Raw genomic sequence first — 230,686 nt, 5'->3', positions numbered from 1 at the left:
TTGTGCACAGTAATAATGACCGCTTGATTTTCAACTCGTGTAGAAACGGTGACTTCGCTATCGGCGGAGCCGTAGGCGACTGCATTGGCGACCAGGTTGCCGATGAGCTGATAGAGCCGATCACTGTCTGCAGAAAAATCACCTTGCCCATACCGCAGATGGATCAACTTATGCCCGGGAAAAGCCAGGCTCAACTCGTCCAGGCAATCGGCCACCAGTTCGTGTAAATCGACGGGTTTGGGCAGGACTGCGATACCTCGCCCGACCTGAGTCAAGGTGAAATCCAGCAAATCGCCCACCAGGCGTTGTGCACGCGCTGCCGAGTGGGTGATGTGGCCAAGTATTTGTGCTTGTTTAGCATCCATCTCCCTGCGGCCCAGCAGTTCCGCCGCCATTTTTATCGCCGACAATGGGTTGCGCAGGTCATGACTGACAATCCCGATAAGCTGCTCGGCGAACAGGGCTCTGTCTTCAGCCGCAGCGTACGTGATACGCAACTTGTCTTGGGTCATATCCAGTACGCGTTGGTCCTTGAGGTGTTTCGCCAAATGCCTTTCGGCAAGCATTCGGGCATTGAGCAGTTCGCGCTCGTACCTTTGGCTATCTGCGGCTTTGAACAGCGTCATTTCATGGAATATGCCAGCAGAATGCTCACAGCTGATGGCGCTGAGCATCATTGGAATGGAATGTCCGTTGTAGTGAACGAGGTCGAACTTCACGTCAGCCACGACGCCCTGTATCTGCATGAGGGGCGCCCAGTACATTTTGTGGAACGTCCTTCCCTCGAGGCTCATCAATTCCTGGATGTGACGACCGAGCAGCTCTTTTCGCCGGTAGCCTAACCAGCGGCAGAACGTGAGGTTGACCTGTGCGATCTCACCATTTTCTGCGGTCAGCAGTAAGCCACAGTCAGCTTCGTCGGAGAGAACGTCAGAACCGGGCTGCGACTCGTCATCTGCGGGCATTTGTATTCACTGACCAATGGGGCCGATATCTGGAAAATTATAGACTCGACTCGCGCAAGGACCCTCAGGATTTACCCCTTTCGCAGTGATTGGCCTCGACATTCGGGGGGGGGGGCACACCAGCTGTGAATGACCGTTTATGGATTGCTACCTGTCGCGAAGGCCGCTAACCCAAAGCTGTCGTTTGCCAAAGGCAGAAATCGGCCCCGATCAGTCGCTCTATGCCAGCACGGGCAGGCGAGCCAGCGCTATGACTGGCTCTTTGATTTGACCCGGGTTCCCTAGGCAAATCCGAATGCCAGACTCCTGGTCTATCCCATTGAAAAAACTCATCTCGTTAAACCAGCCGGTCGGCTGTGGGGCGATGCTCCAATGGGTCAGATTGAAGTTTTTGCTCAACGCATGCTTTGGTCCTGATACTTATTTGTTGAACTCGGGCTGAAAGCACTCCTCTAACATAAGCGTGGGAAAATTTCCCGCGCAACGTTACTGACTGGCTTTGAAGGATCGTGCGGATACCGCAGTTGCTCGTTAATGCTGCAGATTGATAACCGTGCCGGTTGGCTGGCCGCCCCAATGGGCGGCCGGGAACTCACTGGACATTGCGTTCGATACGGAGATGACGACGCAACTCCAAGCGGAGGTTGCAACATGCAGCTCAAAAAATGTTTATTGGCTCTGGCGATTGGCGGAGTCCTGTCGGCATCGACTGTCCTGGTGCCCGATTACATCGGTAGTTTCTCCAGCGTGTATGCCAAAGATGGCGGCAGCGGCGGTGGTGGCGGTGGCTCCGGAGGCGGTGGTCACGGCGGTGACGGTGGCGGCAGTGGCGGTGGTCACGGCGGCGAAGGCGGTGGCGGCCACGGTGGCGGCAGCGGTGGCTCCGGTAGTGGAGGCTCCGGAGGTGGCGGTCACGGTGGTGACGGTGGTGGCGGTCATGGTGGCGGCGGCCATGGAGAGGGTGGCGATCATGGTGCAGCAGGCCATGGCGGTGACGGTCATGGAGGCCCGGGGCGCGGCGACGCTGACCATGGTGGTATGGCCGGAAACAGAGGCCCGGGCAATGCGCATGACAACGACAACGCGAAAGACAACGACAACGCGGACGACAATGACAACGATGCCGCACATGCAGCCAGGGACGCTGCCAGAAACGACGCAGATGCAGCCCGGGATGCGGCAAAAGCTAGTGCAAATGCAACCAGGGACGCCGCCAGGGCTGAGGCGGATGCCGCCAGGGACGCTGCAAAAGCTGCTGGCGTAACGGGCGCAGATGCAACCAGAGATGCTGCCCGGGCCGCTGCAGATGCAGCCAGGGACGCCGCCAAGGCTGACGCGAAAGCAGCCAGAGAGGCTGCCAAAGTCGAGGCGAACGATGCCCGGGAGGATGTGGCGGACGCCCCAGACGCTCCGGATTTCGACGCGGTTGAGGTACACAACTAGGCCAGCACGCTCCGTAATGAACACGGCAGGCTTGGCCGTAGAAGACGTCCCGCAAGCTTGAGGGGCGTATCGCCAATGAGTCGCAAGCTCTGCAGCGTCGTGGGGTTTGCGATTTTATTTCGAAATCTGTCGCACAGTCCGAAACACTGACGAGGATGGCGGCAATGGGGGCGGAACTGGGCGGGTAAGCAATCAATCCCAGTCGTTCACAAAAACCGGAACCCTCCCGTTGTTGTGGCGCGGGGTCGGGAAGTTGGACTCATCTGTCCACCGACCGCTTTTGGCCGCTTTCTGCCTGTCGCCGATACCGGTGGCAGTGGGCAATTCTTTGCCGATCCTGGTTACGAAGCGTGCTGGTCAAATCTGATGCAATGTGCTTGGGCAAAACGCCCAACTAATACAGCACTCTGCCATATTCAACTGCCAAAGCCCGGCTCTTAAGCTGTTCCTATCGAACAACATCAATATAGGAACAGCGGTTATGACTGAGTACAAAATTGCCTTGGTAGGGTTTGGTGGCGTGAACCGTGGCTTCGCCCAATTGGTCGCCGATCGTAATGCCGAATGGAAAGAGGCCCTGGGCTTCACTATCAAAATTGTCGGTGTCACCGATCTGTTCCTCGGCTCCATCGTTGCCAAGGACGGTCTGGATGCAAAGCTGTTGGTTGCGCTGCCGGTTGAGAAAGGCGCACTCGCTCAACTGCCCGGCGGCAATGCCGAGGCCTTCAACGAAACCGTGATCAAGCATTCCGGTGCAGACATCATCGCTGAGGCCACTTTCACCAATCCGGTGGATGGCGAGCCCGCAACTACCTTTTGCCGCTGGGCCTTGGAAAGCGGCATTCATGTAGTGACCACCAATAAGGGGCCTATTGCGCTGCACGGTGCCGAGCTCAAGGCATTGGCCCGTCGCAACCAGGTTGCTTTCGAGTACGAGGGGGCGGTGATGAGTGGCACCCCCGTAATTCGTCTGGCCAGGCAGGCCTTGGCGGGTGCCAACGTGCAAGGCTTCGAAGGCATCCTGAACGGCACCTCCAACTACGTGCTCACCCAGATGAAAGACGGCCTGGCGTTCAACGATGCCGTCGTACAAGCGCAACAGCTCGGCTACGCCGAGGCAGATCCAACCGCCGATGTGGAAGGGTTTGACGTACGCCTCAAGGTGGTGATCCTGGCCAACGAACTGCTCAATGCACGACTGAATGTCAGCGATGTAGCATGCTCGGGTATCAGCAATATCAGCGCGCAAGATATTGCCCAGGCAAGTGCCAATGGCGCGAGCTGGAAACTGATTGGCTCAGCCGATCGTGCAGCAGATGGCTCGGTTCGAGCGAGTGTGGAAGCTCGGTTACTGCCGAACTCACATCCTCTTGCCGGAATCAGCGGTGCTACGAATGCCGTGTCATTCAATACCGAACTGCTGGGAGCTGTCACAGTGTCCGGGCCTGGGGCAGGGCGTATCGAGACGGCCTTCGCATTGCTGTCGGATATCGTCGCCATCCACTCCGCCCACGGCAAATAAGAGGAGATAGTCATGAGCGTATCCAGCATGGCCAGTATCCAGCTTGTTGAAGCCAAACAGATTGATGTGTTCAGTCCATTCGATGGTCGCTTGGTAGGGAGCGTCCCTTGCCTCGATGCAGCCGCAGTTCCTGGCTTGCTGGAACGCGCGCGAATCGGCGTACGCGAGAGTGCGGCAATGCCTCGTCACCTGCGTGCGCGCATTCTTGAGGACGCGGCCCGGCGTGTAGAGCTTGAGGCTGAAGCGTTTGCCAAACTCATTGTTGCAGAGGCGGGGAAGACGCTGCGACAAGCAGAGAAGGAAGTGAAGCGTTGTGTGAACACGCTGAAGCTATCGGCGCAGGAGGCTCGTCGTAACGCCGGGGAAGTGATTCCATTTGGGGCTTATGAAGGATCGGAGTCGCGTCAAGGTTGGTTCACGCGGGAACCGTTGGGGCTTATCGTCGCGATCACTCCCTACAACGATCCACTGAATTTGGTCGCCCATAAACTCGGCCCGGCAATCGCCGGTGGCAATGCGGTGATTTTGAAACCTTCGGAACTCGCGCCGTTGTCTGCTCTCAAGCTCGTTGAGTGCTTGGTGAAAGCGGGTCTTCCACCCTCTGTGATTACCCCGGCTACCGGTGGCGTCGACTTGGGTAAAGCATTGGTGGAGGTTCGCGAAGTTCGGATGATTTCCTTTACGGGTGGTTTTGCCACGGGTGAGGCCATTGCTCGTAGTGCAGGGTTGAAGAAGCTGGCAATGGATCTGGGAGGAAATGCCCCGGTTCTTGTGCTTGAAGATTGTGATATCGAACCGACCGTGGAGTCCTGTGTGTCTGGTGCCTTTTGGGCAGCAGGGCAGAATTGCATCGGCACTCAACGCATCCTTATACACAGTTCAATTTATGAGGACTTCCGTGAGCGTTTTGTCAGCCAAACGCGTGCCCTGGTAGTGGGTGATCCTGATCAGCGAGCAACGGATGTAGGCCCGATGATTACGGAACAGGCGGCCCGTCGTACCGAACAACTGGTAAATGAAGCACTGGCCGAGGGGGCCGTTCTTCTGTGTGGACACCATCGCCAAGGGGGAAGCTATGCGCCGACCGTGCTTGAGCATGTGAGGCATGGCAGTACGATTTGGCAGCAGGAAGTCTTCGCGCCGGTGGTTATCCTGGAGCCTTTTGACCATCTGGAAGACGCTATTGCTCTGGCCAACGCTCCTGAGTACAGCTTGCATGCGGGACTCTTCACACGTGATCTTTCCAAAGCCTTGAAATTGGCGCGGCAAATTGAAGCGGGTGGCGTGATGATCAATGATTCTTCCGATTATCGTTTCGATGCCATGCCTTTCGGTGGTTTCAAGTACGGAAGTTTGGGGCGCGAAGGTGTTCGGTTTGCGTATGAGGATATGACGCAGCCTAAAGTGGTCTGCATCAGCGAGCTGGATTAAACGTACGAAGTAAATTGCCATCGGTTCACATCGGGTGGACGCTTTTATCTGACGCCCGATGTCCCCTGTGTTAAAAATGGAAGTAGATCGCACGAACTTACATGGAAGTGCACGTCCGATGCTTGGTGAGATATCCTGACCTCAACTGTAAAACGGTGAACGGACAACTTCTTTGGTTCACCCTATCTAACCTACTTGATCCGCAGGCGGGCCGTCACGTCCTGACTCCGAGCGTATGCTCGACCGAAACCACAAGACATGCAATGCCGTGCCTTGTGGTTATTTCAAGCGATGTTCACCACCGCAAGAGACTCTCGCGATGCTGCGCGTGCAGCCAGGTAGGCAAGAACGGCCGCCGCGCCCAGCAAGGTGGCGCTCAACTCGAAGGTCGCTCGATAGCCGCTCAAGTCAAAGACCAGCCCGCCAACGGTTGCGCCAGACGCGATTGCCAGTTGGATGATCGCCACCATTAACCCGCCTCCTGCTTCGGCAGCGTCTGGCAACGTTCTCGCCAGCCATGTCCACCATCCTACGGGCGCTGCAGTCGCAACCAGTCCCCATAGGCCTAGCAAGACAGTCGTGGTGGCCGCCGAGCTACCGAATGAAACAAGCGCCAGTGCAATCACCGCCATCAAGATCGGGATGACGATGAGCGTTCGATGCAGGCCGTTTTTCAAGAACGGTTCAATCAGGAAGGTTCCCGCGAGGCCCGCCAGACCCAGCACGAGCAACACCAGCGACAGCATGGAAACACTGACGTGCGTGACCGTTTCAAGGAAGGGCCGCAAATAGGTAAACAGCATGAACTGACCCATGAAAAAGACGCTGACCGCCACCATGCCTAACGCGACCGGTAGGCTTTTCATCAACCTGAAGACGTTTCCAGTGCCTGAGCCGCTGTGCGATTTCATCGCTGGAAGACTTAACGACAACCAGACACCGGCGACTATCGCGACTGGGATGACGCACAAGAATGCACCGCGCCAGCCAATCAAGGCACCGAGAAAACTGCCTAATGGCGCTGCAATCACCGTCGCCAAAGCGTTGCCGCCGTTGACGATTGCCATGGCCCGTGTGACCTGATCATCAGGTACCAGGCGCATGGCCGTCGCCGCCGATAATGACCAGAATCCACCGATTGCCACTCCGATCAGTGCTCGTCCGACCATGAAGACCCAGTAGTTCGGCGCGAACGCGACCACTGTTCCGGAAAGAATCATCATCAGTGTCAGTGAAAGAAGTAGTGCTTTACGGTCAACCCGTGCCGCCACCAGCGGGATAAGAAGGCTGGTGAACAAGGCAAACAGCCCCGAAACGGAGATCCCCTGACCGGCTTGCCCCTCGGTGATATGCAGATCTGCGGCAATCGGTGTCAGCAGGCTGACGGGCATGAACTCCGATGCCACGAGCACGAAGGCGGCGAGCGACATGGCGAATACGGCACCCCATGGTTTATGGGGCACTGGGAGGAGGTGATCAGTCATTGTTTGAATCCTGTATTGCGCGAAGCGTCGTAGCCCCGAAGGCGAGGCTACGAGAGAACCGATGCCCGGCCAGGGCACCGACCGGGCTACTTCAGGTTGCTTTTGAAGAACGTGGTCAACTTGGCGAATGGAATGAGGCTGACCCGGTCGTAAAGATCCACGTGTCCGGCATCTGGAATAATGAGCAGCTCTTTAGGCTCGGCAGCCCGCTGGTAGGCATCCTCACTGAACTCGCGTGAGTGGGCTTGGGCGCCAGCAATAAACAACAATGGGCGCGGGGAGATAGTCTCGATGTCATTGAACGGGTAGAAGTTCATGAACTTCACGTTGCTGGTCAGCGTCGGCATGGTGGTTGTTTGTGGCGTTGCGCCTGCCGGAGTGACCTCACCTCGTGGGGTGCGATAGAAGTCGAAGAACTCGTCGCCTACTTCGTTGCCGGTCAGTTTGAGCGGCGTGCCGCCGGTGTAGCGGATTTCGCCACCCTGGAATTCCGCATAGCGTTGCTCGGACGCTTCGCGAATGATCTGCTGGCGTTGTTCGAGAGTCACGGCGTGTTTGAGTCCGTTACGGTTGGCCGCTCCCATGTCATACATGCTGACGGTGGCGATTGCCTTCAGGCGTGGATCTATCTTGGCCGCGCTGATGGCGAAGCTGCCACTGCCGCAGATGCCGATGACGCCAATACGCTCACGGTCGACTATGGGTCGAGTGCCGAGAAAATCTACGGCGGCACTGAAGTCTTCTGCGTAGATATCTGGTGAGACTGCCTGACGAGGTGTACCTTCGCTCTCACCCCAGAAAGACAAGTCCAGCGACAGTGTGACAAAGCCCTGCTCGGCCATTTTGGTGGCGTACAGGTTTGCGCTCTGCTCCTTCACTGCCCCCATGGGGTGGCCGACGATAATGGCGGCATTTTTCGCTTTGGGGTTGAGTCCCTTCAAGGTGAACAGGTTGCCCGCCACCTTCATACCGTATTGATTTTTGAAGGTGACCTTTTCAACGGTCACTTTCTCGCTTTTGTAGAAGTTGTCCGCGCCGTTGGACATATCGGCTCCCATTGAGGAAAAAGAGGTAACGAGCAGCCCCAGGGCTAGCAAAATTCCTTTCACTGGATATTCCTTTCGATTGCATGGTTGTTCGCTGGAGTTTTTGACTCAGGCGTTTAGTCAGCCAACGTGGCGTTGTCGATTACAAAGCGGTACTTGACGTCGCCCTTGAGCATTCGCTCATAGGACTCGTTTATCTGATCGGCTCGAACCAGTTCGATGTCGGCGACGATGCCGTGCTCGGCGCAGAAATCCAGCATCTCCTGGGTCTCGGGAATGCCGCCGATCATCGAGCCGGCAATTGTTCGGCGCTTCATGATCAGGTTGAATACGTTCGGCGACGGATGTGGCGATGCGGGCGCACCGACGAGAGTCAGTGCGCCATCGCGCTTGAGCAGCACCAGGAAAGCATCGAGATCGTGCGGGGCTGCGACGGTGTTGAGAATGAAGTCAAAGCTCTTGGCATGCGCGGCCATTTCTTCGGCATTGCGCGACACGACAACCTCGTCGGCGCCCAATTGCTTCGCCGCCTCGCGCTTGGACTCTGAGGTAGTGAACGCAACGACGTGGGCGCCCATCGCATGCGCTAGTTTGATGCCCATGTGGCCCAGGCCACCGATGCCCACCACGCCGATTTTCTTGCCTGGCCCAGCGTTCCAGTGACGAAGCGGGGAGTACGTGGTAATGCCCGCACACAACAGCGGCGCGACGGCTGCCAATTGGTCTTCGGGATGGCGGATGCGCAGTACATAGCGTTCATGCACCACAATGTTTTGCGAGTAGCCGCCGAGTGTCCAGCCGGGTACGTCCGGGGTCGGGAAGTTGTAGGTGCCGATCATGCCGTCGCAGTAGTTTTCCAGACCCGTGGCACAGTCGTCACAGTGTTTGCAACTGTCGACGATGCAACCGACGCCGACCAGATCGCCGACTTTGAAACCCGAAACATGCGCGCCTACTGCCGATACGCGGCCAACAATTTCATGCCCAGGTACGCAGGGAAATTGCGTGCCTGCCCACTCGGCACGCACCTGATGCAGATCCGAATGGCAGATACCACAAAAGGCGATATCGATCTGAACATCATGGGCGGCGGGTGCACGGCGGCTGATCTGCAACGGCTCAAGCGGTTTGTCGCCCGCGTGAGCACCATAGGCTTTTACAAGCATGGGAAAGTCCTGAGTGGCGGTGTCGGATGATCATTCTCCGGCTCTGCCCAGAGACTCAGTAGAGCAATCCGCTTGATTACTTGCCTGATCCTATGAGTCTTGGCTTTTGTGCAGGACGGTCGCCAGCTGGCGAGTTAGAGTTCAGTGAAGAGGTACAAGACGAACATGACGATCAAATACGAAACCGCCGCTGCATACACATCACCCCAAGAAGCGCTCGCGCATACCATTGGTGCCCGGATCGCAAAGCCTGGTGACTGCGCTACTTCAATTGCTGGCCTGGGTTTTTATCGGCGTGAGCATCCTTCTCCCCCCGTCATTTGCATGGTCGAGCCGAGCATCATTCTTGTCGCTCAGGGCGAGAAGCAGCTGTGGGTAGGCGGCGAAGGTTATCCGTATGACACGTCGCGATTCCTGGTCACGTCATTGGACTTGCCAGCCAATTCAGAGGTGCTTGCTGCAAGCCCGGAAAAGCCATGCCTGGGGCTGACTTTGAAACTCGATCTGCGCATGCTGGCTGAGCTGATAGCGCAAAGTGACCTGCCGCCAATCCGTGATCGATCAGATGTGAAAGGGGTAGGAATTGGTTCAGTGACATTGGCAATGCTGGCGTCATTCGAGCGCTTGTTGGCACTGCTCGATGAGCCGGAGTCCATCCCTGTTCTCGCTCCCTTGATCCAGCGGGAGATTCACTACCGTCTCTTGCAGAGTGATCAGGCAGGCAGACTACGACAAATCACATCCGTCGATGGTCAGGGTTATCGAATCGCCAAGGCCATCGATTGGCTGAAGTTGAATTACACCTTGGCGCTTCGCGTCGAGGAGTTGGCGGCCCGAGTGCAGATGAGCACACCGACTTTTCACCACCACTTCCGCCAACTCACCGCTATGAGTCCCTTGCAGTACCAGAAATGGCTGCGATTGAACGAGGCTAGGCGATTGATGCTCAATGAACACCAGGACGTATCGAGCGCGGCTTTCAAGGTCGGCTATGAAAGCCCGTCGCAGTTCAGTCGCGAGTACAGTCGACTGTTTGGCGTACCCCCCAAGCGGGATATTGCGGTATTGCGAGGGCAGGGGTAGCGGCATAAATGCACGCCTGAGCGGTGTTTGAACGGAGAGATTGTTTGCTGGTTGAGAAACTGTCGACTGTCCGCTCTTTCCAACACCCTGAGGCAAACATCACTCCGGTGTCATGAGCACCGCGAGCGTCATATTGATGAACTCTTCATTCCTACTGATGGCCTGCAGAGCACCTCGAACGCTCTCGGCTACGTCATTTGATCCGGGCTGTTCACCCAATTCGTGAGTTCCATGATGGCGGCCTCAAGGGCAAGCTGGTTTTGATTGATCTTGAATAGCAGGGATATGCTGGACTGAGCTGCGACAATTTATGACAGGGCACTGTGATTCTCTGCTTGAGGGCAGAGACTTCGCGGGAGGTGGGAGGGCAGGTCGTGTCAAATCATTCAGTGTACGAGTCAATGCATGCCCATAGCTAAGCTGTGGGTGACGTAAATGGAGAGGTCGCTCCTTCGGGCCAATGGGCCCGGCTCACCAAATCAGCCGAGCATCTCCTTAATGATGGATGCAACATTCCTGGCATCGTCGATCCCTCGGTGATAGGTACCCTGCTGGTCAATGCCTTTCATGTCGGGTTCTCCATCGATTGTATGAAGGTTGTCAGCGAGCATAGGCATCCTCTCTCGTCCCGCTGAATAGAACACGAGGAGCGTTGCTACGACTTGGCAACTCCAGCACTAGCGGCATCAACAGCGGCTCCTAGCGTGATGCGTGCCTTTTCGCGCCGTCTGCGCGCGAGTCGCTCCTCGCCGCCGCTCCGTTCGGACTCACCGGCCAGAAGTGCATGAATGTCGGGCAGCGTGTAAATGGCGCCACGACTGCCCCACGTACCCTCCGGAATTTCCGTCGGGAAGACCCAGACGCGCGGGGCAACCTCTTCGAGCAGTCGGTTCTCGGCGCGAGCCACCGCTTCCGTGACTGCTTTAACCAGTGCTCGGCGAGACTCGTCCGTGTATTGCCCCTCAGGCGCCGAAGGAATGATCCGGTAGCGCACCGCTTTCGAAGGTTCTCCGCCGACGAATACTGCAGCGGGTCGATGCAGATGGAACACAGATACGCTCTGAGCAATCGGATTGCTCGGATCATATCCTTCCGCTTTGATCAGAATGTCAGTCAATTCTTTAACCAGGCGTGCTTCCGCTTCAGGCGTCAAGGCATCTTCCGGCCACAGTGCGTCGATCATTGGCATGGTGCCATTCCCTCTTCAGGTGTTTTGGTTTGGTAATCATCGGGCTTTACGAGACAACCAGGGAGTGGCAGCATTGCCATTATTCGAGGAATTTAAGACATTCACGGAAATGATCACAATCCGGATCTGGGTCTACGACAGAATTCTGGCATCCGGCGTCGCGGGCCCCATCGACGTCCTCAGCGCCGCCAATCATCTTATTGCGCGCGAGGCTGCGGGCAGGCCCGGCGCTTTACCCATGTTCGCATGGAGCGTGGAATCGCTTGACGGACAAGCGGTAAAGGCAGCGTCGGGCCAAAGCATTTCGGTGGACGGCAAAATCGATCCACGCAAACGCGCAGACGCCGTTCTGTTGACAGCCCCGTTTGTTTCGAACATGGATGAGTTCATCGGCCGCCATGAGCAGTTGAATGCGCTGTCTTCGGCGCTACGGCATCAACACAAGGCGGGCGCCGTACTGGCCACATACTGCACCGGCAACTACCTGCTTGCCGAGGCAGGCTTGCTGGACGGCCGAGTCGCTACGACACACTGGGCCAAGGCGGCTGATTTCGCCCGACGCTATCCGCGTGTCGAACTTCGGGCCTGGGAAGTCCTGACCGGGCAAGATGGGATTATCTCGGGTGGTTCAGTGACATCGTATCTCAACCTCGCCGTGCGGCTGGTCGAAATGTTCGCCGGTGAGAAGTTTGCCGCGATGACCGCCAAGTCGCTATTTATCGACATGAACCGGACTTCTCAGGCTTCTTACGCGAAGCTTCTCGACGAACACGGGCATGCCGATTCGCTCGTCGCGCGAGCTCAACAGCGCATGGAGACGACACTTCAGCAGAGGTTTCTGCTGAGTGAACTCGCCGCCTGGCTCGCTGTTAGTGAACGGACGCTTAACCGGCGTTTCAAGCAAGCAGTAGGCCTGGCGCCATTGGCGTATCTGCAGAACCTGCGCATCGAAGTCGCTAAACAGTTGCTGGAATCAAGGCCCATCGGCATCGATGAGGTCAGCCAGCGCGTCGGCTATGGAGACGTCAGCACATTTCGGCAGCTGTTCAAGCGCAAGACCGGTCTCTCGCCGAGCGAATATCAAATGCGATTTGCGCGCGCTTCCTTGGTAGACGATATAGAACGCGAGTCGTACAGCACTGTTGATTGACAATCTCGAGGGCTTTGTTCGAAACGGCCCTTGGAGATGCTCGGGACGAGAGTAGAAACTGAAGCTGTCCTCGATCTGATCGGTCGACTAGAGAGGGGAGTGGTTGTTTGAGCTTCATCGCGCCACACCTGGCAGTGGAAGCTGACGCTGATTGTTGCTATCGCTCCTTTGGGCCCGTGAGGCCCGGCTCGACGTAATGCTTTACCGAGCCGGAAACCCCATAGCGTTCCGCCAATACAAGATCGCGCTACTTGCAGTTGCCTGCCTTTCGATATCCCGCTGCCTGAGCTTCAGATTCTGAGGTGAAGGAAACCTGATTCTTTTCGGACACCTGACCATAACCAGGACACCCCATAGAGAGGTGATAGACCTGACTCTTTCGGTTGCCAATGATCGAACCTACTCCGGTCGCGCTTGCTAGGGTTGGCTGGGCGGCTACTCGCGGAGGATTAACAGGAACGGCGCTAACTACCCCATCACCAACCGCCTTGTACCCTTGTGACCATTGACGCTCGCCAGTTACAAATGGATTGGAGTGCCCCATGATTGCTGCAATGCGTCGATCCCGCTCTTTTTCCCAAGACGACACCGGGTACTGCTTGTCCCAGGCCATCAGTAGCTGTTGCTGCTGACGAGACATACTCAGTTTGTATCTGTCGAACATGTAAAAGGTTGTCCTCGCGACCAACCCTTTGACCTCGTCACGCGGCTCCGCAGCACGTTGATCGAAATCAACCCGCGTCTTGCACTGCCCATACTGCGGCGCTACCCCAGAGGCCATCCCGTAATTGAAATTGCGGCGGTCGCCATTTACCTCCCCAACAGATGGGTAGAGGTTGAACAGATCAGCTTCCATCGCTCGGAATACGGGATCATCATCCACGCAATGTTCTCGGCCACCGTTCTGCCAGCATTGGCGTTGGTTACCGAATGTCCAGGCAGGAACGATGTGTTCCCATTCAGTCCGTTCCGCGCGGCTCTGTTGTTTCCTGGTTTGATAGCCGCAAGACTCAGCATCAATCCGGCCACCTGACTTACCTACCCATGTCCATTTGCAGCCGCAATACAGCTCGCCCATGGCACTGTTCGCCTGGTCGAGGTAGATCTTTTGCTTGGCGATGACCTTGGCTTCGGAAAAGGTCGATGGAGGGCTTGAGAAGGCGGGGGTGATTACTGAGAAGGTCAGCAGCGCTACTACGGAAAGCAGTTTTTTCATTGGAAAGCATTAGCCAATTAAGGGCGCGCATTGTACTCACGACGCCCACGCCCACTGCAGAATTTTCTTAGGAAAACGCAGCCTCGATAAATGCCTCCAGCGCTTTATCTTCCAGTATCTCAATAGAGAAGTGCCCGAAGCGTTTGGGCAACCAAATGATGCGTGCCCCAGACGGGGATTGCAGGTTCGCACGAGCCAATGGCTTTCCATTTTCGTCTTCTGGCTGAACACCTGCGGCCATCAATTCGTCATAGGCTTTCTCGATGTCCGGTGTCGAGTAGCAGTGGCGGTAAATCATCCCTTCACCCGACGAATCCAATAACTCTTTCAAGTTCCCCGCCAACGGCTGTACCAACATGAAACGCTCTTGGCCAATCAGCGCAATCGCATAGCGCACGTGCAGACCACCTCGTTCCCAGACGAGCGTTTTGGAGATCCTGGCGTTTAGTATCTGTGCGTAGTAAGCACTGGCTTCGTCGAGATTCTTGACCAGTACATCTACGTGACTGAACTTCAGATCCATCGCAGCCCTCCTGTTGAACCGGCGTTCATGAAAGGGGCCAGCGTAGCAGGACGCCTAGCACTAAGCCCTCGAATCGGAGACTTAAATGCACGCGCTCTTAAAGGGGGTGGATAGATAGTGTGTTTACAAACAGCTGCGGTGCCCGCAAATAGAAAACCCCTGAAACCATAAGGAGTCAGGGGTTTAGAAGTAATGGTGCCCAGAGACGGAATCGAACCGCCGACACGGGGATTTTCAATCCCCTGCTCTACCGACTGAGCTATCTGGGCCGCGGCGGAATTAAACGTCTTTTACGGCTGAGGCGTCAAGCACGAAATCAAAAAAAACCAATGAATACCTATGCTTACGATTGCTCGTGATGTGGAAACCTCAAAACCGTGAGCTGGAGGTGGTTATCTGGCTCAGGTCATGAGCGAGTATGAAGTAACCCGTGCAAGGACTGGGTTCGAGGTGTTCCTTGGAAATGCTGGGCACGAGAGTAGAGACAGAAGCAGTCCTCGATCTGATCGGTCGACTGGAGAGAGGAGTTGTCTTTTGAGTTTCGTCATTAGCTTCATTCAAAAGAGACGCTGGTCGTTTTATCGCTCATTTGGGCAAGGCCAGGCTTTGCTTAGATTTTCCGGGAGGGGAGAGCGCAACATTGAGGTACCATTGAGCCAGTTACGCAGTCGGATTTGAATGATAGTTTTGAGCTCTTGACTCCGAGTTTGTTGGCTTGTAACGCAATTTTCTATGTGTAACGTTGCGATTGTTACGATGCACAAAATTACGTTACACCGAAGCTTCCGGGCTTGCTGGCGAGACAGCGAAGCTTGGCTAAAACGGTGTCACCGAGAACGCTCGCTTGTGCAGAACTCGTCGCTAAATCTCTCTTGATCAGTAGAGTCGATCTGCCATTCAACTATCCATCTGCCGTCGCTAAACACAAGCTGATAACTCGAGCAATTTCTAAAAGGTTTCCTCACATCGTGAGCTCGAAATTCACGCATGAGTTCGTATGAACGAGCGTGGCTTCCGTGCTTGATCAGCCAAGCGGCAGCTCTGATGAATTGCCCATGGCTAAAGACCTGGATGTTCTGAGCATCGTGATCCGCAAGCTTGGCCAGCATCGCATCTGCGCGCTCGAGCAGATGATCGAACGACTCAGCGCCAGGCCCATCAGTAAACTCCGCGGCACCATTTTTCCAATAGCTTTCCGCATGTGGTTTACGGTCGGTCTGTGTAGTGCCGGCGAAGCGGTTTGGGCTCAAATACGTAAATTCTTCGACCGGCCACACTTCGAATGACACGTCAGGGAAGCACCCTGTGGTTGGTAATGCGGTTGCGATAGCGCGCTCAAAGGGGGATGAGATGATCAGGTCGGGCGTGCACGTTATGGACTCAGCAAGTTCACGAGCTTGATGCAGACCGTTTTCAGTCAGTGGTATTGAGTCCGGTGCTGCCGTGGCTAGACCGGCGTTAGCGGAGCTCTCCGCGTGGCGGATCAACCTTACGAGTTTCATCGCGGGCCCTAGGTTTGATGCATAGGTGCTTCCTCATTTGTCCTCGGCGCTGACGTGCTGTTCGCTATTCCAGGTTTCTGTGAGCTCGTCTATGCGATCCGCAATTTGAGGCTTTTTTGATAGGACTAGTCAGCGCGTATTGCCGACAAACTCTTCGATCAAAAATACAGCATCGCCGACATTCTGTTCGAGCTCCTGCGGCGCTTCATCCGGAATGCGTCCGGGGCATTGTGGAGAGGCGCCCAACCACGGCTGGGCGCCATTTGACTCAGCCTGTGTGGTGACTCTCGGCAAGACCGTAGACGGATGTGTCGATACCTTCGAAGCGCGCTTTTAACTGCAGTGCCAGATACAGCGAATAATGCCGTGACTGATGCAGGTTGCCACCGTGGAACCAGAGGTTTTCCTGCTGTGTTGGCTTCCACATGTTCCGCAGTTCGCCCTCGTACGGGCCAGGATCATTCGTGGTTCCAGAACCCAAGCCCCAGCAGCGGCCGACCTTGTCAGCTACTTCCTGGGAAATCAGCTTCGCCGCCCAACCATTCATTGAGCCATAGCCCGTGGCGTAGACGATCAGATCTGCCGGTAGTCGGCTGCCATCGTTGAGTACGACGGCATCTGCTTCGATGCGTTCGACACCCAGACCAGGCGCGCTCTTGAGCTTGATCGTGCCATTAGCGATCAGTTCGGAGGCGCCGACGTCGATGTAGTAGCCAGAACCACGGCGTACGTACTTCATGAAAAGGCCAGACTCGTCGTCACCGAAATCGAGCATGAAGCCGGCCTTGGCCAAGCGCTCGTAGAAATCCTTGTCACGCTCCTTGATCGCGTCAAAGATGGGTTGATGAAAGCTTGGCATAACCTTGTAGGGGATCGAGGCGAACAGCATGTCAGCCTTGTCCGTGGTCAAACCCGTCTCCAGGGCGTCTTCAGAGTAGAGCCCGCCGAAGACGAGATCCATTAAACTGTCGGAACGCACGATGTGGGTGCTGGAGCGTTGCACCATGGTCACCTCGGTGCCGTTCTCCACCAAGTCGGCGCAGATGTCGTGAGCCGAATTGTTCGCACCGATGACCACCGCGCGCTTGCCGCTCCAGGCGTCTCCACCGGGATGGCGGCTGGAATGATGCTGCTGGCCATTGAAAACCTCGGCACCCGGATAACCAGGAACATTGGGTACGCCAGACATGCCGGTGGCGAGGATCAACTGGGTCGGTTGTAAAGTCACACGCTCGCCATCGCGCTGCACTTCAACCTTCCAGGTGCCACTTTGCTCGTCAAAGCTGGCGTTCACGCATTCTGTACGCGGCCAATAATTGAGCTCCATGACTTTGGTATACATTTCCAGCCAGTCGCCAATCTGGTCTTTTGGGGTGAAGACCGGCCAGTGATCGGGGAAGGGCAGGTAAGGCATATGGTCGTACCAGACAGGGTCGTGTAAGCACAGCGACTTGTAGCGACCGCGCCACTGATCGCCAGGACGCTCGGCTTTGTCGACGATCAGGGTTGGCACGCCCATTCGCTTGAGTCGCGCAGCGAGCCCCAGCCCACCCTGGCCGCCGCCTACGATCAGGCAGTAAGGTTGGGTGGTGATGCCTAGCGAAGCTTCTTCATCACGACGGCGCTCCAGCCAGTTGCGTTTGTCGGCGTGGGCGTGACCATGACTGGCACCCATTGGGCGACGGCGGCCGCTGGGTTCTTCAAAGCCTTTGAGCTCGCGCATGGTCGTCAACAGCGTCCAGCACAGGCCCTCCTTTAGACGCACGTAGCCTTTAGCTCGCGCCGCATCGGTTTCCAGGCTGATCCAGCCTTCGAGCACACCATTATTCAGCGTCGCCTCACCCTCCAGTTTCCATCGCTCAGGACGAGTCTGGTCGAGGCGTGTTTCGAGCATGTCTCGGATGGCAGGCTGGCCTTCCAAGGTCACCAGGTTCCAGCTGAAAAGTAGCAGGTCACGCCAGTGACACTCTTCGGCAAACAGTTCCAGTACGCCGTCCAAATCACGTTGGACGAGACGCTCGTTGAGGCTTTCGACCCAAGCCGCGAGCTGAGCAGTTGGCGTGTGCAGAGGTGTTTCAACAGCGATGTTCATGGGGCTTCTCCCGATCTTGTTGTTTTTGTAACAACTTGCCCCAGAGCAAGGCCCGGGCCATCTTCATGAAAGCCCCGGTGCAGAGCGGCTGCTGCAGTACTGCTCAGGCTTTGACTCGGATCTATGTCACGATTCCGGGAATGGTGGATGACAGAGTGTCACCCGGTGCAAAAAGCGCTCGTTGCGATCTTTTCATATAAGCTGCGAACAGACCCGTGTCCTGACCGTAGCGGAGAACAAGAACAATGAAGCCGGCCTTGATCAACGCCCATGCACAGCAAGTGCTACAAGCCGTGCAGGGCACTATCGCCAGCCACAGCCCTACTGCTGACCTGGCCATCACACGATCCTGGCGCCGGTGCCTGGATCAGTATCAGCTCGATCCTGCCAGTCGCCGCGCACCTAACGTGGTTGAGCATCCACGCTTGCAGGATCATCGCGCGCCACTGGAACACATCATCGCTGTGGCGCATTGGCAGATGAGCAACTTGCACCAACAACTCGGACGTGATGGCCACGTGGTGCTACTCACCGATGCTCGCGGTGTGGCGATCGACAGTGTGTTTAACGAATCCGAACGAGCGGAGTTTCAGCGTTCCGGGCTGTGGCTCGGCTCGGTATGGAGTGAAGATTGTGAGGGCACCAACGGTGTCGGCACCTGCCTGGTCGAGCGACAGCACGTAACCATCCGCCGTGATGAGCATTTCCGTGGCAAGCACGTCGGTCTGACCTGTTCGGCGAGCCCGATATTTGATGCGAGTGGTGAGTTGCTAGCCGTGCTCAATCTCTCTTCTGTGAGGGATGACCACAGTCTTCAGCAACACTTCCAGGCCATGGCATTGACCAACCTGTCAGCCAAGTTGATCGAGAGCTGTTTTTTCTTGGGGCATGATCCGCAGCGATACTTGCTGCGCTTCCACCCTGAGGCTGGCTTCGTTGGGCTGCTGGGTGAAGGCCTGCTCAGTTTCGACGAGAGTGCCCGTATCTGTTCAATCAATCATGCTGCGCTGGATCTGCTGGGCCTCAGCCGTGACCAGGTGGTTGGGCAATCTCTGACGATACTGCTGGAAACCCCTATTGATCAGGTGATGAGTCAGGCCAGCGCTCAGCCGAGTGTCTGTTGGCCAATGCGGCTGGTGGACGGACGCCTGCTCTACGGACAGTTGCGAGAACCCGCGCACCAGGCGCCCTTGGTCATTCCCCCAACTCCCATAATCAACGACGTACACGTGTGTCTGGAAGACCCGCGCCTGCAACGCGGTTTTGCTCGCGCATTGCGTGTTTTGGAGCGTGACGTTCCGGTGTTTTTACAGGGCGAAACCGGTACCGGCAAAGAAGCTTTTGCTGCGGCGCTGCATCGCGCCAGCTCCAGAGCGAGCCAGCCGTTTGTGGCGATCAATTGCGCGGCCATCCCAGAAACGTTGATCGAGAGCGAGCTGTTCGGCTATCGCGGCGGCAGCTTCACCGGCGCACGCAAGGACGGGATGATCGGTAAGCTGGAGCAGGCCCATGGCGGCATTCTATTTCTCGATGAAATCGCCGATATGCCACTGGCGTTACAGACTCGCCTGCTGCGCGTGCTGGAGGAACGTCAGGTGGTGCCGCTAGGTGGCGCAACGGCACGTCCGCTAGACGTACGCCTTATCAGTGCCAGCCACCAGGATCTGCAGGCCTGTGTGGCCGAAGGGCGCTTTCGCGAAGATCTTTTTTATCGCATTGCTGGCTTCGCCGTGCAGCTCCCGCCGTTGCGTGAGCGTTCAGACAAGGGCCGTTTGCTCGACCTTCTGCTGCGCGAAGAGACAAAAGGTGCAAGGATTCGACTGGAGGCGGGCGTCAGAGAGCTCTTGCTGAAGCAGCCTTGGCCAGGCAATGTCCGGCAGTTGCGTACGTGCTTGCGCACACTGGTAGCGTTGGCGTTGGAGGGGCGTGTCACTCTGGACGACTTGGCGGAGTTGCTGCCGGCAGTGCCAGCGACAGCCGCGCTGGCCGAAAATCCGCTTGGAGTATCCGAACGGCAGACGCTGCTAACGTTGATTGAGGCGGAACACTGGCATATCGCCCATGTTGCCGCCCGCCTAGGGATCAGCCGCAATACGCTCTATCGCAAACTGCGTCATCACGGTATTTCACGACCCGGTTGAATGCAGAATGACATCGTCGCGTTTCCTGCCTCTGTGGACTTGGACTGAGGGTAGAAACGACATGTGTTCTCGACTGCGGAAAAACTGACGCATTCCGGTTACTTAGAAGGAGATATTTATATGGAAGTACGTTGCACATCAATCGAAGAAGTTCGTCAGCACATAGACCGCATCGACCGCGATGTGGTTGCACTCCTCGCCAGGCGCGGCAACCTCGTCACCCAGGCGGCGGCTTTCAAGAAAACCACTGATGATGTGCGCGCTCCAGCGCGGGTTGAACAGGTCATCAGCAAAGTGCGCGGAATTGCAAACGATTCCGGTGCCTCACCTGATGTCGTGGAGCGGGTATACAGGGCCATGATCTCTGCATTCATTGACGAAGAGTTGAAAACTCACTCAGCCCTGAAAGATAAGTCTTAAAGTCGTCAGCTTTCATAATCACCGAGGCTCAGCGAGGCTGGTATTTCAGCCTCGCACGCCATTGCATTGATCCTATTTTTGGCTGAGCGCCGCTATCGATACTCCCGAAGCGACGAAGGTGAGTCCTGCCCCGACGTTCAGGCCATTCACCAGTCGTGGCCTCTGACGCAAAAACCGGGAGAGTGCAGTAGCAAATACGCCCATGAGTGCGAATCCCACTGCCGTAAGTACGGCGAACCATATGCCGTACACCAGCATCTGCACGCTCACTGAACCGCGTTGTGGGTCGACGAATTGCGGGATGAATGCAAGTACGAAAAAACCAGGCTTTGGATTGAGTGCTGCCGAGAGAAATCCCGTGAGAAAAATGCTCGGCAGAGATTGTCGAGTCGTTGGCCGGAAGCTAATCAGGCTACGAGAGCGTAGTACTTTGATGCCGAGCCAAAGTAAATAACCGGCGCCGATAAGCTTGACGACCCAGAAGGCTACTGCGGACGTTTGCATAAGCAAAGTCAGTCCTAGCGAAGCAGTTGCCACATGAAAGAGAATTCCCGCCCCGGATGCCATGCCAGATACGACAGCGGCTATCCTGCCCTGACTGAGTCCTCGGCCTACGGCCAGCAGATTGTCCGGGCCTGGTGCGAGCACCAATAGCAAGCAGGCGGCAGTATAGGCAAGCCAGATATTGATCGGAAACACGGCATTCTCCTTAGGCCTCAACGAGGCATCCATCCTCATGTAGCGAAAGACTGTGCCCACACCGGGCTGCAAAGTCGAGTCTTGGCTGACCAAGTGATTTTTTGAATACAAAGGGCCTTCGGGACCTTTTTTTTTGAATGAATAAACAGGAGCTCGAAGCGCTGCGAGAACACTTCAAAAATACAAGTGCGAATACGTATCAAAAGCAAATAATGTGATATACCATGCGCCGCGAATTATTGGCATGTATGCCATCCCGTTTGGCTATTTTCACAAGGTTTCCTCGATGCGTCGTACTCTGGTCTCTATCTGTGTGCTTCAGGCGATTTCCGCTTCCTCTTGGGCGGAGCAAGCGGCAACCGATAAAACCAGTCTGGAGTTGCAGGTGACCGACATCGTCGGTACCTCGGAGTACGAAACGGCCCAAGGGCCAGTGCAGGGCTACCGTGCAACCCGTTCTGCCAGCGCGACGCGAACCGACACTGCGATTCACGAGACACCGCAGTCCATCAGCGTGGTGACCAAAGATGTTGTCGAGGACATCGGGGCGACTCGCCTGCAAGACGCCCTTGACTATGCCGGCGGAGTGGGGCGGGCCAACAACTTCGGCGGCCAGGGACTGACCACCTTCACGGTGCGTGGATTTACCACCGGCGAGTTCTATCGCAACGGTTTCCCGATCAACCGTGGTTATCCGAACATGCCGGATGCGAACACCATCGAGCGCCTGGAAGTACTGCGCGGCCCCGCGACCACGCTCTACGGCCGGGGTGATCCAGGTGGCACGTTCAACGTCGTTTCCAAGCAGCCTCTGCCTGAGTCTACTGTGACGTTGGGCAGCCAACTCGACGACCAGGGAATGAAGCGTGGCACGCTGGATGCCTCCGGCCCGCTCGACGAAGAAGGACGCCTGGCCTATCGCTTGAACGTGGTAGGAGAGGGCGGAGATACCTTCCGCGATCATGTTGAAACCGAACGTTATGGCGTGACGCCGGTTATTTCCTGGCAAGCCACCGACGACACCAGGGTGATCTTCGAAGGCGACTTCATGCGCAACAATCACCCACTGGATCGCGGCTTGACGCACTATCCGAATCAGATTGGCATCGCGTCGCGTGATACGTTCTTCAGTGAGAAAAACGTCGGCAAGTTGCACAACGACAACAACATCGCGCAGCTGCGTTTCGAGCACTTCCTCAATGACAACTGGACATTGGGTGGTGGGTTCCAATGGCTCGATGGCACGTTGCAGGGCAACGCCGTTGAAGCAAATGGCGTTGCCGCCGACGGGCGCACGCTGGGGCGCAACTTCAATTACCGCAAGCTGGAGTGGACGGACAAGGACACTCAACTGAACCTCACCGGACATTTCTCCACCGGCGGCTTCGATCACACATTATTGACCGGCGTTGAGTACGAGGATTACGACTACAAGTCCATCATCCAGCGCTCCAGCGGCGCAGTCGGTGCCTACCCGATTGATATCTTCAATCCGGTGTATGGCCAGCCGCGTCCAGCCTTGACCCGCACGCCGACCAACGACAAGGAAAACCTCAAGACCTATGCGGCCTTCGTCCAGGATCAGGTGGCATTGACTGAGCGTTTGAAGGTCTTGGCGGGCGCCCGTTTCGAGCGTTTCGAGCATGACTACGAAACCTTTGTGCCGGGTGGCAGAAGCTGGGAGGCGAGTGACAATGCGGTGACGCCGCGTATCGGCGTGCTTTATGACCTCACCGATACCGTGGCCGTTTATGCCAATACCGCGCGCTCTTTCAAGCCCAATACCGGGGCCAGTCGACAGGGTGGCGGCTTTGAACCGGAAAAGGGCAAGTCCTATGAGATGGGTATCAAATGGGAAGCCCTGGATCGCCAGTTGAGCGTTGACGCGGCGATCTACCAGATTGAAAAACGTAACGTCCTGACCACTGACCCCGTGGACTCGACCTTCAGTGTGGCAGCGGGTGAGGTGCGCAGCCGTGGCTTCGATTTGAACGTGGCAGGCAATGTAACCCCGGAGTGGCGGGTGATTGGCGGCTATGCCTATGTCGACGCCGAGGTTACCAAGGACAATGTGATTCAGTCGGGCACCCGGCTGATGAATATTCCGAAGAACAGCTTCAGCCTGCTGAACGTTTACGAGTTCCAGGATGGCAATCTGAAAGGGCTGGGGTTGGGTGTGGGTGGTAGGTACGTTGATGAACGTGCGGGCCAGACGGCTAACACGGCGTTTTCGATGGGCAGTTACACCGTCGTTGATCTGCTCGGCTTCTATAAGATCAATGACCAGGTCAGGCTTAATCTCGATGTGAAAAACGTGTTCGACCGGGACTATGAAGAAGGCGCCTTCGGCAATGTCTATGCTTACCCGGGCGAGCCGAGAACAGTTCAGGTCGGTATTTCTTACACCCTGTAGACGAACCGGTAAATTTGGTTTGAACTCAAAAGGCCCTTCCAGGGCCTTTCTTGTCGGGTGTGATGAGGTGAGGTGGACTCAGGAGTCTCCTCAGACAAGATCCAGGTCTTTTCGCTAAATCGGGGTAATGAACGATGTCCATCAGCGCAGATCAAACTGCTGAGTATCAAGCCTTCGCCGAGCAGCTGGCCGATGCTGCCGCTGTAGCCATTCAGCCGTACTTTCGAGCAAAGCTGGATGTGGAAGATAAGGGCGGTCGTGTCTTCGATCCGGTCACCTTGGCCGATAAGGCTGCCGAACGAGCGATGCGCGAACTGATTCAGGATCGGTATCCCGCACACGGCATCCTTGGTGAGGAGGAGGGCTCAATTACAGGCAGCAGCGAGCTGACCTGGGTGCTCGATCCAATCGACGGAACCCGGGCTTTCATCACCGGCCTGCCACTATGGGGAACACTGATCGCCCTCAACGATGGTCAGCGCCCTGTGCTCGGGGTCATGAATCAGCCTTTCACCGGCGAACGCTACATTGGCACTTCGGATGGTGCGTGGCGCAATGGTACGAAGCTACAGACACGACCATGCCAAGGTCTCTCCTCAGCAAGACTGATGTGCACAACACCCGATATGTTCGATTCAGCTGTACGGCGAGACGCGTTTCAATCCGTGGCCAGTCAGGCGCAATTGGTTCGCTTCGGCGGTGATTGCTATGCGTACTGCATGCTGGCTTCAGGTTTTGTAGATGTGATTATCGAGGCTAGCTTGCAGCCCTACGACGTACAGGCGTTGATACCGATTATCGAAGGTGCCGGTGGAGTGATTACCGCCTGGGATGGCAGCACAGCTCAAAATGGCGGGAGTGTCGTTGCTTGTGGAGATCCTGCGTTGCATACGCAATTGGTGGAGCTGCTAAGGCACGCTGTCTGATCCTGGTAAGGGCTAAAGCGCGAGGGATAGATAGCCTCAGACTGACTGTCTATCCCGGCCTTGGCAATGATTCGCGCGCGCAGCCCTGAGTCCCTTCGCCGGCTATGACCTGATAGAGAACCTCAGCGGCTGGCTTTTAACGTTTCAAGCAGCGCCTCGGCGGCCAGGGTGTGGACTTTGCGGGTCGGGTGCCATTCATCCCAGTAGTAATGGGCATCTGGATTTTCACACACCGGCTTGACGTCCGGATAGGTGGCTTGGCACGGGGTATCCAGATCCTTCAAACCCGCAACATCGGGGGCCGCGCGAAGCTTGTTGCTGAAGGCCAGGTGGTCAAAGTAACTAATGCTGACGTGATGGGCTTTAGCGAGTGTTGTTAGTACGGCTGGCAGTTTTTGCTCGAGTATCTGCTGGTATTCTGTTGCATTCTTCACTTGATTGCCCTGCACCACAGCCGGCACGTGACTCAAATCCGTAGTCCCCACGACCATCACGTGCTTCGCGCCTGCCGCAATCAGCGTCTCGGTAGCCTTCTGTATGTTCGCCACGCTGTTGTGGCTTAGCACGTCAATCGATTCCGGGTGCGAGAAGTCGGCCCATTCAAAAAAGTCGTTGGCTGAGATGAAAATGAAATAGAGCGAACTCGGATCCGCTTTGTGTGTTTTAGCGGCTTTCAGATGATCGGCGATTTGGCCGAAAACCCCAGTGTCGCGAGATGGCTCCATCCAGGCGTAGTAGTTGCCGTTGCCGCTCTTGGCACCGCCAATCCCGTAGTCGGTCAAGGGGGTTTTCAAGGCGTGAGCCAAGTCCTCGACGGCGGTGGGGCCATTGCTCCAGCGTCCCTTCCAATACAACGAACCGGGGAGCTCCTGTGCATCTTTGACCTTCTGAGTGGCCAAGTTTCTAGTGAAGGTTTCACCCGCACCATTGTCAGAGTAGCTGTCACCGAAAGCATAGAGATGATCGTAGCTGGGGGCGCCAAAGGCGGTTGATGCAGTCAGTGTCAACAGAGCGGCCAAGTAAGCGCGGCGAGTCATTGAAAGTCTCCCAGGATGTCACCTCAGACTACCGGTGGCGACGTTTTGCCTTGCCACGGTTGCGACCTGTGTTTAGCCGCGTGCGCAAAGTCTGTCCTGTTCGCGACAGGTAGCCGCCCAGCTCAAGGACGCCCATGACCAATGATCACTTGAGGTTCGCCGATGACCGACCTATCTCCTTGCAGGAATACGACCTGCTCGATCGCGCCGGGCTCAGGTCAAGAGTTGCCGATTTCATGACATTGACGCGACCGGGCTGATCCGGTCCAGATGGCTGGCAATCATCGCAGCAACCATGCTGCAGACTTGTCTGGCGTCCAATGATTCATCGAACAACAATTCGACCGTCGCATGGATCATTTCGACCACGACTCGGGCAACCATCAAAAGCATCTGCGGATCGGCGTGCGGGAAAGCGCTGGCCAGCGCTTGGGCTTGCGCGCTGGCGACACGTCGGTGAGAGTCGAGTCTCACATGCTCCAGCGCCGGTACTGCTCGAAGTGCTTTGAGAATCCACATCCCACCCAAGGTGGCATGGGTTACTTCATAAGTATCCAGTATCAGTTCCGCAAGCGCCTTTTCCAGTACCTCCCGGGAGCCGGTCAGCAGCTCCTGGTTGATCCAGTGGCCAACCAATTCGTTTTGCTTTTCCAGTAAGCGATCGCCTAGAACGCTCAGTAGCGCGTATTTGTTGGGGAAGTAGCGATAGAGCGCTGGCGGGGTAAGGCCTGCTCGTTCACATACCAGATTCGTCGACAGGCGCTCTATTCCGACATCGCAGAGTGTCTGAGCCGTAGCCACGAGAATTCGCTCATAGGTTTCGGTCGCCCGCTGCTGTGCTGGCAGCTTTTTGTGTTCCGTTGCTCCAACGCTGTTCGTGGAGAGGGGAGTGGAGGTTTTGAGCTTGGCCATGAGCGCCCTTAACGAGAAGTGAGAGGCAAGGATAGCAGGATGAAAAAACAGTTGATTCAGCGAAGAATGATAGTTATAACTATCGTGTAGCGATGACTATCATAACTGATGCGTCGTTTGTGTGACGGTGTTTCTAAAACAAAAAATACAGGGCACGACTATGAACGCGCGGCACTTGCTTCTCCTTTCCCTCGCTTTGATGTGCACCGGAAAAATTTTTGCGGCGGCGGGACCGTTGGATGCCAAAGGACTTTGGCTCACGGCGGAAAAGGACGCGATCATCAAGCTCGATGATTGCACGGCCAAGGCAGGCGCAATTTGTGGACAAATCGTTTGGGTGAGGGACGTCGCATCGACAACCAGCGATTGTGGCGTCCAGATCATGCAATTGGATCGTTACGAGAAGGACGCCTGGCGCGATGGGTGGGTCTATGACCCGCGCAATCAGAAAAAATACAAAGGCGTCGTTCGGGTCAAGGAAGGAAATCTCAATGTAAGGGCGTTCGTCGGCTCGGAGATTCTGGGTCAGACGGAGCAATTCGAACGCGTTGAAAAACTGCCTCCCGCACCGGTTTGCAAACTGTAAACCTGACCTTCCTCGTGGGAGAGTTCCATGCGTACAAACATCACCCATTGCATGATGGCGGGCCTGCTGTTGTCCGGCGCAACCCCAACGCTGGTGTTGGCGGACGAAATGGCCAGCTACGCGGTAGACGTTACCGCACGAGTCAGTTCTGACATTCGCAACCGCGGTATCTCCGATTCATTGAACGGGCCGGGGGCCAAAATTTCCATTCAAGTCGCTCATGAGAGCGGGCTGGTGGCCCTGGCCGAGTTCACGACCGTCAGCAAGAAGCAGTTTCTGAACGGCGATGGCGTCGAGATCCTGCTTGCCGGCGGCTATCGTTTTGGCGATCCGGATGCCTGGCACTTCGGCCTGGGCCTGGCGAGCGAAATGTTCCCCAATGCTCAGTTCAGGGCACCCAATCGGTTCGACGCTCAGACATTCACACTGACAGATGAGCGCAGCACCAACTACAACAGCCAATTCGCCGTGTTGGAGTTGGGGTATGGCGCACTGGAAGGTCGAATCGCCAGGGTCCTCTCCAAGACCTATCGAGGCGCCAATACCGGAGGTGTTTGCGGAACACTGCTGCAGTTCCGCGATGATCCTGCCAAGGGGTTGGAGTGTTATGCCAAAGGGGATCGCAACTCCCGCGGCAGCATGCTTTATGACCTGGATTACAAGTATGCGCTGGGCATGAACACCACGCTGAAGCTGCATGCCGGTTACCAGCAGATCGTGAATTTCTCTGAAGCGAATTTCGCAGACTATGGCGTAGGCCTGGTGCACCGCTGGGCGGGTTTTGACTGGGGGCTTGACTGGGTCACTACCACGACCCGGGCGAGAGAGTTGTACCTGGCCGAAGATGATGGGCACAGGCGGGCGACAGACGACAATCGTTGGGTCCTTTCGATTTCCCGTCAATTCTGAGTAACTGATTATGAACTCGCTTTCCTTTTCCCGGGCGCCTGAAACGGCGGCCGGGCTGGAGCAACTCGTCCTTGCGGTCGATCTTGGAACATCTGGTTGCAAATGTGCGCTGGTTTCCCTGGAGGGAGAAATACGCGCATGGGCCTACCACAGTGTCCCGCTGCATGTCAGTGGTTTGAGTGCCGAGCAGGAGCCTCAAGATTGGTGGAACGCTTTTATGCGCGGAGCGAGCGAACTGCTCGGCAGCGATACGGTCAGGCGCAGGCAGGTCATTGCCGTGTGCTGTTCGACGCAAAGCGAAGGGACCGTCTGTGTTGACAATAATGGGGTGGCCGTTGGGCGCGCGTTACTGTGGCTGGATAAGCGCGGTGCCGCTGCGGTCAAGCGTCGTATGGGGGCAGGGCGGTTTGGCCTGTCTGGTTACGCGCCCTTCAAGCTGTTGCGTTCATTGCGTTTGACCGGGGGCGTCGCTTCGTTGTCCGGCATGGATTCGGCCGGACACATGGCGTACGTCCTTGATCATGAGCCGCAGCGATATGAGCAAACTTACAAGTTCCTGAACGTGCTCGATTACATGAACTTACGGCTGTCCGGTCGATTCTGTGCCACGAGCGATTCGATCCTGACGTCCTGGATCACGGATAACCGCGACCCTCATCGCATTCGCTACGACGACGGCTTGGTACGAGCGCTGGGTGTCGACGCTGCCAAACTGCCCGAACTGGTGGGGTCAACCGACATCATCGGGCCTCTGCTTCCCGAACTGGCCGATGCGCTGGGCCTCTCTCGAGACACCCAAGTGGTGGCCGGTTCCGTAGACACCTCAGCCGTGGCGGTAGGTGCTGCGGTGAGTGATTTCGCCTCGCACCTGTACTTGGGAACGTCCTCTTGGGTGGGGGCCCATGTGCCGTTCAAGAAAACCAGTGTGCGTCATCACATTGCGGCGGTGCCGAGCGCGATCAATGGCCGGTACCTGGCGTTGGCCATGCAGTCGGCCGCGGGCTCGAACCTTTCGTTTTTACGGGACAAGGTGCTGTATCACCCCGATGAATTGCTCAGCGACGAGCAGCAACCGGATGTCTATGCCTTGCTCGATCGCATCGCGGCAAGAGTCCCGCCGGGAGCACGAGGGCTGATCTATACACCTTGGTTATGTGGCGAGCGATCTCCCATTGGGGACTCGAGTCTGCGCGCGGGTTTGTTGAATCTGAAACTCGAGCATTCACGAGAAGACATCATTCGAGCCTTCATGGAAGGCGTTGCGCTCAACACGCGCTGGATGCTGGAGCCGTTCTCGCGGTTCCTCGGCCGATCAAAAGAGATGATCGTGGCTACCGGTGGTGGTGCCCAGTCGGATGTCTGGTGCCAGATCATGGCCGATGTCACCGGTCACATTATCCAGCAGCCCCACAACCCCATCCAGACCAACGCCCGAGGCGCCGCGTTTATCGCAGCAGTGGCCCTTGGAAAACTACAGTTTCACGACCTGCCGAATCTGCAGAGAGCCCACCGGCTGTATGAGCCGTCGCGGAACACGAGTGCCCTTTATGACGACCGTTTCGCCACATTCAAGGAGGTCCGCAAGCGGCTCGCTCCGCTTTATCGCCGCCTGAATCCATCGCAGGAGAGCACTCAATGAGTCAAGTACAGCAGGAGATTGTCGAGTTATCGCGTCATCTGTCGCAACGCGGCTTCTTTGCCGCGACCGGTGGAAACCTGGCGTTGCGTGTCGATGCGTTTCATATTGCGGTCACGCCCTCGGCGACGGATTATTTTTCCATGCGCCCCGAAGACGTTTGCGTGTTGCGTTTGAAGGACCTGGTGCAGATATCGGGCGAGCGGTCGCCCTCTGTGGAAAGTGGTCTGCACGCAAAAATTCTGCGCAATCGCCCGGATGTCAATTGCAGCATTCATACCCACCAACCAATTGCCAGTGCCTGCACGTTGCTGGGCAAACCGCTGCAAGTCGGTTTACCGCAACTATGGAAATCGCTGGGCGTGAGTATCCCGCTGGTGGGGTATGCCCCTTCGGGCACCCGTTGGTTAGCGAACAAGCTGGAGCGGTTGATTCGCCCTGAATGCAACGCCTATCTGATGCGCAATCACGGCGTGCTCTGTTGCGGCCCGGACATCGATACGACTCTGGACCGCCTTGAAGATCTAGAGGCGTTCTGTCGGGATCATCTGTTGAATCGAATCTACGCGCAGGCTCGAGACCGGCCGGAATCAAGCACAGCAGCGGCTCGCTTGATCGACGCCTTGGCTTTGTCCTCGGCTCATGCTGTCAACCCAAAAAATATTTCAGAGACCTCATCATGAACGAACCCCTTCGTCCATCCACCATGCCCCAAACAAACGCCCCAGCGGTTTCACAATGGCCCGACGTGGATTCGTTGTACCGGCGTTTCGATGAACTGGTCAAACAGCCGATCCGCCCGCTGAAGCGGGACGCATTGAGCAAGGTCATGGGCTATTTCGACGAGCGTTGCCAAGGCTCGAAGCGCCTCTCCGAGGCTGCAAAAAAAGTCATACCCGGTGGCGTGCAGCACAACCTGGCGTTCAATCATCCGTTTCCGCTCGCCATCTCTCAGGCCAAAGGTGCTTACCTGACGGATGTCGATGGCAACCGCTATATCGATTTCCTGCAAGCCGGTGGACCGACTCTGTTGGGCTCAAACCACCCGGCCATCCGCGAGCAGGTTGATCGGATCCTCGATGAGTGTGGGCCGGTCACCGGTTTGCTGCATGAATACGAGGTCAAACTGGCTGAGTTGGTCTGCGAGATGATGCCGGGGGTGGACATGGTTCGACTGCTCGGTTCCGGTACCGAGGCGGTGATGGCTGCTGTTCGCCTGGCTCGCGCCTACACCCGCAAGAAGTGGGTCATCAAGATCGGCGGGGCCTACCACGGCTGGAGCGATCAGCTTGTCTACGGGATGCGCTTGCCCGGTACCGGACGCATGGAGGCCGTCGGTATTCCCCGTGGGGCCACGGCGCATACTCAGGAAAGTCCGCCGAACAATCTGGATGCGTTGCGCCGCAAGTTACAGGTCAACCGTCTACGTGGTGGTACCGCCGCCGTGATGGTTGAACCCTTCGGACCGGAAAGCGGGACCCGCCCGGTACACCCGGACTTCAACCGCCAGTTGCGCAAGTTGTGTGACGAATTCGGCGCCCTGTTGATATTTGATGAAGTGGTGACGGGGTTTCGTGCCGGCCTGGGCGGGGCGCAGGCGTATTTCAACGTCATGCCGGACATCACTGTGCTGGGCAAATGCCTGACGGGTGGTTACCCGATGGCAGGCGCCATTGGTGGGCGTCGAGATGTCATGCAACTGCTCGCTGGGGGGATCGGCACTTCTGCGCGCCGGGCCTTCGTCGGTGGGACGCTGTCGGCAAACCCGCTGTCTTGCGTGGCGGGGTATTACGCCTTGCTGGAAGCGAAGCGCCTGGATGCACCCGCAGTAGCCGGACGTGCCGGCGACCGGCTGCGCAAGGGGCTGGAAGCAATTATCACGCGCCGAGGTTTGCCGTATGTGGCCTATAACATAGGCTCCATCGTGCACTTGCAGACCTCCGGTGTGCTGTTGCTCGACACCAGTAACCCGCTCAAATTGTTGCGAGCTCGTAACGAGGCAAAAACCCGCAAGCACATGATGGAGGAGATGGGGGCCGCCTATACCGCTCATGGTCTGATTACTCTGGCGGGTAGCCGGATCTATACGAGCCTGGCCGATACCGACGATGTCATCGACGAAGCACTCGATCGATTCGACGCCGTTTTCAAACTGGTGTGAGGTCAGCGCAATGAGAGATTTACTTCGGCAACAATGGCTGGATTTGCAACGACGACTGATCGGCCAAGTAGGTGCTCATTCCAGTCTTTCGCTGCGAATACCAGGCGAGGAGGGGATCTGGCTGGGAAAACTGGATGCCGCGGAGCCCGTGAAGATTGACCCGGCTGCTGCCCCGGATGGGTACATGCAGACGCATGCGGCTACGTATCAGGCGCGTCCTGATGTGGGAGCAATTCTCCTGGGGGGCGGTAAGTTCAGCAGTTGTCTGGCCGATTTTGGCGGTTTCATGCCTGTTCTGTTTGATGAACAGGCGCGGCATTTGGGGCATATGGGTGAGCCAGTCGGAACTGAACGTGAGTTGGCCAAATCCTTGCGCAAAGGCGGCAATACGATACTGATTAGAGGCGTGCCGGCTTGTCTGGGGGCCACGGGTACACGCATGGCGCTCAATGCTGAATTGTTTGAAAAGTGCGCTAAAGCCTACACCCTGGCCAAGGCCTCAGGGACTCAAATCACCTATTTGCCCTGGTGGGTGACTTTCATCGCTACGGGGCGCTTGATGAAAGACGAGAAGCGGGCGGCGCAGTGTTTTGCCAACGGCCAAATTCCACCTGAAAGCCGTGGTTACTGAATAATTAATTAGAGGCATAAAGCTTATGCACTCCTCGTTCGCTGTTTCTCGCAAACATCTTGTTGCTGCGCTGACTCTGGGTTCCGTGGCGGTACTCATGGTAGGCCTGCAACCGCTTCTCCTCGGAGAGTTGCTAGCCGCCAATCGGCTGTCGCTCGAAGGCGTCGGGCTGGTTGCAATGGGAGAGATCGTTGCTTTGGGGTTAGGGGTCATCGTCGGCGACTTGATGCGACTGATGATGAACCTGCGTTTTATCACGATCATGGCGGCGGTGTTTACTGCTGCCCTGGATATCATGACTACGACGACGACAGGGGACGCCGGACTTCTGATTGTGCGTGCCTTGGCGGGATTGACGGAGGGACTTCTGTTATGGGGGGCCGTCAGCCTGATTGTTCGCGGGCCTCACCCGGACCGTGTATCAGGCCTGTTCATGGTCGTGCAGACCCTGGCCCAGGGAATCATTGCGGCAGTCCTGGCATTTTGGGTCCTGCCTCGGCAAAGCGTCTCCGGAGGGTTCGTGTTACTGGCTGCGCTATCACTGGCGTCGGTGTTGCTGGTTTGCTGGCAGCCTGCCCGACTGGCGCCTTTGGCCAGCCATGCGGGTCAGGCGCAAGGCTTCTCGTGGCAGCGTTCACATCTACTGTTGATGGCCGTTGTTTTCATCCAGCTTTCGGCGATTGGCGCACTCTGGGCATATCTGGAGCCCTTGGGAAAATACGCCGGACTGGATGCGCAGAGTGCTCAGGCGATGATTTCGGGCACTTTGTTCATGCAAGTCGTGGGCGGTTGCTGTGGCATTCTTTTGGTGCGCAGGGTCTCTGAATTCAAACTCCTTGCGACGGCTGCCGTTCTATTGGGAGGAATTGCCGCGGGTATGTACTTCTCGGCTGACCAGGGTGCGAAAACGTTTCTGATCTTCAGTGGTCTTTTCGGCCTCGTTTATCTGGTACTCACGCCGTTTCAGGTCCGTATCGCATTGAGTCTGGATCCATCCGGGCGAGTTGCCGTGCTGGTTCCTGGTATGCAGTTGCTGGGTTGCGCCTTCGGGCCGTTAGTCGCTTCGCAATGGGTGGCGGGAGATTATGCTCAGCCCGTAGCGCTCGTCAGTTCTGGATTTTCCCTCTTGGCGCTGGTCCTTTTGGGGGGGCTACGAAGAACGACGCCGAGGCAGGAGGGTGGATTTGCCGGCAAGGTCGTTCTGATCGTCGGTGCATCCTCCGGCATGGGGCGCGGCCTCGCGGTACGTTTGGCGCAGGAAGGCGCATTGGTGGCAGCTACCGCACGACGCCAGGAGCAGCTCCTTGAACTGCAACGCGAGATCACCGAGCAGAGCGGCAAGTGCAATGTGTGGGCGGCAGATGCCATGAACGAACAGGCTGCTGCCAAGGTGATTGCTGAGGTCGTAGCGCTCTACGGCCGCCTGGACGTAGTCGTGCTCAACGCGGGTGGCGCACCGGCACTGGACATGCGCAAGATGCATGCCGGGCAAGTCACGGGCTATATGAGATCCAACTATGACGTAGTGGTTAATTACCTGTTCCCGGCACTGAGACAGATGAGTGAACAACGATCCGGTTTCGTCGTACAGACCAATTCGTTGGCGGGTTTTCTAGGTGTTACTCTCCAGGGGCCATATTGTGCCGCCAAGGGCGCGTTACGCCTGCTTATCGACACTTGTCGAATAGAGTTTGGCGAGAAAGGCATTCGCTTTCTCTCCCTTTACCCGGGCTTCGTTGCAACGGCTCAGACTGCAAGCGATGGCATGCCTGCGCCGTTGGAGATATCTGAGGCAGCTGCCGTTTCATACATGCTCAAAGCCATGCGCAGTAACCGTTGGGATTATCTTTTCCCCTGGTCCATGCGCTGGCTTATACGGCTCTCGAGGGTACTCCCCAAACCTGTCCTGCTCTGGGTATTGCGCCACGAATTGCCGCCGTTGTCGGAGGATATTCAGGTGGCGTCATCCGACTTGCAGGGCCAGCGGATAGCGAATCACCGCTAACCATCACAAGCCGCCCCCAGAGGGGGGGGGCGGCGACGGCTTCAGTCGAAAGCAGCGCAGCCCCCGACAACGCCATATTTCCGAGATGCATCAAGTGCCAATCGTTCATGCAGCCATCTATCGCGGAATATTACGTTATGGGCGCGACGATGATCGATTGCTTTATGAGGCAACCCATTAACGGTGAACCCTGTTGTTCAGACCCTGCTCAGGGTTCCTTGAAGACGATACAGGTCCAGGTTCGGCGTGGTGTAAAACGAACGGGAGGTGTGGGCGCCAAAGTCGTCGACGTGTACCACGGTGGCACCGTCAGCTTCTTGCCAGGAGATGAGGAAAATGTCGTTTGCAACTTCTTGCCAATCGTATTCGACTCTTCCTGTGGCCCCGGCTGAATCGCCGGCTGTAATGGTGTAAGTCATGTGCAGGCCATCTTCGTCGTAGTCATTGAGCGCAGCCAGTCCGTCATAATTGACTTCAACGGTCTGGCCCGCGAAGGGTGGCAGTAGCGGATTTATGGTCATGTAATGGCCTCGATAAATAGGGGAGGATCACATCTGGTGATCGGCAGCAAAGCGAGAATAAGAGCGCTTCGTCAAGCAGCCTGATGAAGGAGTGCGATCGACTGTGCACACGAATTCAGGGAATCGGCCTACGCCTTAGAAGGTCCCCGGATAGGCGCCACCGTCCAGCAAGAGGTTCTGCCCGGTGAGATAGCCTGCGTGGCGGCTGCACATAAACGCACACAGCGCACCGAACTCGTCAGCAGTACCGAACCTGCCGGCAGGGATGGCCCCGCGTTTTTTCTCCAGCGCCTGGCCAAGCGCCTGGCCGGCCGCATTGGCAGAGGCCTGAGTCGATTCGCGCAGGCGATCGGTGTCAAACAGCCCCGGCAGCAAGTTGTTGATCGTGACGTTATTGGAAACCAGCTGCGGCTGGCGCGCCAATCCGGCAATGAAACCGGTCAAGCCGCTGCGAGCGCCGTTGGACAGCCCCAATATGCCGATCGGCGCTTTTACCGCGCCCGAGGTAATGTTCACAATGCGACCGAATCCGCGTTCAGCCATATTATCGACGGTGGCCTTGATCAGCTCGATAGGTGTGAGCATGTTGCCGTCAAGGGCGGCCATCCAGTCCTCGCGAGTCCAGTCGCGGAAGTCTCCCGGCGGCGGACCTCCGGCGTTGGTCACCAGAATATCGAGCACCGGACAGGCTTCCAGTGCCGCTTCGCGCCCGGCGACGGTGGTGATGTCGCCGACCACGGTTTTAACCGTGACCTTGCTGTTCAGCAGACGCAGTTCAGCGGCTGTGTCTTCCAGCGCCTGGGGATTGCGCGCAGTAATCACGACGTTCACTCCTTCCGCTACCAAGGCTTTGGCGCAACCTTTGCCAAGGCCTTTGCTCGCGCCACAGACCAGTGCCCAACGCCCTTCGATTCCAAGTTCCATGCTGACCTCTCTGAATGATTAAGTGATACGGCTACCAGGCTCAATCGAGTTGCGGCCCGTCATACCCCTCGACAATGATCAGATCAATGACGGAAATGGGCTGACGAATCTTCGCCGCGTCCTGATATTCCGGGGAGTTCCAGCAATCGATGGCAGCCTGATAACTGGGGAATTCAATCACCACGTTGCGCGCCCGACTCTGACCCTCCACCGTTTCGAATCGCCCGGCGCGAATGACAAACCGCGCGCCATACTTTTTGTAAGCCACGGCGTTGGCCGTGGCGTAGCGCTGATACTCCTGCAGATCACTGACGTCGACCCGGCCAATCCAATAACCCTTGGGCATAAATCCTCCAGCTCAATAGTGTTCGATCAATAGATAACGGTCAGTCGCCGACCGGCCCTTTGAGCAGCACCCAGTAGGCCAGTGCCGCGACCACTGCGACCACCGCGCTGACCATGAAGGCCGTGGCGAAGGAGCCCGAGTGCTGAATGCTGAATCCGGTGACGATCGGCGCGATGGACCCGGCGATGTAACCGCCAAAATTCTGGATCGAGCCAAAGGAGGCGACCCGTCGTGTGGAGACAATGGCATTGGCGATCATCCAGGCCGTTGAACTGGCCAGGTTGATGCTGAACAACGCCACACACAGCAGCACCACACTCAGGGTCAGACTGCTGCCAAACGACAGCGGCAGGGTGAACATGGCCGCGAGCAACAGGCCGGAAATGGCCGTCACCTTGCGGCTGCCCAACACGCTCATGCCGCGCTTGACCATGCGGTCGCAAATGCGCCCGGCGGCAATGGTGCCAAAGGCCCCGAACAGGTAAGCCAGCGAGACCACCCAGGCGGTTTTGTACAGGCCCAGGCCATGTTCGCGCTCGAAGTAACCCGGCAACCAGGTGAGGTGCAGCCAGAGCATATAGATGACGCCCATGAAACCCAGTACCGCGCCCCAGGTGCTGCGGTGCTGGAACAGGCTCAACCAGTCGGCAAACAGCGCCTTGCGCGGTGCCGGCTCAGCATTTTTTTCGGCGACCCGGGCAACCTCCGGCGACGGTTGACCGCTGGCGGCCAGCTCGGCCAGGTACTGTTTTTTGCTCTTGTAGAACATCAGCCAGCACGTGGCCAGGACGATGCCGATAAACCCGGTGATGACGAACATCCCGCGCCAGCCGAAATTGATCATGAACAGCGTCAACAACGGCGGAGCCAGGCACGGCCCGATACATGTCGAGGACAGCACGATGCCGGTCGGCGTCCCGCGTTTCTCGGCCTCGAACCATTCCGACAAGGCCTTGGCCGCCGATGGGAACATCGGCGCCTCACCCACCCCCAGCAGGATCCGCAGGCCAATGAAGCCGGCAAAACTGTTCACCAGCCCGGATACCGATTGCGCAACGGACCAGGTCAGCAAGGCGGCGCCGAGAGAGATTTTACTGCCCAGTCGATCGATGATGATGCCCAGCGGCAACTGGGCGAACGCGTAGGCCAAGGAAAACGCTGACAGCAAGATGCCCATCTGCGACGGGCTGATCAGCATGTCTTTCTGGATCGAGGTATTGGCTATCGAGAGCGCGCTGCGATCCAGATAGTTGACGATGCCAATCAGCAACAACAACACCACGGTGATGCTCTGGTACTTCTTCAGGGACGAGGTCCGGGCACCACTATGCTCGAGACCTGCAACTTCGGTTGCGGATTCAGGGATCATATCAACACTCTTTTTATTGTTGTTCAGATGGGGGCGCGCCGACCGGCGCGATGTCCTTCAGGTGTGCCTTACATCGATTGTTCCAGCAGCAGTTGGTAGTCGTCAGCCGAAGCCTCGCTCCCGTTGGTATGACAAGAAGCTTTACCCATTATCAACGGCTACCCGAGACCCCTTGTCCATAGACTCGGAAGCAGTGTGCGGAAGTATATGCATGCTAAAGAAGGGGGCGGTATTGACAACAATCCATACCGGTATAACTAATACTCAAGTCCAATAAACAAGATGTCCGTGGGATCGAGCGGGCTCCACAGCTACAACGATTACCGGTCGCCGGTAGCTATGGAGAATCTGGCGGCGTGAAAACCGTTACTGATGCCCAGTGGCTAAAACAACGGAATGCTATAGCTCACGATCAATCGATTCTGATCCTGGTTGCGGGACGCTTCGCTGTTCGACTTGCCATTGCGCCAACCGAATCCAACCCCTTTGAGCGCACCGGACTGGAGTACGTAGTCCAGGCTGATATCTCGCTCCCATTCTTTCTGGTTATCACCGGATGTCGTCTTGATGTTATCCCCGCTGAGATACATGACCGACGCTTTCAAACCCGGCAGCCCCAAGGCTGCGAAGTCATACGCATACTGACCGAAGGCTGTGCGCTCGCCCGCGCGGGTGAAGGTCTGGATCAGGCGATCGGTATACAGGTAAAGACTGGCCCCACCGGCGCCTTTGTCCGGCAAGTTGCCCTGATTGAGCTGAGTGAAATTACTGCCATTGGAAACGCTTTGGTAACCCGCCGTAATCGCATGGGCACCCAAGGCGTAAATCAGCGCGGCACTCCAGGTTCGGTTGTCGATCTCGCCATCGCTGTCTTGGGTGTAGCCACTGATTCTGTAGCCCGAGGTGCCTGAGCTGTTTCTACCGGACGAGTCGGTCTTGAAGTAACGCAGGTCGGCTTTCAGGGATTGATTGTCCGAGATCGCCAGTGTGTGGATCAGGCCGAAAAACTGCTGGGTGTAATAGTCTTCCAGGTTGGCGTAGTAATACTGGACGGTCAGGTCCTTGGTGATTTTCCAGTCACCGCCAGCGAAGTCGAACGCGTTGCTTTCACGGGTACCGCCCGTGGCGGCCAGGCCGGTTTGATCGCTTGAACCCCGCCCCGTGGCGTGTTCAATCCGGCCACCCGTCAGGGTCAGGTCCTTGAACTCGCTCGAAGTGATTTGCCCGCCCTCGAATGTCTGCGGCAGCAGGCGTCCGTCGTTGGCCACCAGGATCGGCAGCTTCGGCATCAGCGTGCCCAGGCGCAGCTCGGATTTCGAGACCTTGACCTTGCCGGTCAACCCCAACCGGCTCCACTCATCGACGGCGCTGTTGTCGCTGTCCGAAGGAATCATCGAGCTGCCGACATGCCGTCCTTTGCCGCTGTCCAGGGTAACGCCCATCAAACCCAGCGCGTCGACGCCAAAACCCACCACGCCATCGGTGTAGCCCGACTTGTAGTCGAGCATGAAGCCCTGTGCCCATTCTTCGGTTTTCGAGGGGGCGGCCGAGCCGTCGCGGTTGTCATTGTTGAAGTAGAAATTGCGCATCCCCAGCGTGGCTTTGCTGTCACTCAGGAAGTCGGCCTGTGCCTGGGTGCTGAGTGCAATGGCACCCAGAGCCAGGGTTACAACGGTGTTCTTGTTGCTCATATGAAGCGCCCCTTGTTTTTGTAGTTGGAATTGAGAAGGGTGACTCCCGCCGTCACAGATGCGCTGTTGGCGGGAGCCTGCTGTTGGAATCAGATACCCAGTACGTTGGCGCCGATGCACGGGTCAATCCCGCGTTCCAGACGCCGCTGGTGCAAGATCACAGAGATCTCCATCGAACCGGTGGTGACTTCGAAATCCAGAATGTGGCCGCCATAGGCCTGGAACGTGGCGTCGCCGGCGACTCCGTGCATGTGGACCGAAGGCTGATCGTTCTTCCACGCCACCGAGCCGGTGATGCTGGCCATCTCGACGTTGCTGAAGGTCTTGGCGTCGAAGTCCTTTTTGTCCTTGTTCCAGAAACCGAACTTCACGTTGCCGAAACCGATCCCGCTGATCGAGGCGCTGGGGATCTTCTCGGCTATCGCCAGTTTGGTCAGTTCCTTGAACGCGTTGTCACCCGTGCGCAACACCATGAGGTAACCGGTGGGGGTCCTGGTGTAGCGGGGTGTGGCTTCAGTGGCACATTGCATGGGCGCTGTCGTCGCGGTGGGTGTGGTGTCGGCAACGGCCAGCTGAGTGCCTGCGGTATTGATCATCACGGCGGCAGTAACGGCCAGCAGCAGTCTGCAAAAGCGTTGTTTCGGGTGACGTTGAACGTGCATGAGAGTTCCTCTGTTTTTATTGTGGGTGCAGCGGTTTTGGGACGAGCGAATCCGATGCCTGTTGTTCACAGGCATGGAAGTTGTTGCTATCAGTGGGCGTTAGTTGAAGCCGCTGACTTACAGCGCTTCGCGGTGGCTGACGCCGTCAACCAGGCGGGCGATGCCCAGCGGATTGGCGTTTTTCAGGGCATCTGGCAGCAGGTTGTCGGGGCAGTTCTGGTAGCACACGGGGCGCAGGAAGCGATCGATCGCCAGGGTGCCGACCGACGTGCCGCGCGCATCCGACGTCGCCGGGTACGGTCCGCCGTGGACCATCGCGTCGCAGACCTCCACGCCCGTGGGGTAACCGTTGAACAATACGCGCCCGACTTTCTGTTCAAGCAGGGCCAGCACGTCGCTGACACTGCCGGCTTCGGTGTCTTCGATCATCAGGGTGGCGGTCAACTGCCCGCGCAGGCCGTGCAAGGCCTGCATCAACTCGGCGTGGTCGGCGACTTCGACGACGATAGTGGTCGGGCCGAATACTTCTTCCTGGAGCAATTGATCTCCGTTGATCAACAGGCTGACGTCGGCCTTGAACACTTGTGGCTGTGCCTGATTACCCTGTTGATCGGCGCCGGCCAGGTGCGTTATGCCGGGGTGGGCGCGCAGGTTGTCCAGGCCGTGGCAGTAGCTTTTCAGGGCACCGATGTTGAGCATGGTGTGTGCGGGTTGTTCGTTCATCAATCCGGCAAAACGCTCAAGGAAAGCGCTGAATTGCGGCGAACGAATGCCCAGCACCAAACCGGGATTGGTGCAGAACTGACCCGCACCCAGTACCACCGAAGCGCTCAGCTCGGTGGCGATTTTGTCGCCGCGTGCTTTCAACGCTTCGGGCAACAGCAACACCGGGTTGATGCTGCTCATCTCGGCGAACACCGGGATCGGTTGCGGGCGTGCTGCTGCCATGTCACACAAGGCCCGACCGCCGCGCAACGAACCGGTGAAACCGACCGCCTGAATCACCGGGTGCTTGACCAGGGCTTCACCGACACTGCCGTAAAGCAGGCTGAAGACACCTTCAGGCATGCCGGTTTTTCGCGCGGCGCGAGTGATCGCATCGGCGACGTAATCGGCGGTCGCCATGTGCCCGCTGTGGGCCTTGAACACTACTGGGCAACCGGCGGCGAGGGCGGAGGCTGTATCGCCGCCCGCGGTTGAAAAGGCCAGCGGGAAGTTGCTGGCACCGAACACCGCGACCGGTCCGAGACCGGTGCGATATTGGCGCAGGTCCGGGCGGGGCAGCGGTTGCCGGTCCGGCAGCGCACAGTCGATGCGCGCGCCGTAGAAATCGCCGCGCCGCAGCATCGTGGCGAACAGGCGCATCTGGCCGCTGGTGCGGGCCCGCTCACCCTGGATGCGCGCGGCGGGCAGGGCGGTTTCCTGGCACACGAGGCTGATGAACACTTCATCGAGCGCCTCCAGTTCTGTGGCAATGGCGTCGAGAAAACCGGCGCGACGTGCAGCAGAAAGATTGCGGAAGGTCGGGTAAGCCGTGGCGGCGGCTTGCGCGGCCGCGTTCACTTCGTCCGTTGTCGCTTGATGAAAGCGGTACGGCAGTGCTTCCCCGGTGCTGGCGTCGTAGCTATGCAGGGTGGTCGTACCGTTTGCCGAACGTGTGCCGGCGATATAGTTGTGGCCTGAAACTTCAAACATGTTGGACTCCTGATGAGCGGTGCAATCGGGTTCAAGTGAGCCGGTAGATGCGTCGGGCGTTGTCATGAAACAGGGCCAGCCGTTCAGTGAGGGGACGGTCGCGAACAATGGCTTTGAACCCGTCGAGGACTTCGCTGAGGCTGTTCACCACGCCATCGACCGGGTAATTGCTGGCGAACGCGCAACGGCTGACATCGACAATCGAAATCGCGTCGTTCACCACCCTCCGGTTCGCTTCGACCGGCCATGCCTTGCCGGGAATGCAGATGCCGGAAATCTTCAAGGCAACGTTCGGCTCCCGTGCCAGCAGCGCAAGGTTGGTACGCCACCCGGCCAAGCCTGCTTCGGACCGATCCGCCGGCAGCGCGGTGTGATTGACCACGATGGTCACGTCGGGAAAGTCCCGGGCCAGCTCGGCGGCTTCTGGCAGATGCCACCAGGGCGCCTGCAACTCGAAGTGCAGGCCGTTTTTCGCCAGTTGTGCGTAGCCCTCACGCCAGCGCGGGTCACGCATGGAGCCTGGTTCTGCAAAATCCGCATGCCAGGCCTCACGGCTGGTCACCGTCGGTTTGTGGCGGATGCCGCGCACCAGCGGGTGATTTGCGTACAGGCGCAACAGGTCGAAAGCGTCTTCACGGTCCAGCCGGGCCTGTGCAACCATCGCCGCCACACCGGGTTCGCTATGCGCCAGTGATTCGACAAACGTCACTTCATCGGCAGGGGTTGCCGGGTCCCATTCACCTTCTATGACAACGGTCTGCACCACGCGATGCTTGCTGGCCAGTCGGCGATAGTCAGCCGGCAGAAAGTTGCGGCAAATGGACGAATAATCGCCATAGCGGAACGGCCGCAACGGGCGATCGTTCAGCCACGGGTAGTAATGGGCTTCGACGTCGAAATAGTGTTGATGCGCGTCGACGATGGGCAGGTCCGCATCGTCGCCACTGGCCAGAAAGCGTGTGCGCCAGTCGATACTTGATACCTCATCCATGCAGTTGCTCCAGGCGATAAAAGCGTTGAGCGTTGCCGGCGAACACCGCTTCCTGCACCGCACGGCCCAACGGTGCGAGCATGTCGGCCACGCCATTGGCAATCGTGTCGTAGGAAGCGCGCAGCCCGGCCACTGGAAAGTTGCTGGCGAACATGCAACGTTCAGGGCCGAAAATCTCCAGCGCGGTCAGTACCACCACCCGGTTGTCGGCGTAGTTCCAGGACGAATCCTTCAGGCCGAACTCCGACAACTTGATGTGCACGTTGGGCTGCAAGGCAAGTGCTTCCAGGCCTTTGCGCCAGCGTGCCATGCCTTGCGGGCTGCGATCCCAGGCGAAGCCGGTGTGATTGAGCGCAATGCGGATTTGCGGAAACATCGCCGCCACCTCGGCTGCCTCGACCAGGTGCCACGGCGGCACGCGCAAGTCCCACGACAGATCGTGATCGGCCAGTCGCGCAAATCCTTCCAGCCATTTCGGGTCCTGCATGGTGCCCTTGGCCCCGGTAATCGACACGTCCGGTGACGCCGAGGTCAGCGGTTTCGAACGTATGCCTTTGACCAGTGGCCGCGCAGCCTGGGCGGCGAGTATCTCGGCGCTGTCTTCGCGATCGAACCAGGCGTGGGCGACGATGGCGCTCGGGAAGCCATAACGGGCGTTCACCTGTTCCAGCCACCGGGTTTCGGCGACTTGCTCATCGCGTGCGCGCTCGGCTTCGACATGCACGGTGCCGACCAACCGTTGCTTTTCGGTCAGAGCGAGAAAGGTGTCCGGCAGGAAATCACGGCACAGGCTGTGATAGTCGCCCAGAAAAAAATCCTCGTGATAGTCGTCCTGCAGCCACGGATAACGACCGTTGCCCAGATCCCACAAGTGATGGTGGGCATCGACTAACGGCAGCGCGTCTTCGGCGGCAAGGTTCGGCAAGCCGTTGCGTTCGTGCAGCGTGATCATGACGTCGTCCCTTGTTCAGCGCGTCGCAGTCAATGGGGAAGGGCCGAGCACGCTATCTTCGACGTCGCCTGCAGCGGCTGCTTCGGCTTTGGCCTGGACGCGGCTGCGCAGTTTGGCGACGTTCACCGCTACGCGGGTGTGCGCCGCCGTAGCCACCAGTTCAACGTCATCGCGCACTTCGACGTTGAAGGTGACACTGCGCCCTTCGATGCGCGTGACCGTGGCAACGATGCTCACCGACATTCCCAGCAGCGTGGCGCCGACGTGACGAATATCGACCGCAGCCCCCACAGTATTCTCGCCTTCATCGAGAAAGGTCAGCAGGTAATCGAGGCAGGTCTGCTCGATGTCATCGACCAGGCGCGGCGTGGCGTAGATGCGCAAGTCTTCGCCGAGAAACGAGATGGTGCGTTCCTTGTCGACGGTCAGTCGGCGTTCGGTGGCGGAGCCTGCATGCATTGTGGAGAAATTCATGGAAAACCTCTTGGTCAAGTCAAAGGGCAATTCAGGCATTGGGCAGGAAGCCGATGGAAACCCACGGCACGGCGATCAGCACCGCCAGTGCCACCACCAGCGCGCCGAGGTACGGCCAGACCCGACGCATGGCACCGCTGGGGTCGACCTTGGCAATGGCGCACGCGGCGTAGAACCCCACGCCAAACGGCGGGGCGAACAAGCCCAGGCCCATGGCGAAGATCGCGACCATGGCGTAGTGCACGTCGTTGATGCCCATGGCTTTGGCGATCGGGAACAAGAGCGGTCCAAACAGGACGATGGCCGGGATGCCTTCCAAAAAGCTGCCGAGCAGGATGAACGCCACCGCGGAGATAATCAGAAAGCCCAGCGGGCCGCCCGGCACCGTCGACATCACTTGCGCCAGCTGGTGGGAGAAGCCTGACTGGGTCAGCGCCCATGCCATGGCGGTGGCGCTGCCGATGATGATCAGAATCGCGCCGGACAACGACGCGGTGCTGACCAGGATCGGATACAAGCGGCGCCAATCGAAGCAGCGATAGCACAGCAGACCCACGATGAAGGTGTACGCCACGCCAATGGCGGCGACTTCGGTCGCGGTAGCGACGCCTTCAACCACGGCGGTGCGGATCACGAAGGGCAGGGCCAGGGCCGGCAACGCGACCAGTAGCGAGTGGCCGATTTCCTTTCCCGTGGCGCGTTTACCGGTAGAAACGTCTTTCTTGCGGTTTTTCCACCAGACCACCGCCGCCATGGCAATTGCACCCACGACTGCCGGCATGAAGCCGCCGGTGAACAGTGCGGAAATCGACACACCGGTTACCGAACCGATGGTGATCAGCACCAGGCTTGGCGGAATGGTTTCCGACATCGCCCCGGAGGCGTTGAGCATCGCCACCAGCTCGTTTTCGTCTTCGCCGCGTTTCTTCATTTCCGGAAACAGTGCCGGGGCGATGGCGGCCATGTCGGCAGCCTTGGACCCGGAAATGCCGGAGATCAGGTAGATGGCACCGATCAGCACATACGACAGGCCGCCGCGCACATGACCGATCAACGAGCACAGGAAGCGAATCATCGCCCGCGCCATGCCCATGGCTTCGATCAGCGCGCCCAGGAACACGAACAGCGGGATGGCCAGCAGGATCAGGCTTGCCATGCCTTCGTCCATCCGCCCGACCACCAGGGTCAGCGGTGTGCTGGTCATGGTCGACAGGTACGCCACCGTTGCCAGGCCGAACGCGACCATGATCGGCACGCCGATGACGATCATCGCCATCACGCCGATCATGAAGAAGATCACCAGGTTCCAGTTACCCATCAGCAGCATCGTGCCTTGCGCCACCCACAACAGCGCGGCGAGAGAGGCGAGCATCGCCACTGACACCGAGAAATCGATCAGCCGGGCGCTGGTCAACAGCCGCGCGACGCAGGTCATCAGCATCAGACTCAGGCCGACCGCGATGGCTGACACGCGAAAGGCGTTGGGGATTTCCAGGGCTGCGGTGGTGATGATCCACTCGTCGCTGACGTACTCCCAGGCCGGAGTGAACAGCAGTCCGATGAACGTGATGACGATGACTGCGCCCAAGGTGTCGACGAATGCGCGTTTTTCTACCGGCAAGCGCCCGATGAACGAGGTCAGGCGCATGTGCTCGCCGCGACGCATCGCCACCACCGAACCGAGCATCGCCAGCCACAGAAACAGCAGCGACGCCAGTTCATCCCCCCAGACGATCGGCTGATTGAGTACATAGCGCGAGAACACGTTGCAGAACAGCAACGTGACTTCGATCACCACCAGCAGCGCCGCACTGCCTTCAGTCAGCCAGCGCAAGCCGGTGTCCAGCGCGCGTCCCAGGCGAAACGTGGCGTGGTGTGGGCTGAGTCCTTCAGCGGGTGCGACATCCGTCATTGGCATTTGATTTTTCATGACTGTGTCTCCGGCTTAGGACAGTTGACCCGCGTACTGCTCGAGCAAGCTCCAGGCTTCAGGGCCGTACTTTTCCTTCCACTGGGTGTAGAAGCCTTTGGATTGCAGGTCAGCCCTGAACAATGCACGGTCGACTTTGTTGAAGGTGATGCCGTGGGCGGTCAGGGATGGCTCCAGGCTGGAGTTGAGATCGATCACCTGTTGGCGCTGGACCAGAGCGGCGGCGTTGATCTGCCGCGAGACGATTTCCTGGACATCGGCGGGCAGTTTTGGAAAGGTCTTGCCCGACGCCACGATCCAGAAACCTCCCCAGATGTGGTCGGTCATCGAGCAGTATTTCTGCACCTCATAGAAACGCGCGGACTCGACCACCACCAGCGGGTTTTCCTGGCCATCGACGACCTTGGTCTGCAACGCCGAGTACGTTTCGTTGATGCTGATGCCGGTCGGCGAGGCGCCCAGGGCACTGAACATCGACGTCCACAGCGGGCTGACCAGGACGCGCAGTTTGAAGCCGGCGAGGTCTTGCGGGGTGTTGATCGGCCGCGTCGAACTGGTGATCTGGCGGAAGCCGTTGTTCCAGACTTTTTCCATCGGGATCAGGCCAACTTTCTCGGTCTTGGCGCGTACGTGCTCGCCCAGCTTGCCGTCCAGCGCGGCCCAGACACTGTCGTAGTCCTTGAAAGCGAACGGCATGCTTTCGATCGACATGGCCGGCACCAGTGTCGAAAGAATCGCGCCGGGCAACGGAATGAAATCGATCGCCCCCGCACGCACCTGGGACAGCATGTCGGTGTCGCCGCCCATGGCGCCGTTGGCGTAGACCTGCAAGTCCACTGCGCCATTGGTTTCGACCTTGATGGCATCTGAAGCGGCTTTCATTTGCTTGTTCAGCGGATGGGTGTCGGGCAGGCTGCTGGTGTAGCGCAACACAATGGGCTTGGTCGCGGCGAAGGCGCCGGAAGGCAGCAGATTGGCGGCGAAAGCACCACCCACGGTGACGCCGGCAGACACCAGGAAGGATCGGCGGCTAACGGACTCGGTCAAGATACGGCTCATGATGTTCACCTATTGTTTTTGTTGTAGTTGTTCTAAAAAACAGCGGATCCCTGTAGGAGCGAGCTTGCTCGCGATGGACTTGGGAGCGCCGCGTTTATCCAGCAAACACGCGTTATCGTTAACGTCCATCGCGAGCAAGCTCGCTCCTACAAGGTTCAGGACGCCAGTGCCACCACGGCCTGGCTGCGGATCAGTTCGTCGATTTCGTTTTCCGCGTAACCGCTTTCCTTCAGCACTTCGCGGGTGTGTTCGCCGAGCAGTGGCGCAGGGCGGCTGCTCGGTGGTGCGGCGTTATCCATGTCGGAGAAGTGAATCGGCAGGCCCATGCCGCGTACCCGGCCTTCCGTGGGGTGTTCAGTCTCGACGACCATGCCGCGCGCTTTGGTTTGCGGGTGGGCCAGGGCGGCGGCGATGTCGAGGACAGGTCCGGCAGGCAGTCCGAGGCTGTCGAACAACACCATCCATTCATCGGTGGTGCGCGCCACCAGCACTTCGTTGAGAATTTCCACCAACGCCAGGCGGTGCTCCATGCGCAACGCGTTACTGGCAAAACGCGGATCGGCCTTGAGCTGCGGGACGGCCAGCGCCTCGACCAGTCGCTCGTAGTTGGCCTGGTTGGCGGCGCCGATATTGATCCAGCCATCGGCGGTGCGGAACACCTGATACGGCGCACTGGTGGAGTTGGCGGAGCCCATTTTCGGCAGGATGGTGCCATCGGCGAAATACGCCGCGGCCGGCCAGTACATCTGTTGCAGGCCCGCTTCGAACAGCGAGGTATCGACCATCTGCCCCAGGCCGGTTTTCTGTTTGGCGGCGTAGGCGGCGCAGATGCCGAGGGCGGCGAGGATGCCCGAGTTGATATCGGCTACTGGCGAACCGGCCTTGACTGGCTCGCGTCCGGCCTCACCGGTCATGCTCATCATGCCGCTCATGCCCTGGGCGATCAGGTCGAAGCCGCCTTTCTCGCCGAACGGTCCGCTGCGACCGTAGCCGGAGATCGCGCAATAGATCAGCCCTGGATTGAGGACTTTCAGGGTTTCATAGCCCAGGCCGAATTTTTCCATGGTGCCGGCGCGGTAGTTTTCCGTGACCACGTCGGCGTCCATCAGCAGGCGCCGCAACACGTCACGGCCACCGTCGGTTTTCAGGTTAAGGCCGATCCCGCGCTTGTTGCGGTTGACCACCATGAACGAAGCGGATTCACCGCTGGCCATGATCGGCGAGAAGCGGCGCGAGTCATCGCCATCTGGGACTTTCTCGACTTTCACCACGTCCGCGCCCATGTCGGCCAGCATCATGCCGCACACCGGTCCGGACATGATGTGAGCCAGTTCTACAACACGCATGCCTGTCAGCGGTCCCATGTTATTTGCCCTCGAATTGTGGTTTGGCTTTCGCGATGAAAGCGTTCAGGCCGATCTGGAAGTCCTGGGTGTCGTAGCAGCAATAACTGCTGTCGATCTGCTCGTCGGTGGGTGCGATGCCGGCTTCCAGTTGTCGTGCAGCCTGGCGGTGCCAGCGAGCGACAAGCGGCGCGCCGTTGGTGATGCGCTTAGCCGTGGCGAGGGTTTCCGCCTCGACGTCGACATCGGCCACGACACGGGTCACGAGTTTTTTCACGTAGGCGTCGTTGGCGTCGAGAATGCGCCCCTCCAGGAGAATTTCCAGGGTGGTCGAGCGCCCGGCCAGCGCCACCAGGCCGGCCATTTCGTCATAGGACATGACCAGCCCGAGCTTGCCGACCGGCGCGCCGAAGCGGCTGGAGGTGCCGCAGATGCGCAGGTCACAGAGCGCGGCGATTTCCAGGCCGCCGCCGACGCACACGCCGTGGATCATCGCGATCACCGGGTGCGGACAGTCGGCGATCGCACGCATCGCCGCCGAGGTGACTTCGGCATACACCCGGGCTTGTGCCTGGTTGGCACGCACGCCTGGAAACTCGCTGACATCGGCGCCGGCGGCAAAGGCCTGTTCGCCTGCTCCGCGCAGCACCACGCAGCGCACGCTGAGGTCGGCGGACAATTCGGTCATGACGTCACCCAGGTCCTGCCACATGGACAGGGTCAGGGCATTCATTTTCCCCGGGTGACTGAGGGTGACGATGGCAATGGCGTCTTGCCGTTCGATAAGGACGGTGGGTTTCATGATTGTTCCGCGGGTGTCGGCCGGGCCGACGACGCGGATGCCTCCTGATTTATTGTTGTTGGATAGCGGCTGCTTACAGCGATTGTTCGAGCATCGACAGGTAGTCCGCAGAGGACGCTTCGCGGGGGTTGGTCTTGTGGCTGTGATCGTGCAGCGCGCCTTCGACGATGCCGGCGAACAGGCTCTCGTTCACGCCGATCTCGCTCAGCCGGGTCGGCAGGCCCAGGCGTCGCGTCATGTCTTCGATGGCCGCGCCGATACTGGCACCTGCCTCAAGGCCCATGGCATGGCGCAATCGTTCGAGTTTTCGCTCGTCACGCACCGTCGGGGCATCGGCGTTGAAGTGCACGACCGCAGGCAGGAAGATCGCGTTCAACGTGCCGTGGTGCAGCTTCGGATTGATCCCGCCCAGTGCGTGGGACAGGCTGTGCACACAGCCCAGGCCTTTTTGAAAGGCGAGGGCGCCCTGCATGGAGGCGCTCATCATGTTCATCCGCGCTTCGCGATCACCGGGCTCGGCCGTTGCGCGCTCGATGTGTTCCCAGGCGCGCCACAGGCCGTCGAGGGCGATGCCGTCGGCGGCGGGGTTGAAGGCCGGCGCCATGAAGGTCTCTATGCAATGTGCAATAGCGTCCATGCCGGTGGCGGCGGTGAGCATTGCCGGCAGGCCCAGGGTCAATTCCGGATCGCAGATCGCCACGCGGGGCACGACATACGGCGAGATCACGCCGACCTTGCGCCCGTCATCAAGGATCAGAATGGCGCCGCGACCGACTTCGCTGCCGGTGCCGGCGGTGGTCGGAATCGCGATCAATGGCGCGGTGGCCGGGGTGATGCGATCCAGTCCGCCTTCGATCACCGCAAAACTTTGCAAAGGACCGTCGTGAGTGGCGCAGACCGCCACGCCTTTGGCCAGGTCGATGGAGGAACCACCGCCGACGGCGATGATGCCGTTGCATTCACCGAGTTGGTATTGCGCCACGGCTTCACGCACGGCGTGCTCGTTCGGGTTGGGTGGGGTGGCGTCGAAAATCGTCGGGGCGCGCTCGGCGCCGAGGGCTTTGATGACTTTGTCGACGATGCCGGCATTGCGCACGCCGAGGTCGGTAACGATCAGCGGCCTGGTGATGCCGGCGCGCTCGGCTTCGGCGGCCAGGTGCTGCAGGCTGTCGTAGCCGAACTGGATCTTGGTGATGTAATTGATCAGGGACATGATTCACCGCGAGTTATACAGGATTGTTATTGTTGCAATCGGTCTACGGCAGGAGGACTTTCGTTCTCTGGTCAAAACCATTGCATTGCCTGGTTGTGGGGTGGACTATAGGTCCGTCGTGGCGAGCCTCGATACTGACAACTTTCGATACCTCTATAACTATTAGTTAACCCTGATGACGCCCTCACTGAACTCGATCATGTCCCGCCTGCACATCAAGCAGCTGCGTTTACTGATAGCCCTTGATGAGCACGGCTCCTTGCTGGGCGCTGCCAAACAGGTCGCGCTGACACAACCTGGTGCCAGCAAAGCGCTGCAAGAAATTGAAACCACCTTCGGCACTTCGCTATTCACTCGCACTAACCGCGGGCTTGAACCCACTGATGCCGGACGCTCTGTCATTCGGTACGCCCGGTTGATCCAGACCGATCTCGCGCACCTGCGCGAAGAGATCATCGGCATCAAAAGCGGCGAGGGCGGGCGCGTGTCGGTCGGCACTATCATGGGTGCCGTGCCGCTGTTGACTACGGCGATCAGCCGGGTGATTGCCGATCACCCGAAGTTGTCCATCGAGATCGTCGAAGACACCAGCGCCGCGCTGCTCAGCCAGGTTGACGCGGGGCGCCTGGATCTGGCGATCTGTCGTACTACCATCAGCACCACTCCCTATCTGTATGAGAGCTCGACGTTCGTGGAGGAAACCCTGGCGGTGATCGCCAGCACCCAGCATCCGTTTGCCTATGCCCGGCAGCTGTCGCTCAAGGACCTGGTGGATTACCGCTGGGTGGTCTATCGCGCCAACATGCCGATGCGTTTGCTGTTGGAGCGAGAGTTTCACGAGGCCGACCTGCGTTTTCCGCTGCACCTGCTGGAGACGACATCAGCGTTCGCCACCTTGTCGCTGCTTCAGGAAAACCCGACACTCGTCGCGCTGGTCTCGACCGACGTGGCGAAGTTCTGCTCCGGCTACGGTTTCACCACCACGCTGCCGCTACCCATCACCTCGCGCAGCGAACCGTATGAGTTGGTTTCGCGCAAAAACGTGCCGGACTCACCCGCCGCCAGACTGCTACGCGAGGCGTTGTTGAACCTGGTGTGAACCCAAGGCTACGTTTGGGATATTGACTGGCTTTGGAGCCGCGCATTCGTGCAATTCAGGCAAATATGATTTGCGTCAGACGCGGTGTTTGTAGCGGATAAGCATCGCGATACTTCGCCGGGATTTTGCCTGTCCCATCATTGGCCCATGGAAGGCCATAGCGAGGTTAGAACAATGAATGTGCCCAACCGGCTTGCGCTCCTGATCACGACTGCAGCACTACTCACCGCCTGTGGTGAGTCCTCCAAGTTGCCGTCTCAGGCCAGCGTCGGCTCGGCGCCGCAGTTACCAGAACCCACCACTTCGCTGATCCCCACGTTGAAGGTCTCCAAGGCCATCGGCTGGAAGGGCAATGCCATGCCCACGGCTCCTGCCGGTTTCAAGGTGACCGCGTTGGCCGAGAATCTCGATCACCCACGCTGGTTGTACACGTTGCCCAATGGCGATGTGCTGGTCGCCGAGAGCAACCACCCGCCGATGCCGGAAGGCGCCACGGATGGCGGCACCGGACCGATCGCCTGGGCAAAACGCAGCGTCATGGGGATTGTGATGGAGCGGGTGGGGGCGGATGCGCCGAGCGCCAATCGCATCACCTTGTTGCGCGATGCCGACGGTGATGGCCACGCTGAAGTGCGCAAGGTGTTCATGACCGGACTGACGTCGCCTTTTGGCATGGCTCTGGTGGGCAATGAGTTGTTTATTGCCAATGCCGACGCCCTGGTCAAGGTGCCTTTCAGCACGGGTCAAACCGAGGTGAATGCAACGCCGGTGAAAGTCACCGAACTGCCCTCAGGCATTAATCACCACTGGACAAAGAATGTACTCGCCAACCCCGAGGGAACGAAGCTTTACGTCACGGCGGGCTCCAACAGCAATGTCGGTGAAAACGGCCTTGATATGGAAGAAGGTCGCGCAGCGATTTGGGAAGTCGACGTAAAAAGCGGCGACAAACGTCTATTTGCCAGCGGTTTGCGCAATCCGAACGGGCTGGCCTGGAAACCCGGTTCAACCCAACTGTGGACCGTGGTCAACGAACGCGACGAAATTGGCAGCGACCTTGTGCCTGATTACCTGACTTCAGTAAAGGACGGGGCGTTTTACGGCTGGCCGTAGAGCTACTATGGCTCCCACATCGATACCCGAGTGACACCGCCGCGTCCGCATAAAGTGGCCGAAGCCATCGCACCGGACTACGCGCTGGGCACTCACGTCGCCCCTTTGGGTCTGACGTTCTCTGATTCGCGAGGCATGCCAGCCAACTTTGCCGATGGCGTTTTCATCGGTGAGCATGGCTCATGGAACCGTAACCCGCAGGCCGGTTACAAGGTGGTGTTCATACCGTTCAGCGATGGCAAGCCTGCGGGGATGCCGGTGGATTTCCTGACCGACTTCCTCAACGCTGATGGCGAAGCACAAGGGCGTCCAGTCGGCGTAACCCTTGATCAGGATGGCGCGTTGTTGGTGGCCGATGATGTCGGGAACAAGGTCTGGCGCATCGCAGCTACGAAACCCAGAGAGTAAATGAACCTTTTGCGCAGCAATGCTCACGGCCATAAAAAAGGGCAGCTCAAAGCTGCCCTTTTTCCAGCCTGGTCCTCAGGCGGCGCTAAACAGCTTGTGCGGATCCATGACGAATTTCTTCGGCGCCCCGGCATCGAACTCGTGGTAACCGCGCGGCGCGTCGTCCAGGCTGATCACCTGCACGCCGACGACCTCGGCAATGTTGATTCGGTCCCACATGATCGCCTGCATCAGCTGACGGTTGTACTTCATCGTCGGGGTCTGGCCGGTGTGGAAGCTGTGGGACTTGGCCCAGCCGAGGCCGAAACGAATGTTCAGGCTGCCATGCTTGGCGGCTTTGTTGACCGCGCCCGGGTCTTCGGTGACATACAGACCGGGGATACCGATATTGCCGGCGACCCGCACCACGCCCATCAGCGCGTTGAGCACATCGGCCGGGGCCTCGTGCTGCGCGCCGTCATGGCCGTGGCCACGGGCTTCGAAGCCGACCGCATCGACCGCACAATCGACTTCCGGCTCACCGAGCAGGTTGGCGATTTGCTCGTGCAGCGGAGTGTCCAGGGTCAGGTCGGCGATCTCGAAGCCCTGGGCCTTGGCATGCACCAGACGCAGCGGATTGACGTCGCCGATTATCACCACCGCCGCACCCAGCAGACGGGCGGAGGCGGCAGCAGCCAGTCCGACCGGACCGGCACCGGCGATATACACCGTGCTGCCAGGGCCGACACCGGCGGTCACCGCGCCATGGTAGCCGGTCGGCAGGATATCGGAGAGGCAGGTCAGATCGCGGATTTTCGCCATTGCCTTGTCGCGGTCGGGCAGCTTCAGCAGGTTGAAGTCGGCATACGGCACCAGCACGTATTCAGCCTGGCCGCCGACCCAGTCGCCCATGTCCACATAGCCATAGGCACCGCCGGGGCGCGCCGGGTTGACCGTCAGGCAGACGCCGGTGTGCTGCTCCTTGCAACTGCGACAACGGCCGCAGGCGACATTGAACGGCACCGAGACCAGGTCACCGATCTGCACGTTTTCCACGTCACGGCCCTTCTCGATCACCTCGCCGGTGATCTCATGGCCAAGCACCAGCCCGACCTGGGCCGTGGTCCGACCACGCACCATATGCTGGTCGGAGCCGCAGATATTGGTCGAAACCACGCGCAGGATCACGCCATGGTCAATGCGCTTGCCGCGCGGGTCTTCCATTTTTGGATAGGGGATGGTCTGCACCTCGACCTTGCCTGCGCCGAGATACACGACACCACGATTACCAGACATGCTTTCACCTCGCTTTTGTTGTTGTGAGAACACGGCCCTTGTACTGCGAAGGGGCGCGCGACCTTACAGTGCGGCGGTCTATGTCTTGCGTTTGCGCGTGAATGCAGATTGGTTGGAAGTCACCTTCCAACGACGCGTGATTAGCAGTCATCGTATCGATCCTACGCCTGGTATCAGCACTCTGCGAGGGCATTTAGCACCCAGCCACCATCCCCGTTGGCAGGGCTGGCGCAGGAGTAACTGGCGCTGAGCGCCGTGTTTGCCCCCATCAAAGCACAGTGATGAGGATATTTTAACCTGCGTAAATGTTTTATTGACTAAAGAATAATACCGGGTAATTATTTCCCTGCATCTGCTCTCACGCAGAGTCATTTTTCAGGGGCAACCCGATGAACCAGAACACCGTGCCGTTGCTGGCCAGTCTTTACAGCGAGACGAATGAATCGTCACTCGACGGGCGCATGACGCCTTTGCTGATGCAGGGTTTTCCGGCCGAACCGGAACGCCGCGTCGCGTGGAACAACTGGATGCGCCCGCCGTTCAATCAGTGGGGCTTCCGCAATCTGGCGCGCCTGCGGCCCTCCATTGATGTGCAGGCGGGTTGTGGGCCGGTCAGTACGCTGACGCAAACACCACAGGCACTGGACGAACTGCACTTCGACAGTGAATGTGGTCTGAGCGTCAGTGTCATCGATCACCTGGTGGCCAGTCAGACCGACGCCTTTTTGGTGATGCAGGGCGACACCGTGCTGTTCGAGCGTTACTTCAACGGCCAGCGTCCCCGGGACCGGCACGTCATGTTCTCGGTGACCAAGTCGCTGATCGGCACCCTGGGGGAGCAACTGGTCTGCGATGGCATCCTCAATCCGCAATTACCGGCGGCGAATTACGTGCCTGAACTGTTGGGCAGCGCGTTTGGCGATGCCACGGTGCGCCAGCTGTTCGACATGGCCGTGGGCATCGACTACAGCGAGGTCTATGACGATCCTAATTCAGAGAGTTCGCAGTACGGCTACGCCTGCGGTTTCCAGCCGGCACCTGCGCAGTACGCTCAGTTCGAGTCGCTGTATCAGTACCTGCCGTCGCTGAAAAAACGCGGCAGCCACGGCGGCTTTTTCCATTACGTGACTGCCACCACCGAAGCCCTGGCCTGGGTCATGGAGCGCGCCTCGGGCAAGGCCTGCGATCAGTTGCTGCAAGACATCTGGAGCCAGTTGGGGTGTGAGCGCGACGGCTACTTCATGGCCGACCCTTGGGGGCGCAGTGTCGCCGGTGCCGGTTTCAGCGCCACCGTGCGAGACATGGCGCGTTTCGGCCGCCTGCTGGCCAACGATGGTCGCCAGGATGGCCTGCAACTGCTGTCGACCGAGACCATCGCACGCCTCTTCGCCGGCGCCGATCCGGCGATCTATGCCAAGAACTCCGAGTTCTCCAAATGGACCCCCGGCGCTTCCTACCGTAGCCAGTGGTACGTCTTCAACGACCACAGCCAGGCGATCATGGCCGGTGGCATTCATGGCCAATACCTGTTCGTCGACAAGCCGTCCGGCGTGGTGATCGTCAAGCAGTCATCGCTGACCGAGGCTGTCGGCCCATTCGATGCTGACAGCGTGCGCATGCTGCGTGCCATCGCCGCGCACCTGACTCACTGAAACGCCCCATAACGACAAGAAGTTTGTGTCCTGTCCGCCTGGCTCGGCCAGGTGTTGGCGGCGCTTTGCGCCGCCATTTCACTGCCCTGTAACAACAATAATCACACAGGAGCTTCATATGGTTTCCATGACGCGTTTCTCTCGAACGCTCTTAGCGGTCGGCTTACCCCTGACCGCCCAAGTCGCGCTGGCGAGCTACACCTTCGAGGACGGCAACCTCAAGGGTGAGGTCAACCTCACCGCCGGTGGGGCGACTCTTTCCACCCGTAACGTCAATTTCGGCAGCGGCCGCGTCGATATGCGCAGCGGCAAAAATGACGGCACGAAAATCGACTGGCAAGAGTTCTACGTAAAGCCAGGTATCAAGCTGGACTATTCACTACAGCCTGACTTCAGCCTGCTGGCCGGCGGTTCGCTCGTGGCGGCGACAACCTTTGGCGATGGCGATGCCGGCGGTTTTACGCGCAGCTCTGACGGTGATGTGGCCGCCGAAGAACTCTACGGCGGTATCCGCGCCGGGGAATGGACGCTGACTGCCGGGCGCCAGAACTACATGATCGGCACTGGCTTCATCGTCATGGACGGCAACCTTGACCAGCTCGATGACGGCGCCTACTGGCTTGGCCCAAGAACCGCCTTCAAGGATTCTGCGATCCTGGCCTGGGATCATGGCGCGGTGAAGGCCCAGGCTTTCAGCTTGCGCACCGACGACGATCTGGGTGACTTCCGCATGACGGGCGCCAACCTGGATTACAACCTCGACGACCAGGTGACACTGGGCGCCATGGCGATGAAGGTTCATGCGCTGGGCCCCAACGGCAGCACAGCCCCTCGATTCCGGGACGGGATGCTGGTGTACAACGTAAGGGCACTCAACGCCAAAGTGCCGGGCGTACCCGCCCTGACGCTCAACGCCGAATACGCGCTGGAGAAAGGCAGCGGCGAGGGCGTCGATTACGATGCCAAGGCTTGGTATGGTCAGGCGGACTATGCCTTCAATACCTTGCCCCTGACGCCGGTCATTGGCTATCGCTACGCCAGTTTTTCCGGCGATGACAACCTCACCGACAACCGTCAGAAAGCCTGGGACCCTTTGAGCAAAGGTTTCATCGACTGGAGCACCTGGCTGGTAGGGGACATCGTCGGTAACTACCTGTTGTTCAACAGCAACGAAAACGTTCAGCAGTTCTCACTCAAAACTCACCTGAACCCAACCCTGACCCTCGGCGCGATTCACTATCAGTTCTGGCTGGACGAGAAAAACTACATGGGCGCATCCGTCAGCGATCGGCGCTTTGCCGATGAGAGCGTGGTTTTCCTCGACTGGACGCCGACTCCGTCGTTCTATACGTCGCTGTCCTATAACTGGGTCAAGCCGCTGGCCGCTGCCAGGCAAGTATTCGGCGATGATCAGAAATTCAGCGCGCTGGAACTGTACTTCACCTACCGCTATTAAGTGCCGCGAGCCGCCGCGGCCGCGTAGGAGTGTTTCACCATGAACAAGAATATACGCAACACCCTGTTGTCCGTTGCGCTGTCGTTGCTGACGGCGGGCGTTTCCCAGGCTGAAGAGCGTACGGTGCGGATCTATAACTGGATCGAGTACCTGCCACCGGAGATCCTCAAGAGCTTTCAGGAGGAAACGGGGATCCGTCCGGTCTATGACGTGTTCGACAGCGTCGAGACCCTGGAGTCCAAGTTGCTCACCGGCAACTCTGGCTATGATGTGGTCTACCCCGGCAGCGCCAACCTGAGCCACTTGATCGCGGCGGGTGCCGTCCAGCCTCTGGACCGCAACCAGTTGCCGAACTGGCAGCATCTGGACCCGGAGTTCATGAAATCCCTGGAAGCGGTGGGTGACACGGGCAACCGCTACGCTGCGCCGTACCTGTGGGGCACCACGCTGATCGGCTACAACGTCGACAAGGTTCAGCAGATTCTGGGCGCCAATGTGCAGATGAACAGCTGGGACATGATCTTCAAGGAAGAGAACCTCGCCAAGCTGGCCAGTTGTGGCGTCGGTTTCCTCGATGCAGCCAACGAAATCATGCCCATCGCTTTGCACTACAAGGGCCTCGACCCCAACAGCCAGAAACGCGAGGACTACCCGCAGGCTCAGGCGGCGATGATGAAGATTCGGCCTTACGTCACCTATTTCAACTCGTCGCGCTACGGCATGGACCTCGCCAATGGTGACATCTGCGTCGCCGTGGGCTGGTCGGGCGGCGTGGCGCTGGCCAAACAGCTGGCCGATGCCGCCGGCAAGGGTGTCAGGGTGGAAATGGCGTTACCCAAGGAAGGTGCGCCGATGTGGTCGGACGTGATGATGGTGCCGACCAACGCCCCGCATACCAAAGAGGCCTATGAGTTCATCAACTACATCCTGCGCCCTGACGTCATTGCCCGGATCAGCAACAAGATCGGTTACCCCAATCCGAACAAGGACGCCACCGCGCTGGTGAACGCCAACATCCGTAATAACCCCAACATGTATGTGCCGGAGGAAGCGCGCAAAACACTGTTCGCTCTGCAGCCCATGCCGGCAGCGGTGGAGCGGATCCGCACGCGCACCTGGACCAGCATCAAGACCAATCGCTGATCATCGTGGCCCGGTACTTTTGTGCCGGGCCCGATCTGTCAGCTCAGCAAGGACCTGATGGTCAGTGCGCGTGACCAGTCTCAGAGAAGGCTGGCGAGGTTCAGCCGTTCAAGTGTTTGAGCATCCAGCGTCATCTGCATCGAACGCGCCAGGCTATTGAGTTGGTCCAGGTTGGTGGCACTGGCAATGGGAGAGGTAATACCTGGCTGATGCATGATCCAGGCCAGGGCGATTTGCGCAGGGGAGACCTGCTGCTCCTGCGCCGCCTGATGCAGAACATGCAAAATGCGCATGCCGCGCTCATCGAAGTACTTTTCCAGATCCTCGCGGCGAGCGCTGTGAGTCACGTCATCCAGGCCTTTGTACTTGCCGCTGAGAAAACCCGAGGCCAGGCTGAAGTAGGTCAGGACCACGCAGCCCTCGGCCTGGGCAAACGAGCGCAACTGCTGTTCGAAGTCATGCCGATCATAGAGGTTGTACTCCACCTGAAGGCAGCTGTAATGGGGCAGGGCGTGGCGATCGGCAGAGGATTTAGCGGCCTGTAGATCTTCCAGGGTGTAGTTGGACGCACCGATCGAACGGACCTTGCCGCAGGCGATCAACGTGCCGTAAGTCTCAAGGGTTTCATCGTGTGCTGTCGAGGGATCCGGGTAGTGGGAGAAGTACAAATCGATGTAATCGGTTCGCAGTCGACGCAGCGAATCATCCACGGCTTGCAGGATTCTGTCTTTCGAGAGCCCGTGCTGATGGGGCGATAGTTCGGCCCCGACCTTGGTGATAATTTTCACTTCGCTGCGTCGGTGGCTGTTCTGACTCAGCCATTTGCCGATGATCGCTTCCGATTCGCCGCCGCTATTGCCGCTGACCCAGATGGAATAGGCATCTGCGGTATCAAAGGTGTTGATGCCGAGTTCAAACGCTGCGTCGAGTAGCTTCAGCGAATCTTGTTCGTTGACGGTCCAGCCAAAGACATTGCCGCCTAGCACCAGGCGCGAACTCTCCATCGTAGAACTGCCCAAATAGTCTTTTTTCATACCGGTCCGCCGTTCGATTCAATAATCGGCCCTCTGGTTTTTGGCGTTCAGCCAAACACCTTGCAAGGTGATTGCATCCGTGTGTTTTCTCAGGCCCGCATGCCGTAAAAGAGCAGCTCGGTGATGTTCCTTACCTGAGCGGAGTGGGACTCGACATCCGGCTGTTCCTGGTTGACCAGCCTGAACAACTGCAGGTGTGAATAGTCGTTCAACAAGAAGGCGGCCAGGTCGACGTTGAGGTCCGCGCGTAGCTTGCCAGCCTGTTGCAGCTCTCTGAGCAATCCACTGATTTCAGCCCTGAGCGCATCGTTCATGGAGCGATAGCCTTCGGGCAGCCCGTTGTCGCCGCCAAACAATATCAATGGCAGCAGTTCACGCCAGAGGCTGGGGTGCATGACCTCCAGGGCGTAACCGGTCAGTCGTCGTTCCAGGTAACACATGGCGTCCACCGGATCCTCAATGTCAGGGATCTGGCTGCGGGTGTCCTTGAGTGCACGCTGGTCGGCGTCATGCAGGATTTCCAGAATGATTTCCTGCTTATTACCGAAGTACTTGAACACGGTGGGTGCCGACACCCCAGCCTGGTTGGCGATCTGTTCGATGGTGGTGTTCTGGAAACCCTGACGCTCGAACAGTTCAATCGCTGCCTTGCTGATGGCTTGGCGTCGTTCGACTTTCTGACGCTCACGTAGTCCGCTCACGGGAGATCCCTGTCGCTATGAAAAAGGGAGGGCGGATGTCGCCCAATCATCCATGCAAAATACTTAATCGAGTAAAACATTTAAAGCGATAATTTCTGTAGTGCGCTCTTTCGCGGGAACGAAAGGCTTCGGAGCATCCAGCGAAATGATTTGTTACCTGGATACCGGTGTGTTTTGCGGTGGCACCGAGCCGCGAGCCGATTCCCATATCGCCGTGTGGTAGCGGGCCGCTGAAAACAAGAAAAGAGACCTCGGTCTCTTTTTTTGTTTCTGTGGCAGACGGCGCGTTCATTGCGTTTGTTCGCAACGCCGAACAACCTGGCTTCAATCAGTTTGTCAGAGGGCGAGGTCAGGGTTTGTCCGCGACCGGGTTCGCCGTCCTCAGCTCGGGCATAGTCTGCGGGGCCGATCGGACAATCACGCTGATGATGGTCAGTGCTGCAATCACCAACCCCGGTGAAGTCGCCAGTAACACCCCGGTGGTGCCGGCCCCGGCCGCCAGAATCTGCCCGGCGGCCAACGGCCCGGCCACCGATCCCAGGCGACCGATGGCCACCGCCGCGCCGACGCCGGTGGCGCGCACCAAGGTCGGGTACGACGGCGGTGCCAGGGCGTAAAGCACCAGCTGCGCGGCCATCACAAACAACCCGGCGGAAAAACCGGCGATGGCCATGGGGACGATGCCCACCGACAGGCCGACCCCGGCCAGCGCCACCAGCAACCCGGCGTAGACAAACAGCACCACTTTGATGCCGTTGCAGCGATCCAGCAGCAGCCCGCCGAGCAGGGAACCGAGGGCGCCGCCGATGTTGAACAGCATCTGCACCAGGCCCGCCTGGGGTTTGCTGAAACCCTGTTCCAGCAACAGCGATGGCAGCCAGTTGAGCAGCATGTACATCACGGTCAGGGTAAAGAAGTAGCTCAGCCACAACGCCAGGGTGACGCGGGCCCGATCTTCACCGAACAGCGCCTGGCCGGTTGAAGTGCGCGCCAGGTTGACGCTGCCTTGTTGCTGGCGAAAGGCGCTGGACTCGGGCAGCAGCAGGACCATCAGTGGCACCACCAGCAAGGGCGCGAGACCGCCGATGATGAAGGTCGTCTGCCAATGCTCGGTGAAGAGCATGGCGACCACCGCCGCCAGTGCGCCGCCCAACGGCACGCCGGCATACATGATGCTGATCGCAGTACCGCGACGTTGCTCACCCACGGCTTCGGCACACAAGGCAATCAGGTTGGGCAGGGCGGCGCCCAGGCCCAGGCCGGTCATGAAGCGCGCCAGCAGCAGGCTGGAAAAACTGCTGACGTAGGCGGTGCTGAGGGAGAACAGGCCAAACAGCAGCACGGCGCTGATGAGGATTTTCTTGCGGCCGATGCGATCGGCAATCCAGCCGCCGAAGAAGGCGCCCGGCAGCAAACCGATGATGCCGGCGCTGAATACCCAGCCCATCATTTTCGGATCCAGGGCAAAGGTCTGGCGCAGGCCCGCGGCGGCAGTGCCGGCGGCTTGCAGGTCGAAGCCTTCGATCAGTGCAACGATAAAACACAGGGCAATGGTCAGCGTCGTGCGACGTGATGGGGTGTCCATGGCGAACCTCGTTATTGTTTTTGTTGGGGGCTGAGGGGGGAACGCGAGCCTGTTCGCAGCAGGCGATAACAGGCTGGAATTAAGATTAACAAAGATAACTAATAAATGAATAGGCAAGGTTTTTTGCTTAAAAACTCAATTAAATTCATTTAAATCAATGTGATGGCATAAGGTTGAGGATGAATTTAAATTATAGATAATAATATTAATGTTCGTTTATCGGTCATTGTGGGTTGACGCCACCTTCAGGCGTTTCCATTCTCTGGCCGGAGATCCTTGGGAAAACCCCGACGATCCCGTTCAAAAACAACAACAAAAAGTGGACATCGAACATGCCAAACCTCCCTCGGGACGCCCTTGCGGCGACCTCATCTTTACCTGTTCGCGCACGTCGCCTGGCCCTGTTGGGCTTGAGTGTGATTGCCACTCCGGCGCTGGCCGAAGGCTTCATCGATGACAGCCACGGCACCTTGACCCTGCGCAATTACTACTTGGATCGGGACTACAAGGACGACGGGGCGAAAACCGCGGCCCGGGAATGGGCCCAGGGTTTCATCATGAATGTGGAGTCGGGCTTTACCCCGGGTACCGTCGGTTTCGGCCTCGACGCCCGCGGCTTGATGGGGGTCAAGCTGGACTCGTCACCGGACCGCAGCGGCACTGAGTTGTTGCCGGTGTCCGCCAGCGACAAGCGCGCGGCGGACGAGTATTCGCGCCTGGCCATGACCGCCAAGATGCGCTTTGCCCAGACCACGGTGAAGACCGGTGATGTGTCGATCTTCCTGCCGTTCGCTTTCGCCAGTCCGTCACGGCTGCTGCCGCAGACGTTTCGCGGCACCACGCTCAGTTCGAAGGACATCGACGGACTGACCTTCAACACCGGCTACATCGACCGCATCAACAAGCGTGACTCCACCGACTATCAGCCGATGAGCATTGCCTCGCCGAACCGGCGTTTCAACGGCGCGGCCACCTCATCGCACATGGCCTATGTCGGCGGTGATTACCAGGTGAACAAGGATCTGAGCCTGCGTGCCTATCACGCTGAAGTGGCGGACTTGTATCAGCAGAACACCCTGGCGCTGCTGCACAATCTTCAGGTAGGCGAGGGCATACTGACCACTGACTTGCGCAGTTTTTTCAGTGACGAGGACGGCAGCGCCAAGGCCGGCAAGGTGGACAACCGCAACCTCTCGGCGCTGCTCGGCTATCGCTTTGGCGGCCATCGCCTGAGCCTGGGCTATATGCACGCCAGCGGCGATACCGCGACGCCTTATGTGTCGGGCACCGAGTTGATGGGCATGAGCGAGTTGACCATGAGTTCGGACTTTCTCAATGCCAAAGAGCGGACCTGGCAGGCGATCTACGACTATGACTTTGCCGCTGCCGGGGTACCCGGCCTGAAGAGCCGGTTGCGTTATGTGCGCGGGGACCATATCGAACTGGCGGCGCTGAATGCCGACGACCGCAAGGAGCGGGAGTTCCAGATGGAACTGGGGTATGTGATCCAGAGTGGCCCGCTGAAGAACGTCGGGCTGATGGCGCGCAAGTCGATCTATCGCAATGACTTCCCCGCCGGCGCGGCGTTTCGCGATGAAAACCAGACCCGCTTTCTGGTGCTCTACACCGTGCCGATCTGGTAAGTCGTTTCAGGCCTGATAGACCTTCTTCAGCAGCCTGAGCAGCTCTTCGCGCTCCTGGCTGTCGAGGGCGGACGTGGCATCCATGTCGCTCTCGGCAGCGATCAGTTTCAGCTCCTTGAGCAGGGCTTCGCCGGTCTTGCTGAGAAAAATCCCGTAGGAGCGCTTGTCCGGTTTGCAGCGCACCCGCACCGCCAGCGCCCGGCTTTCCAGTTTGTTCAGCAGCGGCACCACTTGCGGCGGCTCGATGGCCAGCGCCTTGGCCAGGTCGGCCTGCATCAGCCCGGGGTTCTGGTCGATGATCGCCAGGGCCGAGAACTGCGCCGGGCGCAAGTCGTGGGTCGAGAGCCGGCCAATCAGGTTCTGGAACAGTTTCAACTGCGCCCGGCGCATGGCGTAACCGATCAGGTCGTCCAGGGCGGCGTCCAGCGACGCCTGGGTTTCGCCGCTGTCGGCAGGGGCCTCGGGGGCGGCGGCAATCTTGGAAGATTTAGCCATTGCAGGGTGAATCCTCGGGCTGGCGGTTAAGAAGGCTATCTAGTTTGCCGAGATTGGCCGGGGATAGCCACGACCTCTTGCATATTTCTGGGCGCTGCGCCCGTTTCACGCACGAAAACAATTCGGTTAATTTTATTAATGGTTAATTGACATAACTATATTTGCGGTTTAGTTTTTACCCATCGTCAAGCCAAGAACAAGAGAGTATCGCCATGAGCAATTACGAAGGTCGCTGGACAACCGTCAAAGTGGAAATCGAGGAAGGCATCGCGTGGGTCATCCTCAACCGCCCGGAAAAACGCAACGCCATGAGCCCGACCCTGAACCGCGAGATGATCGACGTTCTGGAAACCCTGGAGCAGGATCCGGACGCCGGTGTACTGGTGCTGACTGGTGCGGGCGAAGCCTGGACTGCGGGCATGGACCTCAAGGAATACTTCCGCGAAGTGGACGCCGGCCCGGAAATCCTTCAGGAAAAAATTCGTCGCGAAGCCTCTCAATGGCAATGGAAACTGCTGCGCATGTACGCCAAGCCGACCATCGCCATGGTCAACGGCTGGTGCTTCGGTGGCGGTTTCAGCCCGCTGGTGGCCTGCGATCTGGCGATCTGCGCCGATGAAGCGACCTTCGGCCTGTCGGAAATCAACTGGGGCATTCCGCCGGGCAATCTGGTGAGCAAGGCGATGGCCGACACCGTGGGCCATCGCCAGTCGCTGTACTACATCATGACCGGCAAGACCTTTGGCGGGCAGAAAGCCGCCGAGATGGGCCTGGTCAACGAGAGCGTACCCCTGGCGCAACTGCGTGAAGTGACGATCGAACTGGCGCGTAATCTGTTGGAGAAGAACCCGGTGGTGCTGCGCGCGGCCAAGCATGGCTTCAAGCGTTGCCGCGAACTCACCTGGGAGCAGAACGAAGATTACCTGTACGCCAAGCTCGATCAGTCGCGCCTGCTGGACACCGAAGGTGGCCGCGAGCAGGGCATGAAGCAGTTTCTCGACGAAAAGAGCATCAAGCCCGGTTTGCAGGCTTACAAGCGCTGAGTTCCGGCGTTGAAATCAAGGCGAGCTGGCCGGACGATCGAGCGTCCGCCAGCTGTTCGCCCCGGCGCCTCGGCGCTACTGTGAACCCCGAGAACGTATTCCCGATAAAGACAATAAAGAGGAATCACCATGCTGGACGTGCCCCTGCTGATTGGCGGCCAGTCGTGCCCCGCCCGAGACGGTCGAACCTTCGAACGGCGTAATCCGGTGACCGGTGAAGTTGTGTCGCGCGTTGCCGCCGCCACCCTGGAAGACGCCGACGCTGCGGTGGCTGCGGCCAAAGCGGCATTCCCCGCCTGGGCAGCGCTGGCCCCCAACGAGCGACGCACCCGGTTACTGCGTGCGGCTGAACAGTTGCAGGCCCGAAGCGCGGAATTCATCGCGGCGGCCGGCGAGACCGGTGCCATGGCCAACTGGTACGGTTTCAATGTGCACCTGGCGTCCAACATGCTGCGCGAAGCCGCGTGCATGACCACCCAGATCAACGGCGAAATCATTCCCTCGGATGTGCCCGGCAGCTTCGCGATGGCCCTGCGTCAACCCTGTGGCGTGGTGTTGGGCATCGCGCCCTGGAACGCGCCGGTGATCCTCGCCACCCGCGCCATCGCCATGCCGCTGGCTTGCGGCAACACCGTTGTGCTCAAGGCGTCGGAACTGAGCCCGGCGGTGCACCGGTTGATCGGCCAGGTGTTGCAAGACGCCGGCCTCGGCGATGGCGTGGTCAACGTCATCAGCAATGCGCCCCAGGATGCCGCGGCGATTGTCGAGCGGCTGATCGCCAACCCGGCGGTGCGTCGGGTCAACTTCACCGGCTCGACCCATGTCGGGCGCATCGTCGGCGAGCTGTCGGCGCGTCATCTCAAGCCGGCGTTGCTGGAACTGGGCGGCAAGGCGCCGTTCCTGGTGCTGGAGGATGCCGACCTGGATGCGGCGGTGGAGGCTGCGGCCTTCGGTGCCTTCTTCAATCAGGGGCAGATTTGCATGTCCACCGAGCGCCTGATCGTCGATGCCAAGGTGGCCGTTGCCTTTGTCGCCAAACTGGCGGCGAAGATCGCCACCTTGCCCGCCGGCAACCCCAATGCCGAAGGTTCGGTGCTTGGCTCCCTGGTGGACAGCAACGCTGGCGAACGGATCAAACTGCTGATCGACGATGCCCTCGACAAGGGCGCAACCCTGGTTGCGGGTGGCCGGTTGGAGGGCAGCATCCTGCAGCCGACTTTGCTCGACGGTGTCACCGATGCCATGCGCCTGTACCGTGAAGAGTCCTTTGGCCCGGTGGCGGTGGTGCTGCGAGGTGAGGGCGATGAAGAACTGTTGCGTTTGGCCAACGATTCCGAGTTCGGCCTGTCGGCGGCGATCTTCAGTCGTGACACCAGCCGTGCTCTGGCCCTGGCTCAGCGGGTTGAATCGGGTATTTGCCATATCAACGGTCCGACCGTGCACGACGAGGCGCAGATGCCCTTCGGCGGGGTCAAGTCCAGCGGCTATGGCAGTTTCGGCGGCAAGGCGTCCATCGAGCACTTCACCCAATTGCGCTGGGTGACCTTGCAGAACGGACCGCGGCACTACCCGATCTGAGCAGCCGTCGCAGCGCGGGGCGACGAATGCTGGAGAGCGATCGCCGCCCGCGTGCAGGCCAGTCATAACAATAACAAGGCTGCGATGCCCCGGTTGACTGCTTCCCGGCGGACCGGTGGCGTGCCTTGATGGAGAACAAGCACGTGAGTTCCGAATTCAGATCGCCACCCCAGACCGAAGCCAGTGCGCCGCGCTATCGGCAGGTCTCCATCGGCCGTCCTGCGGTCGAGGTCAGCGAAGAGCAGGGCATCCTGCATATGCGCTCCCTGGAGCCTTTGGCCGAGTTGCCTGCACGCTTGCTCGATCGCCTGGTGCATTGGGCCCAAGTGCGCCCGCAACAGACCTTTATCGCTGCTCGCCAGGAGGGCGGCGACTGGCGCCGGGTGAGTTACGCCGAAATGCTGACCAGCGTCCGCGCCATTGCCCAGAGCCTGCTGAGTTACGGCCTGTCGGCCGAACGACCGCTGGCGATCCTCTCGGGCAACGACATCGAGCATTTGCAGATTGCGCTGGGTGCCATGTACGCCGGCATTCCCTATAGCCCGGTCTCACCGGCCTATTCGTTGCTGTCTCAGGATTTCGCCAAGCTGCGGCATGTTTGCGACCTGCTGCAACCAGGTCTGGTGTTCATCAGCGACGCCGCGACCTATCAGCGGGCGATCGAGGCGGTGTTGCCAGTGAAAACGCCACTGATCACCGTGCGTGGCCAAATACCGGGCCGGCATCAGGCGAGCTTTGCCAGCCTGCTGGAACAGCCCGGCGGTGCCGAGGCCGAGTGCGCCTTCACGGCTACCGGGCCGGACAGCATCGCCAAGTTTCTGTTTACCTCAGGTTCCACCAAGCTGCCCAAGGCGGTGGTCACCACCCAGCGCATGCTCTGCGCCAACCAGCAGATGCTGTTGCAAACCTTCCCGGTGTTCGGCGAAGAACCACCGGTACTGGTGGACTGGCTACCGTGGAATCACACCTTCGGCGGCAGCCACAACGTCGGCATCGTGCTGTACAACGGCGGCACCTTTTACCTGGACGACGGCAAGCCCACCGCCCAGGGCTTTGCCGAAACACTGCGCAACCTCAAAGAAGTATCGCCCACCGCCTACCTGACCGTGCCCAAGGGCTGGGAAGAACTGGTGAGCGCCCTGGAGCAGGACGGCGAGTTGCGCGAATGTTTCTTCTCGCGCATGAAGCTGTTCTTCTTCGCCGCTGCCGGCTTGTCCCAGAGGATTTGGGATCGCCTGGATCGGGTCGCCGAACAGCATTGTGGCGAACGCATTCGTATGATGGCCGGGCTCGGTATGACTGAGGCGGCGCCGTCCTGCACATTCACGACCGGGCCACTGTCCATGGCCGGTTATATCGGTCTGCCGGCTCCAGGTTGTGAAGTGCGGCTGGTGCCGGTGGACGGCAAGCTGGAAGGGCGTTTCCGCGGGCCGCACATCATGCCCGGTTACTGGCGCGCGGCGCAGCAGACCGCCGAGGTGTTCGACGAGCAGGGTTTCTATTGTTCTGGTGATGCGCTGAAACTGGCTGACGCCCGTGATCCGCAACTGGGGCTGATGTTCGACGGGCGCATCGCCGAGGACTTCAAGCTGAGCTCCGGCGTGTTTGTCAGCGTCGGCCCGCTGCGCAATCGCGCGGTGCTCGAAGGTTCGCCCTATGTTCAGGACCTGGTGGTGGCCGCGCCGGACCGCGAGTGCCTGGGTGCACTGGTCTTTCCCCGGTTGTTTGAGTGCCGACGTCTGGCCGGTTTGAGTGCCCACGCCAGCGATGCCGAGGTTCTGGCCAGCGCGCCGGTGCGTCAGTGGTTCGGCGATTGGCTGCAACGGCTCAACCGCGACGCCACCGGTAATGCCAGCCGCCTGGAATGGATCGCGCTGCTCGACGAACCTGCTTCCATCGACCGTGGTGAAATCACCGACAAGGGCTCGATCAACCAGCGCGCGGTGCTGCAGTGGCGAGCCGATAAGGTCGAGGCGCTGTATCGCGGTGAAGAGCCTTCCATCCTGCGTGCCGGACCACAACCGTGAGCGGCGCAGGGCAGTATTCGAGCTTCTGCGATGTGGCCATTTTCGAAGCACTGCGCACGCCTTGGGTCGACCTTGGCGGAGCCTTGGCTCAGGTCTCGCCGATCGATCTGGGGATCAAGGTCGGGCGCGAGGTGCTGGCCCGCGCCGCTATCGATCCGTCGTCGGTGGACAGCGTGCTCGCCGGCTCCATGGCTCAGGCCAGTTTCGATGCTTACCTGCTGCCTCGGCATATCGGCCTTTACAGCGGCGTGCCGCAAGAGACTCCGGCACTGGGAGTGCAGCGCATCTGCGCCACCGGTTTCGAACTCTTGCGGCAGGCCGCCAGGCAGCTGGATGACGGCGTGCAGCTGGCCCTGTGTGTGGCGGCCGAATCGATGTCGCGCAATCCGATTGCCGCCTACACCCACCGAGGTGGTTTCCGGCTCGGTGCCGAGGTGGCGTTCAAGGACTTTCTCTGGGAAGCCCTCTACGACCCGGCCCCGGGCGTAGACATGATCACCACCGCCGACAACCTGGCCCGACGACATGGCCTGAGCCGCGAAGCGGTGGATCGCTACGCGCTCGGCAGTCATCAGCTGGCGCTGCAGGCCCAGGCTGACGGCTGGTTCGAACCGGAACTGGTGGCGGTTGGCAATGAGCGTTTTGAACTGGCCGGCTATCAGCCACGGAGTATTGAGTTGCCACGGGGCGTGGACCGCATGACGCGCGATAGCCACCCGCGACCCACCGATCCGGGCGCTTTGAGCCGGTTGCGGGCGGTGCATGCCGGCGGTGTGCAAACGGCCGGCAACAGTTGCGCGGTGGTCGATGGTGCGGCGGCCGCACTGGTGGGGCGCGCTTCTGCGGCCCGGCGTCCGGTGTTGGCTCATTTGCTGGCCAGTGCCGTGGTGGGCGTGGCACCGGAGTTCATGGGCATCGGACCTGCACCCGCTATCCAGTTGCTGTTGCAACGCAGCGGGTTGGCCCTTGGCGACATCGGCTTGGTGGAAATCAACGAAGCCCAGGCGGCTCAGGTGCTGGCCGTGGCACAGGTGCTGGAACTGGATGGCGACCGGCTCAATCGGCGGGGCGGCTCCATCGCCCTGGGACATCCCTTGGCCGCCAGTGGATTGCGCCTGGTGCTGACCCTGGCCCGGCAACTGCGCGAAGGCAATCTGCGTTATGGCATTGCCGCCGCCTGTGTCGGCGGCGGGCAGGGCATGGCACTGCTGATCGAGAACCCGGCCTATCAAGGCTGAGGCAGAACAACGCGGCCTTTTTGATGTGAGTGTGCTGCCCAAACCCGGCGTCACCATCTTGCGTTACTATGCAGACCCACCTTTCTGGAAGTTGCCTGGATGAGTAAGCCCGGTCAAACGGTGCTGGTCGCATTGCGCAAGATGATCGCCTCGGGCGAGCTGGCGGCGGGCGAACGGCTGATGGAGATCCCCACGGCGGAGCTGTTTGGCGTCTCGCGGATGCCGGTGCGCATGGCGTTCCGCACACTGGAGCAGGAAGGCTTGCTGGTGCGCTCTGGCGGGCGCGGGTTTCAGGTGCGTTCGGTCAGCCCAGATGACATTGCCGGTGCGGTCGAAGTACGGGGCGTACTCGAAGGCCTGGCGGCGCGTCAGGCCGCCGAGCGCGGGCTCTCGGACGAAGCCCGGGCGACCCTCGAACAGTGCCTGATGCAGGGCGATCAGCTGTTCGACAAAGGGTACGTGACCATAGAAGACCTGGAGGTCTATCACGACCTCAACATGCGTTTTCACGAGGTGATCGTCGAAGGCAGCCACAACCCGGCGATAGCCGACGCCCTGGCGCGCAACGATCATTTGCCCTTCGCTTCGGTGACAGCCCTGGCCGTGGACCGCAACGACATGGTCCGGGAATACCGACGCTTCAACTATGCCCACATGCAACACCATTCGGTGTTCGATGCCTTGGTCAACCGCCAGGGCGCGCGTGCCGAAGCGATCATGCGCGAACACGCCAACGCCACGTTGCGCTACGCCGAGATCTTCAGCTCAGCGACGGCTGACGAGCGGATGAAGGTCATTCTCCGCTCGGAATAGGCGCGGCGTTCTAGATATCCAGCACCAGCAGCGGCGTTTTCGAGCGCGAGCAGCAAGGGGTGAACTGGTCATTGCAGGCCTGTTCATCCTCGGTGAGGAACAGGTCGCGATGCTCCGGCACACCCTCCAGAACCCGCGTCAGGCAAGTGCCACAAATGCCTTGTTCGCAGGAAATGGCGACCTCGATGCCCTGGTCTTGCAGCACCTGCACCACGCTCTTGTCGGCCGGCACCTCAAAGACCTGACCGCTGCTGGCGACCTTGATCGAGAAACGGCCATCGGCGCCAGCGTCGACGGGCGCGGCGGCGAAGTACTCGCGGTGCAGGCATTGCTCCTGCCAGCCCTGTTTCCTGGCCGTGTCCAACACGTGCTGCATGAAGCCGCCGGGGCCACACACATATAAATGAACGTCGCTCTGCGGCGTGGCCAGGACCTTGGCCGCGTCCAGCACGGTGTCGGGTTCCTGATCGAAATGCAGGAACACCCGGTCGGCAAAAGGCGAGTGCTGCAGGCGTTCGACAAAAGCCGCACGGTCCCGTGACCGGGCACAGTAATGCAGCTCGAAATCCGCGCCGCTGTGGGCCAGGCGTTCGGCCATGCACAGGATCGGCGTGATCCCGATACCGCCGGCGAACAGCAGGCTGCGCCTGGCCTCACGGGCCAGCGGGAACAGGTTGCGCGGCTCACTGATCGGCAGGCACGCGCCGGGGTGGATCTGCTCGTGCATGGCCAGTGAACCGCCCCGGGAGGTCGGGTCCTTGAGCACGCCGATCAGGTAGCGATGACGTTCTTCTGGGTGGTTGCACAGGGAATATTGCCGGATCAAGCCGCCGGGCAGGTGCACATCGATATGCGCACCGGCGCTGAAGGCCGGCAGCGGTCGGTCATCGACACTGGCCAGCTCGTAGCTGCAGATGTCCTGGGCTTCGTTGTTGCGCGATACCACCAGCACTTCGATCATGCCATTGACTCCTGCGGGGCTCGTTCCCTGGCGATCAGGCGCTCCAGAACGCGACGCGACTGCACGCCGCCAGCGTCGATATTGAGCTTGAGCAAGTTGCGCGCGGGATGGCTGAGCAGGTTCTGCTGCTGGCGTTCGAGCATCTCCAGGTCCTCGCTGAAAATCTTGCCCTGGCCCTCGCGAATGCTCGCGGTCAGGGCTTCGTCCTGCGGATTGAAGTTGCGCGCCATGCCCCAGAAGTACCAGATCGAGGTCTCGGTTTGCGGCGTGATGAAGTCGACGACGATGCTCGACGCCTTGAACTGTCGGGGAGCGTGATAACCGCCATGGCCGGCATGGGCCACGCCGACTTCGATCAGCACATGGCTGGGCGGGGTGAAACGACAGATCTGCCAGCGGTCCACCGGCACATCGTCGGCCAGGTTGTTGCCGCGCAGGGCCATGCGCCAGAAAGGCGGGGCCATGATGTTTTCCATGTGGCGGGCGGTGACCACCTCGTCGCCGTCGACCGTGGTCACCGGTGGCGCTTCGTCGATTTCCTTCTGGCCGATGCTGGACGCATGAACGTAGGTTTCATGAGTCAGGTCCATCAGGTTGTCGATCATCAGGCGGTAGTCGCACTGGATGTGGAACAGGCCGCCGCCATAGGCCCACTCGTCACTGACCGCCCATTCCAGATGATGGATCAGCGCTGGATCCGCCAACGCCTGATCGCCGGGCCAGGCCCAGATAAAGCCATAGCGCTCGACCACGGCAAAGGTCTTGTTGCACGGGAAGCCGCGAACCCGTTGCCCGGGCATTTCCACGGCCTTGCCGTCGCACCCCATCACCAGGCCGTGATAGCCGCACACCAGATTGCCGTTTTCCACATAGCCCAAGGACAGCGGCGCGCCGCGATGGGGGCAGAAGTCCTCGACAGCCGCCACCTTGCCCTCGTGCCCGCGGTAAAAAACCATCTTTTCACCGCAGATCTGACGGCCCAGCGGCTTGTCGGCGATTTCATCGGGCGTGCAGGCGACGTACCAGGTGTTCTTGGGGTACATGGAGATTCTCCAAGGTTGTTTGTTGTTATTTAGTGGATCCATTAGCGATGATTTTATGGGTTATTGTCAAATATTATCTACTTTACGATGATTTGTTGGATCCACTAATAGATTGTGAGTCTCCAGGATCAATACCGGCGGGAGTCTCTGAAATCCAGCACCGTCCGGTCGCCAGGAAATTGAGCGCACGCTAAGATCGCCTGCAAACGTTTCGACACCAATGAGGCAACCTCACGGGGCTCTGTAGTGAACATCGACACCCGCATCAAATTCCGTCACCTCGTGTGCTTTCTTGAAATGGCCCGTCAGGGCAGTCTGGCGCGGGCGGCGGATATCCTGGCAGTGAGTCAGCCAGCGATGTCGAAGACGCTCAAGGAGCTGGAGGATCTGCTGGCGGCAAGCCTGTTCATACGCAGTAAAAGTGGTGTAACCCTGACCGAAGCCGGGGTTGCCTTTTTGCGTTATGCCGGGCCTTCGGTGCAGGCGCTGCGTGATGGGGTGAATACCTTGCGCGGTGGCGAATATGCGGCGGGCAAGGTTCGACTCGGTGTGTTGTCGACCGTGGAAAGCTTGCTGGTGCCTGAGGTTGTACGGCGCTTGCACGAGCGCCATTCGGCGCTGGTGGTGAGTGTGGTGACCGGGCCAAGCGCCTATCTGTTGTCGCAGTTGCGGGTGGGCGATGTGGACCTGGTGGTCGGCCGTATGACCGATAGCCCGGAGATTCAGGGACTGACCTTCGAGCATCTGTACAGTGAATCCATGACGCTGGTGGTGCGCCCCGAACATCCCTTGCTGGCCGAGCCACTGGAGCGTAGCGCCCTGGAAGATTTCCCGCTGGTGCTGCCGCTGGCAGGGACGACGATTCGCAAATTTGCCGACAGCCTGTTCGTGCAATGCGGCATCAGCCAGTCGCGGCAGCGTCTGGAAACCTTGTCCGTGACCCTGAGCCGTCGTTATGTGTTGTCCAGCGAGGCGATCTGGATCGCACCACTGGATGCAGTGCGCCTGGATCTGGCAAGCGGCGAACTGTTTGAGATCAATCTGGGGCAGCGCGAACCGGGTGGTTCGGTGGGGATTTCCAGTAACACCAGCTTGCCCTTGTCACTGGCGGCCCAGTGGTGTGTCGAGGTGCTGCGCGAGGTAGGGCAGGCGTATCGCGAAGGGGTTTATCCATAACCATTTGGTTATGTGTTGAGAGCGGCTTTTCAATATTCCCCAGCCTTCTGTTGTTTGAAACTGCGCAGGCAGTGCTCCATAAATCAAACAACAGGAGATCGACATGTCTGATGCAGACAGCAGTCGCTTCGTCATTCGTGACCGTAATTGGCACCCCAAAGCCCTGACCCCTGATTACAAAACCTCTGTCGCCCGTTCTCCACGCCAGGCCTTGGTGAGCATTCCCCAGTCGGCCAGCGAAACCAGCGGCCCGGATTTCTCTCATCTGGAGATGGGGCCGTTCGATAACGACCTGCTACTCAACTTCAATAATGGCGGGTTGCCGGTGGGAGAAAGGATCATCGTTTCCGGCCGGGTCTGTGATCAATACGGCAAGCCAATCCCGCATACCCTGGTGGAGATGTGGCAGGCCAACGCCGGCGGGCGCTACCGGCACAAGAATGATCGATACCTGGCACCACTGGACCCGAATTTCGGCGGTGTCGGCCGCGCCCTGACCGACCGTGACGGCAACTACAGCTTCCGCACCATCAAGCCGGGTCCTTACCCATGGCGTAACGGCCCGAATGAGTGGCGTCCGGCGCACATCCACTTCTCCATCAGCGGGCCATCGATCGCCACGCGCCTGATCACCCAGCTGTATTTCGAAGGCGATCCGCTGATCCCGCTGTGCCCGATCGTCAAGTCGATCGCCAACCCGGACGCGGTTCAGAGCCTGATCGCCCGGCTCGACATGGGTAATGCCAATCCGATGGATTGCCTGGCCTATCGCTTCGACATCGTGCTGCGCGGCCAGCTCAAGACCCACTTCGAAAATTGCTGAGGAGTCCGTCCATGCCTATCGAACTGCTACCCGAAACCCCTTCGCAAACGGCTGGCCCTTACGTGCATATCGGTCTGGCTCTGGCGGCTGCCGGCAACCCGACACGGCCAGGGGAAATCTGGAATCAGATGACCAAGTCCGGCGCGCCAGGCGAACAGATCCTGCTGATCGGTCATGTCTACGACGGCAACGGTCACCTGGTACGAGACTCGTTTCTGGAGTTTTGGCAGGCCAATCATGAAGGGGTTTACGACCCGGTTTTCGACTCGGAAAAAACCTTCAACAGCTTCGGCCGAACCGCCACCACCTTCGATGCAGGGGAGTGGACACTCAATACCATCAAGCCCGGCGTGGTGAACAATGCCGCCGGGGTGCCGATGGCGCCGCACATCAATGTGTCGCTGTTTGCCCGCGGGATCAATATTCACCTGCAAACCCGGCTGTACTTTGCCGATGAGCCACAAGCCAACGCGAAGTGCCCGGTGCTTAATCTGATCGAGCAACCGCAGCGTCGCGAAACGCTGATAGCGCAGCGTTGCGAGGTGGATGGCAAGGCGGCTTATCGTTTCGACATACGCATTCAGGGGGAGGGGGAGACGGTGTTCTTCGATTTTTAAACCCGCTTCGCGCCGGGCCAGTGAGTTCAACGAGCGAGGCTGACTACCGCACCACAGTCCTCGTTGTTTCGTGCCGCGATATCGTGGTGACCTTTATCAATGCCCGCTGGGTCACTCGCTTCGGGCCACAGCGCATGCTGGGTTTGGGCGCCGTGCTGGCGGGCGGGGCAGGGCTGGCGCTGATGGCGGCGGGGTATACGCAGTGGGGCGGGCTGTGGAGCATCGTACTTTGCATGGTGCTGTACATGGGAGTCACCGGGTTGCTTGGGGCCAATTGCACGGCGAGTCTGATGAGCATGTTCCCGAGGCAGGCAGGGGCGAGTGTCGCCCTGGGTATTTCCGTGCAATTCGCTACCGGGGCGCTGGCCAGTCTGTGGGTCAGTCGCCTGGCCGATGGCACCTCATGGCCCATGTGCCTGGTGGTGGGAAGCTGCGGGCTTGGCTGTCTGGTTGCGTATGGCATCTCGATCCTCGCGCCTGTCAATCCGGTCGCTGCGCGGGATGAAGTGAGTACGCCGCTTCAACCTTGACTTCAACATGCTGGGGCAACGGCAAATACTGGATGGCAAGGCATCTGAGAAGTAATGACCTGAGACGGCGGCAGAACACTTTCGGGCGTCGTGAAGGAGGAAGTAATCGGTGAATAGCGCTTAGAAGCACGCTTCCAGGATTTGCTTCTGGATCCAGACAATGATTTACCTCTGCGTATCAGGTGGGAGAGCTACTCGATACTAAATGTCCGAAACCGGTGAAGATTCCCGGATCCGCATGATTACATCCCTCAAATTTCGGGAAAATACTTCCGGGTACCAAGTGACACATATGGGAGCAGTTCAATCCTGATGCAGTATTTAACAAGTAGGTCATGTCAGATGTTCATAAGCCGCTCGCAGGACTACTGCTGCTGACCAGATGCTTTTGAAATGAATGCGGCTGTTCATCGATTCCTGTTCATGGCTGCCGACTTTCTGGCGCATAGCCGCGAAATCAGCAAAGGCTGGGCTGGGAGAGGGGAACTGCTCATGGACGGGTACCTTGATGGCTCAGATACATAGCCAGCGTCAGTGCCTGTCCATCATGGGATAGAAAGGTGGCCGCACCCTCGGCCGCACTTTTTGCAGAGGGAACCAGGCGCTCGAACATTCTTCGCTCGTACTCTGCTACGGCGTTGTTGCATTGGCGACGTTCGATCAGCAAGTGGGCAAGCTCAGCGGCATCGAGCATGGCGTTGTTCACTCCGTCGCCGCCAAAAGGTGACATCACATGAGCTGCATCGCCGATCAAGGTCAATCCAGGGCGGCGTACCCAAGAGTGGCCCACCGGCAAGGCGAAGATCGGGCGAACGGCAAACTCATCGCTGCTGGCCCGGAACAGATTCAGAATCTCTTCGGCATACCCGGCGAACTCTTGAACCAGGCCTTCGCGCACTGCGGACACCGAGGTGAAGTCAAACCGTTTCTCCACCCACCCCATCGGAACGCGAAAGATTGCATACCCACGGACATGTGAGTTGCCATTTCGCTGGACTATGAGGGCTTTGCCATCACCTTCTACATTCAACATGCCGCGGCCCACCAACAAGGCCAACTCTGGATGCGAGCGGTCGATATCATTGATGCCAAACTCTACAAAGCACAGTCCACTATATTGCGGCTCGTACGTCGAGACGAAAGGGCGCACGCGCGACCAAGTGCCATCCGCACCGACCACCCAATCAAAAGGGCCCTCGTTCCCGTGGCCGAACGACAGGTTCCAGCAACCTTCTCCGGCGTCCTCCAGGCCCAGCAACGCACAGTTCCAGCGAACCATCGACGGTGGCAAGGAGTCCAGGAGCAGGGATCGCAGTGCCGTGCGATCCACTTCGGGTCGATTGCCGCCGCTAGCGTTCTGATCATCGAAAAGCACCTGCCCGTTCCTGGCCAGGAGTCGTGTGCCTTGATCATCGTAGCGAGCGATGGCTTGAAATGCATCGCTCAATTCAGCGCGCTCAAGAGCCAGCAAACCCGAGTCCTCGTGCAGATCCAGCGAGCCACCTTGGGGGCGTGAAAGCGGGTGCACCTCCTGCTCGTAAACAGTAGCGGCAATACCATGCAGGTAAAGGATGCGCGCCAGCGTGAGTCCGCCGGGGCCAGCGCCGATGATCGCAATACGTGGATTTGAATGCATGAAGGATAGCCATTAACATAGGTACCTATACAATTAATATAGGTGCCTATGCATGTCAACTGTGCCCGATTCGAATCCCATGAAGCTGATCGGTCAGGTGTCCAGGACTTTTTCGCGCCTGGTCGATACACCGCTACGCGAACTTGGCCTTTCTGTCGGCCAGTTACCTGTATTGGTCACGCTCAAGAACGTCGGCGCCATATCACAGGGAGAGTTGGCCCGCATCGCTCGTGTCGAGCAGCCCAGCATGGCGCAACTGCTCAGCCGTATGGAGCGTGATGAGTTGGTGCAACGTGTGCTTGATCCGGCAGACGGGCGCAGCCGGCTGATCTCGCTGTCGGCACAGGCAACCCGTCAGTTGCCCAAAGCCAAACGCGTGATGGATCAAACCTGCAGCCAGGCGCTGGACGGTTTGAGTGCTGACGAACAAGCGCTGTTGCACGAACTGTTGCTGAAGGTAGATGCCAATCTAAACCGGGCCCTGGAACAAATGCAGAAAGGGAGTAAATAGGGGGGCTTGCCTTCAAAGGCTTTTGTGGCAAGTGACAGGGCGCAGGCGTTCGCAGGACCGGATGCCAGTGGAAGTCCCAGTGTTGCCTAGGGTAGGGGCAGGATGTATCGCGACGGCGTGTCGCGATTTTTGAAGTACTGCACGGCAAAATCGACGAAGGTCTTGACGCGTAACGGCAGCTTTTTGCCGCCCTCGGTCAACAGGTGAAACCCGGTGCTGGGGCATTGATAGTCTTCAAGCAGCGGGACCAGCCGTTTGGCCTGTATGTCGTCCGCCACCTCCCAGACCGATTTCCAGATGATCCCCAAGCCTTGAACGCCCCATTGGCGCAAAGTGAAACCGTCATTGGCCAGCCGATTGCCCTTGACCTGAATTGTGGTCGGCACGCCCTTGTCCATGAATTTCCACCGATCAAGTGTGAAATCCGCACTCAGGTGTACCAGGCAGTTGTGATGCTGCAGGTCTTCAGGGCTGAGCGGTGCGCCGTGCTGCTCAAGATACTGTGGAGAACAGCAAACTATGTGGCGGTCCACTCCAAGGGAGCGGGCGATAAGTGAGCTGTCCGGTAGGTCGCCAAACCTGATCGCAATGTCCGAGCCGGACTCGACAAAGTCCAGTACGCGGTCGGTGAGAAACAGGCGAATTCGGATATGGGGATTTTCGCTGATGAAACTATCGACCAGTTGGCTGATCCACTGCCGACCCAGATCGGTAGGGCACGTCAGGCCGATAGTGCCCAGCAGATCGCTGTGGCCGTTTTTGATGATGCTGTCGAGGGTGTCGACCTCTTCGAGAATTTTCTGGGAGTTTTCAAACAGCAACTGTCCTTCGGCGGTAGGGCTCAAGCTTCGGGTATTGCGCTTGAGCAAGCGCAATCCATAGAAGTCCTCCATTGCCTTGAGTCGACCACTCATGGCCGCTGGCGACAGGCCCATTTGCCGACCCGCCGTTGAAAGCGACCCTGTCTGAACGACGAGGCGAAACAGCCGCATGTCCTGCAATCGATCGACCATGGGGATTTCACCTCGTGAAAGTTACTTTTTACTGTTAGCAAAGTATCAGCCAATTATTCAGTAAAAACCATCTAATCAAAGAGACAACAGATAAGTTGAGCAAGTACGCAAGCGCTTTGGAATAGGGGTTTGAGGACACCTGTGAAGTGAATTCAAATATGTTTGTTGTCTGGTTCATCCTTCAGTTTTAGTGAAGAGTCAATTTCCTAAAATCGAATAGAAAAGTTCGGTTGATTGTTAATAATGCAAGCCAGTGCCTGTGAGTCACAATAAAAAGAGGGTTTATGCTATGCGTGTTCAATATCAAGAGGCCGCCCCTTCGATAGACCTGGCCGGTCAGTTCAAATTGGCAATGGGCCGCTTTGCCTCTTCTATAACCCTGATCACCACACTTGATGACGATGGTCAGCCCCATGGCTTGGCTGCGACTGCGTTTTCCTCGGTGTCGATGGATCCTGCGTCGGCCCTGATCTGTGTTAATCGCAGCGCCAGCGCCTCACCGATCATCAAGCGTTCCGGTCTGTTCTGCGTGAACATGCTGCAAAGTCAGCACGAACCGATCTGCAAAATATTCAGCCAGCCCGATCTGCGCGAACGACGTTTTGTCGAGGGTGATTGGCGCACGGGTGTTCACGGTATTCGTTACCTGGCCGACGCCCAGGCGGCGATCTTTTGCGAAGTGGTGCAGGAGATTGAACACGGTACGCACACGGTGATTATCGGCAACGTCATTTATGTCATCACTCAACCCCTGGAGGAGCCACTTCTATACATGGGAGGGCGCTATAGGGAACTGGGTCGTTAATTCGTAGTTATCACGTGCTGCTCGATCTTATAACAATTACATAAGAAGTGGATGTGGGTATGAATAATCAGTTGTTGGCAAAAACAAGACTACCCGGGGCGATTCCAAAGTGGGTCGGCTTGGATAACAGTGTGGCGGGGCCGATGGTCGGGCTTTTATTGTTATGTGCAGTATTAACCTTCTTCACCGATAGTTTTCTGACCTTGAGCAACCTGCTCAATGTGCTAGATCAAGTGACGGTGCTGGGCATCATGGCGCTGGGCATGACGCTGGTGATTCTCATCGGTGGCATCGACTTATCCGTGGGTGCAGTGCTGGCAGTGGCGATCATGGTCATGAGCTGGCTCGAACAGGTTCTCGGCCTGTCGATGTGGGTGGCCATGCTCGGGGCGATCGCCGTTGGTGCAGCGTGCGGTTCGACCACGGCCTTGCTGGTGGTTCGGGCAGGCCTTCCATCATTCATTGCGACGCTGGCGATGATGTCCATCGCCCGTGGCCTGGCCTATATGGTCACGGACGGCGCGCAAGTCAGCGGATTCCCGGAATGGTTCAGCAACCTCTCGGTTATCCGTTACGGCGGCGTGCTGTCGCTGACCGTAAGTTGCTTCGTGGTGCTGGCGCTGGTGTTCTGGTTCGTTCTCAAGTTCACGGTGGCCGGCCGCAGTCTGTATGCGATCGGCGGTAGTAGCAAAGTGGCCAAGCTCGCGGGTATCCGGGTCAAGGGTTACACCAGTGCGGTGTACATCATCTCCGGCATTTGTGCGGCCTTGGGCGGCATCATCATGACGTCTCGCCTGGACACTGCCGGTGCCGGCGCGGGTGTCGGCTATGAACTGGATGTGATCGCAGCCGTGGTGATTGGCGGTGGCAGCCTCAAGGGCGGCGCGGGGAGCGTGGTCGGCACGATCATCGGCGTGTTGATCATCGGCGTTTTGCGCAACGGCCTGAACCTGGCCGGCATTTCACCCTTCGTACAGCAAGTGGTCATCGGCGCGGTGATCGCCTTCGCGGTGATGCTCGATTTGCTCAAGCGCAAGGCTGACTGATCTCGGGCCATTGACTAGAACCGGCATCGTTCCACGCACAATAAAAAGGAAAAAAACATGAACCTGTCTGCTTTTTCGCTTCGTTTTCTGTGGTTGCCACTGCTGGGCTGCCTGATGTCGGCCGGTGTTTACGCACAAAGCAAACCTACGGACGAAATCACCGTCGGGATGTCGATCCCGAGCCTGCAATGGGTGTTCTACCTGATGGTCCGTGACGGCGTCATGGAACAGGCCAAGACCCTCGGCATCAAGAATGTGCTGGTGGCTGATGCTCAGGCCGATCCCGCGCGCCAGGTCAGTCAGATTCAGGACATGTTGAGCAAAGGAATCGATGTGCTGCTCTACACCGCGACCGGTAGCGCCGCTTCGGCCGTGCCGGTACGCCTGGCGCGACAGCAGGGTGTGCCGGTGATCTGCATTGACAACTTCCCGAAAAACGTCGAGTGCGACGCCTACATCTCCACCGACAACCTGGCCGCTGCGGGAGAGCTGGCCCGGCAAATGATCAAGTTGACGGGGGGCAAGGCTGAAATCGGCCTGCTGCAAGGGACTCTTGGCGATTCCACTGAAGTGGCCCGGGCCAAAGGCCTGGATGCGGTGTTGTCCGAGGCTCCGGAGATGAAAATCATTGACCGCAAACCGACTGACTGGCTACAGGACAACGGCTTCAAGGTCGCCCAGGACATGGTGCAAAAGAACCCGAAGATCAACGTGTTCATCGGTCGCTCCGATGCGCCGGCGCTCGGTGCGGCTCAGGCGGTAAAGGTAGCCAATATCGATCACAAGGTCTGGGTGTTCGGTTATGACGGTTTGCCATCTGCTCTGGAAGCGATTCGCGATGGAAAACTGGACATGACCATCACGCAACAAGCTGTGGAAATGGGGCGCTCCGCATTGCGTACCGCCGTCGATCTGCAGCAAGGCAAACAGGTGACCAAGACGCAGCTATTGCCGGCCTTCGTCACCACCCGGGAAAACGCAGCCGCCTTCCTCGAGCAGCATCCTTGAGAACGGTGAAGGGAGGGCAAGTCATGAGTGCGATCAATACCGCCCGGGAGCCGTTATTCCGCGCGAGCAACATCGGCAAGTCATTCAACTCGGTCAGGGTGCTGGAAGATATCAGCCTCGATATCGGCTATGGAGAAGTGGTGGCGTTGCTGGGGGAAAACGGCGCGGGAAAATCGACCTTTTCCTCCATCGTCGCCGGCGCACTGACACCGTCCAAAGGCTCGATGTTCCTGGCTGGTGAACCTTATGCGCCAACCGGGCCGGGAGCCGCCATGGCGCTGGGGATCAACATGATCCATCAGGAAATCCACCTGCTGCCTGACTTGAGCGTGGCGGAGAACGTTTTCCTCGGTCATCTGCCCACCCGCGACGGCATCATCGACCGTAAGACAATGTTCCGTGAAACAGAGAAGCAACTACGCCGCCTGGGTCTGGATATTTCGCCGGATACACCGGTGCGGCAACTGAAAATCGCCGCCCAGCAACTGGTGGAAATCGCCCGGGCCCTGACGCTCAACTCGCGTCTGTTGATTCTCGACGAGCCGACCGCAGCCCTGGGCAAGGACGAAACCGACCTGTTGTTCAAGCAAATCGAGGAACTGAAGAAGGAGGGTGTGTCCTTCATCTACATCAGTCATCGCATGGATGAAATTGCCCGGATCGCCGACAAGGTCGTGGTCATGCGCGATGGTCACCTGATCGCGCGTCACGACAGCGGCACGGCCGATGTCGGTGTCCTGGTGTCGCAGATGGTGGGGCGCCCGATCGACCGTTTGTTTCCGGAGTTGCCGGTCCCCGGGGATGCGGTGGTATTGAGCGTCGAGCAGCTGTCGGACAAGGCGGGGCGCTTTCAGGATGTGTCTTTTTCAGTGAAGGCCGGGGAGATTTTTGGCATTGCCGGCATCGTCGGCGCCGGTCGAACGGAACTGGTTCAGGCGATAGCCGGGTTGAGTGCATTGAGCCAGGGCAGGGTGATGCTGGGGGATCGATCACTGCCGGCCAATAACGTGCTGGCGGCGATCCATGCCGGCGTCGTGCTGATCCCGGAGGACCGCAAATCCGAAGGCGTGGTGCTGAGTCAGACGATTGCCGAAAACCTGGCCTACTGCAATCTGGATAGCCTCAGCTCCTGCGGTGTCATGGCCAACCACCGGGTAGCGGCATTCGCCCGTGAACGCATTGCGACGCTGGGGATCAAGGGCGTGGCGGGGCAGATGCTCGACAAGTTGTCCGGCGGCAACCAACAGAAAGTGGTGATCGCCAAATGGATCGCGCGCAATCCGAAAGTCATCATCCTCGATGAGCCGACCCGAGGCATCGACATGGGAGCACGCGCGGCGATTTACGAGCTGATCATCAATCTGGCTAAAACCGGGGTGTCGGTGATTGTCGTGAGTTCCGACCTGGAGGAGGTCATCGGTCTGTCCCATCGTGTGATGGTCATGGCGCGCGGCTGTTCCCAAGGCATCCTGCATCGGCCGCAGATTGCCCCCGACAGCATCATGACCCTGGCCACCGCGTGATGACGGGCATTAATCGAGGAGGATCAAACATGTCGGACCCGTACCAGGCGCTGGCGTATCGACCCTTTGCCGAGTTGCTGGATTTGTCCGGAAAAACCGCGGTCGTTACCGGCGGCAGCAGCGGGATCGGCTTCGCCATCAGTCGGCGTCTGGCCGAAGCAGGGGCCAATGTACTGATCGGCAGTCTGGCGCCGGAACGCAGCAGTGAGTTGATCGAGGCCGGTTTTTCCGTGGCCTTTCACGCCACCGATGTCAGTCGCCCGGATGATATTCAAGGGCTGGCGGACACCGCGATCGAGCGTTTCGGTGGCCTGGATATCTGGATCAATAACGCTGGCGTCTACCCGCTCAAGGCGATTGATGACATCGATGCGGGGTTCTGGGACGGACTGCACGCTATCAACACGCGCGCGGTGTTTCTGGGTGCTCAGGCCGCACAACGGCAGATGCGCCGGCAGAAAAGCGCCGGGGCGATCGTCAATCTGTCGTCGATCTGCGGTCACCGTCCCATGGCCAATCACTGCACCTATGACGCCTCCAAGGGTGCGGTACTGGCCATGACCCGAAGCTTGGCGAAGGACTTGAGTGCCTTCAACATCCGGGTCAATTCGATCTCGCCAGGCTTGACCGCGACACCGGGCAACCTGGAGCCGGAACTGCTTGAGCAGCACCGGCAGAACAACGTGTTGGGCAGCATCGGCCTGGGCCGGGCGGCCGAACCCTGGGAGATCGCCGATGCTGTGCTGTTCCTGGTTTCGCCGCTGTCGTCCTATGTGACAGGCATCGATTTGCTGGTGGACGGCGGCTGGTTGCTGCACGGAAGTTGAATCGCAAACAAAGCATTTGAGGGTGAGTTGCACGCGCTGATGTAACGCGTCACTTGCCCCGGATATTTAACCCATTCCTTGAACGTTGCGACTTGCAGCGCCGGCACTGGCACGCCTGCAAAACGAGCGCTCGTCATGAAAACGGTGTGCAGCGAAACAGTTTCGCAGTGCACCGGTCACTGAAAACAGCAGGAGAACGACATGAAACTCGCCATGTTCATGCAGCCACTTCATCACAAGGGCTGGGACTATCACGAGATGTACGATCAGGACATCGCGTGTGCTGTCCATGCCGACAGCGTCGGTTTTGATGAGCTTTGGGTCGGTGAACATACGTCACAGCGCACCGAACCGATCACCAACGCGCTGCAATTTCTGTCCACCCTGATTCCGCTGACCCAACGCATGAAACTGTGCACCGGCGTGCTGAATCTTCCGCACCATTTCCCGGCGCGAATCGCCGCCGATGCCGCGATGTTCGACCACATGTCCAAGGGGCGTTTCATCATGGGTATCGGCCCGGGTGGGCTGGCTTCCGACTTCGAGGTGTACGGCAGCAACGGCAAGGATCGTGGGCAGATGATGGTGGAGTGCTACGAGATGATCCGTGCGATCTGGAACTCGGGCGCGCCCTATGATTTTTCCTCGCAACACTACCAGGTCAACCTCAAGGATGCGGTGCACCACGAACTGGAAATCGGCTACATGCCGACGCCATTCCAGAAGCCGTTTCCACGGGTGGCAACCACGGCCATGAGTCCGTTTTCCGGCACCGCAAAACTCGCGGGCGCCAAGGATTGGGACCTGATGTCCGCCAACTTCAACCCGACGGCAACAGTGGCTTCCCATTGGCAGGCTTACTGTCAGGGCGCGCAAAGTGCCGGGATCAAGGCCGATGCCAATAATTGGCGCGTGGCCCGTTCGGTGTTCGTCGCGGACTCCCAGGCCCAGGCCGAAGACTATCTGGCGCAAGAGAGCTGCACGCTAAGGCGCTACTTCGACTACATGATCGACAACCTGGCCACCAACCATTACACCAAGATCTTCAAGACCCGCCCCGACATGACCGACGAGGAAGTGACGGTCGACCACTGCATCAAGGAAATGGTGATTTACGGCGACGTGAATTCCGTCACCGAGCAACTGGTGGCGTTCAGTGAGCAGACCGGGCCGTTCGGTACGCTGATGACCACTTTCCACGAGTGGGACGACGAAGCGCTGTGGCGGCGCTCGATGCAACTGACCGCGCAGCAGGTCATGCCGTGCCTCAACGACTACATGACGCCACGCTTGAAAGCGCAGTAATCGCCCGATTGCGCTGGGCTTATGTGCGGCCGCATCACGGATGCGGCCGAAACTCTGGTAATGCGCCTGGATACGACATATGACTGATTTGACAGATTTCCGCGATAGCGCGGAGCACGCTTTTGAACTGACCGAGAAGGAGTTGGCTCGACTGCGGGAAAAAGCCCAGTTCATTCGCCTGGAAACCATCCGGTTGATCGAGATCGCCAAGGTCGGCCACTACACTTCGGTGTTCTCCGCCGCCGAGTTGTTCGCCGCGTTGTATTACGACGTGATGGACCTGCGATTCGCCGAGCCCAAATGGCCCGACCGCGATCGTTTCATGATGGGCAAGGGGCATGCGGCCGTCGGGTTGTTTCCGGTGTTGGTGGAGTGGGGCTTCTTCGCCAAAGAAATCCTCGACAACTACACGCGCCTGGGCAATCCGCTGGGCGACCATCCTGATATGCGCAAAGTCCCAGGTGTGGATTTCTCCTCCGGTTCCATCGGTCATGCTCTGTCCGGCGGGCTGGGCATGGCCCTGGCCGGGCGGATGCTGGGCAAGACGTTCACCACTTACGTGATGCTCGGCGACGGCGAAATGCAGGAAGGCCAAGTGTGGGAAGCGGCGCTGTCGGCGGCCCACCATAAAACTGCAAACCTGGTGGCGATCATCGACCGCAATGGCTATCAGCTTGACGGTAATGTCGATGACGTCATCGGTATCGAGCCGCTGGCGGACAAGTGGATTGCATTCGGTTGGGAAACCCATGTGGTGGATGGTCATGATCTGGCCGCAGTCACGAGCCTGTTGCGTCGCCTCAAGGCCGACACGACCCGCACACAACCGGTGTGCATCATCGCCAATACGGTCAAGGGCAAAGGGGTTTCCTACATGGAAACCGAGCCGGGTTGGCACCTGGGGTATCTCGATCCCGAAGATGCGCAACGTGCTATCGACGAAATCAAAAGCAAGGTGATCTGACTCATGAATACCGCACCTCTGTCGAACAACTCCTGGCAATACCGGGAACTGAACAGCCAGACACCGAGCTTGAATGCCTTGTCGGATGCCTTGATCGAACTGGTCGAACGGGGCGAGCCGGTCGTTGCCGGTACCGCTGACCTTCAATACTCCAACGGTCTGTCAAAATTCGCCGAACTGCATCCAGAGAAATTCGTGCAGTTTGGTATTTCCGAACAGAACATGGTGTCTGCCGCCGCCGGGATGGCGGCAGTAGGCATGAAGCCGTTCGTGGCGACCTTTGCATCCTTCCTGCCATTGCTGTGCTGCGAGCAGATCCGCATGGACGTGGCGTACTCCGCCTTGCCGGTGCGCCTAATCGGCCACCACGCGGGGATTTCCCTGGGCTTTTACGGCACCTCGCACCACGCCACCGAAGACCTGGCGATCATGCGTTCGATTGCCGATATCACGGTAGTTGCTCCCGCCGATGGCAATCAACTCAAGGCTGCGATTCTCGCTTCGGCCAACTATCCGCAACCGATCTACTTTCGCATCCAGCGCGGGCGTGATCCGGTGGTGTACGAAACCGTTCCCGATTTTGTCTTCGGCAAGGCAACCGTGCACCTGACTGGCGATGAACTGACCATCATCGCGACCGGTTCCACGGTTCACCCCGCCCTAGAAGCGGCGCGAGCCTTGAATGCCGCCGGGCGCTCGGTAGGCGTGATCGATATGACCACCATCAAGCCATTGGACCGTGAGGCGGTACTGACCGCCGCGCGCAACAGCCGGTCCATTCTTACCGTTGAAGAACACAACATCATTGGCGGTCTGGGTGGCGCCGTGTGTGAAGTGATCGCGGAGGAGGGCATTGGGGTGAAAGTGCGACGTCATGGAATTTACGACGAGTACAGCCTCATTGCGCCGCCGACTCACCTCTATCGGCATTACCGGCTGGATGCGGCGGGTATCGAAAGCGTGGCGCTGGAGGTGTTGGCCTAAGCCTTGATATCGGGCGCAGGCGTTTGACTGACCGGCAGTAACGCCATACCGGTTTTCCCCTTTAGGCCTAATGGGCCTGACGTGCAACGAGGGTCTTCATTGACGATCACCCTGGTTGCACGTTTTTTTATGGGTGTGATTTGTCCGGGATAGAACATTCGTCAGCGCATAAAAAAGCTCACCGAAGTGAGCTTTCAAAGTCTCGGCAGTTCGCGGTTATTACCATTGAACCCCGCTGTTCTCGATCCACTGCAAAATCGATTCGCGCTTTGGCTTCCAGCCGAGCAGGGTGCGCGCATTGACCGCCCGCACGCGGCTGTTGGAGCCGATGGCAAAGCGCGCCCAATCCCCAAGCTTGGCAATTGCATCATCGGCCGGCCAACTTTGAATCTCGCCGCCAAAGCCAAGGGATTTACTGATGGACGCAGCGATTTCGAGGAACGATGCTTCGCCGTTCTCGGCGAAGAACAACGAGGCCGACGGGGCCTTCTCGATGGCCAGACGATAAAGCTCTGCCAGATCCTCGATGTGCACGTTGGACCAGCGATGCACCCCGGCGCCCATGTAGGCCCCGGCGCCATATTTGCGCGATTGCGCGAACAGCTTGGGCAGCTGATCGCTTTTTGCCGGCAACCCCAATGATTCGCCGTAGATCATGGTCGGGCAGAACACGATGCTGCGAATGCCTTGCTCGACACCTGCGCGCCGCACGACCTGGTTGATGTGGACCCGATCCTTGCGGATGTCCATGGGGGTGAATGGCGTCTCGTCGGTGAAGATCTCGGCACGCTCATAAGCACCGCGAGCATCGTCACCCACAACACTTGAGCCTGAGGTGTGCAGCAGTACTTTTCCGCTGCCGCTCAGAGCGCTGATAAAGGTTTGAACCGAGGCCAGATGATCCGAGTTGGCCGCATTCACGACAGCGTCTGCTGCACGCGCCTGTTCGCTGAGAATGAAAGCGTCATCCAGGGTGCCGAGCACAGGGGTGATGCCCAGCGCCAGCAGCGCACTGCGCTGTTCCGGGTTACGCAGCAGGCCACTGACTTCATGACCCGCATCTACCAGATATTTGGCAATCGAACCGCCGATGTAACCGGTCACACCGGTAACGAAAATTTTCAATGTTCTGTCTCCTTCGCATCTTGAGTTTGCCCGGCCTTTACTTGAAACAAAGGCGCGGTCATTCCTGGTTAAGGAATCTCTTCACGATACGACGAGGTCCGTTTGTGAGCTAGACTGCTCTAACTACAAGTATCTGTGAATACAGTTCATGCTAAATCTCAAAGACATCAACCGCTCTGGCGAAATGGAAGTGTTCACCCGAGTCGTCAATGCAGGCACGTTCTCCGAGGCCGCCCGGCGTTTGGACATGTCGCCCTCGGCGGTGAGCAAGTTGATCGCCCGATTGGAAACGCGGCTGGGTGCGCGTTTACTTCATCGCTCGACCCGACGCCTTGAGCTCACGGCCGAAGGCGAGCGATTCAACAATGAATGCCTGCGTATTCTTGAGCTGATTGACTCCGCCGAGCGTGATATTGCCAATGTGGCCAAACCTAGCGGGTTGATTCAGGTCAATGCCAACCTTCCTTTTGGCCTGCATTGCCTGCTACCGCAATTGCCTGATTTTCTGGCGGCTTACCCTGACATCACCCTGAACGTAGAGCTGACCGATACCGTTGTGGATCTACTGGAGCGACGCGCGGATGTCGCGATACGTACCGGACCGATGAAGGAGTCGAGCCTGGTTCAGCGTCGGCTGGGTGAAAGCCGAATGATCACGGTGGCTTCACCCGCGTACATCGCACGATACGGTCAGCCGAAAACCCTGGATGACCTGCAACGACATAATCGGCTGAGCTTTGGTTTTCATCGTCATTCGCAGGCCTGGGTTTATCGCGACGCCGAAGGCCAGCGCATCGAGATTGAACCCAAAGGCAATGCGTTGCTCAGTGATGGCGAGAGCATGCGTCAGTCTGCGTTGGCTGGTTTGGGTATCGCTCGACTCGCGAGCTTCCATATCAATGCCGATATCGAGTCGGGGCGTTTGATGCCGCTGCTGGAGCAGTTCAACAGCGGTGAAACCGAGGCCATTCATGCGGTGTTTATCGGCCCTGGACAGCAACTACCCCATCGCGTCAGGGTCTTTATTGATTTTCTGTTGGAAAGGATTGGCCCGCATCTCAAACCTTAATGACGGCAGGTCAAGCACCCATTTTCAGAGTTTTGTTAAAGCAGTCTTCTGCAACCCTTGAAAGACTTCAGCCCGAGCCTGGGGCAAGATTTTGCGCATAACAACAAACAAGGCAGCTTTCATGGATTATCAACTGACTGGCAAAACCGCACTCATCACAGGCGGGGCGACAGGCATTGGCAAGGCCATCGCCCAACGCTTCATCCTCGAAGGTGCAAAGGTTGTCATTAGCGGGCTTTTGGCAGACGAAGTGAATGCGGCGGTTGAAGAACTGGGCGACTCCAGCAGTGGCCTGGTTGCCGATCTGACGCAGGACGGGGCGGCGGAGCGCCTGGTCAACATGGCTCTGGAGTCCGGCCCGATCGACTTCCTGATCAATAATGTCGGGATATTCGAAGTCAGGGATTTCTTCGAAACAGACGATGCCCAGTGGTTTCATTACTTCAACGTCAATGTCATGAGCGGTGTACGCATGACTCGCCTGGTGATGAAGGCAATGCTTGATCGCGGACAAGGTTCAATTGTGTTCATCAGCAGTGAATCCGCAGTCAAGCCGCAGCCGTGGATGGTTCACTACGGAGCGATGAAAACGTGCCTGTTGGGCATTTCCCGGGCGTTGGCGGAATTGACCAAAGGTACCGCCGTACGGGTCAACTCGATACTGCCGGGGCCAACCTGCACCGATGCAGTCAAGCGCTATCACCGGGAAATCGCGCAAGAGAAAGGCATCTCGGCGCAACAGGTGGTACACGATTATTTTGACGAAACCGAACCGACATCCTTGATCAGACGCATGATCGAGCCCGAAGAGGTGGCCTGCAGTGTCCTGCACCTGGCAGCTTCGCCGGCGCTCAACGGCATGGCCATGCGCATTGAAGGTGGAACCATACGGTCGATACTTTGAACGGGGACCGGCTCTCTCACCCTTGCGAAAGGACAGCACTTCACCGTGCTGTCCTCTTCTTGCCTATCCCGCGGACAGGGCAGTCCGGGCCACCTCAGCGAAATAATGCGCACCGGTGGTCAGGACATTGTCGTTGAAATCGTACTTGGCGTTGTGGAGGGGAATACCCCCTTCACCCGCCTTTTCGCCATTGCCGATGAACACAAAATTGCCGGGGACGCCTTGAAGAAAGGCACCAAAATCCTCCGAGATCATCATCGGCTGGATTTCAGCATTCACGTTGTCTGCGCCAACGATTTTTATCGCGGCAGCAACAGCGATGGGGGTGCACTGCGCCCAGTTCACCGTAGGTGCGAACTCGTGGGAGTATTCGAACTCGCAGGAGGCACCATGGAGCTTGCAAATGCCTTCGGCGATTTCTCGCATCCGCATTTCCAGCATGGCCTGGACGTCGGGCGCATAGCTGCGAGTGTCCCCCTTGATCACGACATTGGTTGGAATCGCATTGCGGATTCCATCAGTGATGAACTCTGTGCATGAAATCACCGCCGGAACGCTGGGGTCGAGGTTTCGGGAAATGATGGTCTGCAATGCCAGCACGACTTCAGCCGCGATGACGATTGGGTCAACCCCCATGTGCGGGCGTGCCGCATGCGTCCCCTGACCCTTGATTCGGATAACGAAGTTATCTTCACTGGCCATGATCCCCCCTGAGCGAGTCGCGATCGATCCTGCGGGTAGCCCGGGCATGTTATGAGCACCGTAGATCGCATCAACAGGAAAGCGCTCAAACAGACCATCGGCGATCATCGCTTTTGCACCACAGCCGTGTTCTTCGGCCGGCTGGAAAATGAAACGCACGGTGCCATTGAAATCGCGACTTTCGGTCAGCAGCTTGGCGGCTCCGAGGATCATCGTCATGTGACCGTCGTGACCGCAGGCATGCATCTTGCCGGCCGATACGGAGGCGTAATCGCGTCCAGGTGCATCTTCATGGATATGCAGCGCATCCATATCGGCACGCAGGCCTACGACCGCCGGACCATCACCGATCTTCAGACTCGCGACCAACCCCGTGCCACCAATGCCCCGGTGAACTTCCAGGCCCATCGAGGCGAGCGCATTGGCAACGTAGTCAGAGGTCTGCAGTTCTTCGAAGCCGACCTCGGGATGTTGGTGCAGGTGATGACGCCAGCTCACAAGCTGTGCGTGGAAATCGTCTTGGTTGATCACTGGAGCTGCTCCTTCTCTCTTCTAGTCACAGGTGTTTTTGTTTCTGCCATTGGCGCTGGCGCTCGATCACCGCTTCCCCGGATTCACCCACCAGACTTTCGTATACCGTTGGTGCAGTGGCACCTTCGGTGCTGATGATCAGGATTCGAGAGTCACTGTTGATGCCGATTTTTCTGGCGGCCTCTGAATCGCGCACCAGTATTTGAACAGCCGCCAGACCGGCCACCCCCGACTCACCGGCAACGATGGGAATATCGTTTGCGCTCCCTTGAGCAAGCTTGCGCATCGCGGTTACAGCTGCGTGGTCAGCGATGGTCAAAAAGAAATCGATGCTCGGCTCGAGGAATCGCCACGCGAGGGGAGAGGTTTCACCACAGGCCAAACCCGCCATGACGGAATCTACCGAGCCTGTCGCTTTCGCAGGACGTCCCTGAACCGCGCTTTGATAAAGGCAGTCAGCCTGTCGGGGTTCAACCATCACGAAGGCAGGTCGTTGACCTTGATAAATTTCCCAGAGGTAGCTGCTGATCCCGGCTGCCATTCCGCCGACTCCCCCTTGCAGGAAGACGTGGGTAAAGGGGCAGGGCGCCTTCGTATCACCCGTGGTTTGCTCTATCAGTTCGGCGGCGATGGTGCCGTAGCCCTGCATCACATCCCGAGGGACAACCTCATAACCTTCGTATGAAGTATCGGAAACGACGGGCCATCCGTTCTGCTGCGCAACCTTGGCCGTGTGCTCGACAGACTCATCGTAGTTGCCTTCAATGCGGACGATGCGGGCACCGTAAGCTGCAATCGCAGCCTCGCGCTCGGCACTCACGTTGGCGTGCAAGACAATGACACATTTGCAGCCGACGCTTTGAGCGGCGGCAGCCAGGGCCCGGCCATGATTCCCGTCGGTGGCACTGATAACGGTGAAGTCACCCAGACGTTCTCGATACATGCCTGTAATAAGCCCTTTGGGGTCAAAGGATTCCAGGGGCATGAGGCGCAGAATCAGCCTGATCAACGCGATGGGCGCGCCGAGCGCCTTGAAGCTGGCCAAGGGGGAGCGTGTCGACTCATCTTTCACCCAAAATCGGGCGACACCAAGCTCTGCTGCAATGCCGGGAAGCTCCCACAGCGGTGTTGCGTCCTGGCTCAGATGCTCCCAGCTCGATAGCCAGTCTCGTGATTCATGTGCTGAGCCGACGCTCATGACTTCCTTGAGGTCGGCAGGATAAGGGCAACGAGAGGCGCGAGGATTTACGAATAACATACCGGTTCCTTGTAACTCATTGAGAAGTGGTGTGTGGACGGGCGCAGACAGGCCACCATCCCTATGGCATGAATGGCGTTGCGTTGGATGCAATGTCAGCGCGTGACAGGGTCAGTCATGCGGTAGTCGTTCTGTAGCGCCCTAAAAACTGGCGAACTCGCTCACTCTCTGAATTCGTGAAGAACTTTTCCGGTGCAGCTCGTTCAATGATCTGTCCTTTTTCAATGAAGACGACTTCATTTGATACGGCGCGAGCGAACTCCATTTCATGAGTGACGATGACCATGGTGAAACCGTCCTCGGCCAGCGAGCGCATCACTGCAAGGACTTCACCGACTAGCTCCGGATCGAGAGCAGAGGTCGGCTCATCGAACAGAATGACTTCAGGGTTCATCGCCAGGGCTCTGGCAATGGCTACGCGTTGTCGTTGCCCTCCCGACAAAGACCAGGGGTAAGCATCGTGTTTATGAGAAAGGCCTACCTTTTCCAGCAGTGCAACGGCGTGATCGTTGGCATCCTTTCGGCTTACGCCCATGACATGAATAGGGGCTTCGGTCACGTTCTGGAGCACCGTGAGATGCGGCCAGAGATTGAAACTCTGGAACACCATGGCGGTTCGAGCGCGCATGGCAGAAAGCTCGCGGTTTGACATGGGTTTAACCCCACCGCTCTTGACACCCATGCGATCCCCGCCGATGTAGATCTCACCGTCGTCAGGCACTTCCAGCCAGTTGATGCAGCGCAGCATCGTGGATTTACCTGAGCCTGATGAGCCCAAAACGCTGACGGTCTGTCCTCGTTCAACCTTGAGGTTGATTCCGCGAAGAACCTCGATACCGGCGAAGTGCTTATGGAGGTCACGTATTTCAACGACTGGAGCTGACTTATTCATGTACCAATCCTCTTTTCTGCGCCCGCCGGCCAAGGCGACGTAATAACGCCTCTACACACAATGTGATGGACCAATAGAGAACAATCACAAATATGAAAGGTGGTAGCGGAACGAAATATTTAGCTTGAACAGCAGATGCCGCAGCCGTGAGATCCATCAGGGTAATGATCGATAAAAAGGCGGAGTCCTTCAGCAGGCAGACTAATTGGTTGCCAAACAGCGGTCCTGAACGCATCACCATTTGCGGTAGCAAGATTCGCCAATACATCTTGGAGTTGATGAAGCCATGAGCATAGGCAGCTTCTGCCTGCCCGGAGGGCAACGAAGTTCTCGCAGCACGGAGAATCTCGGCGAAATAAGCACCGTGATAAGTAATCAACGCAATGAACCCGGCCGACCAAACATCCATGCGAATGCCAACGTTAGGAAGACCGTAATAAAGCAGATATAGAAAAATCAGGAACGGCAGCATCCGCATGAGATCCAATCCCCCACGTACAAGCCGTCTGGGAATATTGTCCCGCCCCTCTAACAGGAAGGCGATAAAACAGGCCAACAAAAATGAAAACACCGCCGATACGCAAAAAAGTATGAGGGTGTTCTGGAGGCCAATCGAGAACACATACAGGTTGTCCCACAGCATTTTAATTCCGTTCATGGGATCCCCTACATGGCCAGGCGCTTGGCGCGCGAATCTGCGATCCGCTGGAAGCGAACAAGGCCACCAATGATCAAAATATAAAGAAGGCCTGCCGCAAGGATGGGCGGAAGCGGATCGTAGGTAACAGCAGCAATTCGGTTGGTGACACGGGTTAAATCCACAATGCCAATCATTGCTATCGCCGGACTGCTTTTGACCAGGAGAGACATTTCATTCACCAGCCCGGGAAGACTTGTCGTCAACATCTGCGGAAGCATGATGCGTCGCAGGGTCAATCCCGTGGTCATGCCCGCTGCTTTTGCCGCCTCCAGTTGTTCGCGCGAAAAGCTGGTCAGGGCGCTACGCCAGATCTCGGCGTTAAATGCGGTGGTATTGATAGTCATCGCCGCAATGGCAACAACTCGCGCATCGACTTCCCAGCCAACCGAAGGTGCTATTACAAACAGAAATAGAACCAGGGTGACCATCGGTGTAGCCCTGATCAAGCTGACATACACAGCGAGAGCCTGACTGACTACGGGGATTTTTGCTGCACGCAACATCGCAACAACCAGCCCCAGAATGATGCCGAATACTATTGATACGCCGGAAACCCAAATGGTCGTCCAGCCAGCATAAAGTAGAGTGATCCAGTCACTGCTATCCATTGAATACGTCCTTCGAACAAGTCCTTTGACTCTTTGCTATCTACCGAGTCAAAAGAATAAGTTGCCGACCTGACCATCGTTGACAACACTTTTTGCCAACGATGGAGGCGCTCAGGTTATTTCGCTGTCAGCTGTGTGAATTGTTCCCCGGATGTAATGGGATCGTGCGGCAAATTGTCGAATGATTGCCCGAGCCATTTCTTCTGCAGCTCAGCGAGCTTGCCAGTTTCGCGCAAGTGGTTGACAAAACCACTCAGATAATCGAGTAGTTCCTTGTTGCCCTTGGCCACTGGCCAAGCGATATAGCCCATACTTGAAGTAGCCTCGCCAACGGCAAATACCTTTGGTCGCTCTTTTACCAGCATGTTGGCAGGGACGATCGAATTGACGACGTAGTCCAGCCGATGATTGGCCAAGTCGGCATACGCCTCCGGGTAAGATTGATATTGAACTATCTTGCCTATCGCTCCGCCGGAGGCTTTCAGTTTTGCATCCAGTTGCGTCAATCGTGCCAGTTGGGCACCACCGGCCTGTACACCAACGGTCATCCCCGAAAGACTTGAAATATTCTTGATGCGGTCGTCGTCTGCCCGTTTTATGTAATACGAGACCTCGGGGGCAACCGGTGCAACGAAGTCAAACGCTCCCAACCGCTCCTCAGTAACGCCAGCACCCGTGATTGCTGCGTCGTATTTACCGGATGTGACACCGGCCAGCAGGCCGGTCCAAGGCATAATGTCTTGGTTTACCTTGAATTGTGCGTACTTGCGCAGCTCCGCGATAACGTCCTTGTGAAAGCCGTCCGACTCACCATCCTTGATAAACTCAAAGGGATAATAGCTGTCTTCAGTTGCAACATTGAGTGTGCCGCGACTTTTGATCTCTGCCAGGCTGGCCGCATTAGCCATGCTGGTAATACCAAGGGTAGTGCTGAGGATAATACTCGCCGCGCTAATTGCGAGAAGACGACTCGCTTTGAACATGAGACTTCGGTCTGTGCGCTTTTCTTGAACGATATGCATCGTGAAACTCCCATTGGATAGGTGGCGGGGCAGTACCAAACTAAAAGCTGCGATTGCTGTTGGGATAGCTTTGATCATGCTTTCTCCGCTCTTATTGTTTTTTGCAGTTGAAGGCGCAGCCCTTGCCTGACAGGCAGGTGGGATAGAAGGATGCTAATGCGTCGGGTGCGCACGATTGCTCGAAAATCGAGTCGTCAAATGCATCATCGTTGCGTTTTCAGTATTTTGTTGCGCAGGTTGGGGGAGAAGGTGCAAGAGTGGAGGGGCTTTACGCAACGAATGAGCGTTCAGTGCGCTTTTCTGCTGTAATGGGTTCGCCCAAGCGAAGGAGACTCAAGATGCAACTTGATGCCTATGACCGAAAAATCCTCAGCTTCCTTCAAGAGAACAACCGGATTTCCCAGCGCGAATTGGCAGAAGGCGTGAACCTGTCTCCCTCTGCAGTCAATAGAAGAATCGCAGCATTGGAAGCTGCAGGTGTAATAAAACACAACGTCAGTATTGTGGACCCTGCTGCTGTCGGGCGCCCCATCACCGTTATTGTCGAAGTCAAGCTCGAGAATGAGCGACTTGACTTGCTGGATGAGATAAAAAAGCGCTTTGTTAGTTGCCCACAAGTGCAACAGGTTTATTACGTGACGGGCGACTTTGATTTTTTGTTGGTGTTGAATGTCAAGGATATGACTGAGTATGAGCAACTCACTCGTGAGCTTTTCTTTTTTGGGAATATCAAGCAGTTCAAGACATTCGTGGCGATGCAGAACAATAAGAGAACTTTCGCGATTCCCATGGATGCCGAGTGAAATGCAGATCCGTGCAGGCCGGCAGCGCGGACTTGTCCCGCGCCACCGGTTCAGCGCCCCTCTAGAGGTGAACCTGCAACTGAGGTCCTGTCACCGTCCTTCCACAGGCCAGGTGTCGGACAGGCGATAGCCCGCGGGGAAGGGGTCCGACGGATCGAGGGTATGTTGATGCGTTCCGGTAATCCAGGCTTGTCCGGAGATCAGAGCTGGCTCTTCAGCGCGTGAGTCGCCTGGGTTATGTTCGCGGTCATTGATGTTGACATAGGCATGCTGTGAACCCTGATTGATATCCGTGGTGTAGAGCTTGATAAGCTCTCCGCGGGGGATGCCAGTCTCCAGCAGCAATTCAATCATTAGCCAATTACGCAACTGCAGTCGTTCCGGGAACGGATTTTCCACAGCGCTGGGGCGAATTAATGTGCGAATGATCTGGAGTTGCGTATCTGTCAGGCTGCGGTAACGAGTGCGGTCCGGTCGAACATTGATGATATGGCTCTCAAAACGCCGCTCAATGACATCGGCGACATCTGCACATACCACCTCAATGTTAGCCAGGGTGGCTGAGTTCTGACGGGCGCGCGGGATGTACCGGCTGACACACCAGGACAGGTACTGCTTCAGCAACTGCAGATATTGGTCACGGCTACGCGGGTCGATCTGCAGAAAAGGTGCCGTTGCAGCCGTGCCAATTTGACCTGAAGAGAACCGGCACTGAATCAGCTTCATCGGCAGCCACCTCAATCTATGACTCGCCATGAACACGAAGGACATGGCCCGTTGACAGAGTGGACGTCAGAAGCAGGTTTGTCGAATCAAGGTCTTACGACGCTCATGAACATTTCTAACATAGCCCGCCGTTTAACATAATATACATTATGCGAACCGCCATATACGGGCCTGAGGGGCTCTGGTGATGTCGAGATTTGTGAGGAACATCTAAAAATTAGAAAAATGCATTTAAAAACTATAATCCTCTACAAATCAACAAGATGGCCTACACCACATTCAGGGTTCGTTAATTTTCCCGGCGGTAGCTTAGCGCCCACAGATTTAGAGCTTCCATCGATTTCATTTGATGTTTACCACTGGACGCGTCTAAATCAACTGTCTTCGATCCAACGGCAGACAATTGAGCGCCAACATTTAAAAATTAGACAGAGTCGCCAGTCGACATTTAAAAATTATAGTGGACTACAGCTCGCATAACGGCTCTAGCACGGCAGTTTCAGCGGTCACCCATCCACGCAGCGGCCTACGTAAATCCTGGACTTTCACCAAGGCTAGAAAGGCTCAGATTTTTACAAGGGTCTTTTTGGTATCAGCTTGTTCGTTTACGGCATTGCTTACGCCACAGGTCCACCTGCATGCACGTCGCTGTGTGAAATCTGCGGCGTTCAGCGTGGAGTTGGTGCGCAGATTTCAAGGGCTGCCATGCGTGCTAAAGACAAACGCAGGCTGATTTATATGCAGATATTGCAGGTTAGGCGGTGCCACCTTGCGATTGAAGCCTGTGGAGCTTTCCTCCCACCAATACCCTGGGAGCTCGCCAGAATTTGGCTGGATGAAAAGCTCAGTAAAATGCTCGTCTGGTACCGTTGTTAACTACAATTTTGACTTGTTAACTACGGTGGTTAACAAGTCAAAAAACAAGTTTACAGAGTAATACTGAACCTGCGTGTTAGCCCTTGATTCTCCTGGCGCGCCTGGGAATTCAAAGCTCCGTAATGCTGTTCGAACTCCGGGGTTTGCCAGTCGAAATGTATACCCCTATTATCACTGGCGTCTCACTGTCAACAGCGACCGTAATCATCAGATTCGGTTAGGTTGGAGATCATCAGAACGCCATGAAGCGTCACGTCTGACGAGTGATTTGTGCTATTGAGGATAGTCTATGCACTACGAACCGCCTGAGGTACCTTAACAGTTTTCATATGGAGAATATCAGCCAACTCAACTAAACGGCTATTTAGTTGAGTTAATCCCAAGTGTTCTATGACCAAGGGACTGGTGCCACCTCGTTCGAGCAGGCTGCGGACACTCCGCATTTGCGCTGACAGAGAACGGAAATGCTAAGCACACGCCAAAACCATTGCTAGCTGCTCGGCATGAGGCCGAAGCGCCTCGTCTGGCTGGTTTCGCTATTAGTATCGAGTACCGACTCCTGTCGCTCAGCCTAAGCAAAGGTGAAAACATGAGCCCGTTAGCAGCATCGCCAGCGACACTTTCTCGCATTTTTAACGAGACAAAACTACCCCTGTAGCGCCTCGCGCTGTCGACCATCTCAAACGTCACCTATCGCCGACGGCGGTCTCATGATGATGGGTGTCTGCCCTCCTCCTTCAACCGAATTTTCACCTTTGGGAATTGACGGAAATTCAGAGCCTTTTATGCCTATGACTATGGCGACGGTGGTAGCGCCATTTATGTCGCCAACTCTTACTACTCTGACTTCAACCTGAAAGATGAGCAGTCCTGGCAAGGGAAACAAGAAAGGCGAATTGCGCGGCGATTGGCAAAAACGCTTGGCGCAATCACGCTGAACCAAGGTTATTGACGATGGCTACCTATTGAGTGATCGATGTTCCAGATAGCGCCCACCGATACTTACGATTAGGTACAGAAGCAACATACCTCCTGCGATACCAAGAGTCGCCGGCGCTCCAAATCGTGCCGCGACCAACCCCGCCAGCATCCCGCCTATAGCCTCAAATCCGAATCGCATGGCGATATAGAATGCGACTACGCGACCACGTAGCGAGCTTGGTGCGCCGCTTTGCAACTGCATATTTGTGCTCACGTTGCTCACCGTGATGCCGAAGCCAAGCAGCACCAATCCAAATAATGCCATCGGCAAGCTTCCGGCGAGGAACACTCCCAGCAGCGCGAAGCCGCAGACAAGCGCTCCGCCATCGGTGAAATATCGCAAACGAGACAGCGATCCACTGAAGGCTAAAATCAGGGTTGCCACGAAAGCACCAGCACCGGCGGCACCCCATACACGGCGGCCTCGGTGGCCCAGATGGTCTTGCCATCGATGCAGATAGCAATCTCTACATTGCCCATACCGGTTTCGGCTCAATCTGGAAACTATCAAAAGTCGCAGAGCCTCTGCAGCGCATCGTCTCCTGTGCCGGCATCAGCAATACCAACCTGGCGTTCGGTGGCGAGGATGGTCGGTATCGGCATTTGGCTCCCGCAAATCATCAAAAGCCTCGGTATCGCCAGCGGCATGGTAGGACTGGTCGTGGCCCTCCCCTATCTGCTAGGTGCGATTGCCATGACTCTATGGGCTCGCTTGGCCAATCAAAGCCGACTACGCTTACCTTATGTTGTGGGCGCTTTGTCGATGGCTGCTGCGGGGCTTGTCGCTGCGGCATTAATTGAGCATCCAGTTTTGAAGATTGCCTGCCTCTGTTTAACTGTCGCAAGCATCCTTTCCTTCCAAGCGACGTTCTGGGCAATCCCATCAACCTTCCTCACTGGTCGCGCCGCTGCTGTTGGGCTTGCAATGATTGTATCAATCGGCAATCTCGGCGGATTTACGGGCCCCTTCATGATTGGCCTGATCAAAGATGCCACCCATAGCTACTCGATGCCTTTCTTCGCGGTGGCGGCAATACTTTTGGTTGGGACATGCTTGATGGTGTGGCTGGGAGATCCCGCTCGACTAAAGCCAGAGAATCACCAAGTAGCCACTAGCACTGCCTAATTGGGTCAATACCAGTAGCCCGCCATTTGCTGGATGGGTAATAAAAAGAGCCCGCGCCTAGGGCCGCCACTCGCTTTGTGTGAGGAGATACCGCGATGACGACGCTCAACTCCGGGGCCCAGCCCCAGAACCGCACGCCACAATCCATAGGCTTTCTGCTGCTGGATAATTTCACATTGATTTCCCTGGCCTCGGCGGTCGAACCGCTGCGTATGGCCAACCAGCTATCGGGTCGTGAGCTGTATCGCTGGTCTACCCTGACCGTAGATGGCGGTCAGGTGTGGGCCAGTGACGGCCTGCAAATCCCCCCCGACGCCGCCATGCACAAGGCCCCGACCCTGGACACTGTGATCGTTTGCGGTGGCATCGCTATTCAACGCACCGTTACCCGTGAGCACATTACTTGGCTGCAGAGCCAGGCGCGTCAGTCCAAGCGCCTCGGCGCGGTGTGCACCGGCAGTTGGGCATTGGCCAGCGCCGGCTTGCTTGATGGATTCGATTGCAGCGTGCACTGGGAATGTCTGGCCGCCATGCAGGAAGCCTTCCCGCGAGTGAACATGAGCACCCGGCTGTTCACCCTCGATCGCAACCGCTTCACCAGCTCCGGCGGCACCGCGCCGCTGGATATGATGCTGCACCTGATCAGTCGCGATCACGGTCGTGAACTGTCGGCGGCGATCTCGGAAATGTTCGTCTACGAGCGCATCCGCAACGAACAAGATCATCAGCGCGTGCCACTCAAGCACATGCTCGGCACCAACCAGCCGAAGCTGCAGGAAATCGTCGCACTGATGGAAGCCAACCTGGAAGAACCGATTGATCTGGATGAGCTGGCCGTCTACGTTTCGGTGTCGCGCCGTCAACTCGAGCGCCTGTTCCAGAAGTACCTGCACTGCTCGCCATCGCGGTACTACTTGAAACTACGCCTGGTTCGTGCACGGCAACTGCTTAAGCAAACGCCGATGTCGATCATCGAAGTGGCGTCTATCTGTGGCTTCGTATCTACACCACACTTTTCCAAGTGCTACCGCGAATACTTCGGTACTCCGCCACGCGACGAGCGCGTTAGCTCCAACACCGCGAAACACGTCGCGATGATTCCGTTGCCGCAAACCCTGGTGCTGTCACCGTTGTCCAGGGCGTTGTCGACGCTCAACGACGCCCGCGACGAATCAACCTTTGCCAGCGTCCGTCTTTAGGTTTTGCATCATGCTGAGCCGAAAACTTATTTTCTTCCCAAAATGCGGAGCGTTGAAGGGTGATGCATCTATAAAACCACTACAGCCGGTCGCACCTAATGTAATAGCTAGCTGGCTTCAAACCTGTGCCTGAGGACAGACTTAAGACAGGATTCGTAGTCGAATTCCAGGCTGCGCTGGCAATGGAATTGGAGCCGTGAGATTCGATGAGCAAGGATAGAGAAGGCGGGGAAGGCCGGAGCTTGCTCGACAAGATCAAGGCAGGCGAGCCATTGATGGAGCTTGCGGTGCAGGCGTTACACCGCTACCACGAGGCACAAGAAACGCAGTCTGTGAAGGAAGTGGAGAAGCTACGCCTCGAAGCGGAGGCGTTGTTCGCGGCTGTTCACGAGTATCAACGCCAAGCCCTCGGCGGGCCTAAACCTCAGTTGCATTGAGCGAAATCCCGGAGAGCAATCAAGGCAGTATTCGACACGGCCCCAATCGGCGCCGGAATATCGCTGACTTGGCCAACTTTACCTCCCTCCTCCGCCACCCTGCCGACCGTCCACGATCCTCAACCTTTAATGTCGTGACGCCGTCCTACAGCCCGGTAACGTGTCGCGTATCGACATGATCTAGAAGCACCGCTTTGATACCATTTCATGATGTTCTCTTCCCATCAGGGAAACAGGGAGACCATAGACCCCCGGCAGGGCCAACCTCCGGGGTTTTGCTTTTCTTTCCCCCTCCCCGCGTCATAGTCTTAACTGCGGTTCAGCTCTTCGACCAACACCTTGTTAAAACTGGCCGGGTCTGCCATCTGTGGTACATGGCCTTTGCCTGCAAACTCGATCAACCTCGCTCCCGGAATCAACTTGGCTGCCTACTTCCCAAGGACACGGTAGTAACCGATCTTCGCCTTGATATCAGGCGGGGCAATGAAGCAGTACTCCGCATAAAAAAGGGCCGTAACCGTTCGGGTACCTGTCGCGAACAGGACAGACTTTGCGCTCCCGGCTAGGACGTGACGGTCAGCGTGCGCTGTCGATGATTTGGCCACCGTCTGGTGTCAGGCTGTACCCCGTCAGAAATTGTGCATCCTTGCTGGCGAGGAACAGCACGACCGGCGCAATGTCCTCTTCGGGTGATCCATAACGGCCAAGTGCGTTAGTGGGTGCAGGCACATCGGCTGCTGCCCCCCAAGTGTCAGCGACCGGCATGACATTGTTTACCGTGATCTTGTCAGCGCCCCACTCCCTTGCCGCCGAGCGGGTCAAGGCACGTACCGCCTCCTTCGCCATGTTGTATGGGGCATAACCCTGCAGGCCGATGACACCGGCCAACGATGCAAAGTTGATGACCCTACCCTCCCCGCTGGCCTTGAGGTGGGGGTAGCAGGCTTGCATCGTCCGTAGATAGGCAATCGGCCCCATCTCTAGATTGCGTTGCAATTGCTCAGCCGACAGATCGAGAACCGATGAAAAGACGGCTGAGGGGTCGAAGGCATTGTTCACAAGAATGTCGATCCGGCCAAATTCAACCACGACCTTTTCCACGGCAGCTTTGATCTGATCCGGATCGGCGACATCACAGACTATGCCGAGGGCGATGCCGCCCGCTGCCTGGATCTCAGCGACGACACCAGCAACATTTTCAGCCGTCCGTGAAACGACCGCCACTTTCGCACCGTCTCTTGCAAAAAGCTTGGCAGTAGCGCGGCCGATACCACGGCCGGCTCCAGTGACGATGGCTACTTTCCCATTGAGTCGGGACATTTTCATCTCCAGTTATCTAGGGGTTACTTGATGTGCCGTTATTACTTGCCCGTAGGGTGACGACACGTCACGAGCAGCGTTTTGGGTGAGGAAAGAAGCGACCAGCAACACCAGGCAAATAGCCGCCGGCAGGGCACCACGAGGCTTGCGGACATTGATGTGTGCTAATGCCGAGAGCAGCAGGTGATAAAGCATGCCGGCGTAAGCGAGGTCGCTAAGCGGCACGTTGATGCGCAACAGAATGGCGGCCACCGCCAGGATCTTCACTGCAATGAGGATCGGCACGAGATAGGCGGGATAGCCGAGGTCGGCGAATGCTTGACGAACCCAGTCTCTTTTAACCAGGTACATCGTTGCCGAGGCCAGATACAACAACGACAGCAATGTTGTACTGATCCAATAAATATAGATTTCGATCATGGAGTTTTCCTAAGCAAGCGTTAATGCGTCGACTTAGGTCAAAGATGTCGCCTAATATGAAAAGCTACAAGTAGGATGAAAAAGTGGTGCTTAGTATGGAAAACCAGACTAATGGTGACGATCAAATCAACATGCACGAGGAAATGCGCCGTGCATTTGCGCTCCTCTCAGGCAAGTGGAAGCTGGAAATCATGTGGCTGTTGAACCAGCGAGTTTATCGTTTCGGAGAACTACGCAAAGCGATTAACGGCATCACCCAACACATGCTGACGGCACAACTTCGTGAGCTCGAAAACGATGGCCTGGTATCGCGAACAGTGTTCGCGGAAGTGCCCCCGCGCGTGGAATATGAGATGACGGCAAAGGCCCGTGCGCTCGGGCCGACGATGGAGGCACTCGCGTTATGGTGGAGCGAGTACGGGAAAAGCGTGCCAGTGAAACCGAACGCGCGCGGCCGCAAACCTAAAGCGGTTAAGCATTGAATGGTGTCACCCAATTAACCGTCAAAACGCTCCCAAACAAGTAAGTGTTTTGCTTTCCTGTGGTCTCTTAACGAATGGCAGCTTTGTGGCGACAGATAGCGCTCTGCCAAAATTGACCTCGTACCTGCCAGCCGAGAGTTAGTAGCCCTTAGACCGATCAACCACGTTCAAAATTGGCAGCCCTTCACGCTCTCTCCGGAGGTTCTCAACTATCACCGCCACACCGCCTTCAATCTGCACATCACTAGCGACATGAGGGGTCAAGAGGATTCGTGGGTGTTTCCAGAACGGGCTTTGTGGCGATGGAGACTCTTGTACCAACACATCCAGCACGGCACCTCCCACTTGACCTGCATTCAACGCATCAAGCAGATCCTGCTCAATTACGTGGGCGCCACGCCCTACGTTGATGAATCCAGCGCCATGAGGCAGACAACGAAATCTCGCCGCATTGAGGATTCCATTTGTTTCGGGGGTCAATGGCAGCATGTTCACCAGGATGTCGCATTGCCCCAAGAAGTGTTCCAGTTGCTCCAGACCGACGTAACAGCGCCCACCAGGAACATTCTTCAATGAACGATTCCAACCACTGAGCTTAAACCCCAATGGTTGAAGTCGATCCAGTGCGGCTCGCCCTAGATTACCAACCCCCATTACACCAACTCGCCGCTGTGAAGCATGCACTATCGGCCGTGGTTGCCAACGACCACTCCGTTGATCCTCTTGGTAGGTGAGGATGTCTCGATGTAAGGCAAGAACACTGAGCAGAACGTACTCGGCCATGATGTCTGCCATTGAGAGATCCACCAGCCGAACGAGCGACACCTGATCAGGTAGTTGAGCCAAATCGAACTGATCTACTCCAGCCCCGGCAGCGTAAAGGACTCGAAGATTACGAAACTGCTCTGCAAGGTCAGCTAGAGGCTCCCAAGCCAGGATGTAGAGCACCTCTGCCGGGTTGCCGATATCAGGCCACTGGCGGAACTCTAGCTCAGGGGCGAGCGTTGATAGGTAATCTCGCCACTCTCCCGCAGCGGCTGGGTCTGCCAAGTATAGGATGCACATAAAAAGCTCCTTGTTCGCAACAGAAAACCCCAGCAGCCTTCGGAAAGTGCAATGTCAGATAGGGTATGACGGACGTCGATGTTAAAGCTTGCCCTACTCAGTTGAACCGACAGATTACGCCCTTCTTTTGGCTCGCTACGACACGACAATCTATCAAGGCCGCTATGCATTTGAGGCGAAAAAAAGGCCGATCATTTAAGAAAGACGCTCCTTAAGAGTTCAGTTATGGTTGCACCAACAGGCACAAGCAGAACCACCTCAGCTTTGCCATAACAATGCCCCCGCAGATCGCGGTACACCGATATGTGCCCGCAGACATCGTGCAGCTGACTGGCAACCTGAGAAAGGAATACAACATGCTTTATTTTCAGGAAATGCTTGGCATTGCGGTGTTTTCCATCACCGGTGTGCTTGCTATCAAAAAAGCCGATGTCGATTTTTTCGGTGCGATGGTGCTGGGCATCATCACCGCTATTGGCGGCGGCACCCTGCGCGACCTGCTGCTGGATCTGCCGATCTTCTGGATTGCCGACTTCAATTACATCTGGGCCGCATTGTTTGCTGCGCTGCTGGCGTTTTTCCTGACCCAACGACTGCAACGACGTTATCGCCTGTTGCTCTACCTCGACGGCCTGGCGGCTGCCCTGTTCGCACTGGCTGCTACCGAGAAGGTACTGGCGTTACACCTCGCCGCGCCGTTGGCAGTAATGATGGGCGTGCTGACCAGCATTGGCGGTGGCATAGCGCGCGATGTCCTGGCCGGGAGAGTTTCACTGCTGATGTCCCGTGACATATATGCCACGCCACTATTGCTGGGATGCACCCTCTATGTGCTGTTGCGCGACCTATTCCCGTCGGTCTGGATCGCCGGTTGGATTGCCTTTATCTTCACCTTCGGCCTGAGGTTTTTCGCCATTTACAAGCACCTTCAAATGCCAGCAATTTTCTCAACCAAACAAGGATGAGTCACAACGATGTCCCGACTCTCACCGATGAGTTACTCGAATCCGACATCGATTTGCCAATCGCAACTGGCCAGGAATGCCGGCACATGGATTCGTTACTTTAGGAAATATTCAGCTCCTAAAACCACGAATTAGTTCCGCGACTCGTTCTTCGTCGTGGTCACCAATGGCGTCAACCAACGCAGACTGCCATTCCAAACAGCGAGCCATCTGTGCATCCGAATCGCGAAGACGTACAGCGAGCAAATCCATTCGGGCTTGATCCAGCAGCAATCGACTGAAGCTGGCTTCTAGATAGGGGCTAGCCGCCATCTCGCCCAGAATTTCATGAAACCGATGATTCTCCAGAACCATCTGTTGAACTTGCTGCGCTTCACTCGCTGCTCTATATCGCTCATGCGCAGCTTTTAGTTCGATGAGTTGGAACGACTTGAACCCCTGCACTGCAAGTCTTCCAATCGCGGTGAAAATCATAGGAGCAACCAGAAGGAAGCTTCGACGTATTTCATGGCCCATTGGACTGACCCTGGCGCCATGATTCGCTCGATTTTCTACGTACCCTTCCCCTGCCAAGCGGCGAAGCGTGTCCCTTACCGGAGTGCGAGACAGCCCGTATTGGGTGCTGACCGCAACTTCATCCAGCATCTGATCAGGCTGTAGATCCATCGTTAGAATCTGTTGTTTTAGCTCCTCGTAGAGCCTGACCTTGTTGTCCTTCACCTCACCTCCGGAGCCCATCAGTTTGTCCAAGCTGTCTGCTTGAAAGCTCGGAACATATAACGCCTACCAGCGTATCAGTCACGTCACAGTCTGAGCGCAGTCATCGCACGAACATGACAAGAACTCCGACCTTCAAAATTCCATTCGTGTTTCTCGGGAAGGGGCATACCCAAAATAAGCCGTATAGCATTTGCTGAAATGGCTCGGGGAGACGAATCCACAGGCCACCGCGACCTGAACTATGGTGAGCCTCGAATGCTGCAGCAATCGGCGTGCTTCAGTTACCCGAAGCTCCAGGTAATAGCGTAACGGTGTGGTACCCAACTGAGCTCTGAACAACCGTTCGATCTGACGCCTGGACAGTTTGACCCAACCTGACATCTGCTCCAGATCCAATGGTTCTTCGAGATTCGCTTCCATCAGTTTGACGATCTCTCTCAAAGGCGCCGCCATCTTGATGTGGAGTGTTGGATTCAGGCGTCGGTATCGTGAGGCATCAAATGCCAGGATGTCCGAAATGCCATCCACAAGGCTTGCGCCATGCGACTGACCAATCCAATCCAAGACCATATGGAACGCACCACTCGGGCTTGCAGCTGTATAGCGATCGCGATCAACCATAAAGCTCTCGCTCGTTACCTGACTGTGCTGGGCAGTCTCTGCCAGTGCTGGCCGATGTTCCGGGTGAATGGCGCATCGGTAAGCATCCAGCAAACCAGCCTGTCCCAAGAACCAAGCTCCATTCCATAGGCCAGCTAATGCTACTCCCTTCTCGGCGGCTTTCTTGAGCAGGACGCGTAACTGAGCATCAGCGCGTAGTGGTGTCCGTAGACCGCCACAAACAATCAACAACTTCAGTTCGCTCAGTGGATAGGATGAAAGATCTTGATCCGGACGGATGATGATGCCCAAGTCGCTCTTAACTTCCTGGCCATCAAGCGTAAACGTGCAGGTACTGTAAAGCTCAGGCCGCAACAAATTCGCGGTTACGAGCGCGTCCAATGCATTGGTAAACGATGGGAGAGAAAAGTGATCAAGCAGGATAAAGCCCACCCCTGAACGGGAAACCGTCGTAGGCTTCTCGTCTTTGAGATAGCGGAGATTTTTCCCTTTGATTGTTCCACAAAAACTTCGCTGCTCTATCACTTCAAGCCACCTTTTCTTAGAAGCTAAAACGATAAAATCGAGCCGCAAAAAAATCGGCCGCCACCGCTAGCACCACAACCTGTACGAACCTGGTCATGGGCCTGAACGGCCACTCAGATCAACCAAACACGAAGATCGCCCCAACCAAAGCGGTTGAGGCGATCTTCAAATCGGTCGAGTAATCTGAATCAGGACGCATCGATCCAGATGGTTTTCAACTCGGTGTACTGGTCATGGGCCCAAATGGACTTGTCCCGACCACCGAAGCCAGACTCCTTGTAACCGCCGAAAGGAGTAGAAGCATCGCCTTCACCGAAGCAGTTCACGGTGACGATACCGGCGCGAATACCACGCGAGAGCTTCAATGCATTGCGCAGGTTTCCAGTGTACGCGGACGCCGCTAATCCATAAGCAGTGTCGTTAGCCAGCTCGATCGCTTCGTCTACTGTTTTGAACGTCGTTACGCTCAGGACGGGGCCGAAAATTTCTTCTTGGAACAACCGGCTATCACGGCCTACTCCATCAACGATGGTAGGCTCGACAAAGATATTTTGTGCAGTATTCCCTCCCACCAACACATCAAGCTTTTCGTCTTTGGCATGCTCGATGAAGGAGCGCACTTTTTCAAAGTGAGCTGTGCTGACCATCGACCCGAGACGATTTTCAGGGTCAAGCGGATCACCCATTTGCCAATCACGCAGATGCACCTGAATACGTTTCAAAAGATCGTCTTTGATGTCGGTATGAACGATCAAACGAGAGGAGGCAGAGCAGTTTTCGCCCATGTTCCAGAAAGCGCCATTCACCACGTGCTGCGCGACGAGATCAATGTCTTCGACATCGTCCATCACAACTGCAGGATTTTTGCCTCCGCACTCCAGAACGATGCGCTTCAGGTTTGACTCACTGGAGTATTTGAGAAACAGCCGACCAGTGTCAGTAGAGCCTGTGAAGCTGACCATTGCGACATCCGTGTGGCGGCCTAAGGGCTCACCCGCATCTTTGCCACTACCAGGCACTACGCTGAATACGCCCGCAGGAATACCTGCCAGATAAGCCAATTCAGCAACGCGCAACGTGCTCAACGTAGTTTCCTTCGCTGGCTTAACAACGATCGAACAACCTGCGGCCAGGGACGGGCCAATTTTCCAGGCAAGCATCAGAAGCGGGAAGTTCCACGGCAAAACGAGACCGACGACTCCAATAGGCTCACGCACCACCATCGTGACCGCTCCCGAACCTACTGGCGCGGTCGCATCGTAGATTTTGTCGATCAGCTCGGCATGCCAACGCAGCGTATGAATCGTCTCGGGAATATCGATGTTCTGACATTCACGAATAGGCTTGCCGCTATCCAGGCTTTCGAGCAGCGCCAATTCGTGCGAGTTGTCTTCGAGCAGTTGAGCAAAACGCAGCAACACAGATTTGCGTGCCGAAGGAGAGAGCGAATGCCAACGTGCGTCTTCAAACGCCTCTTTGGCCGCCGCAACGGCATCGTCTACATCCCGAGAATCACAAGCGGCAATCTCAGCTAGAACGTCACCAGTGGCCGGATTAATCGTGGTGAACGTTTTGCCCGATTGAGCATCACGAAACTTTCCGTTGATAAAGGCTTGATTGCGAAACTCAAGCTTACCTGCAAGTTCGCGATATGCCTCTTTACTAAGAAGGTCTGCCATCTCAAGCCTCCCCAACGATTTGGGCGACGTTGTGTTTGAGGGTTCGAATAACTTCTTTCAGCTCTTGCTTCTCGGACTCCTCCAAAGGCTGCAAAGGAGCCCGTACGCCACCGGCACGCAATCCACTCAGTTCACTGCCATGCTTGATGGATTGAACAAATTTCCCGCCTTCAAGGAAGTCCATCAGAGGAAGCATGGCCGACATGATGCGGCGGCCTTTGGCGAAGTCTTTTTCAATGACACAAGCTTCGTAGAGAGCGACGTGTTCGCGAGGAATGAAATTCGAACCGGCGCAAACCCAGCTGCGAGCACCCCAAGCAAAGAATTCCAAAGCTTGATCATCCCAGCCACACGAGATCTGGATGGACGGATGTGAATGAGCCAGGCGATGCAGACGATTCATCTCACCTGAGCTTTCCTTGATAGCGACGATATTTTTGCAGTGCGCAACAGCTTCGAAGAACTCGTCGCCCATGGCAACTCCCATCCGGGCTGGGTAGTTGTAAAGCATGATCGGCAGACCAGCAGCTTTATCTACAGCCAAGACATGGGTAGCGATCTCTTTTTGAGTGGGCAAAGCATATGGTGGAGAACCAACCAGGAGGGCATCAGCCTCAAGCTCCTTCGCCTTCTCAGCAAAGTAAACGGAGTCCTCGGTTCGAATACCACCGGTGCCCACAACCAGAGGCAGGCGACCTTTGAGGACATCTTTTGCACGCTGAGCAATCTCCACACGCTCGGCTGCAGTGTGAGCATAATACTCACCAGTCGATCCGCCGATAATAATACCGTGAACCTTGGATTCGACCAGATACTCAATAACCTCACCAAAGGCCGAAAAGTCAATTTGGCCATCCGAAGATAACGGAGTAATGGCAGGGGTATAAATGCCGTCAAAGTTCATAATGTTTCCTCCAGTGGTTTCCGAATTTCAAAACTGTTAATTCAGCGATGCAGCTTGTTGAAGGTTCAACGATCGAGTTTCAGGAGCAAGAATCCAGGACAACACCAGGCCGACCAAGGTAACTGCCGCAGCCACATACATAGTCTCGGCAATACCCAGCTTGCTTAATGAAATCGGAACCAGATAAGTCCCCGCTGCTGCACCGATTCGGGAAAGTGAAGTCCCTACACCGACAGCAAATGCTCGAATTTCCGTTGGAAACAGCTCGTTGGGATAAACCAAGGTGAGAACTTGAGCTCCTCCAATGAATAGGGCATAAACAATGAAAAAGAACAAAACCAGAGTGCTTGGCCCTGCATGACCGATAGCCAATCCAAGCAAGGCAAGCCCAGAACAAAGGAAGCTATAAATCAGGAGATTACGGCGACCTACCACATTTATTATCCTGGTTGAGATGATGCACCCAACCACAAAAAACAAAGTAATCGCGACAGAGCCTAAAGATGCCCAGTCTCCTTGAAGATTCAAAGCTGCCAACACCTTGGGTGCGAAAGCGTAAACGGCAAACAATGGAACTACAGAGCAAGTCCAAAAAATCACAACAAATAGCATTCGTTTACCGTATCCGGAATGGACAAGGTTGAAGATCGTAATTTTGTCACCGGTGGGTTGCTCCGGGAGGTTAGCCAAGGAAAAATCGTCGCCGTAAACCTTTTTGATAATTGCTTCAGCTTCTGCAGCACGGCCTTTGTTCAACAACCAACGTGGCGATTCTGGTGTGCCAATACGTACTAGAAACAACATGGCCCCAATGATTGACGCACTGGCCAATACTAGACGCCAAGCATCCGAGCCCCAAAACTTAAACATAATTTCGCCGACGATATAGGCCATCGCTGCGCCGGCAAACCAAAGAATTGTTAGCATCGCCAATCTCGGGCCGCGATACTTTTTTGGTAGAAACTCTACGAGTAGCGAGGTCGCAACAGGGTATTCAATGCCCACCGCCACGCCAAGCAACAATCTCAAGAAGAAGAGCACGATGGCCGACTCGACCCAATATTGAGCTAACGACGCTACGATGAATATAGTTGGCCCTACGAACAAAAGCCGCTTCCGGCCCATAACATCAGTGAGCCACCCACCCAAGAAACCGCCGAAAAATATTCCGATCAATGCAGAAGCGGCAATCATGCCTTCCCAAAAATCATCGAGGGCCAAGGACTTTGACATATGTATCAGCGCGACGCCGATGATACTGAGGACATATCCGTCTACAAAAGATCCACCCGCTGAACGAATCGTCAGCAGACGATGAAAGCCATTAAGTGGTACGTCCTCAATTGAAACACCAACGTTCTTCATTTCTTATCCTTATACTTGAAACATCGGACTGCATATTGCATTAACAAGTAGTATCCATCTGAATCATCGATTCAGAGCTTTCTGATTTAGCTTTCTCTGCCGGCGCGATATTGTCCCCATTTAAGGTTCATATTTACGCCCAACGAAAGAAAAGGTTCAGGCGGATTGCTGTTCGGCCCTGGCGCTTGTAGAAGAAAATCGATAAGACCACCACGATCGCCTGCCAGCCAATCTGCCAGTAGTTTCCCGGTTACCGTCCCACGGGTAACACCAAGTCCATTACAACCCAAAGCACCATAAACATTGGGTGCCAACTCGCCAAAGAAGCCATTATGGTTTCTTGACATAGCTAATGCCCCGCCCCACGTGTACTCGAAATTTACATTCGGCAGCATAGGAAAGCGTTTATCGAACGAGGCTTTATGGCGGCGTACAAATCGTTCGTTATACTTTTCGTTACTACGCCCATCCGGGTTAAAACTGAAACTATTTCGAATCAGTATCCGATTATCAGGAGTACGCCGAACCGTAGTTCCGAATGGATCTGCTGGAATTGCGCCCCAAAAAGGTTTTCCACCTAGACGAGCCTGCTCCTCTTCCGTCAGCTGTCGAGTGATGCTGCCATAGGTGTAAATTGGCAACATACGCCCTTGTAGAAAGCCAAAACGCATCCCGAAAGAGTTATTGGCCAAAATCAGCTTATCCGCAGTGATACTTCCGTTTGCATGTATCAATATTGTTTTGGCGCCGTATTCCACCTCCAGAATTGGAGTGCGCTCATACAGCGTAACGTTGGAAGGCAAACTGTCTGCCAGCCCCTTCACCAACGCTGATGGTTGGAGCAAAATTGCTCCTGGGGTGTACAGCGCCTTGCGATAAAAATGAGTTCCGAGATGATTTGGCAACTCTTTTTCATCAATCATTTCATAGGGTTGATCAAGCTTATCGAGTCCTCGTCTGTATGCTTCGAGCACTGCAATACCACGGTCTTCCACAGCTGCTTGATACTTACCACATGCCTTCATCTGGCAATCAATACTGTATTCGTCTACTAGGTCTCGCAAAATCGACTGACCAGCCAAATTGAGCTTTAGGGCAGTTCGGGCGAGCGCGATATCGCCAATATAGTCATCAGCTCCAATGTCATGGGGCAGATCAATTGCAAAACCAGCGTTTCGACCCGACGGCCCAAGGCCCACCTCTTGCGCCTCGACAAGCACCACTTCGTCATTTGGAAAATTCAGTGCAAGTTGGCGCGCGGCTGCCAGTCCAGTAAACCCGGCACCGATAATTACCCACCGAGCTGAGCGATGCCCCTGGTGCGCAGGTTTCGGCTGACGAGGTTGGCTCAAATGGAACCAACCACAGCTCTTATCATCAGCGGGTAACGAGGTAACTTTCATAGTGTTGAACCGTTTATTGTTGGATTGCCTGCCGTACCCAACACGAAGAAAACGCGTGGAATGGCGCCAAGTAAAAAACCTAAACGACGACAATACTGTGCCGCTCACATAACACCCAAATCGGCATCATGACGTTTAATATCGACAACAATAGCGACTACTTCGAGCGCTATAGATGTCAGTTAAAAATTAGCTGCAATGGCGTAACGCTCTGTGCTTCCATAGTCATTGGAATAGTAATTATCCCGAAACGTCATTGGAGGCAGGCCAAACAAATCTTTGAAGCGTTTGTAGAAATGCGGATAGCTTACGAAACCTGTTGCAAGCGCTACATCTGTCAATGATCGATTACTTTGGACAATCAGTTGCCTGGCGCGGGTCAATCTCAGTTCAAGATAATATCTATTTGGTGCGGCATTCAGGTAGCGAGCAAACCTTCTTTCAAGCTGTCGACGCGAAACACCAACATGACTCGCAATTTCCTCAATCTCCATGGGCTCTTCAATATGGCTTTCCATAAGAGTTAGCGCCATATCAAGCGGCCTAGGAATGCTTCTTGGTAAAATGCTCGTGCACGGGTCTGCTTCGCTAAGCTGAACTTGCTTTGACTGATGCACGCGTTTTATTTCATTAACCAGATCAGCGTCACTACTACAGCCCAGTTCCTGCATGATTGACAGGGTCATATCTAGGGCGGATGAAGCCCCGGAGCAGGTTGCGCGACGACGTTCACATATGAAATCCGCATCAGATATTTTTACCCGTGGGAAATACTCATTCATCAAGGCGCAACTATCAGTGTGACAAGCAGAATTCTGGTCATCAAGCAGACCTGCATCTGCCAAATAAAACGCAGCATTCCAGACACCACCAACAATTCCTTTGCCTGAAGCCGCTTTTTTCAATGCTCGCCGAAGCAATGGATTAGAGGACAACCTTACTCTTTGGCCACCGACAACAATCACCGCATGGTGGTTGATTTTTTCAACCACCAACTTCTCCGACGAGAGCGGCACCCCGATGTCACTTTCGACCAACCCACCCTGAAGTGAATAAGTAGAAACCTTATATATCGTATTGCAGCTTATTAAATTACCAGTCGCCAGAGCATCCATCGCGGTTGAAAGCGTGGTCAGCGAAAAGTGATCCAGCACGATAAATGCTACCCGCACTACTTTTTCGTGACCAATTGAATCTGTAGTTTGTCGAAACCCAATATTTTGGAACTTCAACGTGCTTTGGAATGTATCCATCATTTGCCACCTGGTAACTTTTTGCGTGAAACAACCACATTCTTGCTAGAGAGCGGCTGGCCAAAACTCCAGCCGCATTCTTTGTTTCAGCTATTACTTCTTAGCTGCAGCTCTTGCATCCGCCAACCAGCCATCATATTCCGTTTGGTGAGCTTTGATCCACTCAGCTGCATGGCGTTTGATATCAGCAAGTGATTTTTCGCCATTTTGCATACGCAGGTTCTGAGCGCTTTCATCAGCAGTACCGATGCTGATTTCGGACAAGAATTTGCGAGCAACAGGGTTTTTCTCTGCAAACTCTTTATTCATGACCGCGTTGACAGTATCCACTGGGAAACCAAGATTTTTCCCTTGATAGAAAGTGTCTTTACTTTCCTTGCCATCAGGCAACGAGGTAAACGGGACTGGCAACCAAACTACGTCTTTCCCTTCAACAAGTACGCTTGCGATCCACTGAGGAACCCAAGTGAAATAAAGTACAGGTTTTCCTTGTTGATACCTGGTGATCGTATCCGCCATCAAGGCAAAGTAAGAGCCGCGGTTGTCGACCACTGTCGGCCCCAAACCGTAAGCCTTCATGTGATGCTCGACCATAATTTCACAGCCCCAACCGGGGTTGCACCCGGTCAAATCCGCCTTGCCATCGCCATTACTGTCGAAAAGTTTTGCAATCTCAGGCTTCTTCAAATCAGAAAGATCTTTGATGTTGTAAGCGTCTGCTGTTTTCTTATCGATCATGTAGCCTTGCAAAACGCCCTTCATGACCTGGCCGACCTTCACCATCGAATCATCGCCACCGGCCTTATCATAGAAGGCAGCATGCAGTTGCTCCCATTCATGAACCGTGAAATCCGCATCACCGTATGACAATGCGAGGAACATCGCTGGATAATCCGTTTCCTTTGGCTGCTTAACGTCGTAACCAAGTTCCTTCAGACCGGCTACTGCGACCTCACCCCGAAAGCGTTCTTCCGCAATCGTTGGAAAAATAGGAGTTATAGAGGTACCGGCTCCTGGTTTGTTTGCATCAGCCGCATAAGCCGCCGAAGAAAGGACAACACCAAACAATGAAGCAACCACACTCGCGACCACGGTTTTTTTAAGATTTGCAAGGTTCATGTTTCACCACGCTTAGATTTTTAATAGGTGAGCAGGCAAGCTTAATTAGTCACTGGACGTGTAACGTTCTTTTTTTTCTTCAACTTCATAACAAGACCCACAGGCCCGGTCTCATACCAATGCTGGCCAGATGCTAGATCACTACTGCGTTCGCCCATGGCTTGGGTCAAGCGATCAAGGAACACTGCCAGGAGTACCAAGCCGGCCCCACCGACACTCGCGAGCCCCATATCCAAACGGCCGATACCGCTTAACACCATCAATCCCAGACCGCCTACCGAGATCATCGACGCTACAACCACCATCGATAGGGAAAGCATCAGTGTCTGGTTCAATCCAGCCATCATCGTAGGAGCCGCAAGGGGCAATTGAACCTTCATGAGCATCTGAGTGGCCGTGCACCCAAAGGCCCGAGCAGCCTCAACCTTGTCCGCAGGTACCTGCCGTATCCCCAAATTGGTCAACCGCACCAACGGGGCAACAGAGAAGATGATCGTGACAATCACACCAGGAACGTTGCCGATGCCGAACAACATCACCACTGGCACCAAATAAACAAAGGCGGGTAGCGTTTGCATGGCATCCAGCACTGGACGGACGATCATTTCCGTTCGATCACTGCGAGCGCACAGGATTCCAAGGGGTATACCAATAACGGCGCAGAACAGGAGCGATGTAAGTACCAATGCCAGAGTTACCATGGCATCGTTCCACACACCTATTAATCCAAGCCCTGTCAAAGTTGCCACGCTGAAAATAGCAATTCGCTTGCCGCCGATCTGCCAGCTAATCAATCCAGCGATGATGATGAATACGGTAGGTGGCACAGAGAGCAATCCCCACTGTACGCCATCCAACACCTGATCCACCGGCCACCGGATTGTTCTAAACACCTCTCTGAAGTTGTGCACCAAATACTTCAGGGCTGTTTCAACCCATGACCCCAACGGAATATTTAAACTTTGGAAGGGGTCTAACAAATTAAAATCCGACATGATTCTTCCTCGCCATCAGAACTTTTTATCATTCTGATTATTTAAATTAACTGTTATGCAGGCAGCTCAGAAGATGGCCTTGCGAAATGGAGCCTTTGTACAGCCCAATCTCGTCCACGACCGGAATAGGAGTTGCCGAGGCAGCGACCAAATGAAGAATTTCTCTTAGAGAAGCTTCTGCTTTTATGGGAGTTTGACGCCCTGGTTCATAAGAGATGCTTGAGTCTTGCTGGGCAATATCTCCCGCCCGAAGGATTCGACTGGAATCAAATCCATTGAAAAAATCACGGACGTATTTGTTAACCGGATTACAGAGAAGCTCACGAGGTGTGCCTATTTGCACAACACGTCCTCCTTCCATGATCGCGATTCGGTGCCCGATCCGAACAGCCTCTTCAATATCGTGGGAGATAAAGATGATTGTCCTGTCCTGCTCGGCCTGAAGCTTGATCAATTCGCCCTGCATTTCGCTGCGAATCATCGGGTCTAGAGCGGAGAACGCTTCATCCATGAGCAAAATTGCGGGATCGTTAGCCAACGCCCTGGCCAAGCCTACGCGCTGCTGCATGCCGCCGGACAATTGGTGTGGATAGCTGTACTCCTGCCCTGAAAGCCCGACTTGCTCTAAGGCGCCCATTGCACGGCAATACCGCTCCTTCTCACCTACGCCACTGATTTCCAAGCCAAAACTGACGTTGTCAATTACGCTCATATGGGGCATGAGGGCGAACGATTGAAAGACCATTCCCATGTCTTTCCTTCGAACTTGCAGAAGATCCTTGTCACCCAACCCAGTAATTTCTCTGCCATTAAGAAATATGGATCCAGAAGTTGGCTCAATCAAACGATTAAACAACCTCACCATCGTAGACTTGCCAGAACCTGACAATCCCATGATGACAAATATCTCGCCTCTGCGGACAGCGAAGTTCGCATCAAACACTCCAATTGCCTGGCCTGTTTTCTGGAAAACTTCAGCCTTTGATGCACCATCGGCGAGCATCTTCATAGCGAGGTCAGGTTGTGAGCCAAATACCTTGTAAACGCTCTTAACGGAAATTATCTCGTCGGCGCCATTCATACCTTGCCTCCTTCGTACTGAGCACTATTCGCTTTAAGCGACATGCAAAGGATCGGAAATAGTTTTAAACGGCAGCGGTAATTATTATGTGTCGTCACGACGGGCTTCCTTTATTATTTTTGGGGCCCTAGGAAAAGGGGATGTTTCAAATTTATTAGCATCTCCCCTCTAAATCCAACTACATTTATTGGGACAATTGGATAACGATGGGTTATAGATTGAGGAAGCCCCCTCAGGGCACTGACACCGCTGTGCATGAGCGACTACCCGTATCTCGGCAGCGACGAAAGCGTAGCCCTCCCTTCTCTCTTCCGTTAACCTCGCACCGCTTCGCTGGGGAGCTGTATCGTTAGGAGAACGTACGAATGTCCAAGCATGTCGACCCTGACAGCGTCCTGCTAAAAATGCCGTCCTTGAGGGCTGTGAAGGCGTTTGTAGCTGCAGCCAAGTACGAAAGCTTCACCTTGGGGGCTGAGGCTCTGTGCGTTTCACAAGCAGCTATTAGCCGGCAAATCCGGGAGCTAGAAGATTACCTCGGTGCTCAGCTTTTCACGCGTGCAGGGCGTGCCGTGGAGCTGACATCCGCTGGGGCTGTATTCTTCGACGCTGCCCAATTGTCGTTCGTGAATATTGCCCAAGCTGCCGAGCGAATTCGCAATTGTCAGGCTCAAAAGAAAATGCTGACTATCTGCTGCTCCCCTGCATTTTCGGCTCTGTGGTTGTCGAGTCATCTACCTGAGTTCATTGAGCAGAATCCGGGAATCGAGCTGAATCTGGTCACGACACAGAACTTTCTGACCATGGAACCAGGTGTTCAGCCCGACATCTTCATCACGAAGATGTCACGCATCAGGGAGGACTATAAAAGCTATCCGCTGTGTCACGACGTCATTTACCCAGTGTGCTCCCCACAGTTTCTGAAGCAGCACCCAGAGATTACGACAATCGAAGGTGTGAGGGACTCGACGTTATTGAATCTGAGTCCTTACGGACGATCACAGGTCGCTGAACATGTCGATTGGGGCGTATGGCTTGCTTTTCAGTCCGTTGACATCGACGATCGTCCGGCGAGCAGTCCTCAGATCTTCAATGCCAATGATTATAATTTGCTCATCAGCATGGTGCTGACACATCAAGGAATCGCCCTAGGCTGGAATCACCTGGTCACGAGGCTGGTCGAACAAGGCTTGCTGGTGCGACCGATCAAGCAAAAGGTTCAGCTACGCAATAGCTCGCATTATCTGAGCTGCAAAGAGAACACCGAGAACGAAGACGCCCTCCGTCGTTTTCGCGAGTGGATCTTATCGAAGTTTCCGCGCTGATATCGGCCTCCTCTTTCACCACCACCCGGGCCTTTAAAGCGCGCCCCTCCTCCTATACTTCCGGTACCGCTTGGTGTGCGCCCACACTCTAAAGGGGGCTGGTAAATCGCCTATGGGTTGGACGCAATCTTCTCGAATCAGGCCAACCTAGCAATGCTGACCGCTAGTTTTGTTATCCATTGCCCTACGAAAATGTTGCTAGAGCGACAAGCCTCTCCTGGCTCATTGTTGAGCTGCGCTGGCCAAGCCAGACCGGATCAATTCATAGGAAGGGTTTTTGGGAATGTCGCTTTTCGAATTCTGCCGCACCTTTGATTTCCTGCAGGCCCCTATCAAAACTCGGGAAATTCTAAAAAATAGCCTGCTTGATATAGTGGGAGTCATGGCAGGAGCTGTGTCGAATGATACAAGCCGGGCGCTTCGACGGTATGCCCGAACTCACTACCCTGCCGGAACATACACCAGTCGGCTCATCTTCGATGGCCAGCGAGTAAACATTCTCGGTGCAGCTTGGGCCGGTGGCTTTTCCGCAGATAGCCTGGATGCACACGAAGGGCACTTTCTGTCCAAGGGGCATGCCGGAGCGACCGTCGTTCCTGCTCTGCTTGCGCTAGCGGATGCGCTGCAGCATCACGGCAGGGAGATAAGCGGCCATGAGTTTTTGACCGCTCTGTGCATTGGGTATGAGACAGCTCTTCGAGCTGGTACTGCACTTATGGCGACTTCCCCTACCTACCACGCCTCCGGCGGTTTTTCCGCCATTGGGGTCGTCTGCGCCGGCTCCAGGATGCTGGGCTTCGATGAACAAACCTTTCGGCACGCTCTGGGAATTGCGGAATATTTCAGCGCACGTTGCCCAATGATGCGTGTGGTGCAAACGCCTACGATGCTTCGTGACGCGCACGGAGCAGGTGCATTCGTTGGCTTGAATTCTCTTTTGATGGCAAAGGAAGGAATGACCGGTGCACCTGCCGAGACAGTGGAAGATATCTCCGTCGCCGCACACTGGGCCGATATCGGCAAAAGGTGGGAAATAGATAGCCAATATTTCAAACCATGGCCGGTTTGCAGATGGGCGCAACCTGCTCTGACCGCCATGCTTGATATACAGCGTGAGAACCCCGAGCTCAACGCTGACTCAATTGAAGCAATCCGTGTTGAAACGTTCTACGAGTCGATGTGCTTGCAGGGCCATACACCACAAAATGCAGACGAAGCCCAATACGCACTGGCATTTCCGCTGGCTGCACTCATCGTCAGAGGGAAGCTGGGGCCTAATGAAGTCACCGGCGCATCTATTTCGTCACCTGACATTTTATCGTTGAGCGCACGTATCGAAATCGTTGAAGCCCCAGATATCTCAGCACGATTCCCCAACGAAATCCTTTCACGACTGACCATTACGCTGAAAAATGGAGCCGTGATAGTTAGTCCGGTTACCGCCGCTAAGGGAGATCCGGAGACCCCACTGACGGCTGAAGAATTGGATCAAAAATTTGACCTTTTCTCTGCCGGGCTTGGCCATGACAGAAGCCTCGCAGTGAAGCAGGCGATTAAGCATCTTGATCAGTCAAAATCTGCCATTGCCACTCTGACGCCAATATTTCTAGGCCCTGATCATTCTGCAACAGAGCGTGACAACTCTTAATTGAGGGGTTCAGGTTCCGGCACCTACAAATCGATAACCTGAAATTATTGATTACCCACATGAAATGTCGTTTGTGGTGGCCAAGATGATCGATATAGGCTGGCGTTAATTTTTGACAGAACCCATTGGCGCATAAGGCTTAACTATAGAAAGCTCAAGCCAAGATGAGGCGCCTTGTTAATAACAATATAAGTCACAGCAAAAGGTGACCGCTCAAGATATATATCCTGGGAGGATAAGATGGATAACAAAGAAACCGTTTTTGACCTGATTTCCCAACGTAAACCTTGGCATTCACTCCCAGGGGAACTTTATCGCAGCGAAGACGTATATCGCCAAGATCTTGAACAAATTTGGCACAAAGACTGGATCTTCGCCGGACATACCTTCGAACTCGAAAAGCCTGGTCAGTACTTCACCCTTCAGGTGGGCGATTATCCTGTCGCGGTAGTACGCGGCAAAGATGGTCAGGTACGTGCCTTCCATAATGCTTGTCGCCACCGTGGTGCGAAAGTATGCGAGGGAGAGCACGGAAAAGTAGCCAAGATGGTTTGCCCGTATCACAAGTGGACGTACGAACTTGATGGCAACCTTCTGTTCGCAGGGAACATGGGCCAAGATTTCGATAAGTCGCAATACAACCTTAAAACCGTGCATTGCGAAGTCGTACACACCTTTATTTACATTTGCGTGGCGACCAAAGCGCCTGACTTCGAACCATTCCGTGAGGCAGTCGCACCTTTCATCGCACCGCACAATCTCGATGACTGCAAGGTAGCTTTCGAATCAACTATCATCGAGCGCGGAAACTGGAAGCTCGTATTCGAGAACAACCGGGAATGCTACCACTGCGATGGGTCGCACCCAGAGCTATTGCAATCATTTGTGGACAACCTTTCAGTAGGTGGCACAAGTGGGGACGATGATCCAGAGCTCTCTGCATACTGGAATAAGTGCGAAAGAGCAGGCTTACCGAGCCGATTGGTCATGGACATCAACGGCCAGTTCCGAATGACACGCATTCCTCTGTCAAAGGGTGCGGTGAGCTACACCATGGACGGCAAACCAGCGGTAACCAGCCGTCTGGATAAGACATCTGAAGCCGATATTGGGGCACTGCTCTACTTCAATTACCCTTCCACCTGGAACCATTTCCTAGGTGACCACGCCCTGAGCTTCCGAGTATTGCCGATCAGTGCGACTGAGACCATGGTGACCACCAAATGGCTCGTACACAAAGATGCGGTAGAAGGCGTTGATTACGACTTGGATCGGCTCACCAAGGTGTGGATCGCGACGAACGATCAAGACAGGACGCTGGTCGAGGGAACTCAACGAGGAGTTACCTCCCCCTCGTATGAGCCAGGCCCTTACTCTGAAACAGCCGAAACAGGTGTATGCCAGTTCGATGATTGGTACTGCGCCACTATGATGGATCGGCTTAAAGGGCCTATTCCGTTGAAGTCCGTTGGCTGACAGTCACACGTTCGCAAATTAGCCTTCCAGCGCATTCATGCCTGGAAGGCTTTTTTGACTTCCCCTTACCGCAAAACTTCGATACCGATGCTTTTACTCGCCGTCAGCACTCAAACGCGCAGCCTCCAAGTACGATTTAATTTCATTACTGTCGACCGGTTTTTTGGAAGCCCTCCAGCACGTTTTTTCAATCCTGACAGTCCATGCCTCCATCGACTGGAGCAGGAATTACGTCCACAACTTAATCGCCGCTATTAGGAGAGAGGTATCAATGAAAATTAAAGGCGAGCGCGCGGCAACGGTGTGTGGGTTGATGGCAATTTTGCTGTGGAGTACAGCTCTTGGTTTGATTAGGAGCGTTAGCGAACATTTTGGCCCGCTGGCAGGCGGCGCAATGATTTATTCATTGGGTGCAATCTTCCTCATCGTTTTACTCGGGCGACCGAAACTGCGCTCTTCACCGCGCTTCTATCTGATCGTAGGAAGCACGCTATTCGTAGCTTATGAGGTCTGCCTTACGCTTTTCTTGGGATTCGCAACTAACCGCAACCAGGCCATTCAACTCGGCGTGGTAAATAGCCTCTGGCCTTGCATGACCATTTTATTTGCCATCCTGATGAACGGACAAAAGGCACGCTGGATTATTGCACCAGGCACGGCCTTGGCGGTTTTCGGAATTCTGTGGGTGGTGAGCACCGAGGGATTATCCTTTTCAAGCGTTGTGGCCAATGCTGAATCCAACCCATTAAGTTACAGCTTGGCATTGGGCGGCGCGGTCATCTTCGCGTTGTACTGTAACGTCACGCGACGCTATGCCGGCGGACAAAACCTAATTGTGCTTTTCTTCGCTCTCGCGGCCAGTGCTCTGTGGGTGAAATACTTTTTCAGCCATGAGGTCATCCCCGCGTTCACCTTGAGCAACAGCCTGGTGCTCGTCGCGGCCAGTGCATCAATGGCGGGTGGTTATGCCCTGTGGAACGTCGGTATTTTGCGTGGAAATCTCACTTTACTGGCCACCGCTTCCTACTTTTCCCCAGTGCTCTCATCAGCATTCGCTGCAGCATGGCTGAGCGCGCAGTTGACTACCCAGTTCTGGCAGGGGGCAGTGATGGTTACTGTCGGCTCGCTTATCTGTTGGCAAGCGACTCGACAGCGTACTCCTCAAACAGAGACCTGCTTTGTGCCGAAAACTCGGATATGACGCATTAATTCTTTGAGGTTGGGATCAGCATCCAGTTACCTCCTAGAGAACCGCATCCTGGGTGCTGAAACTCAGAATATCCGGAGGTCGTACTCATTGGGCTCCAGCCGATGATGCGTGATCCGGCCGCCCTCCGCATGGCTAGCATTACGCAGATAAGGATGACCAAGAAATGAGTGCTTCCGCCCCATCATTAGCCGTTAGCAACAATTATGGTGAGCGGGTTTCCACTCGCATCGTCTTCCTCATCACCGGACTCGTCATGTCCGCCTGGGCGCCTTTGGTACCACTCGCGAAGGAACAAACCGGCCTGGATGATGGTGGCTTGGGTTTACTGCTTCTCGGATTGGGTCTCGGATCTATTGCTGTTATGCCATTCGCTGGACATCTCACAGCACGCTATGGCTGTCGACCAGTGATTGTCTGGTCGACCATCGCGCTATGCGCTGTGCTCACCCTCTTGAGCAGCATCGCTTGGTTACCAGGTCTTGTGCTCGCGGTACTCCTTTTCGGAGCCAGCATGGGCATGCTTGATTGCGCGATAAACATCCAATCCATCATCGTCGAAAAGAACAGTGGCGAGGCCCTTCAATCTGGCTTCCATGGCATGTACAGCGTGGGAGGCATCTTAGGCGCCGGAGCATTAACCGTGCTGCTGAGTATCGGTCTCGATCCATTTTTTTCCGTGCTATGCGTAGTCGCCACCGTCATAGGTGCTCTCTACAAAGCGACACCCACGTTATTGGCATACGGAACAGAGCAGGACGGGCAAATTTTTGCGTTGCCTAAAGGTATCGTCTTCCTGCTAGGGACTTTGTGCTTCATTGTATTTTTAACCGAAGGGGCAATGCTGGACTGGAGCGCGGTCTTCCTGGTGTCGAGCCGAGAAATGGAGCCCAATTTGGCAGGCTTAGGTTATGCCAGTTTCGCTGCAACGATGACGGTGGGGCGCCTTACAGGCGATGCAATTGTCCGCAGGCTTGGCGGTGTGCGCGTAGTGGCTTTCGGAGGGATTATCGCTTCCGCCGGCATGATGGTGTCGCTCGGTTTCGATGGATGGCCAGCATCGTTGATTGGCTACGCCTTACTGGGAATTGGATGTTCGAACATCGTCCCGGTTCTTTTTACCGCAGTAGGGCGCCAAAAACGTATGCCTCAAAGGGTAGCCATCCCGGCAGTTATTTCCATGGGCTACGCGGGCATCCTGATAGGGCCGGCGGTCATCGGATTAGTCGCCCATGTGAGTACACTTTCTATTGCCTTGGGCGGCCTGGTATTTCTTCTACTTTTCGTAAGTGCAGCAGCCCGCTTTATTCGATCATGACCACAATCTGAACCACGATCCATATTGCCGAATCGAAACTGCCTTCCAAGGCAGTGCTCTAAGGCTCAGAAGTGCGCTGAAAGCACGCGCACTAACTACTAAAAAGCAAACAAAGGACGTGCAGCGGCCATTTCCGCTCAAACTGAAATCACCTGATCAACCTTGATTAAACAACTTTCCAACGTTGTTTCCCGAGTTTGATGCGCATTCCAAACTTAGCTCATATCAATGGACAGCTTAGACGAATACAACTTGAACAAACCTTTGCTACTCCCGGACTTCCGATGCTAACCAACCGTTGTGGGATCATATATGAACATAAAACAAAAATTGACCTGGGCGTTCGTTTGTATTGCTTGCTTACCTGTTGTCATCTCCACTGCGGTAATGATCGTGAACTTGCGTGGCCAAGCGCAGGAAGACTTCATCGACAACAGTTCCCGTGAGATTCGTCAGATCGATAACGCGATGAATCTGTTTTTCGACGGCATCGCTCAGAACGTGGAATACCTGGCAAATCAACCGCAGGTTACCAACATCACCGATCTGAAAAACTTCACCAGTGCTGACGCGACGAAGCAACCTCTACCGGTTAGTAACCAAATGGTGCTGAAGCTATTTACCGATTTCGCGAACAGTCACCCTACTACCGCATTCCTTTCCAAAGGCCAGGAAGATGGCGGGTACGCGACATGGCCTGATACTCCCGATCTCGCCAATTACGATCCACGAGTACGCCCTTGGTATAAAACTGCCATGGCATCACCAGGCAAAACGGTACGCAGTGCTGCCTATTACTGGGCTGGCACCAACGTAACCCTGATGGCTACCACACGCACGGTGAGCAATGCCCAAGGCCAGCCTATCGGGGTCTTAAGCCTCGATGTTTCGCTTAACGGCCTTACCGATATGATCAAACGCATCAAGTTGGGCCAGAGCGGTTACGTCATGCTTGTGGAAGAAAACGGGAATGTGCTGGTTGACCCGAGCGACGCAGCTCATAACTTTAAATCGATGAGAGATATCGGCGATAGCTACGCCACACTGGCCCAAACCAAAGAAGGTTTAGTACAGGTTGAGATTAATGGCGTGCCATTCATGGCCAACGTCTGGTCTTCAGAAAAACTTGGGTGGCGTTTTATCGGTTTAATTCCACGAGCGGAAGTGATGGCCCAAGTCACACATCTGACCTGGCTCATTGCGAGCATCGCGACGGTGTTAGCGCTTATTTTTGCCGTGCTCGGCGCGAGCTTCGCTGGGTTGATCGTGCGACCGATTCGCAGTGTCGCGGGTGGTCTAGAAAGCATTGCCCAAGGTGAAGGCGATCTGACTCGGAATCTGGAGGTACGCGGCCGAGATGAAACTGCTACGTTGGCTCGTTGGTTCAATCAGTTTCTTGGAGCGATTCGGCAGTTGGTTCAAAGCATCAGCTCGGCTTCTGGTGACTTGCAAAAAGCATCAGATAAAACCACTGAGGTTGCCCGTGACATGAATAATGCAGCTGGTCGCCAACGAGAAGCAGTGGAATTGGTTTCGACTGCGTTCAATGAAATGGTCGCCACAGCCAATGAGGTCGCACGCTCATGCAGCGCAGCCGCCTCTTCGGCAAGCGCAGGTCGTAGCCAAGTGCACAATGGCCAGCTGCGCATCGACGAGGCAACCGGCAGCGTTGGCCAGCTCAGTGAGAACCTACTGCTATCGACACACTCCATGGAATTACTGGAGCAGGACAGTAAAAATATCAACACGATCCTGGACACAATTCGATCAATAGCCGACCAAACCAATTTGCTTGCACTCAATGCGGCAATCGAAGCGGCGCGTGCAGGTGAGCAAGGACGAGGATTCGCGGTAGTGGCTGACGAAGTGCGTGCTCTGGCGAAGCGCACCGCTGACTCGACCGGCGAAATCGATGATCTGCTGGGTGGCTTAGCTAGACGTACCCACGAGGTAACTGCGCAGATGCAAAATAGCTTGGAGATGTCGAAGACCAGCGTCGACCGCATTCATCAGGCTCGTGAAAGTTTCGAGTACATCCGCAGTTCCGTAGACGACATCCGCGACCAGACCACCCAGATTGCAACTGCGGCAGAAGAACAACATCAAGTGGCTGAGGATATAAATCGACATATCATTCAGATCCACTCCGATGCGCAACTGGTAGAGAAACTCGCGCAATCCGCTCGCAGTGACTCAGGCACCTTGGCGCAATTGTCCGGCGAGCTAAACGGCCTGGTGGGACGCTTCAGAACTTAGGTTTTGCTGATTTCAATCGCGATAACCTCTTGCAGGTTATCGCAGCTAAACACCTACCGATTGGAGGTAATACGTCGGGATGAGGTAACCTCATGGGTGAACGATTTGCATGGCGTCAAGGATAGGGCGTGTAGACGCCGACGCCGAATTGACCCACGTACCGACGCAAACTGCCCCCCCCCGAGTCGGCACAGATTGTCCTTCATCAGTAAGCGAATTTTACTTCTCGATACCACGATACAAACTATCTTTGATACAGAGGGTTAAAAGGCTGCCCAAACGTACCGGCCCAATGACTTCAGCTTGTCCTTCGCCGGTTTGATGTCACGCTTCCCGTCTTTTGACTGGTCTTCTTGAACGACTGCAAAAGGGAAGAGATCGTATGCGCTGCGCAAACTGCGGATTCGAGAGTCCCTCCGAGGCCAGCTTCTGTGAAGCGTGCGGCGTCAAGTTGTCCCGCAGCTGCCCGCGCTGCGGCCACGAGGCGAGCCTTTCCGCCAAATTTTGCAGTGAATGCGGCGCGCCGCTGACCGATGCGCCCACTGCACCATCACCACGCCCCGAGCCTGTTTCAGAGCCCTCTCCCGCGCCCATTCATTACACGCCCCACCACCTTGCCGAGCGCATCCGCGCCGAACACGCGGCCATGGAAGCCCGAGGCGAGACCGCCGGTGAGCGAAAGACCGTCACGGCACTGTTTGCCGACATGGCCGGTTCCACGGCGTTGATCCACGATCTCGATCCGGAAGAGGCCCACCGCCTGATCGAGCCCGTCGTCGCGCTGATGATGGAAGCCGTCCACCACTACGAAGGCTACGTGGCCAAAACACTGGGCGATGGCATACTCGCGCTGTTCGGCGCCCCTATCGCCCATGAGGATCATCCGCAGCGGGCGTTGTATGCGGCCCTGCGCATGCAGCAGGCGATACACCGACATGGCGACCGCATTCGCCTGGAGAAAGGCATTCCGCTGCAAATCCGCGTCGGTATCCATACCGGAGAGGTCGTCGTGCGTTCGATCCGCACGGACAATTTGCACACCGATTACGATCCGGTCGGGAACACGATCCACATTGCCTCCCGGATGGAGAGCATCGCTGCACCCTCGTCGATCCTGGTAAGCGAGCCCACCTACAAGCTGGCGGAGGGTTATTTCGAATTCAAGGCTCTGGGGGCCGCCCAAGTCAAAGGCATTCCCGATCCCCTTGTTGTGTACGAGGTGCAGGGGCTCGGCGCGTTGCGCACGCGTCTGCAACTGTCGGCACATCGCGGGCTGGCCAGGTTCGTCGGCCGCCAGGTCGAGCTCGACCACCTGCATCAGGCGCTCGAGCAGTCCAAAGCGGGCCACAGTAAGGTCGTCGCGGTGGTAGGCGAGGCCGGAGTCGGGAAGTCACGGCTGTTTCATGAGTTCAAGGAACGCTCGCGGTGCGGCTGTCTGGTGCTGGAGACATTCTCGGTGTCGCACGGCAAGGCCTTTGCCTATTTCCCACTCATCGAGCTTCTGAACAATTATTTTCAGATCACTGTCCAGGATGACGAGCGGCGATGCCGGGAAAAGGTCATGGGCAAGACCCTTACGCTCGAGCGAGGCTTCGAGGATCTCGTGCCCTACCTGCTCTACCTGTTGGGTATCGGCGAACGCAGTTCAGCACTCGCGGAAATGGATCCTCAGATCCGGCGCGTTCGCACCTTCGACGCGATCACTCAACTACTGGCACGTGAGAGCCGCAATCAACCGATCGAGCTGCTGTTCGAGGATTTGCAATGGCTGGACTGCGAGACCGAAGCATTCCTCGTGTACTTGACCGACCACTTGGCGAGCTCCCCAATCCTGCTCCTCGTGAACTACCGGCCCGAGTATCAGCCTGTGTGGATACGTGCGAGTCATTGCAGCCAACTGCGGCTCGAACCGCTGGGCCCGGTCGAAGCACAGGCAATGCTCGCGACCCAGCTTGGTGACGATCCTACCCTCATCCCCCTCAAACAGCTCATCCTGGATAAGACGGAGGGAAACCCGTTCTTCATGGAGGAAGTGGTGCAAACTCTGATCGAGGAGAAATTGCTGTTGGGTGAAGCCGGTCAGTATCGGATCGAGCAAACTCCAGCTGCGCTGCATATCCCCACTACTGTGCAGGGTGTACTCGCTGCCCGTATCGACCGGCTCCCCGTAGCGGAGAAGGAGTTGCTGCAGACCCTCGCCGTTATCGGCAAAGAGTTTCCGTTCAGTCTGATCCGGTGCATCTGTGATGGGCAGGATGCCCAGACGGACGACAAGTTGTGTAATCTGCTCGCCCGACTGGAGGCTGCGGAGTTCATTTACCAGCGGCCCGCATTTCCGGAGGTGGAGTATTCGTTCAAGCATGCGCTGACCCAGGAGGTCGCGGGCCACTCGCTACTCACGGAGCGGCGTAGCGCGCTGCATGAGCGCACAGCGCAGGCCATCGAGGCACTGTTCCCCACTCGCATCACGGATTACTGCAGCGAACTGGCGCATCACTACAAGCTGAGCGGCAATGTCCCGAAGGCCGTGGAATACCTGCACCGTACCGGGCAACAGGCCCTCCAGCATTCCGCCCATCTCGATGCGATGCGTCATCTCAGCGCGGCACTGGAATTGCTCGAACATTTGCCCGACACGCCCACGCGTGCACATCAGGAACTGACGTTGCTACTCGCCCTGGGGCCAGCCTTGATGGCCGTGCGCGGCTATGGTGCGCCCGAGGTGGCGGCCACCTACACCCGTGCACTGGCGCTATGCGCGCAAGTAGGCGACGACTCGCTTTTCTCTACGCTGCTGGGGCTGTGGAGTTACTACACGTTGCGTACACAATACTCAACCGCATGCGAACTGGCTGAACGATTGCTCAGTATTGCGCAAACCGCGCAGGATCCGGACTTGCTCGTGGAAGCCCATGCGGCACTTGGGCAGACATTGCTTTTCCAGGGTGATCTCAAAAACGCCCATGACCATCAGGAACGGGCGCGTGTCCTCTACGACCCTGATCGCCATCGCACACATTCCATTACGTACGGCATGGATCCGGGCTACTCCCTGTCATTTTCGGCCTGGAGCCTTTGGTACTTGGGTTTTCCCAATCAGGCAAGCATGCGCAGCCAGGATGCCCTTGCTCTGGCCAAGAAGATTGCCCACCCATTCAGCCTGGCCTTCACTCTGTCCGCTACGTCGATACTGGGACAGTTTCGGTACGACGTACAACTCGCCGAAGAGTGTGCAGATGCCGCCATCAAGCTTTCTCTAGAGCAAGGATTTCCGTTGTATTTGGCAAGGGGGAATATTCTTCAAGGTTGGGCTCGCGCAGAGCAGGGAAACACTGACAAGGGAATCGCTCAGATAAGCAACGGTATTGCCGCTTATCGCGCAGCCGGAGCAGAGCTTGGATGTTCTTATTTTCTGGCCCTGCTAGCCGCAGCGCACAGGCTCGCCGGGCAACCGCAGGCAGGATTGGATGCCGTGACCGACGCTCTAACTATGGTGAACAGAACAGGCGAGCACTTTTACGAAGCAGAGCTGTACCGCCTCAAGGGCGCTCTTACCCTGCAATGCCCGGGAGAAAACCGACAGGATTCTTCCGTGCAGCAGGAAGCGGAAGCGTGCTTTCACAAGGCAATCTCAATCGCTCGACAACAAGGGGCAAAGTCATTCGAGCTACGCGCCACAGTCAGCCTTGCTCAGCTATGGGAAACACGAGACAAAGAGGCGGCCAGGCAAATGCTGGCCGACATTTACAGCTTTTTCACCGAAGGCTTCGACAGCGTCGATTTGCTACAAGCCAAGGCGCTGCTCGATGCATGGGCATCAAGCGAGGGGTGAGCGATTGATGACTCGGGGCAGTGACGAGCGCAAGTCGGTCACGCTGGCTTTACAGGGCGGCGGGATGCACGGTGCGTTCACCTGGGGCGTGCTCGATCGGTTGCTCGAGGACGACAGGCTTGCCATTGAAGGGGTGAGCGCAACCAGTGCCGGCGCGATGAATGCCGTCGTACTTGCCTCCGGCATGCTGCAAGGTGGCGAGGTCGGCGCACGCCAGGCGCTGCACGATTTCTGGTACGCCGTGGCGCAGTCCGCCGAGCGTTATAACCCGTTGCGTTGGATGCCTTGGTTGAAAGGGAAGCATAGCTTCGGGTTGGACTATTCACCCATGTATACGTTCGCGGACATGACGCTTCGTATCTTCTCGCCTTACCAGTTCAATCGCCGCAATTTGAGTCCGCTACGGGAGGTGCTGGAGAGGCAGGTAGATTTTGCCGCCTTGCGAAGCCAATGCCCGTTCCACCTCTATCTGTGCGCGACCAATGTCGAGACGGGGAAGATACGCATCTTCACGGGCGATGACATTTGCGCTGAGGCGGTGCTTGCTTCGGCCTGTGTGCCGACATTGTTCCAGGCAGTCACGATTGACGGGCAGAACTACTGGGATGGCGGCTATATGGGGAACCCGGCTATTTTCCCGTTGATCTACCACTGCAATACACGCGATGTGGTGATCGTCCACATCAACCCGCTCGTCCGCCCAGGCGTGCCCATTACTGCTGCCGACATCCTCAATCGTATCAGTGAAATCAGCTTCAACTCGTCGCTGATGCGCGAGCTGCGTACCATCGCTTTTGTCACCGACCTCATTCAGCAAGGTAAGCTCGATCGCAACGAGATGAAGGAGATGCTGATCCACTCCATTAAGTCTGACGAGGCGATGTGCGCGCTCAGTGTGTCCAGCAAGTACAACGCGGACTGGGACTTCCTTTGCGAACTGCGCGACAACGGACGCGGCGAGGCCGAGGCGTGGCTCACGGAGAACTACCGGAATATTGGCGAACGGTCGACTATCGACATCCGAAAAGAATTCCTTTGAATGCCGCCATCACACTGGGAAAGTTGGTTGGCAATTTTGACTGGCGCATAGCGCTGGCGACTCTTGCCGGGCAATGGTAAACATTTCCGAACGAATCCTGAACTGCGCGTAGGCACCTGCAGCCTGGAAGCTGCAGACACCTCTCAATGTGTCGCTGAGCACCTCAATATCCCCCGCCTCTGCTGATCGAAAAACTGGCGAGCACTGATATACTTTGGCGATGTTCTCTTCCCATCAGGGAAACAGGGAGACCATAGCCTCCCGGCAGGGCCAACCTCCGGGGTTTTGCTTTTCTTCCCCCCTCCCCGCGTCATTGTCTTAACTTCAGTTCAGCTCTTCGACCAACACCCTGTTAAAACTGGCCGGGTCTGCCATCTGTGGTACATGGCCTTTGCCTGCAAACTCGATCAACCTCGCTCCCGGAATCAACTTGGCTGCCTACTTCCCAAGGACACGGTAGTAACCGATCTTCGCCTTGATATCAGGCGGGGCAATGAAGCAGTACTCCGCATAAAAAGGGCCCTTGAAGGGCCCTTTCTTGTACTCAAACCGAGATCACTTGGTCAGCCAGGACTCGACCGTGGCAGAGCCGTATTCGGCTTTCCACTCTTTCAGCGTCCGGTGATTGCCACCTTTGGTTTCGACGAGTTCGCCGGTGTGCGGGTTCTTGTAGACCTTCACTTGGCGTGGCTTTCGGCTGCCGGTTTTAGATTCGGCTGCTGGAGCACGGCGGCCCGCTTGTGGATCAAGCAGGTTGATCACGTCTTTCAGACTGTAACCATACTCAGCCAGCAAAGCGCGAAGCTTCGTTTCGAATTCGATTTCTTTCTTGAGGCCAGCATCGTCTTTGAGAGCTTCGAGCGCTTGGAGCTGCTCGGCCAGGTGTTTTTCGAGTTGGCGGAATTCTGCAAGCTTAGACATGATGATTCTCTATGTAGTTAGTCTCCTAACAACACACCAAAAACAGCAATTTGAATTTAGGACAAGTGTCCTACGTGATCTTTCGACCGATAGATTGAATCACGGAGGTAGCAGGTGCTCACGTACTTGGGAGCAGTAAGACGAGAAGCAGAACATAGTTAACTTAAACACTAACATTAGTCCGGAAGCGAACGTCGTATGAAGCTCCCAACACCCAGCGCTCATACTGAATCACTTCGCTGTCGAGTAGCTTGCCAACAGATAAGCGATCCTGCTGTAACCAGCACCGCCCTCCTTGCCAAAACTGTTTATTCAACACATCGCCCAACCATACTGAAGCAAATGCCGATGACAGCACGGGTGCGAAGTAGGAGACCGTCGCCAGCAAGGTGAGATTTCCGCGCAAGATGCCTATGTTCCAGAGCGCGTAGCCACCCGCCATTCCTATAGCTGCGGCAACAAGCTATAGACTGCTACCCAAAGTGAGCGCTGGAATCACCTCGCTGCTGAACAGCGCTACATTTTGAAAAGTGGATCATAGGCAACGAGGAGGCCCACCATTTCCGAGCCTCCTCAGCGGGAATGGGTTAACTGCTGACCGTAGCGATTTGCTTCGCACGACGGTTCTGTTTGCCAATCAGAAACACCAATAGCGAACCGATCGCGGTCAATGCACAGAGCGGCATCAGTGCGATAGGAAAACTCCCGGTCTGATCACGCAGTACCCCGATCACTGAACTCATGGCGCCCGTACCCAAGTGGGCAAAGGTATTGATCGCGGCAATCCCGGTGGCCAAAGTCGCCGGCGGCAGGGATTCGGAACAAAGTGCCCAGAACGGCCCCTTGATCGCATAGTTACCCATCAATACGAGCGTCAGCAGTATCAGCGTGATGGTCAGGGAGTCCGTGAACAGCGTGGCCGCGAAGCTCACTGCAGTAATGGCCAGCGGTATAGCAGTGCTCTTGATCCGCTCCCCGCTCTTGTCCGCACGCAGCCCCCAGAAAATCATGAAAGCGGCGGCCATGCCGAACGGAATCATGTTCAGCAGACCCGTTTGCATGTTGGACAGATGGAAGGACTTCAGGATCTGCGGCATCCACAGCGACAGCGTATTGCTGGTTGCCGAACTGCCCATGTAGATAATCGAAAGTACCCATACATATTTGTTAGTAAACACGGCCTTGAGGGTGCCGCTTATGCTATGAGCGTGTTGAGGAATACGACTTTCCCGCGCGGCCTTATCGCTGGTCAGTTGCTCGCTCAGCCAATCCTGTTCCTGCTGAGTCAACCATTTCGCTTCGCTTGGTCGATTTGGCAATACCTTCAGCGCGAGCAATCCCAGAGTGATTGCGGGAATTGCTTCAAGCATAAGCAACCACTGCCATCCCTTGAGGCCTGCCAGGCCGTCCATTTGCAACAGCAGTGCCGACACAGGCGAGCCGAGAAAGTTGGAGAGTGGTATCGCCACCATGAACAGCGCAACTATTCGAGCCATGTACGCTTTGGGGATGCACTGCGTGAGGTAAAGAATGACGCCGGGGAAGAAACCGGCTTCGGCTGCACCCAAGAGAAAGCGGGAAATCGAATAGGATATCGGCCCGACCGCAAATGCCGAACAGAACCCGACGATCCCCCAAGTGATCATGATGCGCGCGATCCACCGCCGGGCACCGAAACGCTCCATGGCCATGTTGCTGGGCATTTCGCAAAGTACATAAGCAACGAAAAACAGCGTGGCGCCGAATCCGAACGCACTGGCCGTCAGGCCGATGTCCTGGTTCATGGTCAGGGCAGCGAAGCCGATATTGACTCGGTCGATGTAGGCGATGAAATAACAGAGCACGAGAAAGGGAATCAGGCGAAACCCCAACTTGCGCATCGTCGAACTTTCAATTTCAGCATTGGATGGCTTGTTCATGGAGACCACTCTTTTGTAATTGGAATAGGCTGACCCTGTGCAGAACTTCTCGATGCGGCACGAGAGGTTCGACTGCAACGTCACACTTCAAACTTTCTGTATGTTTTCGTTATAAATGGGTGAGATGAATGGTTATCTGCTAATGCAGGCGTAAGTTTCAGCTTTCGCCTTTTGCAAAACCGAATAGCCTTCGAGGTGCTTGCACCAGCAACGAATAACTAAGCTGCGTCGAACACTCCAGGGCTTGCAGCTGATCGATTACTGTGCCGAAGCCGATGCTTTGCTCATGCTGCGTGTGCGGCCAGTCGCTGCCCCATACAAGCTGGCGAAGGCCGAAACTTTGTTCCAACAGCGGTAATGCCATTCGAGCGAAATTGATGTTCTGTTGCGGCGTACCTCCCAAGCGATAGATTCCCGATACCTTCATCCAGATCGACCCTTTCGAGCCCAATTCCAGTAACTCGCAAAACCCGGGCTGATCGACCCCCGAACGGGCATCCGGCCGGCCGAAATGATCAATCACCAACTTCAAGCCGAACGGCATCAATTGATGGATCAGTCCCGGCAGATCCTTTACCTCCCGATGCAATTCGACATGCCAGTCAAGATCAGCGATGTGGCTGAAAAACTCTCTCCAGGCACTGTTACGAAAATCAGGTAACGCCTTGCCCATCAGGTTCAAGCGAACGCCGACCACGCCCAGGTGATCCATCTCATCCAACGTGGCGCGACTAACGCCTGGCTCCAGCACGACCACGCCTCGCAACTGCTCCGGCGCTTGCCTCAACGCCGCCAGCAGATAGCTGTTGTCGGTACCGAGAAAGCTCGGCTGCACCAATACGCCATGACTCAAACCATGGGCAGCCAGGTGGTTCAGATACTCGGCAAGCGGGGCATCGTAGTCAGGGGCGTAGCGCCGTGTAACGGCCAGGCTTAGTCCCCGACTAAAGACATGCGCATGGGAATCGATGCCAGTGATCGATGTTGAACAGGTATCAGACATGGGTTTCATCTATCGCAAGTAAGGATCATCACGCTCGGGCGCTCTCGCCGTTAACCGGGACGGATGAGGCTGTAGCTTCGAGACTGCGACCACGGGTTTCCGGCAGGCAGAGGGCCGCGACTACCGCCACGCCATAGGCGATCCCGGCGTCAATACCAATGGCCGAGCCCAGCGACATGGAGTCACTCATATGGCCGACCAGAAACGGGAACACCGCAGAGAGCACTCGGCCGAAGTTGTAGCAAAAACCCACGCCAGCGCCGCGCACATCCGCCGGGTACAGCTCATTGAACAGTGCACCGAGGCTGGCCGGAATGCCAGCCGCGAAGAAGCCAAGTGGAAAACCGAGGAACAGCATTTGGGTATTGGTCAGGGGCAGGAACACGTAGCACTGCACGGTAACCACACAGCACAGGGCGAACAGCACGATGTTTTTGCGGCGGCCAATACGGTCGATCAAGAATCCGCTAACAACGCAGCCACACCAGAAGGCAAAGATGATCACGGCCAGGTAGCCACCGGAGTTCAGCACCGACAGGTTGCGTTCGGTCTTGAGGAATGTCGGCAGCCACGTCATCACCGCGTGGTATCCGCCGTGTGCGCCCAGACCCAACAACCCGCCGAACAGCGTAACGCGGAGCAGTTCAGGACGGAAAATACCGGCCAGGGATTTGAAGAAACTCTGCGGAATGGCGTGTTCTTTCTGCAAACGCTGGAAGCTGTCGGGCTCCTCGACATTGCGGCGTACCCAGAGGATCAGGAATGACGGCAGCAGGCCTACGATAAACATCACACGCCAGGCCATGTCTTGCGGTACGAACGTATAAATCAGTGCAAATACCCCGACCGCCAGGCCCCAACCGACGGCCCAGGCACTTTGCACGGTGCCCATCACTTTGCCGCGGTATTTCGGGTTGATGGTTTCGGCCATCAATACCGCGCCGGCAGCCCACTCACCGCCAATGCCGAAGCCTTGCAGTGCCTTGACCATCAGCAACTGATGGAACCCGGTGACGAAGGCGGACAGAAAGGTGAAGAAGGAGAACCACAGAATCATCCACTGCAACGTACGCACCCGGCCGTAGCGGTCGGACAACGTCCCCCCTACCCATCCGCCGATGGCCGAAGTGACCAGCGTGACGCCGCTGATCAGCCCGGCATCGCCCTTGGTCAGTGCGAACGCAGCGATCAACGCCGGAATGGCCAGGCCGAACATTTGTACTTCCAGAGCATCCAGCGACCATCCGCCGAAGCAGGCCCAAAACGTTTTGCGCTCCCGAGGAGTGACTTGGCGATACCAGCTGAACATGATTTCTTATCCTTATAAGTGAAACGTGAGGCAGCCGAAAGCGAACCGCGCCGCTATGAGACCAGGCATGGCAAGCAAGACGATGAAGCCGGCGCAGATCAGGCGCCGATGAGCGATCCGCTATTGAGGCAAGGCGCTAGCGAATATCCACGCTGTAACGGAAGTGCTCGGCATGCCCACGGGAGCGACGCCATTCCAGAGGCGTCCCGGCGTAGTCACGCGCCAGACGCTCGATCACCACCACGGGACTGTTGACCGGTACTTGCAGCAATCGCGCATGCACGTCGTTTACAGACTCGGCGGTGAGCGTTTCTTCGGCAGAAGCGACGACCTGACCGCAGACCTCTTCGTAAATCGGATACAACAGCGGCCCTTTTCGACTCAGGTCGATCTCCAGCAGCGGCTGAAACCGGCTGCGAGGCAGCCAGATTTCTTCGGCAAGTACCGGCTGAACATCGAGAAGACGTACGCGAACAATGCGAATAACCGGTGCGTCGATTGGCAGGCCTAACGTTTGGGCCACCGCTGAGGGTGCGGCCACCGGCTCAATCGACAAGATGCGACTCTCCGGCACCTGGCGCTCGCCCGCAGCGGTCTGGAAGCGGAAAAATCGGAACAGTGACGATTGAAACTGCGGCCGGCGAACGAAGGTGCCTCGACCTTGCTGACGCTCCAGAACGCCCTCACTGACCAGCGCGTCGACCGCTTTGCGTACGGTGCCAGTGGACAGTTGGTACTCAGCTGAAAGTGCAGCCTCGGTGGGAATGGCCTCTCCCGGACGCCAGCGATTGTTGGCAATCTGTTCAGCCAACTGATCTCGCAGGCGCTGATAAAGCGGTAGCCGGACATCACTGGATAAGGAGCTCATCGACTTTATTCACCTTGTTATCTAGTCATATATATGAATCTTGAGGCGAGTATTCTCCTGATGCATTTTTCTGTCAAGAAGGGTGTCCGAACCTGGCTGACGAACGGAGGGCGGTAACAGATTCAAGCAGCTGAATGCCGCCTCGGCAGTTCTTGCCGCAGGGTCTGCGAAGCTTGTCCATCAACGACCTTATCGAGGCGTACATGCCTTGTAGATCAGGCTGATTGGCCGTGTGGTATGGCTCAGCGGGAGCAGCCATCTGATGTTTCGAATCGGTCGAAATTTGTTTGCTACGTGTTGAACGTTGTCGCCCGGAAATAGCATCCCTGGACGATTGTTATCCGTCGCGACAGGCAGCTGCCAAAAGCGGACGTTCATCTCAGGGCCGCTTTCGGCTGTGGATTCAACCGGTCGAAAGCCGCTTGCGAACATCAAGTCGGAGCTTCGGATGATATGTTTGTGCTTTGATCATGAGCCAATACATAACCTTGCGCTGTCAGTGTGGCAGTCAGGCACCGTAATGCTCGACGGAAGACCGGATGACAGTCGGCAAACGGCAAATCATCGAGCGGAGCCCAAAAAAAGCTGAAGGTGTGACCATGGTCATCGAGCGTGTGATGATTCCATTGCTCCGGCCAAAGTGCCTGCGTGTAACACAGTTGAAATGACCATATCTGGTCGAGATGCGCGGCGTCCCAGCAGCCCAAATCGCTGACAACCGAGGCGGCTTCTATGCCTGATTCTTCGCTTAATTCACGCAGAGCGGTCTGAGCTGGAGTTTCACCTGTCTCGATTGTCCCTTTGACCAGTTGTACGCCTGCTATTGGATGGCGGAACAGAAGGATGTGTGTGCCAGGAATACTGGAGAGGATGACCGGGCAAGCCTTGTTCGGTGACATGGCGATTTCCTTATCGGCAATGAAGCACACATCTTACTGCCTTATCCCTTACGCAAGCGGCCAGATATTCAGATGTCCGCTTGGGGCCGGCTGCTGCCCTTCGTAACTGGTCGTTATCGACCGAACGTAAGGAGGTAGGAACCTTTAAGGCCCACCCTCCCACAACTCAGCAGCCACCTGCGAGCATTGCTACGTCCAGTAATCGACCTGATGATGCCGGCCGCTCGACAGAAGTCGCAAATCAATCCCGAGCAATCTTGTCATTTGCCAAGGCTTAGGGCAGGGTCGATACCACTGAGATCTCTGCCAAAGGAGTCACCCCATGTCAAAGCTATATCCCAGTATCGATCCCGAGGGGCTGGTCGAGTACTCAGTGGTCTACACCGACCGCTCGCTCAACCACATGTCGCAGTCATTTCAAGGCGTGATGAAGAACATTTCCAGGACCCTGAAACTGGTCTACAGCGCCCAGGCTGTTGCGGTGGTCCCGGGCAGCGGCACATTCGGCATGGAAGCGGTGGCGCGACAGCTTGCCACCGACCAGCAATGCCTGGTGATACGCAACGGCTGGTTCAGTTATCGCTGGAGCCAGATCCTTGAGATGGGCAACATCCCGGCGGCCACCACGGTGCTGAAAGCCCGACCGGTCGACACTGGTCGCCAGGCTGCCTACGCCCCACCCCCTCTGGACGAAGTGCTGGCAGCCATTGCGGCGCAGAAGCCGCAGATTGTCTTCGCCCCCCACGTTGAAACCTCATCAGGGATTATCCTGCCCGACGAGTACCTGCGGGCCGTCGGCGACGCCGTGCATGCGGTGGGTGGCCTGTTCGTGCTGGACTGCATCGCCTCAGGCACGCTTTGGGTTGATATGCAGAAATGCGCAGTCGACCTGCTGATCAGCGCACCGCAGAAAGGCTGGAGCGCCTCCCCTTGCTGCGCCCTGGTGATGCTCAGTTCCTTGGCCCTTGAGCGCATCGAACAGACACATAGCAGCAGCTTCGCCTGCGACCTGAAAAAGTGGCTTCAGATCATGCAGGCCTACGAACAGGGCGGACATGCCTACCATGCCACCATGCCCAGCGATTCCCTCGCGCGATTCAACGAAGTGATGAAAGAGACGCAAGCCTACGGTTTCGACAAGGTCCGCGACGAACAACAGGCTCTAGGCGATCGGGTACGCGCGATGTTGACCGGCAAAGGCATCAAAAGCGTGGCCGCAGTCGGCTTTCAGGCCCCTGGCGTAGTGGTGAGCTACACCGATGATGCCGACATCAAGAGCGGTAAGAAATTTGCCAACCACGGCCTGCAGATCGCCGCTGGAGTACCGTTGCAATGCGACGAGCCAGCCGACTTCCAGACCTTCCGCATCGGTCTGTTCGGGCTCGAAAAACTGCACAATATCGAGCGCACGGTCACCACCCTCGAGCAGGCACTGGACGAGGTGATGGTTAACTAAGCCCTCATCTTGCCCGCAGCACATACCGAACTTGTGAATTCCAGGAAGGCGTCCTGCCCTGGGCACTGCCGGCCCATGGCGCTGATCTTCGACGAATATGACGCTGGTCGCCCGGACGTCATGTTAGAACCATAAGGGAAAGCCCGTGCACGCGTCTTACTGACACGTGCACCCTTCAGCGCTATCCCATGCGATATCCCCGGATTGACCCTGACTCACACAGATCTTGAAGCACGCAACCACCTCATCCTCGCGTCAGCTTTTCGATCAGCGCCCGATACCCGGGAAACTGTTGACCAAGCTTTTGCCTATCACCCATTTCCATGTCCGCGAAATCAAATCCTGGCGAAACCGCTTCACTGATCAAGCCGAACCCCGCAGCGCCGTGCATCAGCTGTGAAGCTTTCCAGATCCCGCCCGGCACGTGCAGCTGCAAGCGTTGTCCGGCGAGAACATCGTGACCCATCACAATGGTTTGCAATGTACCGTCCGGAAAAATCAGCGTGTACTGAATCGGATCGCCCAGATGATAGTAATGAACGATGTCTGACTGGTTGAGATGGAAATGGCCAATCGGAGAATCCTGGGTCAACAGATAGAAAATCGACGTCATGCAATGGCGCTGGCCACCCGGAGTCACAATCGTGTTCTGGTCGTCCGATTGGTAGGTTCTGCGAAAGAATCCACCTTCGATATGGGGCTCAAGACCCAGGGCCTTGACCATTTCTCCAATTTCCAGGGTGTCTTGAGTCATTTTCAGATCACCTCCTATTCTTGATTTTAGTGTCATATTCGCAGCATTTATCGACATAATTCGACTAAATAGTGCTTTAGTCGAGTTGGCTTTTATCCTGCCCAGGCACCCTGTCCCGGCAAAAACATGTTTTGTCGACCTGAAGTCAACCTGGACCTCGAAGCCGTATCGGAAAACCGGTCGACTTCCCTGCCCCTCAGTCTCAGCTAAGTTTCGCTGCGTATCGTCTCCCTTGCGCAAGTTCGGCGCTGCACAGGAGAGGCAACCCGCCCATGAAACCCGATACAGCCGGATGGCTCAACAAAGTACCCGAGGTGACCCTGTCATTCTGGGTGATCAAGATCCTGTCCACGACGGTGGGTGAAACCGGCGCGGACTTTCTCGCAGTCGATGCCGGCCTCGGCCTGGGCTGGACCAGCGTTGGCATGGCGACTTTGCTGGCCATCGCCCTGTTCCTGCAGATGCGCAAGACCGCCTGTTCGCCCTGGATCTACTGGCTGAGCGTGGTGCTGGTGAGCATCGTCGGGACGCAACTCACCGACATCCTGACCGACGTTCTCGACGTCAGCCTGTACACCAGCACGGCCGTGTTTTCTGTTCTGCTCGCGCTCAATTTTTTCGTCTGGTACCGGGTGGAACACAACCTGTCGATCCGCGAGATCGTCACACCACGACGGGAATGGTTCTACTGGACGACCGTGCTCTGCACCTTTGCCCTCGGTACGGCGGCCGGTGACCTCGCGACCGAAGCGCTCGGCCTGGGTTTCACCCTCGGTGCCGTGATTTTCGCCGCGCTGATCGCCGCAACCCTGGTGGCCTGGCGCCTGGGCGCCAACATGGTGCTGACCTTCTGGATCGCCTACATCCTGACCCGTCCGTTCGGTGCCTCTCTCGGCGACTTGCTGACCCAATCCAGGACCTACGGTGGCCTTGGCATGGGCGCCACCTGGACCAGCGCGATCTTCCTGTGCGTCATCGTCCTGCTGGTTGCGGTCGCACAGGTCAGCATCGGCAACCGCAAACCCGTCACTCAGTAACACTTAATAGCTCATCAAGGAATCGTCATGCGCTCTTTTCAAAACATCATTCGCCACGTCGCCATTGTCTCGTCGATCTTTTTGCTCAGCATCGCCGCCGGTTGCTCGAAACCCGCCGACAAACCTGCTGCGGGCGCCACATCCGGTGCGATGAGTGCACAAACCCAGTCCGGTTCAAAATTGGGTGACCTGTCCGAGTTCCGCAGCATCGCCGCCGACGTTGTCGCGCTCGTCGATAAAAACGACCTGCCGGGCGCGAAAGCCCGCATCAAGGACCTGGAAAGCACCTGGGACTCGGCCGAAGCCGGGATCAAGCCTCGCGCTGCCAGCGACTGGCATGTTGTGGACAAGGCCATTGACCGCGCGCTCGACGCCTTGCGCGCCAGCAGTCCGCAACAGAGCGACAGCAAGGCCCGCATGGACGAGCTGATGAAGGCCTTCGACTCGATGAAGGGCGCGCAATAACCAGGCGGACAAACGCCGGTACAGGTGCTTCAATACAGGCGCGACGGTCAAGACCGCCGCGCCTTTTTTTCGGAGCGGGACATGCGCATATTGCTGGTCGAAGATGACCCGATGATCGGGGACGCCATCCACGGCGCACTGAGTGATGCGAGCTACGCGACCGACTGGGTGAAAAACGGCCTTACCGCGCTTTCGGCGCTGGAGACCCAGCCCTACGACCTGGTGCTGCTCGACCTCGGGTTGCCAGGCAAGGACGGGCTCGATGTGCTCGACAGCATTCGCGGCCGCAACAACCCGGTACCTCTGCTGATCATCACCGCACGGGACAGCCTCGACGATCGCCTGCGCGGCCTCGACGGTGGCGCCGACGACTACTTGCTCAAACCCTTCGACATGGCCGAGCTGCTTGCCCGCATGCGCGCGGTGCTGCGGCGCAAAGGCGGTAGCGCCCAGTCATTGCTGGACAACGGTGTGGTGGCACTGGACCTGGTGTCGAAACAGGCGAGTACGGCGCAAACCCCCAACGTCCAACTGTCCAGCCGCGAATTCGCCCTGCTGCAGGCCCTGCTGATCCGCCCGGGGGCGATCCTCTCGCGCAGCGAACTCGAAGACCGCCTCTACGGCTGGGGCAACGAAGTGGAAAGCAACGCCGTGGAGTTTCTGATTCATTCGCTGCGACGCAAGCTGGGCAACCAGGTCATCAAGAATGTCAGGGGTATGGGATGGATGGTTTCAAAAAGCGCCTGAGCGACTCGGTCCAGGTACGACTGTCGGTCGCGCTGTCGCTGGCCATCCTGCTCGTGGCGGTGCTGGCCGGGATGTTTGCGTTCGTCTCGGCCCTCGACGAGGCCCACGAAATGCAGGACGAAACCTTGCGTCAGGTGGCCGTCCTGTTCGATCGGCAGCAGATGACCCTGCACTACCCCACTGCCGGAAAAATTGCCGGTGACGACGAGGAATCCAGGGTCATCGTGCAATACCTGACCGACAGCGGCAAAGCCGTCGGCACCACTGACGACAACGTCCTGCCGCTGCCCTTCCCCACGACGCTGGCCAATGGCCTGTCGACCTTGAATATCGCTGGCGAAGACTTTCGCGCATTGGTCAGGACCACCACCCGTGGCGAGCGCATCGTCGTGGCCCAGGAGACGGGGGTTCGCGACAAGGAGGCGCGCGAGAGTGCCTTGCGCAGCCTGCTGCCGTTTCTCATTCTGTTTCCGGTGCTGTTGCTGGTGGTGAGCGATCTGGTGCACAAGCTGTTTCGCCCCATCGCCACCCTCTCCGATGACATAGACCGACGCGACAAACAGGCCCTGCACCCGGTCGACGAACACCATTTGCCAACCGAGATCCGCCCTTTCGTCGTGGCCATCAATCGCCTGCTGGCGCGGGTTGCGCAGTCCATGGAAAACCAGCGCCGCTTCATCGCCGACGCCGCCCACGAACTGCGCTCGCCCATGACCGCCCTGTCCTTGCAAGCCGAGCGACTACAGGCCACACCCATGCCGACGCAAGCCGTCGAGCGCCTGCTGCCGCTGTCGCGCGGCATAGAGCGCAGCAGAAAGCTGATCGATCAGTTGCTGGCCCTGGCCGCCGCGCAATCGAACGCGGAGCGGCCGCAGACCACGGTTTCAGTGCATGAGGTCTATCGACGGGTGCTGGAGGACCTGCTGCCCCTGGCGGAGCGCAAGAACATCGATATCGGTGTTGAAAGTACCCAGGACGTGCAGCTCGTCATCAACGAAATGGACCTGCTGATCCTGGTGAAAAATCTGGTGGACAACGCGATCCGCTACACCCCTTGCGGCGGACGCGTCGACCTGTCGGTGGAGCTGGCGCAGGAAACCGTGATCCTTCAGGTCAAGGATTCCGGACCGGGTATCACCGCCGATGAACAAATGCGCGTGTTCGACCCGTTCTATCGCAGCGTGGGCACTGAAGAGTCAGGCTCAGGGCTGGGCTTGTCCATCGTCAGGGCCATCGCTGAGCGCACCGGGGCTCGTCTGCATCTGGGATTCTCGAATGAGACGGACAAAAGCGGCTTATGTGTTTCGATCGGGCTACCAAGAGGCATAGACTAAATCCCTGTGTATCACAGTGTGTCAGCAGGACTGCCCGATACACAGACTTTCATCCGGCCGTCGATTCGACACAGGCCGGATACGTTACCGCGCTTTAATGCAAGCAATGTTTGAAGGGGCTCAGACAGGCCCCCTGACCCATGGCTGGTAATGGAGATATCCCATGAAGATGGCGCTGCACAACAGCAAACCCGGCAAGACTCGCCGCCACCTGGTCGGCCCTTCTATCCTCGCGCTTGCGCTGTTCGGCGTGCTCGGCGTGGCCCATGCGCAAACGGCCGCCGCCGCGCAGCCAGCGGCGACCCCTGCCACACAGGCCGCGCCCTCGCCCTTCGGCCCGCTCAAGCATGTCAACGCCGGGCTGCTGGACGTGGCGTACGCCGAAACCGGCCCGGCCAACGGGCCGGTGGTGATCCTGCTGCACGGCTGGCCGTACGACATTCACAGTTATGCCGAGGTCGCGCCGTTGCTGGCCGCCAAGGGCTATCGGGTGCTGATGCCCTATGCGCGCGGCTATGGCGATACACGTTTCCTGTCGGAAAAAACCGAGCGCAACGGCCAGCCGGCTGCGCTGGCCAGTGATGTCATCGACTTCATGGACGCGCTGAAGATCAAGCAAGCGGTGCTCGGTGGCTATGACTGGGGTGCGCGCTCGGCCGACATTGTCTCGGCGCTGTGGCCGGAACGGGTCAAGGCACTGGTCTCGGTCAGCGGTTATCTGATCGGCAACCAGGCAGCCGGCAAGAACCCGCTGCCACCCAAGGCGGAATTGCAGTGGTGGTATCAGTTCTACTTCGCCACTGAACGCGGCCAGGCCGGTTACGAGAGAAACACCCACGACTTCGCCAAGCTGATCTGGCAACTGGCTTCGCCGAAATGGGCGTTCGATGACGCCACTTTTGACCGCAGCGCCAAGGCACTGGACAACCCGGACCATGTCGACATCACCGTGTTCAACTACCGCTGGCGCCTGGGCCTGGTCGAGGGCGAAAGCCGATACGAAGCGCTGGAGCAGAAACTGGCCACGGCGCCGTCCATCAGCGTGCCGACCATTACCCTGGAAGGCGATGCCAATGGCGCACCGCACCCTGCGCCCGAAGACTATGCCAAGCGTTTCACCGGCAAATACGAGTTCCGGCTGATCAACGGCGGCATCGGCCACAACCTGCCGCAGGAAGCTCCGCAGGCGTTCGCCAAGGCTGTGATCGATGCGGACCATCTTTGAGGGCTGATTCGGTTTACGCGCTTTTCCCCCGAACAACGACCTCCACCGCACGGCTCGTTTACGTAAACGGGCCGTGCGCATGCGCTATGAGTCAAACACAGCACACCGATTCAATATTCCCTGCCCGATCTACGTAACCATGGCGTCCTCACTCCTCCTGTAGGAGCGAGCTTGCTCCGGGCGGCGTTCCGACGATGGTCGTTAACGATAACGCGTGTTTACTGCCTTAACGCGGCTCACTTGAGACCATCGCGAGCGAGCTCGCTCCTACAGTGAATCCCCCCACCGTCGCTGTGCCTGTGGTGAACGATTGATGAAGTATGACTCGCAAGACCTCAGGGCCCGATTACAGCTTTGGTTATCGGTGCTGCTCGCCGGCACGGTCGGGACCGCGGTGGCGGATGAATCGGCGCAGGGCTTTCTGGACGGCGCAACGCTTGGCGTGCTCAGTCGAAACTTTTACCTGAACAGCGATTATCGATCCCCCTCGCCGACCGGCAAGAACTACAAAGCCGAGTGGGCTCAGGGTTTTATCGGCACTTTTGAATCCGGCTTCACACCGGGCACGATCGGTGTCGGCCTTGATGCCCATGCCTTTCTCGGATTGAAACTCGATGGCGGCAAGGGCCATTCCGGCACCGGTTTGCTGCCCGTGGGCAGTGATGACCGCAGTGAAAGCGACTACTCCAGCGGTGGCGGCGCGATCAAGCTCAAGGCCTCGAAAACCACCCTGGCGTTTGGCGAAATGATGGTCGAGTCCCCGGTATTCGACACTGCGGACAAACGCCTGCAACCGGAATACGCGACTGGCTTTCTGCTCAACAGTCGCGAAATCGACGGCATGAACCTGCAAGCTGGCCACTTCACGGCGTTCAAGAATCAGGACAGCGCTTCAGGCAAGGGCGACTTTTTCGGTTATGGCGCCAACACCGAGGCTGGTGGCATTTCGTTTGTCGGCGCCGACCTGTTTACCCAAAGCCCGGTCGGCGGCGCGCTGTACGCCTCGGAGTTGACCGACACCTGGCACCAGTACTACGGCAATCTGCACTTCAAGCAGTCCGACGTGTTCATCGACGCCAACCTCTATCACACCAAGGACACTGGCCAGGCGCTGGCCGGTGCCATCGACAACACCGCGTACAGCCTGTCCGGCCAGTACACGCTGGGCGCCCAGGCGTTCACCCTGGCCTATCAGAAAATCGACGGTGATACGCCGTTTGATTTTGTCGGTGGCGACTCCATCTACCTGGCCAACTCGATCAAGTTCGCCGACTTCAACGGCGCCCACGAACGCTCCTGGCAGGTTCGTTACGACCTGGACCTGGCCACCTTCGGGATACCCGGCCTGAAGTTCATGACCCGTTACGTCACCGGCGACCAGATCGACGGCACGCATGCACCACAAGGCGGGGCGTACAACCCGTTCGACCCGGCGGCCGGCACCTTCGTGCCGCAACAAGGTGCCGGGGGCCGACACTGGGAGCGCGACATCGACCTGCACTACGTCGTGCAGTCCGGGTCGGCCAAGGGTTTGTCGCTGCAACTGTCCCATGTGTCGCACCGGGCGAACGCGGCCCAGGCCGGCGATGACATCGACCGGGTGTACGTGGTCATCCAGTACCCGCTGAACTTCGGGCCGTTCTGAGCGCAAAGTGGCGGAAGGCAGCCGGAGTCGAACCTGCCCGGGAACGGATGCCGTCCCCAACCGGGTTTGAAGCCCGGCCGCGCCACCGGGCGCGATTGCCTTCCTTGATCAGAGCTCTGTGCGCCGGGCCAACGCACTGTCCGGGCGAACCTGCCGACGATCGCCAAAACGCCGGGTCAGGCCGATACGGTCGAAGTACTCCAGTATCTGAATGCTGCGCTTGCGCCCCAGGCCCACCGCATCACGAAACGCCGCCACCTGGATCACCGGGTTGGCGTCCGCCAGTTGCAACAGCATAGCCGCCAATCGGCGAATCATGCTGTCGGGGTAAAACAGGTCCCGCACCACTTGGTGCATCAAACCCAGGCGCGCCATTTTGCGCAGCAACCCGCGCACGGCCGCTTCGTCATGCCCCAGGTCGCGAACCCACGGCGGGGCGAAGCCCGCCTGTTCGAACAACGGTTGCAATTGCAGCCACAGGGCTTCGTCCTCTTCGCTCAAACGCACCTGATGCCCTGGCAGATGCAACCATGGGCCGCTGCTGGCGATGTCGCCGCTAGCCAGCAATTCGTCGAGCAGGCTGATAAACGTCGAACGCTCCATTTCGCTACCGGTGAATCGGCGCAGGCGATCCCGGTCCGGCCCCATCTGATCGGCTTCAAGCTGATGGAAACGCTCGAGGTGCTCGAGCACTGCAGCCTTCAAGGCTTCCCAGCGACTGGCACTGAACAGCAACGCGCCTTGACGGGTGTCGATCAAGCGCACATCCGCGGGCAATGTCCAACTGCTGCGCGGTCGGTTGAACTGCCGCTCCAGGCGCTGCGGATCGAGCCCGCTGTCGCTGTGGGCCAGCAATGCCGGCAACACATCTTCCAGCCTTGTGCTGTTCGCCAGCGCCTGCAGTTGCGCCAATCGTTCCGGGCTGCGACGTTGCCGGGCGGGTGCAAACGGATCCAGCACCCGGCCGCCGCCCAGGGTTCGTTGGGCACTCTGATCGCGCAGGATCAGCGGGTCGCCTTTCACCGCCTGCACCGCTGTATTGAGCAGCAGTTGCGCGAACATCCGCCCACCGGGCGCCAGACTGACGCCTTCGAGCAAGGCGACTCGACCGGTGACGTCCTGGGTGCCGAGGTGCACGTGCACCGGTTGAAAGTGCTCGAAGGCCCGGGGTTCGCCGGGGAGCAGCTGCATGTCGATGTCCAGGCGTTGGCTCGGTGCGTACGAGCCGGCGGCCAGCAACCAGTGGCCACGATGGATATGCTCCAGGGCCAGCCGTTCGGCACTCAGGTTCAATGCCACGCGCTGGCCGGCAACGGCGTGGTCGGCGGCCTGGTTTTGCGCGTGCAGGCCGCGAATGCGCACCGGTTTGCCTTGTGGCCCCAGCAGCAAGGTATCGCCCACCACGACCTGGCCGGACAGCGCCGTACCAGTCACCACGATACCGGCCCCGGCCACGCTGAACGCCCGATCGATCGCCAGGCGAAAACCACCTTCCGTGCTTCGTTGCACCACTTCACGCTGGGCATCGAGCAACGCCTTGCGCAAGGATTCGATGCCCTCGCAGGTGGAGCTCGACAGCGCAATCAGCGGCGCTTCGGCATACGGCCCGGGCGCGAGCAAGGTGCGGACCTGATCGCGCACGACCTGCACCCTGGCGCTGTCGACCCGGTCGCACTTATTGATCGCCACCAGCGCACGCGGGATGCCCAGCAACTCGACAATCGCCAGGTGCTCGCGGGTCTGCGGCATCACCCCGTCATCGGCGGCCACTACCAGCAACACCAGATCGATGCCCTGTGCCCCGGCAAGCATGTTGTGGGTGAAGCGTTCATGCCCGGGTACGTCGATGAAACCGGTCAAGCCCGCTCCCGGTTCCAGCTCGGCATACAGGTAGCCGAGGTCGATGGTCATGCCGCGCTCACGCTCTTCCCGGCGCCGGTCGCCCGCCTGACCGGTCAGCGCCTGGAGCAGCGCCGTCTTGCCGTGGTCGATGTGCCCTGCGGTGCCGACAATCACCCTGCCCGTCCCTCCACCTGCAATTGATCGAGCTGTGCCAGCCATGCCGATTCGTCGTCCAGTTGCCGCAGGTCCAGCCACAGGGCGTCATCGTCAATGCGCCCGAGTACCGCGATCGGCAATGCGCGAAAGGCTGCTTCCAGCGTCAACAGGGACCGCCCGCGCAAGCGCTTGGACGTCAGCGGACGCAGGCACAGCGCCGCGCTGGCCAGCCGCGCCACCGGTTGGCTGCCGCTGCCGATCATGCCCAGTGCCGGCATGGCGCTGACGCTCCAGTCCTCGCCCACCACCTGGGCCAGCGCCGGCCGCAGTCGCTCGGCCTGGGCGAGGATATCGGCCTGTGGCCGGGTCAACAGGCGCAGGCTGGGCAAGCGCTCGGCCAGTCGGTCCGGGTTGCGGTACAAACCCAACACCGCTTCCAGGGCAGCCAGGGTCATTTTGTCGACCCGCAGCGCACGCTTGAGCGGGTTTTTCTTGATCCTGGCGATCAGTTCCTGGCGGCCGACAATCAGCCCGGCTTGCGGCCCGCCGAGCAGTTTGTCGCCACTGAAGGTGACGATGTCCGCGCCATCGAGCAACGCCTGACGCACCGTCGGCTCAGCCGGCAGCCCCCAGCGGGTCAAGTCCAGCAGGCTGCCGCTGCCGAGGTCTTCGAGCAGCGGCAAACCGTGCCGGTGGGCCAGTTGCGCCAGTTCGGCGGTCGGCACGCTCGTGGTGAAGCCTTGAATGCTGTAGTTGCTCGCGTGCACGCGCATGATCAATCCGCTGCGCGAGCCGATGGCGGCCTCGTAGTCGCGGGCATGGGTGCGATTGGTGGTGCCGACCTCAACCAGCTTCACCCCGGCACGGGCCATGATGTCGGGAATGCGGAAGGCACCGCCGATTTCAATCAGTTCACCGCGGGAAATAATTCCTTCCTTGCGCGCGCCCAGGCTGTTGAGGGTCAGCAAGACCGCTGCGGCATTGTTGTTGACCACGGTCACCGCTTCGGCGCCGGTCAGTTCGCGGATCAAACCTTCGATCAGGTCGTCGCGGTCACCGCGCTTGCCACTGCGCAGGTCAAACTCCAGGTTGAGCGGATAGCGGGCAGCCATTTGCACCGCTTCAATCGCTTCCTCGGGCAGCAATGCCCGCCCGAGGTTGGTGTGCAGCACCGTGCCGGTGAGGTTGAATACCCGGCGCACATGGCTGCGATGCTCGATTGCCAATCGTTCGCCGACCCTGCCGGCCAGCACCTCAGCGCTGACCTCTACAGGTTCGAGCAAACCGTGCTGCACCCTTTCCCGCAACTCATCCAGCAAACACCGCAAGGCCGTCAGCAGGACGTCGCGGCCATAGCGCTCGGCCAACGGCAGGCACGCCGGGTGACGTAACAAACTGTCGATGGAAGGTAGACGCAGGGGTTGCCTGGCACCGTGTGCAGACATCTGGCGCTCCTGAAAACGAATGACCGTCGCGCCAGAGTGTAGACGCTGCGGTTACTCGTCTCCCGGAGCCAGCAACAGATTCGGTGCCAAACGCTGATAACCGTCCTGGGCCAGGCGCATGTCGAGCATCAGGCTGGACAGGTCTGCCGACAGCGCTTCGGCATCCGCATCGTTTTCCAGATAGAGCAACTTCAGATAGCTGTTGCAACCGGGGCAGACTTCGGCGCGCAACGGCGCCTGGTTGGCGGCATGGCGGTCATCTTCAAGGCTGAGGTACTCCAGGCCTTTGCTCTGCTCGCAATACACGCACTTGACCCGCACCACATGCCACTCGCAGGCGCACAGCGAACAGACCAGATAACGCAAGCCATTGTGCTTGCCGCGATGGCGGATGACCCCGGCCATGGCCGGCGAGCCACAGGCCGGGCACTGGCTGAGGCTGTCGCCGGGAGTCAGGGCCAGGTTTGGCGTACTCAACAGCCAGTGACTCCACGCTGTTTGCAACGCCGCACCGAGAAACGGCACCAGCGCCGCTGGCACCAGCGAATACTGGCCGCTGAGCAACGCCACCGCCCAGGCGCGGCGTTGCCCGGCACCGGCCAGGCGCAAGGTTTCCAAGGCATCGGCCACGGCGCAGGGTTGCGGTGCGCTATAGCGCTGCAGCAAGGCATCGAGGTAAAGCTGCCAATCGTCTTCGCGCGCCAGGCTGTCGGCTGCGAACGGCGGCAAGCCGTGTTGCTGGCACAATTCGATGCGTTGTCGGTCGAGGGGATCGCCAAGTGGCGGGTCGTTAAACACCTGTTGCTGTACCCGGCACAACCCGGCAATCAAATGAAGGTAATCGGCCAACGGATGCCCTTCGGCCAGCGTCTCCAGACGTAAGGCGCGCAGGCTGAACAGGTTATGTGGTGGCATGTACAGAAACGGCGGCGAACTGGCCGCCGCTTCGATTTCTCCGGGTTCGAGGATGGTTGGCAAATGTCAGCCCTTTTTGGTGATCGGACGCTGGGGTGCTTCGTCGCGGGTCTCATCTTGAGTCACTTGGCGATACCAGAGTTCGTGGTGTTTCCTCGCCCAGCCACGGCTGACCCGGCCGTGCAACATGGCGCTGACCGAGCCTTTGATCCAGATCCCGGCATAGATGTGCACGATGATGCTCAGGATCAGCACAAAAGCGGCCAACGCATGCAGCAACATCGCCCAGCGAATCGTGGTGATGCCGAACCAGTCGCTGAAGTACGCACGCCAGATCACCAGACCGCTCAATAGCAGCACCAGCATGCACAGCAGTAAAGTCCAGAACAGCAGCTTCTGCCCGGGGTTGTATTTGCCGATGGGTGGCACGCCCTCCTCTTTGTTCAGCATCACCCGGTCGATGCGCTTGAGCCACAGGCGGTCATTGGCGATGAAGTAATTGGCGCGCCAGAAGCGCAACACCAGGCCGAGGAACAGCACGAACATCAGCACGCCCATGAACGGGTGGAGGATGCGTGTCCACGGTCCACCGCCGAACAGGTTGCTCAGCCAGAACAGCGCCGGATGGAACAGCGCCAACCCGGACAATCCGGCCATGAAAAACAGGATTGCCACCAGCCAATGATTGGTGCGCTGGTTGCTGGTGTAGCGCAGGATCGTCTTGTTGCTCATGGCCTGCCCTCCCCACGGGGATCGAAGGTATGCACCGACGGATCGACTTCGTGCACGGCGTTGTCCGGCGGGGCCGGATGTTCATCCTCTTCGACGATTTGCGGGCCGACGCGCACGTAGTGGAAGAACCCGGCCAGCACCGCTGCGCCCATGGCCAGCAGCGCCAACGGCTTGCTGACGCCTTTCCACAGCCCTACCAGCGGGCTGATTGCCGGGTGATCGGGCAAACCGGCGTACAGTCTTGGCGTATCGGCGTGGTGCAACACGTACATCACGTGAGTGCCTCCGACGCCTTCGGGGTCATACAGACCGGCGTTTTCAAAGCCCCGGCTTTTCAGATCGACGATACGTTCGGCGGCATGCACCTTCATGTCGTCCTTGGAGCCGAACACGATGGCACCGGTCGGGCAGGTTTTCACGCAGGCCGGTTCCAGCCCCACCGCCACCCGGTCCGAGCACAAGGTGCATTTGTAGGCCTTGTGATCCTTTTGCGAGATCCGTGGAATGTTGAACGGACACCCGGTGATGCAGTAGCCGCAGCCGATGCAATGGTCCTGGTTGAAATCGACGATGCCATTGGCGTGCTTGATGATCGCGCCGGGGCTGGGGCACGCCGCCAGGCAACCGGGCTCGGCGCAGTGCATGCAGCCATCCTTGCGGATCAGCCACTCCAGGTTGCCGGCGTCGGTCTCGTGCTCGGTGAAGCGCATCAGCGTCCAGGTTTCTGCGGTGAGGTCCTGCGGGTTGTCGTAGGTGCCATGGTTGTGACCGACCTCGTCCCGCAGTTCGTTCCATTCCGAGCAGGCGACCTGGCAAGCCTTGCAGCCGATGCATTTGGTGGTGTCGATCAGCTTGGCGACTTCCTCCTGCTGGCGTATTGAGGACGGGGCTGTGGTGGTGGCCGAACGGGCGATGATGTCTTGGCTGGCCATTTAGACTTTCTCCACGTTGACCAGGAATGACTTGGATTCCGGGGTCTGGGTGTTGCCATCGCCGAGGAACGGCACCAGGGTGTTGGTCAGGTAGCCGTGCCGCGTGAGCCCGGTGAACCCCCAGTGCAGCGGAATGCCGATCTGGTGCACCACCTGATTGTTGACCTGCAGCGGGCGAATCCGCTTGGTCACCACGGCCACCGCTTCAATGAAGCCACGCTTGCTGCTGACCCGCACACGATCGCCGGCGACGATGCCTTTTTCCTTGGCCAGCACCTCGCCGATTTCCACGAACTGCTCGGGCTGGGCAATCGCGTTGAGCTTGCAATGCTTGCTCCAGAAGTGGAAATGCTCGGTCAGCCGGTAACTGGTGGCGGCGTACGGGTAATCCTTGGCCACGCCAAGGGAATCCCAGACCGAATCGAAGATCCGCGCCGCCGGGTTGCTGGTGGCTTTCTTGTTTTGCGGGTGCAGCGGGTTGATGCCGATCGGCGTCTCGAACGGCTCGTAGTGTTCGGGGAACGGGCCTTCGTTCATCTTGTCGACGGCGAAGAATCGCGCCACGCCCTCGGGGTTCATGATGAACGGATTCATCCCGGCTTCCGGCGGCACGTCGACCTTGTAGTCCGGCACATCGGTGCCGCCCCAGGCTTTGCCGTTCCACCACACCAGGCGTTTTTTCGGATCCCACGGTTTGCCTTGCAGGTCCGCCGAGGCACGGTTGTAGAGAATCCGCCGGTTGGCCGGCCACGCCCAGGCCCAGCCTTGATGCTGGTGCATGCCGTACGGGTCGCTGTTGTCGCGGCGGGCCATCTGGTTGCCCAGTTCGGTCCAGCTGCCACAGAAAATCCAGCAGCCGGACGCCGTGCTGCCGTCATCCTTGAGCTGGCCAAACCCGGCCAGTTGCGAATTGGCCTTGATTGCCGCGCCCGTGGCGTCGGTGAAGTCAGTGGTGGCGTAGCCGTTGATTTCCTTCGCCAGCTCCTCGGGCGAAGGTTCGTTCGGGATCTTGTACGGCCACGACAGTTTGAGCAGCGGATCGGGGAACTTGCCGCCTTCGGCCTGATAGCGCTGGCGCAGGCGCACGAACAGTTCGCTCATGATGCGGATGTCGGTCTGCGCTTCACCCGGCCCGTCGGCGCCCTTCCAGTGCCATTGCAGCCAGCGACTGCTGTTGACCAGCGAGCCATCCTCCTCGGCAAAGCAGGTGGTGGGCAGGCGAATGACTTCGGTCTGGATGTCGGCACTCTTCACATCGTTGTACGACCCGACGTTGCGCCAGAATTCCGAAGTTTCGGTGGCCAGCGGGTCCATCACCACCAGCCACTTCAGTTTGGCCAGTGCCGCGGTCACCCGGTTTTTGTCCGGCAACGCGGCAATCGGGTTGAAGCCCTGACACAGGTAGCCGTTGACCTTGCCCTGGCCCATCAAATCAAACACCTTGAGGATGTCGTATTGGGGAATGTCCAGTTTCGGCAGGTAGTCGTAGGCCCAGTTGTTCTCGGCCGTTGCGTTGGCGCCATACCAGGCTTTCATCAGGCTGACGTGGAATTTGCCGTAGTTCTGCCAGTAGGACAGTTGCCCCGGACGCAATGGTTTCTGCGTGCGCTTGACGATATAGGCGTTGTAGTCCTGTTCGGCATCGCCGGGTAGCGAGAGGTATCCCGGCAGTGAATTGGACAACAGCCCCAGGTCCGTCAGCCCCTGGATGTTGGAGTGCCCGCGCAAGGCATTCACCCCCCCGCCCGGCATGCCGACGTTGCCCAGCAGCAATTGCACCATCGCCGCGCTGCGGATCATCTGCGCGCCAGTCGAGTGCTGGGTCCAGCCCAGCGCATAGAGGATGGTCATGGTCTTGCCCGGTTGCGAGCAAGTGGCGATTTCCTCCCATATTTTCTGCATGGCATCGACCGGCATGCCACAAATCTGGCTCGCCAGCTCTTTGCTGTAGCGGCTGTAATGCTGCTTCATCAACTGATAGACACAGCGTGGGTCTTGCAGGGTCGGATCGACCTTGGCAAAGCCGTCCTCGCCCAGTTCATAACCCCAGCCGGACTTGTCGGTGTAGAGGCGTTTGGCCGCATCGTAACCGCTGAAGATCCCGTCCTCGAAGCCATAACCGGCTTTGACGATGAACGATACGTCGGTGTAGTTGCGCACGTATTCGTGCTGGATCTTGTCCTCGGTCAGCAGATAATTGATCAACCCGCCCATGAAGGCGATGTCGGTACCGGTACGGATCGGCGCGTAATAGTCGGCCACCGAGGCGGTCCGGGTAAAACGCGGATCGACCACGATCAGCCGCGCCTTGTTGTGCGCCTTGGCCTCGGTCACCCACTTGAAGCCGCACGGGTGCGCTTCTGCTGCGTTGCCGCCCATCACCAGAACCAGATTCGCGTTGGCGATATCGGTCCAGGTATTGGTCATGGCTCCACGGCCGTACGTCGGGGCAAGACTTGCCACCGTCGGGCCGTGTCAGACACGCGCCTGGTTATCGAACCCCAGCATGCCGAGACTGCGAACCACCTTGTGGGTGATGTAGCCCGCTTCACTGGAGGCCGCCGATGCCGCGAGGAAACCGGTGGTCAGCCAGCGGTTTACCGTTTGGCCCTGGGCATTCTTCTCGGTGAAGTTGGCGTCGCGGTCGGCCTTCATCAGGTCGGCGACGCGATCGAGCGCTTCATCCCAGGAGATGCGGGTCCACTCGGTGCTGCCGGGTTTGCGCGTCTGCGGGTATTGCAGGCGGCCTGGGCTGTGTATGAAGTCCAGCAGGCCTGCGCCTTTGGGGCAAAGGGTGCCGCGGTTGACCGGGTGGTCGGCGTCGCCTTCGATATGGATGATGTTTTGCGCGACATTCTTCGCCGTATCGCCCTGGCTGTACATGATCAAGCCGCAACCGACCGAGCAATACGGGCAGGTGTTGCGGGTTTCATGGGTATGGGCGAGCTTGAAGTGACGCACCTGTTCGGCAAAGGCTGGCGTCGGGGCCATGCCCAACGCGCCCAGGCTAGAGCCTGCAAGGCCGATGCCGGCGACCTTGAAGAACTGACGACGGCTGAGATCCATCGTGCACTCCTGATCAGGTGGCGCCCGGTACATGGCCGGGCTTTTTTGAACAACCACGGTCGCGGCAGTCTGGCTGCCGACACTACAAACTGTAGTCAATGCTGTCGAATTCACCATGACAGCCGACCGTCGGCCCTGCAGACATAACCCCCTCTGTAGGAGCGAGCTTGCTCGCGATGGTGTATCAGCTGAGTGAGTGTCGACTGACACTCCATCGCAAGCAAGCTCGCTCCTACAAGGGATTGGCGATTATCATGGCGCCATAACCAACCTGCCGTTACGAGACCCCGCATGACTTTCGATTTTGATCAGGTGTTCGACCGCCACAACACCGGCAGTACCAAGTGGAGCCGCTACCCGGCCGACGTGTTGCCGATGTGGGTCGCCGACATGGATTTCGCTGCGCCGCCGGTGATCATCCAGGCCCTGCAGAAGCGCCTGGAACACCCGATGGTCGGTTACAGCGTGGCCCAGGATGACCTGCGCGAGGCGATCGTTGCCGACCTCTGGAACAAGTACGCCTGGCGCGTCGAGCCCCAGGAGCTGATTTTCCTGCCGGGCGTCGAGTCGGGCTTCAACATGGCATTGAAGGCCCTGGTGCAGCCGCAACAGAACGTCGTCGTGCAGGTTCCGAACTACCCGCCGCTGCGCCACGCACCCGGGCATTGGGGGCTGAACAAGGTCGAGCTGAATTTCGACGCGCAAGCCGATGGTACCTACGTCACGCCGCTGGATTCCTTGAGCCAGTCACTGCAAGGCGGTGGCGCACTGCTGCTGAGCAACCCGCACAACCCACTGGGCAAGGCCTTCCCCCGCGCAGAACTGCAAGCCATCGCCGACATTTGCCTTGAGCATGATGCCTGGATCATTTCCGACGAGATCCACGCCGAGTTGTGCTTCGACGGCCGCACGCACATTCCGATGGCTACCCTGAGCCCGCAAATCGCCCAGCGCACCATCACGCTGATGTCGGCAAGTAAGGCCTACAACATCGCCGGCCTGAAAACCTCGTTCATGATCATCCAGGACCGTCACCTGCGCGAGAAGGTCAACCACGCCCGTTGCGGCATGGTCGACAGTGTCAATCCGCTGGGCATGGAAGCCACCCGCGTCGCCTACAGCGAAGCTGCGCCATGGCTGGCAGCGCTGAAGGTCTACCTGCAGGACAACCGCGATTTCCTCGCCGAGGCCGTGCGCACCCGCCTGCCGGGCATCACCATGAACCTGCCGCAAAGCACCTACCTGGCATGGCTGGACTGCACGGCACTGGGGCTGGACAACCCACAGCAGTTCTTCCTGGAACAGGCCAGGGTCGGATTGAGCGCCGGTCTGGACTTCGGCGATGACTGCAAGCAGTTCGTGCGCCTGAATTTCGGCTGCCCACGGTCGCTGCTGGAAGAAGGCATTGCGCGGATGGAGCGCAGCTTGCGCCATCTGTAGGAGCGAGCTTGCTCGCGAAGGTGTGTCAGCTGAGTGAGTGTCGACTGACACTCCATCGCGAGCAAGCTCGCTCCTACAGATACCGGGCAATCTGGTCTGCCGCGTCACTTCATCGCCAAGGCAATGACTTCCACCAGGTTGAGTTGGGTAAAAGGTTTCGACAACCGTGGCAGATGGGCGGCAAAGCCTTCCAGCCGTTCGGCATAACCGGTGGCGAGGATGATCGGCACGCCCGGTCGAATGATCCTGATGGCATTGGCCAGTTGCGCGCCATTCATCTGTGGCATGGCCATGTCGGTGATGACCAGATCAATCTCCGGTCCACTTTCAAACAGCTCCAGCGCCGTGGCACCGCAGGCCGCACTGATGACCCGGTGCCCGAGGTCCTCGAGCAGCAGGCTGGTGCTGGTCAACACCAGGCTGTCATCGTCCACCACCAGTACGCACAGGCGAGGCACCGTCACGGCCGATGCCTTGGAAACCGGTTGGACGGCCGAGCCACTGGCGGCGACCGGCAACCAGAGTTCGGCGGTCGTGCCCTGATCCTTCCGGCTCTTGAGGATGAAGCGGCCACCCAATTGCTCGATAAAGCCGTGGACCATCGACAACCCCAGGCCCGTGCCTTTACCCACGCCCTTGGTGGTAAAGAACGGGTCCATCGCCGAGGCCAGCGTGGTTTCGTCCATGCCCTCGCCCGTATCGGCAATACTCAGGCAGACGTAACGCCCCAACGCCAGGGATGAGGTGGAGCTGTCGGTCACTTCATCGGTTCTGGCACTGAAGCTGAGGGTCCCGCCGTGGGGCATGGCATCACGGGCATTGGTCGCCAGGTTCAGGACCGCCAGTTCCAGCTGGTTGAGGTCAGCCATCACGGGTTCGAGCCCCTCGGGAAAACGCGTTTCGATTTTCACCGAAGGCCCGAGGGAGCTGCGCAACAGCCCGGAAATGCCTTCCACCAATGCCGGTATCCGCACCGGTTCCGACTTGAGCTCCTGGCGTCGGGCAAACGCCAGCATGCGCTGGGTCAGGGAAACACCGCGCAAGGCACCTTGGGTGGCGTTGTCGATCAAGCGGGTAATTTTGGGATCGTCCGTCACCCGCTTGCGCAGGATTTCCAGGTTGCCGAGGATCACCGTCAGCAGGTTGTTGAAATCGTGAGCGATGCCGCCGCTGAGCTGACCGATGGCCTGCATTTTCTGCGCCTGGAACAAGGCCTCCCGGGTTTGCTCCAGCGCCTGCTGCGCTTGCGTGACCTCAGTGATATCGCGGGTAATCTTGGCAAAACCGAGCAAGGTGCCGGTGTCGCCCCAGATCGGGTCGACAATGACATGGGCGAGGAACCGCGTACCGTCCTTGCGCATCCGCCAGCCCTTGTTTTCAAAACGCCCTTCACGAACGGCGATGTCCAGCGTCCGTTGTGGCTCGCGGGCTTCGCGATCCTCCGGGGTATAGAACATCGAAAAATGCTGGCCAATGACTTCTTCCGGCAAGTAACCCTTGATGCGCTGGGCGCCAGGATTCCAGTTGCTCACGCGTCCGTCCGGCGAAAGCATATAGATCGCGTAGTCAGTAACGCTCTGCACCAGCAGGCGGAATTGCTGCTCGCTCTGTTTGAGGACTTCCTCGGCCATTTTGCGATCGGTCAGGTCCCGGGTGATCTTGGCGAACCCCAGTAACGTGCCCGACGGGTCGAGAATCGGATCGATGACCACATGCGACCAGAAACGCGTACCGTCCTTGCGCACCCGCCAGCCTTCGCCCTCGAACCGCCCTTCACGAATCGCCGTGTCCAGTGCCCGCTGGGGCAAGCCGGCACGACGATCTTCATCGGTATAGAAACGCGAGAAATGCTGGCCGAGGATCTCGGCCTCCTCATACCCCTTGAAACGCCTGGCGCCGGCATTCCAGCTGGTGATGATGCCATCGGGATCGATCATGTAGATCGCGTAGTCGATCACCGCATCGATCAATAGCCGAAAACGACCGTCTTCGATGGCACTGACCCTGGTTCGATCTTCGCTCATTGATCCCACCGCTTCATTGTTTCTCTGGAGTATGCGTCATACCGGGTTTTTGGAAAGCCCACCAACGCGGCAACAACTGCTTGACCTTGCTCTCGCCAAAACGGTCATCGATCAGCATCACCACCCCTTGGTCCTGTTGCGTACGGATGACCCGTCCAGCGGCCTGCACCACTTTCTGTACGCCGGGAAACAGATACGTATAGTCGTAGCCGGCGCCAAAAATGGCGGCCATGCGCTGCTTCAGTTGCTCGTTCACCGGATTGAGCTGTGCCAGCCCCAACGTGGCGATAAATGCGCCGATCAACCGGGCACCGGGCAAATCGATGCCTTCGCCAAAGGCCCCGCCCAGTACCGCAAAGCCGACACCCTGGCCGTCGGCGTGGAATTGATCGAGAAACTGCTGACGTTGCGCTTCGCCCATGCCCCGGGACTGCGACCACAGGCTGATGTGCGGATGTTTCTCGGTGAGTAACTGCGCCACTTGCTGCAAGTATTCGAAGCTGCTGAAAAACGCCAGGTAGTTGCCGGGACGCTTGCAGAACTGTCTGGCGATCAAATCCACAATCGGTTCGAGAGAGGACTGGCGATGTACGAACCGCGTGGAGATCTGGCTGATGATGTGCACTTGCAATTGATCGGCATGAAACGGCGACTCGACGTCGATACATACCGTGTCCGCCGGTGTTCCCAGTAAATCGGCGTAATAGTGCCGGGGGCTGAGGGTCGCGGAAAACAGCACCGTGCTGCGAGCGGCAGTCAGGCGCGGGCGGATGAACCCGGCGGGAACCACATTGCGCAGGCACAGCTGCGAGAGATTGCGCTTGCGTTCAAGGTCGCGCTTGCTGATGTCGAACAGGAAATTTTCGTCGAAAAGCTCGGCCACCCGGCAAAAATGCAGCATGTCGAAGTAAAAGCCCTGCAGTGTGCTGTCCAGTCCTTGCGGGTGATCGTTCAGGTAGTCACCAATGCTGGCGCTGCACGATGACAGTGCCTGAAGGAGCTTTTCCGGCGTTTTGTCATAAGCCTGGTAGGCGCCGGTTTGCGCGTTATGCAGGGCATTCCACTCGCGGTTGACTCGCTGCATCGACTTTTTCAGCAATTCGGGTGCGGTTTGGCGCACACCGTTGAAGGTCGCCTGATCAAGGCTCGCGCTGTACATCTGCCGGCCGCGTTCCACCAGGTTATGGGCTTCGTCGACCAGCACCGCGACTTTCCAGTTGTTGGCCTGGGCCAGACCGAACAGTAGCGCGCTGAAATCGAAGTAATAGTTGTAGTCGGCAACCACCACGTCGGCCCAGCGCGCCATTTCCTGGCTCAGGTAATACGGACAGACATCGTGTGCCAGGGCGACCTCGCGCAAGGCGCCCTGGTTCAACAGGCTCAGTTGACTGGCCGCCTGCCGTGCGGCGGGCAGGCGATCGTAGAAACCCCGGGCCAGTGGACAGGACTCGCCGTGGCAGGCCTTGTCCGGGTGTTCGCAGGCCTTGTCCCGGGCGATCATTTCCAGCACCCGCAACGGCGGCGCATCGGTGCTGGCCAGAATCACTTGCGCGGCGTCCAGGGCCAGTTTGCGTCCCGGGGTTTTCGCCGTGAGGAAGAACACTTTGTCCAGTTGCTGCGGCGCCAGCGCCTTGAGCATGGGAAACAGGGTGCCCAGGGTTTTACCGATTCCAGTGGGCGCCTGGGCCATCAGGCAGCGCCCCGTGCTGACAGCCTTGAACACCGACTCGGCCAGGTGGCGCTGCCCCGTCCGAAAACCGGCGTGGGGAAACGCAAGATGCTGCGCCGCTAGATTGCGCCCGTCACGATGGGCGACTTCCTGTTGCGCCCATTGGAGGAAGCGCGCGCAGTGCCGCTCGAAGAACTGTTGCAGCTGCGCGGCCTCGAAGGGCTCGACCAGGCAGGTTTCCTTTTCGCTGACGATGTCGAAATACACCAGCGCCAGGTTGATCCGGGGCAGATCCAGTTTCCGGCACATCAACCAGCCGTAGATTTTCGCCTGGGCCCAATGCAATTGACGGTGGTTGGCCGGTTGTTTGCTCAAGTCTCCGCGGTAGGTCTTGACCTCTTCCAGGCAGTTCTGCCCAGGGTCATAGCCATCGGCCCTGCCCTTGACCGTCAAGGTCTGATACTGGCCTTCAAGGGCGACTTCGCTTTGATAGCCCTCGCTGCGCCGTGATGCCACCGTACGGTGCCCGACGATGCCCTCCAGCGCGGTGGGCGACGGTGTGAAGCGCAGATCGAGGTCGCCGGTCTTGGCGGTGAACTCACACAACGCCCGTACCGCAATGCTGTAGCTCAAGCGCCCTGCTCCGCCCATTGCACGTAGCACACGGCAATCGGCATCTGGTGCTCATGGCAGAATTCCAGCCAGCGCAACTGGTTGTCCTGCAGGCGATCGCCCGGGCCTTTGACTTCAATCATGCGGTAGGTCTTTTGCTGCGGCCAGAACTGGATCAGGTCCGGCATGCCGGCGCGATTGGCCTTGATGTCCAGCAACAGGCGGTTGAACCAATGCTTGAGGTGCTCGGCCGGGAGGCAATCCAGTGCTTGCTCCAGCAGTTCTTCGTCGAGCACGCTCCAGAACACGAATGGGGACTGCACGCCCCACTTGGCGGCATACCGTTCGCGGATGGTCTGCCGATAGCGCCCGTCGTCGAGTTCGGCCAGACAAGCCTGAAACAGTTCGGCCCGGCGTCCATGGAAGTCTTCGCTGAGCAAATCCACCGGCCCGCGCTGGAACGGGTGAAAGAAGGCACCCGGCAGAGGCGCGAAAATCGCGGGCCAACACAGCAAACCGAACAGTGAATTGATCAGGCTGTTTTCGACGTAGTGCACTGGCGCCGACGCTTGCGCCAAATGCGCCTGGACGTGAAGTTCCACCGGTAGCGCCGGGTCTGTCCTCGGTAATTGCAGGTCCAGACGCTGCATTTGCCGAGGCGCTGCCCGCTTGATGGGCGGCCCGCCGAGCTTGCGCCGCAGGCGTGGCAACACGCGGAGCAACTGCTGGTGTTCCGCGGCACTTTCCGGAGCCTGTTCGGCCTGTGTGGCCAGGTCCATCGCCAACTCAAACTCGCCACTGCGTTCCAGCACGCGAATCAATCGCGAACGCGCGCCCGGATAGGCACATTCGCGGTAGAGGTTCAGGGCCATGGCGAAATCCACGATGCGCTCGCAATACTGCCCCATCTGGAACAGCAGCTTGCCACGCCGCCGTTGCAACCATGGATTGTCCAGCACCAGCCCCTTGATACGCTCGACCACCTCTTCCAGCGCTTCACCGGCCTCGAATTGTTGCTGGTACGCATGCAGGAGGACACAGGCGTCCACGTCTTCCCGGCTGCGCAAGCCACGGGATTCGGCACAGAATTCGACTTTTTCATAGGTATAAATGCCGAGATCGGCCAACACGAATTCCGACCAGTCCTGGTACAGGTTGCCGAAGAACATCAGGCGCAGGCGATCGCACAACTCCATGATGGTCAGGCTGAACAGGCGCTCATCCAGCCACGGGCACCAGGCGTTGAAGCTTTGCGCCTGGGGAAATTGCTCGCAGAGCGTCGGCAACCAATCGGCTTTCTTGCCTTTGGGTTGATCGATGACAGTGGCGAAGGTCTGGAGGATTTCTGCCTTGAGCAGCACCTCGAACAGTTCGTCGATGGCGATGGGCATTTGCCCGTCGACCCAACCCAGTTCGAGCAGCGGGCCGGCGGCTATGCCGATATCGCCGATTTCGTCGTAATGCAGCTTGCTCGCCCGGAAATGTACGCCTTTGCGCATCACCATTCTGACCAGCAGTGCCTGCGACTCACGGGGCAACCGCTTAAACTCATCAATAAAGCGCTGCTCTTCGACGCTCAACACATCGCTGGAGCGCTGCTCAAGCCAATCAAGCACTTGCATGAAGTTGTTCAAGTAGTAGAACGGATCGTCGAGGGGATTTGCAGTCACAGGGAAATGGGCCATGGCGAGCGAGTACTGGTTATGCGTACAGATACCAGTTCCGCCCTGCCCGGTGCAATCGGAAAAGGATAAATGGCGGCGCTGTACGGTATTTTTCAGGGCAGTAGAACTTTCTGCGCCCCGGCAGCACCAACCGCCAGAGAGATGCGGTGACAGCCTCGAACTGACGGCACTGCTTCAAAACGTACGGGAGGTGATCATGGACATCAAGACTTTGGGCTTGCCCCTGGCGGCAGCGGTCCTGCTGATGCTGGCCGGCTGCTCGACGCCAACGGTGGTGACCCTGCAGAACGGCACCCAGTATTTGACCAAGGACATGCCGAAAACCAAGACAAAGGATGGCTTCTTCGAGTTCGAAGATATTTCCGGGGCGAAAGTGAAAGTCAAGGCTGATGAAGTGGCCACGATCCGCAAGGAAGACTGAATTTCGCGTTATCGTTCATCGCGGGAAAGCCCGCTCCCACAAGGTATGCGCCAACCTTGCGGGAGCGGGACTGGTCCGGGCGGCGCTCCGACGAAGAGGCCCTTACCGGCGCCAACTCACCATCAGGCGATCACAATCCCCACACCCGACAAACTGTCCAGCCCGACCCCGACCAATGTCACTGAATCATTGCCAAACGTCAGCACGGTATCCTGCCCCACCACGCTGGCATGGGCCCGGAAGTCGTCGTCCGGCGTAACACCCTGTACCCCGAGAAACACCAGTTTGTCGTTCGCCTGATAACCCAGCACCCGGTCGTGGCCAAACGCGCCGCTGAACAGGAACGTATCGATCCCGCCCCCCGATTCCAGCAGGTCGTTGCCGGCCCCGCCGATCAACACGTCGTTGCCCTTGCCTGCGATCAAATGATCGTTGCCGTCGAGACCGAACAACCAATCGCCGAGCGCCTGCGCCTTGAGCGTATCGTTCCCCATGCCCCCCTTTATCGACGACTCGTACCGGGTCAGCTGGTTACCGTCCGCCAGCCCGTTGGCGGTGACGCTGTGGGTCACGTCATCCTTGACCAGCCCCCATAAAAAGCCCGGCTCCTTGCTCATGATGCTGCCGATGTCACGGGTGATACTGATGCCGCCATTGGCATCGCGGATGTACAGGTTGCCGGCGCCGTCGTTGGCAAAGTCGAAGTTTTTCACCGACTGCTGCAAGTCGAGCACGTTGTGCCCCTTGCCGCCCAAAAGGACGTTGTAGCCACCGGCATCGCGGAAGGTGTCGTTGCCGTCGCGGCCTTCCAGATAGTCGTTGCCCTTGCCGCCCTGGATCAGGTCGTTGCCGTCACTGCCGATAATGAAAGTGCTGCCTTTGTGGGTGTCGGCATTGCGGTTCAGGTCCTGGACCCAGGTGTTGGCCCGCGCCGGGTCCGAGAGGTTGGCAACAATAATGGTCGAGTCTTTGCTGGTGAGGTCGTAGAACCGCGATTCCAGCACCCGGGTCATGCCGTCGCCGTAACCGGTCGGCAAGTGGGAAATCCAGGTCGGGATGTTGAGGATGGAAAACGGCAGCAGATTCCATGCGGTCGACGCGTAGTGGTCATTGAAGCTGACAATGTTGTTGGTGGCCGAGGCTTGATTGGCATCGTGCACACCGACCGATGCCAGGTTGAACGCCGAACCGTCCAGCGCACGGAACACTGGATCGTTTTCATAGCCGATGTTCAGCACCTTGTCGCTGCTGCCTTGAGTTGGCGAGGCGTAGGCAATGTAGTTGGAGTCCTGGAAGAAGCCGCCCCATTTTTCGCGGCTCAAATCCGCCAGGCTATTGACTGCCAGCCCGCCGAGACTGTGACCGCTGACCAGCACGTCATTACCGGACAGCCCGTTGGCCCGGGCAAACGCCGCGACGTCGGCGAGCAGCTTCCCGAACGCTTCACCCACATAGTTTTTCGCGTAATCCTGTGGACCCAATGCCGCCAACAGGTCATTGATGACATCGCCGATGGAGTCACTGATCTGGTTTTCACGAGGGCCACTGGTGCCGCGAAAGGCGATGCCGATTTCCGTGAGGTGCCCTTGGGCGTCGTATTTACCGAGGATTTCCACCTGGGCGCTGGTATAGCCGGCTTTTTCGCCGAAGAAGGTTCCCCGTGCATCGACTTTGCCGTCATAACCCAACTGCGCGGCGGTGATGGGTGTCCAACCGGCTTTCTGTACCGCCTCCAGTGCAGCTTTTTCCGAATCTGGGTTCCAGGGGATACCGGGAATCACCCCTTGGGAGTCGGTGCCGCCAATCAGCGCGGTCACCAACGTTGCCGGCAGGCCCACGCCGAAACCGTTGTGCTGGTAACCGGTGGCAAAGCCGTTGTCGAGGTTGTGATAGGAGTACAGCGTGATTGCCATCGCGTCGGTGAACAACGCTTTGGCGTCTGCTGTACCAAGGTTCTTGTAGTCGTACACACCCATGGGTATTGCCTCTCTCTTTGTTGGAATTGTCAGAGATAGCTCACTGCCGGGACACCTCGATCGCGAGATGCCCGGAGCCTCCAGTGCTGTTACAAAAATCTGTCAGGCAAACACAAAGCCGGAAGTCGACAGGTTATCCAGCCCCACCCCGACCAGGGTCACGGAAAAGTCGCCAACCTTGAGCACCGTGTCTTGACCGGCCTGGGAGGCATGCTGTCGGTAGTCATAGCCCTGCCCCGCGCCTTCAACGCCCATGAACACCAGGGTGTCGCTGCCCTGGTAGCCATTGATCGCATCAAATCCGAAAGCGCCGCTGAACAGGAAGGAATTGCTGCCGTCCCCGGTGGAATGCATCACGTCGTTGCCGTTGCCGCCGACGAAGGTCACGTGGCCCTTGTCGCTGCGCAATACGTCATCGCCGCCGTTGCCGAACAGCCAGTCACCCTGGACGTCGGCTAACAGCGTATTGCCGAGGGCATCGCCGTTGAGCGAATGACTGTAGCGGGTCAGTTCGTTGCCATTGAGCAGGCCGTTGCCGGTGACGGTCCAGGTGATGTCCCTGGTGCTCCACCATGATCCGGATTCCTGGCTCACCAGCGCGCCGATGTCCCGGGTCATGCTGATGCCGCCATAGGCGTCACGTACGAACAGCGTGCCATCGCCATCGTTGGCGAAGCTGAAGTTCTGCAGTGGCTTGAGCAGTTCGAACGTGTTGTTGCCCTTGCCGCCCAAAAGTATGTTGAAGCCGCCGTCGTCGCGGAAACGGTCGTTGCCGTCCCGGCCTTCGATGAAGTCATTGCCGGCGCCGCCCTTGAGCCAATCGGCGCTGTCGGTGCCGATGATAAACGTGCTGCCTGTGTGCGGCTCGCCACTGCGCCCGAGGTCCTCGACCCAGGTGGCGCCGCGAGTCGACACCGACAGGTTGGAGACGATCAGGGTCGAATCCTTCCCGGTCAGGTCATAGAAGGCAGAGTCGATCACCCGGTTCAGTCCGTCGGCGTAACCCAGCGATCCATGGGCCGACCAGTTCAGCGGGTTGAGAATGCTGAAGGGCACCAGGTTCTGCGCGGTGGAGGCGTACTGATCATTGAAGTTGACGACGTTGTTGGTCGCTGAATCCTGATGACCATCGTGCTTGCCCAGTGAGCCACTGCTGAAGGTAGTGCCGTCGAGCACCCGAAACACCGGGTCGTTCTCGTAACCGATGTTGAGCACGTTGTTGCCGGTGGCGCTTTGGGTTGGCGAAGCGAAGGCGATGTAGTTGGCGTCCTTGAAGAAACCGCCCCAGTTATTGCCACTCAACTCCGCCAGGCTGTTGACCCCCAACCCGCCAAGGCTATGCCCGCTGACCACAACGTCCCTGGCACTCAGGCCGTGGGCGATAGCGAATGCAGCGACGCTCTTGAGCAGGCTGTCGAAAGCGTTTTTCGCGTAGTTGCTCGCATAATCCACCGGGCCGACCGCGGCCAACAGGTTGTTTTTCATGTCGCCAAAGGTGTCGCCGTACCCCAGGCCACCGGTGCCACGGAAGGCGATGCCCAGGCCAATCAGGTTCCCGGCGCCGTCGTATTTACCGAGGATTTCGGCTTCGGCGCTGGTGAAGCCGTCCTTCTCGCCATAGAAGGTACCTTGGGCGCCAACCTTGCCCTGATAGCCCAGCGTCGTGGCGCTTATCGGCGCCCAACCGCCGGCTGGTAGTGGCTGGCCGGTGGGCGTGTACGCATAAAGCGTCAAGGCGATGGCATCGCTGTACAACGCCTTGCCGGCTTCGCTTCCGGCGTTTTTGTAATCAAACAGTCCCATGTCGTTACCTTTCCATTTATTTCCGGCTGTATTTCGCTTTTTGCAGGAGCTGCCGAAGGCTGCGATCTTTTTGCGTCAACGAAAACGCTGAAGATCAGAAGATCGCAGCCTGCGGCAGCTCCTACGGGGGCAATCATCGGGTTTGAAGGCCTTGTCCGAACGCCTCGTCGACCCTGGCCAGATCCTGTTCATTCAAGGTCCCGGCGTAGTAATGCAACTTGGTCCAGGCCATCAGATAGTCGTAGCGCGCCTGGGCCAGATCCCGGCGGGTGGTAAACAATTGTTGCTCGGCATTGAGCGCATCGAGGTTGACCCGCTCACCGCCCAGAATGCTTTGCCTGGTCGAGACCACCAGCGCTTCGGCGGAGGTCAGGGCTTTCTGATAGGCACGCAGCTTGCTCACCCCTGTCAGGCAGGCGCTGAACTGCCGTCGCAACTCGATCAGGGTTTCCCGGGTCTTGCCATCCAGTTCGTACTCGGCCTGCTCCATCGCACGGCTTGCCTGGCGGGTCGATGCAGAAACACCACCGCCGGCGTACAGCGGCACATTGATTTCGATGCCGATGGTGTTGGTGTCGTAGCGCTGGTTGTAGGTGTTGCCGCTTTCCGATTCATTCTGACGCACCGAGGCGTAGGCGCTGACCTTGGGCAGGTGCCCGGCCCGGTTGCGCTCGACCTCGTAGCGCGCCACTTCAAGCGCCTGGCGCTGGGAAGCCAGGTTGGGGTTATTGGCCACGGCCATCTCATGCCAGGTGTCGTAATTGGCCGGCTGCAGGGTGAAGGTCTGGAAGTTTTGATCCAGTGGTGCAAGGTCGGCAATGTCGATCGCCGGCACACCGATCAGCGCGCCAAGTTCGCGCAGAGATGCATCCTGTTCATTACGCGCTTCGATTTCTTCGGCGATAGCCAGTTCGTAGCGCGATTCGGCTTCGAGAATGTCGGTGCGAGTACCTTCGCCCTGGCGAAACATCTGCTCGTTCTGCTGGAACTGCTGCTCGAAAGCTTTCTTCTTGGCCAGGGCGATATCGATCTGGTCCTGGGCGAACAACGCCTTGGTGTAGTTTTCCAGCACCCGCACCAGCAATTGCTGGCTCTTGCCACGAAAATTTTCGTCGGCAAACAGCGATTGCGCGACGCCCTTGCGATAAGCCGCGTAGGCCTCGTAGTCGAGCAACGGTTGTTGCAAGGTCAGGCTGGAACCGTAACTGCTGTAGTTGCGGTCATCGCTCTGGTTTTGCCTGCGCTCGTCGAGGTAGGTGACCTTGGAGCTATTGCGGCCCTTGTTGTAGTTGTAACCCAGTCTTGGCAACAGCCCGGCGCGGCCGATGGCACGGTTCTCAAGGCCTGCATCACGTTCCTTGATGGCGCCGAGGAATACCGGATCATTGCGCAATGCCTGTTCATAGACCTCGAACGGTCCCATGGCCGCCACGGCCTGGTTGCCCGCGAACAACATCCACGCCGCCCCGAGCATCGAAAGCTTATTCATACTGCCGAACATCCTTATTCCTCGGTCAACGCGGAGCCTGCCCGGTCGAGCAGCGGTTTGAACAAATAATTGAGGAGCGAACGTTCACCGGTACGCACGAACATCTCCGCTGGCATGCCGGGCTTGATCACCAGGCCATTGAGTTTCTCCATGGCCTGGTCACTGACGCTGCTGCGCAGCACGTAGTACGGTGCGCCGGTTTTCTCATCGAGCAACTGGTCGGCGGAGACCAGGCTGACTTCGCCCGGTACACGCGGGGTGCGGCTCTGGTTGAAGGCGGTGAACAGGATATCCACCGGCAGGTGCGGACCGACCTTGTCGATCAGGTTGACCGGCAGGTGCCCTTCCACTTCCAGGCGCGTGTCCTGAGGTACGATCTCCAGCAGGTTGTCGCCCTGACGCACCACTGCGCCTACCGTGTGCACCCCCAGATTGACCGCAATGCCGTCAGCCGTGGCAATGATCTCGCTGTGCTGCAGATCGAACCCGGCGGAGTTCAACTGTTCTTCCAGCGTCACGCTTTTGAGCTGCGCTTCGGCCAGTTGGGTGCGTACTTCTTTCTGGTACTCCTCGATATGCTGTTGCAGCTTCAAGCGAGACTCGACAATACCCTGCTCCACCCGGCCGCTTTCGCCGAGATTTTCTGCCAACTGTTGTTGCACTTGCGACAGTTGCCGCTGGTACTCCATCAACCGATTGCGCGGGATGTAGCCGTTTTCCGCCAGTGGCGTCAGATTGCTTAGCTGTTGTTGCAGGGAATCGGCTTGAGCGTTCAAGTCGGTACGGGCGCGGCGCATGCCGGCCAGTTGCGCGCCGGCGCCTTCGATGCTGGCGCGCAACGCGGCCTGCTCGCGGGCGAATGCATCGCGGCGGCTGCTGAACAGCTGGCGCTGGCCTTCGAGCACCAACGCCAGACGCGGGTCGGGGTCGTTGCTCAACTCGGCGGGGAAACTCACCTGCTTGAGGTTGTCCCGCTCGCTTTGCCAACGGGCAAGGCTGGCCCAGGCCATGCGGTACTGCGCTTGCAGCGATTGCACGTCCGCGGCGACCTGAGTCTGGTCGAGCCGGAACAGCGGCTGGCCCTGTTTTACCCGCTGGCCTTCGCTCACCAGTATCTGGCTGACCACGCCGTTGCTCATCGACTGCACGGCCTTGCGCTTGCCCGAGACCACCACTGTGCCCTGTACCGGTATGCCCTGGTCGAGGGGGGCCAGGCTGGCCCAGGTGAAGAAACTGCCAGCGCCGACAATCGCCAGTATCCAGCCCAGGCGAGCGAAGTAACGCGCGTCGCGTTCAGGCTGTCCAGCCAGGTGGTCGTGCTCCATCGTCGCTTCGTTTTGAGGGTTTACCTGGCTACGGCTCATACGCCCGAACTCCTTGTCGCGGGCTGAGACTGCCAGCTCATGCTGAGCCCGCCCGGCGCTTGCGCGGTTTTTTCATGTTGTGCTTGCTGAGCCCCCGAGAGTGCCTTGAGCACGTCCTGGCTCGAACCAAACGCCTGCAAGCGCCCGTCGTTGAGCACCAGCAACTTGTCGGCCTGGGCCAACGCGCAAGAACGATGGGTCACCAGGATCACACTGGTGCCCTGGGCCTTCATTTGCACAATCGCGCTGGCCAACGCCGCTTCACCCACGGTGTCGAGGTTGGAGTTCGGCTCATCCAGCACCACCAGGCGCGGCTGGCCGTACAGCGCACGGGCCAGGGCCACCCGTTGTTTCTGCCCGCCGGAAAGGCCGCTGCCGTCTTCGCCGAGCGTGGTGTCGTACCCCTGCGGCAGGCGCAGGATCAGTTCATGCACCCCGGCCTGCTGTGCGGCGGCCACGACGCTATGTGGATCGGCCTCGCGGAAACGCGCGATGTTTTGCGCGATGCTGCCGCTGAACAACTCGATGTCCTGCGGCAGGTAACCGATGTAAGGCCCGAGGTCGTCGCGGTTCCAGCGATGGATGTCCGCACCGTCGAGCCGCACAGTACCGCCGAGCGTCGGCCAGACACCCACCAGTACCCGTGCCAGTGTCGATTTACCGGAACCGGAAGCACCGAGCACGCCCATTACCTCACCCGCAGCGAGGCTGAAACTGACCAGGTGCAGGGTCGCCGCCCGTTGCCCCGGAGGCGCCGCGCTGACCTGCTCAAAAGTGATCTGGCCCTTCGGCGCCGGCAGCGCCATGGCCTCGTCGCCCGACGGGAAGGCTTGCAGCAAGGCGTCGAGACGGCGGTAAGCCAGCTTGGCGCCGCTCCACTGCTTCCATACGGCGATCAACTGATCGATAGGACTCAACACACGGCCCATCAGGATCGAACCGGCAATCATCATTCCGGCGGTCATGTCACCCTTGATCACCAGCAACGCGCCAAGGCCCAGCACCAACGATTGCAGGCACAGGCGCAGGGTTTTGCTCAAGGAACTGATGACGGCGCCCGTGTCGCTGGCCTGGTTTTGCAGGCCGAGGAACCGTGAATGCACCTGGAACCAGCGATTGCGCAACGCCCCCAGCATACCCATGGCCTGAATGGTTTCGGCGTTATGCAAATGGCTGGTGGCCAATTGGCTGGATCGCTGGGAACACGCGGCGGCTTCACCCAGCGGTTTTTTGGTCATGGACTCATTAAGCCAGGCCAGCGCAATCAGTAACAAAGCCCCCGCCGTGGCAAAAACGCCGAGCCAGATGTTGAACAGATAAATCACCAACAGGTACACCGGGAACCACGGCGCATCGAAAAACGCGAACAACGCAGGGCCGGTGACGAACTGGCGAATATGTGTCAGATCCCCCAGCGCCTGTCCCGCATTGCCTTCGCCTTTGAACAGGTTGCGCTCGAACGCCGCCCGATAGACCCGCAGATTGAACCGTCGCTCCAACTGACTGCCGATACGGATAACGATGAAACTGCGGACAGCTTCCAGCAAACCGATAAAGGCAAAGAACCCGACAATCATCAGCGACAACATGACCAGTGTTGTTTCATTCTGCGAAGACAGTACCCGGTCATAGACTTGCAGCATGTAGATAGAGGGCGCCAACATCAGAATATTGATCAGGGCGGTAAAACAACCGACGCTGATCAAGATGCTCTTATAGTCCCCCAGTGCCTTGATTAATGGTGCGGTGGCTGGGGCCTTCGCCATCTTCATTGGTTATTCCTGAGCTGATATTTATCGCCACGCGTGGGCGAGGTTCCAGTTAACTGTCCACACACGGTCGAGACATTGTTTGCCCGTTATCGTTTACAAATAACGAACAATGTTTTGTGATCGATAAAGTGCCGGGGGATTGCGCTGACTGCTTTTGCGGCTATCGCGTCGACCGCTTGAGGGTAATGGTCTGCCCCGACTGCAAAGTGCCTTGATAAAGCCCTTCGAACTGGCGGCTGAAGAACAGGATTTTTGAGCCTTCCCTGCCGGTGATTGCAATGCCGTCCGGTTCAGGAAACCAGCCGATTGCCTGCTCCCCAAGCCAGGCGGTAAAGCAGTCCGCGCCGGCGCCCAGGGTCTGGTTTGGCTGAAGCTCGATCAAGCAATCATTCGACGCAACGAACGGTGATTTGTCCGTGTCTTGTGCGGCATTCAACGTGGCCAGCCAATTGCCAGCCAACTCCGACGGATCCGCCAGTTTCAGACTGCTTGCCATGGTTGCATCTCCAGTAGAAATCATCAGCGCTGCCAGAAGCCACGCGCTTGCCTTGCGGGAAAAGACGCTGTGCGTCATAGGTTTTTGTACTCCGGGCCGCAACCCTGCTTACGGTAAGAGAGCGGCGCATCGAGCGCCGCCCTCCTTGTTCACCTCACATCAAGCCACGATGTCCGAGTACGCCGCCTGGCCCACGGTACTGACCAGGAAATCAGCCACGCCATGCCCGGAGAAGTCGACCGACAACAAACTGTTGCCGCCCGAGGTGCTGAGCACCGCATCGCCCACCGCCCCGGTGAAGGCGCTGACAAAGTGCAGGCCCGCGCCGCTGGTGATGCCGGTCAGGTCGATCTTGTCCAGACCGCTGACAAAGTCGAGGATCTGGTCGACCGTACCAGGCCTGGAGTCACTGCTGGCCGCAAACACGAAGGTGTCCGAACCTGCGCCGCCCCACAGTTTGTCCGCGCCGCCAGCGCCGTAAAGGATGTCGTTGCCGGCACCGCCTTTGAGCTCGTTGGACACGTTGTTACCGATCAGCAAGTCGTTGCCCGAACCGCCAATGGCGTTCTCGACGGTGACACCCTTGGCGATGGAGACGTTACCCACCAGGCCGCCGACGTCCGAGAACGACGTTTCATTGAGGTTGATCTTCTGGTTCTGGGTAAACCCGGAAAAGTCCAGGGTGTCCTTGCCGCCTGCATCCCAGACCGAAAACACCACCTTGTCCGCCGACGAAGACGCGCCAAGGAAGTCGCGACCGGCGTTGGAGTTGAAACCGTAGGTAGTGTCGCCGGTGCGAGTGGTGGTGTTGGCACCGTAGAGCTGCTGGATGGCAGCGATATCGTCAATCAGCGGGCCGGACGCGTAGGCTTCGACGCCGCCCTTGCTGAAGTTCTGACTGGTGTTGCTTTCACTCCAGTAGCTCATGACGCTGTAGCCGCGGGTGTCTTGCCCGTAGGACGCGTCATTGTAGGTCGGTGCACCCTCGCCGGCGTTGTAGTCGCCGGGGTGGGCCAGGCCCAGGGAGTGGCCGATTTCGTGGGTCAGGGTTTGCCGGCCATAGTTGTTCAGGTCCGGGGTCTTGTTGGGCGTGTAACTGTTGTTGATCAGGTACCAGGAAGTCCCGTCGTAACCGGCCCCGGTACCAGGCAGGTAGGCAAACGCAGCCGCGCCGTCCTGACCGCCGCTGTAGTTGCCGAAGGTCATGTGGCCATCGCCGCCGCTGGCCTTATCTGTGAAGGTAACATTGGCCACGTCGGCCCAGGATTGCATGGCAAGCACGGCCTGGGCTTTCTGCTGCGCGCTGAACTGACTGAACCCGGTAATCCCGTGTTTGTACATCGTGCTGGACGATGCCGAAGTCAGGAAGGTATAGGTCAGCTCTATTTTGCCGCTACCATCCTTGTCCTGGTAAGCAGCGCCGTCGCGCAGCAATTGGTTGGCTGCCTGATCGACGGAGAACGACGGTTTGCCATTGACCGTGAGGTTGCCGCCCCGATCATACTGCTGGCTGAAACTATTGATCTGATTAAATGCAGAACTGCTTGCCGCCAATGCTGACAGTGGCAACAGCACCTGTTCGGCGGAATCAATAGCGTGATCTTTTACTTTCGACATAAACACACTTCCTTGTTTAGCTATGGAACAGTTTTTTGTCAGATAGCGACGATCCCTGGCGAGATCGTCCTATCACTCGCCCATTGAAGGCGTAGGAAAACTGACACAATTAGAAATCAAACGTCCACTACTTTTTTGACGTCAAATTTGTGCATTCAGGAATGTGCCCGTAAACAGTGGGTTTACTGAGAAAGTATCGAGTTGAAAAATATTAGACGGGAGTTATTGTCGGACAATCGACAATTTAATTATTAAATATAGGTAAGTTTCCGGGCACTCGAATCGTCCGACTATTTATGTTTAATCCGTTAAACATTCCAATGAGGTGATCACCTCTGAATACCGGGTTATCGTTCTTCGCGAGCAGGCAACGAATGACCATCAGGCAATAACCATTTCAGCTCCGCAAAGGCTGCACAACCGGCGTTGTCGCCCCACTGGAACCCTCCCCGGTGTGGCAGGTTTTGCACACTGCCTTAAACTGCGATACAGCCCATGAACGAATGACGGTGCAAGGGTTCGATGGATTGCCTTACACCACGGGCCTCACGAAATGATCCGGGTGAAGCCGACATGAAAATGGTCACGCCACTTCTGGTCTCTGTGCTCGCCGTCAGCGCGTGCGTGACGGCGAGCCTGTGTGACGCCGCCACAAAGACAAAGGCCAAGCCAAAGCCCTTGCCAACGTACAAAACCAGTTTCGATTGCGCCAACCCCCAGGCATCCGCCGAAAAACTTGTCTGTCACGACGCGCAACTGGCGCGCATGGACCTGGAACTCGATCGTCTTTATCTCCTGGCGCTCACCGATGACCATTCAGTGCCGCGCCCGGATAAAGTCGAGATTGATCAGCGGTTCTGGATGGAGTCCCGTAACCAGTGTGGTGGCGGGACTCAAGCCAAGGCGTGCGTCATCCGAAGTTATGCCGAGCGTGCGTTCCAGCTGCGCCAGGGCTCGGCCATTGCGAGAACCAAGGACCCAAGCAGGCTCACGGAAGGCCCGGTGGCTTATCGTTGCGCAGGGTTTAACGCATTGGTTGCTGCGACCTTCTTTACGGTCGAACCGGGCGTTGTGTTCCTGAAATGGGCGAACACCTCCATCACCCTGAACCAGGTGCCGAGCCATTCCGGAACCCAGTACACGGGCAAGGATTACAAAGGCAACTACAGCTTCTGGCAAATCGACAATGACGTGTTTTTGCAGATTCCCGGCTCAGGCCAGATGAGTTGTGCAGCCGAGCCGGTCAGTTGATGACGATGGCATCGGGACGTCCGGTCCCGATGTCCGCTCAACGCTTCAGCTGCCGGTACGGATCTTGTTCCAGACCCGGGTACGCACCCGGTCGATGTTCAGTGGCATCGCTTCCAGCGCAAACAGCTTGCCCATCATTTCAGGACTTGGGTAAACCTTGGTGTCGTTCTTGATCGCAGGGTCGATCAGGCTGTCGGCTTTCTCGTTGCCATTGGCGTAATGCACGTAGTTGCTGACGCTGGCCATGACGTCCGGGCGCAGCAGGTAGTCCATGAAGGCGTAGCCAGCCTTGTCGTCCGGGGCGTCGGCCGGCATCGCGACCATATCGAACCAGATCGCTGCGCCTTCCTTGGGAATCGAGTAGCCGATGTCGATTCCATTGTTGGCTTCCCTGGCGCGGTTTTCCGCTTGCAGGATGTCGCCGGAGAAACCGACCGCGACGCAGATGTCGCCATTGGCCAGGTCACTGGTGTACTTGGACGAGTGGAAATAGCTGACATATGGCCGCACTTTCATCAGCAGCGCTTCGGCCTTTTTGTAGTCTTCCGGGTTCTTGCTGTGATGCGGCAAACCGAGGTAGTTCAACGCGGCCGGCAGCAGTTCGGGGCCGTTGTCGAGGATGGCCACGCCGCACTTCTGCAACTTCTGCATGTTCTCGGGCTTGAAGATCAGGTCCCAGGAATCCACCGGGGCGTTGTCGCCCAGCACCGCTTTGACCTTGGCAATGTTGTAGCCGATGCCGGTGCTGCCCCACAGATACGGGAAGCCGTGCTCGTTGCCCGGGTCGTTGGTCTGCAATGCCTTGAGCAATACCGGGTTGAGGTTCTTCCAGTTCGGCAACTGACTCTTGTCGAGCTTCTTCAGTGCGCCGCCTTCAATCTGCCGGGCCATGAAGTGGTTGGACGGAAACACCACGTCGTAACCGGATTTACCGGTCATCAGCTTGCCATCGAGGGTTTCGTTGCTGTCGTAGACGTCGTAGGTGAAGCCGATGCCGGTTTCTTTCTGGAAATTTTTCGTGGTGTCTGGCGCGATGTAATCCGACCAGTTGTAGATTTTGACGGTTTCGGCGGCCTGGCTGATGGATGCAACCAGCATCAGCGGAGCCAGAGTCAGGGTCTTTCGGATCATGAGTCGATTCCTGTAGAGGTTGTTGTTATTGGCAGGCAATCAAAAGATCAGCTTTCAAATTTCAAAAGCATTCAAAAAATCAAAACGTAGGTCTTGCGCACGGTTTCCTGGATGTCCCAGATACCGAGGCTATTGGCTGGCAGCATCAGCGCGTCGCCGGCCTCGATGTGCATCGGTTCGCCGCCGTCGGGTGTGAAGGTGCAGCGGCCCTGGATGAAGTGACAAAATTCCTGGGCGACGATCTGCCGCCGCCAGCGCCCGGGCGTGCATTCCCAGACACCGGTCTCGACGCCGTCGTCGCGTTCGACGCTGATGGTCGAAGCCACGGCCACGGGAGTCCCCAGGGGCACGGCGACCGGGTTGGACTCTTGCAGTTTCAGGGTTGCGGTGTTCTTGAATTGTGTGATGCTCATGGGAATACCTGTCGATGTAGCCTGTAGATGAAGAGCGCGCCGCTCAGTGCATGAAACCTTCCATGAAACCGGCAACCCCGCTGGCCAGCTTGCGCCGCCAGGGTGCAGTGGCCGGGTTGGCCAGGGTCTGGTCCTCATGGACAAAGCTGCGGATGATTGCGTTGTAGCCGAGCCAGCGGATGGGTTCCGGCTCCCAGGCCCTGAGCGCGTCCAGGCCTCGCTGCGGGATGACCCACGGTTGGCGTACCAGATCGGTGTCGCGCCCCAGGATCAGGTCGGCCAGCGTCCGTCCTCCCAGGTTGCTGGCGCCGACGCCCTCCCCGCCATAGCCGCCCGACAAGGCGATGCCGTTGACCCGGTCGCAGAGCATGTGCGGCTTGAAGTGCCGGGACATGCCCAGGTTGCCGCCCCAGGAATGGGTGATCTGCACGTTCTTCAACTGCGGGAACAACTCGCCGAACAGATAGCGCCGCAGCTCTTTTTCATCCGTGGTCAGGTCGAAGTCGTGGCGCAGCTTGCCGGCGAACTGATAGCCGCCCCGGGCGCCAAAGATCAAACGGTTGTCAGCGGTACGCTGGCCATAGGTGACCTGGCGACTGGCCTCGCTGAACGCCTGGCCGCGGTTCAGGCCGATTTCGTCCCAGGTGGCCGCAGACAACGGCTCGGTCGCGACAATCAGGCTCTGCACCGGCATCTGATAACGCCCCAATGGCGGCAAGGTGACGGAGTAGCCTTCTACCGCCGGCACTATCCAGCGGCTGCGCACCGAGGCTTTCGCCGTGCGCAGGCTACCGGACTGCCAATGGGTGACCGGGCTGTTTTCGTAAATGTTGACCCCCAGCCGCTCAACGGCCCGGGCCAACCCGCGAACCAGCCTGGCCGGGTGGATGGTCGCAACGTGCGGTGCGTAGATACCGCCATAGGGTTTGGCGACGCGGATCTGTTGCGCCAGTTGTTCCGGGCTCAGCCAGCGATAGTGGCTGTCGTCGAGGCCCTGGCGGTGAAGATCGTCCAGGTAGCGGCGAAGGCTAGCCTCCTGCTCCGGATAGCGCGCCGCGCAATACAGCACCCCGCCTTTACGGTAATCGCAGTCGATGCCCTCGCGTTTGAGGACAATCTCCACTTCATCCGGAATGCTGTGCAGCAAATCGTAGGAAGCGCGGCGCTCTTCGACCGCAAGATCGGCCAGCAGGCGATCTTCACCCAGCAAATTGCCCATCAGCCAGCCGCCATTGCGCCCCGACGCGCCGAAACCGGCGGTTTGCGCTTCGACGATGGCAATGTTCAGTTCAGGTTTCTGCCGCTTGAGGTAGTACGCAGTCCAGAGGCCGGTGTAGCCCGCGCCGATGATTGCCACATCCACATCCAGATCCCGCTCCAGCGCCGGACGCGCCAATAGCGGCTCGTCGAGCTGGTCCATCCACAAACTGATAGTGCGCCACGCCGGCATGCAAGACTCCGCCACTCAAACTTCGATGACGTCGATCCTAGTGCGTGGGCTCAGGGGCTGTCTTGCGCGCGTGCACGCAAAGAAATTTGTTTGACGTAGGCCTTGGGTGACTGGCCGGTGTGCTGGCGGAAACAGCTGTAGAACGCCGACAGCGAATTGAATCCGGCGGCGAAGGCCAGTTCATCGATACGCAATGGCGGTGTGGCGGCATCCAGCGCTGCAAGCAAATGTTGCAGGCGCGCCTGGTTGACGTAGCGATAGAAACTCTGGCCCAGCACCTGATTCAACAGATAGGAAATCTGATTGCGGCTGTACCCACACTCCTTCGCCACCCGTTGCAGATCGAGCTCCGGGTCAAGGTACGGCTGTTGACCCTGGAAATACTGCTGCAGGTCATCGGCCATGAAGCTCAATTGGCGAGGCGACAGGCCGAGTCGGCTGACCGCCGGACGCTGGTTGCCGGAAGTCTTGCTGCCCGGTTGCTCGTGCACCAGTGAAGCATATTCATTGACCCGCCAGATCAGCCCGTCCTTGACGGTGATCGCTTCGCTGGCGCGGAACGACACCAGGCCTTCACCACCGCGCAAGGTGATTCGGTATTGAATGAACGCGGTATTGCCGTCCAGACGAATGCGGTCGGAGTGCTCCAGTGCTTCATCCGGATCCCGGGGCATGCTGCTGCGCACGTATTCGCGCAGTTCGGCCAGGCCCATGACCCGGTTCTGGAAAAAGTCGTTGTACTGGACTTCGGGGTGATAAAGCGCCATGACGCCATCCAGATCCCGGTGCTTCCAGCGCAAGTGATAGCGCATGACCGTCTCGCCCGTGGCCTGGGTTTGCAACGGGCCATCATCATCGGCGTGCATTGGATGTCTCGACGGGAAAAAACCGAGCTTGCCCAACTTCCTCTATGTCTTCAACGACTAAACAGAGGATGGCGGGTACCCGCCAATGGCGAACAAGACTGAGCTGAATCAAAACAATGGCAGCAATCGCCAAACGAACTGAAAAATCCACATTTATTTCACATCCGGATGCTACTTTTAAAAACTGTCACTGGTTGAACCAATGAAGGTTCTCCCCCCTACCATGAGCTAAAGGAAGCGCTCGAAAATGAAGGCGGGCAACACATGAATAGAGGGTTCAGTAAAGTCACGTTTCCAAACGCCTGCCAGCTGATGCGCTGGCATTTTCATCCCATGGGTTTCGAGGCGAGCATGGACGCGCCGGGCAGTATGATTGCCCGTCTTTTTGACCGTGCCACTGGCGAGACCATGATCGCCATTGCCGGTATTCCATGCGCCACCGTCATGAATGCCGCGGATGTAGAACGAATAATCGAAGCAGTAGAAGATGAGCTTGAAACCTTCACCCCACCGGAGGCCTTCAGGAGTTACGCCTGAAGGCTCGGTTGTTGAAAGGCCCACTTTATGTGGGCTTTTTGTTGAACGCTGTACCTGTACCTGTACCTGTACCTGTACCTGTACCTGTACCTGTAGGAGCGAGCTTGCTCGCGATGGACTCAAGGGCGCTGCGTTTAGTCAGTAAACACGCGGCATCGTTAACGACCATCGCGAGCAAGCTCGCTCCTACACCTACAGAAGTCAGGCGGTGATTTGGCTTTTACGCTGGTCGGCAAAAAACGCTTTGCCCTTGCCGATCCGGTCGGATGCCTTGGGCAGGTTCGCGGCCTGGGAGTCCTGCGCATCGACGTACCAGTAGCAATGGCTGACAGCGCGGGTGATACCCACATACGCCAGCCGCAGGATCTCGTCCTTCTGGGCGTTGTCGTAGGGTTCACTGTCACCGGCCTTGCACAGGCCCGCCATCCGGTAGACCTGATTTTTGTAGGGCGAACTGGTGAGGTGCTGGCAGTCGCCGAGCAAAAACACCGCATCGGCCTGGAGGCCCTTGGCGCTGTGATACGTCAGTTGCTTGAGCCTGCGCGCCTCATGCGGCAACCTCGAATCAACATTAACTACAGACTGAATATGCTCTTCTATCAATAACTTATCGCTGCTTTTTCGATAAAGCATCAAGATTGAATCGCCCTTTCGATAATGCTCCATCAGGCGTTGGGCCATGCCTTGGTCATCGCGATCGAGGACGTTCACTGGCAACAAGGCCTTGGGTTCACCGCTGGCCTTGGCTTTCTTGCCGGCAATCGCCGGTGCCGCGCGCACGATGTGCTCGGCGGCATCAATGATGTGCTGATGGCTGCGATAGTTGTCGCTGAGCATGACCTTGGTGGTACTTGGCGACGGGAACTCCTTGTTGAACTCCATGAAGTAGGTCGGCGAACTGCCGCGCCAACCGTAGATGGACTGCCAGTCATCGCCCACACAGAGCAGCGAGGAACGCTGGGCTGCGCGTCCGACGTGCATGGCCGGTCCGCGACTGCGGATCTCTGCCAGGCTGGCCCTGATCCAGGAGACGATCTGCGGCGAGACGTCCTGAAATTCGTCGATCATCAGGTGTGACAACGGTCGCAGCAGCTCATCGCCGAGCAGTTTGAGATTCTCCGGCGAATGCTCGCTGAACAGGGCAAACATCCGGTTGTAGGTCATGATCGGCGGTTTCTGATCAAGCAAATGATCTTCCAGCGCTCGCCAGTAAAGGCTCAAGGCCTCGAAGAAGAACCGGTCGGGATCGTCCTTGGCGAAACTCATCCGGGCCACGGCGTCCGGCACATCCAGCCCGAGGTTCTCGATGAACCCGGCGGCAGCGACAAAGCAATCCAGCAGCGGTGCAGAGGCGAGCTCGCCCTTGACCTTGTAATCGAAGCCCGGTCCGGCGCTGGCATCGCCGGCAAGCGAGGCTAAAACACGTTTTGACGATTCGTAACTATCTAGCCATATCAATGGCTTACGACAGAAAGCTTGAAACAGGGTGCGCTTTACTGCCCACTCTGCGCGCACCGACAGCTTGGCGTTTGGTCGCGTGACCTGCGGGTTTTCCCGAGGATCGAACCCCAGTACAACCCACGCATCCAGAGTCGGGATGTAGCCGTGACAATGGAATTTTGAACCGTTGATATCGAACGACTGACGTTTCGGTTCGATCCCCTTGATGGGCCAGGCACCGGCGCGAAACCACAGGTCTTCAATGGCGTCGCACAGTTCTTCATCGCGCTTGGCCGCCAGTTCGGTGACGCCCATGCGTTTCTGCACATCCGGGTGATCGCGCTCCAGCTCCCTGAGTTGCAAGGCATGCCGGGACAAGGGTTTGATCAACTCGCGAAAACGTTCATTGTCACTGTGCAGGCGGTGATAGCAGGCGTTGAGCTGTTGGCGTTGAGCGTCGTTGATGCGCAAATCGAATGGATTGCTGTCGACCTCCTCGTCCCCCTGCGCTGCCCGCAGGCTGAGGTTTTCGAAGGCCTGCAAACGCTCGAAACCCGGAAGACTGCGCACCATCGGCAGGATCCGAGAGTGGAAGGTGCGCACCAGATCCCGCGCCTCCTTGAAACTGATCGCTCGTCCCCAGAGCGCAAACAGTTCGATCAGCTTGTTGATGAAGTCCTTGCGCGACTCACGGGTGAAGGTCACCACCGTCATTGAGCTCAGCTCGAAGCCAAGATAATGGGTCAGCAGCAGGATACGCAGCACCAGCGTGGTCGACTTGCCTGCGCCGGCACCCGCGATCACCGAAGTGGACGGCGTGTCGCTGAAGATCATTTTCCACTGTGCAGTGCTGGGTTGGGCATGGGCTGGCAACAACCGGGCGACATCAGCCTTCATGCGCTTCTTCAACTCGGCGCTCAACGGCAGGCGCCAATCGTCGAACAACAGGTCGTCGACATTCGGTGGTCGGTGTTCAGTGGAGCGCGAGTCGCGGATCAGCAGGACCTGTCGACCCTCCTCCAGCCCTTCGAGCTTGCCTTCCTTATAGCCGTAATCGACCCCGGCACTGTGACCGCTGCGAAAACCGTCGGCCTGGCCATGCAACCACGACGCCCGATGCTGTGCGTGCAGGCGGGTCAGGCTGTAACCGAAGAATCGGGCGAGCAATCGCTTGATCAGCGGCATCTCGGCCAAGGGGCGAAGTTCGGGCGGGAGATCGGGGGTGTGTTGCGGCACGCGGACTGACTCCAGGGTGTGAGGCTGTTGAGCGCTATGGTGTCTGCATTTGCCGTTGAGTTCTAGTCAATTGCTTATGACTCATTGGCTTATGCGATGAAGTGAAGGTTGGATGAGAAACTTTCGAGGTTATTTCATATCAATCCATTCGATGGGAATGCAGCATTTTTTACGCTTTTTATCGATTGTTGGCTGTTGGATGATGGCTGTCATCACTCACCGGTCTCGCTTCATGGCCCAGGCGCCTCGCACCATGACGAACCTTTTCTGGAGACGATCATGCTTGAACTCAGACCTTTCAACTCGCTCGGCGGTGCTCACCACGGCTGGTTGGATGCTCACCACCATTTTTCGTTCGCCGAATACTACGATCCCAAGCGCATGAACTGGGGCAACCTGCGGGTCTGGAATGATGACGTGATCGCTCCCGGCACCGGTTTCCCGCAACACCCGCACCGTGACATGGAAATCATCACCTATGTCCGCGAAGGCGCAATCACCCACCAGGACAACCTGGGCAACAAGGGCCGTACCGAAGCGGGTGACGTCCAGGTCATGAGCGCCGGTACCGGGATTGCCCACAGCGAGTACAACCTGGAAGCGACGCCGACCAGGATTTTCCAGATCTGGATTATCCCGAATGAGTCCGGTCTGGCGCCTTCCTGGGGCGCCAAACCGTTCCCGAAAGGCAACCGCGAAGGTTTTGTCACCCTGGCCAGCGGCAAGGAAGGCGACGATCAAAGCCTGCGTATTCGCGCCGATGCCCGGCTGGTAGCGGCCAACCTGAAGGCCGGCGAAACCGCCGAGTACCACTTGGACAACAGTCGTCGCGCCTACCTGGTACCGGCCACGGGTGTCATTGAGGTCAATGGCTTGCGTGCACAAGCTCGAGACGGTGTAGCCGTTGCCGACGAGCCCGTGTTGCGGGTGACTGCCATCGAGGACAGCGAGATCGTTCTGGTGGACCTGGCTTGACCTGCTGAACGCAACAAAAAAGGGGCGCATCGAATGCGCCCCTTTTTTGTGCCCGAACCACCACCCCTTGTAGGAGCGAGCCTGCTTGCGATGGAGTGTCAGTCGACGCCCATGCAGCTGACACACCTTCGCGAGCAAGCCCGCCCCCACAGGGTTATGTAGTTATTTCGCGGAAATGGCACCATCCACCAGCGTTTGCGCCTCTGCCACCAGTTGCTTGAGGTGGTCGTCGCTGACAAAGCTTTCGGCGTAGATCTTGTAGATGTCTTCCGTGCCCGACGGACGCGCAGCGAACCAGCCGTTTTCGGTCATGACCTTGAGGCCGCCAATGGCCTGGTCATTGCCCGGTGCATGGCTGAGGATGCTCTGGATCGGTTCGCCGGCCAATTGGGTCGAGGTGACCTGTTGCGGCGACAGCTTGCTCAACAGCGATTTCTGCTCCGGGTTGGCCTTGGCGTCGACCCGCACCGAGAACGGCTGACCCAATTCATCGGTCAAGGCACGATACGCCTGGCTCGGGTCGCGACCTGTCCGGGCAGTCATCTCGGCAGCCAGCAAGGCCGGGATCAAACCGTCCTTGTCAGTGCACCAGACGCTCCCGTCCTTGCGCAGGAACGAGGCACCGGCGCTTTCTTCGCCGCCAAAACCCAGGGAACCATCGAACAGGCCATCGGCAAACCATTTGAAGCCAACCGGCACTTCGTACAGGCGGCGACCCAGGCGCCTGGCCACGCGATCGATCAAACCGCTGCTGACCACGGTTTTACCCACGGCAGCATCGGCGCGCCATTGCGGACGATTCTGGAACAGGTAGTCGATGGCAACGGCGAGGTAGTTGTTCGGCGCCAGCAAACCACCGGACGGCGTGACGATGCCATGGCGGTCGTGGTCCGGATCACAGGCAAACGCCACGTCGAAGCGTTCTTTCAGGCCAATCAGGCCTTGCATGGCGTGGCTGGACGATGGGTCCATGCGGATCTGGCCGTCCCAGTCGACGGTCATGAAGCGGAAGGTCGAATCGACCTCTTTGTTCACCACATCCAGGTCCAGACGGTAATGCTCGGCAATCGCCGACCAGTAGCGCACCCCCGCTCCACCCAGCGGATCGACACCCAGGCGCAGCTTGGCATCGCGGATGGCGTCGAAGTCGATCACGTTGATCAGGTCGGCGACATAGGTGTTGAGGTAGTCGTGACGATGGGTGGTGCTGGCCTTCAGTGCCTGCTCGTAGCTGATGCGTTTGACGCCGGCGAGCTTGTTGGCCAGCAGTTCGTTGGCCTTGGCTTCGATCCACTTGGTGATGTGGGTATCGGCCGGGCCGCCGTTGGTTGGGTTGTACTTGTAGCCACCGCTTTGCGGCGGGTTGTGGGACGGCGTGATGACAATGCCGTCCGCCAGGCCGGTGGTGCGACCACGGTTGTAGCAGAGAATCGCATGGGAAATGGCTGGCGTCGGCGTGTACTCGTCGCCAGCGGCGATCATTACGGTCACGCCGTTGGCCGCCAGTACTTCGAGGGCGCTGGCGCCGGCCGGCGTGGACAGCGCATGGGTGTCGATACCGACAAACAGCGGGCCATCGACGCCTTGAGCTTGGCGATACAGGCAGATTGCCTGGCTGATTGCCAGCACGTGCCATTCGTTGAAACTCAAGTCGAACGAGCTGCCGCGGTGCCCGGATGTGCCAAAGGCAACGCGCTGGGTCGAAATCGACGCATCAGGCTGGCCGGTGTAATAGGCCGTTACCAGTCGCGGGATGTCGACCAACAATTCTGCCGGTGCCGGTTTACCCGCAAAAGGACTGAGTGTCATGCAAAACCTCTGGAATAGAGTGGTTCAGGGATTGGGTCGCAGTTTACTGGCAGTTTGACCGCAACGCGATGGGATCGATCCTACAGAGTGAAGGATGTTATTTCTTGTCTCACTCGATCGATTCCAGACGCAGCGCATCCCCCAACAAGCCCAGTGCGGCCGGCAGGTTGTGATCGCCGCCGAACGTATGACTCAAGCGCAAATGCTGCCCGTGCAGACCGTGGAGGCTGAACAGTTCGCCAGGTGCGATGACCACTTGATGCGCCAGCAGGCGCTGGAACACTCGCCGTACATTGACCCGACGCAACGAGCGCACCCAGATCGTTGCACCGCCTTGCGGCTCGACGAAATGCAAGGCATCAGCCAGGCGCTCCTGCAACAACAGGGTCATTTGACTCTTGCGTTCCTTGAGTAGCCGCCGCAGCACCAGCAGGTGCTGATCGATGCGACCGCTGCTGTACAAACGGGCGATGGCTTTCTGGCGAATCGGCGAGAGACGAAAGGAACGCAGCAGAAAGTGCCGTTGCAGCTCAGCGCTCAAATGCCTTGAAAGCAGGTAACCGAAGGGCGCTTCCGCACCGATGGTTTTCTCGAACGTGGAAAACACCATCAGCCGCTCAGGGTCCAGCAAGTCGCGAAAACGCACACCGCCCAGGTCGAACCCGAGTTCGCCATAACAGTCGTTTTCCAGAACCCAACTGTCATGCGCGGCCAAAAGCCGGGCAATATCTTGTCTGTTTTCGTCAGACGCCTGGCTGCCACGGGGCATGTTCAGGGCCGATGACAGCATCACCAGCCGCACAGGTTCGGTAGCCAGCAGCATTTTGAGTCGTTCCGGATCGAGGCAGCCATCGGCTTGCACGGGCAACTCGATCACCCGCACGCAGGCGGCTTGAAACAAACGCAGGATCGTCCAGTCGCACGGCGATTCGACCACTACGGTGGCATCTTTCAAGCCCAGCACGGCGATCAGGATTTCCATTACACCGCGAAGGTCGGCGCCGACGTACACATCATCGGCGTGCCAGTAACGCATGGGAGACGTGGTGTAGCGTGCCGCCAGGGCGGTGCGCAATTCAAGCTCGCCGCAGGGTTGCGAAGGCGACTGCGGTTGCCGGGGATACTGGCGCAGCAACTCTCGCTCCAGCAGCAACAAAGGACTGTCGAGCGGCTGCAACAACGCCGGTTCATCGGCGCTCAGGACCAGCATCCCCGGGCGCCTGGCGTTGACATAGACGGCTTCCAGCAGGTCGCTGCCGCTGTCCTGCAGGTTGATTGAGGACACTGGCAACGCGTAGTAGCCGGACTTGGCCACCGAATAGACGCGTCCTTCTTTCTCCAGCAGCGAATAGGCGTACTGGATGGTCGAGATCGACACATTGAGGCGCTCCGCGAGATGCCGCAGCGACGGCAGGCGGATGGGTGTATCCCCTTCCGACTCGTTGATCAGGCTGGCCAGGTATCGATAAACCGCCTGATAGGCAAAATCCGTTTCTCGTGGACCTTTCATCGTTGAAGGCCGACCGCAGTGGCTGAAAATCCGCCCACGTTCAGTGACCCGCTGACCATTCATCCACCAACGTGAGATCAGCGCCAGGATCGTCCGCAGTATTTTGCAATGCAGCCCTCTGGCCGGGTGTTTGAGGTGCTCCGCTTGCGCTTGCAGGCGACCCCTCCATGCGATAAAGCTGGCCAATCAGGCTGACGGGCAATCCGCTCACATCAATCATCCATTGCATGATCTGTTCGGCGACCGGATGCCCCTGCATGGCCCGGTGCAACTCGGGCATGGCCACCAGCATGCCCGGATGGCACTGACGCAGAAAACGCTTGAGCCCCGCACCTTTTTCGACAAAAGGCGCAAAAAGCAGGCACACCAGTTGTGTTTCGCTCAAGCCCAGGTTCTTTTGCGCCTCGGCCGCCGCTCGGGCGCGCCGCTCGCTCATTGTCGCCGGGTTGCCGAACACCTCGATGGCCTGCTCGCACAAACGTTCAGGCAAGCGCTTGCGGCGCATCATCACCAAGGCGTGTTGCAGGTATTGCGCAACGCCGGACTCGTAACTGCGCCCCTGAACGAAGCTTGCCTGCAACCCCCGGACGTGCGCCGAGATCGAAGGGCTGACGAATTCGTTGTCGCTGATCTGCGCGAACATTTCGTCAGGCTGGAACCCGAGAAATTCAGTCAGCAATGGCCAGCGCTCTTCCAGGTTACTGACCAGCAGGTCGTGAATGTCGATGCAAGCCGTACGACGACAGGTCTCAAAGCGCTCTTGCGGACGCCATGGGACCTGGCCGTAATCCACGTAGAACGCCTGATAACAGTCGCTGCCCAGCTCGTCGAGCAATGCGAACAACCCCGCATAACCAGCCTCGCCCGCGTGCGAAGGCTTGAGCCCGGCCTTGATGGCGGCACGCTTCAAACCGTCGATGAACTGTTTCTGCTGACGCGGCGTGTCACTGATGAGCAATGCATCGACACCACCGTCCCAGCGGGCGATTTGTCCGTAGAACTCCCCCGTGGCCAGATAACCGTCATCCCATAGGTCGAACCCTCCACGCCATTCCCGTCGATGGCCGATCAACAGCTGGTTCAGGCGGCTGGACTCGCGAGCGGCGTCGGAGATCGGCGTCAGGTGGTTGAACGGCAAGACTTCGCGATCATCGACCATCAACACCTCGACCCGGGGATCGTCATAGACAAACAATGCGCTGTTGGTCCGGTGCATGTTTTCCTCGGCTGCGCAGCTTGTTCCGTTCAACCGCAACGAGGCGATGCGCAACTGGAATGTCGCTGGCGCCCGCGTGGCAATGGTCAACTGCGCAGCACGCAACAGTGCCAGGGTGTAGCAGTTGTCACGGGCCCCGGACTGGATCGCCAACACCTTGTAATCGCCAATGTGCTCCATGCCCCCCGCCGCTACCGCCAGGCGCTGAATCAACAATTGCAATGCGGTACGTTCGGCGCGCGAGAAATATCCCAGCAATCGCTGCAGCACTTGTTGATAGACATAGTTCATCGCTTGGTCATGGATGCTGGTCATCTTTATTTACCTGATACTCGTAAGTTCAACATCGCGCAGACAGCAAATCCCATTGGACTGTCTGCACGAATGGAGTCATGGACCTTATTGCCAAATGCTAGCACTTGAATTTTCCGGAAATCATTTGAAATGATCGCAGCACCCCCTCGGCTTAATGGCGAAGGCGAGGCTATAGCGCCCGGCTGGCAAGGGTTTTGTCGATTGATTTCGTAGTCCTAGGAAACGTCCGACAAAGTCCCACAGACACTTAACACAAGAAATAAAGAAGAAAGTTGTCATTGTCTTTTTGGCAACTACACAACAACGAACTAATTTGGAGATTTGCACCCACGGCGCACGTTGAAAAGTTACAGCCTGACACCCAGCCATGACTCATTCCTTGAGATGAAAGTAATCATTCAATTATCAGGGCTTAGTGGCTGATTAGAAGCTACAGATTACGAGCAAAAACCAGTTCAGTTGCTGGACCGGTCTGCGGATCGACGGGTTTCGGAGGGCTGAAACGAAAGAGTCCGTGTGGGCACGGACTCTTGAGCGGGGTTACTGGATCGGGTCCTGGATGAGCGTTATGCCGGTTCGACCTGCAGCGCAACCCTTTCGCGACACGGGCATTCGTCCATGTAGCGGTGCGCTTCGACAAACTCGGCAAACGGGAAGACCCGAGTCTTGAGCGGCAGCAGAACGCGATCGGCGGTCAGTTGATTGATGTCGCGCAAGGCACGTTGCAGTGCGGCCTGGTCCTGGGTGATGCCCAGTTCCGGCTTGCCCGTGAAGTTGCCGATACAGTGTACGAAGAACTGAATGTTCTTCTGGAACGCTGCGCAGGCCGGGAACGGCGTCTGGTTGCCACCTTGCAGGCCGTACAGCACCAGGCTGCCGCGCGGCGCCAGCACATCGCCAAGCAACGACATCTGAGGACCGCCCAAACCATCGAACACCACATCCACGCCGCGGTTATCGGTGATTTTGTTGATCCGCATCAGCAGATCCTCTTCCTCGGTGACGATGACTTTCTCGGCACCCAGCGACAGCAGGTAATCACGCTCCTCCGCGCTCTTGGTCGCGGCGATCACTCGAACACCCAAGGCCTTGCCCAGTTGTACGAACGAGGGGCCGGCGCAATGGCTGGCGTCGGTCACCAGGGCAAACTGCCCGGGCTTGACCCGTGCCAGATCCGTATAGCCGAAATAGGCAACCAGCAACGGTGTGTAGTGCACGCTGGCTTCAATCGGGCTGAGCACATCCGGGTAGCGGGTCAGTGCCGAGCGCGGCAGAACGATCTGCTCGCCGTAGACCGGGTAATCGTTCGGGCTTTGGGCCGGAAAGCTGGCAACCTTGTCACCAACCGCCAGGTCATCCACGCCCTCGCCGACGGCGGTGACGATACCGGCCATTTCATGACCAAGGCCTGAAGGCAGGCGAGCATGGGACGAGGCCAGGTTCTGGCGCCAGAGAATGTCATACCAGCTGATGCCGATCGCTTCGACGCGCACCTGCACTTCGCCCGGTGCAGGCAGAGCCGCCGCATGCTCTTCGCATTTGAGCACCTCGGCTGGACCAAACTTGTGAAAACGGATCGTGCGGGACATCGCAAACCTCGCCAAATGAACCTCTAATGCCTTGAACTCTAGCTGGGCTTTCAACCCAACACTATCAGTGGCTATTAATAGTCGACATGCCTGTCATTGATTCCACAGCATCGTCAAATGCCGCAGGAAACTGGCCTCCTTGGCAGGAAATTGGAATTACCCGGTGCAGAGTACCAGCCTTTCCCCGTAATATTCCTGCTGGCCATTGTTCTCATATGGCCGCTCACGTCAAGTTTGCTGACTCTGCCAGGACTCCAGATGAATCGTAATGACCTACGTCGTGTCGACCTGAACCTGTTGATCGTTTTCGAAACATTGATGCACGAACGCAGCGTGACCCGTGCCGCGGAAAAACTGTTCCTCGGCCAGCCAGCCATCAGTGCGGCGCTCTCGCGCCTGCGCGGGTTGTTCGATGATCCTTTGTTTGTGCGTACCGGCCGCAGCATGGAGCCATCCGCCCGGGCGATCGAGATTTTCGCCCTGCTGTCGCCGGCACTGGATTCGATTTCCACGGCCGTCAGCCGTGCCGCCGAGTTCGATCCTGCCACAAGTACCGCCGTGTTCCGCATCGGCCTGTCGGACGATGTCGAATTCGCCTTGCTGCCCATGCTGCTCAAGCGCCTGCGTGCCGAATCGCCGGGGATTGTGCTGGTGGTGCGCAGGGTCAACTACATCCTGATGCCGGGGTTGCTGGCATCCGGCGAGATCTCCATCGGCGTCAGTTACACCACCGACCTGCCGGCCAATGCCAAGCGCAAGGTCCTGCGCCGCAGCAAGCCGAAGCTGTTGCGCGCCGACACCGTGCCGGGGCCGTTGAGCCTGGATGACTACTGCGCCCGCCCCCATGCACTGGTGTCGTTTGCCGGCGACCTCAGCGGCTTCATAGATGAAGAGCTGGAAAAGCTCGGGCGCAAACGTCATGTGGTGCTTGCGGTGCCGCAGTTCAACGGGCTGAGCACCCTGCTCTCCGGCACCGACATCGTGGCGACGGTACCGGACTATACCGCCGAAGCACTGACTGCCGCCGGTGGTGTACGGGCCGAAGATCCGCCGTTGCCGGTACGCAGTTTCGAACTGCACATGGCCTGGCGCGGGTCCCAAGACAACGATCCGGGGGAGCGCTGGTTAAGGTCGCGGATTCAGATGTTCTTCGGGGATCCGGATAGCCTCTGAGAAGGCTTGTAGAATACCTCCAAGGGGACCAGGTTTGGCGCAGGCCTGAATGAAAACGGGCGCCTCAGCGGGCGCCCGTTTTGTTGTAGCGGGTTGCATGACCGACATCGGGTGCATCGACGTCGAACCGGGGAAGATCAGCAAAAGAATTTCGTATACCCTAGCGCTATCTCACTCCAAATGACCGCCGCCGTGAACCTACCCAAACTCAACGCACCCGACCTTGGTAACACGCCTTCGACTTCGGAAATCATCACGCGCCATCTGCGGGATGCGATTGTCGCCGGGCATTTTGCCGAGGATGAGCCGATCCGCCAGGACGACATCGCCCGCCAGTTCAATGTCAGCAAGATCCCTGTGCGCGAAGCCCTCAAGCGGCTGGAGGCCGAAGGGTTGGTGATGTTCCAGCGCAATCGCGGGGCAATGGTCACGCGGGTTTCCGATGCGGAACTGGCGCAGATGTTCGAAGTGCGGATGTTGCTGGAGGACAAGATTCTGCGCCTGGCCATTCCGAACATGACCGAAGAGACCTTCGCCCGTGCCGAGCGCATCTGTCAGGAGTTCATCGGCGAGGACGACGTGGGGCGCTGGGCCGAGCTCAACTGGGAACTGCATTCCTGCCTGTACGAGCCGGCGCAGCGACCGTTTCTGGTGAGCCTGATCCGTTCGGTCAACGACAAGCTGGAGCGTTATCTACGCATGCAGATGAGCTTGTCGGCCGGTAAGGAGCGGGCCGATCACGAACACCGCGAGATCCTGGCGGCCTGCCGCGCCGGGGATGTGGACCTGGCGGTGAAGCTTCTGGACGAGCACATTGCCGGCGTCTGCACGACCCTGTTCGAGCACCTGCCCCACACCCACTGACAGCTGCGGAAGCTGTGCCGATTTCGTCATCGACACAGACTAAATCCATCAAGCCGACACCCGCCGCACGGGCCACTCTTGCGTTCACTCAACCGAATGGACGTGGCCCACCCATGAAACGCATCTCTGTGATCGACTCCCACACCGGCGGCGAACCGACCCGCCTGGTGACCGCCGGCTTTCCTGACCTGGGCACTGGCAGCATGGTCGAACGGCGCAAGGTATTGAGCGAACAGCATGATCAATGGCGCGCCGCCTGTATGCTGGAACCACGGGGCAGTGACGTACTGGTGGGCGCCCTGCTCTGCGCGCCGGTGGACCCTGGCGCCTGTGCCGGGGTGATTTTCTTCAACAACACCGGTTATCTGGGCATGTGCGGCCATGGCACCATCGGCCTGGTGGCGTCGTTGGCGCACCTGGGCAAGATCGGCCCCGGTGTGCACCGCATCGAAACGCCGGTGGGCACGGTGCAGGCAACCCTGCACGAAGACCATTCGGTGAGCGTGCGCAACGTGCCGGCCTACCGTTATCGCAAAGCGCTGGCGGTGCAGGTGCCGGGCATCGGCCAGGTGGTCGGTGATATCGCTTGGGGCGGCAACTGGTTTTTCCTGATCGCCGAGCATGGCCTGCGGGTGGCCGGCGACAACCTCGAAGCACTGACCGCTTACACCTTCGCCGTGCAGCAAGCACTGGAAGCCCAAGGCATTCGCGGTGAAGACGGCGGCTTGATCGATCACGTCGAGTTGTTCGCCGATGACGATCACGCCGACAGCCGCAACTTCGTGCTCTGCCCCGGCAAAGCCTATGACCGTTCGCCCTGCGGCACCGGCACCAGTGCCAAACTGGCATGCCTGGCCGCCGACGACAAGTTGCAACCGGGGCAGATCTGGCGCCAGGCCAGCGTCATCGGCAGCGAGTTCGAGGGTTCCTACGAACTGCAGGGTGAGCGCATCGTGCCGACCATTCGTGGTCGCGCGTTCATCAGTGCCGAGGCGAGCCTGATCATCGAACAGGACGACCCGTTCGCCTGGGGCATTCGTTCATGAACGAGGGCCAGGTAGCCGATGTGATCGTGATCGGCGCCGGCATTATCGGCGCCGCCTGTGCCCAGGCGCTGGCCCGTCGCGGCTTGCAGGTGCTGGTTTTGGACGCCGGCCTGCACGGCGCCACAGCCGCCGGCATGGGCCACTTGCTGGTACTCGACGACAACCCCGCCGAACTGGCCCTGAGTCAATATTCGTTGCAGCGCTGGCGCGAACTGGGCGCGGACCTGCCCGACAGCTGTGCCTACCGCTGCAACGGCACGCTGTGGCTGGCAGCGAATGTCGAAGAAATGGCGGTGGCCCACAGCAAATTCCTGAACCTGCAAGCCCAGGGCGTGGCGTGCGAACTGATCGGCGCCAATGCCCTGCGCCAGCGCGAACCGGAACTGAGCGAAGGACTGGAAGGCGGCTTGCTGATCATTGGCGACGGCATTCTATACGCCCCGGCCACGGCCGGATGGATGCTCGAAACACCGAACATCCGCCAGCGCCGGGCACGGGTCAGTGCGGTCGATGGCAACCGCGTCTGCCTCGATGATGGTCACTGGTTGAGTGCCGATGCCGTGGTGTTGGCCAACGGTATTCAAGCCAACGAGTTGTGCCCGGAATTGCCCATCGAGCCGAAAAAAGGCCACTTGCTTATCACTGACCGCTACCCCGGCAGAGTCACCCATACGCTGGTGGAACTGGGTTACGTCACCAGTGCCCACAACGCCTCGGGGCCGTCGACCGCCTGCAATATCCAGCCGCGCCCCACCGGGCAACTGTTCATCGGCGCCTCGCGGCAATTCGGCACCACCGACCCGCAGGTCGAAGGCTGGATGCTCGCGAAAATGCTCAAGCGTGCCGCCGAGTACATGCCGGGGCTGGCCCGGCTCAATGGCATCCGTGCCTGGACCGGATTGCGCGCCGCCAGCCCCGACGGCTTGCCGCTGGTGGGCCAACATCCACAACGTCAAGGCTTGTGGCTGGCAGTCGGTCACGAAGGACTGGGCGTAACCACCGCCCCCGGCACCGCCGATTTACTGGTGGCGCAACTGTTCAACGAAACCCCGCCACTGGCCGCACAACCTTATCTGCCCCAGCGTTTTCTCGGAGAACCGGTCTATGCCTGAGTTGTTGCTGGACGGCCACGTCCTGAAAGTCGCCGAAGGCACCAGCGTCGCCGCTGCCCTGGCGTTGGCCAGTGACGGCTGCACGCGCACCTCAGTCAGCGGTCAGCGCCGTGCGCCGCTGTGCGGCATGGGCATTTGTCAGGAATGCCGGGTGACCATCGATGGCCGGCGTCACCTGGCTTGCCAGACCCTGTGCCGTGACGGCATGCAGGTGGAGACTCGCCCATGAATGAATACGCTGATCTGTTGATCATTGGCGCTGGCCCTGCCGGGATGGGCGCCGCCCTTGCCGCCGCCCCCAGCGGCGCCCGCATTGTCATGCTCGACGACAACCCGCTGCCGGGCGGGCAAATCTGGCGCGCCGGACCTCAAGCCAACGTGCCCGGTCAGGCCCGGCGCCTGCGCGAGCGTCTGGCGTCGTGCAACAACATCCGCCATCACGCCGGTACCCGGGTGATCGCCGCCCCCGGCGCGAAACAACTGCTGGTCGAAGATGACGACCATGGCTGGTTGATCAGCTACGACAAACTGATTCTGTGCACCGGCGCCCGTGAATTGCTGCTGCCCTTCCCCGGCTGGACCCTGCCGGGAGTCACCGGTGCGGGTGGTTTGCAGGCGCTGATCAAGGCCGGTTTGCCGGTTCAGAACGAGCGCGTGGTGATCGCCGGCAGCGGCCCGCTGTTACTGGCCAGTGCCGCCACCGCCAAACAGCATGGCGCGCAAGTGCAACGCATCGCCGAACAGGCCAGCCGCAGCGCCGTCGCCGGTTTCGCAGCGCAACTGCCGCGCTGGCCCGGCAAATGGCTGCAATCGTTCAGCCTGTTCGACCACCACTACCGCACCGCCACCCACGTATTGGCAGCGCTTGGCACCGACCGAGTGGAAGGCGTGCGCCTGCAACAACAAGGCAACATTGTTGAGTTGGAATGTGATCGGCTGGCCTGTTCTTTCGGGTTGATTCCCAATATTCAGTTGGGTCAGGCACTGGGTTGCGCCATCGAAGATCAAGCCATCACGGTGGATGCCTGGCAGGCCAGCAACCGCGCCGATCATTATGCGGCGGGCGAATGCACAGGGTTCGGCGGCAGTGAACTGGCCTTGGTGGAAGGTGCAATTGCCGGCCACGCTGCGGTCGGCAATCTGGAAGCCGCCAAGCAATTCTGGCCGCGGCGGGCGCGCTGGCAGGGTTTCGCCAAGGCGCTGAACAGCGCGTTCGCCCTCGACCCGCGACTCAAGTCCCTGGCCCAACCCGACACCCTGGTTTGCCGCTGCGAAGACGTGCCCTACGCGGCATTGACCGGTCACTCTGGCTGGCGCGAAGCCAAACTCGCCAGTCGCTGCGGCATGGGTGCCTGCCAGGGCCGGGTGTGTGGCGGCGCAGTACAGCATTTGTTTGGTTGGCAGCCCTCGGCACCGCGCCCACCCTTCAGCCCGGCGCGGATCGAAACCTTGATGTCCCTGGACGATACCCCGTCAGCGTGATGACCACGCCTGGGGTTTCGGCCACGCTGCCGAGTGTCTATGATCCCGGGGGTCCCCCTCAGACCCCCAGCACCATGTATCCCTCGCTCACCACCTTTAAACCATGCGATCTGCCGACGCTGCTTAATAGCCTTCAGCCCATCGCGCTATTGCTCGACACCCTGTCGGACGTGGTGTTTTTCATCAAGGACTGCGAGGCCCGCTACGCCTTCGTCAACCAGACCCTGGCCCGGCGTTGTGGTTTCAAACACAGGGACGAACTGCTGGGGCGCACCGCCGAAATGGTCTTCCCGGAACGCTTCGGTCCGCTGTACACCGAGCAGGATCGGCGAGTGCTGTCCAGCGGTCGCGAACTGGCCGATCAGCTGGAGCTGCATTTGTATTATGGCAATCAGCCGATCTGGTGCCTGACCCACAAACTTGCCTTGAAAAATGAACAGGGTCGAATCGTGGGCCTGGCCGGTATCTCCCGCGACCTGCAATCGCCGCAGTCCAACCATCCCGCGTTCCAGAAACTCGCCGCCGTGGATGCCCATATCCGCCGCCACTTCGCCCGCTCCATCAGCCTCGCCGAACTGACCGCCATCGGTGGCTATTCCGTGGCGCAATTGGAGCGGCATTGCAAACGGGTGTTCCAGCTCACTCCACGGCAAATGATTCACAAGGCGCGCCTGGAAGAAGGTTCGCGGTTATTACTGCACACCGGGTTGCCGATTACCGAGATTGCCTTGCGCTGTGGTTACACCGACCACAGTGCCTTCAGCCGGCAGTTTCGGGCGCTGACCAGTTTGTCGCCGAGTCAGTATCGCGACAACCAGCGTTAGGTTTGGGGGCATATCCGTTTTTGATCTTCAGCGATTGTTCTGACATCGGTGGCTCAAGGCCGCACACAGCATTGACCAGTGTTCCTTAAAGGTGCGCCCACGCTACCGCTGCTCCCAAATGTAACACCTGTCCTCACTGCCTTGGCGTCACCGCGCTACGAGTTGCAGCGCTACAAAACCTCTACGCCAAGGCCTGACAACTAATTCACACCTCGGACTGGAAATAGGCACGTTGATTGCTATTGTTGATATCGTATACGAAATCCCCAATACGATATTCAACAGCACTTCACATCAACGAGGCCTCTATGAAAAACCCCGCATTTGCCGTAGCCCTCAGCGCTGTTCTCAGTACCTCCTTTATCGCCACTGCTCAGGCCGACAAGCTCGACGACATCATCGGTTCGGGCAAGCTGCGCTGCGCGGTGACCCTGGACTTCCCGCCCATGGGCTTTCGCGATGCCAGCAACTCGCCGGCCGGCTTCGATGTGGACTATTGCCGCGACCTGGCGAAGATCCTCGGGGTCGAGGCCGAAGTGGTGGAAACGCCGTTCCCGGATCGCATTCCGGCACTGGTCTCCGGGCGGGCTGACGTGATCGTCGCGTCTACCTCCGACACCCTCGAACGCGCCAAGACCGTTGGCCTGACCGTGCCCTACTTTGCCTTCCAGATGGTAGTGCTGACCCGCGACGACACCGGCATCAACGGCTTCGACGACCTCAAGGGCAAAGCAGTGGGCAACACCAGCGGCACCTATGAGGCCATCGCCCTGGAGAAAGACGTGAAGAACTGGGGCTCGGGCAGTTTCCGAGCCTACCAGTCGCAGAGCGATACCCTGCTAGCCGTCGCCCAAGGCCACATCGATGCCACTGTGGTCACCAACACCGTGGCCGCCGCCACCCTCAAGTCGGGCAAATACAAAAACCTGAAAGTCGCCGGTAACGCCCCGTACGTCATCGACTACGTGTCCCTGGGTGCCAAGCGCAGCGAGTACGGCCTGCTCAACTACCTCAACCTGTTTGTCAACCAACAAGTGCGCAACGGTCGATACAAGGAGCTGTTCGTTAAATGGGTCGGCACCGAGATCCCGCCGACCAACCTGACCGTGCCTCAGGTCTACTACTGAGATGTCCGGCATGCCTGGGTCAATTTCTCTGACCGGACGCAGCCTGGTGGCGGGTGCCGCGCAAGGCGCCCTGCTGTTCGCCGATGTCGGCTTGAGTTTCTGGGGCGGAGTCGATCCCTGCACGGGTGAAGTCATCGACCGCCATCACCCGCTCAGCGGCCAACACCTGGCCGGCCGCGTGCTGGCGATTCCCAGTGGTCGCGGCTCGTGCACCGGCAGCAGTGTGTTGATGGAACTGATCAGCAACGGCCATGCACCGGCAGCATTGGTGCTGGCCGAAGCCGACGAGATCCTGACCTTGGGCGTGCTGGTGGCGCAAACCATTTTTGCCCGTTCCCTGCCGGTGCTGTGCATCGGCAGGGAGGCCCTCGCCGCCTTGCGCGGCCAGGCCTTCGCCCGGGTCGAAAATACAACGCTGAGCCTGTTCGATCACCTGCCGGGCGACGCCTGGCAAGCGCTCGACAGCCCATTACCAAACACTGACAGCAGCGCCTCGATCAGGCTCACCGGGCACGATCGGGCGATGCTCGATGGCCGGCATGGCAAGGCCGCGAAAATGGCCATGCAGATCGTCCTGCGTATGGCCGAACTGCAGGGTGCCGACCAATTGGTGGATGTCACTCAAGCACACATCGACGGCTGCATTTACACCGGACCGGCGAGCCTGCGCTTTGCCGGGCAACTGGTGCAATGGGGAGCAAAAGTGCGAGTGCCCACCACCCTCAATTCAATTTCCGTCGACCAGCGCCGTTGGCGCGAACTGGGTATCGATCCGGCACTGGGTGAACCGGCCAGTGCCTTGGGCGATGCTTATATGGCGATGGGCGCACAGCTCAGTTTCACTTGCGCGCCGTACCTGCTCGACACTGCACCGAAGGCTGGCGAGCAAATCGTCTGGGCGGAATCCAACGCAGTGGTCTACGCCAACAGCGTGCTCGGTGCACGCACCCTGAAATACCCGGATTACCTGGACATCTGCATCGCCCTCACCGGTCGCGCCCCGCTGATCGGCTGCCACCTGGACGCACAACGCAAGGCCCGGTTGCAGCTCGAGTTGCCTGCCCTCGGTGAACTGGACGATGCCTTCTACCCGCTGCTGGGTTACCACATTGGTGCCCTGGCCGGCAGTCGCGTGCCGCTGGTGCTGGGACTGGAAAAACGCAAGCCGAGCCTGGACGACCTCAAAGCCTTTGGCGCGGCCTTCGCCACCACCTCTGCGGCACCACTGTTCCACATCGCCGGGGTCACCCCGGAGGCCATTGACCCGGCGCAGGTGCTGGATGCGGACACTGCCATTGCCGTGGAAAAAATCCGCCTGAAGGACCTGCTGTCGAGCTGGCGCAAACTAAACAGTGCTCGCGATAACCGGGTGGATGTGGTGTCGCTGGGTAACCCGCACTTTTCCCTCAGCGAGTTCGCTCACCTGGCGCAACTGTGCCGGGGACGACAAAGACACCCGGATGTGGTGCTTGCCATCACCTGCGGCCGTGCCGTGCTGGAGCAGGCCCGCGAGGCCGGGCACATCGCCGTGATCGAAGCGTTTGGCGCGACCCTGGTCACCGACACCTGCTGGTGCATGCTCGGCGAACCCGTAATCCCCCTGGCGGCTAAAACCCTGATGACCAACTCGGGCAAATACGCCCACTACGCACCGGGCCTGGTCGGCCGCAAGGTGCACTTCGCCAGCCTTGCCGAATGCGTCGACGCGGCCTGCACCGCAATGGCCAGCGGACGTTTGCCGGCCTGGTTACAACCTGCAGCCCTACTGGAGACCCCTGCGCATGTTTGACTACAGCTTCCAATGGCGCTCCGCCTTGCGCGCCCTGCCGGACATGCTTGCCGGTGCCATCGTCACCTTCGAAACCGCCGCGCTGTCGATGATCTTCGGCGTGCTGATCGCCCTGGTCCTGACGGTGATGCGCGAGGCCAAACACCCATTACTGCGCGGGTTCGGCAACGGTTGGGTATCGATTGCCCGCAACACCCCGTCGCTGTTCCAGATCTACATCCTCTACTTCGGCCTCGGCTCGCTGAACCTGCACGTCAGTTCCTGGTTCGCCCTGCTGGCCGGGATCACCTTCAACAATGCCGGGTATCTGGCGGAGAACTTTCGCGGCGGCCTCAAGGCCGTGCCTGACACGCAGGTGCGTGCGGCGCGTTCCCTCGGCATGAGTGCCTTCCAGGCCTACCGCATGATCATCGTCCCGCAACTGCTGCGGGTCGTGTTCTACCCGCTGACCAATCAGATGGTCTGGGCGGTGTTGATGACGTCGCTGGGGGTGATCGTCGGACTAAACAATGACCTGACCGGTGTGACCCAGGAATACAACGTCAAAACCTTCCGCACCTTCGAGTATTTCGCCATTGCAGCGGTGCTGTATTACTTGATTGCCAAGGCGATCGTCGCGGCAGCCCGGCTGATGGCCTGGCGGTTGTTCCGTTACTGAGGAGCTGTCCATGTTTTCCACCGATTTTTCCTCGAATGACCTGATGTTCCTGCTCAACGGTGCGTGGGTCACGATGCAACTGACGTTCTGGTCGATCATTCTCGGCTCCTTGGCCGGGTTGGTCTTCGGCCTGCTGCGGGCCTTGTTGCCACGGGCCAGCCGGCCGTTGGCCTGGGTGCTGGACGTGTTTCGCAGCGTGCCGTTGCTGATCCAGTTCGTACTGTTCAACTCACTCAAAAGCATCATCGGTTTGAACATCAGCGCCTTTAGCGTCGGCTGCATTGTGTTGGGGGTTTACGCTGCGGCGTACTTCACCGAGATCGTGCGTGCCGGCGTGCTGGCGGTGCCGTTCACAGTGCGCCGGGCCAGCCGTTCGCTGGGGCTGAGCTTCTTGCAGGACTTGCGCTGGATCGTTCTGCCGATGGCCACCCGAGTAGCGTTCCCCGGCTGGCTGAACCTGGTGCTCGGTGTAATGAAAGACACTGCGCTGGTGATGTGGATCGGTATCGTCGAACTGCTGCGCGCCTCGCAAACCATCGTCACGCGCATCCAGGAACCGTTGCTGGTGCTGTGCATCGCGGGCCTTATCTACTACGTCATGAGCCTGGTGGTCGCACGCCTGGGCGCTCGTCTGGAAAGAAGGTGGCAAGAAAATGATTGAGATCGACAACGTACATAAATCCTTCGGCAACCTCGAAGTGGTCAAGGGCGTCAACCTGACGGTGAACAAGGGCGAAGTGGTGTCGATCATTGGCGGCTCCGGCTCCGGCAAATCGACCTTGCTGATGTGCATCAACGGCCTGGAACCGATCCAGAAAGGCAACATCCGCGTTGACGGCGTCGAGGTCCATCACAGCGCCACCGACCTCAATCGCCTGCGGCAGAAAATCGGCATTGTGTTCCAGCAATGGAATGCCTTCCCGCACCTGACGGTGCTGGAAAACGTCATGCTCGCTCCGCGCAAAGTGCTGGGTAAAAGCAAGGCTGAAGCAGAAGAGCTAGCGGTGAAGCAACTGACCCACGTCGGTCTGGGCGACAAGCTCAAGACCTTCCCTGGCAAGCTGTCCGGTGGACAGCAACAACGCATGGCCATCGCCCGCGCCCTGGCCATGTCACCGGACTACATGTTGTTTGACGAAGCCACCTCGGCCCTCGATCCGCAGTTGGTAGGTGAAGTGCTGGACACCATGCGCATGCTCGCCGAAGACGGCATGACCATGGTGTTGGTGACCCACGAAATCCGCTTTGCCCGGGACGTGTCCGACCGTGTGGCGTTCTTCCGCAATGGCCTGGTGCATGAGATTGGTTCGCCGGACCAGGTGATTGGCAATCCGGTGCGTGCGGAGACTGCAGAGTTTCTGAAATCAGTGAAATAGCGACTGAGGCCTTCACAGGCGAAACAAGGAGCAAACCATGCGTTCATCAAAAGTCATTCATGTAGTCAGCTGCCACGCCGAAGGCGAAGTCGGCGACGTGATCGTGGGCGGTGTCGCCCCGCCGCCAGGCGCCACCGTGTGGGAACAGTCACGCTGGATCGCCCGGGACGAAACCCTGCGCAACTTCGTCCTCAACGAACCCCGCGGCGGCGTGTTTCGCCACGTCAACCTGCTGGTTCCGGCCAAGGACCCACGGGCGCAGATGGCCTGGATCATCATGGAACCGGCGGACACCCCGCCGATGTCCGGCTCCAACTCGTTGTGCGTCGCCACCGTATTGCTCGACAGCGGCATCCTGCCCATGACCGAGCCGCAAACACGCCTGGTGCTGGAAGCGCCCGGCGGCCTGATCGAAGCCGTGGCCGACTGCCGGGATGGCAAGGTGCAACGGGTGGAAGTGAAAAACGTGCCGTCCTTCGCTGATCGACTGGATGCGTGGATTGAAGTCGAAGGCATCGGCTCGCTGAAGGTTGACACCGCTTATGGTGGCGACAGTTTTGTGATTGCCGATGCCAAAGGCCTGGGTTTCTCCATCCGCCCGGATGAAGCGGCCGATCTGGTGGCGGTCGGGCTGAAAATCACTCGAGCGGCCAACGAACAACTGGGCTTCGTGCATCCGCTGAATCCCGAGTGGTCGCACATTTCCTTCTGCCAGATCGCCGCGCCGATCGTCAATGAGAACGGCGTCGCCACCGGCGCCAATGCGGTGGTGATTCAACCGGGCAAGATCGACCGCTCCCCCACCGGCACGGGTTGCTCGGCGCGCATGGCGGTGTTGCAGGCCAAAGGCTTGATGCAGGTTGGCGAGCGTTTTGTCGGCCGTTCGATTATCGGCTCCGAGTTCCACTGCCGCATTGATTCGTTGACCGAAGTCGCCGGCCGCGCCGCGATTTACCCGTGCATTTCCGGCCGGGCGTGGATCACCGGCACCCATCAATTGCTGCTCGACCCAAGCGATCCGTGGCCACAAGGCTATCGCCTGTCCGACACTTGGCCCGGCGCCTGATCACGCAATCCCTGCCCCCCAGGCCATCGGCCAGTAAAAACCCCTGAAAACCAGAAAAAGCACTGGCCGAGCATTGTCATTTTAAATGTCGTATACGAAATACTATTAACGAATCGGAGACAACAATGAGCAAGCGCATTAACTGGAGTGGCGTCTTCCCGGCGGTGACCACTCAATTCAACGATGACTACTCTATCAACCTGGAAAAAACCCATCAGGTGATTTCCAACGTGATCCGCGACGGCGTGTCGGGCCTGGTGGTCTGCGGCTCGGTGGGTGAAAACACCTCGCTGACCGCCGAAGAGAAAATCGCCGTGACTGAAGTCGCTGTCGATGCCGCCCGTGGTCGCGTACCGGTGATTTGCGGCGTGGCCGAGTTCACCAGCCTGCAAGCGGCCAAGGTCGCCAATGCCGTACGCCGGGTCGGCGTCGATGGCGTGATGCTGATGCCGGCGCTGGTCTACGGTTCCAAGCCGTTCGAGACCGCCGAGCATTACCGCTACGTGGCGAAAAACGCCGACGTGCCGCTGATGGTCTACAACAACCCGCCTATCTATAAGAACGACGTCACCCCGGACATCCTGATTTCCCTGGCCGACTGCGACAACGTGGTGTGCTTCAAGGATTCCTCCGGCGACACCCGCCGCTTCATCGACGTGCGCAACGAAGTCGGTGACCGTTTCGTGCTGTTCGCCGGCCTCGACGACGTGGTGCTGGAAAGCATCGCCGTGGGTGCCGAAGGTTGGGTCTCGGGCATGTCCAACGTGTTCCCGAAAGAAGGCGAAACCATCTTCCGCCTGGCCAAGGCCGGTCGTTTCGCCGAAGCCATGCCGATCTACGAATGGCTGATGCCGATCCTGCACCTCGATGCCCGTGCCGACCTGGTGCAATGCATCAAGCTGTGTGAAGCCATCGCCGGTCGCGGCAGCGCCTTGACCCGTCCGCCACGCCTGGCCCTGCCGGAAGCCGACCGCGTATTTGTCGAGCAAATCATGGCCAAGGCGTTGGCCAACCGCCCGGAACTACCGGACGTCGGTCTCTGAGTGATTGCCGGGCGGGCCTTTACTGGCCCCGCCCGGCTGCCCGTTTTTTTTTGCGCCTTAACAAGGTACGTCAGCATGTCGAATCCTCAACACACGCAAAGCGCAACCACGCCCTCGGGACTCAAACGCGTAGTGGCCGCCGCCATGGCAGGCACCGTCGCCGAGTGGTATGAATTCTTTCTCTACGGCACCGCCTCGGCATTAGTTTTCGGCAAGCTGTTCTTCCGCCAGACCGACAACCCCATCGACGGCATCATCGCCGCCTTCGCCTTGTACGCGGTCGGCTTTCTCGCCCGGCCGCTGGGCGGTCTGGTATTCGGTCACTACGGTGACAAATTCGGCCGCAAACGCCTGCTGCAACTGAGCCTGGTAGTGGTCGGCATCACCACCTTCCTGATGGGTTGCCTGCCTGGCTTCGACCAGATCGGTTACGCCGCGCCGGTGCTACTGGTGCTGTTGCGGTTGATCCAAGGCTTCGCTTTCGGTGGCGAATGGGGCGGCGCGATTCTGCTAGTGTCCGAACACTGCCCGGACAATCGTCGGGGTTTCTGGGCCAGTTGGCCGCAAGCCGGGGTGCCGGCCGGCAACCTGGTGGCCACGGTCGCCCTGCTGCTGTTGTCGTCGAACCTGTCAGAGCAACAGTTCCTTGCCTGGGGCTGGCGCGTGGCGTTCTGGTTCTCGGCGGTAGTCGTGTTGATCGGTTACTGGATTCGCACCAGCGTCGATGACGCGCCGATCTTCAAAGAAGCCCAGGCTCGTCAGGCACAGACCAAACAGCAACAGCTCGGTGTGGTGGAAGTGCTGCGTCATCACTGGCGTTCGGTGCTGGTGGGAATCGGCGCACGCTTTGCCGAGAACATCCTCTACTACACCGTGGTGACGTTCTCGATTACCTATCTGAAACTGGTGGTGCACAAGGACACTTCGCAAATTCTGCTGCTGATGTTCGGCGCGCACCTGGTGCACTTTTTCCTGATCCCGCTGATGGGCTATCTGTCGGACATCGTCGGGCGCAAGCCGGTGTACCTGACCGGCGCGGTGCTCACCGCGTTCTGGGGTTTCATCGGTTTCCCGATGATGGACACCGGCAACAACTGGCTGATCATGGCCGCCATCACTCTGGGCCTGGCCATCGAGTCGATGACTTACGCGCCTTACTCGGCGCTGATGGCTGAACTGTTCCCGACCCACGTACGCTACACCGCGCTGTCCCTGTGCTACCAGGTGGCGCCGATCTTCGCCGGTTCCCTGGCACCGCTGATCGCCATCACCTTGCTCAACAAGTACCAGAGCTCGACTCCGATCGCCTGGTATCTGGTGGGCGCCGCGCTGATTTCCGTGGTGGCTGTCGGCCTGACCCGCGAGACCCGTGGCAAATCATTGCGCCAGGTGGATGCCGAGTCGGCGGCGCGGGTTGCTGCCGTGGACGCAGGCGTGCCAGCCACCCCGCGCCGGGGTGACTCTTTGGCTTGATGGCCCTGAAAGATCGCAGGCTTCGCCAGCGCCTGCACTGACCGCATTCGCCCGTCATAAACGGGTGGATACCATTCCTGCAGGAGTTGCCGCAGGCTACGATCTTTATTGAGCACTTTGATTCAATCAGGCGAGCAAGGCCTTGAGGTCGTTGTACAGCGCCTCGGGAATTTGCACGCCCTCCACCAGGCTGCGTACCCGCGCCGCGTAACGTCGTTGCGACGGTAAGCGTGCGCCCTGCCCTTCAATGCCCTGGAACAACGTTTCGGCCCGGGCCAAATGTTCTTCAGTGGCGTCCCCCAGAAAGCGCCGAGGGTCCAGGGCGATGATCAACTCGCCATGGTACGGCGACGACTTGCTGCCCCCGTCGTAAGTCAACGACTCGGCACTGGTCAGGTCACCAATCAGCGGCCCGGCAATCAACTCCACCATCGCCGCCAGCGCCGAACCCTTGTGCCCGCCGAACGTCAGCATCGCGCCGCTGTCGAGCACCACGTTGGCATCGGTGGTCGGCCGGCCCTGGGCGTCGACGCCCCAACCTTCGGGAATCGCCTTGCCGGCACGCCGGTGCAGTTCGATATCACCACGGGCAATCGCGCTGGTGGCGAAGTCGAACACAAACGGATCCTGCCCCGCACGCGGCCAACCGAAGGCAATGGGATTGGTGCCGAACACCGGCAGTCGTCCTCCGGCCGGCGCCACCCAGGCGTGGCTCGGATTACACGCCAGTGCCACCAGACCGGCAGCAGTCAGTTGCTCGATCTCCACCCACAGCGCCGAGAAATGTACACAGCGGTTGATTGCCAACGCCGCAATGCCGTTGGCCCGGGTTTTCTGCGCCAGCAACGGCAACCCCGCCTGAAACGCCAACTGCGAAAAGCCACCGCCAGCATCCACCCGCACAATCGACGGCGCCTGGTCGACCACCTGCGGCTCGGCATCGGCTGACACCTTGCCGGCACGCAGGGAATTCACACACCCCAGAATCCGGTACAAACCGTGGGAGGCACAGCCATCACGTTCGCCAGCAATCACCGTCGCCGCCACCGCTTGTGCGTGGGCCAGATTAAAACCGTTGTACAACAAGATCGATTCGGCCAACTCACGGGCTTCGATCAGGGTCAGTCGGATCATGGTCATCTCCTTGGACAGACCGGTCAGAGTGGTCCGTCCGAGGCGTTATGGCTTGATGGGTTTGGGCCTTGGCGGTGACGAAATTGGCACAGCGCAGGCAAGCCCACAGCGATTTGGGAACGACAAGGATCCCTGTAGGAGCGAGCCTGCTCGCGAAAGCCGCAACACGGTTCCAAGTCTGACTATTGCATCCAATGCAACACACAATTGTCATCAATCCAGTTGATGACAACCGAACGCAAGGCGCAGGCTAGAGGGCTGGCTTGGGCCTCATATCATTCCGAATGATAGTTACCTTCGCCCCATTCGATTCGTGAGATACAAACCCGCCGCGCATCATTCGCCAATCTCAACACATTGGCGGATGCATCCATGGAACAGTCACTCAAACATTTGCGCTTCCCGTTGGCTTTGTTGGCCGTAGTGGTGATCAGCGCTTGCGGCAAGGCCCCGCAAACTGCCGCCAGCATGCCCGCAGCCAAGGTCAGCGTGGCCAAGGTGCTGGAACAACCGGTCAACGAATGGGACGAATTCACTGGTCGCCTCGAAGCGCCGGAAACCGTCGAGATTCGTCCACGGGTCTCCGGCCAGATCGATGAAGTGGCCTTCACTGAAGGCGCCCTGGTCAAGAAAGGCGACCTGCTGTTCCAGATCGACCCGCGTCCGTTCCAGGCTGAGGTCCGCCGCCTCGAAGCACTGGTTGCTCAATCGCGCGCCAATGCCACCCGCAGTGAAAACGAAGCCCAGCGCGGTGAGCGCCTGCGCACCAGCAACGCCATTTCCGCCGAACTGGCCGATTCGCGTACCAGCGCCGCACAGGAAGCCCGCGCCGCCGTCGGTGCCCTGCAAGCGCAGCTTGATCTGGCTAAATTGAACCTGAGCTTCACCCGCGTCACCGCACCGATCAGCGGCCGCGTCAGCCGTGCGGAAATCACCGCCGGCAACCTGGTGACCGCCGACACGACCCCGCTGACCAGCGTGGTCTCCACTGACAAGGTGTACGCCTACTTCGACGCCGACGAACGTGTGTTCCTCAAGTACACGGAGCTCGCTCGCCAGGGCAAGCGCGGCGCCACTACCCCGGTTTACATGGGCCTGTCCAACGAGGACGGCAACCCGCACCAGGGTGTGATGAACTTCGTCGACAACCAGGTCAACCCGAAAACCGGCACCATCCGTGGTCGCGCCGTATTCGACAACAGCGATGGCAGCTACACCCCGGGCCTTTATGCACGCCTGAAACTGGTGGGCAGCGGCACCTACAGCGCCACGCTGATCAACGATGAAGCGGTCGGCACCGACCTGGGCAAGAAGTTCGTGATCGTGATGGATGGCGACAACAAGACCGCCTACCGCGCCGTGGAACTGGGTCCGAAGATTGAAGGCTTGCGCATCGTGCGCAGCGGCCTGAACAAGGACGACACCATCATCGTCAAGGGTCTGCAACGGGTACGTCCTGGTTCACCGGTCACTCCTGAAGTGATTCCGATGGCCAGCGAACAAACCCTCGCGGCACTCGCACAACAACGCCAAGCGCTGGAAGCCAGCAACCTGCCCCAAGTCGCGCCTGCCAGGGTTGCACCGGGTACGGCTGTGAAACTGGCTGCCACGACCCCACGCGGTTAAGGGATTTCCAAGATGAATTTTTCCCAATTCTTCATTTCGCGGCCGATCTTCGCAGCGGTGCTGTCGCTGCTGATCCTGATCGCCGGTGCGATCTCGCTGTTCCAGTTGCCGATCAGCGAATACCCGGAAGTCGTGCCGCCCACCGTGGTGGTACGCGCCAACTTCCCGGGTGCCAACCCGAAAGTCATCGGCGAAACCGTGGCCGCTCCGCTGGAGCAAGCCATCACCGGCGTCGAGAACATGCTGTACATGTCCTCGCAATCCACCGCTGACGGCAAGATCACCCTGACCATCACCTTTGCCCTGGGTACGGACCTGGACAACGCACAGGTACAGGTACAGAACCGCGTGACCCGGACCGAGCCGAAACTTCCCGAGGAAGTGACGCGCATCGGTATCACCGTGGACAAGGCGTCGCCCGACCTGACGATGGTTGTGCACTTGACCTCGCCGGACAAACGCTACGACATGCTGTACCTGTCCAACTACGCCCTGCTCAACATCAAGGATGAGCTGGCGCGCCTGGGCGGTGTCGGTGATGTGCAGTTGTTTGGCATGGGCGATTACTCGCTGCGTGTTTGGCTCGACCCGAACAAGACCGCTTCGCGCAATCTGACCGCGACCGATGTGGTCACGGCGATTCGCGAGCAGAACCGCCAAGTGGCGGCCGGTGCATTGGGTGCGCCGCCTGCTCCGAATGCCACGGCATTCCAGTTGTCGGTCAACACTCAGGGCCGTCTGGTCAGTGAGGAAGAGTTCGAGAACATCATCATTCGCTCTGGCGACAACGGTGAAATCACTCGCCTCAAAGACATCGCTCGCGTCGAACTGGGCTCCAGCCAGTACGCCCTGCGCTCGCTGCTGAACAACCAGCCGGCGGTGGCGATCCCGATCTTCCAGCGCCCTGGCTCCAACGCCATCGAGATCTCCAATGAAGTGCGGGCCAAAATGGCCGAACTGAAGAAGAGCTTCCCCGAAGGCATGGACTTCAGCATCGTCTATGACCCGACGATCTTCGTGCGCGGCTCCATCGAGGCGGTGGTCCACACCCTCTTCGAAGCGCTGATCCTCGTGGTACTGGTGGTGATCCTGTTCCTGCAAACCTGGCGCGCCTCGATCATTCCGTTGGTGGCTGTGCCGGTCTCGCTGATCGGTACCTTTGCCGTGATGCACCTGTTTGGATTCTCGCTCAACGCCCTGTCGCTGTTCGGCCTGGTCTTGGCGATCGGTATCGTGGTGGACGACGCCATCGTGGTGGTGGAGAACGTCGAGCGCAACATCGAACTCGGACTGACCCCGGTGGAAGCCACCAAACGCGCCATGCGTGAAGTGACCGGTCCCATCATTGCCACGGCGCTGGTGCTGTGTGCGGTGTTTGTTCCGGCGGCGTTCATCTCCGGCCTGACCGGGCAGTTCTACAAGCAGTTCGCCCTGACAATTGCGATTTCCACGGTGATCTCGGCCTTCAACTCCTTGACCCTGTCGCCGGCGCTTGCCGCGGTATTGCTCAAGGGCCACGACGCGCCGAAAGACCGTTTCTCCAAGGTGCTGGACAAGATTTTTGGCGGCTGGCTGTTCCGCCCGTTCAACCGCTTCTTTGAAAAGGCCAGCCATGGTTATGTCGGCACCGTTGCCCGTGTGATCCGCTCCAGCGGCATCGCCCTGCTGCTGTACGCCGGCCTGATGGTCCTGACCTTCTTCGGTTTTTCCAGCACCCCGACCGGTTTCGTACCCGGCCAGGACAAGCAATACCTGGTGGCCTTCGCGCAATTGCCAGATGCCTCGAGCCTGGATCGCACCGAAGACGTGATCAAGCGCATGTCCGAGCTGGCGCTGAAACAGCCTGGCGTGGAAAGTGCGGTGGCCTTCCCTGGCCTGTCGATCAACGGGTTTACCAACAGCCCGAACGCCGGCATCGTGTTCGTGACCCTCAAACCGTTCGACGAACGCAAAGACCCGAGCATGTCCGCAGGGGCCATTGCCGGTGCCTTGAACGGCCAGTACGCGAACATCCAGGAAGCCTACATGGCGATCTTCCCGCCGCCGCCGGTACAAGGCCTGGGCACCATCGGCGGTTTCCGCCTGCAGATCGAAGACCGGGGCAACCTGGGCTACGAAGAGCTGTACAAGGAAACCATGAACATCATTGCCAAGAGCCACAGCGTTCCGGAACTGGCCGGTCTGTTCACCAGCTACACGGTGAACGTGCCACAGGTCGATGCGGCTATTGACCGCGAAAAAGCCAAGACCCACGGCGTGGCCGTCAGCGACATCTTCGACACCCTGCAAATCTACCTGGGCTCGCTGTATGCCAACGACTTCAACCGCTTCGGTCGCACCTATCAGGTCAACGTCCAGGCCGAACAACAGTTCCGCCTCGAATCCGACCAGATCGGCCAGCTGAAAGTGCGTAACAACAAGGGCGAGATGATCCCGCTGGCGACCTTCATCAAGGTCAGCGACACCTCGGGCCCGGACCGCGTGATGCACTACAACGGCTTCATCACCGCTGAAATCAACGGTGCGGCAGCCCCGGGCTACAGCTCCGGCCAGGCCGAAAAAGCCATCGAGAAACTGCTCAAGGAAGAACTGCCCAACGGCATGACCTACGAATGGACCGACCTGACCTACCAGCAGATCCTGTCCGGCAACACCGCGCTGTTCGTGTTCCCGCTCTGCGTGCTGCTGGCGTTCCTGGTACTGGCGGCTCAATACGAAAGCTGGAGCCTGCCACTGGCGGTGATCCTGATCGTACCGATGACCCTGCTGTCGGCCATCACCGGTGTGATTGCCTCCGGCGGTGACAACAACATCTTCACCCAGATCGGCCTGATCGTACTGGTGGGCCTGGCGTGCAAGAACGCGATCCTGATCGTCGAGTTCGCCAAGGATAAACAGCTCGAAGGCCTCAACCCGCTGGCTGCGGTCCTCGAAGCCTGCCGCCTGCGTCTGCGGCCGATCCTGATGACCTCCTTCGCGTTCATCATGGGTGTCGTGCCTTTGGTGTTCTCCAGCGGTGCCGGTGCCGAAATGCGTCATGCCATGGGTGTGGCGGTGTTCTCCGGGATGCTCGGGGTGACCTTCTTCGGCCTGTTGCTGACGCCAGTGTTCTACGTATTGATTCGTAACTTTGTCGAGCGCGGCCAGACACGCAAAGCTGCCAAGGCCAACCTGAAGCTGGAGTCGCACTGATGAGTTTGAAAGCGTTCCTGCCGAGCCTGCTGGCACTGGCCTTGAGTGCCTGTGCCGTGGGCCCCGACTACAAGACTCCAACCACCGAGGCGGCCAACATCACGGCCGCCACCGATGGCGCCGCCGGCCAGAAGAACTTTGACCGTTCACATTTCGAAGGCATCTGGTGGCAACAGTTCGAAGACCCGACCCTCAACCAGTTGGTGACGCAATCACTGCAAGGCAACCGCGATCTGCGCGTTGCCTTCGCCCGCTGGAAAGCTGCGCGGGCGATCCGCGATGACGTCAGCAACGACGCCATGCCGACCATCACCAGCCGCGTCAGCAGTGACCTGGGCAAAGGCCAGATCCCGGGCCAGACCACCAAGCGGGTCAACAGCGAACGCTATGACCTGGGCCTGGACATGGCCTGGGAGATTGATCTGTTCGGTCGCATCCAGCGCAACCTGGAGTCGGCCAACGCCGAGCAACAGGCGTTCGAAGCCGACCTGTACCAGCTGCAAGTGACCATGATTGCCGAACTGGTGGACTCCTACGGGCAACTGCGCGGCGCGCAACTGCGGGAGAAAATCGCCCTGGCCAACCTGGAAAACCAGCGCGAGTCGCGCAAGATCACGGTCAGCCTGCGTGATGCCGGCGTCGGCGACCAGCTCGATGTGGAGCGTGCCGACGCGCGACTGGCGTCGGTTGAAGCCAGCGTGCCGCAACTGCAGGCCGAACAGGTGCGGCAGAAAAACCGTATCGCCACCCTGCTGGGTGAACGTCCGGACAAGCTGACCGTGGACTTGAGCCCCAAAGACCTGCCGGCGATTGCCAAGGCCTTGCCGATCGGCGATCCGGGCGAGCTGCTGCAACGCCGTCCGGACATCCTCAGCGCCGAACGCCAACTGGCTTCGGCCACCGCGCGTATCGGCGTGGCCAAGGCGGATCTGTTCCCTCGGGTCAGCCTCAGCGGCTTCCTCGGCTGGACCGCCGGACGTGGTTCGCAGATTGGTTCTTCGGCGGCCAACGCCTGGGCGCTGGGCCCGAGCATCACCTGGGCCGCGTTTGACCTGGGTAGCGTAAAAGCCCGCATACGTGGCGCCGACGCCGATGCCGAAGGCGCCCTGGCGACCTACGAGCAGCATGTGTTGCTGGCCCTGGAAGAATCGGAAAACGCCTTCAGCGACTACGGCAAACGCCAACAGCGCCTGATCTCGCTGATCCGTCAGAGCGAGTCCAGCCGCTCGGCCGCCGACCTCGCGCAAATCCGCTACCGCGAAGGCACGTCCGATTTCCTCGTGCTGCTCGATGCCCAGCGAGAACGCCTGGCGGCCGAAGACACCCAGGCCCAGGCTGAAGTGGACCTGTATCGCGGCATAGTCGCGATCTACAAGGCCCTCGGAGGTGGCTGGCAGCCGGAGACGGTCGCGAGCAACTGACCCGATGCCTTAAAGCGCTCCTTTGGTTGGCCGCAACCAACCAATTTCCTTGCCCTGCGTCTCATTCGGTCGCGGGGCTTTTTTTGCCTTTGCAGACAACGCAAATCCCTTGTAGGAGCGAGCTTGCTCGCGAAAAACTCGAGGGCGCCGCGTTTTTTCAGGGCTCCCGCGTCATCGTTGTCGACCATCGCGAGCAAGCTCGCTCCTACAGGGTTGGCCGCAACTAACCAATTCCTTAGCCCTGCGTCTCATTCGGTCGCGGGGCTTTTTTTTGACTTTGCAGACAACGCAAATCCCTTGCAGGAGCGAGCTTGCTCGCGAAAAACTCCAGGGCGCCGCGTTTTTTCAGGGCTCCCGCGTCATCGTTGACCACCATCGCGAGCAAGCTCGCTCCTACAGGGTTGGCCGCAACCAACCAGTTTCCTTGCCCTGCGTCTCATTCGGTCGCGGGGCTTTTTTTTGCCTTGTCCAGGCAACGCATATCTCTTGTAGGAGCGAGCTTGCTCGCGATGGACTCAAGAGCGCCGCGTTTAGTCAGTTAACACGCGACATCGTTAACGACCATCGCGAGCAAGCTCGCTCCTACAGGGATCAGGGGTGTTCCTGGACGGTCACCGTCGCGGTGGTCCCGGCGCGCAATTTGTCTTTACCGGCATAATCGGCATCGATCTCGATCCGCACCGGCACCCTTTGTGCCAGTTTGACCCAGGTGTAACTGGGGTTGATATTCGCCAGCAATCGTCCGCCCGGCAGGTTTTCCCGGTCGGCGATGGCGAAGGCAATGCTCTGCACTTTGCCGCCGAACGTTTCGCCACTCATCAACTCGATCTTGACCCGGTCGCCCTCCCCGATCCGCGGCAGCTTGGTTTCTTCAAAGTAACCACTGACATAGAACGAATCGCTGTCCACCAGTGCCAGCAATGGACCGCCGGCCGAAGCGTAGTCGCCCTCCCGGGTCAGCAGATTGGTGACGTAGCCGGTCACCGGGGAGACGACGTGGGTACGCTGCAAGTCGAGCTCGGACTGGGTCAGTGCCGCGATGGCCAGTTGCACGTTGGCCTGGGCCAACACCAGATTGGCCTGATTACGCAGCAGGTCAGCCTGGGCCACCGACACATCGGTGTTGGCTTTTTCCCACTCTTCGCCGGAAATCGCCGAACGATCCTTGAGCGTGCGCCGCCGTTGTTCCTCGCTCTGACGTTGCTTGAGCAAGGCTTCGCTGGCGGTAATGTTCGCCTGGGCCTGCCCGAGCGAGGCTTTCGACACCTCAACCGCACGTTTGGCATGTTCCACTGCCAGCGTGTAACGCGCCGGATCGATCTCCAGCAGCGCCTGGCCTTTGTTCACGTGTTGGTTGTCCTGCACGGCCAGGCTGACGATCCGCCCGGAAACATCGGCGGACAAGGTCACCACATCGGCACGCACCCGGGCATCCCGGGTCCAGGGCGCACGGGTGTAATGCTCCCAGGCGAACCAGCCCAGGATGAGCGCCAGCAGCACCACCGCGACCGTCGTGAGTCGGGAAAGGATGTTCTTCAAGGCATCAGGCTCCCATCACCAGTATCAACGTGGCGCAGACACAAACGTACAACGCGCCTTCGAACAGTGCCTCATGCCAGACAAACTGCAGCACACCGAGACGGCGCAACGTCCAGTCCAGCAACAGGAAAATCGGCAGGCCCAACAGCAGCGCCTGAGCAATCGGGGGCAGATAGGCACCACCCACTTCCAGATCAATGGGCAAGGACAGGGTCTCCTTCAAGGCCAGCGGGTTGAAAGTAGCCGCGATACCGCTCGACGAACGACACCACGATCAGCAGCGCCACACGCATGCGGAACACCGACCACAAGCGCTCATGAACATCGGTATGCAGGGCATCCAGTTCGTCGCCCAAGGCGCGCAGGTTGTCGAGTACCTGCGCCACTTCGACTCCGGGCCGGCCGGCAACCAGCCTTCCGGTGTCCCGGACGGTCGAAAACAGCCGACTTTGCAGATCCGCACTCAACAGTGCGTTGTTCTGCCCCTGCTGCCGCAGCTGATTCAAGGCAATACCCAGTGCCATGCAGCCCAGGCTGGTTTGAAACCGCTCACGCGATTGTGGCTCCTGGGTCGCTGGCAGCAGCCCCAGCATCATGGTCAGGCGATCAACCATTCGACTCTCGAAAGCAAACTGCTGTTCATCGGTTGCCGAGGTTTTCAGCAAGGCATACACCTGCTCGCAGTTCTCTCTATGCAGCCGGCGCATGCGCAAGTCCGGCATGAACGGAAAGATCAGCACATACACACTCAACGCGAGCACGGTCGCGCAGGTATAAGCCCCGGCAAATTCGAACCACTGGGTCGCGGTGTTTTGACCGATCCCCACGTTCAACGGTCCGAGCAGCAGAAAAGTCGTGAGCCCCAGGCCCATGCCGGTACCGGTAGTGGGTGGACTGGCCAACCCCACTGCAACGGCATAGAGCAAGGGCGCCAGCAGCAAGGCAAGCATCTCGAAATTGCTGATCATCGGAACAAACATGAACTGAAGGAGCGCCGAGGCCACCAGCGCCAGCACGAATCCCCGCGCATAGCTTTGAACGGCCAGCAGCGGCCGGGGAAACGTCGACATCAGCGAGCACAGGATACCCAGCAGCACCATGCCGGCTCGTGCACCGTCCCAGCCGGTTTCGATCCAGATCAGGCCGGCGATCAACAGCGCGGAAAAGGCCCGGATGGCATTCATGGTCGCCAGGGTGAAGTCCAGGTGCAGCGGATTTTCGCGCCCGCGAAACACGCTGCTGGCGGGTCGTCCGCTCTGGATGGCATCACTCAACTCCAGAATCTGCTCAAGCTGCTGTAGCAGGCGTGCCTGCTCCCAGCGCAGCGACCAGGCCAGCGAGCGCAAGGTGGCCGGCAGCGGCTCGGTCAATTGTTCGGCTCTGTAGGCCAGCTCATCAAAGCGTTGTTGCAACGACGTGAAGTAATGGCGCTGTTCACTGGACAGCGATCGCCCCTTACGCGCCAGTTCATCGAGAAAGGCCAGTTCCTCGGCGCGCAACCGTTGAATTTCTTCAGGCAGTTCGCCCTCCCAGCGCTCGGTCAACAGCAGGCGCTGGTGGCGCAGAGCTGTCAGGCGCGCGGTCAACAACACCAATTGGTTACCCAACAGTTGCACCAGGCCGTTGGCACTGCGTAACCGTGGCGCATCGAAGTACATGTGTCGGCGTACGCCCTCCAGGCCGCTGATCTGGCCCAGCAGCTGCATTTGCCGCAGCTGAAAGTCAGCTTCGCTCTCTTCAGTGCGGATGACCGCGCTGGCATGGGTGGCCAGCAACCGGGTGATCTGATCGATCCTGGCGAAGTAATCCCGGGCCACGGCTTCCGGCCTGGCGGTGAGCAGGCTGACCACACACACGCAGGCAACCGCCAGCAAGGTTTCGGTGAGGCGGGTCACCGCCAGCAAAAAGGTACCGTCCTGATCGGGAATCGCCAGCAACGCGATGACCACGGCGGTGTAGCCACTGAGCACGAACGCCCCGGAACTGGTGTAGCGCAACAGCGTGCCACCGGCGGTGCACAGCGCCAGCCACAACGCCAGGGTGGTGATGAACGGCAGCGGCGCCTGGGGAAAGATCGCCATGATCAACACCGCCACGACCGCGCCCGCCGTGGTGCCGATCACCTGGCCAAAACTGCGGGCCAGCACCATGCCGCCCAGTGGCTGGCTGATGATGACCACGGCCATGATCGACCACTTGGGTTGCTCCAGATCGAACAAAAACGCCAGGTACAGGGTCAACAACCCGGCCGCCATGGTTCGCAAGGCAAACAGCAATACCCCGGGGCCGGGGTTGAGAATGGCCTTGAAGTACTGCAACAACGCTTGCATGGGAACACTCGTCGAGACGCCTCCAGCAAGCGTAGTCACTGCAGCGGGGCCTCGACAGGTTTTGCCGTCGACACCGCTTGCAGGCCCATTGAATCGTCAGTGAACGTCGTCAAGGTTTGACTCAAAGCCCGGCCTGACCGAAGCTGGCGCCTTTGCAAAAGTTAGCCAGCTTCCGGATTCCTGCATGCCCAAGTCCCGCCGCTATCTGTTTATCAGCCTCTTCGCCCTGCTCGTCATCGGCCTTGCGTGGTTTTCCCTGCGCGATACCACCCCGATGGTTCCCGAAGCTATTCAGCGTGGCTACAGCGAAGCGCTGGCGGCTGCCCGGGCCGGTCAACCAGGTGCTGCGCGGGTGCTCTATCAGCAGTTGGGGCGTGCGGACCTTCCCCCCAAGCGCCGTGTCTGGTTGCATGCCGAGTTGCCCAATTATCCAAGCTCGGTGGCCCTGAAGCTGGCGAATGCCGACTTGCAGAACGAGTCGCCCGAGGTGCGAATCGCCGCGATCAGGAGCATCAGCGGCCTGGTACCGAACGGCCAGCGCAGTTTATTGCTGGGGCCATTGCTCGATGACAGCGAACAAAGCGTGCGGCTGGCCGCGATCAACGCGCTGCTGGGTTTGTCCCCGGATGAACTCGGTTTGTATTTCGGGCCGCTGGAGCAAGCCATCGATGCCTGGGAGCAAGTGCTCAAGAGTGAGCCGCAAAACGCCGACAACCAATACCAACTGGCCCGGCTGCACCTGCACAACGCCGAGCTCAAGGACGCGCAACAGGCGCTGGACAACACCCTGCGCCTGGCGCCGGACAACCTTCCGGCGCTGGTGCTGCAAATCGAAGTGCTGGACAAACAGGGTCAGAACGACGCCGCCCGGCAACTGCTGGCCAGGCAGCTCCAGGCGCAACCCGATTCGGCCTACCTGCAACATGCCCTGGGTCTCTGGTTGCTGCATCACGACCAAAGCGAGTTCGCCCTCCTCGGCCTGTCCAGGGCCGTTGAACTTGAGCCGAACAACCGGGATTACCGCTACGACCTGGCCACCACGTTGCATGTCGAGCAGGAACTGGATGCGGCACAGAAACAGTTGCAGGAAATCGTTCAGCGCCATCCGAACGATCGCAAGGCCCGGGTGCTGCTGATCAATTACTGGAAGGAAAGCGGGCAGCTGCAAAACGTGCAGATCCTGTTGGCCCAACTCGAACAGATGAACCCCGATGATCCGGCATTGCAACAAGGGCTTTGACCTCGACTGACATTTCGTTGAGCCGATGTCTCGACCAAGGGTCAAGTGAACAGGCAGCTCGTCGCAGCAGCGCGCGGCGGCTTCCTCGATCCGGAAATGCAGATGATCACCAAGCCATTTACCTTCGATCTGTTGACAGCGAAAGTGCGGGAGATAATCAGCGCCTGAATGCGAGTGATGGACTTCTCAATGTTCCCGCCGTCACACCTGCATTGTCGTACCGGATACTTTTTTATGCGCCGCGATCACCTGCCCGTTTTGTTGTTCGTTGTATAAGTAGATCCCCACAGCGCTGACCTCATTAGCGGGTTTCAACTGCCTGATCCCGGCCCGCCATGCCGACTCTGAGGTCTGCAACCCCAATACAGCGGTCAGCCCTTTGTCGACTTCGGTATTGCCCAGCTTGTAAACCGACTGCACCGCCGTTTCGTGAATCAACGATTTTCCGGCGTCGATCAACTCCCCGCCTGTCGGCACGGTCATCAATTGGTGATGCCTACTTTCCTTGAGTCGAGAGCTCACACCGCCAACAAAGCGAATCGCATCGCTCACTGCAGTTTTCATCACGATACCGGCGACAGAGTTCAGTATCGGATGAACGCCTTCAGGCGCGCTTGCGGACCACATACCCTTAGCCATATTGCCGCTCAAATTGGCAATCGTATTAACGGCCAGCGCACCTCGCGTGCTGATATCCGGAGCAATGCTGGGACCTATCCTGGAAACTACCCGCCCAACCGCCTTCGTCCCCATTGATTTGACAACCCCTTCAACCATACTGATTGGGTCGGGTGCTGTTAAACCAAGGGTGAATCCCACACCAAAGCTGAGAATTCCCACACCCGCGACGGTCAGATTTTTGCGGATAACGCTGTAATCTTCGCGTTCCAGAACATGGGCCACAGTCGAGCCACCTACATAGCCCGCCGCCATGCCTGACATTATTGCGACGGGGTAACTTGCCATTCGCCCCAGCGATGCTTTCAAGGCCTTTCTTACCAGTTGCTTTGCGCCATATCCTGCGGCCGCCTTGACAGTTCCCCGGCCAATTGCAGCGAGGGTCGCAGTGATGCGCTTCACTTTGCCAATCCGGGTTTTGGCCAATCCGAGCCAGTCGACATGCCCGAGTGGATTGCCCCCCACCATCCGATACAGGTTCAACCCATCTAGCGTTCCCGCCGGATCGGCGTTCAACCAACGCTGTCGCCACGGCATGTAATACCGAAATCCGTAGTAATACAGCCCCGTTGCGTCCCGCTCCTTTCCTGAATACCGAATCGTCTTGTAGCTGGCCTCAACCTTGTCCCTACCCGCCCACCAGGATGTGCCGCCGTAGGGATAGTAGCTTTCCTGGCTGATGAGTCTGGCGTCTTTATCCAGTTCCAGCGTGCAGGATTCCAGATGATCGGCAAGGCAGTAACGCAACTGATGCCGGGCACCTTCCGGTGACGAGCCCCTTTCCCAGTGAAGGATCCGCACGGTGCATCTACCGCACTGGACACTGATGACATGCAGAGTCTCATCGGGACTTGTACGAATCTCCACACCCGGCAAGTAGCGGGTTTCATGGGTACGGGTCAATGTGCCGGTGTAAGCCGTACGGATTTTTCGCACACGTTGGTCATCGCCGTCATAGACATAAACTTCCATGTCAGCAGGTTCGTCCTCGCGCACCACCTGATCGACCTGACGCAAGCGGTTGCGTGTATCCCAGTGCAGTGTCTGTCCCCGTTGAAGCACCTTGAGATTGCCGCAGGCGTCATACGCAGCAGCAATTTCACTGTCCCCTGGTGATTCGATGCCATCGCCCCACGGCAGGCTTCGGTTGCTCAAGGTTGCAACAGCCGTTCGCTCGGATCGATTTGCGCTGTCAGCGTAGTGATGCAGGGTATCCAGATTGCCACTGGCGTCGTAGTTGAACGTCTGGAGATAGTTCTCCAGTTGGCCAGGGTCCGGTGGCGAAACGAATGCCGGCAAATGGGGGCCGCCCGAGGCATTGCAACGTTGTCGACCGCTGGCTTCGATGAGTTGACCGAGGGTGTCGTACTGCCAGGTACTGATCGCGGCAACGCGTTGATTGCGCGAGTAGCGGATCGACTGGGTGTTGTCAGTGATACGAATCGGGTTACCGACTGGATCATAGGCATACGTCAGACTCTGTAACGGTGGCTGACCTGCCAGTTGCGCTTGCAGCGTTGCCAGCCGCCCATCCTCGGGATCGAAAACGGCGCGAGTGACTACGCCGTTACCGGCGGTTTGCTGCACGATTTGTCCGAAAGCGTTGTATTGAATGTCACCCATCAGGGTGATTTCATCATCGGCGTCAGCCAGCTTGATGCGGGTTTCGAACAATTGACCGGCAACGGTCTGACGCTGGAGTTGTTCGTTGCCCAAAGCATCAATATGCCGTACCCACTCGCCGACACTGTTAAAACCTATTTGTGTGAGCGCCCCTTGAGGCTCGAGCAATTTATCGCGCTCGGTTTCGTTCACTGGCCAGTCAGGCAATTGAACTTGCGCCAGAAAGCAACGAGTCTGCTGCAAACATGCACCGAACAAACTGAATTCGCTGAAGTGCTGAGTACCCGCACCGTCATCGTGACGGATCAACTGACCGCAGCGATTGTGCCTGGCGGACTCTGGCGAATCGTCGCCATACACAAAACAAGCCGTGCGCTGCTCTTCACCTGTCGCCGATTCAAAAACGCCCTCCGGGCGCAAAGAGAAATCGTAGGTCATGCGCAGGTGATTAAGTTTCTGGTCCCAATTTTCCAGCCTTTGCTGGGCAGCACCGTAAATACTAACCCGCCATCCGGCGTCCAGATTCACAGAGAGCAAAGGCTGCCCGGTGAGAGTGGTGACTGTGGTTTGATTGGCGGGTGCGGACCCATCGTGATCATGAAGAGCAAAAAGCCGGGGATCGCGGCTGTGACTGGCGCGGTTGCGGATGCTGTAGATATGTTGGGTGATGCGTGCTTGAGGGGCTTGGCTGACCGAGCACCGATGATAGGCAATTTCACGTACGACGGAGCGACGCGGATCAATCACTGAAAGTGTTGGTGTATGACGGTGCATTGCGCTCGCTCCGGATCACATGACGTCCGAAACGTTTATCTGCTGATACAACACCACCGTCAACTGTCAGAAACTACAGGTACGCGCATGACCAACACGCTTACGAAAGCATGTCCTGCATCAGTTCCTGCAACTTATCCAGATCGAATGGCTTGTCCAGGATCGGCGCCTTGCGGGTGATCGGGCTGTCGGTCTCGCGGATTTCCTGGGCATAGCCGCTGATGAAGATCACCTTGAGCTCCGGTCGCAGCTTCACGGCGGGCTCGGCGATCTGCACGCCGGAGATTCCACCGGGCAGGCGGAAGTCGGTGATCATCATGTCCAGGTGCGGCTTGCTCGCCAGGATCTCAAAAGCCTGCTCGCCGTTTTCGGCCTGCAATACGCGGTAACCCTCGCCTGACAGATAAGCGGACAGCACCATCAGAATCGACGGATCGTCCTCGACGACGAGTACTACATCTTGTGCATCTTCGCTCATGGGAAGCCTTTGTTCGGTCGTTTGCTGCTGATACGACCGTGGGGTCGATCAGAGGTTGCGTTTGGCTGGCTGTTTTCCTGCAGCGGCAGACAAACGCGAAACAAGGCGCCTTCGCCAATCCTGCTCTGGACCGTAATAGTACCGCCATGGGCGGTGACAATCTGTTCTGAAATAAACAATCCCAGGCCCAGTCCGGCAACGGCGTGCCTGGCCGATATCCGTTCGAACTGCTGGAAAATCCGCTTCTGGTTTTCCTCGCCGATGCCGATCCCCTGGTCCCGCACGTCCACCAGCGCCGTGCTCCCTTCACTGTAGACCTTCACCGAGACCGGGCTCTTGGCCCCATAGCGCAAGGCGTTGGTCAACAGGTTGGAAATGACCTGTTCAATACGAAATTCATCCCAGTTTCCGATCACCGGCTGCTCGGCATCCAGCGTGACCGACGCCTCGGCGGCGTCGATTTGCCGGGAAAAATTATGCAACAGGTCGCGAATCAACGCGCAAAGGTCGAACCGTGTCGGCCGGATCGACAACTTTCCGGTGCGAATGCGCGAAACATCGAGCATGTCTTCGATCAAGCGAATGAGGCTTTTGATCTGCCGTTCGTCGCGGTCGACCATGGCGTGCATCTTGTCCAGGGTGAAGGCGGCGGCGTTGTCCCGGGCCAGGTGCATCTTGCGCAACTGGGTTTCAAGGATCAGGCCGTTGAGCGGCGTGCGCACTTCGTGGGCGACGACAGACATGAAGTCATCGCGCATGCGCACCGCCTGTTCCAGTTCCAGCCGGGTGTTTTGCAGTTGCTCGAGCAATGCCTCCTGCTCTCGGCGGCTCTGCTCCAGGGCCAACACCTGTTCCTGCATCGCCTTGCTCTGGCGATACAGGTCGACGAACACATTGACCTTGCTCTTGACCGCATGGATGTCCAGCGGTTTGTGCAGGAAGTCCACGGCACCGCTTTCATAGCCCTTGAACGCGTAGTTCCGTTCACGCCCGGCGGCGCTGACGAAAACAATCGGGATGTTCCTGGTTTTTTCCGTGCCACGCATCAGCTCGGCCAACTCGAAGCCATTCATGCCGGGCATCTGCACATCGAGGATGGCCATGGCGAATTCGTGTTGCAACAGCAGTGACAAGGCTTCGTCGGCGGACAACGCCTTGTACACGATCCGGTCCTCACACTTGATCAGCGCTTCGAGCGCCAGCAGATTCTCCGGCAGATCGTCGACGATCAGCAGTTTGGCCGGGATATTACTCAGCATGCGATTCGTTCCAGCTCGACAAGCAGACGGCCAATGCCGCGTACGAGGCACCGATCACGATCGCTTCGATAACTGTAAGGTTCGTTGCACTGCTCATGATTTTCGGTAGATCCGTTCTTGTTTGACCAGCGGCTCGAACTGATTGCCGAAGGCTGAAAAACTCGGGGTTTCCTTACTGCCCAACACCAGAAAACCGCGATGGCAGAGGGATTCATAAAACAGTCCGAATGCCCGATTCTGAAGTTTTTTATTGAAATAAATCAGTACGTTACGACATGAAATTAATTGAGTTTCTGAAAATACGCTGTCCGTCGCCAGGCTGTGATCGGCGAAGGTCACGTTCTCGCTCAGGGTCTTATCGAAAATCGCGTACCCATAGGCCGCCGTATAGTAGTCGGCAAACGAACACTGGCCACCGGCCTGCTGATAATTAGCAGTGTAGGCGCGGACATTCTCCATCGAGAAAATCCCTTGCCTGGCTTTTTCCAGGGAGCGCGGATTGATGTCGGTGGCATAGATGATCGTGCGGTCGAGCAGGCCCTCTTCGCGCAGCAGAATGGCCATCGAATACACCTCTTCACCGGTGCTGCATCCGGCGATCCAGATCTTGATCGAAGGATAGGTTCGAAGCAGCGGCACCACTTCCTTGCGGATGGCCATGAAGTGCGAAGGGTCGCGAAACATCTCGCTGACCGGAATAGTCAGCAATTGCAGCAATTGCATGAAGGCCGTCGGATCGTGCAGGACCTTTTCCTGCAGCGCCGAGATGGTACTGCACTCGAACTGACTCATCGCATGGTTGACCCGGCGCTTGATTGAAGCGCCGGAATAATCACGAAAATCGTAGCTGTACTTGAGGTAGATCGCCTCGATCAACAATCGCAATTCGATATCGCTGTTTCGCTCCACTGAAAAACTGCGCTCCACTAGATGCGTTCCATCTTCGGTAACCACACACGAATCAGCGAAAACAGTCGATCCAGGTCGATGGGCTTGGCCAGGTAATCGTTGGCGCCGGCTTGCAGGCACCGCTCCTGATCGTCCTTCATGGCCTTGGCGGTCACCGCGATGATCGGCAGCTTGCGCCAGCGCGGGTCCTTGCGGATTTCAGCCGTGGCTTCAAAACCATCCATCTGCGGCATCATCACATCCATCAACACCAGATCGATGTCCTCCACTTCATTCAATCGTTCAATCGCTTCAAGGCCGTTGCGGCCAATGACCACAACTGCGCCCTTTTGCTCCAGCGCGCTGGTGAGGGCGAAAATGTTGCGCACATCGTCGTCCACCAGCAGCACCTTGCGGCCTTCGAAGACCTTGTCGCGGCTGCGGGCGACCTTGAGCATCTGCTGCCGCTCATGGGACAACCGTGATTCGATTTTGTGCAGAAAAAGCGTCACCTCGTCCAGCAGCCGCTCCGGAGAGCGTGCGCCCTTGATGATGATCGAACGCGAATACTTGCGCAGCTCGGCCTCTTCATTGCGGGTCAGGTTGCGCCCGGTATAGACGATGACGGGCGGAAATGAGCAGATGTCTTCGGTGGACATGCGCTTGAGCAAGTCATTGCCGAGCATGTCCGGCAGTTTGAGGTCGATGATCATGCAATCGAATACGCACGTGCGCAGCAGGTCCAACGCCTCCTGTGCCAGGCCAACGGCAGTGATCTCGATGTCATCGTCGCCGATCAGGCGGGCAATGCTGTCGCGCTGCAAATCGTCGTCCTCGACCAGCAGCACGCGCTTGACCTTCTGGGTCAGCTTGGCCTCAACGCGGGCAAATACATCCTTGAGTTCCTCGCGGGTGGTCGGTTTGACCGCATAGCCAATGGCGCCCATGTGCATAGCCGCTTCGACCCGGTCTTCGACCGAAATCACATGCACCGGGATATGCCGGGTTTCGGCGTGTTCCTTCAGGCGTTGCAGCACGGTCAGGCCGGAATGATCCGGCAGGCGCATGTCCAGCAGAATCGCATCGGGGATGAACGTCCTGGCCAGGTCGTAGCCTTCGTCGGCGCCATGGGCCACCAGGCACTGATAACCCAGTTCATGGGCAAGATCGTAGAGGATGTGCGCAAAGTTCGCTTCATCTTCCACCACCAGTATGCAGCGGCTGCTGAACGGACCGTTGTTGCGATCATCGTCGAAACGCGGAATGTCGACTTCGGCTATCAGTGGCGACAACGTGGGTGGCGATACCCTCGGCGCAGCCGCCACAGGAGCGGCTCGCATCGGTTCAACAGGCACTTCACCGGGTTCTACGTATTGCTGCGGCAACACCAGGGTAAACACACTGCCCTGCCCCGGTGTGCTGGCCACACTGATGGAGCCGCCGAGCAAGGCCGCCAGATCACGGGAGATCGACAAACCCAGCCCGGTGCCGCCATAACGCCGATTGGTGGTGCCATCGGCCTGGCGGAACGCTTCGAAGATGCTTTCGTGCTGGTCTGGCGCAATGCCAATCCCGGAATCACGCACGCTGAACGCGATGCCGTCGTTCAGCACGGGGGCGACGGACAGGCTGACGCTACCGCTTTGCGTGAATTTCAGCGCGTTGGACAGCAGATTCTTGAGGACTTGCTCCAGACGCTGGTGGTCGGTGAACAGCATCAGCGGCACACCCTCCTGCATATCCACCTGGAAATCCAGCCGCTTGTCCGTGGCCAATGGCTGGAACAGGTCATGCAGGCCATCCACCAGACGCACCACGCTGGTGTTCTCTGGACGGATTTCCAGTTTCCCGGCCTCGACTTTGGAAATATCCAGAATGTCGTTGATCAGGTGGAGCAAGTCATTGCCGGCGGAGTAGATCGACTCGGCGAACTTGACCTGCTCGGCGCTGAGGTTTTGCTCCGTGTTTTGGGCCAACAGCCTGGCCAGGATCAACGAGCTGTTCAGCGGAGTGCGCAGCTCGTGGGACATGTTGGCGAGGAATTCTGACTTGTACTTGCTTGAGCGCTGCAACTCGACCGCGCGTTCTTCAAGCTGGATCTGCGCCTGGTTGAGCTCGGTGTTCTTCAAGTCCATGGCATCACGCTGATCGGCCAGCACCTGCGCCTGCTCGGCGAGTTGTTCATTGGTTTGCTCAAGCTCCACCTGCTGGGTTTCCAGGTGAGCTTGCGATTCCTTGAGAATCCGCGACTGCTCTTCGAGTTCCTCGTTGGCGGTCTTGAGCTCTTCCTGCTGCACTTGCAGTTCTTCGTTGAGCTGTTGGGTTTCGGCCAGCACGTCCTGCAGACGCTGACGATAGCGCGCCGCTTCGATGGAGGTGCCGATGTTGCCGGCTATCAGTTCCAGCAGTTCGGTGTCGCGGTCACTCAGAGGGCGCAGAAAGCCCAGTTCGATCACGCCGTTGACCCGGTCATCGTCACTGGTCGGCACCACCAGCACGCTGCGCGGCAAACCTTCGCCGAGGCCGGAGCTGACCTTGAAATAATCGCCCGGCACCTCGTCGAGGCGAATCAGCCGCGCCTGTTGCACCACCTGGCCGACTATGCCTTCGTCGCTGTAGATCTGTTGTCCAAGGGTTTCCTGTTCACGGGAGAAACCATAGGAGGCAATGCGTTTGAGGCCTCCATGATCTTCCCGGACATAAATCGCCCCCACGGCGGTGCCCAGGTACTGCGCGCAAAATTGCAGGATGTTGCGTCCCAGCAGGTTAAGGCTCAATTGCCCCAGCACCTGCTCCGCGAGCTCGGTCTGGCCGTTGCGCAGCCAGGCCTGCTGCTCCAGGTGATGGGCGCTGGCTTGTTGGGCAGCGAGATTGACGCTGTAACTTTGCGAGAGATTGAGCAGATCGCGGCGCCCGACATACGCCAGCAAGCCGCTGACGCCGGCAATGAACAACAGATAGAGGCTGATGCTCCAGACTGTGCTCTGCCGCACCTCTTCATTGCGAGCGGTGCGCAAATGCTGTTCGGTGTCGATCACTTCCTCGAACTGCTTGCGAATTTCATCGGTCAGGCGCTTGCCGCGTCCGGCCTTGACCACGGCGCGATAGTCACCGCTGCTGCGCTGCAAATCGATCATCGATTGCGCATAGTTGGCCCACTCCAGCTGCAATGCCTGCAACCGCAGCAGGCGGTCGGTTTGCACTGGATTATCCGCGGTCAGCTCAAGCAAGGTGTCGAGGGCCACGGCAATTCGCGGCTTGGCGGTTTCGTAGGGATCGAGGAAATGTTCATCGCCACTTAGCAGGAAACCGCGCATTCCGGTTTCCAGGTCCACGGTCAGCTTGACCGCTTCATTGGCGTTATTGATCACCCGGTCGGTGTGTTCCACCCACTTGATCGTCGACAGCAGATAGGTGATCAGCGAAACGAAGAACACCGCGCTGATGAGGCCCAGCCCCAATGGCAGGCTGATGTTGCGGCTCAGGAGTTTATGAAATCGTTGTTCATCAACCGAGGACGCTGAGGGCATGGGGCAGGCCTTGTCGAACTGTCAGATTGCAAGGAGTTTGCCCCATATCTGGCACATTGATCCAATTTTCTGACGTGTTTTAGCGCAAGGTCCTACATTCCGCTGCTCCCGTTCAGGTACACGGGTTATCCTTGCGCGACCTGCAGTGCAATTCTTTTTCACGACGCCGGGAACTTGTCGGGATCCGCTACTTACTGATGCAAGAGGCCAGCGATTTCACTCGCCAGAAAACCCGTCATTTTCAGGAAAGCCATATATGTCCTCCGCCAACGCGTCCATTATCCTCGTCGTCGAAGACGATGCCATTGTGCGCATGCTGATCGTCGACGTACTGGAGGAACTGGAATTCAACGTGCTGCAAGCCGATGGCAGCGAACAGGCGCTGGAGCGGCTCAGGGACTCGAACCAGCATATTGATCTGATGATGACCGATGTGGGCTTGCCGAACATGGACGGTCGCGAACTGGCCAATGAAGCACGGGCTTTGCGTCCGGCCTTGCGGATCCTGTTTGCCAGCGGGTATGCCGAAAACATCGAAGTGCCTCAAGGCATGCACGCGATCGGCAAACCGTTCTCCATCGATCAGTTGCGCGATAAAGTCAAAAGCATTCTGGAGTGACCCTGCAATCCGCTGTGGTTTAATGCGCGCCTTTTTCGTCCCTGCCCTGTCTCCGCTCCAAGGAATTCCCGTACATGAATCAGCCCCGCGCAACCAGAGTCCTGGTCATTGGTTACGTCTGGCCCGAGCCCCGCTCTTCCGCGGCCAGCGGGCACGTCATGCAAATACTCGAGGTGTTCCTGCAACAAGGCTGGGACATCACGTTCAGCAGCCCGGCCAGCTATGGCGAGCAACGCGCGGACCTGACGGCGCTGGGAATTCGCGAAGTACCTATCGAGCTGAACAACAGCAGTTTCGACGCTTTCATCAGCGAACTGGCGCCGGACATCGTGTTGTTCGATCAATTCATGATGGAGGAGCAGTTCGGCTGGCGGGTCGAGAAGCATTGTCCCGATGCCTTGCGCGTGCTCGAAAGTTGCGACCTGCAGAGCCTCAGGCACGGCCGGCATCAACGCCTCAAGGAGCGCTTGAAGGCCAGCGAGGACAACAATGACTTCAGCGGCCTGTTCACCCCGGCGTCGCGTGAAGAATTCGAACACATGGCCAATACCGATCTGGCCAAGCGCGAAATCGCCTCATTTTATCGCTGTGATTTGACGCTGATGGTTTCCGAGGTGGAAATCGAATTGCTGGTCGAGCAGTTCAGGATCCCGCGTAACCTGTTGCATTGGTGCCCATTGATGGTCGATCTGCCGACCGGCGCGCCGGGAGAGTACGAAGATCGCGCGCATTTTCTGCACATCGGCAATTTTCGCCATGCGCCCAACTGGGATGCCGTGCTCTGGCTGAAAACCGCGATCTGGCCGCTGATTCGCGCGCAACTGCCTGATGCACAGTTGCACATCTATGGCGCGTATACCCCGCCCAAGGCCACCGCCCTGCACAACGCGGCACAGGGCTTTCATGTGATGAACTGGGCGGAAGATGCCTTGCACGTGATGTCGAAGACGCGGGTGTGCCTGGCACCGCTGCGCTTCGGTGCAGGTATCAAAGGCAAGATCGTCGATGCGATGCTCTGCGGCACGCCCAATGTCACCACGCCGGTCGGCGCGGAAGCCATGCACGGCGAAGAGCCCTGGCCCGGTGCCGTAACCCGTACGGCACGCGAGTTCGCTGAGAGTGCCGTGCAACTTTATCAAGACAAGACTCAGTGGCTGGCTGCCCAGGCGCAGGCCCGGCACTTGTTGGCCAGCCGCTACCCGCAGTCCATCCATGGTCCTGCGTTGATCGAAAGGCTGGTCGAATGCCAAAGGAATCTGCCACATATCAGGCGCGATAACTTCACCGGCAGCATGTTGCGCCATCATCAGCACAAAAGTACCCAGTATATGGCGCAATGGATCGAGGCGAAAAACCGAAACCAACATTCCGAATAAAGTTGATTATTGACCGCGTACATCCAATGACAAAATAATTGATCACCGTCAACTAACACTGCTTTGGCGCAACTTGTTATTCATCAATCAATGCAAGGATGCATTAATGAACAATACAACCGAAGACAATTACGCACTCAATAACTGGATGAGCGCTACGCCGGCAATCGATAACCTGTCGCTTGGCGAGCTTACACTACCCGGCACGCACAATGCCGGGTGCGACTTGCAAGCGACCTATTCATTGATCCCCGGCGCACACTGGCTGGCTTGCCAGCACGATTCGTTCGCCGCTCAACTCAACAATGGTTCGCGCGTACTCGATTTACGACTGGACTTTGACGAGCCGGCCATGGAGTTTGAAAAATTCCGTTTCCAGCACAATGGCTTTCGCTCATCTCGTAACGTGCTAGGTTTATTTGCGGCTGTGAATCTGTTTTTGCGCGCCAACCCTGACGAGTTTGTGATTCTGGATTTCCATGAACTCAAGGACGGACAACAATCGTTCGACTACGCACTCTTCAACGAGATGATGCTCCGTTATCTTGGCCAGAGAATAATCCCTGCCGACAATAGAGGCCTGCCACTTGGCGTGCTTAAGAAAATCAGCGGCGAGCAACGAGTTCTGGTAACTGCCGAACAACATCCGGAGTTGGATCCCGCCTGGTTCTGCAAGAAAATCGAACACAAATGGAGCGGGATTGGCGACACAAATGTCCAGGAACTGGAGCAGCACATCACGAACGTATTGAAGGCTCCACCTCCGCGCACCACCTTGTGGTCACTGTCCGCCACAAGCTACTCGAAGCTGGGAGGCCCCGTCGATATCCATGATGAACTGGACACCTGGTTTGATCCCGT

At 58.2% G+C, this 230,686-nt stretch carries 188 protein-coding genes, 2 tRNA genes and 11 pseudogenes (2 of these 201 running past the window's edge); 95 read left to right on the top strand and 106 right to left on the bottom strand.

The features are described from left to right. A protein-coding gene (locus tag AC06G5_RS15225; RefSeq protein ID WP_480457337.1) for a sensor histidine kinase crosses the window boundary here: on the bottom strand, positions 1–965 show its 5' portion. It extends 211 nt beyond the left edge of the window; the window shows 965 of its 1,176 coding nt (coding positions 1–965); it begins with the start codon at positions 963–965; its stop codon lies beyond the left edge, outside the window. Positions 966–1,616: 651 nt separating this feature from the next. On the opposite strand from AC06G5_RS15225, the gene AC06G5_RS15220 reads away from it, so the two are divergent. From AC06G5_RS15220 to AC06G5_RS15210, 3 genes are all read left to right on the top strand, one after another. Continuing rightward, positions 1,617–2,408, top strand: a complete 792-nt coding sequence (locus AC06G5_RS15220) for a hypothetical protein (protein ID WP_480457335.1) — start codon at positions 1,617–1,619, stop codon at positions 2,406–2,408. Positions 2,409–2,889: 481 nt separating this feature from the next. Beyond that, on the top strand, positions 2,890–3,930 hold the full coding sequence (locus AC06G5_RS15215) for a homoserine dehydrogenase (protein WP_480459845.1): 1,041 nt from the start codon (positions 2,890–2,892) through the stop codon (positions 3,928–3,930). A 12-nt stretch (positions 3,931–3,942) separates the two neighbouring features. Further along, positions 3,943–5,361 carry an aldehyde dehydrogenase family protein gene (locus tag AC06G5_RS15210; RefSeq protein WP_413704789.1) on the top strand — a complete coding sequence of 473 codons (1,419 nt, stop codon included), beginning with the start codon at positions 3,943–3,945 and terminating at the stop codon, positions 5,359–5,361. Between the two features lie 284 nt (positions 5,362–5,645). On the opposite strand, the gene AC06G5_RS15205 is transcribed toward AC06G5_RS15210, so the two are convergent. From AC06G5_RS15205 to AC06G5_RS15195, 3 genes are all read right to left on the bottom strand, one after another. Beyond that, positions 5,646–6,845 (bottom strand): MFS transporter, encoded by a 1,200-nt coding sequence (locus AC06G5_RS15205; RefSeq protein ID WP_413704790.1) that lies wholly within the window; start codon positions 6,843–6,845, stop codon positions 5,646–5,648. A gap of 86 nt (positions 6,846–6,931) precedes the next feature. Beyond that, positions 6,932–7,954, bottom strand: coding sequence for an alpha/beta hydrolase (locus AC06G5_RS15200; RefSeq protein WP_413704791.1), 1,023 nt, complete (start codon positions 7,952–7,954; stop codon positions 6,932–6,934). Between the two features lie 53 nt (positions 7,955–8,007). Continuing rightward, a complete protein-coding gene (locus AC06G5_RS15195) occupies positions 8,008–9,057 on the bottom strand; it encodes an NAD(P)-dependent alcohol dehydrogenase (protein ID WP_480459843.1) in 1,050 nt (349 codons plus the stop codon). A gap of 165 nt (positions 9,058–9,222) precedes the next feature. Between AC06G5_RS15195 and AC06G5_RS15190 the strand changes: the two genes are divergently transcribed. Then, positions 9,223–10,140 carry an AraC family transcriptional regulator gene (locus tag AC06G5_RS15190; protein ID WP_480459841.1) on the top strand — a complete coding sequence of 306 codons (918 nt, stop codon included), beginning with the start codon at positions 9,223–9,225 and terminating at the stop codon, positions 10,138–10,140. A gap of 99 nt (positions 10,141–10,239) precedes the next feature. On the opposite strand, the pseudogene AC06G5_RS15185 reads toward AC06G5_RS15190, so the two are convergent. After that, a pseudogene (locus AC06G5_RS15185) lies at positions 10,240–10,448 on the bottom strand (hypothetical protein). Between the two features lie 347 nt (positions 10,449–10,795). Beyond that, entirely contained in the window at positions 10,796–11,329 is a 534-nt protein-coding gene (locus AC06G5_RS15180) for a tautomerase family protein (RefSeq protein ID WP_413424286.1), read from the bottom strand. A 73-nt stretch (positions 11,330–11,402) separates the two neighbouring features. Between AC06G5_RS15180 and AC06G5_RS15175 the strand changes: the two genes are divergently transcribed. Together AC06G5_RS15175 and AC06G5_RS15170 are read left to right on the top strand one after the other, a co-directional pair. Then, positions 11,403–12,479, top strand: coding sequence for a GlxA family transcriptional regulator (locus tag AC06G5_RS15175; protein ID WP_480459839.1), 1,077 nt, complete (start codon positions 11,403–11,405; stop codon positions 12,477–12,479). A 9-nt stretch (positions 12,480–12,488) separates the two neighbouring features. Further along, positions 12,489–12,590, top strand: a pseudogene (locus tag AC06G5_RS15170) (antitoxin); the annotation flags it as partial. A 136-nt stretch (positions 12,591–12,726) separates the two neighbouring features. On the opposite strand, the gene AC06G5_RS15165 reads toward AC06G5_RS15170, so the two are convergent. The 3 genes from AC06G5_RS15165 to AC06G5_RS15155 form a co-directional block, all read right to left on the bottom strand. Beyond that, entirely contained in the window at positions 12,727–13,695 is a 969-nt protein-coding gene (locus AC06G5_RS15165) for an endonuclease (RefSeq protein ID WP_480459838.1), read from the bottom strand. A gap of 67 nt (positions 13,696–13,762) precedes the next feature. Next, complete coding sequence (locus AC06G5_RS15160; RefSeq protein WP_413424292.1) at positions 13,763–14,218, bottom strand: VOC family protein; 456 nt, start codon at positions 14,216–14,218, stop codon at positions 13,763–13,765. Between the two features lie 193 nt (positions 14,219–14,411). Then, a tRNA-Phe gene (locus AC06G5_RS15155) sits at positions 14,412–14,487 on the bottom strand. A 158-nt stretch (positions 14,488–14,645) separates the two neighbouring features. On the opposite strand from AC06G5_RS15155, the pseudogene AC06G5_RS15150 reads away from it, so the two are divergent. After that, a pseudogene (locus tag AC06G5_RS15150) lies at positions 14,646–14,756 on the top strand (antitoxin); the annotation flags it as partial. Between the two features lie 289 nt (positions 14,757–15,045). Here the strand turns inward: AC06G5_RS15150 and AC06G5_RS15145 are convergent. From AC06G5_RS15145 to AC06G5_RS15135, 3 genes and pseudogenes are all read right to left on the bottom strand, one after another. After that, entirely contained in the window at positions 15,046–15,720 is a 675-nt protein-coding gene (locus tag AC06G5_RS15145) for a histidine phosphatase family protein (RefSeq protein ID WP_480459837.1), read from the bottom strand. Between the two features lie 33 nt (positions 15,721–15,753). Then, positions 15,754–15,966: pseudogene (locus AC06G5_RS15140) on the bottom strand (AbrB/MazE/SpoVT family DNA-binding domain-containing protein). Between the two features lie 22 nt (positions 15,967–15,988). After that, complete coding sequence (locus tag AC06G5_RS15135; RefSeq protein WP_480459835.1) at positions 15,989–17,812, bottom strand: NAD(P)/FAD-dependent oxidoreductase; 1,824 nt, start codon at positions 17,810–17,812, stop codon at positions 15,989–15,991. A gap of 245 nt (positions 17,813–18,057) precedes the next feature. Here AC06G5_RS15135 and AC06G5_RS15130 point away from each other — a divergent pair, with 245 nt between their 5' ends. Both AC06G5_RS15130 and AC06G5_RS15125 read left to right on the top strand, forming a co-directional pair. Then, entirely contained in the window at positions 18,058–19,953 is a 1,896-nt protein-coding gene (locus AC06G5_RS15130) for a sigma-54-dependent Fis family transcriptional regulator (RefSeq protein ID WP_413424300.1), read from the top strand. 120 nt (positions 19,954–20,073) lie between these two features. Further along, complete coding sequence (locus tag AC06G5_RS15125) at positions 20,074–20,373, top strand: chorismate mutase (protein WP_413424302.1); 300 nt, start codon at positions 20,074–20,076, stop codon at positions 20,371–20,373. A gap of 72 nt (positions 20,374–20,445) precedes the next feature. Here the strand turns inward: AC06G5_RS15125 and AC06G5_RS15120 are convergent, their stop codons facing one another. Then, positions 20,446–21,072, bottom strand: coding sequence for a LysE family translocator (locus AC06G5_RS15120; protein ID WP_413424304.1), 627 nt, complete (start codon positions 21,070–21,072; stop codon positions 20,446–20,448). Between the two features lie 286 nt (positions 21,073–21,358). On the opposite strand from AC06G5_RS15120, the gene AC06G5_RS15115 reads away from it, so the two are divergent. Continuing rightward, positions 21,359–23,485 carry a TonB-dependent siderophore receptor gene (locus AC06G5_RS15115; RefSeq protein WP_480459831.1) on the top strand — a complete coding sequence of 709 codons (2,127 nt, stop codon included), beginning with the start codon at positions 21,359–21,361 and terminating at the stop codon, positions 23,483–23,485. A gap of 134 nt (positions 23,486–23,619) precedes the next feature. Continuing rightward, entirely contained in the window at positions 23,620–24,411 is a 792-nt protein-coding gene (hisN, locus tag AC06G5_RS15110) for a histidinol-phosphatase (RefSeq protein ID WP_413424308.1), read from the top strand. A 122-nt stretch (positions 24,412–24,533) separates the two neighbouring features. Here hisN and AC06G5_RS15105 read toward each other — a convergent pair whose 3' ends face one another. Together AC06G5_RS15105 and AC06G5_RS15100 are read right to left on the bottom strand one after the other, a co-directional pair. Further along, complete coding sequence (locus AC06G5_RS15105; protein WP_413424310.1) at positions 24,534–25,448, bottom strand: SGNH/GDSL hydrolase family protein; 915 nt, start codon at positions 25,446–25,448, stop codon at positions 24,534–24,536. A 234-nt stretch (positions 25,449–25,682) separates the two neighbouring features. After that, on the bottom strand, positions 25,683–26,360 hold the full coding sequence (locus AC06G5_RS15100) for a TetR/AcrR family transcriptional regulator (RefSeq protein WP_413424312.1): 678 nt from the start codon (positions 26,358–26,360) through the stop codon (positions 25,683–25,685). 160 nt (positions 26,361–26,520) lie between these two features. On the opposite strand from AC06G5_RS15100, the gene AC06G5_RS15095 reads away from it, so the two are divergent. The 7 genes from AC06G5_RS15095 to AC06G5_RS15065 are packed head-to-tail and all read left to right on the top strand — an operon-like array spanning position 26,521 to position 34,288. Further along, the gene (locus AC06G5_RS15095; RefSeq protein ID WP_413424314.1) at positions 26,521–26,946 is read left to right on the top strand and encodes a DUF2147 domain-containing protein; all 426 of its coding nucleotides are present in this window, start codon (positions 26,521–26,523) and stop codon (positions 26,944–26,946) included. Positions 26,947–26,973: 27 nt separating this feature from the next. Then, the gene (locus tag AC06G5_RS15090) at positions 26,974–27,855 is read left to right on the top strand and encodes a TorF family putative porin (RefSeq protein WP_413424316.1); all 882 of its coding nucleotides are present in this window, start codon (positions 26,974–26,976) and stop codon (positions 27,853–27,855) included. A gap of 10 nt (positions 27,856–27,865) precedes the next feature. Beyond that, the gene (locus AC06G5_RS15085) at positions 27,866–29,494 is read left to right on the top strand and encodes a xylulokinase (RefSeq protein ID WP_480459828.1); all 1,629 of its coding nucleotides are present in this window, start codon (positions 27,866–27,868) and stop codon (positions 29,492–29,494) included. Next, positions 29,491–30,174, top strand: coding sequence for a class II aldolase/adducin family protein (locus AC06G5_RS15080; protein ID WP_480459826.1), 684 nt, complete (start codon positions 29,491–29,493; stop codon positions 30,172–30,174). Before AC06G5_RS15085 ends, AC06G5_RS15080 begins: the two co-directional genes overlap by 4 nt. Continuing rightward, positions 30,171–31,652 (top strand): aspartate aminotransferase family protein, encoded by a 1,482-nt coding sequence (locus AC06G5_RS15075; RefSeq protein ID WP_413424322.1) that lies wholly within the window; start codon positions 30,171–30,173, stop codon positions 31,650–31,652. Before AC06G5_RS15080 ends, AC06G5_RS15075 begins: the two co-directional genes overlap by 4 nt. A gap of 10 nt (positions 31,653–31,662) precedes the next feature. After that, positions 31,663–32,283 carry a hypothetical protein gene (locus tag AC06G5_RS15070; RefSeq protein WP_480459825.1) on the top strand — a complete coding sequence of 207 codons (621 nt, stop codon included), beginning with the start codon at positions 31,663–31,665 and terminating at the stop codon, positions 32,281–32,283. A gap of 25 nt (positions 32,284–32,308) precedes the next feature. Beyond that, positions 32,309–34,288, top strand: a complete 1,980-nt coding sequence (locus AC06G5_RS15065) for an SDR family NAD(P)-dependent oxidoreductase (RefSeq protein ID WP_480459822.1) — start codon at positions 32,309–32,311, stop codon at positions 34,286–34,288. 197 nt (positions 34,289–34,485) lie between these two features. On the opposite strand, the gene AC06G5_RS15060 is transcribed toward AC06G5_RS15065, so the two are convergent. The 15 genes from AC06G5_RS15060 to AC06G5_RS14990 all read right to left on the bottom strand — a co-directional run bounded on the left by AC06G5_RS15060 (position 34,486) and on the right by AC06G5_RS14990 (position 50,260). Continuing rightward, on the bottom strand, positions 34,486–34,809 hold the full coding sequence (locus AC06G5_RS15060; protein WP_413424328.1) for a MoaF-related domain-containing protein: 324 nt from the start codon (positions 34,807–34,809) through the stop codon (positions 34,486–34,488). Between the two features lie 135 nt (positions 34,810–34,944). After that, a complete protein-coding gene (locus tag AC06G5_RS15055) occupies positions 34,945–35,733 on the bottom strand; it encodes an SDR family oxidoreductase (RefSeq protein WP_413424330.1) in 789 nt (262 codons plus the stop codon). A 40-nt stretch (positions 35,734–35,773) separates the two neighbouring features. Continuing rightward, a complete protein-coding gene (locus AC06G5_RS15050) occupies positions 35,774–36,079 on the bottom strand; it encodes a DUF1330 domain-containing protein (RefSeq protein WP_413424332.1) in 306 nt (101 codons plus the stop codon). A gap of 40 nt (positions 36,080–36,119) precedes the next feature. Next, positions 36,120–37,385, bottom strand: coding sequence for an MFS transporter (locus tag AC06G5_RS15045; protein ID WP_480459889.1), 1,266 nt, complete (start codon positions 37,383–37,385; stop codon positions 36,120–36,122). A 446-nt stretch (positions 37,386–37,831) separates the two neighbouring features. Next, positions 37,832–39,139: an OprD family porin gene (locus tag AC06G5_RS15040; protein ID WP_413424334.1), complete on the bottom strand. Its 1,308-nt coding sequence runs from the start codon at positions 39,137–39,139 to the stop codon at positions 37,832–37,834. A gap of 89 nt (positions 39,140–39,228) precedes the next feature. Then, positions 39,229–39,801, bottom strand: coding sequence for a PPC domain-containing DNA-binding protein (locus AC06G5_RS15035; protein ID WP_480459820.1), 573 nt, complete (start codon positions 39,799–39,801; stop codon positions 39,229–39,231). Positions 39,802–39,918: 117 nt separating this feature from the next. Next, positions 39,919–41,496, bottom strand: coding sequence for an aldehyde dehydrogenase (NADP(+)) (locus tag AC06G5_RS15030; protein WP_480459818.1), 1,578 nt, complete (start codon positions 41,494–41,496; stop codon positions 39,919–39,921). Between the two features lie 31 nt (positions 41,497–41,527). After that, entirely contained in the window at positions 41,528–42,487 is a 960-nt protein-coding gene (locus AC06G5_RS15025; protein ID WP_413428056.1) for an amidohydrolase family protein, read from the bottom strand. Continuing rightward, complete coding sequence (locus tag AC06G5_RS15020; RefSeq protein ID WP_413428057.1) at positions 42,480–43,439, bottom strand: amidohydrolase family protein; 960 nt, start codon at positions 43,437–43,439, stop codon at positions 42,480–42,482. Before AC06G5_RS15020 ends, AC06G5_RS15025 begins: the two co-directional genes overlap by 8 nt. 15 nt (positions 43,440–43,454) lie before the next feature. Then, on the bottom strand, positions 43,455–43,913 hold the full coding sequence (locus AC06G5_RS15015; RefSeq protein ID WP_413704799.1) for a thioesterase family protein: 459 nt from the start codon (positions 43,911–43,913) through the stop codon (positions 43,455–43,457). 31 nt (positions 43,914–43,944) lie between these two features. After that, the gene (locus AC06G5_RS15010; protein ID WP_480459817.1) at positions 43,945–45,843 is read right to left on the bottom strand and encodes a TRAP transporter large permease; all 1,899 of its coding nucleotides are present in this window, start codon (positions 45,841–45,843) and stop codon (positions 43,945–43,947) included. A 15-nt stretch (positions 45,844–45,858) separates the two neighbouring features. Continuing rightward, the gene (locus tag AC06G5_RS15005) at positions 45,859–46,902 is read right to left on the bottom strand and encodes a TRAP transporter substrate-binding protein (RefSeq protein ID WP_413428060.1); all 1,044 of its coding nucleotides are present in this window, start codon (positions 46,900–46,902) and stop codon (positions 45,859–45,861) included. Positions 46,903–47,057: 155 nt separating this feature from the next. Continuing rightward, entirely contained in the window at positions 47,058–48,266 is a 1,209-nt protein-coding gene (locus AC06G5_RS15000) for a CaiB/BaiF CoA transferase family protein (RefSeq protein WP_413428061.1), read from the bottom strand. Between the two features lies 1 nt (position 48,267). Continuing rightward, complete coding sequence (locus tag AC06G5_RS14995) at positions 48,268–49,047, bottom strand: enoyl-CoA hydratase-related protein (protein ID WP_413428062.1); 780 nt, start codon at positions 49,045–49,047, stop codon at positions 48,268–48,270. A 73-nt stretch (positions 49,048–49,120) separates the two neighbouring features. Further along, positions 49,121–50,260, bottom strand: coding sequence for an iron-containing alcohol dehydrogenase (locus tag AC06G5_RS14990; RefSeq protein ID WP_480459816.1), 1,140 nt, complete (start codon positions 50,258–50,260; stop codon positions 49,121–49,123). A gap of 175 nt (positions 50,261–50,435) precedes the next feature. Here AC06G5_RS14990 and AC06G5_RS14985 point away from each other — a divergent pair, with 175 nt between their 5' ends. After that, a complete protein-coding gene (locus tag AC06G5_RS14985) occupies positions 50,436–51,359 on the top strand; it encodes a LysR family transcriptional regulator (protein ID WP_413704804.1) in 924 nt (307 codons plus the stop codon). Positions 51,360–51,533: 174 nt separating this feature from the next. Beyond that, positions 51,534–52,880, top strand: a pseudogene (locus AC06G5_RS14980) (PQQ-dependent sugar dehydrogenase). 75 nt (positions 52,881–52,955) lie between these two features. Here the strand turns inward: AC06G5_RS14980 and fdhA are convergent. Further along, entirely contained in the window at positions 52,956–54,155 is a 1,200-nt protein-coding gene (fdhA, locus tag AC06G5_RS14975; protein ID WP_413704805.1) for a formaldehyde dehydrogenase, glutathione-independent, read from the bottom strand. A gap of 389 nt (positions 54,156–54,544) precedes the next feature. Here fdhA and AC06G5_RS14970 point away from each other — a divergent pair, with 389 nt between their 5' ends. The 3 genes from AC06G5_RS14970 (at position 54,545) to AC06G5_RS14960 (ending at position 58,406) form a co-directional block, all read left to right on the top strand. Next, positions 54,545–55,807 carry a serine hydrolase domain-containing protein gene (locus tag AC06G5_RS14970; RefSeq protein WP_480459815.1) on the top strand — a complete coding sequence of 421 codons (1,263 nt, stop codon included), beginning with the start codon at positions 54,545–54,547 and terminating at the stop codon, positions 55,805–55,807. Positions 55,808–55,925: 118 nt separating this feature from the next. Then, on the top strand, positions 55,926–57,263 hold the full coding sequence (locus tag AC06G5_RS14965; protein ID WP_413704807.1) for an alginate export family protein: 1,338 nt from the start codon (positions 55,926–55,928) through the stop codon (positions 57,261–57,263). Positions 57,264–57,302: 39 nt separating this feature from the next. Continuing rightward, the gene (locus tag AC06G5_RS14960) at positions 57,303–58,406 is read left to right on the top strand and encodes a polyamine ABC transporter substrate-binding protein (protein ID WP_413428069.1); all 1,104 of its coding nucleotides are present in this window, start codon (positions 57,303–57,305) and stop codon (positions 58,404–58,406) included. A gap of 80 nt (positions 58,407–58,486) precedes the next feature. On the opposite strand, the gene AC06G5_RS14955 is transcribed toward AC06G5_RS14960, so the two are convergent. From AC06G5_RS14955 to mhpT, 3 genes are all read right to left on the bottom strand, one after another. After that, complete coding sequence (locus AC06G5_RS14955; RefSeq protein ID WP_480459813.1) at positions 58,487–59,440, bottom strand: aldo/keto reductase; 954 nt, start codon at positions 59,438–59,440, stop codon at positions 58,487–58,489. Positions 59,441–59,529: 89 nt separating this feature from the next. Continuing rightward, a complete protein-coding gene (locus AC06G5_RS14950) occupies positions 59,530–60,141 on the bottom strand; it encodes a TetR/AcrR family transcriptional regulator (protein WP_480459811.1) in 612 nt (203 codons plus the stop codon). A 349-nt stretch (positions 60,142–60,490) separates the two neighbouring features. Continuing rightward, positions 60,491–61,726 carry a 3-(3-hydroxy-phenyl)propionate transporter MhpT gene (gene mhpT / locus AC06G5_RS14945; RefSeq protein ID WP_480459810.1) on the bottom strand — a complete coding sequence of 412 codons (1,236 nt, stop codon included), beginning with the start codon at positions 61,724–61,726 and terminating at the stop codon, positions 60,491–60,493. Positions 61,727–62,058: 332 nt separating this feature from the next. On the opposite strand from mhpT, the gene AC06G5_RS14940 reads away from it, so the two are divergent. After that, the gene (locus tag AC06G5_RS14940; protein ID WP_413428889.1) at positions 62,059–63,369 is read left to right on the top strand and encodes an OprD family porin; all 1,311 of its coding nucleotides are present in this window, start codon (positions 62,059–62,061) and stop codon (positions 63,367–63,369) included. Positions 63,370–63,375: 6 nt separating this feature from the next. Here the strand turns inward: AC06G5_RS14940 and AC06G5_RS14935 are convergent, their stop codons facing one another. Then, positions 63,376–63,864 carry a MarR family winged helix-turn-helix transcriptional regulator gene (locus AC06G5_RS14935; protein ID WP_480459808.1) on the bottom strand — a complete coding sequence of 163 codons (489 nt, stop codon included), beginning with the start codon at positions 63,862–63,864 and terminating at the stop codon, positions 63,376–63,378. Positions 63,865–64,076: 212 nt separating this feature from the next. Here AC06G5_RS14935 and AC06G5_RS14930 point away from each other — a divergent pair, with 212 nt between their 5' ends. The 5 genes from AC06G5_RS14930 (at position 64,077) to AC06G5_RS14910 (ending at position 70,563) form a co-directional block, all read left to right on the top strand. Beyond that, positions 64,077–64,907, top strand: coding sequence for a p-hydroxycinnamoyl CoA hydratase/lyase (locus AC06G5_RS14930; RefSeq protein ID WP_413428547.1), 831 nt, complete (start codon positions 64,077–64,079; stop codon positions 64,905–64,907). Positions 64,908–65,036: 129 nt separating this feature from the next. After that, positions 65,037–66,485: an aldehyde dehydrogenase gene (locus tag AC06G5_RS14925; RefSeq protein ID WP_413428546.1), complete on the top strand. Its 1,449-nt coding sequence runs from the start codon at positions 65,037–65,039 to the stop codon at positions 66,483–66,485. Positions 66,486–66,628: 143 nt separating this feature from the next. Next, positions 66,629–68,512 carry a feruloyl-CoA synthase gene (locus AC06G5_RS14920; protein ID WP_413428545.1) on the top strand — a complete coding sequence of 628 codons (1,884 nt, stop codon included), beginning with the start codon at positions 66,629–66,631 and terminating at the stop codon, positions 68,510–68,512. Then, positions 68,509–69,750, top strand: coding sequence for a thiolase family protein (locus AC06G5_RS14915; RefSeq protein WP_480459806.1), 1,242 nt, complete (start codon positions 68,509–68,511; stop codon positions 69,748–69,750). Before AC06G5_RS14920 ends, AC06G5_RS14915 begins: the two co-directional genes overlap by 4 nt. A 99-nt stretch (positions 69,751–69,849) precedes the next feature. Beyond that, entirely contained in the window at positions 69,850–70,563 is a 714-nt protein-coding gene (locus AC06G5_RS14910) for a GntR family transcriptional regulator (RefSeq protein WP_413428544.1), read from the top strand. 10 nt (positions 70,564–70,573) lie between these two features. Here AC06G5_RS14910 and AC06G5_RS14905 read toward each other — a convergent pair whose 3' ends face one another. Together AC06G5_RS14905 and AC06G5_RS14900 are read right to left on the bottom strand one after the other, a co-directional pair. Beyond that, entirely contained in the window at positions 70,574–71,524 is a 951-nt protein-coding gene (locus tag AC06G5_RS14905; protein ID WP_480459804.1) for a PDR/VanB family oxidoreductase, read from the bottom strand. Beyond that, complete coding sequence (locus AC06G5_RS14900; RefSeq protein ID WP_413704815.1) at positions 71,521–72,567, bottom strand: Rieske 2Fe-2S domain-containing protein; 1,047 nt, start codon at positions 72,565–72,567, stop codon at positions 71,521–71,523. Before AC06G5_RS14900 ends, AC06G5_RS14905 begins: the two co-directional genes overlap by 4 nt. A 246-nt stretch (positions 72,568–72,813) precedes the next feature. Between AC06G5_RS14900 and pcaQ the strand changes: the two genes are divergently transcribed. From pcaQ to AC06G5_RS14880, 4 genes are all read left to right on the top strand, one after another. After that, positions 72,814–73,743, top strand: coding sequence for a pca operon transcription factor PcaQ (pcaQ, locus tag AC06G5_RS14895; RefSeq protein WP_413428541.1), 930 nt, complete (start codon positions 72,814–72,816; stop codon positions 73,741–73,743). 103 nt (positions 73,744–73,846) lie between these two features. Further along, positions 73,847–74,566 carry a protocatechuate 3,4-dioxygenase subunit beta gene (gene pcaH / locus AC06G5_RS14890; protein ID WP_480459803.1) on the top strand — a complete coding sequence of 240 codons (720 nt, stop codon included), beginning with the start codon at positions 73,847–73,849 and terminating at the stop codon, positions 74,564–74,566. 11 nt (positions 74,567–74,577) lie between these two features. Next, complete coding sequence (gene pcaG / locus AC06G5_RS14885) at positions 74,578–75,183, top strand: protocatechuate 3,4-dioxygenase subunit alpha (protein ID WP_480459802.1); 606 nt, start codon at positions 74,578–74,580, stop codon at positions 75,181–75,183. A gap of 86 nt (positions 75,184–75,269) precedes the next feature. Beyond that, complete coding sequence (locus AC06G5_RS14880; RefSeq protein ID WP_413704817.1) at positions 75,270–75,713, top strand: hypothetical protein; 444 nt, start codon at positions 75,270–75,272, stop codon at positions 75,711–75,713. A 490-nt stretch (positions 75,714–76,203) separates the two neighbouring features. On the opposite strand, the gene AC06G5_RS14875 is transcribed toward AC06G5_RS14880, so the two are convergent. Next, complete coding sequence (locus tag AC06G5_RS14875) at positions 76,204–77,349, bottom strand: FAD-dependent oxidoreductase (protein ID WP_480459799.1); 1,146 nt, start codon at positions 77,347–77,349, stop codon at positions 76,204–76,206. Positions 77,350–77,428: 79 nt separating this feature from the next. Between AC06G5_RS14875 and AC06G5_RS14870 the strand changes: the two genes are divergently transcribed. Beyond that, positions 77,429–77,860 carry a MarR family winged helix-turn-helix transcriptional regulator gene (locus AC06G5_RS14870; RefSeq protein ID WP_413424348.1) on the top strand — a complete coding sequence of 144 codons (432 nt, stop codon included), beginning with the start codon at positions 77,429–77,431 and terminating at the stop codon, positions 77,858–77,860. A gap of 86 nt (positions 77,861–77,946) precedes the next feature. Here the strand turns inward: AC06G5_RS14870 and AC06G5_RS14865 are convergent, their stop codons facing one another. Then, entirely contained in the window at positions 77,947–78,873 is a 927-nt protein-coding gene (locus AC06G5_RS14865; RefSeq protein ID WP_413424350.1) for a LysR family transcriptional regulator, read from the bottom strand. A 289-nt stretch (positions 78,874–79,162) separates the two neighbouring features. Here AC06G5_RS14865 and AC06G5_RS14860 point away from each other — a divergent pair, with 289 nt between their 5' ends. The 8 genes from AC06G5_RS14860 to AC06G5_RS14825 all read left to right on the top strand — a co-directional run bounded on the left by AC06G5_RS14860 (position 79,163) and on the right by AC06G5_RS14825 (position 87,335). Then, positions 79,163–79,678: a flavin reductase family protein gene (locus AC06G5_RS14860; protein WP_413424352.1), complete on the top strand. Its 516-nt coding sequence runs from the start codon at positions 79,163–79,165 to the stop codon at positions 79,676–79,678. A 59-nt stretch (positions 79,679–79,737) separates the two neighbouring features. Then, positions 79,738–80,724, top strand: coding sequence for an ABC transporter permease (locus AC06G5_RS14855; protein WP_413424354.1), 987 nt, complete (start codon positions 79,738–79,740; stop codon positions 80,722–80,724). A gap of 57 nt (positions 80,725–80,781) precedes the next feature. Next, complete coding sequence (locus AC06G5_RS14850; RefSeq protein WP_480459797.1) at positions 80,782–81,732, top strand: substrate-binding domain-containing protein; 951 nt, start codon at positions 80,782–80,784, stop codon at positions 81,730–81,732. Between the two features lie 23 nt (positions 81,733–81,755). Next, positions 81,756–83,255, top strand: a complete 1,500-nt coding sequence (locus AC06G5_RS14845; protein WP_413424358.1) for a sugar ABC transporter ATP-binding protein — start codon at positions 81,756–81,758, stop codon at positions 83,253–83,255. Positions 83,256–83,284: 29 nt separating this feature from the next. After that, the gene (locus tag AC06G5_RS14840) at positions 83,285–84,082 is read left to right on the top strand and encodes an SDR family NAD(P)-dependent oxidoreductase (protein ID WP_413424360.1); all 798 of its coding nucleotides are present in this window, start codon (positions 83,285–83,287) and stop codon (positions 84,080–84,082) included. A 201-nt stretch (positions 84,083–84,283) separates the two neighbouring features. Next, entirely contained in the window at positions 84,284–85,387 is a 1,104-nt protein-coding gene (locus tag AC06G5_RS14835; RefSeq protein ID WP_413424362.1) for an LLM class flavin-dependent oxidoreductase, read from the top strand. Between the two features lie 79 nt (positions 85,388–85,466). Continuing rightward, positions 85,467–86,351, top strand: a complete 885-nt coding sequence (locus AC06G5_RS14830; RefSeq protein WP_413424364.1) for a transketolase — start codon at positions 85,467–85,469, stop codon at positions 86,349–86,351. A 3-nt stretch (positions 86,352–86,354) separates the two neighbouring features. After that, positions 86,355–87,335 carry a transketolase family protein gene (locus AC06G5_RS14825; protein ID WP_413424366.1) on the top strand — a complete coding sequence of 327 codons (981 nt, stop codon included), beginning with the start codon at positions 86,355–86,357 and terminating at the stop codon, positions 87,333–87,335. Positions 87,336–87,554: 219 nt separating this feature from the next. Here AC06G5_RS14825 and AC06G5_RS14820 read toward each other — a convergent pair whose 3' ends face one another. Then, complete coding sequence (locus tag AC06G5_RS14820) at positions 87,555–88,460, bottom strand: NAD-dependent epimerase/dehydratase family protein (RefSeq protein ID WP_413424368.1); 906 nt, start codon at positions 88,458–88,460, stop codon at positions 87,555–87,557. Between the two features lie 148 nt (positions 88,461–88,608). Here AC06G5_RS14820 and AC06G5_RS14815 point away from each other — a divergent pair, with 148 nt between their 5' ends. Both AC06G5_RS14815 and AC06G5_RS14810 read left to right on the top strand, forming a co-directional pair. After that, positions 88,609–89,529 carry a LysR family transcriptional regulator gene (locus AC06G5_RS14815; protein ID WP_413424370.1) on the top strand — a complete coding sequence of 307 codons (921 nt, stop codon included), beginning with the start codon at positions 88,609–88,611 and terminating at the stop codon, positions 89,527–89,529. Positions 89,530–89,650: 121 nt separating this feature from the next. Continuing rightward, a complete protein-coding gene (locus AC06G5_RS14810) occupies positions 89,651–90,433 on the top strand; it encodes an SDR family NAD(P)-dependent oxidoreductase (RefSeq protein WP_413424372.1) in 783 nt (260 codons plus the stop codon). Between the two features lie 63 nt (positions 90,434–90,496). Here AC06G5_RS14810 and AC06G5_RS14805 read toward each other — a convergent pair whose 3' ends face one another. From AC06G5_RS14805 to AC06G5_RS14780, 6 genes are all read right to left on the bottom strand, one after another. Next, positions 90,497–91,666: a M20 aminoacylase family protein gene (locus AC06G5_RS14805; RefSeq protein ID WP_413424374.1), complete on the bottom strand. Its 1,170-nt coding sequence runs from the start codon at positions 91,664–91,666 to the stop codon at positions 90,497–90,499. 25 nt (positions 91,667–91,691) lie between these two features. After that, complete coding sequence (locus AC06G5_RS14800; protein WP_413424376.1) at positions 91,692–92,924, bottom strand: diaminopropionate ammonia-lyase; 1,233 nt, start codon at positions 92,922–92,924, stop codon at positions 91,692–91,694. A gap of 115 nt (positions 92,925–93,039) precedes the next feature. Beyond that, entirely contained in the window at positions 93,040–93,816 is a 777-nt protein-coding gene (locus AC06G5_RS14795; protein ID WP_413424378.1) for an amino acid ABC transporter ATP-binding protein, read from the bottom strand. After that, complete coding sequence (locus tag AC06G5_RS14790; protein ID WP_480459795.1) at positions 93,809–94,474, bottom strand: amino acid ABC transporter permease; 666 nt, start codon at positions 94,472–94,474, stop codon at positions 93,809–93,811. The genes AC06G5_RS14795 and AC06G5_RS14790 overlap by 8 nt, the downstream gene beginning before the upstream one ends. Positions 94,475–94,482: 8 nt before the next feature. Next, entirely contained in the window at positions 94,483–95,124 is a 642-nt protein-coding gene (locus AC06G5_RS14785; RefSeq protein WP_007979518.1) for an amino acid ABC transporter permease, read from the bottom strand. Positions 95,125–95,240: 116 nt separating this feature from the next. Further along, positions 95,241–96,224 carry a transporter substrate-binding domain-containing protein gene (locus AC06G5_RS14780; protein WP_413424382.1) on the bottom strand — a complete coding sequence of 328 codons (984 nt, stop codon included), beginning with the start codon at positions 96,222–96,224 and terminating at the stop codon, positions 95,241–95,243. A 260-nt stretch (positions 96,225–96,484) separates the two neighbouring features. Here AC06G5_RS14780 and AC06G5_RS14775 point away from each other — a divergent pair, with 260 nt between their 5' ends. After that, positions 96,485–96,949, top strand: coding sequence for an Lrp/AsnC family transcriptional regulator (locus AC06G5_RS14775; protein ID WP_413424384.1), 465 nt, complete (start codon positions 96,485–96,487; stop codon positions 96,947–96,949). 90 nt (positions 96,950–97,039) lie between these two features. Here the strand turns inward: AC06G5_RS14775 and AC06G5_RS14770 are convergent. Then, a pseudogene (locus tag AC06G5_RS14770) lies at positions 97,040–97,153 on the bottom strand (proline racemase family protein); the annotation flags it as partial. Between the two features lie 2,356 nt (positions 97,154–99,509). Further along, a pseudogene (locus AC06G5_RS14765) lies at positions 99,510–99,947 on the bottom strand (MFS transporter); the annotation flags it as partial. On the opposite strand from AC06G5_RS14765, the pseudogene AC06G5_RS14760 reads away from it, so the two are divergent. The 4 genes and pseudogenes from AC06G5_RS14760 to AC06G5_RS14745 form a co-directional block, all read left to right on the top strand. After that, a pseudogene (locus tag AC06G5_RS14760) lies at positions 99,911–100,063 on the top strand (hypothetical protein); the annotation flags it as partial. The pseudogenes AC06G5_RS14765 and AC06G5_RS14760 overlap by 37 nt on opposite strands. A 55-nt stretch (positions 100,064–100,118) precedes the next feature. Beyond that, entirely contained in the window at positions 100,119–100,658 is a 540-nt protein-coding gene (locus AC06G5_RS14755) for an MFS transporter (protein ID WP_480459793.1), read from the top strand. Between the two features lie 95 nt (positions 100,659–100,753). Beyond that, complete coding sequence (gene gbdR, locus AC06G5_RS14750) at positions 100,754–101,857, top strand: choline metabolism transcriptional regulator GbdR (RefSeq protein ID WP_480459791.1); 1,104 nt, start codon at positions 100,754–100,756, stop codon at positions 101,855–101,857. A gap of 242 nt (positions 101,858–102,099) precedes the next feature. Beyond that, complete coding sequence (locus tag AC06G5_RS14745) at positions 102,100–102,294, top strand: hypothetical protein (RefSeq protein ID WP_480459790.1); 195 nt, start codon at positions 102,100–102,102, stop codon at positions 102,292–102,294. Positions 102,295–102,602: 308 nt separating this feature from the next. On the opposite strand, the pseudogene AC06G5_RS14740 reads toward AC06G5_RS14745, so the two are convergent. The 3 genes and pseudogenes from AC06G5_RS14740 to AC06G5_RS14730 form a co-directional block, all read right to left on the bottom strand. After that, positions 102,603–102,779: pseudogene (locus tag AC06G5_RS14740) on the bottom strand (alpha/beta fold hydrolase); the annotation flags it as partial. 91 nt (positions 102,780–102,870) lie between these two features. Continuing rightward, on the bottom strand, positions 102,871–103,614 hold the full coding sequence (locus AC06G5_RS14735; RefSeq protein ID WP_413424390.1) for an SDR family NAD(P)-dependent oxidoreductase: 744 nt from the start codon (positions 103,612–103,614) through the stop codon (positions 102,871–102,873). Positions 103,615–103,626: 12 nt separating this feature from the next. Then, positions 103,627–104,034: a DoxX family protein gene (locus AC06G5_RS14730; protein ID WP_413424392.1), complete on the bottom strand. Its 408-nt coding sequence runs from the start codon at positions 104,032–104,034 to the stop codon at positions 103,627–103,629. A gap of 95 nt (positions 104,035–104,129) precedes the next feature. Here AC06G5_RS14730 and AC06G5_RS14725 point away from each other — a divergent pair, with 95 nt between their 5' ends. Beyond that, complete coding sequence (locus AC06G5_RS14725; protein ID WP_413424394.1) at positions 104,130–104,516, top strand: winged helix-turn-helix transcriptional regulator; 387 nt, start codon at positions 104,130–104,132, stop codon at positions 104,514–104,516. Positions 104,517–104,654: 138 nt separating this feature from the next. Here the strand turns inward: AC06G5_RS14725 and AC06G5_RS14720 are convergent, their stop codons facing one another. Next, positions 104,655–105,581, bottom strand: coding sequence for a 2-hydroxyacid dehydrogenase (locus tag AC06G5_RS14720; protein ID WP_480459788.1), 927 nt, complete (start codon positions 105,579–105,581; stop codon positions 104,655–104,657). Positions 105,582–105,856: 275 nt separating this feature from the next. Here AC06G5_RS14720 and AC06G5_RS14715 point away from each other — a divergent pair, with 275 nt between their 5' ends. After that, the gene (locus AC06G5_RS14715) at positions 105,857–106,546 is read left to right on the top strand and encodes a trimeric intracellular cation channel family protein (RefSeq protein ID WP_480459787.1); all 690 of its coding nucleotides are present in this window, start codon (positions 105,857–105,859) and stop codon (positions 106,544–106,546) included. Positions 106,547–106,657: 111 nt separating this feature from the next. Here the strand turns inward: AC06G5_RS14715 and AC06G5_RS14710 are convergent, their stop codons facing one another. The 10 genes from AC06G5_RS14710 to AC06G5_RS14665 form a co-directional block, all read right to left on the bottom strand. After that, complete coding sequence (locus AC06G5_RS14710) at positions 106,658–107,296, bottom strand: GntR family transcriptional regulator (RefSeq protein WP_413424400.1); 639 nt, start codon at positions 107,294–107,296, stop codon at positions 106,658–106,660. Between the two features lie 102 nt (positions 107,297–107,398). After that, positions 107,399–108,412 carry a GlxA family transcriptional regulator gene (locus AC06G5_RS14705; protein WP_413424456.1) on the bottom strand — a complete coding sequence of 338 codons (1,014 nt, stop codon included), beginning with the start codon at positions 108,410–108,412 and terminating at the stop codon, positions 107,399–107,401. 188 nt (positions 108,413–108,600) lie between these two features. Beyond that, positions 108,601–110,091 carry an aldehyde dehydrogenase gene (locus AC06G5_RS14700; RefSeq protein WP_413424402.1) on the bottom strand — a complete coding sequence of 497 codons (1,491 nt, stop codon included), beginning with the start codon at positions 110,089–110,091 and terminating at the stop codon, positions 108,601–108,603. A 1-nt stretch (position 110,092) separates the two neighbouring features. After that, the gene (locus AC06G5_RS14695) at positions 110,093–110,995 is read right to left on the bottom strand and encodes a dihydrodipicolinate synthase family protein (RefSeq protein WP_413424404.1); all 903 of its coding nucleotides are present in this window, start codon (positions 110,993–110,995) and stop codon (positions 110,093–110,095) included. A 36-nt stretch (positions 110,996–111,031) separates the two neighbouring features. Continuing rightward, complete coding sequence (locus AC06G5_RS14690) at positions 111,032–112,360, bottom strand: MFS transporter (RefSeq protein WP_413424406.1); 1,329 nt, start codon at positions 112,358–112,360, stop codon at positions 111,032–111,034. An 86-nt stretch (positions 112,361–112,446) separates the two neighbouring features. After that, on the bottom strand, positions 112,447–113,763 hold the full coding sequence (locus AC06G5_RS14685) for an NAD(P)/FAD-dependent oxidoreductase (protein ID WP_413424408.1): 1,317 nt from the start codon (positions 113,761–113,763) through the stop codon (positions 112,447–112,449). Positions 113,764–113,945: 182 nt separating this feature from the next. After that, complete coding sequence (locus AC06G5_RS14680) at positions 113,946–115,016, bottom strand: GlxA family transcriptional regulator (protein ID WP_480459784.1); 1,071 nt, start codon at positions 115,014–115,016, stop codon at positions 113,946–113,948. A gap of 93 nt (positions 115,017–115,109) precedes the next feature. Then, positions 115,110–116,135 (bottom strand): glycine betaine/L-proline ABC transporter substrate-binding protein ProX, encoded by a 1,026-nt coding sequence (gene proX / locus AC06G5_RS14675; protein WP_413424412.1) that lies wholly within the window; start codon positions 116,133–116,135, stop codon positions 115,110–115,112. Positions 116,136–116,176: 41 nt separating this feature from the next. Beyond that, positions 116,177–117,130: a glycine betaine/L-proline ABC transporter permease ProW gene (proW, locus tag AC06G5_RS14670; protein ID WP_480459783.1), complete on the bottom strand. Its 954-nt coding sequence runs from the start codon at positions 117,128–117,130 to the stop codon at positions 116,177–116,179. Positions 117,131–117,176: 46 nt separating this feature from the next. Next, positions 117,177–118,211 carry a quaternary amine ABC transporter ATP-binding protein gene (locus AC06G5_RS14665; protein WP_413424416.1) on the bottom strand — a complete coding sequence of 345 codons (1,035 nt, stop codon included), beginning with the start codon at positions 118,209–118,211 and terminating at the stop codon, positions 117,177–117,179. A 365-nt stretch (positions 118,212–118,576) separates the two neighbouring features. Between AC06G5_RS14665 and AC06G5_RS14660 the strand changes: the two genes are divergently transcribed. From AC06G5_RS14660 to AC06G5_RS14620, 9 genes and pseudogenes are all read left to right on the top strand, one after another. Further along, positions 118,577–119,533, top strand: a complete 957-nt coding sequence (locus AC06G5_RS14660; RefSeq protein WP_413424418.1) for a LysR substrate-binding domain-containing protein — start codon at positions 118,577–118,579, stop codon at positions 119,531–119,533. A 283-nt stretch (positions 119,534–119,816) separates the two neighbouring features. Continuing rightward, entirely contained in the window at positions 119,817–121,181 is a 1,365-nt protein-coding gene (locus AC06G5_RS14655; RefSeq protein ID WP_480459781.1) for an MmgE/PrpD family protein, read from the top strand. A gap of 240 nt (positions 121,182–121,421) precedes the next feature. Beyond that, positions 121,422–122,657 (top strand): aromatic ring-hydroxylating oxygenase subunit alpha, encoded by a 1,236-nt coding sequence (locus AC06G5_RS14650; protein WP_413424422.1) that lies wholly within the window; start codon positions 121,422–121,424, stop codon positions 122,655–122,657. A 271-nt stretch (positions 122,658–122,928) separates the two neighbouring features. Further along, the gene (gene yddG / locus AC06G5_RS14645) at positions 122,929–123,858 is read left to right on the top strand and encodes an aromatic amino acid DMT transporter YddG (protein WP_413424424.1); all 930 of its coding nucleotides are present in this window, start codon (positions 122,929–122,931) and stop codon (positions 123,856–123,858) included. A gap of 172 nt (positions 123,859–124,030) precedes the next feature. Next, entirely contained in the window at positions 124,031–125,182 is a 1,152-nt protein-coding gene (locus AC06G5_RS14640; protein WP_480459778.1) for an MFS transporter, read from the top strand. A gap of 312 nt (positions 125,183–125,494) precedes the next feature. Beyond that, a pseudogene (locus AC06G5_RS14635) lies at positions 125,495–126,583 on the top strand (cache domain-containing protein); the annotation flags it as partial. A gap of 87 nt (positions 126,584–126,670) precedes the next feature. After that, entirely contained in the window at positions 126,671–127,438 is a 768-nt protein-coding gene (locus AC06G5_RS14630; RefSeq protein WP_480459888.1) for a methyl-accepting chemotaxis protein, read from the top strand. Between the two features lie 382 nt (positions 127,439–127,820). Further along, entirely contained in the window at positions 127,821–131,270 is a 3,450-nt protein-coding gene (locus AC06G5_RS14625; protein WP_480459777.1) for an adenylate/guanylate cyclase domain-containing protein, read from the top strand. A gap of 7 nt (positions 131,271–131,277) precedes the next feature. After that, the gene (locus tag AC06G5_RS14620) at positions 131,278–132,309 is read left to right on the top strand and encodes a patatin-like phospholipase family protein (RefSeq protein WP_413704862.1); all 1,032 of its coding nucleotides are present in this window, start codon (positions 131,278–131,280) and stop codon (positions 132,307–132,309) included. A 324-nt stretch (positions 132,310–132,633) separates the two neighbouring features. Here the strand turns inward: AC06G5_RS14620 and AC06G5_RS14615 are convergent. From AC06G5_RS14615 to AC06G5_RS14580, 8 genes and pseudogenes are all read right to left on the bottom strand, one after another. After that, a pseudogene (locus AC06G5_RS14615) lies at positions 132,634–132,804 on the bottom strand (alpha/beta fold hydrolase); the annotation flags it as partial. Between the two features lie 60 nt (positions 132,805–132,864). Beyond that, positions 132,865–133,230 carry a histone-like nucleoid-structuring protein, MvaT/MvaU family gene (locus AC06G5_RS14610; RefSeq protein WP_413424432.1) on the bottom strand — a complete coding sequence of 122 codons (366 nt, stop codon included), beginning with the start codon at positions 133,228–133,230 and terminating at the stop codon, positions 132,865–132,867. 163 nt (positions 133,231–133,393) lie between these two features. Further along, positions 133,394–133,672 (bottom strand): hypothetical protein, encoded by a 279-nt coding sequence (locus AC06G5_RS14605; RefSeq protein ID WP_413705479.1) that lies wholly within the window; start codon positions 133,670–133,672, stop codon positions 133,394–133,396. 145 nt (positions 133,673–133,817) lie between these two features. Beyond that, positions 133,818–135,149, bottom strand: coding sequence for an MFS transporter (locus AC06G5_RS14600; RefSeq protein WP_413424434.1), 1,332 nt, complete (start codon positions 135,147–135,149; stop codon positions 133,818–133,820). 157 nt (positions 135,150–135,306) lie between these two features. Continuing rightward, the gene (locus AC06G5_RS14595) at positions 135,307–136,152 is read right to left on the bottom strand and encodes an amidohydrolase family protein (RefSeq protein WP_413424436.1); all 846 of its coding nucleotides are present in this window, start codon (positions 136,150–136,152) and stop codon (positions 135,307–135,309) included. A 28-nt stretch (positions 136,153–136,180) separates the two neighbouring features. Beyond that, entirely contained in the window at positions 136,181–137,461 is a 1,281-nt protein-coding gene (locus AC06G5_RS14590; protein WP_413424438.1) for an MFS transporter, read from the bottom strand. A gap of 136 nt (positions 137,462–137,597) precedes the next feature. Continuing rightward, positions 137,598–138,329, bottom strand: coding sequence for a GntR family transcriptional regulator (locus AC06G5_RS14585; RefSeq protein WP_413424440.1), 732 nt, complete (start codon positions 138,327–138,329; stop codon positions 137,598–137,600). A gap of 431 nt (positions 138,330–138,760) precedes the next feature. Then, positions 138,761–139,228, bottom strand: coding sequence for an NUDIX hydrolase (locus AC06G5_RS14580; RefSeq protein WP_413704864.1), 468 nt, complete (start codon positions 139,226–139,228; stop codon positions 138,761–138,763). A gap of 322 nt (positions 139,229–139,550) precedes the next feature. On the opposite strand from AC06G5_RS14580, the gene AC06G5_RS14575 reads away from it, so the two are divergent. Further along, positions 139,551–140,684 (top strand): aminotransferase class V-fold PLP-dependent enzyme, encoded by a 1,134-nt coding sequence (locus AC06G5_RS14575; protein ID WP_480459774.1) that lies wholly within the window; start codon positions 139,551–139,553, stop codon positions 140,682–140,684. Between the two features lie 244 nt (positions 140,685–140,928). Here AC06G5_RS14575 and AC06G5_RS14570 read toward each other — a convergent pair whose 3' ends face one another. Continuing rightward, entirely contained in the window at positions 140,929–141,438 is a 510-nt protein-coding gene (locus tag AC06G5_RS14570) for a cupin domain-containing protein (RefSeq protein ID WP_413424446.1), read from the bottom strand. Between the two features lie 272 nt (positions 141,439–141,710). Between AC06G5_RS14570 and AC06G5_RS14565 the strand changes: the two genes are divergently transcribed. The 6 genes from AC06G5_RS14565 (at position 141,711) to AC06G5_RS14540 (ending at position 147,891) form a co-directional block, all read left to right on the top strand. Then, positions 141,711–142,475, top strand: a complete 765-nt coding sequence (locus AC06G5_RS14565) for a COG4705 family protein (protein ID WP_413424448.1) — start codon at positions 141,711–141,713, stop codon at positions 142,473–142,475. A 27-nt stretch (positions 142,476–142,502) separates the two neighbouring features. Continuing rightward, entirely contained in the window at positions 142,503–142,940 is a 438-nt protein-coding gene (locus tag AC06G5_RS14560) for a hypothetical protein (protein WP_480459771.1), read from the top strand. Between the two features lie 81 nt (positions 142,941–143,021). Beyond that, positions 143,022–143,687 (top strand): response regulator transcription factor, encoded by a 666-nt coding sequence (locus AC06G5_RS14555; RefSeq protein ID WP_413424452.1) that lies wholly within the window; start codon positions 143,022–143,024, stop codon positions 143,685–143,687. After that, positions 143,663–145,021 (top strand): ATP-binding protein, encoded by a 1,359-nt coding sequence (locus AC06G5_RS14550; RefSeq protein ID WP_413704867.1) that lies wholly within the window; start codon positions 143,663–143,665, stop codon positions 145,019–145,021. Before AC06G5_RS14555 ends, AC06G5_RS14550 begins: the two co-directional genes overlap by 25 nt. Positions 145,022–145,184: 163 nt before the next feature. Next, on the top strand, positions 145,185–146,246 hold the full coding sequence (locus AC06G5_RS14545) for an alpha/beta fold hydrolase (protein WP_413704868.1): 1,062 nt from the start codon (positions 145,185–145,187) through the stop codon (positions 146,244–146,246). A 313-nt stretch (positions 146,247–146,559) separates the two neighbouring features. Then, entirely contained in the window at positions 146,560–147,891 is a 1,332-nt protein-coding gene (locus tag AC06G5_RS14540) for an OprD family porin (protein ID WP_480459770.1), read from the top strand. A gap of 8 nt (positions 147,892–147,899) precedes the next feature. Here the strand turns inward: AC06G5_RS14540 and AC06G5_RS14535 are convergent. The 7 genes from AC06G5_RS14535 to fdnG all read right to left on the bottom strand — a co-directional run bounded on the left by AC06G5_RS14535 (position 147,900) and on the right by fdnG (position 156,979). Beyond that, positions 147,900–147,995 (bottom strand) — tRNA-Sec (locus tag AC06G5_RS14535). Positions 147,996–147,999: 4 nt separating this feature from the next. Next, complete coding sequence (gene selB / locus AC06G5_RS14530; RefSeq protein ID WP_480459768.1) at positions 148,000–149,907, bottom strand: selenocysteine-specific translation elongation factor; 1,908 nt, start codon at positions 149,905–149,907, stop codon at positions 148,000–148,002. Then, a complete protein-coding gene (gene selA, locus AC06G5_RS14525; RefSeq protein ID WP_480459767.1) occupies positions 149,904–151,334 on the bottom strand; it encodes an L-seryl-tRNA(Sec) selenium transferase in 1,431 nt (476 codons plus the stop codon). The genes selB and selA overlap by 4 nt, the downstream gene beginning before the upstream one ends. Positions 151,335–151,385: 51 nt before the next feature. After that, entirely contained in the window at positions 151,386–152,312 is a 927-nt protein-coding gene (fdhE, locus tag AC06G5_RS14520; protein ID WP_413422743.1) for a formate dehydrogenase accessory protein FdhE, read from the bottom strand. Positions 152,313–152,315: 3 nt separating this feature from the next. Beyond that, entirely contained in the window at positions 152,316–152,981 is a 666-nt protein-coding gene (locus AC06G5_RS14515; RefSeq protein ID WP_413422745.1) for a formate dehydrogenase subunit gamma, read from the bottom strand. Further along, positions 152,978–153,913, bottom strand: a complete 936-nt coding sequence (fdxH, locus tag AC06G5_RS14510; RefSeq protein ID WP_413422747.1) for a formate dehydrogenase subunit beta — start codon at positions 153,911–153,913, stop codon at positions 152,978–152,980. The genes AC06G5_RS14515 and fdxH overlap by 4 nt, the downstream gene beginning before the upstream one ends. Then, positions 153,914–156,979 (bottom strand): formate dehydrogenase-N subunit alpha, encoded by a 3,066-nt coding sequence (gene fdnG, locus AC06G5_RS14505; RefSeq protein WP_480459765.1) that lies wholly within the window; start codon positions 156,977–156,979, stop codon positions 153,914–153,916. A 291-nt stretch (positions 156,980–157,270) separates the two neighbouring features. Here fdnG and AC06G5_RS14500 point away from each other — a divergent pair, with 291 nt between their 5' ends. Beyond that, the gene (locus tag AC06G5_RS14500; RefSeq protein ID WP_413704873.1) at positions 157,271–158,419 is read left to right on the top strand and encodes a MalY/PatB family protein; all 1,149 of its coding nucleotides are present in this window, start codon (positions 157,271–157,273) and stop codon (positions 158,417–158,419) included. A gap of 104 nt (positions 158,420–158,523) precedes the next feature. Here AC06G5_RS14500 and AC06G5_RS14495 read toward each other — a convergent pair whose 3' ends face one another. Genes AC06G5_RS14495 through AC06G5_RS14485 form a run of 3 tightly spaced genes read right to left on the bottom strand, consistent with a single transcriptional unit; the run spans position 158,524 to position 164,409 of the window. Further along, positions 158,524–160,443: a hybrid sensor histidine kinase/response regulator gene (locus AC06G5_RS14495; protein WP_413422753.1), complete on the bottom strand. Its 1,920-nt coding sequence runs from the start codon at positions 160,441–160,443 to the stop codon at positions 158,524–158,526. Positions 160,444–160,456: 13 nt separating this feature from the next. Further along, positions 160,457–162,745, bottom strand: coding sequence for an ATP-dependent DNA helicase (locus tag AC06G5_RS14490; RefSeq protein WP_480459763.1), 2,289 nt, complete (start codon positions 162,743–162,745; stop codon positions 160,457–160,459). Then, the gene (locus tag AC06G5_RS14485) at positions 162,742–164,409 is read right to left on the bottom strand and encodes a VRR-NUC domain-containing protein (protein ID WP_480459761.1); all 1,668 of its coding nucleotides are present in this window, start codon (positions 164,407–164,409) and stop codon (positions 162,742–162,744) included. Before AC06G5_RS14485 ends, AC06G5_RS14490 begins: the two co-directional genes overlap by 4 nt. Before the next feature lie 196 nt (positions 164,410–164,605). On the opposite strand from AC06G5_RS14485, the gene AC06G5_RS14480 reads away from it, so the two are divergent. Next, positions 164,606–164,830 (top strand): YgdI/YgdR family lipoprotein, encoded by a 225-nt coding sequence (locus tag AC06G5_RS14480; RefSeq protein ID WP_480459759.1) that lies wholly within the window; start codon positions 164,606–164,608, stop codon positions 164,828–164,830. A 122-nt stretch (positions 164,831–164,952) separates the two neighbouring features. Here the strand turns inward: AC06G5_RS14480 and AC06G5_RS14475 are convergent, their stop codons facing one another. The 7 genes from AC06G5_RS14475 to AC06G5_RS14445 all read right to left on the bottom strand — a co-directional run bounded on the left by AC06G5_RS14475 (position 164,953) and on the right by AC06G5_RS14445 (position 175,347). Continuing rightward, positions 164,953–166,806 carry a polyurethane esterase gene (locus tag AC06G5_RS14475; protein ID WP_413422761.1) on the bottom strand — a complete coding sequence of 618 codons (1,854 nt, stop codon included), beginning with the start codon at positions 166,804–166,806 and terminating at the stop codon, positions 164,953–164,955. Between the two features lie 102 nt (positions 166,807–166,908). Continuing rightward, positions 166,909–168,609 carry a polyurethane esterase gene (locus AC06G5_RS14470; protein WP_480459757.1) on the bottom strand — a complete coding sequence of 567 codons (1,701 nt, stop codon included), beginning with the start codon at positions 168,607–168,609 and terminating at the stop codon, positions 166,909–166,911. 133 nt (positions 168,610–168,742) lie between these two features. After that, positions 168,743–170,110, bottom strand: coding sequence for a TolC family outer membrane protein (locus AC06G5_RS14465; RefSeq protein ID WP_413422765.1), 1,368 nt, complete (start codon positions 170,108–170,110; stop codon positions 168,743–168,745). 2 nt (positions 170,111–170,112) lie between these two features. Next, entirely contained in the window at positions 170,113–171,423 is a 1,311-nt protein-coding gene (locus AC06G5_RS14460; protein ID WP_413422869.1) for an HlyD family type I secretion periplasmic adaptor subunit, read from the bottom strand. A gap of 35 nt (positions 171,424–171,458) precedes the next feature. Beyond that, on the bottom strand, positions 171,459–173,234 hold the full coding sequence (locus AC06G5_RS14455) for a type I secretion system permease/ATPase (protein ID WP_413422767.1): 1,776 nt from the start codon (positions 173,232–173,234) through the stop codon (positions 171,459–171,461). A 160-nt stretch (positions 173,235–173,394) separates the two neighbouring features. Further along, a complete protein-coding gene (locus tag AC06G5_RS14450) occupies positions 173,395–173,808 on the bottom strand; it encodes an AprI/Inh family metalloprotease inhibitor (RefSeq protein WP_413422769.1) in 414 nt (137 codons plus the stop codon). Positions 173,809–173,889: 81 nt separating this feature from the next. Next, positions 173,890–175,347: a serralysin family metalloprotease gene (locus AC06G5_RS14445; protein ID WP_413422771.1), complete on the bottom strand. Its 1,458-nt coding sequence runs from the start codon at positions 175,345–175,347 to the stop codon at positions 173,890–173,892. A gap of 573 nt (positions 175,348–175,920) precedes the next feature. Between AC06G5_RS14445 and AC06G5_RS14440 the strand changes: the two genes are divergently transcribed. Further along, complete coding sequence (locus AC06G5_RS14440) at positions 175,921–176,598, top strand: MliC family protein (RefSeq protein ID WP_413422773.1); 678 nt, start codon at positions 175,921–175,923, stop codon at positions 176,596–176,598. Between the two features lie 45 nt (positions 176,599–176,643). Here the strand turns inward: AC06G5_RS14440 and AC06G5_RS14435 are convergent, their stop codons facing one another. The 4 genes from AC06G5_RS14435 to AC06G5_RS14420 all read right to left on the bottom strand — a co-directional run bounded on the left by AC06G5_RS14435 (position 176,644) and on the right by AC06G5_RS14420 (position 180,458). After that, positions 176,644–177,729 (bottom strand): polyamine ABC transporter substrate-binding protein, encoded by a 1,086-nt coding sequence (locus tag AC06G5_RS14435; RefSeq protein WP_413422775.1) that lies wholly within the window; start codon positions 177,727–177,729, stop codon positions 176,644–176,646. A gap of 71 nt (positions 177,730–177,800) precedes the next feature. Then, a complete protein-coding gene (locus tag AC06G5_RS14430) occupies positions 177,801–178,142 on the bottom strand; it encodes a cupin domain-containing protein (RefSeq protein ID WP_413422777.1) in 342 nt (113 codons plus the stop codon). Positions 178,143–178,185: 43 nt separating this feature from the next. Beyond that, the gene (locus tag AC06G5_RS14425) at positions 178,186–179,592 is read right to left on the bottom strand and encodes an NAD(P)/FAD-dependent oxidoreductase (protein WP_413422779.1); all 1,407 of its coding nucleotides are present in this window, start codon (positions 179,590–179,592) and stop codon (positions 178,186–178,188) included. Positions 179,593–179,642: 50 nt separating this feature from the next. After that, positions 179,643–180,458 (bottom strand): helix-turn-helix transcriptional regulator, encoded by an 816-nt coding sequence (locus AC06G5_RS14420; RefSeq protein ID WP_413422781.1) that lies wholly within the window; start codon positions 180,456–180,458, stop codon positions 179,643–179,645. Between the two features lie 264 nt (positions 180,459–180,722). Here AC06G5_RS14420 and AC06G5_RS14415 point away from each other — a divergent pair, with 264 nt between their 5' ends. Beyond that, positions 180,723–180,995 (top strand): DUF1652 domain-containing protein, encoded by a 273-nt coding sequence (locus AC06G5_RS14415; protein ID WP_413704883.1) that lies wholly within the window; start codon positions 180,723–180,725, stop codon positions 180,993–180,995. A gap of 201 nt (positions 180,996–181,196) precedes the next feature. Here the strand turns inward: AC06G5_RS14415 and AC06G5_RS14410 are convergent, their stop codons facing one another. Further along, complete coding sequence (locus tag AC06G5_RS14410; RefSeq protein ID WP_480459753.1) at positions 181,197–183,671, bottom strand: UvrD-helicase domain-containing protein; 2,475 nt, start codon at positions 183,669–183,671, stop codon at positions 181,197–181,199. Positions 183,672–183,950: 279 nt separating this feature from the next. Between AC06G5_RS14410 and AC06G5_RS14405 the strand changes: the two genes are divergently transcribed. After that, on the top strand, positions 183,951–184,646 hold the full coding sequence (locus AC06G5_RS14405) for a pirin family protein (RefSeq protein ID WP_413704885.1): 696 nt from the start codon (positions 183,951–183,953) through the stop codon (positions 184,644–184,646). Between the two features lie 162 nt (positions 184,647–184,808). Here the strand turns inward: AC06G5_RS14405 and pgm are convergent, their stop codons facing one another. From pgm to AC06G5_RS14385, 4 genes are all read right to left on the bottom strand, one after another. Beyond that, complete coding sequence (gene pgm / locus AC06G5_RS14400) at positions 184,809–186,455, bottom strand: phosphoglucomutase (alpha-D-glucose-1,6-bisphosphate-dependent) (protein WP_480459751.1); 1,647 nt, start codon at positions 186,453–186,455, stop codon at positions 184,809–184,811. A gap of 109 nt (positions 186,456–186,564) precedes the next feature. Beyond that, positions 186,565–187,965 carry an aminotransferase-like domain-containing protein gene (locus AC06G5_RS14395; protein ID WP_413422791.1) on the bottom strand — a complete coding sequence of 467 codons (1,401 nt, stop codon included), beginning with the start codon at positions 187,963–187,965 and terminating at the stop codon, positions 186,565–186,567. A 40-nt stretch (positions 187,966–188,005) separates the two neighbouring features. Then, entirely contained in the window at positions 188,006–189,496 is a 1,491-nt protein-coding gene (locus AC06G5_RS14390; protein WP_480459749.1) for a hypothetical protein, read from the bottom strand. Between the two features lie 566 nt (positions 189,497–190,062). After that, entirely contained in the window at positions 190,063–191,085 is a 1,023-nt protein-coding gene (locus AC06G5_RS14385) for a zinc-dependent alcohol dehydrogenase family protein (RefSeq protein ID WP_413422795.1), read from the bottom strand. Between the two features lie 258 nt (positions 191,086–191,343). Between AC06G5_RS14385 and AC06G5_RS14380 the strand changes: the two genes are divergently transcribed. The 15 genes from AC06G5_RS14380 (at position 191,344) to abaF (ending at position 206,118) form a co-directional block, all read left to right on the top strand. Continuing rightward, complete coding sequence (locus AC06G5_RS14380) at positions 191,344–192,258, top strand: LysR family transcriptional regulator (RefSeq protein WP_413422797.1); 915 nt, start codon at positions 191,344–191,346, stop codon at positions 192,256–192,258. Between the two features lie 192 nt (positions 192,259–192,450). Next, positions 192,451–193,122 (top strand): GntR family transcriptional regulator, encoded by a 672-nt coding sequence (locus AC06G5_RS14375; RefSeq protein ID WP_033051988.1) that lies wholly within the window; start codon positions 192,451–192,453, stop codon positions 193,120–193,122. Positions 193,123–193,235: 113 nt separating this feature from the next. Continuing rightward, positions 193,236–194,168, top strand: a complete 933-nt coding sequence (locus AC06G5_RS14370; protein ID WP_413422799.1) for a 4-hydroxyproline epimerase — start codon at positions 193,236–193,238, stop codon at positions 194,166–194,168. Further along, entirely contained in the window at positions 194,165–195,280 is a 1,116-nt protein-coding gene (locus tag AC06G5_RS14365; protein WP_413422801.1) for an NAD(P)/FAD-dependent oxidoreductase, read from the top strand. The genes AC06G5_RS14370 and AC06G5_RS14365 overlap by 4 nt, the downstream gene beginning before the upstream one ends. Then, on the top strand, positions 195,273–195,509 hold the full coding sequence (locus AC06G5_RS14360) for a 2Fe-2S iron-sulfur cluster-binding protein (protein WP_480459746.1): 237 nt from the start codon (positions 195,273–195,275) through the stop codon (positions 195,507–195,509). The genes AC06G5_RS14365 and AC06G5_RS14360 overlap by 8 nt, the downstream gene beginning before the upstream one ends. Next, positions 195,506–196,762 (top strand): FAD-dependent oxidoreductase, encoded by a 1,257-nt coding sequence (locus AC06G5_RS14355; RefSeq protein ID WP_413422805.1) that lies wholly within the window; start codon positions 195,506–195,508, stop codon positions 196,760–196,762. The genes AC06G5_RS14360 and AC06G5_RS14355 overlap by 4 nt, the downstream gene beginning before the upstream one ends. 74 nt (positions 196,763–196,836) lie before the next feature. Next, complete coding sequence (locus AC06G5_RS14350) at positions 196,837–197,586, top strand: AraC family transcriptional regulator (protein ID WP_413704891.1); 750 nt, start codon at positions 196,837–196,839, stop codon at positions 197,584–197,586. A 308-nt stretch (positions 197,587–197,894) separates the two neighbouring features. Next, the gene (locus AC06G5_RS14345; protein WP_008018651.1) at positions 197,895–198,713 is read left to right on the top strand and encodes an ABC transporter substrate-binding protein; all 819 of its coding nucleotides are present in this window, start codon (positions 197,895–197,897) and stop codon (positions 198,711–198,713) included. Positions 198,714–198,723: 10 nt separating this feature from the next. Beyond that, positions 198,724–200,502 carry a cis-3-hydroxy-L-proline dehydratase gene (lhpI, locus tag AC06G5_RS14340; RefSeq protein WP_480459742.1) on the top strand — a complete coding sequence of 593 codons (1,779 nt, stop codon included), beginning with the start codon at positions 198,724–198,726 and terminating at the stop codon, positions 200,500–200,502. Further along, positions 200,495–201,160 (top strand): amino acid ABC transporter permease, encoded by a 666-nt coding sequence (locus AC06G5_RS14335; RefSeq protein WP_413422811.1) that lies wholly within the window; start codon positions 200,495–200,497, stop codon positions 201,158–201,160. Before lhpI ends, AC06G5_RS14335 begins: the two co-directional genes overlap by 8 nt. A gap of 10 nt (positions 201,161–201,170) precedes the next feature. Further along, positions 201,171–201,821, top strand: a complete 651-nt coding sequence (locus AC06G5_RS14330; protein WP_008018647.1) for an amino acid ABC transporter permease — start codon at positions 201,171–201,173, stop codon at positions 201,819–201,821. Continuing rightward, on the top strand, positions 201,814–202,536 hold the full coding sequence (locus AC06G5_RS14325; RefSeq protein WP_008018646.1) for an amino acid ABC transporter ATP-binding protein: 723 nt from the start codon (positions 201,814–201,816) through the stop codon (positions 202,534–202,536). The genes AC06G5_RS14330 and AC06G5_RS14325 overlap by 8 nt, the downstream gene beginning before the upstream one ends. A 37-nt stretch (positions 202,537–202,573) precedes the next feature. After that, complete coding sequence (locus tag AC06G5_RS14320; RefSeq protein ID WP_480459741.1) at positions 202,574–203,602, top strand: trans-3-hydroxy-L-proline dehydratase; 1,029 nt, start codon at positions 202,574–202,576, stop codon at positions 203,600–203,602. A gap of 125 nt (positions 203,603–203,727) precedes the next feature. Continuing rightward, positions 203,728–204,645 (top strand): dihydrodipicolinate synthase family protein, encoded by a 918-nt coding sequence (locus AC06G5_RS14315; protein ID WP_095942202.1) that lies wholly within the window; start codon positions 203,728–203,730, stop codon positions 204,643–204,645. Between the two features lie 75 nt (positions 204,646–204,720). Beyond that, positions 204,721–206,118, top strand: coding sequence for a fosfomycin efflux MFS transporter AbaF (abaF, locus tag AC06G5_RS14310; protein ID WP_480459739.1), 1,398 nt, complete (start codon positions 204,721–204,723; stop codon positions 206,116–206,118). 126 nt (positions 206,119–206,244) lie between these two features. On the opposite strand, the gene AC06G5_RS14305 is transcribed toward abaF, so the two are convergent. Beyond that, a complete protein-coding gene (locus AC06G5_RS14305) occupies positions 206,245–207,252 on the bottom strand; it encodes an Ldh family oxidoreductase (RefSeq protein WP_480459738.1) in 1,008 nt (335 codons plus the stop codon). 372 nt (positions 207,253–207,624) lie between these two features. Between AC06G5_RS14305 and mexE the strand changes: the two genes are divergently transcribed. From mexE to AC06G5_RS14290, 3 genes are read left to right on the top strand one after another with little or no spacing between them, the layout of a single operon-like run. After that, positions 207,625–208,878: a multidrug efflux RND transporter periplasmic adaptor subunit MexE gene (gene mexE / locus AC06G5_RS14300; protein WP_480459736.1), complete on the top strand. Its 1,254-nt coding sequence runs from the start codon at positions 207,625–207,627 to the stop codon at positions 208,876–208,878. Positions 208,879–208,890: 12 nt separating this feature from the next. Next, positions 208,891–212,070: an efflux RND transporter permease subunit gene (locus AC06G5_RS14295; protein WP_480459734.1), complete on the top strand. Its 3,180-nt coding sequence runs from the start codon at positions 208,891–208,893 to the stop codon at positions 212,068–212,070. Then, positions 212,070–213,491 carry an efflux transporter outer membrane subunit gene (locus tag AC06G5_RS14290; protein ID WP_413422825.1) on the top strand — a complete coding sequence of 474 codons (1,422 nt, stop codon included), beginning with the start codon at positions 212,070–212,072 and terminating at the stop codon, positions 213,489–213,491. The genes AC06G5_RS14295 and AC06G5_RS14290 overlap by 1 nt, the downstream gene beginning before the upstream one ends. A 591-nt stretch (positions 213,492–214,082) precedes the next feature. On the opposite strand, the gene AC06G5_RS14285 is transcribed toward AC06G5_RS14290, so the two are convergent. Genes AC06G5_RS14285 through AC06G5_RS14275 form a run of 3 tightly spaced genes read right to left on the bottom strand, consistent with a single transcriptional unit; the run spans position 214,083 to position 217,360 of the window. Further along, positions 214,083–215,030 (bottom strand): HlyD family secretion protein, encoded by a 948-nt coding sequence (locus tag AC06G5_RS14285; protein WP_413422827.1) that lies wholly within the window; start codon positions 215,028–215,030, stop codon positions 214,083–214,085. 4 nt (positions 215,031–215,034) lie between these two features. Then, positions 215,035–215,235 carry a DUF1656 domain-containing protein gene (locus AC06G5_RS14280; protein WP_008001544.1) on the bottom strand — a complete coding sequence of 67 codons (201 nt, stop codon included), beginning with the start codon at positions 215,233–215,235 and terminating at the stop codon, positions 215,035–215,037. After that, entirely contained in the window at positions 215,225–217,360 is a 2,136-nt protein-coding gene (locus AC06G5_RS14275) for an FUSC family protein (RefSeq protein WP_480459733.1), read from the bottom strand. Before AC06G5_RS14275 ends, AC06G5_RS14280 begins: the two co-directional genes overlap by 11 nt. Positions 217,361–217,544: 184 nt before the next feature. On the opposite strand from AC06G5_RS14275, the gene AC06G5_RS14270 reads away from it, so the two are divergent. Both AC06G5_RS14270 and AC06G5_RS14265 read left to right on the top strand, forming a co-directional pair. Then, positions 217,545–218,600 (top strand): tetratricopeptide repeat protein, encoded by a 1,056-nt coding sequence (locus tag AC06G5_RS14270; RefSeq protein ID WP_413704896.1) that lies wholly within the window; start codon positions 217,545–217,547, stop codon positions 218,598–218,600. Positions 218,601–218,645: 45 nt separating this feature from the next. Further along, on the top strand, positions 218,646–218,768 hold the full coding sequence (locus AC06G5_RS14265) for a hypothetical protein (RefSeq protein WP_413422871.1): 123 nt from the start codon (positions 218,646–218,648) through the stop codon (positions 218,766–218,768). A gap of 33 nt (positions 218,769–218,801) precedes the next feature. On the opposite strand, the gene AC06G5_RS14260 is transcribed toward AC06G5_RS14265, so the two are convergent. The 5 genes from AC06G5_RS14260 to AC06G5_RS14240 all read right to left on the bottom strand — a co-directional run bounded on the left by AC06G5_RS14260 (position 218,802) and on the right by AC06G5_RS14240 (position 227,830). Continuing rightward, the gene (locus AC06G5_RS14260; protein WP_480459732.1) at positions 218,802–221,675 is read right to left on the bottom strand and encodes an RHS repeat-associated core domain-containing protein; all 2,874 of its coding nucleotides are present in this window, start codon (positions 221,673–221,675) and stop codon (positions 218,802–218,804) included. Positions 221,676–221,775: 100 nt separating this feature from the next. Next, complete coding sequence (locus tag AC06G5_RS14255; protein WP_007970583.1) at positions 221,776–222,153, bottom strand: response regulator; 378 nt, start codon at positions 222,151–222,153, stop codon at positions 221,776–221,778. Continuing rightward, a complete protein-coding gene (locus tag AC06G5_RS14250) occupies positions 222,150–223,412 on the bottom strand; it encodes a hybrid sensor histidine kinase/response regulator (protein ID WP_413422837.1) in 1,263 nt (420 codons plus the stop codon). The genes AC06G5_RS14255 and AC06G5_RS14250 overlap by 4 nt, the downstream gene beginning before the upstream one ends. Before the next feature lie 93 nt (positions 223,413–223,505). Beyond that, complete coding sequence (locus AC06G5_RS14245; RefSeq protein WP_413422839.1) at positions 223,506–224,339, bottom strand: CheR family methyltransferase; 834 nt, start codon at positions 224,337–224,339, stop codon at positions 223,506–223,508. After that, positions 224,339–227,830 (bottom strand): response regulator, encoded by a 3,492-nt coding sequence (locus tag AC06G5_RS14240; protein ID WP_413704898.1) that lies wholly within the window; start codon positions 227,828–227,830, stop codon positions 224,339–224,341. Before AC06G5_RS14240 ends, AC06G5_RS14245 begins: the two co-directional genes overlap by 1 nt. Before the next feature lie 256 nt (positions 227,831–228,086). On the opposite strand from AC06G5_RS14240, the gene AC06G5_RS14235 reads away from it, so the two are divergent. The 3 genes from AC06G5_RS14235 to AC06G5_RS14225 all read left to right on the top strand — a co-directional run. After that, the gene (locus AC06G5_RS14235) at positions 228,087–228,449 is read left to right on the top strand and encodes a response regulator (protein ID WP_413704899.1); all 363 of its coding nucleotides are present in this window, start codon (positions 228,087–228,089) and stop codon (positions 228,447–228,449) included. 74 nt (positions 228,450–228,523) lie between these two features. Continuing rightward, complete coding sequence (locus AC06G5_RS14230) at positions 228,524–229,825, top strand: glycosyltransferase (protein WP_413704900.1); 1,302 nt, start codon at positions 228,524–228,526, stop codon at positions 229,823–229,825. Positions 229,826–229,931: 106 nt separating this feature from the next. After that, a protein-coding gene (locus tag AC06G5_RS14225; RefSeq protein WP_413422846.1) for a phosphatidylinositol-specific phospholipase C domain-containing protein crosses the window boundary here: on the top strand, positions 229,932–230,686 show its 5' portion. It continues 124 nt past the right edge of the window; only the first 755 of its 879 coding nucleotides appear in the window; the start codon lies at positions 229,932–229,934; the stop codon falls past the right edge of the window.

It is taken from the genome of Pseudomonas sp. WT-JTC (assembly GCF_056711565.1).
The sequence above is the reverse complement of the archived record's forward strand: the minus strand, read 5'-3'. Positions and strand labels throughout refer to the sequence as shown.

Excerpts from the sequence above, each read along its gene's own strand:
- AC06G5_RS15220 (WP_480457335.1), top strand. The coding sequence starts at position 1,617 with ATGCAGCTCAAAAAATGTTTATTGGCTCTGGCGATTGGCGGAGTCCTG.
- AC06G5_RS15215 (WP_480459845.1), top strand. The coding sequence starts at position 2,890 with ATGACTGAGTACAAAATTGCCTTGGTAGGGTTTGGTGGCGTGAACCGT.
- AC06G5_RS15210 (WP_413704789.1), top strand. The coding sequence starts at position 3,943 with ATGAGCGTATCCAGCATGGCCAGTATCCAGCTTGTTGAAGCCAAACAG.
- AC06G5_RS15205 (WP_413704790.1), bottom strand. The coding sequence starts at position 6,845 with ATGACTGATCACCTCCTCCCAGTGCCCCATAAACCATGGGGTGCCGTA.
- AC06G5_RS15195 (WP_480459843.1), bottom strand. The coding sequence starts at position 9,057 with ATGCTTGTAAAAGCCTATGGTGCTCACGCGGGCGACAAACCGCTTGAG.
- AC06G5_RS15190 (WP_480459841.1), top strand. The coding sequence starts at position 9,223 with ATGACGATCAAATACGAAACCGCCGCTGCATACACATCACCCCAAGAA.
- AC06G5_RS15180 (WP_413424286.1), bottom strand. The coding sequence starts at position 11,329 with ATGCCAATGATCGACGCACTGTGGCCGGAAGATGCCTTGACGCCTGAA.
- AC06G5_RS15165 (WP_480459838.1), bottom strand. The coding sequence starts at position 13,695 with ATGAAAAAACTGCTTTCCGTAGTAGCGCTGCTGACCTTCTCAGTAATC.
- AC06G5_RS15160 (WP_413424292.1), bottom strand. The coding sequence starts at position 14,218 with ATGGATCTGAAGTTCAGTCACGTAGATGTACTGGTCAAGAATCTCGAC.
- AC06G5_RS15145 (WP_480459837.1), bottom strand. The coding sequence starts at position 15,720 with ATGAAACTCGTAAGGTTGATCCGCCACGCGGAGAGCTCCGCTAACGCC.
- AC06G5_RS15135 (WP_480459835.1), bottom strand. The coding sequence starts at position 17,812 with ATGAACATCGCTGTTGAAACACCTCTGCACACGCCAACTGCTCAGCTC.
- AC06G5_RS15130 (WP_413424300.1), top strand. The coding sequence starts at position 18,058 with ATGAAGCCGGCCTTGATCAACGCCCATGCACAGCAAGTGCTACAAGCC.
- AC06G5_RS15125 (WP_413424302.1), top strand. The coding sequence starts at position 20,074 with ATGGAAGTACGTTGCACATCAATCGAAGAAGTTCGTCAGCACATAGAC.
- AC06G5_RS15115 (WP_480459831.1), top strand. The coding sequence starts at position 21,359 with ATGCGTCGTACTCTGGTCTCTATCTGTGTGCTTCAGGCGATTTCCGCT.
- hisN (WP_413424308.1), top strand. The coding sequence starts at position 23,620 with ATGTCCATCAGCGCAGATCAAACTGCTGAGTATCAAGCCTTCGCCGAG.
- AC06G5_RS15105 (WP_413424310.1), bottom strand. The coding sequence starts at position 25,448 with ATGACTCGCCGCGCTTACTTGGCCGCTCTGTTGACACTGACTGCATCA.
- AC06G5_RS15100 (WP_413424312.1), bottom strand. The coding sequence starts at position 26,360 with ATGGCCAAGCTCAAAACCTCCACTCCCCTCTCCACGAACAGCGTTGGA.
- AC06G5_RS15095 (WP_413424314.1), top strand. The coding sequence starts at position 26,521 with ATGAACGCGCGGCACTTGCTTCTCCTTTCCCTCGCTTTGATGTGCACC.
- AC06G5_RS15090 (WP_413424316.1), top strand. The coding sequence starts at position 26,974 with ATGCGTACAAACATCACCCATTGCATGATGGCGGGCCTGCTGTTGTCC.
- AC06G5_RS15085 (WP_480459828.1), top strand. The coding sequence starts at position 27,866 with ATGAACTCGCTTTCCTTTTCCCGGGCGCCTGAAACGGCGGCCGGGCTG.
- AC06G5_RS15080 (WP_480459826.1), top strand. The coding sequence starts at position 29,491 with ATGAGTCAAGTACAGCAGGAGATTGTCGAGTTATCGCGTCATCTGTCG.
- AC06G5_RS15075 (WP_413424322.1), top strand. The coding sequence starts at position 30,171 with ATGAACGAACCCCTTCGTCCATCCACCATGCCCCAAACAAACGCCCCA.
- AC06G5_RS15070 (WP_480459825.1), top strand. The coding sequence starts at position 31,663 with ATGAGAGATTTACTTCGGCAACAATGGCTGGATTTGCAACGACGACTG.
- AC06G5_RS15065 (WP_480459822.1), top strand. The coding sequence starts at position 32,309 with ATGCACTCCTCGTTCGCTGTTTCTCGCAAACATCTTGTTGCTGCGCTG.
- AC06G5_RS15060 (WP_413424328.1), bottom strand. The coding sequence starts at position 34,809 with ATGACCATAAATCCGCTACTGCCACCCTTCGCGGGCCAGACCGTTGAA.
- AC06G5_RS15055 (WP_413424330.1), bottom strand. The coding sequence starts at position 35,733 with ATGGAACTTGGAATCGAAGGGCGTTGGGCACTGGTCTGTGGCGCGAGC.
- AC06G5_RS15050 (WP_413424332.1), bottom strand. The coding sequence starts at position 36,079 with ATGCCCAAGGGTTATTGGATTGGCCGGGTCGACGTCAGTGATCTGCAG.
- AC06G5_RS15040 (WP_413424334.1), bottom strand. The coding sequence starts at position 39,139 with ATGAGCAACAAGAACACCGTTGTAACCCTGGCTCTGGGTGCCATTGCA.
- AC06G5_RS15035 (WP_480459820.1), bottom strand. The coding sequence starts at position 39,801 with ATGCACGTTCAACGTCACCCGAAACAACGCTTTTGCAGACTGCTGCTG.
- AC06G5_RS15030 (WP_480459818.1), bottom strand. The coding sequence starts at position 41,496 with ATGTTTGAAGTTTCAGGCCACAACTATATCGCCGGCACACGTTCGGCA.
- AC06G5_RS15025 (WP_413428056.1), bottom strand. The coding sequence starts at position 42,487 with ATGGATGAGGTATCAAGTATCGACTGGCGCACACGCTTTCTGGCCAGT.
- AC06G5_RS15020 (WP_413428057.1), bottom strand. The coding sequence starts at position 43,439 with ATGATCACGCTGCACGAACGCAACGGCTTGCCGAACCTTGCCGCCGAA.
- AC06G5_RS15015 (WP_413704799.1), bottom strand. The coding sequence starts at position 43,913 with ATGAATTTCTCCACAATGCATGCAGGCTCCGCCACCGAACGCCGACTG.
- AC06G5_RS15010 (WP_480459817.1), bottom strand. The coding sequence starts at position 45,843 with ATGAAAAATCAAATGCCAATGACGGATGTCGCACCCGCTGAAGGACTC.
- AC06G5_RS15005 (WP_413428060.1), bottom strand. The coding sequence starts at position 46,902 with ATGAGCCGTATCTTGACCGAGTCCGTTAGCCGCCGATCCTTCCTGGTG.
- AC06G5_RS15000 (WP_413428061.1), bottom strand. The coding sequence starts at position 48,266 with ATGGGACCGCTGACAGGCATGCGTGTTGTAGAACTGGCTCACATCATG.
- AC06G5_RS14995 (WP_413428062.1), bottom strand. The coding sequence starts at position 49,047 with ATGAAACCCACCGTCCTTATCGAACGGCAAGACGCCATTGCCATCGTC.
- AC06G5_RS14990 (WP_480459816.1), bottom strand. The coding sequence starts at position 50,260 with ATGTCCCTGATCAATTACATCACCAAGATCCAGTTCGGCTACGACAGC.
- AC06G5_RS14985 (WP_413704804.1), top strand. The coding sequence starts at position 50,436 with ATGACGCCCTCACTGAACTCGATCATGTCCCGCCTGCACATCAAGCAG.
- fdhA (WP_413704805.1), bottom strand. The coding sequence starts at position 54,155 with ATGTCTGGTAATCGTGGTGTCGTGTATCTCGGCGCAGGCAAGGTCGAG.
- AC06G5_RS14970 (WP_480459815.1), top strand. The coding sequence starts at position 54,545 with ATGAACCAGAACACCGTGCCGTTGCTGGCCAGTCTTTACAGCGAGACG.
- AC06G5_RS14965 (WP_413704807.1), top strand. The coding sequence starts at position 55,926 with ATGGTTTCCATGACGCGTTTCTCTCGAACGCTCTTAGCGGTCGGCTTA.
- AC06G5_RS14960 (WP_413428069.1), top strand. The coding sequence starts at position 57,303 with ATGAACAAGAATATACGCAACACCCTGTTGTCCGTTGCGCTGTCGTTG.
- AC06G5_RS14955 (WP_480459813.1), bottom strand. The coding sequence starts at position 59,440 with ATGAAAAAAGACTATTTGGGCAGTTCTACGATGGAGAGTTCGCGCCTG.
- mhpT (WP_480459810.1), bottom strand. The coding sequence starts at position 61,726 with ATGGACACCCCATCACGTCGCACGACGCTGACCATTGCCCTGTGTTTT.
- AC06G5_RS14940 (WP_413428889.1), top strand. The coding sequence starts at position 62,059 with ATGCCAAACCTCCCTCGGGACGCCCTTGCGGCGACCTCATCTTTACCT.
- AC06G5_RS14935 (WP_480459808.1), bottom strand. The coding sequence starts at position 63,864 with ATGGCTAAATCTTCCAAGATTGCCGCCGCCCCCGAGGCCCCTGCCGAC.
- AC06G5_RS14930 (WP_413428547.1), top strand. The coding sequence starts at position 64,077 with ATGAGCAATTACGAAGGTCGCTGGACAACCGTCAAAGTGGAAATCGAG.
- AC06G5_RS14925 (WP_413428546.1), top strand. The coding sequence starts at position 65,037 with ATGCTGGACGTGCCCCTGCTGATTGGCGGCCAGTCGTGCCCCGCCCGA.
- AC06G5_RS14910 (WP_413428544.1), top strand. The coding sequence starts at position 69,850 with ATGAGTAAGCCCGGTCAAACGGTGCTGGTCGCATTGCGCAAGATGATC.
- AC06G5_RS14905 (WP_480459804.1), bottom strand. The coding sequence starts at position 71,524 with ATGATCGAAGTGCTGGTGGTATCGCGCAACAACGAAGCCCAGGACATC.
- AC06G5_RS14900 (WP_413704815.1), bottom strand. The coding sequence starts at position 72,567 with ATGTACCCCAAGAACACCTGGTACGTCGCCTGCACGCCCGATGAAATC.
- pcaH (WP_480459803.1), top strand. The coding sequence starts at position 73,847 with ATGTCTGATGCAGACAGCAGTCGCTTCGTCATTCGTGACCGTAATTGG.
- pcaG (WP_480459802.1), top strand. The coding sequence starts at position 74,578 with ATGCCTATCGAACTGCTACCCGAAACCCCTTCGCAAACGGCTGGCCCT.
- AC06G5_RS14875 (WP_480459799.1), bottom strand. The coding sequence starts at position 77,349 with ATGCATTCAAATCCACGTATTGCGATCATCGGCGCTGGCCCCGGCGGA.
- AC06G5_RS14870 (WP_413424348.1), top strand. The coding sequence starts at position 77,429 with ATGAAGCTGATCGGTCAGGTGTCCAGGACTTTTTCGCGCCTGGTCGAT.
- AC06G5_RS14865 (WP_413424350.1), bottom strand. The coding sequence starts at position 78,873 with ATGGTCGATCGATTGCAGGACATGCGGCTGTTTCGCCTCGTCGTTCAG.
- AC06G5_RS14860 (WP_413424352.1), top strand. The coding sequence starts at position 79,163 with ATGCGTGTTCAATATCAAGAGGCCGCCCCTTCGATAGACCTGGCCGGT.
- AC06G5_RS14855 (WP_413424354.1), top strand. The coding sequence starts at position 79,738 with ATGAATAATCAGTTGTTGGCAAAAACAAGACTACCCGGGGCGATTCCA.
- AC06G5_RS14850 (WP_480459797.1), top strand. The coding sequence starts at position 80,782 with ATGAACCTGTCTGCTTTTTCGCTTCGTTTTCTGTGGTTGCCACTGCTG.
- AC06G5_RS14845 (WP_413424358.1), top strand. The coding sequence starts at position 81,756 with ATGAGTGCGATCAATACCGCCCGGGAGCCGTTATTCCGCGCGAGCAAC.
- AC06G5_RS14840 (WP_413424360.1), top strand. The coding sequence starts at position 83,285 with ATGTCGGACCCGTACCAGGCGCTGGCGTATCGACCCTTTGCCGAGTTG.
- AC06G5_RS14835 (WP_413424362.1), top strand. The coding sequence starts at position 84,284 with ATGAAACTCGCCATGTTCATGCAGCCACTTCATCACAAGGGCTGGGAC.
- AC06G5_RS14830 (WP_413424364.1), top strand. The coding sequence starts at position 85,467 with ATGACTGATTTGACAGATTTCCGCGATAGCGCGGAGCACGCTTTTGAA.
- AC06G5_RS14825 (WP_413424366.1), top strand. The coding sequence starts at position 86,355 with ATGAATACCGCACCTCTGTCGAACAACTCCTGGCAATACCGGGAACTG.
- AC06G5_RS14815 (WP_413424370.1), top strand. The coding sequence starts at position 88,609 with ATGCTAAATCTCAAAGACATCAACCGCTCTGGCGAAATGGAAGTGTTC.
- AC06G5_RS14810 (WP_413424372.1), top strand. The coding sequence starts at position 89,651 with ATGGATTATCAACTGACTGGCAAAACCGCACTCATCACAGGCGGGGCG.
- AC06G5_RS14800 (WP_413424376.1), bottom strand. The coding sequence starts at position 92,924 with ATGTTATTCGTAAATCCTCGCGCCTCTCGTTGCCCTTATCCTGCCGAC.
- AC06G5_RS14795 (WP_413424378.1), bottom strand. The coding sequence starts at position 93,816 with ATGAATAAGTCAGCTCCAGTCGTTGAAATACGTGACCTCCATAAGCAC.
- AC06G5_RS14790 (WP_480459795.1), bottom strand. The coding sequence starts at position 94,474 with ATGAACGGAATTAAAATGCTGTGGGACAACCTGTATGTGTTCTCGATT.
- AC06G5_RS14785 (WP_007979518.1), bottom strand. The coding sequence starts at position 95,124 with ATGGATAGCAGTGACTGGATCACTCTACTTTATGCTGGCTGGACGACC.
- AC06G5_RS14780 (WP_413424382.1), bottom strand. The coding sequence starts at position 96,224 with ATGATCAAAGCTATCCCAACAGCAATCGCAGCTTTTAGTTTGGTACTG.
- AC06G5_RS14775 (WP_413424384.1), top strand. The coding sequence starts at position 96,485 with ATGCAACTTGATGCCTATGACCGAAAAATCCTCAGCTTCCTTCAAGAG.
- AC06G5_RS14755 (WP_480459793.1), top strand. The coding sequence starts at position 100,119 with ATGGTCGGTATCGGCATTTGGCTCCCGCAAATCATCAAAAGCCTCGGT.
- gbdR (WP_480459791.1), top strand. The coding sequence starts at position 100,754 with ATGACGACGCTCAACTCCGGGGCCCAGCCCCAGAACCGCACGCCACAA.
- AC06G5_RS14735 (WP_413424390.1), bottom strand. The coding sequence starts at position 103,614 with ATGTCCCGACTCAATGGGAAAGTAGCCATCGTCACTGGAGCCGGCCGT.
- AC06G5_RS14730 (WP_413424392.1), bottom strand. The coding sequence starts at position 104,034 with ATGATCGAAATCTATATTTATTGGATCAGTACAACATTGCTGTCGTTG.
- AC06G5_RS14725 (WP_413424394.1), top strand. The coding sequence starts at position 104,130 with ATGGAAAACCAGACTAATGGTGACGATCAAATCAACATGCACGAGGAA.
- AC06G5_RS14720 (WP_480459788.1), bottom strand. The coding sequence starts at position 105,581 with ATGTGCATCCTATACTTGGCAGACCCAGCCGCTGCGGGAGAGTGGCGA.
- AC06G5_RS14715 (WP_480459787.1), top strand. The coding sequence starts at position 105,857 with ATGCCCCCGCAGATCGCGGTACACCGATATGTGCCCGCAGACATCGTG.
- AC06G5_RS14700 (WP_413424402.1), bottom strand. The coding sequence starts at position 110,091 with ATGGCAGACCTTCTTAGTAAAGAGGCATATCGCGAACTTGCAGGTAAG.
- AC06G5_RS14695 (WP_413424404.1), bottom strand. The coding sequence starts at position 110,995 with ATGAACTTTGACGGCATTTATACCCCTGCCATTACTCCGTTATCTTCG.
- AC06G5_RS14690 (WP_413424406.1), bottom strand. The coding sequence starts at position 112,360 with ATGAAGAACGTTGGTGTTTCAATTGAGGACGTACCACTTAATGGCTTT.
- AC06G5_RS14685 (WP_413424408.1), bottom strand. The coding sequence starts at position 113,763 with ATGAAAGTTACCTCGTTACCCGCTGATGATAAGAGCTGTGGTTGGTTC.
- AC06G5_RS14680 (WP_480459784.1), bottom strand. The coding sequence starts at position 115,016 with ATGGATACATTCCAAAGCACGTTGAAGTTCCAAAATATTGGGTTTCGA.
- proX (WP_413424412.1), bottom strand. The coding sequence starts at position 116,135 with ATGAACCTTGCAAATCTTAAAAAAACCGTGGTCGCGAGTGTGGTTGCT.
- proW (WP_480459783.1), bottom strand. The coding sequence starts at position 117,130 with ATGTCGGATTTTAATTTGTTAGACCCCTTCCAAAGTTTAAATATTCCG.
- AC06G5_RS14665 (WP_413424416.1), bottom strand. The coding sequence starts at position 118,211 with ATGAATGGCGCCGACGAGATAATTTCCGTTAAGAGCGTTTACAAGGTA.
- AC06G5_RS14660 (WP_413424418.1), top strand. The coding sequence starts at position 118,577 with ATGTCCAAGCATGTCGACCCTGACAGCGTCCTGCTAAAAATGCCGTCC.
- AC06G5_RS14655 (WP_480459781.1), top strand. The coding sequence starts at position 119,817 with ATGTCGCTTTTCGAATTCTGCCGCACCTTTGATTTCCTGCAGGCCCCT.
- AC06G5_RS14650 (WP_413424422.1), top strand. The coding sequence starts at position 121,422 with ATGGATAACAAAGAAACCGTTTTTGACCTGATTTCCCAACGTAAACCT.
- yddG (WP_413424424.1), top strand. The coding sequence starts at position 122,929 with ATGAAAATTAAAGGCGAGCGCGCGGCAACGGTGTGTGGGTTGATGGCA.
- AC06G5_RS14640 (WP_480459778.1), top strand. The coding sequence starts at position 124,031 with ATGAGTGCTTCCGCCCCATCATTAGCCGTTAGCAACAATTATGGTGAG.
- AC06G5_RS14630 (WP_480459888.1), top strand. The coding sequence starts at position 126,671 with ATGAATAATGCAGCTGGTCGCCAACGAGAAGCAGTGGAATTGGTTTCG.
- AC06G5_RS14625 (WP_480459777.1), top strand. The coding sequence starts at position 127,821 with ATGCGCTGCGCAAACTGCGGATTCGAGAGTCCCTCCGAGGCCAGCTTC.
- AC06G5_RS14620 (WP_413704862.1), top strand. The coding sequence starts at position 131,278 with ATGACTCGGGGCAGTGACGAGCGCAAGTCGGTCACGCTGGCTTTACAG.
- AC06G5_RS14610 (WP_413424432.1), bottom strand. The coding sequence starts at position 133,230 with ATGTCTAAGCTTGCAGAATTCCGCCAACTCGAAAAACACCTGGCCGAG.
- AC06G5_RS14605 (WP_413705479.1), bottom strand. The coding sequence starts at position 133,672 with ATGGCGGGTGGCTACGCGCTCTGGAACATAGGCATCTTGCGCGGAAAT.
- AC06G5_RS14600 (WP_413424434.1), bottom strand. The coding sequence starts at position 135,149 with ATGAACAAGCCATCCAATGCTGAAATTGAAAGTTCGACGATGCGCAAG.
- AC06G5_RS14595 (WP_413424436.1), bottom strand. The coding sequence starts at position 136,152 with ATGTCTGATACCTGTTCAACATCGATCACTGGCATCGATTCCCATGCG.
- AC06G5_RS14590 (WP_413424438.1), bottom strand. The coding sequence starts at position 137,461 with ATGTTCAGCTGGTATCGCCAAGTCACTCCTCGGGAGCGCAAAACGTTT.
- AC06G5_RS14585 (WP_413424440.1), bottom strand. The coding sequence starts at position 138,329 with ATGAGCTCCTTATCCAGTGATGTCCGGCTACCGCTTTATCAGCGCCTG.
- AC06G5_RS14580 (WP_413704864.1), bottom strand. The coding sequence starts at position 139,228 with ATGTCACCGAACAAGGCTTGCCCGGTCATCCTCTCCAGTATTCCTGGC.
- AC06G5_RS14575 (WP_480459774.1), top strand. The coding sequence starts at position 139,551 with ATGTCAAAGCTATATCCCAGTATCGATCCCGAGGGGCTGGTCGAGTAC.
- AC06G5_RS14570 (WP_413424446.1), bottom strand. The coding sequence starts at position 141,438 with ATGACTCAAGACACCCTGGAAATTGGAGAAATGGTCAAGGCCCTGGGT.
- AC06G5_RS14565 (WP_413424448.1), top strand. The coding sequence starts at position 141,711 with ATGAAACCCGATACAGCCGGATGGCTCAACAAAGTACCCGAGGTGACC.
- AC06G5_RS14560 (WP_480459771.1), top strand. The coding sequence starts at position 142,503 with ATGCGCTCTTTTCAAAACATCATTCGCCACGTCGCCATTGTCTCGTCG.
- AC06G5_RS14555 (WP_413424452.1), top strand. The coding sequence starts at position 143,022 with ATGCGCATATTGCTGGTCGAAGATGACCCGATGATCGGGGACGCCATC.
- AC06G5_RS14550 (WP_413704867.1), top strand. The coding sequence starts at position 143,663 with ATGGATGGTTTCAAAAAGCGCCTGAGCGACTCGGTCCAGGTACGACTG.
- AC06G5_RS14545 (WP_413704868.1), top strand. The coding sequence starts at position 145,185 with ATGAAGATGGCGCTGCACAACAGCAAACCCGGCAAGACTCGCCGCCAC.
- AC06G5_RS14540 (WP_480459770.1), top strand. The coding sequence starts at position 146,560 with ATGAAGTATGACTCGCAAGACCTCAGGGCCCGATTACAGCTTTGGTTA.
- selA (WP_480459767.1), bottom strand. The coding sequence starts at position 151,334 with ATGTCTGCACACGGTGCCAGGCAACCCCTGCGTCTACCTTCCATCGAC.
- AC06G5_RS14515 (WP_413422745.1), bottom strand. The coding sequence starts at position 152,981 with ATGAGCAACAAGACGATCCTGCGCTACACCAGCAACCAGCGCACCAAT.
- fdxH (WP_413422747.1), bottom strand. The coding sequence starts at position 153,913 with ATGGCCAGCCAAGACATCATCGCCCGTTCGGCCACCACCACAGCCCCG.
- AC06G5_RS14500 (WP_413704873.1), top strand. The coding sequence starts at position 157,271 with ATGACTTTCGATTTTGATCAGGTGTTCGACCGCCACAACACCGGCAGT.
- AC06G5_RS14495 (WP_413422753.1), bottom strand. The coding sequence starts at position 160,443 with ATGAGCGAAGATCGAACCAGGGTCAGTGCCATCGAAGACGGTCGTTTT.
- AC06G5_RS14485 (WP_480459761.1), bottom strand. The coding sequence starts at position 164,409 with ATGGCCCATTTCCCTGTGACTGCAAATCCCCTCGACGATCCGTTCTAC.
- AC06G5_RS14480 (WP_480459759.1), top strand. The coding sequence starts at position 164,606 with ATGGACATCAAGACTTTGGGCTTGCCCCTGGCGGCAGCGGTCCTGCTG.
- AC06G5_RS14475 (WP_413422761.1), bottom strand. The coding sequence starts at position 166,806 with ATGGGTGTGTACGACTACAAGAACCTTGGTACAGCAGACGCCAAAGCG.
- AC06G5_RS14470 (WP_480459757.1), bottom strand. The coding sequence starts at position 168,609 with ATGGGACTGTTTGATTACAAAAACGCCGGAAGCGAAGCCGGCAAGGCG.
- AC06G5_RS14465 (WP_413422765.1), bottom strand. The coding sequence starts at position 170,110 with ATGTTCGGCAGTATGAATAAGCTTTCGATGCTCGGGGCGGCGTGGATG.
- AC06G5_RS14460 (WP_413422869.1), bottom strand. The coding sequence starts at position 171,423 with ATGGAGCACGACCACCTGGCTGGACAGCCTGAACGCGACGCGCGTTAC.
- AC06G5_RS14455 (WP_413422767.1), bottom strand. The coding sequence starts at position 173,234 with ATGAAGATGGCGAAGGCCCCAGCCACCGCACCATTAATCAAGGCACTG.
- AC06G5_RS14450 (WP_413422769.1), bottom strand. The coding sequence starts at position 173,808 with ATGACGCACAGCGTCTTTTCCCGCAAGGCAAGCGCGTGGCTTCTGGCA.
- AC06G5_RS14445 (WP_413422771.1), bottom strand. The coding sequence starts at position 175,347 with ATGTCGAAAGTAAAAGATCACGCTATTGATTCCGCCGAACAGGTGCTG.
- AC06G5_RS14440 (WP_413422773.1), top strand. The coding sequence starts at position 175,921 with ATGAAAATGGTCACGCCACTTCTGGTCTCTGTGCTCGCCGTCAGCGCG.
- AC06G5_RS14435 (WP_413422775.1), bottom strand. The coding sequence starts at position 177,729 with ATGATCCGAAAGACCCTGACTCTGGCTCCGCTGATGCTGGTTGCATCC.
- AC06G5_RS14430 (WP_413422777.1), bottom strand. The coding sequence starts at position 178,142 with ATGAGCATCACACAATTCAAGAACACCGCAACCCTGAAACTGCAAGAG.
- AC06G5_RS14425 (WP_413422779.1), bottom strand. The coding sequence starts at position 179,592 with ATGCCGGCGTGGCGCACTATCAGTTTGTGGATGGACCAGCTCGACGAG.
- AC06G5_RS14420 (WP_413422781.1), bottom strand. The coding sequence starts at position 180,458 with ATGCACGCCGATGATGATGGCCCGTTGCAAACCCAGGCCACGGGCGAG.
- AC06G5_RS14415 (WP_413704883.1), top strand. The coding sequence starts at position 180,723 with ATGAATAGAGGGTTCAGTAAAGTCACGTTTCCAAACGCCTGCCAGCTG.
- AC06G5_RS14405 (WP_413704885.1), top strand. The coding sequence starts at position 183,951 with ATGCTTGAACTCAGACCTTTCAACTCGCTCGGCGGTGCTCACCACGGC.
- pgm (WP_480459751.1), bottom strand. The coding sequence starts at position 186,455 with ATGACACTCAGTCCTTTTGCGGGTAAACCGGCACCGGCAGAATTGTTG.
- AC06G5_RS14395 (WP_413422791.1), bottom strand. The coding sequence starts at position 187,965 with ATGAAAGGTCCACGAGAAACGGATTTTGCCTATCAGGCGGTTTATCGA.
- AC06G5_RS14390 (WP_480459749.1), bottom strand. The coding sequence starts at position 189,496 with ATGACCAGCATCCATGACCAAGCGATGAACTATGTCTATCAACAAGTG.
- AC06G5_RS14385 (WP_413422795.1), bottom strand. The coding sequence starts at position 191,085 with ATGTCCCGCACGATCCGTTTTCACAAGTTTGGTCCAGCCGAGGTGCTC.
- AC06G5_RS14380 (WP_413422797.1), top strand. The coding sequence starts at position 191,344 with ATGAATCGTAATGACCTACGTCGTGTCGACCTGAACCTGTTGATCGTT.
- AC06G5_RS14370 (WP_413422799.1), top strand. The coding sequence starts at position 193,236 with ATGAAACGCATCTCTGTGATCGACTCCCACACCGGCGGCGAACCGACC.
- AC06G5_RS14365 (WP_413422801.1), top strand. The coding sequence starts at position 194,165 with ATGAACGAGGGCCAGGTAGCCGATGTGATCGTGATCGGCGCCGGCATT.
- AC06G5_RS14360 (WP_480459746.1), top strand. The coding sequence starts at position 195,273 with ATGCCTGAGTTGTTGCTGGACGGCCACGTCCTGAAAGTCGCCGAAGGC.
- AC06G5_RS14355 (WP_413422805.1), top strand. The coding sequence starts at position 195,506 with ATGAATGAATACGCTGATCTGTTGATCATTGGCGCTGGCCCTGCCGGG.
- AC06G5_RS14350 (WP_413704891.1), top strand. The coding sequence starts at position 196,837 with ATGTATCCCTCGCTCACCACCTTTAAACCATGCGATCTGCCGACGCTG.
- AC06G5_RS14345 (WP_008018651.1), top strand. The coding sequence starts at position 197,895 with ATGAAAAACCCCGCATTTGCCGTAGCCCTCAGCGCTGTTCTCAGTACC.
- lhpI (WP_480459742.1), top strand. The coding sequence starts at position 198,724 with ATGCCTGGGTCAATTTCTCTGACCGGACGCAGCCTGGTGGCGGGTGCC.
- AC06G5_RS14335 (WP_413422811.1), top strand. The coding sequence starts at position 200,495 with ATGTTTGACTACAGCTTCCAATGGCGCTCCGCCTTGCGCGCCCTGCCG.
- AC06G5_RS14330 (WP_008018647.1), top strand. The coding sequence starts at position 201,171 with ATGTTTTCCACCGATTTTTCCTCGAATGACCTGATGTTCCTGCTCAAC.
- AC06G5_RS14325 (WP_008018646.1), top strand. The coding sequence starts at position 201,814 with ATGATTGAGATCGACAACGTACATAAATCCTTCGGCAACCTCGAAGTG.
- AC06G5_RS14320 (WP_480459741.1), top strand. The coding sequence starts at position 202,574 with ATGCGTTCATCAAAAGTCATTCATGTAGTCAGCTGCCACGCCGAAGGC.
- AC06G5_RS14315 (WP_095942202.1), top strand. The coding sequence starts at position 203,728 with ATGAGCAAGCGCATTAACTGGAGTGGCGTCTTCCCGGCGGTGACCACT.
- abaF (WP_480459739.1), top strand. The coding sequence starts at position 204,721 with ATGTCGAATCCTCAACACACGCAAAGCGCAACCACGCCCTCGGGACTC.
- AC06G5_RS14305 (WP_480459738.1), bottom strand. The coding sequence starts at position 207,252 with ATGATCCGACTGACCCTGATCGAAGCCCGTGAGTTGGCCGAATCGATC.
- mexE (WP_480459736.1), top strand. The coding sequence starts at position 207,625 with ATGGAACAGTCACTCAAACATTTGCGCTTCCCGTTGGCTTTGTTGGCC.
- AC06G5_RS14295 (WP_480459734.1), top strand. The coding sequence starts at position 208,891 with ATGAATTTTTCCCAATTCTTCATTTCGCGGCCGATCTTCGCAGCGGTG.
- AC06G5_RS14290 (WP_413422825.1), top strand. The coding sequence starts at position 212,070 with ATGAGTTTGAAAGCGTTCCTGCCGAGCCTGCTGGCACTGGCCTTGAGT.
- AC06G5_RS14275 (WP_480459733.1), bottom strand. The coding sequence starts at position 217,360 with ATGCAAGCGTTGTTGCAGTACTTCAAGGCCATTCTCAACCCCGGCCCC.
- AC06G5_RS14270 (WP_413704896.1), top strand. The coding sequence starts at position 217,545 with ATGCCCAAGTCCCGCCGCTATCTGTTTATCAGCCTCTTCGCCCTGCTC.
- AC06G5_RS14260 (WP_480459732.1), bottom strand. The coding sequence starts at position 221,675 with ATGCACCGTCATACACCAACACTTTCAGTGATTGATCCGCGTCGCTCC.
- AC06G5_RS14255 (WP_007970583.1), bottom strand. The coding sequence starts at position 222,153 with ATGAGCGAAGATGCACAAGATGTAGTACTCGTCGTCGAGGACGATCCG.
- AC06G5_RS14250 (WP_413422837.1), bottom strand. The coding sequence starts at position 223,412 with ATGCTGAGTAATATCCCGGCCAAACTGCTGATCGTCGACGATCTGCCG.
- AC06G5_RS14240 (WP_413704898.1), bottom strand. The coding sequence starts at position 227,830 with ATGCCCTCAGCGTCCTCGGTTGATGAACAACGATTTCATAAACTCCTG.
- AC06G5_RS14235 (WP_413704899.1), top strand. The coding sequence starts at position 228,087 with ATGTCCTCCGCCAACGCGTCCATTATCCTCGTCGTCGAAGACGATGCC.
- AC06G5_RS14230 (WP_413704900.1), top strand. The coding sequence starts at position 228,524 with ATGAATCAGCCCCGCGCAACCAGAGTCCTGGTCATTGGTTACGTCTGG.